The sequence below is a fragment of the Sorangium sp. So ce131 genome (genome assembly GCF_051519095.1).
Lineage (GTDB): Bacteria > Myxococcota_A > Polyangia > Polyangiales > Polyangiaceae > Sorangium.
In genome coordinates, this window is record NZ_CP150455.1 from 5,341,720 (window position 1) to 5,572,405 (window position 230,686).

177 protein-coding genes (2 of these 177 running past the window's edge) are annotated in these 230,686 nt (G+C 72.0%); 105 read left to right on the top strand and 72 right to left on the bottom strand.

Translation table 11 applies throughout. From position 1 onward, the window contains the following. The 4 genes from WMF43_RS19270 to WMF43_RS19285 all read right to left on the bottom strand — a co-directional run. Positions 1-381, bottom strand: the 5' portion of a protein-coding gene (locus WMF43_RS19270) for a hypothetical protein (RefSeq protein WP_437682115.1). 783 nt of this gene lie to the left of the window's left edge; only the first 381 of its 1,164 coding nucleotides appear in the window; its start codon is at positions 379-381; the stop codon falls past the left edge of the window. A gap of 151 nt (positions 382-532) precedes the next feature. After that, positions 533-3,064 carry a helicase HerA-like domain-containing protein gene (locus WMF43_RS19275; protein ID WP_437682117.1) on the bottom strand — a complete coding sequence of 844 codons (2,532 nt, stop codon included), beginning with the start codon at positions 3,062-3,064 and terminating at the stop codon, positions 533-535. Then, positions 3,061-5,265: an ATP-binding protein gene (locus tag WMF43_RS19280; RefSeq protein ID WP_437682118.1), complete on the bottom strand. Its 2,205-nt coding sequence runs from the start codon at positions 5,263-5,265 to the stop codon at positions 3,061-3,063. The genes WMF43_RS19275 and WMF43_RS19280 overlap by 4 nt, the downstream gene beginning before the upstream one ends. Beyond that, positions 5,262-6,173 (bottom strand): hypothetical protein, encoded by a 912-nt coding sequence (locus WMF43_RS19285; RefSeq protein ID WP_437682119.1) that lies wholly within the window; start codon positions 6,171-6,173, stop codon positions 5,262-5,264. The genes WMF43_RS19280 and WMF43_RS19285 overlap by 4 nt, the downstream gene beginning before the upstream one ends. A 982-nt stretch (positions 6,174-7,155) precedes the next feature. On the opposite strand from WMF43_RS19285, the gene WMF43_RS19290 reads away from it, so the two are divergent. Further along, a complete protein-coding gene (locus WMF43_RS19290) occupies positions 7,156-8,118 on the top strand; it encodes a hypothetical protein (protein WP_437682121.1) in 963 nt (320 codons plus the stop codon). Between the two features lie 19 nt (positions 8,119-8,137). Here the strand turns inward: WMF43_RS19290 and WMF43_RS19295 are convergent, their stop codons facing one another. Beyond that, positions 8,138-8,983 (bottom strand): class I SAM-dependent methyltransferase, encoded by an 846-nt coding sequence (locus WMF43_RS19295; RefSeq protein WP_437682123.1) that lies wholly within the window; start codon positions 8,981-8,983, stop codon positions 8,138-8,140. Positions 8,984-9,056: 73 nt separating this feature from the next. Between WMF43_RS19295 and WMF43_RS19300 the strand changes: the two genes are divergently transcribed. Further along, entirely contained in the window at positions 9,057-9,617 is a 561-nt protein-coding gene (locus WMF43_RS19300) for a helix-turn-helix domain-containing protein (protein ID WP_437682125.1), read from the top strand. A gap of 39 nt (positions 9,618-9,656) precedes the next feature. Here the strand turns inward: WMF43_RS19300 and WMF43_RS19305 are convergent, their stop codons facing one another. After that, positions 9,657-10,319: a hypothetical protein gene (locus WMF43_RS19305; RefSeq protein WP_437682126.1), complete on the bottom strand. Its 663-nt coding sequence runs from the start codon at positions 10,317-10,319 to the stop codon at positions 9,657-9,659. A 127-nt stretch (positions 10,320-10,446) separates the two neighbouring features. On the opposite strand from WMF43_RS19305, the gene WMF43_RS19310 reads away from it, so the two are divergent. Next, a complete protein-coding gene (locus WMF43_RS19310) occupies positions 10,447-11,883 on the top strand; it encodes a transporter substrate-binding domain-containing protein (protein ID WP_437682128.1) in 1,437 nt (478 codons plus the stop codon). A 118-nt stretch (positions 11,884-12,001) separates the two neighbouring features. On the opposite strand, the gene WMF43_RS19315 is transcribed toward WMF43_RS19310, so the two are convergent. After that, complete coding sequence (locus WMF43_RS19315) at positions 12,002-12,874, bottom strand: NAD(P)H-binding protein (protein WP_437682130.1); 873 nt, start codon at positions 12,872-12,874, stop codon at positions 12,002-12,004. Between the two features lie 240 nt (positions 12,875-13,114). Here WMF43_RS19315 and WMF43_RS19320 point away from each other — a divergent pair, with 240 nt between their 5' ends. The 4 genes from WMF43_RS19320 (at position 13,115) to WMF43_RS19335 (ending at position 18,921) form a co-directional block, all read left to right on the top strand. After that, positions 13,115-13,855, top strand: coding sequence for a helix-turn-helix domain-containing protein (locus WMF43_RS19320; RefSeq protein ID WP_437682131.1), 741 nt, complete (start codon positions 13,115-13,117; stop codon positions 13,853-13,855). A gap of 312 nt (positions 13,856-14,167) precedes the next feature. Next, entirely contained in the window at positions 14,168-15,892 is a 1,725-nt protein-coding gene (locus WMF43_RS19325; protein WP_437682133.1) for a DUF1592 domain-containing protein, read from the top strand. Next, entirely contained in the window at positions 15,889-17,253 is a 1,365-nt protein-coding gene (locus tag WMF43_RS19330) for a DUF1552 domain-containing protein (RefSeq protein WP_437682134.1), read from the top strand. The genes WMF43_RS19325 and WMF43_RS19330 overlap by 4 nt, the downstream gene beginning before the upstream one ends. A gap of 210 nt (positions 17,254-17,463) precedes the next feature. Beyond that, positions 17,464-18,921, top strand: coding sequence for a mannitol dehydrogenase family protein (locus tag WMF43_RS19335; RefSeq protein WP_437682135.1), 1,458 nt, complete (start codon positions 17,464-17,466; stop codon positions 18,919-18,921). Positions 18,922-19,037: 116 nt separating this feature from the next. On the opposite strand, the gene WMF43_RS19340 is transcribed toward WMF43_RS19335, so the two are convergent. Next, a complete protein-coding gene (locus WMF43_RS19340; protein WP_437682137.1) occupies positions 19,038-19,670 on the bottom strand; it encodes a hypothetical protein in 633 nt (210 codons plus the stop codon). 219 nt (positions 19,671-19,889) lie between these two features. On the opposite strand from WMF43_RS19340, the gene WMF43_RS19345 reads away from it, so the two are divergent. Beyond that, on the top strand, positions 19,890-20,726 hold the full coding sequence (locus WMF43_RS19345; RefSeq protein WP_437682139.1) for a hypothetical protein: 837 nt from the start codon (positions 19,890-19,892) through the stop codon (positions 20,724-20,726). Positions 20,727-20,945: 219 nt separating this feature from the next. Here WMF43_RS19345 and WMF43_RS19350 read toward each other — a convergent pair whose 3' ends face one another. From WMF43_RS19350 to WMF43_RS19370, 5 genes are all read right to left on the bottom strand, one after another. Further along, positions 20,946-22,763: a vWA domain-containing protein gene (locus WMF43_RS19350; protein ID WP_437682140.1), complete on the bottom strand. Its 1,818-nt coding sequence runs from the start codon at positions 22,761-22,763 to the stop codon at positions 20,946-20,948. A gap of 203 nt (positions 22,764-22,966) precedes the next feature. Next, complete coding sequence (locus WMF43_RS19355; protein ID WP_437682142.1) at positions 22,967-23,431, bottom strand: VanZ family protein; 465 nt, start codon at positions 23,429-23,431, stop codon at positions 22,967-22,969. Between the two features lie 31 nt (positions 23,432-23,462). After that, complete coding sequence (locus WMF43_RS19360) at positions 23,463-24,875, bottom strand: hypothetical protein (RefSeq protein WP_437682143.1); 1,413 nt, start codon at positions 24,873-24,875, stop codon at positions 23,463-23,465. Next, positions 24,875-27,640 (bottom strand): TonB family protein, encoded by a 2,766-nt coding sequence (locus WMF43_RS19365; RefSeq protein ID WP_437682145.1) that lies wholly within the window; start codon positions 27,638-27,640, stop codon positions 24,875-24,877. The genes WMF43_RS19360 and WMF43_RS19365 overlap by 1 nt, the downstream gene beginning before the upstream one ends. A 208-nt stretch (positions 27,641-27,848) precedes the next feature. Continuing rightward, entirely contained in the window at positions 27,849-28,850 is a 1,002-nt protein-coding gene (locus tag WMF43_RS19370; protein ID WP_437682147.1) for an alpha/beta hydrolase, read from the bottom strand. Positions 28,851-29,302: 452 nt separating this feature from the next. Here WMF43_RS19370 and WMF43_RS19375 point away from each other — a divergent pair, with 452 nt between their 5' ends. Then, the gene (locus tag WMF43_RS19375; RefSeq protein WP_437682149.1) at positions 29,303-31,504 is read left to right on the top strand and encodes a catalase; all 2,202 of its coding nucleotides are present in this window, start codon (positions 29,303-29,305) and stop codon (positions 31,502-31,504) included. 110 nt (positions 31,505-31,614) lie between these two features. Here the strand turns inward: WMF43_RS19375 and WMF43_RS19380 are convergent, their stop codons facing one another. After that, positions 31,615-33,120, bottom strand: coding sequence for a hypothetical protein (locus tag WMF43_RS19380; protein ID WP_437682151.1), 1,506 nt, complete (start codon positions 33,118-33,120; stop codon positions 31,615-31,617). Between the two features lie 109 nt (positions 33,121-33,229). Then, positions 33,230-34,033 carry an SAM-dependent methyltransferase gene (locus tag WMF43_RS19385; protein WP_437682153.1) on the bottom strand — a complete coding sequence of 268 codons (804 nt, stop codon included), beginning with the start codon at positions 34,031-34,033 and terminating at the stop codon, positions 33,230-33,232. A 199-nt stretch (positions 34,034-34,232) separates the two neighbouring features. Here WMF43_RS19385 and WMF43_RS19390 point away from each other — a divergent pair, with 199 nt between their 5' ends. Both WMF43_RS19390 and WMF43_RS19395 read left to right on the top strand, forming a co-directional pair. Further along, positions 34,233-34,865, top strand: a complete 633-nt coding sequence (locus WMF43_RS19390) for an OmpA family protein (RefSeq protein ID WP_437682154.1) — start codon at positions 34,233-34,235, stop codon at positions 34,863-34,865. Between the two features lie 65 nt (positions 34,866-34,930). Beyond that, positions 34,931-35,326, top strand: coding sequence for an AgmX/PglI C-terminal domain-containing protein (locus WMF43_RS19395; protein ID WP_437682156.1), 396 nt, complete (start codon positions 34,931-34,933; stop codon positions 35,324-35,326). Between the two features lie 75 nt (positions 35,327-35,401). Here WMF43_RS19395 and WMF43_RS19400 read toward each other — a convergent pair whose 3' ends face one another. From WMF43_RS19400 to nhaA, 3 genes are all read right to left on the bottom strand, one after another. Next, entirely contained in the window at positions 35,402-35,860 is a 459-nt protein-coding gene (locus WMF43_RS19400; protein ID WP_437682157.1) for a hypothetical protein, read from the bottom strand. Between the two features lie 171 nt (positions 35,861-36,031). Further along, positions 36,032-36,868, bottom strand: a complete 837-nt coding sequence (locus WMF43_RS19405) for a ZIP family metal transporter (RefSeq protein WP_437682158.1) — start codon at positions 36,866-36,868, stop codon at positions 36,032-36,034. Positions 36,869-36,913: 45 nt separating this feature from the next. After that, the gene (gene nhaA / locus WMF43_RS19410; protein ID WP_437682160.1) at positions 36,914-38,320 is read right to left on the bottom strand and encodes a Na+/H+ antiporter NhaA; all 1,407 of its coding nucleotides are present in this window, start codon (positions 38,318-38,320) and stop codon (positions 36,914-36,916) included. Between the two features lie 255 nt (positions 38,321-38,575). On the opposite strand from nhaA, the gene WMF43_RS19415 reads away from it, so the two are divergent. From WMF43_RS19415 to WMF43_RS19425, 3 genes are read left to right on the top strand one after another with little or no spacing between them, the layout of a single operon-like run. Then, positions 38,576-40,531: a serine/threonine-protein kinase gene (locus tag WMF43_RS19415; protein ID WP_437682162.1), complete on the top strand. Its 1,956-nt coding sequence runs from the start codon at positions 38,576-38,578 to the stop codon at positions 40,529-40,531. A 2-nt stretch (positions 40,532-40,533) separates the two neighbouring features. Next, complete coding sequence (locus WMF43_RS19420) at positions 40,534-43,323, top strand: FG-GAP repeat domain-containing protein (RefSeq protein WP_437682164.1); 2,790 nt, start codon at positions 40,534-40,536, stop codon at positions 43,321-43,323. Further along, a complete protein-coding gene (locus WMF43_RS19425) occupies positions 43,323-44,663 on the top strand; it encodes a PEGA domain-containing protein (protein WP_437682166.1) in 1,341 nt (446 codons plus the stop codon). Before WMF43_RS19420 ends, WMF43_RS19425 begins: the two co-directional genes overlap by 1 nt. Positions 44,664-44,978: 315 nt before the next feature. On the opposite strand, the gene WMF43_RS19430 is transcribed toward WMF43_RS19425, so the two are convergent. From WMF43_RS19430 to WMF43_RS19445, 4 genes are all read right to left on the bottom strand, one after another. Then, positions 44,979-46,334: a PQQ-dependent sugar dehydrogenase gene (locus WMF43_RS19430; protein ID WP_437682168.1), complete on the bottom strand. Its 1,356-nt coding sequence runs from the start codon at positions 46,332-46,334 to the stop codon at positions 44,979-44,981. 106 nt (positions 46,335-46,440) lie between these two features. After that, complete coding sequence (norR, locus tag WMF43_RS19435) at positions 46,441-48,009, bottom strand: nitric oxide reductase transcriptional regulator NorR (protein ID WP_437682169.1); 1,569 nt, start codon at positions 48,007-48,009, stop codon at positions 46,441-46,443. A gap of 28 nt (positions 48,010-48,037) precedes the next feature. Beyond that, the gene (locus WMF43_RS19440) at positions 48,038-48,466 is read right to left on the bottom strand and encodes an HNH endonuclease (protein ID WP_437682171.1); all 429 of its coding nucleotides are present in this window, start codon (positions 48,464-48,466) and stop codon (positions 48,038-48,040) included. Next, a complete protein-coding gene (locus WMF43_RS19445; protein ID WP_437682172.1) occupies positions 48,463-48,876 on the bottom strand; it encodes a hypothetical protein in 414 nt (137 codons plus the stop codon). The genes WMF43_RS19440 and WMF43_RS19445 overlap by 4 nt, the downstream gene beginning before the upstream one ends. Before the next feature lie 444 nt (positions 48,877-49,320). Between WMF43_RS19445 and WMF43_RS19450 the strand changes: the two genes are divergently transcribed. After that, positions 49,321-51,639 (top strand): nitric-oxide reductase large subunit, encoded by a 2,319-nt coding sequence (locus WMF43_RS19450; protein ID WP_437682174.1) that lies wholly within the window; start codon positions 49,321-49,323, stop codon positions 51,637-51,639. Positions 51,640-51,725: 86 nt separating this feature from the next. Here WMF43_RS19450 and WMF43_RS19455 read toward each other — a convergent pair whose 3' ends face one another. Further along, positions 51,726-52,763, bottom strand: coding sequence for a LysR family transcriptional regulator (locus tag WMF43_RS19455; RefSeq protein WP_437682176.1), 1,038 nt, complete (start codon positions 52,761-52,763; stop codon positions 51,726-51,728). A gap of 123 nt (positions 52,764-52,886) precedes the next feature. Here WMF43_RS19455 and WMF43_RS19460 point away from each other — a divergent pair, with 123 nt between their 5' ends. Further along, positions 52,887-54,086, top strand: a complete 1,200-nt coding sequence (locus tag WMF43_RS19460) for an FAD-dependent oxidoreductase (RefSeq protein ID WP_437682178.1) — start codon at positions 52,887-52,889, stop codon at positions 54,084-54,086. A 351-nt stretch (positions 54,087-54,437) separates the two neighbouring features. Here WMF43_RS19460 and WMF43_RS19465 read toward each other — a convergent pair whose 3' ends face one another. Then, entirely contained in the window at positions 54,438-54,671 is a 234-nt protein-coding gene (locus WMF43_RS19465; RefSeq protein WP_437682179.1) for a hypothetical protein, read from the bottom strand. Between the two features lie 84 nt (positions 54,672-54,755). Here WMF43_RS19465 and WMF43_RS19470 point away from each other — a divergent pair, with 84 nt between their 5' ends. Then, the gene (locus WMF43_RS19470) at positions 54,756-59,015 is read left to right on the top strand and encodes a DEAD/DEAH box helicase family protein (protein WP_437682181.1); all 4,260 of its coding nucleotides are present in this window, start codon (positions 54,756-54,758) and stop codon (positions 59,013-59,015) included. A gap of 68 nt (positions 59,016-59,083) precedes the next feature. Here WMF43_RS19470 and WMF43_RS19475 read toward each other — a convergent pair whose 3' ends face one another. Further along, positions 59,084-59,503 carry an outer membrane protein assembly factor BamB family protein gene (locus WMF43_RS19475; RefSeq protein WP_437682183.1) on the bottom strand — a complete coding sequence of 140 codons (420 nt, stop codon included), beginning with the start codon at positions 59,501-59,503 and terminating at the stop codon, positions 59,084-59,086. Positions 59,504-59,753: 250 nt separating this feature from the next. On the opposite strand from WMF43_RS19475, the gene WMF43_RS19480 reads away from it, so the two are divergent. The 3 genes from WMF43_RS19480 to WMF43_RS19490 are packed head-to-tail and all read left to right on the top strand — an operon-like array spanning position 59,754 to position 63,435. Beyond that, positions 59,754-61,205 (top strand): LysM peptidoglycan-binding domain-containing protein, encoded by a 1,452-nt coding sequence (locus tag WMF43_RS19480; protein ID WP_437682185.1) that lies wholly within the window; start codon positions 59,754-59,756, stop codon positions 61,203-61,205. After that, positions 61,205-62,575 carry a hypothetical protein gene (locus WMF43_RS19485; protein ID WP_437682187.1) on the top strand — a complete coding sequence of 457 codons (1,371 nt, stop codon included), beginning with the start codon at positions 61,205-61,207 and terminating at the stop codon, positions 62,573-62,575. The genes WMF43_RS19480 and WMF43_RS19485 overlap by 1 nt, the downstream gene beginning before the upstream one ends. After that, the gene (locus tag WMF43_RS19490) at positions 62,572-63,435 is read left to right on the top strand and encodes a hypothetical protein (RefSeq protein ID WP_437682189.1); all 864 of its coding nucleotides are present in this window, start codon (positions 62,572-62,574) and stop codon (positions 63,433-63,435) included. The genes WMF43_RS19485 and WMF43_RS19490 overlap by 4 nt, the downstream gene beginning before the upstream one ends. A gap of 16 nt (positions 63,436-63,451) precedes the next feature. On the opposite strand, the gene WMF43_RS19495 is transcribed toward WMF43_RS19490, so the two are convergent. Continuing rightward, entirely contained in the window at positions 63,452-64,255 is an 804-nt protein-coding gene (locus tag WMF43_RS19495) for a CBS domain-containing protein (protein ID WP_437682191.1), read from the bottom strand. 417 nt (positions 64,256-64,672) lie between these two features. Here WMF43_RS19495 and WMF43_RS19500 point away from each other — a divergent pair, with 417 nt between their 5' ends. Both WMF43_RS19500 and WMF43_RS19505 read left to right on the top strand, forming a co-directional pair. Continuing rightward, positions 64,673-65,341 (top strand): universal stress protein, encoded by a 669-nt coding sequence (locus tag WMF43_RS19500; protein ID WP_437682193.1) that lies wholly within the window; start codon positions 64,673-64,675, stop codon positions 65,339-65,341. A 72-nt stretch (positions 65,342-65,413) separates the two neighbouring features. Continuing rightward, positions 65,414-66,715: a sialate O-acetylesterase gene (locus WMF43_RS19505; RefSeq protein WP_437682194.1), complete on the top strand. Its 1,302-nt coding sequence runs from the start codon at positions 65,414-65,416 to the stop codon at positions 66,713-66,715. A gap of 241 nt (positions 66,716-66,956) precedes the next feature. On the opposite strand, the gene WMF43_RS19510 is transcribed toward WMF43_RS19505, so the two are convergent. Beyond that, a complete protein-coding gene (locus WMF43_RS19510; RefSeq protein ID WP_437682196.1) occupies positions 66,957-68,177 on the bottom strand; it encodes a hypothetical protein in 1,221 nt (406 codons plus the stop codon). 778 nt (positions 68,178-68,955) lie between these two features. Between WMF43_RS19510 and WMF43_RS19515 the strand changes: the two genes are divergently transcribed. The 4 genes from WMF43_RS19515 to WMF43_RS19530 all read left to right on the top strand — a co-directional run bounded on the left by WMF43_RS19515 (position 68,956) and on the right by WMF43_RS19530 (position 72,891). Then, the gene (locus tag WMF43_RS19515; RefSeq protein ID WP_437682198.1) at positions 68,956-70,020 is read left to right on the top strand and encodes a latent transforming growth factor beta-binding protein; all 1,065 of its coding nucleotides are present in this window, start codon (positions 68,956-68,958) and stop codon (positions 70,018-70,020) included. Between the two features lie 36 nt (positions 70,021-70,056). Then, positions 70,057-70,830, top strand: a complete 774-nt coding sequence (locus WMF43_RS19520; RefSeq protein WP_437682199.1) for a hypothetical protein — start codon at positions 70,057-70,059, stop codon at positions 70,828-70,830. A gap of 94 nt (positions 70,831-70,924) precedes the next feature. Further along, the gene (locus WMF43_RS19525; RefSeq protein ID WP_437682201.1) at positions 70,925-72,076 is read left to right on the top strand and encodes an aromatic ring-hydroxylating oxygenase subunit alpha; all 1,152 of its coding nucleotides are present in this window, start codon (positions 70,925-70,927) and stop codon (positions 72,074-72,076) included. After that, positions 72,073-72,891 carry a hypothetical protein gene (locus WMF43_RS19530; RefSeq protein ID WP_437682203.1) on the top strand — a complete coding sequence of 273 codons (819 nt, stop codon included), beginning with the start codon at positions 72,073-72,075 and terminating at the stop codon, positions 72,889-72,891. The genes WMF43_RS19525 and WMF43_RS19530 overlap by 4 nt, the downstream gene beginning before the upstream one ends. Before the next feature lie 26 nt (positions 72,892-72,917). Here the strand turns inward: WMF43_RS19530 and WMF43_RS19535 are convergent, their stop codons facing one another. Then, positions 72,918-73,703 (bottom strand): Uma2 family endonuclease, encoded by a 786-nt coding sequence (locus tag WMF43_RS19535; RefSeq protein ID WP_437682205.1) that lies wholly within the window; start codon positions 73,701-73,703, stop codon positions 72,918-72,920. A 609-nt stretch (positions 73,704-74,312) separates the two neighbouring features. Between WMF43_RS19535 and WMF43_RS19540 the strand changes: the two genes are divergently transcribed. Then, a complete protein-coding gene (locus WMF43_RS19540; protein ID WP_437682207.1) occupies positions 74,313-75,734 on the top strand; it encodes a serine hydrolase domain-containing protein in 1,422 nt (473 codons plus the stop codon). Between the two features lie 7 nt (positions 75,735-75,741). On the opposite strand, the gene WMF43_RS19545 is transcribed toward WMF43_RS19540, so the two are convergent. Both WMF43_RS19545 and WMF43_RS19550 read right to left on the bottom strand, forming a co-directional pair. Continuing rightward, positions 75,742-76,986 (bottom strand): glutathionylspermidine synthase family protein, encoded by a 1,245-nt coding sequence (locus WMF43_RS19545; RefSeq protein WP_437682209.1) that lies wholly within the window; start codon positions 76,984-76,986, stop codon positions 75,742-75,744. Beyond that, entirely contained in the window at positions 76,983-77,834 is an 852-nt protein-coding gene (locus WMF43_RS19550) for a DUF350 domain-containing protein (RefSeq protein ID WP_437682210.1), read from the bottom strand. The genes WMF43_RS19545 and WMF43_RS19550 overlap by 4 nt, the downstream gene beginning before the upstream one ends. A 192-nt stretch (positions 77,835-78,026) precedes the next feature. Here WMF43_RS19550 and WMF43_RS19555 point away from each other — a divergent pair, with 192 nt between their 5' ends. Genes WMF43_RS19555 through WMF43_RS19565 form a run of 3 tightly spaced genes read left to right on the top strand, consistent with a single transcriptional unit; the run spans position 78,027 to position 80,868 of the window. Further along, positions 78,027-78,935: a hypothetical protein gene (locus WMF43_RS19555; protein WP_437682212.1), complete on the top strand. Its 909-nt coding sequence runs from the start codon at positions 78,027-78,029 to the stop codon at positions 78,933-78,935. Continuing rightward, positions 78,932-80,293 (top strand): hypothetical protein, encoded by a 1,362-nt coding sequence (locus tag WMF43_RS19560; RefSeq protein ID WP_437682213.1) that lies wholly within the window; start codon positions 78,932-78,934, stop codon positions 80,291-80,293. Before WMF43_RS19555 ends, WMF43_RS19560 begins: the two co-directional genes overlap by 4 nt. A gap of 2 nt (positions 80,294-80,295) precedes the next feature. Further along, the gene (locus WMF43_RS19565) at positions 80,296-80,868 is read left to right on the top strand and encodes a hypothetical protein (protein WP_437682215.1); all 573 of its coding nucleotides are present in this window, start codon (positions 80,296-80,298) and stop codon (positions 80,866-80,868) included. Between the two features lie 18 nt (positions 80,869-80,886). Here the strand turns inward: WMF43_RS19565 and WMF43_RS19570 are convergent, their stop codons facing one another. Then, entirely contained in the window at positions 80,887-81,651 is a 765-nt protein-coding gene (locus WMF43_RS19570; RefSeq protein ID WP_437682216.1) for a hypothetical protein, read from the bottom strand. A gap of 203 nt (positions 81,652-81,854) precedes the next feature. Between WMF43_RS19570 and minC the strand changes: the two genes are divergently transcribed. Further along, the gene (minC, locus tag WMF43_RS19575) at positions 81,855-82,700 is read left to right on the top strand and encodes a septum site-determining protein MinC (RefSeq protein ID WP_437682217.1); all 846 of its coding nucleotides are present in this window, start codon (positions 81,855-81,857) and stop codon (positions 82,698-82,700) included. A 90-nt stretch (positions 82,701-82,790) separates the two neighbouring features. On the opposite strand, the gene WMF43_RS19580 is transcribed toward minC, so the two are convergent. After that, positions 82,791-83,396: a hypothetical protein gene (locus tag WMF43_RS19580; protein ID WP_437682219.1), complete on the bottom strand. Its 606-nt coding sequence runs from the start codon at positions 83,394-83,396 to the stop codon at positions 82,791-82,793. 236 nt (positions 83,397-83,632) lie between these two features. Between WMF43_RS19580 and WMF43_RS19585 the strand changes: the two genes are divergently transcribed. After that, positions 83,633-84,829 (top strand): hypothetical protein, encoded by a 1,197-nt coding sequence (locus tag WMF43_RS19585; protein WP_437682220.1) that lies wholly within the window; start codon positions 83,633-83,635, stop codon positions 84,827-84,829. Between the two features lie 73 nt (positions 84,830-84,902). Here WMF43_RS19585 and WMF43_RS19590 read toward each other — a convergent pair whose 3' ends face one another. Both WMF43_RS19590 and WMF43_RS19595 read right to left on the bottom strand, forming a co-directional pair. After that, on the bottom strand, positions 84,903-86,228 hold the full coding sequence (locus WMF43_RS19590; protein ID WP_437682222.1) for a hypothetical protein: 1,326 nt from the start codon (positions 86,226-86,228) through the stop codon (positions 84,903-84,905). 10 nt (positions 86,229-86,238) lie between these two features. Then, on the bottom strand, positions 86,239-87,603 hold the full coding sequence (locus tag WMF43_RS19595; protein ID WP_437682224.1) for a hypothetical protein: 1,365 nt from the start codon (positions 87,601-87,603) through the stop codon (positions 86,239-86,241). Between the two features lie 270 nt (positions 87,604-87,873). Between WMF43_RS19595 and WMF43_RS19600 the strand changes: the two genes are divergently transcribed. The 4 genes from WMF43_RS19600 to WMF43_RS19615 are packed head-to-tail and all read left to right on the top strand — an operon-like array spanning position 87,874 to position 92,532. Further along, complete coding sequence (locus WMF43_RS19600) at positions 87,874-88,674, top strand: ABC transporter ATP-binding protein (protein WP_437684040.1); 801 nt, start codon at positions 87,874-87,876, stop codon at positions 88,672-88,674. Next, complete coding sequence (locus WMF43_RS19605; protein WP_437682225.1) at positions 88,671-89,927, top strand: ABC transporter permease; 1,257 nt, start codon at positions 88,671-88,673, stop codon at positions 89,925-89,927. Before WMF43_RS19600 ends, WMF43_RS19605 begins: the two co-directional genes overlap by 4 nt. After that, positions 89,924-91,165 (top strand): FtsX-like permease family protein, encoded by a 1,242-nt coding sequence (locus WMF43_RS19610; protein WP_437682227.1) that lies wholly within the window; start codon positions 89,924-89,926, stop codon positions 91,163-91,165. The genes WMF43_RS19605 and WMF43_RS19610 overlap by 4 nt, the downstream gene beginning before the upstream one ends. Further along, a complete protein-coding gene (locus tag WMF43_RS19615; RefSeq protein ID WP_437682228.1) occupies positions 91,162-92,532 on the top strand; it encodes a sensor histidine kinase in 1,371 nt (456 codons plus the stop codon). The genes WMF43_RS19610 and WMF43_RS19615 overlap by 4 nt, the downstream gene beginning before the upstream one ends. Here the strand turns inward: WMF43_RS19615 and WMF43_RS19620 are convergent. Further along, on the bottom strand, positions 92,525-93,940 hold the full coding sequence (locus WMF43_RS19620; RefSeq protein ID WP_437682230.1) for a sigma-54-dependent transcriptional regulator: 1,416 nt from the start codon (positions 93,938-93,940) through the stop codon (positions 92,525-92,527). The two genes, WMF43_RS19615 and WMF43_RS19620, sit on opposite strands and share 8 nt — an antisense overlap. Positions 93,941-94,020: 80 nt before the next feature. Here WMF43_RS19620 and WMF43_RS19625 point away from each other — a divergent pair, with 80 nt between their 5' ends. Next, positions 94,021-94,689: a cyclase family protein gene (locus WMF43_RS19625; protein WP_437682232.1), complete on the top strand. Its 669-nt coding sequence runs from the start codon at positions 94,021-94,023 to the stop codon at positions 94,687-94,689. 397 nt (positions 94,690-95,086) lie between these two features. Continuing rightward, on the top strand, positions 95,087-96,007 hold the full coding sequence (locus WMF43_RS19630) for a transposase (protein WP_437682233.1): 921 nt from the start codon (positions 95,087-95,089) through the stop codon (positions 96,005-96,007). A 688-nt stretch (positions 96,008-96,695) separates the two neighbouring features. Here WMF43_RS19630 and WMF43_RS19635 read toward each other — a convergent pair. The 4 genes from WMF43_RS19635 to WMF43_RS19650 form a co-directional block, all read right to left on the bottom strand. Next, positions 96,696-98,426, bottom strand: coding sequence for an ABC transporter substrate-binding protein (locus WMF43_RS19635; RefSeq protein WP_437682234.1), 1,731 nt, complete (start codon positions 98,424-98,426; stop codon positions 96,696-96,698). A gap of 359 nt (positions 98,427-98,785) precedes the next feature. Continuing rightward, positions 98,786-98,977: a hypothetical protein gene (locus WMF43_RS19640; protein WP_437682236.1), complete on the bottom strand. Its 192-nt coding sequence runs from the start codon at positions 98,975-98,977 to the stop codon at positions 98,786-98,788. Positions 98,978-99,315: 338 nt separating this feature from the next. Further along, positions 99,316-99,660 (bottom strand): PQQ-dependent sugar dehydrogenase, encoded by a 345-nt coding sequence (locus WMF43_RS19645; protein WP_437682238.1) that lies wholly within the window; start codon positions 99,658-99,660, stop codon positions 99,316-99,318. A 63-nt stretch (positions 99,661-99,723) separates the two neighbouring features. Then, positions 99,724-103,689, bottom strand: coding sequence for a serine/threonine-protein kinase (locus WMF43_RS19650; protein ID WP_437682240.1), 3,966 nt, complete (start codon positions 103,687-103,689; stop codon positions 99,724-99,726). 402 nt (positions 103,690-104,091) lie between these two features. On the opposite strand from WMF43_RS19650, the gene minD reads away from it, so the two are divergent. The 19 genes from minD (at position 104,092) to WMF43_RS19745 (ending at position 128,608) form a co-directional block, all read left to right on the top strand. Further along, positions 104,092-104,919, top strand: a complete 828-nt coding sequence (gene minD, locus WMF43_RS19655; protein ID WP_437682242.1) for a septum site-determining protein MinD — start codon at positions 104,092-104,094, stop codon at positions 104,917-104,919. Positions 104,920-104,932: 13 nt separating this feature from the next. Further along, positions 104,933-105,244 (top strand): cell division topological specificity factor MinE, encoded by a 312-nt coding sequence (minE, locus tag WMF43_RS19660; RefSeq protein WP_437682244.1) that lies wholly within the window; start codon positions 104,933-104,935, stop codon positions 105,242-105,244. Positions 105,245-106,119: 875 nt separating this feature from the next. Further along, positions 106,120-106,686 carry a DUF4255 domain-containing protein gene (locus tag WMF43_RS19665; protein ID WP_437682246.1) on the top strand — a complete coding sequence of 189 codons (567 nt, stop codon included), beginning with the start codon at positions 106,120-106,122 and terminating at the stop codon, positions 106,684-106,686. Next, on the top strand, positions 106,683-107,696 hold the full coding sequence (locus WMF43_RS19670; RefSeq protein WP_437682248.1) for a hypothetical protein: 1,014 nt from the start codon (positions 106,683-106,685) through the stop codon (positions 107,694-107,696). The genes WMF43_RS19665 and WMF43_RS19670 overlap by 4 nt, the downstream gene beginning before the upstream one ends. Before the next feature lie 11 nt (positions 107,697-107,707). Then, positions 107,708-109,144 (top strand): phage tail sheath family protein, encoded by a 1,437-nt coding sequence (locus tag WMF43_RS19675; RefSeq protein WP_437682250.1) that lies wholly within the window; start codon positions 107,708-107,710, stop codon positions 109,142-109,144. 24 nt (positions 109,145-109,168) lie between these two features. After that, entirely contained in the window at positions 109,169-109,603 is a 435-nt protein-coding gene (locus tag WMF43_RS19680; protein WP_437682252.1) for a phage tail protein, read from the top strand. Beyond that, positions 109,603-110,049 (top strand): phage tail protein, encoded by a 447-nt coding sequence (locus WMF43_RS19685; RefSeq protein ID WP_437682254.1) that lies wholly within the window; start codon positions 109,603-109,605, stop codon positions 110,047-110,049. The genes WMF43_RS19680 and WMF43_RS19685 overlap by 1 nt, the downstream gene beginning before the upstream one ends. Positions 110,050-110,052: 3 nt before the next feature. After that, positions 110,053-110,214 carry a DUF5908 family protein gene (locus tag WMF43_RS19690; protein ID WP_437682256.1) on the top strand — a complete coding sequence of 54 codons (162 nt, stop codon included), beginning with the start codon at positions 110,053-110,055 and terminating at the stop codon, positions 110,212-110,214. A 3-nt stretch (positions 110,215-110,217) separates the two neighbouring features. Beyond that, complete coding sequence (locus tag WMF43_RS19695) at positions 110,218-110,886, top strand: CIS tube protein (protein ID WP_437682258.1); 669 nt, start codon at positions 110,218-110,220, stop codon at positions 110,884-110,886. Between the two features lie 53 nt (positions 110,887-110,939). Then, positions 110,940-112,631, top strand: coding sequence for a type VI secretion system tip protein VgrG (gene vgrG, locus WMF43_RS19700; protein ID WP_437682260.1), 1,692 nt, complete (start codon positions 110,940-110,942; stop codon positions 112,629-112,631). Positions 112,632-112,637: 6 nt separating this feature from the next. Next, complete coding sequence (locus tag WMF43_RS19705; RefSeq protein ID WP_437682262.1) at positions 112,638-112,916, top strand: PAAR domain-containing protein; 279 nt, start codon at positions 112,638-112,640, stop codon at positions 112,914-112,916. A 13-nt stretch (positions 112,917-112,929) separates the two neighbouring features. Further along, entirely contained in the window at positions 112,930-113,385 is a 456-nt protein-coding gene (locus WMF43_RS19710; RefSeq protein ID WP_437682264.1) for a GPW/gp25 family protein, read from the top strand. Positions 113,386-113,439: 54 nt separating this feature from the next. Continuing rightward, positions 113,440-116,505, top strand: coding sequence for a baseplate J/gp47 family protein (locus tag WMF43_RS19715; protein ID WP_437682266.1), 3,066 nt, complete (start codon positions 113,440-113,442; stop codon positions 116,503-116,505). Between the two features lie 19 nt (positions 116,506-116,524). Further along, positions 116,525-118,789 (top strand): diguanylate cyclase, encoded by a 2,265-nt coding sequence (locus tag WMF43_RS19720; RefSeq protein ID WP_437682268.1) that lies wholly within the window; start codon positions 116,525-116,527, stop codon positions 118,787-118,789. A gap of 46 nt (positions 118,790-118,835) precedes the next feature. After that, on the top strand, positions 118,836-121,550 hold the full coding sequence (locus WMF43_RS19725) for a hypothetical protein (protein WP_437682270.1): 2,715 nt from the start codon (positions 118,836-118,838) through the stop codon (positions 121,548-121,550). A gap of 10 nt (positions 121,551-121,560) precedes the next feature. Then, a complete protein-coding gene (locus tag WMF43_RS19730) occupies positions 121,561-123,180 on the top strand; it encodes a contractile injection system tape measure protein (protein ID WP_437682272.1) in 1,620 nt (539 codons plus the stop codon). Further along, complete coding sequence (locus tag WMF43_RS19735; RefSeq protein WP_437682274.1) at positions 123,165-124,538, top strand: ATP-binding protein; 1,374 nt, start codon at positions 123,165-123,167, stop codon at positions 124,536-124,538. Before WMF43_RS19730 ends, WMF43_RS19735 begins: the two co-directional genes overlap by 16 nt. Positions 124,539-124,592: 54 nt before the next feature. Further along, positions 124,593-128,291, top strand: a complete 3,699-nt coding sequence (locus WMF43_RS19740) for an eCIS core domain-containing protein (protein WP_437682276.1) — start codon at positions 124,593-124,595, stop codon at positions 128,289-128,291. Then, positions 128,291-128,608: a hypothetical protein gene (locus tag WMF43_RS19745; RefSeq protein ID WP_437682278.1), complete on the top strand. Its 318-nt coding sequence runs from the start codon at positions 128,291-128,293 to the stop codon at positions 128,606-128,608. Before WMF43_RS19740 ends, WMF43_RS19745 begins: the two co-directional genes overlap by 1 nt. Here WMF43_RS19745 and WMF43_RS19750 read toward each other — a convergent pair. Then, entirely contained in the window at positions 128,601-129,497 is an 897-nt protein-coding gene (locus WMF43_RS19750; protein WP_437682280.1) for an SWIM zinc finger family protein, read from the bottom strand. The two genes, WMF43_RS19745 and WMF43_RS19750, sit on opposite strands and share 8 nt — an antisense overlap. 32 nt (positions 129,498-129,529) lie before the next feature. Next, positions 129,530-130,912, bottom strand: a complete 1,383-nt coding sequence (locus tag WMF43_RS19755) for an SNF2 helicase-associated domain-containing protein (RefSeq protein ID WP_437684041.1) — start codon at positions 130,910-130,912, stop codon at positions 129,530-129,532. Between the two features lie 534 nt (positions 130,913-131,446). On the opposite strand from WMF43_RS19755, the gene WMF43_RS19760 reads away from it, so the two are divergent. Beyond that, a complete protein-coding gene (locus WMF43_RS19760) occupies positions 131,447-132,106 on the top strand; it encodes a hypothetical protein (RefSeq protein ID WP_437682282.1) in 660 nt (219 codons plus the stop codon). Positions 132,107-132,162: 56 nt separating this feature from the next. On the opposite strand, the gene WMF43_RS19765 is transcribed toward WMF43_RS19760, so the two are convergent. Further along, positions 132,163-133,134, bottom strand: coding sequence for a phosphatase PAP2 family protein (locus tag WMF43_RS19765; protein ID WP_437682284.1), 972 nt, complete (start codon positions 133,132-133,134; stop codon positions 132,163-132,165). Positions 133,135-133,300: 166 nt separating this feature from the next. On the opposite strand from WMF43_RS19765, the gene WMF43_RS19770 reads away from it, so the two are divergent. From WMF43_RS19770 to WMF43_RS19780, 3 genes are read left to right on the top strand one after another with little or no spacing between them, the layout of a single operon-like run. Next, a complete protein-coding gene (locus WMF43_RS19770; protein WP_437682286.1) occupies positions 133,301-134,266 on the top strand; it encodes an SMP-30/gluconolactonase/LRE family protein in 966 nt (321 codons plus the stop codon). A gap of 48 nt (positions 134,267-134,314) precedes the next feature. After that, positions 134,315-134,983 (top strand): glutathione S-transferase family protein, encoded by a 669-nt coding sequence (locus WMF43_RS19775; protein WP_437682288.1) that lies wholly within the window; start codon positions 134,315-134,317, stop codon positions 134,981-134,983. Between the two features lie 22 nt (positions 134,984-135,005). Further along, positions 135,006-135,989 carry an asparaginase gene (locus WMF43_RS19780; RefSeq protein WP_437682290.1) on the top strand — a complete coding sequence of 328 codons (984 nt, stop codon included), beginning with the start codon at positions 135,006-135,008 and terminating at the stop codon, positions 135,987-135,989. Positions 135,990-136,243: 254 nt separating this feature from the next. Here WMF43_RS19780 and WMF43_RS19785 read toward each other — a convergent pair whose 3' ends face one another. Beyond that, positions 136,244-137,557: a metallophosphoesterase gene (locus WMF43_RS19785; protein ID WP_437682292.1), complete on the bottom strand. Its 1,314-nt coding sequence runs from the start codon at positions 137,555-137,557 to the stop codon at positions 136,244-136,246. Between the two features lie 452 nt (positions 137,558-138,009). Here WMF43_RS19785 and WMF43_RS19790 point away from each other — a divergent pair, with 452 nt between their 5' ends. Further along, complete coding sequence (locus WMF43_RS19790) at positions 138,010-138,972, top strand: macrolide 2'-phosphotransferase (RefSeq protein WP_437682294.1); 963 nt, start codon at positions 138,010-138,012, stop codon at positions 138,970-138,972. Positions 138,973-139,072: 100 nt separating this feature from the next. Here WMF43_RS19790 and WMF43_RS19795 read toward each other — a convergent pair whose 3' ends face one another. Continuing rightward, complete coding sequence (locus WMF43_RS19795; RefSeq protein ID WP_437682295.1) at positions 139,073-140,653, bottom strand: amidohydrolase family protein; 1,581 nt, start codon at positions 140,651-140,653, stop codon at positions 139,073-139,075. A 305-nt stretch (positions 140,654-140,958) separates the two neighbouring features. After that, positions 140,959-141,867, bottom strand: coding sequence for a LysR family transcriptional regulator (locus WMF43_RS19800; protein WP_437682297.1), 909 nt, complete (start codon positions 141,865-141,867; stop codon positions 140,959-140,961). A gap of 113 nt (positions 141,868-141,980) precedes the next feature. On the opposite strand from WMF43_RS19800, the gene WMF43_RS19805 reads away from it, so the two are divergent. Together WMF43_RS19805 and WMF43_RS19810 are read left to right on the top strand one after the other, a co-directional pair. Then, positions 141,981-142,835, top strand: coding sequence for an inositol monophosphatase family protein (locus WMF43_RS19805; protein WP_437682299.1), 855 nt, complete (start codon positions 141,981-141,983; stop codon positions 142,833-142,835). Positions 142,836-142,864: 29 nt separating this feature from the next. Next, complete coding sequence (locus WMF43_RS19810) at positions 142,865-143,503, top strand: NADPH-dependent F420 reductase (protein WP_437682301.1); 639 nt, start codon at positions 142,865-142,867, stop codon at positions 143,501-143,503. Between the two features lie 248 nt (positions 143,504-143,751). On the opposite strand, the gene WMF43_RS19815 is transcribed toward WMF43_RS19810, so the two are convergent. The 7 genes from WMF43_RS19815 to WMF43_RS19845 all read right to left on the bottom strand — a co-directional run bounded on the left by WMF43_RS19815 (position 143,752) and on the right by WMF43_RS19845 (position 150,545). Continuing rightward, a complete protein-coding gene (locus WMF43_RS19815) occupies positions 143,752-145,119 on the bottom strand; it encodes an SGNH/GDSL hydrolase family protein (RefSeq protein WP_437682303.1) in 1,368 nt (455 codons plus the stop codon). 216 nt (positions 145,120-145,335) lie between these two features. Further along, the gene (locus tag WMF43_RS19820) at positions 145,336-145,794 is read right to left on the bottom strand and encodes a nucleoside deaminase (RefSeq protein ID WP_437682305.1); all 459 of its coding nucleotides are present in this window, start codon (positions 145,792-145,794) and stop codon (positions 145,336-145,338) included. Next, positions 145,791-146,852 (bottom strand): ABC transporter substrate-binding protein, encoded by a 1,062-nt coding sequence (locus WMF43_RS19825; RefSeq protein WP_437682306.1) that lies wholly within the window; start codon positions 146,850-146,852, stop codon positions 145,791-145,793. Before WMF43_RS19825 ends, WMF43_RS19820 begins: the two co-directional genes overlap by 4 nt. Further along, positions 146,849-147,703, bottom strand: a complete 855-nt coding sequence (locus WMF43_RS19830; protein WP_437682308.1) for an ABC transporter ATP-binding protein — start codon at positions 147,701-147,703, stop codon at positions 146,849-146,851. The genes WMF43_RS19825 and WMF43_RS19830 overlap by 4 nt, the downstream gene beginning before the upstream one ends. Continuing rightward, a complete protein-coding gene (locus WMF43_RS19835; RefSeq protein WP_437682310.1) occupies positions 147,700-148,629 on the bottom strand; it encodes an ABC transporter permease in 930 nt (309 codons plus the stop codon). Before WMF43_RS19835 ends, WMF43_RS19830 begins: the two co-directional genes overlap by 4 nt. After that, positions 148,620-149,201, bottom strand: coding sequence for a cysteine hydrolase family protein (locus tag WMF43_RS19840; protein WP_437682311.1), 582 nt, complete (start codon positions 149,199-149,201; stop codon positions 148,620-148,622). Before WMF43_RS19840 ends, WMF43_RS19835 begins: the two co-directional genes overlap by 10 nt. A 339-nt stretch (positions 149,202-149,540) precedes the next feature. Beyond that, positions 149,541-150,545: a PAS domain-containing protein gene (locus tag WMF43_RS19845; protein ID WP_437682312.1), complete on the bottom strand. Its 1,005-nt coding sequence runs from the start codon at positions 150,543-150,545 to the stop codon at positions 149,541-149,543. Between the two features lie 397 nt (positions 150,546-150,942). On the opposite strand from WMF43_RS19845, the gene WMF43_RS19850 reads away from it, so the two are divergent. Further along, positions 150,943-151,590, top strand: a complete 648-nt coding sequence (locus WMF43_RS19850; RefSeq protein ID WP_437682314.1) for a hypothetical protein — start codon at positions 150,943-150,945, stop codon at positions 151,588-151,590. On the opposite strand, the gene WMF43_RS19855 is transcribed toward WMF43_RS19850, so the two are convergent. After that, the gene (locus WMF43_RS19855) at positions 151,474-152,520 is read right to left on the bottom strand and encodes a zinc-dependent alcohol dehydrogenase family protein (RefSeq protein WP_437682316.1); all 1,047 of its coding nucleotides are present in this window, start codon (positions 152,518-152,520) and stop codon (positions 151,474-151,476) included. The two genes, WMF43_RS19850 and WMF43_RS19855, sit on opposite strands and share 117 nt — an antisense overlap. A gap of 38 nt (positions 152,521-152,558) precedes the next feature. Between WMF43_RS19855 and WMF43_RS19860 the strand changes: the two genes are divergently transcribed. Continuing rightward, the gene (locus tag WMF43_RS19860; RefSeq protein WP_437682318.1) at positions 152,559-153,428 is read left to right on the top strand and encodes a LysR substrate-binding domain-containing protein; all 870 of its coding nucleotides are present in this window, start codon (positions 152,559-152,561) and stop codon (positions 153,426-153,428) included. Between the two features lie 40 nt (positions 153,429-153,468). Here WMF43_RS19860 and WMF43_RS19865 read toward each other — a convergent pair whose 3' ends face one another. After that, a complete protein-coding gene (locus WMF43_RS19865; RefSeq protein ID WP_437682319.1) occupies positions 153,469-154,521 on the bottom strand; it encodes an endonuclease/exonuclease/phosphatase family protein in 1,053 nt (350 codons plus the stop codon). Between the two features lie 138 nt (positions 154,522-154,659). Then, positions 154,660-155,793, bottom strand: coding sequence for a pirin family protein (locus WMF43_RS19870; protein WP_437684043.1), 1,134 nt, complete (start codon positions 155,791-155,793; stop codon positions 154,660-154,662). Between the two features lie 177 nt (positions 155,794-155,970). Between WMF43_RS19870 and WMF43_RS19875 the strand changes: the two genes are divergently transcribed. Both WMF43_RS19875 and WMF43_RS19880 read left to right on the top strand, forming a co-directional pair. After that, positions 155,971-157,206, top strand: a complete 1,236-nt coding sequence (locus WMF43_RS19875) for an MFS transporter (protein ID WP_437682321.1) — start codon at positions 155,971-155,973, stop codon at positions 157,204-157,206. Positions 157,207-157,841: 635 nt separating this feature from the next. Beyond that, positions 157,842-158,279, top strand: coding sequence for a hypothetical protein (locus tag WMF43_RS19880; RefSeq protein WP_437682323.1), 438 nt, complete (start codon positions 157,842-157,844; stop codon positions 158,277-158,279). Between the two features lie 71 nt (positions 158,280-158,350). Here WMF43_RS19880 and WMF43_RS19885 read toward each other — a convergent pair whose 3' ends face one another. After that, complete coding sequence (locus tag WMF43_RS19885) at positions 158,351-159,367, bottom strand: hypothetical protein (protein ID WP_437682325.1); 1,017 nt, start codon at positions 159,365-159,367, stop codon at positions 158,351-158,353. A gap of 421 nt (positions 159,368-159,788) precedes the next feature. On the opposite strand from WMF43_RS19885, the gene WMF43_RS19890 reads away from it, so the two are divergent. Then, positions 159,789-162,743 (top strand): nSTAND1 domain-containing NTPase, encoded by a 2,955-nt coding sequence (locus tag WMF43_RS19890; protein ID WP_437682327.1) that lies wholly within the window; start codon positions 159,789-159,791, stop codon positions 162,741-162,743. 166 nt (positions 162,744-162,909) lie between these two features. Here the strand turns inward: WMF43_RS19890 and WMF43_RS19895 are convergent, their stop codons facing one another. Continuing rightward, positions 162,910-164,565: a WD40/YVTN/BNR-like repeat-containing protein gene (locus WMF43_RS19895; protein WP_437682329.1), complete on the bottom strand. Its 1,656-nt coding sequence runs from the start codon at positions 164,563-164,565 to the stop codon at positions 162,910-162,912. Positions 164,566-165,634: 1,069 nt separating this feature from the next. Between WMF43_RS19895 and WMF43_RS19900 the strand changes: the two genes are divergently transcribed. From WMF43_RS19900 to kduI, 3 genes are all read left to right on the top strand, one after another. Continuing rightward, positions 165,635-166,282, top strand: a complete 648-nt coding sequence (locus tag WMF43_RS19900) for a hypothetical protein (RefSeq protein ID WP_437682331.1) — start codon at positions 165,635-165,637, stop codon at positions 166,280-166,282. Positions 166,283-166,833: 551 nt separating this feature from the next. After that, positions 166,834-168,282, top strand: coding sequence for a glucuronate isomerase (gene uxaC / locus WMF43_RS19905; RefSeq protein ID WP_437682332.1), 1,449 nt, complete (start codon positions 166,834-166,836; stop codon positions 168,280-168,282). A gap of 32 nt (positions 168,283-168,314) precedes the next feature. After that, entirely contained in the window at positions 168,315-169,160 is an 846-nt protein-coding gene (gene kduI / locus WMF43_RS19910; protein WP_437682334.1) for a 5-dehydro-4-deoxy-D-glucuronate isomerase, read from the top strand. Between the two features lie 81 nt (positions 169,161-169,241). Here the strand turns inward: kduI and WMF43_RS19915 are convergent, their stop codons facing one another. The 3 genes from WMF43_RS19915 to WMF43_RS19925 form a co-directional block, all read right to left on the bottom strand. Continuing rightward, positions 169,242-169,832 carry a hypothetical protein gene (locus WMF43_RS19915; RefSeq protein WP_437682335.1) on the bottom strand — a complete coding sequence of 197 codons (591 nt, stop codon included), beginning with the start codon at positions 169,830-169,832 and terminating at the stop codon, positions 169,242-169,244. A gap of 284 nt (positions 169,833-170,116) precedes the next feature. After that, the gene (locus WMF43_RS19920; protein WP_437682337.1) at positions 170,117-170,686 is read right to left on the bottom strand and encodes a hypothetical protein; all 570 of its coding nucleotides are present in this window, start codon (positions 170,684-170,686) and stop codon (positions 170,117-170,119) included. A 200-nt stretch (positions 170,687-170,886) separates the two neighbouring features. Then, positions 170,887-171,699: a hypothetical protein gene (locus tag WMF43_RS19925; RefSeq protein ID WP_437682339.1), complete on the bottom strand. Its 813-nt coding sequence runs from the start codon at positions 171,697-171,699 to the stop codon at positions 170,887-170,889. Positions 171,700-172,532: 833 nt separating this feature from the next. Between WMF43_RS19925 and WMF43_RS19930 the strand changes: the two genes are divergently transcribed. After that, positions 172,533-175,475, top strand: a complete 2,943-nt coding sequence (locus WMF43_RS19930) for an nSTAND1 domain-containing NTPase (protein ID WP_437682341.1) — start codon at positions 172,533-172,535, stop codon at positions 175,473-175,475. 138 nt (positions 175,476-175,613) lie between these two features. On the opposite strand, the gene WMF43_RS19935 is transcribed toward WMF43_RS19930, so the two are convergent. Then, a complete protein-coding gene (locus WMF43_RS19935; RefSeq protein ID WP_437682343.1) occupies positions 175,614-177,788 on the bottom strand; it encodes a glucosyltransferase-I in 2,175 nt (724 codons plus the stop codon). Between the two features lie 414 nt (positions 177,789-178,202). Next, the gene (locus tag WMF43_RS19940) at positions 178,203-178,775 is read right to left on the bottom strand and encodes a hypothetical protein (protein WP_437682344.1); all 573 of its coding nucleotides are present in this window, start codon (positions 178,773-178,775) and stop codon (positions 178,203-178,205) included. Positions 178,776-179,170: 395 nt separating this feature from the next. Between WMF43_RS19940 and WMF43_RS19945 the strand changes: the two genes are divergently transcribed. The 3 genes from WMF43_RS19945 to WMF43_RS19955 all read left to right on the top strand — a co-directional run bounded on the left by WMF43_RS19945 (position 179,171) and on the right by WMF43_RS19955 (position 181,826). Beyond that, complete coding sequence (locus tag WMF43_RS19945; protein WP_437682346.1) at positions 179,171-179,632, top strand: macro domain-containing protein; 462 nt, start codon at positions 179,171-179,173, stop codon at positions 179,630-179,632. A 416-nt stretch (positions 179,633-180,048) separates the two neighbouring features. Next, on the top strand, positions 180,049-180,495 hold the full coding sequence (locus WMF43_RS19950) for a hypothetical protein (RefSeq protein WP_437682347.1): 447 nt from the start codon (positions 180,049-180,051) through the stop codon (positions 180,493-180,495). A gap of 452 nt (positions 180,496-180,947) precedes the next feature. After that, a complete protein-coding gene (locus WMF43_RS19955; protein WP_437682349.1) occupies positions 180,948-181,826 on the top strand; it encodes a hypothetical protein in 879 nt (292 codons plus the stop codon). A 136-nt stretch (positions 181,827-181,962) separates the two neighbouring features. Here WMF43_RS19955 and WMF43_RS19960 read toward each other — a convergent pair whose 3' ends face one another. Beyond that, positions 181,963-182,859, bottom strand: coding sequence for a right-handed parallel beta-helix repeat-containing protein (locus WMF43_RS19960; protein WP_437682350.1), 897 nt, complete (start codon positions 182,857-182,859; stop codon positions 181,963-181,965). Positions 182,860-183,342: 483 nt separating this feature from the next. Here WMF43_RS19960 and WMF43_RS19965 point away from each other — a divergent pair, with 483 nt between their 5' ends. Beyond that, positions 183,343-183,786: a hypothetical protein gene (locus tag WMF43_RS19965; RefSeq protein WP_437682352.1), complete on the top strand. Its 444-nt coding sequence runs from the start codon at positions 183,343-183,345 to the stop codon at positions 183,784-183,786. Between the two features lie 401 nt (positions 183,787-184,187). After that, positions 184,188-185,252 (top strand): Rpn family recombination-promoting nuclease/putative transposase, encoded by a 1,065-nt coding sequence (locus tag WMF43_RS19970; protein WP_437682353.1) that lies wholly within the window; start codon positions 184,188-184,190, stop codon positions 185,250-185,252. A gap of 328 nt (positions 185,253-185,580) precedes the next feature. Here WMF43_RS19970 and pheT read toward each other — a convergent pair whose 3' ends face one another. Then, complete coding sequence (gene pheT / locus WMF43_RS19975; RefSeq protein ID WP_437682354.1) at positions 185,581-188,043, bottom strand: phenylalanine--tRNA ligase subunit beta; 2,463 nt, start codon at positions 188,041-188,043, stop codon at positions 185,581-185,583. A gap of 29 nt (positions 188,044-188,072) precedes the next feature. Then, complete coding sequence (gene pheS / locus WMF43_RS19980; protein WP_437682355.1) at positions 188,073-189,122, bottom strand: phenylalanine--tRNA ligase subunit alpha; 1,050 nt, start codon at positions 189,120-189,122, stop codon at positions 188,073-188,075. A 453-nt stretch (positions 189,123-189,575) separates the two neighbouring features. Here pheS and WMF43_RS19985 point away from each other — a divergent pair, with 453 nt between their 5' ends. From WMF43_RS19985 to WMF43_RS20045, 13 genes are all read left to right on the top strand, one after another. Continuing rightward, complete coding sequence (locus tag WMF43_RS19985; RefSeq protein ID WP_437682356.1) at positions 189,576-190,628, top strand: TRAP transporter substrate-binding protein; 1,053 nt, start codon at positions 189,576-189,578, stop codon at positions 190,626-190,628. 700 nt (positions 190,629-191,328) lie between these two features. Then, a complete protein-coding gene (locus tag WMF43_RS19990; protein ID WP_437682358.1) occupies positions 191,329-193,074 on the top strand; it encodes a carbohydrate porin in 1,746 nt (581 codons plus the stop codon). A 116-nt stretch (positions 193,075-193,190) separates the two neighbouring features. Further along, positions 193,191-193,352: a hypothetical protein gene (locus tag WMF43_RS19995; protein ID WP_437682360.1), complete on the top strand. Its 162-nt coding sequence runs from the start codon at positions 193,191-193,193 to the stop codon at positions 193,350-193,352. Then, positions 193,349-194,848, top strand: coding sequence for a UxaA family hydrolase (locus tag WMF43_RS20000; RefSeq protein ID WP_437682362.1), 1,500 nt, complete (start codon positions 193,349-193,351; stop codon positions 194,846-194,848). Before WMF43_RS19995 ends, WMF43_RS20000 begins: the two co-directional genes overlap by 4 nt. A 235-nt stretch (positions 194,849-195,083) precedes the next feature. After that, positions 195,084-196,430 (top strand): MFS transporter, encoded by a 1,347-nt coding sequence (locus WMF43_RS20005; protein ID WP_437682364.1) that lies wholly within the window; start codon positions 195,084-195,086, stop codon positions 196,428-196,430. A gap of 4 nt (positions 196,431-196,434) precedes the next feature. Further along, positions 196,435-197,196, top strand: a complete 762-nt coding sequence (gene kduD / locus WMF43_RS20010) for a 2-dehydro-3-deoxy-D-gluconate 5-dehydrogenase KduD (RefSeq protein WP_437682365.1) — start codon at positions 196,435-196,437, stop codon at positions 197,194-197,196. A gap of 5 nt (positions 197,197-197,201) precedes the next feature. Beyond that, positions 197,202-198,296 (top strand): PfkB family carbohydrate kinase, encoded by a 1,095-nt coding sequence (locus WMF43_RS20015; RefSeq protein ID WP_437682367.1) that lies wholly within the window; start codon positions 197,202-197,204, stop codon positions 198,294-198,296. After that, positions 198,293-198,973 carry a bifunctional 4-hydroxy-2-oxoglutarate aldolase/2-dehydro-3-deoxy-phosphogluconate aldolase gene (locus WMF43_RS20020; protein WP_437682369.1) on the top strand — a complete coding sequence of 227 codons (681 nt, stop codon included), beginning with the start codon at positions 198,293-198,295 and terminating at the stop codon, positions 198,971-198,973. The genes WMF43_RS20015 and WMF43_RS20020 overlap by 4 nt, the downstream gene beginning before the upstream one ends. A 24-nt stretch (positions 198,974-198,997) precedes the next feature. Next, positions 198,998-199,357: a cupin domain-containing protein gene (locus tag WMF43_RS20025; RefSeq protein ID WP_437682371.1), complete on the top strand. Its 360-nt coding sequence runs from the start codon at positions 198,998-199,000 to the stop codon at positions 199,355-199,357. Between the two features lie 106 nt (positions 199,358-199,463). Beyond that, positions 199,464-201,152 (top strand): pectate lyase, encoded by a 1,689-nt coding sequence (locus tag WMF43_RS20030; RefSeq protein WP_437682373.1) that lies wholly within the window; start codon positions 199,464-199,466, stop codon positions 201,150-201,152. Positions 201,153-201,217: 65 nt separating this feature from the next. Further along, on the top strand, positions 201,218-202,699 hold the full coding sequence (locus WMF43_RS20035; protein WP_437682375.1) for a right-handed parallel beta-helix repeat-containing protein: 1,482 nt from the start codon (positions 201,218-201,220) through the stop codon (positions 202,697-202,699). An 84-nt stretch (positions 202,700-202,783) separates the two neighbouring features. Beyond that, complete coding sequence (locus tag WMF43_RS20040) at positions 202,784-204,022, top strand: pectate lyase family protein (RefSeq protein WP_437682377.1); 1,239 nt, start codon at positions 202,784-202,786, stop codon at positions 204,020-204,022. A 124-nt stretch (positions 204,023-204,146) separates the two neighbouring features. After that, positions 204,147-205,322, top strand: a complete 1,176-nt coding sequence (locus WMF43_RS20045) for a vWA domain-containing protein (RefSeq protein WP_437682378.1) — start codon at positions 204,147-204,149, stop codon at positions 205,320-205,322. Between the two features lie 269 nt (positions 205,323-205,591). Here the strand turns inward: WMF43_RS20045 and WMF43_RS20050 are convergent, their stop codons facing one another. Continuing rightward, positions 205,592-206,164 carry a hypothetical protein gene (locus tag WMF43_RS20050; protein WP_437682380.1) on the bottom strand — a complete coding sequence of 191 codons (573 nt, stop codon included), beginning with the start codon at positions 206,162-206,164 and terminating at the stop codon, positions 205,592-205,594. Between the two features lie 139 nt (positions 206,165-206,303). Between WMF43_RS20050 and WMF43_RS20055 the strand changes: the two genes are divergently transcribed. Both WMF43_RS20055 and WMF43_RS20060 read left to right on the top strand, forming a co-directional pair. Beyond that, positions 206,304-207,974 carry a serine/threonine-protein kinase gene (locus WMF43_RS20055; protein WP_437682382.1) on the top strand — a complete coding sequence of 557 codons (1,671 nt, stop codon included), beginning with the start codon at positions 206,304-206,306 and terminating at the stop codon, positions 207,972-207,974. Between the two features lie 28 nt (positions 207,975-208,002). Next, the gene (locus tag WMF43_RS20060) at positions 208,003-208,827 is read left to right on the top strand and encodes a hypothetical protein (protein ID WP_437682384.1); all 825 of its coding nucleotides are present in this window, start codon (positions 208,003-208,005) and stop codon (positions 208,825-208,827) included. A 15-nt stretch (positions 208,828-208,842) separates the two neighbouring features. Here the strand turns inward: WMF43_RS20060 and WMF43_RS20065 are convergent, their stop codons facing one another. Continuing rightward, positions 208,843-210,195, bottom strand: coding sequence for a sigma 54-interacting transcriptional regulator (locus WMF43_RS20065; RefSeq protein ID WP_437682386.1), 1,353 nt, complete (start codon positions 210,193-210,195; stop codon positions 208,843-208,845). A gap of 30 nt (positions 210,196-210,225) precedes the next feature. Further along, on the bottom strand, positions 210,226-211,287 hold the full coding sequence (locus tag WMF43_RS20070) for a pectate lyase (RefSeq protein ID WP_437682388.1): 1,062 nt from the start codon (positions 211,285-211,287) through the stop codon (positions 210,226-210,228). A gap of 394 nt (positions 211,288-211,681) precedes the next feature. On the opposite strand from WMF43_RS20070, the gene WMF43_RS20075 reads away from it, so the two are divergent. After that, on the top strand, positions 211,682-212,332 hold the full coding sequence (locus tag WMF43_RS20075; RefSeq protein ID WP_437682390.1) for a hypothetical protein: 651 nt from the start codon (positions 211,682-211,684) through the stop codon (positions 212,330-212,332). 146 nt (positions 212,333-212,478) lie between these two features. Here WMF43_RS20075 and WMF43_RS20080 read toward each other — a convergent pair whose 3' ends face one another. The 3 genes from WMF43_RS20080 to WMF43_RS20090 all read right to left on the bottom strand — a co-directional run bounded on the left by WMF43_RS20080 (position 212,479) and on the right by WMF43_RS20090 (position 216,462). Next, on the bottom strand, positions 212,479-213,582 hold the full coding sequence (locus WMF43_RS20080) for a vWA domain-containing protein (RefSeq protein ID WP_437682392.1): 1,104 nt from the start codon (positions 213,580-213,582) through the stop codon (positions 212,479-212,481). A 79-nt stretch (positions 213,583-213,661) separates the two neighbouring features. After that, positions 213,662-214,795, bottom strand: a complete 1,134-nt coding sequence (locus WMF43_RS20085) for a pectate lyase family protein (protein ID WP_437682394.1) — start codon at positions 214,793-214,795, stop codon at positions 213,662-213,664. A 440-nt stretch (positions 214,796-215,235) separates the two neighbouring features. Continuing rightward, positions 215,236-216,462 (bottom strand): pectate lyase family protein, encoded by a 1,227-nt coding sequence (locus WMF43_RS20090; protein ID WP_437682397.1) that lies wholly within the window; start codon positions 216,460-216,462, stop codon positions 215,236-215,238. 737 nt (positions 216,463-217,199) lie between these two features. On the opposite strand from WMF43_RS20090, the gene WMF43_RS20095 reads away from it, so the two are divergent. The 4 genes from WMF43_RS20095 (at position 217,200) to WMF43_RS20110 (ending at position 221,640) form a co-directional block, all read left to right on the top strand. Continuing rightward, a complete protein-coding gene (locus WMF43_RS20095; RefSeq protein WP_437682398.1) occupies positions 217,200-218,399 on the top strand; it encodes a pectate lyase family protein in 1,200 nt (399 codons plus the stop codon). Between the two features lie 73 nt (positions 218,400-218,472). Continuing rightward, a complete protein-coding gene (locus WMF43_RS20100; protein WP_437682400.1) occupies positions 218,473-219,540 on the top strand; it encodes a diguanylate cyclase in 1,068 nt (355 codons plus the stop codon). 92 nt (positions 219,541-219,632) lie between these two features. Beyond that, positions 219,633-220,232, top strand: coding sequence for an HD domain-containing protein (locus tag WMF43_RS20105; protein ID WP_437684044.1), 600 nt, complete (start codon positions 219,633-219,635; stop codon positions 220,230-220,232). A gap of 82 nt (positions 220,233-220,314) precedes the next feature. Then, positions 220,315-221,640, top strand: coding sequence for a CotH kinase family protein (locus WMF43_RS20110; protein ID WP_437682402.1), 1,326 nt, complete (start codon positions 220,315-220,317; stop codon positions 221,638-221,640). 39 nt (positions 221,641-221,679) lie between these two features. Here the strand turns inward: WMF43_RS20110 and WMF43_RS20115 are convergent, their stop codons facing one another. Next, positions 221,680-222,621, bottom strand: coding sequence for a hypothetical protein (locus tag WMF43_RS20115; protein ID WP_437682403.1), 942 nt, complete (start codon positions 222,619-222,621; stop codon positions 221,680-221,682). A 147-nt stretch (positions 222,622-222,768) separates the two neighbouring features. Between WMF43_RS20115 and WMF43_RS20120 the strand changes: the two genes are divergently transcribed. From WMF43_RS20120 to WMF43_RS20150, 7 genes are all read left to right on the top strand, one after another. Further along, a complete protein-coding gene (locus tag WMF43_RS20120; protein ID WP_437682405.1) occupies positions 222,769-223,578 on the top strand; it encodes a polyphosphate polymerase domain-containing protein in 810 nt (269 codons plus the stop codon). Further along, positions 223,578-224,267, top strand: coding sequence for a DUF4956 domain-containing protein (locus WMF43_RS20125; RefSeq protein ID WP_437684046.1), 690 nt, complete (start codon positions 223,578-223,580; stop codon positions 224,265-224,267). Before WMF43_RS20120 ends, WMF43_RS20125 begins: the two co-directional genes overlap by 1 nt. A gap of 56 nt (positions 224,268-224,323) precedes the next feature. Further along, a complete protein-coding gene (locus WMF43_RS20130) occupies positions 224,324-226,327 on the top strand; it encodes an esterase-like activity of phytase family protein (RefSeq protein WP_437684048.1) in 2,004 nt (667 codons plus the stop codon). Next, positions 226,315-227,697, top strand: coding sequence for a TolC family protein (locus tag WMF43_RS20135; protein WP_437682406.1), 1,383 nt, complete (start codon positions 226,315-226,317; stop codon positions 227,695-227,697). The genes WMF43_RS20130 and WMF43_RS20135 overlap by 13 nt, the downstream gene beginning before the upstream one ends. Before the next feature lie 93 nt (positions 227,698-227,790). Then, positions 227,791-228,870, top strand: a complete 1,080-nt coding sequence (locus WMF43_RS20140; protein WP_437682408.1) for a DUF2169 domain-containing protein — start codon at positions 227,791-227,793, stop codon at positions 228,868-228,870. A gap of 3 nt (positions 228,871-228,873) precedes the next feature. Further along, the gene (locus WMF43_RS20145) at positions 228,874-230,172 is read left to right on the top strand and encodes a hypothetical protein (protein ID WP_437682410.1); all 1,299 of its coding nucleotides are present in this window, start codon (positions 228,874-228,876) and stop codon (positions 230,170-230,172) included. Continuing rightward, positions 230,169-230,686 carry the start of a DUF2169 family type VI secretion system accessory protein gene (locus WMF43_RS20150; protein ID WP_437682412.1) on the top strand. 751 nt of this gene lie beyond the right edge of the window, so 518 of the gene's 1,269 nt are visible here — the first part of the coding sequence; its start codon is at positions 230,169-230,171; its stop codon lies beyond the right edge, outside the window. The genes WMF43_RS20145 and WMF43_RS20150 overlap by 4 nt, the downstream gene beginning before the upstream one ends.

Consider the following 230,686-nt stretch of genomic DNA (forward strand, 5'->3'; position numbering starts at 1 on the left):
GCCCACCTGGCTCAGGCCGAGCTTGAGAAGGCCCTCGCGCATCAGCTCCCGCTCCTCCGCGTCGGCGGGCTCGTCTTCCCACCAGCGGCCGGGGTAGTCGTACCAGTGGATGCGGACCGCCGGCTCCGGCAGGTCCCTCGGGAAGAAGTCGAACACGTACTCGTCGAAGCGCGTGCTGCCCTCGGGGAACTTGCCCTCCTCGAGGCGATAGAAGCGGCCGAGCAGCTGGTTGCCCTGCGCCTTGTTGACCGCCTGGATCTTGTACGCGTACTCGTCCTGAAACGAGGGCTGCGTCTGCGCCCGGTAGAAGGCGGCGAGAAGGACGGTCTTGCCGGCGCCGGAGGCGCCGAACAAGGCGACGTGCAGGTCGAGCGGCGGCATGGCCTGATGCGATACGGGAGCCTGCGCCGCGGCACAAGCGCGCCGCGGCGCGCGCCTCATCCGACATCGCCGCGCGTCGCCGCGGAGCCCCGCCGCCGTGACGGCCTGCTACCTGGCGTCGCCGCGGAGCCCCGCCGGCCGTGACGGCCTGCTACTTGGCGTCGCCGCGGAGCCCCGCCGCCGTGACGGCGCGCTCCACGCGATCGGGCGACCAGGCGCCGGCGTGCCGCGTGAAGAGCGTTCGACCCCGGAACGCGCGGCCGGCGAGCTCTGCGGGCATGTCGGGCCAGCGCGCGACGAAGCTCCCCTTGGGGGCTCCCTTGCGCGCCGCGACCCAGGAGGGGGCGCCGCCCTCGTTCGTGAACCAGTCGATCACGCGGTCCACGTCCTGGGCCGCCTCGAGCCGCCCGATCAGCTTGGTGCTCGTGTTGCCGAAGACGTTGTAGTCGACCGAGCGCGGGCTCTGGGTGCAGAGCAGGCAGCCCACGCCGTACTTCCTGCCCTGGGTGAAGAGGCGGATGAGCGGCTGCTTCGCGGGCGGCTTGCCGCCGCCGGCCGGGATCCAGTCGCGCGCCTCGTCGATGTAGAAGAGGAGGTTCACGCCGCCGGAGCTCGCGTCGACGGTGGTGATCATCCACCGGTAGAGCTCCGTCGCGAGGGCGGCGAGGAAGAAGTGCTTCTCGTCGTCGTTGCTGAGCGCGTTCAGGTAAACGACGTTGAGCGGGACGCGCCCGGGCTTCGTGGGCCGGAGCAGCTCGGTGAAGTCGAGGCGTGTGCCGCCCGTGAAGAGCCGCGCGGAGGGGCCTTGAACGAAGGTGTTGAGCCGGCGCGCGAGCCGCTCGCGCTCGCTCTTGCGGATCAGGCTGTCCACCTCGTCGATGCCCAGGTCCTCGGGCGCGGTGACGGCGGCCACGATGTCCCGGAGGCGGATCGGCGCCGCGCGCGGCAGCTGCCGCAGCACCTGGTAGAGGAACGTGCGCTGCGACTCCTCCTCGCCGCCGCACGCGCACAGGCTCACGAGGTTGGCGGCCACGGCCACGAGCAGGCCCTCCTCCTCCTCGGCGCGGAGCGCGGGGTTCGCGATGTGGGCGAGCTCGCTCGCGCTCGGGAGCCGCAGCGGATCGAGGCAGAGCCGGAGGCCGTGCGAGGAGCCCGGCGTGAGGATGCGCGGCTCGATCCGCTCCTTGAGCTCCTCCCACGGGCGGAGCAGCTCGGGCGGCATCTCGGCGCGCGGGCGCTCCTCGATCATCTGGACGAGATCGCCCTGGGGATCGATCGCCAGCACCGGGATGCCGGCGCGCAGCGCCTCCTCCGCGATGACCTTGGCCATCCAGGTCTTGCCGCTGCCGGCGGCGCCGACGACCGAGACGTGCGTCCGCAGCACCGCGGGGTCCATGCAGACGGGCGCGCCGTGGTCGTCGAAGCCGAGGAGCATGCCGGACGCCGCTGCGGTATTCGCTTGCGGCGGGATTTTTCCCGTGTCGGCGGTCGAATGGGGCGAACGTTCGCCGCCCGGCGGCGCCTTTCGCCTGCGGCTCGGCGTCTCCGCCGGCTTCGGGGGCTCGCCGCCCGGCTTCACGACCGCCAGCGCCTCGTCGAGCTCGGGATCGTCCTCCACCATCGGCACGTCCGCCGTCAGCTCGCCGGCGGCCGGCCTGTCCGCCGTCAGCTCGCCGGCCGCCGGCCTGTCCGCCGCCGTCGTGCCGGCGGCGACGCGCTCGCGCGTGTCGCGCGTGTCGCGCGCGTCGCCGCCGCGGGTGGCCTCGAGCGCCGTCCAGCGCCGGTCCCACGCCCCCTTGTCCTTGTGGCCGAGCTCCGCGACGCAGGCCCCGGAGCGCTCGTGTTTGCAGCCGTCGCAGTACGCGCGGTCGCCCGGCGGCGGCAGCCCTCCGGCGCCGCGCGCGTGGTCGGACCACGCCACCATGCTGGCGATGAGCTCGTAGATCTTGCCGCGCTTCGCCTCGACCTCCTCCCAGCGCGCCTCCCGGACGCTGCGCGCGGGGTGCAGGTAAAACACCGCCACGTCAGGCCGGGTGCCGTGCTGGTGGTGGTGCATCAGCGCGTAGGTGAAGACCTGGAACAGATCGCTGTTCGGGGAGGTCGGCGGCGTGAGCTTGTAGTCGACGATGCGGTGCTTCCCGAGCCGCGGATCGAAGTACACGTAATCGATCGCCCCGGTCACGTGGACGTGGACGTCGTCCCCCACGTGGAACGTCACGTCGACCCGCTTGCGCGAGTCCCCGAAGAGCTGGCTCCGGAGCTCCGCCGCGGGCAGGCCGTCCGCCCGCGCGTGCACCGCGAGCCGCGCGAGCTCCTCCATGTAGACCTGGACCGCGGCGATGAAGCCGAGCCGCAGCGGCACCGGGCGCGCGGCGAGCGCGTCGAGGTTGAGGCAGGACGTGTTGAACCAGCGCATCAGCGCCTGCTGGAGGCCGGCGGGGTCGCGCGCGTCCTCCAGCGCGGCCAGCACCTCGTCCGAGCTCCGCGCGGCGGCGTTGAAGCGCTCCACCGCGGTGTGGAACAGGGCGCCGCAGCCGGGCGTCGCGCCGCCCTTGCGCCAGATGCGGCTCACGACCGTCTGCCCGTCCTGCCGCGCGGCCGTGGCGCGGGTGTCGAACCAGTGGAGCCTCGGGCACGTCGCCGCGACGCGGAGCTGGGTCACGTTGACGTGGACGAGCCTCATTTCCTGCCCCGGAGCTGGACGAAGAGGTCGTCGTCCGTCGCCGTGGCGTGGACGTGGCCCTCGTCATGGAGCGCCTGCGCCGTCTTCTTGAGGTGCGCCCAGACCTCCGGGAAGCGCTTCGGCGGCAGCTTCTTGCGGTCCGCGAAGATCTGGGCGAGCTCCTTCGCCATCAGCCCGAGGCGCCACGACAGCTCGGCCATGATGTGCTCCCGCGTCTGCTGGGCGTCCCACGGCGGGGGCGGCATCGAGCCCGTGTCGTTCTTCACGATCTCCTCGGTGAGCAGCTCGCGAAGCAGCGGGTGCGCGAGCAGCAGGCCCTGGCGGTGGAACGACTCCATCACCTCGGCCTCGGTCACCTTGCGGTACTGCCCGCGCGGGTGCTCGATCTCGAGGTCCTGGCTCCTCGCGGCGCCGAGCAACCCCACGAGCGAGTCGAGCTCCGCGTGCCCGGAGAAGTCGAGGTGGAGGTGGAGGAAGCGCTGGCGGCCCAGCTTGCCGAGCGCGTCGTACGCGGCCTTGCCGGCGCCGCCGAGCCGCAGCGGCCGGCGCTCCTCGTCGGTGACGAGGAGGCGTTTGTCCGTGTGCTTCGTGTCCTCGGCCATGCGCTGGAGCGGCACGCGCGCCCCGTGCCCGCTCGGCGCGCAGAGGAACGTCACGCCCGTGGTCACGGTCACGCCGTCCGCGCGCTTCTCCTTGGCGAGGAGGTGATACGCCGGGGCTTTCCCCCGCTTCTTCGCGGTGAGGTGCTCGATGTTCAGGAGCGTCGCGTTGGCCTTTCCGGCGCACCTCGCGAGCAGGTGGTGCGTCAGGCTCGCGAGGTTGTCCTCGTCGGGCGGCAGCGACGCCTGCTGCAGCCGGCGGCGGTTCTTGCCTTCCTCGAGCTTCTTTCTCACCTCGGCGTCGATGACGTCCTCCAGCCTCACCGTCGGCGGCTTCTTGCCGTCGCCGTCGGGGCCGGGGCCCGGCCACTCCTTGAGCCAGCGCTTGCCGCCGACGGCCGCGAGCCGGTCCTGCTGCGCCTCCCAGCGGTCGCGCGCCCAGAGGATCGCGTCGCGCGGACGGAGCTCGGCCACGCCGTCGAGGCGCTGATCGAGCCACTCGCTGCCGAGGGGAAAGAGCCGATCGCGCTTGCGCGCGGCGATGACCTCCTCGATCTCCTTCTCCTCGAAGCCCGAGAGCGCGGCGTCGAGCCGCCCCGAGAGGATGGCGCGGGCCTCGTCCGGCGAGATCATGTGCAGCTCGAGGATCCGCTCCGCGATCCGGTCCCACGCGGCCGCCGGGATCACCTCGCCGATGCGCAGGGAGAGCATGGACTGCTTCACGCCGGAGACGATCGCGACGAGGTGCTTGGCCCGGTCGAGCAGCGCGTGCGCGTACGACATGAGGGCGCGCACGGCGTCCGGATCGAGGTTGTCGATCTGGTCGAGGCAGAGCACGAGCGGCAGCTCGGCGAGCGCGCACAGGTGCGCGAGGACGTGGAGGACGCGCTCCACCGCGGCGTCGTCCGCGAGGGCGAGGCCCTCCTCGCCGGCCGCCTGGTCGAGCAGGCGCGCCTCGTCGGGCCCGAGCGTCTCGCCGGAGAGCCAGAGCACCGCCGCCTGGGCGCGCTTCTCGGCGCCCGCGTCGCCGAGGCTCCCGTGCGACGTCCCGGTGAGGAACGCGTTGAGCACGGGGATGACGGCGTTCTGGGGGTCGATCTTGGCGCCGAGCCGGGCGAGCGCCTCCTTGCGCGCCTCGATCTCCTTCGGGCTCATCATGAGCTTGCGTCCCTTGAGCGCGCCTGTCCTGATGAGGGCGCGGTTCAAGATGGCGTAGAGGCGCGACTGCGTGTAGTCGCTCCCGCGGTGCCCCGCGAGGTTGTTGACGGTCGCGCTGAGCACGTACCGGAGCATCCGCTCGGGCGAGGCGAGGATGTTGTGCAGGTAGACGACCGTGGCCTTGTCTTCCCCGGCCCACTGGAACAGCCGCGCGAGCAGGTGGCTCTTGCCGACGCCGGGCGCGCCGATGAGCAGCGCGCCGATGCTGGTCGGCTCCTTCGCGGCGTCCTGCACGACGCGCACGAGCTTGTTGAAGGCGTTCTTGTGGATCGACTCGACCGTGGCCTCGCCGCTGCCGACGTCGGTGATGCGGTGGCTGCGGAACGGGTTGGTGCCGCGGACCGCGGCGAGGAAGCGCTCGAAGGTGGGCTCCTCGGTGTTCATGCGTCGTGCCTCCGGGCGACGTAGACGAGCAGGTTACCGGCTTCCATGATGCCGGCCTCGCGCTCGGCGTCGGCCATCTGGTGGTGGCGGCCGTCGGAGGGGTCGAGCGAGTAGCGGCGCTGCCGGCGGAGGGCGGTGAGCTCGGCGTCGAAGGTGTCGCGCGGGACGTCGGGGAGGGCGTCGCGGAGGGTGCGGAGGGTGACGTAGTTGTGGCTGCCGGAGGCCTGGTCGAGGGCGGTGAAGGCGGCGTCGAAGCGGGCGGCGAAGGGGGGGGTGGGGGAGGGGGAGGCGGCGGGGGCGGCGGCGGGGGTCGTGGGGCCTGCGCTGCTGGATGTTGCCTTGCCGGCCCCGTCGGTGGCCGTGGGGCGAGCGCCGTCGCTGGCCGCCTTGCCGGCGCCGTTGGGGGCCGTGGGGCGCGCAGCGCCGTCGGTCGCGGTCGCGGCGGGGCGGGCCGGCGCAGCGGCGGCCGGGAGGACGGCGTCGTCGAGGAAGAAGAACAGCGGTTTCTTCCCGGGCACGACGCCGATGGTCCGGGGAAGCCGGCGATCGGCGATGCGCCGCTCGAGCGCCGCCTTGAACGCGCGGCTCAGGGCAGGCAGGAGGCCCTTGGGGAGCTGCGCCAGATCGACCGCGGGAGCGTCGGGTTTGCGCGCTGACTGGAGCTGCAGCTCGAGGAGCCGATCGGACTGCGCGACCACCTCGACATCTTCCGCGAACAGCACGAGCGTGGTCCCGGGCGCTGGCTTCTTCTCGCGGGAAAGCAGCACGCGCGCCTTTGCCTCCTTCAGCGCCTTGCTCGTCACGGCGGGTTTATCGCCGGTCAGCTCCGCGAGCCGCTCGAGCGTCGGCGGGTACGACGCACCGCCGAGCTGTTTCTGCGACTCGAGCACGCCGAGGAGCTTCGGCACCGGCGAGGGCGGCGGATCCTTCTTGCGCGCCGCGGTCCGCGGCTTCGCGGGAGCCTTCTCCTTCGGCGCGGCCGGCTTTCGGGGCGCCGCGGCCTTCTTCGGCTTCTCCGCGCTGCTCTTCTTGGCTGCCGTGGTCTTCGTGGTCGTCGCCCGCGCGCGCGGGCTCGATGCGCTGTTCTTGTTCGTGACCCACCTCCCGAGCGTCCGAGATTACTCGCGCGTCCAGCCATGGGAAGGGGCTCCGCGCCGGCGCGCCTCCGCTGGGCGGCGAGCCTCTTGCGCGTCGCGGCTCGGGGCGATCGTGTATAACGCTCGGGCACATTGCGCGATCAAAGCGGGCTCGTCCGTAGAACTGTCACGGCTCTTGAGCAAGGCCGACAGCGCACGCACCTCGAAACACATGAGGCGCTCCCCGTCGTATGCAAGGCGACGGCGGAGTACTCGACCCATGGCGAGATCGCTCGCCGTCGCACGCGAACCGCCTCGTAGCCTACTGACAGCGAAGCCTCTGCTTCGGGATCCGGGACTAACGATCAGGCGTTCACCCGCGCCTGGTCGAGGTGGCGGAGGAACCGAGGTTAGATGTCGGATGCAACGCCATGTTAGAACGCGTGCTTTGTCGGACATCGCTCCTCTGCTGCATAGGAGCGGGCGCGGGGACCGGCGCAAGCCCACCTGGCTCTTAGAGCGCGAACCATGCGTCAAGAAGCACCTTCACGACCGAACCATTTACTAATGGCTGGCATCTCCTCACGGATCGCCACCCCTCGGCGCGTTCATTCCACCCACGAGACCCGAAATGTCATCCGATCGATAACGATTCCCACACGATTTGCTCTCCCTGCGGGTAAGTGCTCGTTGATCAACCAGGCATTACGGGCATGGCATGTTGTTCGTGGCGCTTTTTGTAATTTATTTGTTCGTCTTGCCTCGTCGAAAGATGGTGGCCCATGCTGTCATGATGGATTAGAGTCGCACTCCGATGCACAACCGCTCTGACCAGTTCTCCAAGAACTTGCTGCGCGACGGGCTGAGCCTCGTGTCGGCGGCGCAGACCGAGGTAGAGGTCCTGGCGGCGACCCAGAAGATCGATGTCTACAGCGTGCCTGATCCAGCTCGGGACGCCGAGCGCGCCGGGATGGGCCTGCTCGGCGAGCTCGCGGCGGAGCCGAGCCTGTTCGAGCCGTTCCACCACACGCCGAGCCTTCGTCTGGTGCGGCAGTGCCTGCGCAAGCAGCTCACGTGGCATCACGAGCTCGAGCGCCGCGCCCGCGCTGCCGCGGGCGCGGCAGCGCGGGACGAGGACGCTGCCGCGCCGCCGCAGGTGGCGGTGGACTTCCCAGCGCTGGTCATCATCGGCCCCGGGCGTCCAGAGACGGTGCTCGACGCCTACGGGTGCAAGCCGGTGCAACCAGGCGTCTACCACGCGGTGCCGGGCTTGGTCATGCGCGTGGTAGTGCTCGCGGAGCTGCCCCGGACGCGCGCGACGCTGCTTCTGCGGCTGCTCGGCTCAGGCCGCCTCCTGCGCGAGGCGCTGGCGGACCTGGCGGCGCTGCCGGACGATGCGTGGGAGAAGGGCATCGCCGCGCCGCTGCTGGTACACTTCCGGCTCGCGAACCAGGAGCCGACGACCGATGAGGAGGACGACGTGAGCGCAGAGATCCGGGCGTGGTTCGAGGAGTACGAGCGGAAGCTTCGAGCCGAGGAGCGGAAGCAAGGCCGCGACGAAGGCCGCAACGAAGGCCGCAACGAAGGCCGCAACGAGGGGCGCGCCGAGGAGGCGGCGCGGGCCGTGCTGACCGCGCTGCGGGTTCGCGGCATCGCCGTGCCGGACGTCGCGCGGGAGCGCATCCTGGCGGAGAAGGATCCGGAGACGCTGGAACGATGGCTTGAGCGGGCCATCGTCGCCGCATCGCTCGCCGAGGTGCTCGACGGGCTGAGCTGAGCGACGGAGCCGCAAGCGGCTAGGCGCGTGCGCTCACGAGCCAGCAGGCCGCGGTGAAGCGGGCCGAGCCATCGCGGACATACGGGTCGAAGGCAGCGCGGACCGCTTCGGCCGTCCGGGCGCGCGTCGGCTCGTCCACGCCCCGCAACGCCAGACCCACCGGTCCGAGCTTGGTGACGTAGGCGAGCAGGTCCCTCTCCGCGACACCGCTCGGAACGTCGATCGGGCGAATGTCGACGTCCATCCAGCCGCTTGCGTCCAGGATCCGCTGCACCCGGTCCCTGTCCGCGAAGGCGAATTGCCCGGGTGCGTCGGGGTCCGGGGTGGGCAGGTGGGGCAGTATCGGCGCGGCAGCGCGGGCGGCCGCGGTCATGAACGGGTTTTCGGCGGGGCTGCGCCAGGCCACGAACGAAAGCTTCGCCTTGCGTCGCGCGGCGCGCCGGATGTTGGCGAACGCCGCCGCGGGATCGTCGAAGAACATCACGCCGAAGCGCGAGATCACCGCGTCGAAAGAGTCCGGCTCGAAGCCATACGTCTGCGCGTCTGCCTGGACGAAGGCGGCGGAAGCCAGACCCTCCGCGGCGGCGCGGGCCCTGGCGGCCGCCACGAGCGGCCCGGAGATGTCCACGCCGAGACAGTGGCCCCCTGGCCCGAGCCGCCGCGCCATGGAAAGCGCCGTGGCGCCCGCGCCGCAGCCGACGTCGAGCACGCGGCCGCCCTCGCCCGGGAAGGCCTCTTCCAGGAGCGGCGCCGCGAGCGGCGCCAGCATGTCATCGAGCACTTGCTGCATTTCCACCCAGGTGCGCCCGCTGGCATCGTTCCACAACGCGGCCTGATCGCGATTCGGCGGATGGGCTTCGGACATCGGAGTCTCCTTCGGCTTGTGTTCGGTCATCACGAGCCGTAGTCTGCAAGCTCAAGTCAACTTGAGGTCAAGCGTGAAGCACCTGGACATCGCGGAGGTGGCACGTCGCTCCGGCGTGCCCGCCTCGACCCTGCGGTTCTACGAAGAGAAGGGGCTGATCGCTTCCACCGGGCGGCGGGGCTTGCGGCGCCTGTTCGACCCCGGGGTGCTGGAGCGCCTGGCGCTGATCGCCCTCGGCCGGGTGGCGGGGTTCTCGCTGGACGAGATCGCCCAGATGTTCGCGCCCGACGGTCGGCTGCGCATCGAGCGCGAGCGGCTGACCGCCAAGGCCGAGGAGCTGGACCAGACCATCCAGCGGCTGGTCGCCCTGCGCGACGGGCTGCGCCACGCCGCGGCGTGTTCCGCGCCGAGCCACATGGAGTGTCCGCGCTTCCGCCGCATCGTCCGGCTCGCCGGCGCCGGCCGTCTCGATCCGCCTGCACGGGAAATTAGCGACACAGGCGGTCCAGCCAAGTCCGGCCCGATGCCGCCCGCGCGACGGCGAGCGTCCGGCCGCAGCGGGGCGCCCGATCGCAGCGCTCGGCCGCGACCGAGATCAGATCCGCCACGCCGAGACAGGGGCGCGCCGCGCTGACCGCCGCCGCTCGCGCGGCGCCTCAGAGGGACGTGATCTTTACGGTCGGGTCAGCGCGCCGAGCAGGGACATGCCGGCGAGGAAGGCGAGCACGACGCCGAGGAGGAGCCACGGCTTGGCAGAGCGCGGCGGCCGCCAGCGTCCGACAGGAGCGCTCGGATCCACGCCGAAGGACGCGCACAGCCGGCGCAGCGGCCTCGTCGAGTGCGGGTGGAGCAGATCGAGGACCGGCGTGGCGTCGCCGCTCCGCTTCGCCGCCTCGTAGCGCGCCCGATCCTCTTCGGACAGCTCGGACATCTCTGTGCCCAGCAAATCCGGCCACGCAGCGCCGTCAACCATCGAGCCCTCGTCAAAGAAGAAGCTGCGCTCCCAGGGCTGGACCTCGCCCTCGTGCTTGATCCAGCCGCCCCCATCGCGGGTGTACTCGAGGAGGCGCACGCGCTCGCCGCTCCGGAAGCACTGGAGCTCGTACACGTCGACGTTGGTTTGCGCGAAGAACGCGAGGACCATCCCGCCCACGTCCCGTGATAACGCCCCCGAGAAGGCCGGCGGCGCGAGCGCCGAGAAGGCTTTCGTGCACTCGATGAAGGCGAAGGCCGGCGGCGCGCCCGTGGCCAGGAGCTCGACGCCGTGTCGACGGAGGATATCCCAGAAGTCCTCGCGCCCTCGGGTCTCGACGACGGCCCCGATCCACGTGCTCATGGCCGAAACCTACCACCGGGAGGACAGGAAGGACGATCTGAGCCCGCGAGGTGCACTGGCACCTGCCTCGTGCGTGAGAAGATGCTGGGCGTGCTGGCTGGCCGCAGGGAGTATCCTCCGCGCCCTCATGACGAGCGCTCTCCGCACGCTACGCTCCCCAGCCCGGCTTTCGCGACGCACGGCGGGCCCGCTGATCTCACTGGCCCTGGTCCTCGGGTTCGCCGCGACGGGGTGCGCCCGTCCGGACCGGGCCGCCTCCGCCCGTCCGGCCGGAGCCGCCTCCGCGGCGCCTGCCGCCTTCACCGCGCCGGCGCCTGCCGCCTCCACCGCGCCCTCCGCGGGCGCGGCCGCGAGCTCCCGTCCCGCGGCGGCCTCCCTTCGCGCCGGCACCAGCGGCGACTACCCGCCCTTCAGCGTCTGGAAGGACGACCACGCCGAGGCCTTCTCCGCCGCGCTCCTCGGCGCCTTCGCCGCAGACCAGCGGCTCGCGCTCTCCTGGACACGCTTCCGCTGGCCCGATCTCGTCGGCGACCTGCGCGACGGCCGCTTCGATCTCGCGGCCGACGGCATCACCGTGCGCCCGGAGCGCTCCATCGCCGGGCGCTTCACCGTGCCGGTGGCCCGCGGCGGCGCCGTGCTGCTCCTCCGGCGCCCGGCGTGGGCCGCGCGCGCGGGCAGCCCAGGGCCCGGGATCGAGGGCGCCCGCGCCGCGCTGCGGGCGCTGGACCGGCCCGAGCTGCGCGTGGTGGTCAACCGCGGCGGCCACCTCGAGCGCGTCGCCCGGAGCTTCCTGCGCCGCGCCCAGGTCGTCGCCATCCCCGACAACGCCGCGGTGGGCGCGGCGTTCGCCCGCGGCGACGCGGACGCGGCCATGACCAACACCTTCGAGGCCCCGCGCTGGGCCGAGGGGCTCGGCGGCATCGAGCGGGTCGGACCGCTGACCCGGGACATCGTCGCGCTCTACGTGCGCGCCGACCGGCCCGAGCTCGCGGCCCAGCTGGACACCTGGCTGCTCGCCGAGGAGGAACGCGGCGCGCTGGGGCAGCTGCGCGCGCTGCACCTCGGCCCCGGCGGAGGTGGGCCCACCGCGCTGCCCGTGGACGCGCTCCTGTGCGCCACCGCGGAGCGCCTCGCGCTCATGCCCCTCGTGGCCGCCGCCAAGCGGCGCGCCGGCAGGGCCATCGAGGACGCCGCCCAGGAGGCCCGCGTGCTCGCCGCGGGGAGGGCCGCCGTCCTCCAGGCCGCCGCCGCGCGCGGCGCGCCGCCCCCGACCGACGAGGCCATCAACGCCTTCTTCCGGGCCCAGATCGAGAGCGCCAAGGCCGTCGAGCGACGCGCCCTGGCCGCCCCGGAGACGACCGAGCCGGTCTTCTCGCTGGAGGACGACCTGCGCCCCGCCATCGCCCGCATCACCGCGCGCATGGCCTTTCTCCTGGTGCGCCTGCCCCGCGGGCTCACGCGCGAGCCCGTGCTGGCCAAGGCCCGCGACGATCTGGCGGAGAGCGGGCTCGAGCCCGCGGAGATCGAGCGGCTCGTCGCCGCGTTCGTGGCCGTCGGGGGCTGACGAGGCAGCGCAGCGGCTCTCAGAGGCGCCAGGATCCATCGCGCGACGTCGGCGACGCGCGGCGGACGAGGTGCTGCCCGACCCACGGCCTGCCAGAGCGCGCTGCGATCGCGGGCGTTCAGCGGAACGCATCGAGGTGATCCCGGACCCACGCCGCGAAGGGGCGCGGCGGGCGGCCGAGGACGGCGGCGACGTCGTCTGTCGGCGCCGACGCGCGCCCGTCGCGCAAGAACCTGAGGCCCTCGAGGACCGCCGCGACGAACACTTCCGGGGCGCCGGCCGCCCGCATCTTCGCCGCCGCGTGCTCGACGGTGACGTCCTCGGCGGCGATCGGGCGCCCGAGCGCCTCGGCGAGGATCGCGACCTGCTCGTGCGCGTCGAGCCCGACGGGCCCGGTGAGCGTGTACGTGCGCCCGTCGTGATCGCTCGACGTGAGCGCGCGGGCGGCGACGGCCGCGACGTCGCGCGGGTCGACGAGCGCGTGTTTCCCGGTGCCGGTCGAGATCTCGATCGGGGCTCCGGCGCGCACGTTTGCGGCCCACGCGAGCGCGTTCGAGTGGAAGCCCGCCGGCCGGAGCAGCGTGAAGCGGCGCCCCGTCGCGATCACCGCTTCCTCCCCGGCGCGATGCCAGCTGGACGCAGCGAGCTCCTTTTGCTCGGCGCCGTAGGCCGAGAGCTTGACGATCTGCTCGACCCGCGAGCGCTTCACCGCCGCGGCCATCGCGCGGTCGTGCTCGGCCACCGTCGGCCCCGGCGCCGTGAGCAAGAAGACGCGGTCGACGCCTTCGAGCGAGCGCCCGAGCGACGGCGCGTCCGTGAAGTCTCCTCGCGCCACCTCGACGTCGCTTCCCCAGAGGGCACGCGCGCGGGCGGCGTCTCGGGTGAGCACCCGCACGTCGGCCCGGGCCGCGAGCAGCTGTGGGATGAGCGCGCGACCCCCGGGCCGCGAGCAGCTGTGGGATGAGCGCGCGACCGATGGTGCCTGTCGCACCAGCAACAAGGATCATGAACACCTCCGTTTCGAGAGCGAAGCCTGCCGCCTCGTCGACTCCGGCTCTTGGAGATTCCGGCACGAGCCGCGAGCGCGCCGACGCGAGGCGGCCAGGGCGGCCGCGGCCGCGCGCGCTACACTGCCGCCGTGCTCGCGCCCCTGCTCCCGCCCTCCCGTCCGGAAAGCCGCGACCTCCCGCCGCGCGCGCCGCTCCGTTCCTGGGTCTCCGATGTCCACGTGATGAGCGCCATCTCCTCGCCGCCGGCGGGGTGGACGCGGCTGCCGAGCGGGACCACGTCGCTCGTCGCGTGCTGGACCGGCGGCGAGCCGGTCGTCGCCGCGGTGGGGCCGCTCCAGCGGGCCACGTTCAAGCCCTCGGGCGCGGTGCCGCTTTATGCACGCCTCTCGTTCCACCCCGGGGGCGCGCGGCCCGCCCTTGGCGTCGCCGCTCACGAGCTCGTCGATCGCGTCGTGTCGCTCGACGATCTCTGGGGCGCACGCGCGCGCGAGCTGCGCCACGCGCTCGCGCGCGTCGGCGGCGACGCGGCCGCAGCGGTGCGCCTGCTCGAAGACGCCCTCTGCCGCGCGCTCGACGCCAGGGCCGACGCCCCGGCGCGCCGAGCGCTCCTGCGCCGCGCCGTCGACGCCCTCGACGCCTCCGCGTCGACCCCCGGCGCGGACGCCTCCATCCCCGCGCTCGCGCGGCGCCTCCGCGTCGCCGAGCGGACGCTGCGCGCGCTCTTCCACGAGGAGATCGGCATATCGCCGAAGCGCTACGCGCGCATCGCGCGCATCCGCCGCGCCGCCGAGCGCCTCGCCACGACGGGCCTCGCGCGGCTCGCCCTCGAGACCGGCTTCTACGACCAAGCCCACCTCACGGCCGAGTTCCGGTCGCTGCTCGGGGTGACGCCGCGGGCCTACCTCGCGGGCGCGCGCCCGCCCGCAAGGCCCGAGTGCGGCGGCGCGGCCGCGCGCAGGTGACCTCAGCGCCGGAAGCCGTGAATCGTTGACGGCTAAATTAATTCACTCTCGGCTGTCATGTTCGGCGGGCGCCGCTACCGTCGACATTCAAAAACACGATGTGAATATGTAAAATGGGTGGGCGAGTGCGTCGTTGGAGCACAAAACTGTTCGCGCTCGACCCATGGGATGAGCCCGCCAGGACGGGATCTGGTATGTTCCTCCCATCGGCGCTGTTGAGCCGCAGCGTCGGGAACCCGTGTCGGCGCCGACCCATGTGGTCGGCGCTCGCACCAACTCGTGCCTTTCGTCGGGCGCGGCGTGGAGGAGACGGTGAGCCCCGAGCAACACACGCACCGCTGGCCTTTCGAGCTCCCCGGCTCAAAGCTCAGGTACACCGCGCCGCTCTTGCTTGCGCTCGTCGCGGGTTGCGACGGCCAGATCGGCGGGCCCGGCGGCGGGGACGAGCCTGAAAGCACCCAGACCCAGGCCCCGGAAGACGTGCTGGCGTCGGCGTTCTGCCAGACGCCGCAGCCCGGCCCGGCGCCGCTCCGCCGTCTCAGCAACTACGAGTACGCCAACACGCTGAAGGATCTCTTCTCCGGCGTCCCGGGCGTGGCGTCCACCATCGACACGGTGGTCGCCACGTTCCCGAACGAGGCCGAGTCGCTCGGCTTCCGCAACAACGCGAGCTTCTTGACCGTCGGCTCGCTCGTCGCGCAGAAATTCCTCGACGCTGCGGAGCAGATCTCCGCCGTCGCGGCTCACGCTTCGGGCCTGGTCTCCTGCGATCCGGCGGCGCTCGGTGAGCTCGAGTGCGCGCGCGACTTCATCCGCACCTTCGGCGCCAAGGCGTACCGGCGGCCGCTCACCGAAGGCGAGGTCCAGAGCTACGAGGAGCGCTTCACCGCAGGCTCGGACGGGTACACCTTCGAAGACGGCATCGAGTGGGTCGTCTTCAGCATGCTGCAGTCGCCGAACGTGCTTTATCGCGTCGAGCTCGGCGAGGCGAGCGCGGGTGACGTCACCGAGCCCACGCCGTACGAGATGGCCTCGCGGCTCTCGTACCTGATCTGGCAGTCGCAGCCGGACGAGGAGCTCACGCGCGCGGCGGCGGCGGGCGAGCTCGGCACGCCGGAGCAGGTCGAAGCCCAGGCGCGGCGCATGCTGGCCGACCCCAAGGCCGACCGCCTGCTCGAGTACTTCGACCAGTGGCTCGACACCGACATGCTGAGCGGCATGAGGCGCGATCCGGCGGTGTATCCGGACCTCCCGTCAGGCCTGCCCGCCTTGCTGCGGGAGGAGACGCGCGCGTTCGTGAGGGACCTGTTCGCGAACCCGAGCGGCTCGTTCGGCGATCTCGTCTCCGCCGACCACAGCTTCGTGAACGGCGCGCTCGCGCAGCACTACGGCGTGGCCGGCGTGAGCGGCGACGACTTCGTCAAAGTCGAACTTCCCGGCCGCTCGGGCGTGCTGACCCAAGGCATGCTGCTCACGCGGGACAAGGTGACGCGCACCTCGATCGTCCGGCGCGGCCTCAAGGTGCGCACCGATCTCCTGTGCGAGATCGTGCCCGCGCCGCCCAACAACGTGAAGCTCGATCTCGAGGGCCTGGGAGAGGGGCTCTCGCAGCGCGAGCGCCTCGAGCTGCACCGCACCGAGCCGGGCTGCGCGGGGTGCCATGCCCTGATGGATCCCCTCGGCGTGGTGTTCGAGTCGTTCGACGCCGTGGGCCGATCCCGCACCACGGACGAGGGCGGCAGGCCGGTCGTCACCACGAGCCACATCGCGGGCACGCGCGACGCCGACGGCCCCGTGGCGAACGCCGCCGAGCTGGGCCAGCGCCTCGCGCAGAGCGAGGAAGCGCGCGCCTGTTACGTGCTGCAAAACTTCCGGTTCTTCTACGGCCGCGACGAGACCGACGCCGACCGCTGCTCGATGGCGGAGCTCTCGGTCGCGTTCAAGGAGAGCGGCTACAGCCTGTCCGAGCTCGTGGTCGCGCTCACGCAGACCGACGCCTTCCGCTACCGTCCTGCCATCGCCCCGGAGAAGCCATGAAGCCGCTCAGCCGCCGTACCGTCCTGCGTGGCGCATTCGGAGTTGCGCTCGCGCTCCCGTTCCTCGACGCCATGCGCCCGGGCCGCGCGCGAGCACAGACGCCGCCCTCCCCGCGCCGCATCATGTTCGTGTTCCAGGCGAACGGCGACGAGACGGCGAAGCGCTTCGGCGCCGCCGGGGAGACGAGCTTTCAGCTCGGCGAATTCCTCTCGCCGCTCGAGCCCTACCGCGAGGACCTCCTCTTCCTCAACAACCTGCACAAACATTTCTACGATCTGCCGGAGGCCGAGCGAGCCGACAACCACCAGCAGGGCGGCAGCTCGCTCGCCCCGTGGAAATCCGGCACCGGGTCGTTCCCCATCGGCGGCACGGAGTCCACCATCGGTTACGTGGAAGGGCCGAGCGCCGACCACGCGATCGGCGGTCGCGTGCTGGAAGCCGACGAGAGCGTCGCGCACCGGCACCTCGTGTACCGCGTCGGCAACAAGTGGAACGACATCTGGAACACACACTCCCACGCGGGCCCCGTGGGCGAGCAGAACCCGGTCCCGCCGGAGACCGACCCGTACGAGGCTTATGCCCGCATCTTCAACTTCGCGTCCGACGACGGGGGCGCGCAGCAGGAGGTGCTGAGGCGCCTGGCGAAGAAGCAGTCGGCCATCGATCTGGTGCGCGAAGAGGGCAACTCCCTCCTCACGAGGCTCGGCGCCGAGGACCGCGCCAAGATCCAGCAGCACCTCGACTCGATCCGCGACGTCGAGCGCGCGCTCCAGACCGGCAACGGCGCGGCCGCGTGCGTGAACACCCCGCTCGGCGAGAGGCTCGACCCCTACGACGACGACAACCACGTGATCATGGGCGAGCTGTTCTTCAAGATCAGCGCCCTGGCGTTCGCCTGCGATCTGACGCGCGTGGTGCATTTCAACTGGAGCGGCAACACCAGCAACCGCGTCTACTCGAACCTGGGCCTCAGCGAGGGGCACCACGACATCTCGCACAACAGCGACGAGGCCTCGTTCGCCGACGTGCGCAAGATCCACAAGCACCTCTGGGAGCAGAACACCAAGCTCTACGAGATCTTGAAGAACACGAGCGACGGCGACGGCACGCTCTGGGATCATACGCTCGTCGTGCACTGGAACGAGCTCGGGCAGGGCGACAGCCACAGCATCGAGGACAACCTGGTCGTCTTCGCGGGCAAGGCGCACGATTACTTCCGGCGCGGGCGGCTGGTCGACTTCCGCGGCGATCGCTCCTTCGCCGACATGCTCGTGAGCTGCTTCCACTACATGGGCTTCGAAGACGTCACGCGCTTCGGCGAGGACGTCTTGAACACCGGGGGCGCCCTGCCGCTCACCTGAGCAGGCGCCGGAACGGCTGCAGCGCCGACCCGATCTCGGCCGTGCCGTGGTCGTTCCTCCCGGCGCGTGGACTTGCCGCACCCCGCGGGCTTGCCGCGCCGATCACACACCGGTTATCATGCGCGAAATGCGCGTAGCAGCCCTGTTGCGGATCGCTCCACGAGCCGATGTGACCGCGCGAGATCGCGCTTTGGAGGCGGGGCGGCGCCTGTGAGCCTGCGGCGCCTGTCGGAGGCCACGCTCGGCCTCGTTCCGCCGCACGTCGAGCGGCCCGCCTACGACCGCGCCGCCGCCAGGATCGGCGTCGTCCATTTCGGCCCTGGCGCGTTCCACCGCGCTCACCAGGCCTGGTACTTCGACGAGATGCTGAAGGCCGGCGGCGCCTTCGCCGTCTGCGGCGTCGCCGTCCGTTCTGGCGACGTGGAAGCGGCGCTCGCCCCGCAGGACGGGCTCTACACCGTGGCCGAGCGCGAGGCCGAGCCGCGGATGCGGGTGATCGGCGCCGTCACGCAGGTGCTGACCGCGCCCCGCGCGCCGGAGGCAGTCCTGGCCCGCCTCGCCGACCCCGCCGTGCGCATCGTCACCTCGACGGTGACCGAGAAGGGGTACTGCCTCACGCCCTCCGGCGACCTCGACCTCGAGCACCCGGAGATCCGCCGCGACCTCGCCGGCGGCAACCCTCCGGTGAGCTTCCCGGGCTGGCTGGCCGCCGGCCTCGCCGCCCGCCGCGCCGCGGGCCTGCCGCCCTTCGTGGCGGTGAGCTGCGACAACCTCTCGGACAACGGCAAGCGCCTGCGCCGGGCGGTCCTTCAGCTCGCGCAGGTGAAGGGCGACCGCGACCTCGCGGCCTGGATCGAGGCGGAGGCGCGTTTTCCCTCGACCATGGTCGACAGCATCACCCCGGCCACCGACGACGCGCTGCGCGAGAAGGTGCGCCGGGAGCTCGGCCTCGAGGACGCCTGGCCGATCCAGCGCGAGCGGTTCGTGCAGTGGGTGGTCGAGGACGAGCTCGGCGCCGACGCGCGGGCCTTCGCCGACGCCGGCGTGACCCTCACGCGCGACGTCACCGCCTTCGAGAAGGCCAAGCTGCGCCTGCTGAACGGGGCCCACTCGACCCTCGCCTACGTGGGCCTCTGGCTCGGCCGCGAGACCGTGGCCGATGCCATGGCGGACGCGCGCCTCGCCGGCTTTGTGGAGCGGATGATGCGAGAAGACATCGCCGCCAGCCTGCCCGCCACGCCGGGGCTGGACGTGCCCGCAACCATCGGCGCGGTGCTGACCCGCTTCCGCAACCCGGCCATCGCCCACAAGCTCTCGCAGATCGCCTGGGACGGCTCGCAGAAGCTACCCTTCCGCATCCTCGGGACCACGGCCGAGGCGCTCGCCGCCGGCCGCCCGGTGGAACGGCTGGCGGTCCCGATCGCCGCCTGGATCCACTTCATCCGCGCCCGGGCCCGCGGCGGCGAGGCGATCGTCGATCCCATGGCCGACACCCTGCTGGACCTCGGCCGGCGCATGGACGGCGACCCCACCGCCGACGTGGCAGCGGTCCTGGCGCTCGGCGCCGTCTTCCCGAGCGCGGTGGCGAGCGCTCCTGCCTTCCGCGCCGCGGTCGAGGCGGCCTACGCCCGGCTGGCCACCGCACCCGCCGCCGCGCTCGACGGTTGAGGTCGCGGGCGAGCCAGGTCGCCGCGGACCAGGACACGTTGGCGGGGAGAGGAGACCGAGGTCCCGACCGGCCACAACGCGCTCGGGTCGCCCAGGATCCAGGCAGCCTCTTGGATCTACCGGTCCGCCTCCCACTGGACTTCCACGCCACCGTCGCCGGCCCCGTTCTCCGAGCCCGACCCCGCCGTCTCTTTCGCGGCCTCCTGCGGCTGCGGTGCGGGGGACTCCGGCGTGAAGAACTGCAGCACCGGCTGCACCTCGTTCATCTTGGCGATCGTGGCCTCTGCGCGCATCGCCTGCTCGGCGACGGCCCGGTTCATCGACGCGTTCACCTCGGCGATCTTGGCCTCCAGCTGCTTGATCTGCTGGCTCCCCTCCGCGAGGATCCGCTGCGTGTGCTCCTCGCCGGTGCGGCCGAAGGCCTTCAGCGCCTCGATCTCGGCCGACGCTGCGGCCACGATCTCCTGAATCGGCACGTCGAACGCCTTGAACGCGGCCTCCACGATGGCGCGCTTCACCGGAGCGGGGGTGTCGGGGGGCAACGCCCGCAGGAGCTCCTGCGCCTTCTGGACCTTGGTCCGCTGCTCCTGAGTCACGCCGGCGGCCGTCAGGACTGCCACGAAGTCGACCGCGGGAGACGGCGGCGGGGCCGGCGCGCCGTCTCTGGCCTCCACGGGCGCCAGCGCGGGCGCAGGCAGGAGCGACGAAGTCTCGGGCCGCCGCGACTTGAAGAAACCGGACAAGCTCACGTTTCCCCCCTTCTTCAGTGTACCACCACCTTACATGGTTCTGCCTGGCTGCACAGCCATGTCCTCGGGGGAACCGGCGCCGCGCCCTCGCGCATTGTGCCCCTGCGCTCGGCTTTGCCGCCGGGCGCGAGAGATCAAGAACCGGAGTTCAGTGCTGTACAGGCGTTCGCGGGACGTGGTAAACGGCCGAGCAGCTGTGGTCGAACACACTCTGCTCGCATGTCAAGCAAGACGCCCCGCCCCAAGGTGACGGCCGCTCAAGCCGCCAAGCTCGTCGAGCTGCTCGGCGCGACGGATCCAGCCGCTGCGCAGGAGCGCCAGGGGAGCGCGGCGCGCCACTTCGAGCGTGCGCGGGCTCCGCGACCGCGGGCGCCCGCGAAGCCCGACGCCGCGCCCCCGCCCGCCGGGACGTCGGCGCCCGGCGGGGCGGCGACGCGCTCCGGGGCAGGGGCCGCGCGGGTCTACCAGCACGCGGGGCCGACGCGCTCGCCGGTGCTGAACGCGTTCCTGAACGAGCTCGGAGGAGATCTCGAGAAGCTCGTGGACGCGGACGTCCACGTCTTCGACGAGCACACCCTCGCGCCGCGGCTCGTGGAGCTCGCCCGCCAGCGCCTCGTCTCCATGCTGCTCGCCCAGGGCAGGACCGAGGCCGGCCTGATGCTGTCGCAGCTGCCGCCGATCGCCAACGAGCTCGCGGCGAGGCACTTCATGCGGCAGGCGGTCCACGCCGACGGCGGCCTCGGCGCGATCACGCGCGACTACGGGCGGCACCACCGGCGGTCGGGGTCGCCGGACCGAGACGACCTCCACGCGGGCTGCATCATGGCCACCTTCGCCGGACGGCTGAACGCCATGGCGGAGAAGCTCCTCGGGGCGCACGTGCGCGTCGACCTGCGCGCCGAGCTCGAGCGGCTGACGTCGCAGGGGCGGCCTCCCGCGCGGCGCCCCCGCGCGCGCGAGCTCCGCGCCCCGGAGAACGCCGGCTCCGGGCGAGCCGCCCCCGGCGCGAGGCCGCCCGAGGTCGCGAACGCGACGAGACGACCGCGAGGCAGGTAGTCCGGTCCGGCGCGAGAGGCTGACGGCCCCGACACCACCTCGACGGCGCTCGTGAAGAGCGCATCTCGACGATGCGCCTCTTTTCAACAGGAAGACGGGAAGGGGCGAATCAACAGGAAGGCGGGAAGGGCGGAGCAAGCGCTCACGCTATTCCCGTCGTCCCGCCTTCTTGTGAAATCACCTCTCGGCAGATGTTCAACCTCGACGGCGCCCGCGCGCTCAGGGGCTCGACGTCTGGTTGTCGATCATCTTCTGCACGGTGGCCGCGATCTCCACGAGATCGGCGTCCGCGCCGGTCGGGTTCGCGGCCGTGACCACCTCGAGGGCGGCCGCGAGCGCGCTCGTGCGCCCGGCGGGGTCGAGCCCCGGGAGCTGCTTGAGGGCCTCGGCGTACGCGACGATCGCCGCCGCCTTCGTGAGGTTGCCGTCGTCGATCCCGAGCCCCCCGAGCGTCGTTTGCTGCACGGCCTCCCTGGCCGCGCCGGTCTCCGCGTCGCGCCAGGTGACGCGGACCCGGTAGGGGTCGTTCGCGCTCGGCAGCGACGGGTCGCACGGGCGCAGGATCTGATACAGCATCATCGAGTCATTGGGGGCGAGGTGCTGCGTGCGCACCTTGGCCGGATCAGGCGAGTACTCCTCGCCGTAGAACTTCTGGATCCCGAAGTACGGCGGGAGCGTCAGCTCGATCCTCACGTCGCGCGCGGCGACCAGGAGGGTCTCGGCGAAGCGGTCGACGAAGGCGCGCCTCGCCTCGTCGGCGCTGTCGAGGTACACATACGCGCCGCGGCCGGCGTCGGTGACGACGTCCATGAGCGTGTCGTTCACGCCGTCGCCGACGCCCACGCCGACGAGGTAGATGCCCTCTCCGTCGGCGTCCTCGGCGTTCGCCCCGATGAGCACCTCCTCGGTCACGCCGACGTTGGCCTGTCCATCGCTGATCAGCACGACGCGGTTGATGCCGCCCGCGGTCCGGTGCTCGCTCGCGAGCGCGTAGCCCGCGAGCAGGCCGCTGTTCAGGTCGGTGCCGCCGTCGGCGGTGATCGCGCTCGCGAGCTCGAGCAGGACGGGGTCGTCCGGGCCCGAGGCGACGTGGCCGTCGAGCACCGGGCTCTGCCCCGTGTTCCACGTGACGGCGTTCACGACGTCGCCCTCGACGAGCGTCGACGCGATGGCCCGGATTGCGGCCCTCTCGAGCTCGATCGGCTCTCCCCCCATGGAGCCTGACGTGTCGAGCACGAGCGTGATCGTCATCGGCTTGCGCGCGGCGGGCGCCCGGCTCGACTGCACCGCGATCTGGAGCGCCAGATCGCCCGTGAGCGCGCAGGAGCCGAGCTGCGAGACGATCGAGAGCTCTCCCGGCTCGGCCGGGGCGAACGAATACCGGTAGTAGTTGAGGAACTCGTGCGTCCGGATGACGTACGGGTCGACCCACACCGCGCCGCGCTCGATCTGGCGGCGGACGATGACGGGCGAAGCCATCGAGTTCGAGTCGTCGGACGAGAGGTACAACGTCAGCGGCGTGGCGAGGTCGACCCCCGCGCACGACGCGCCGCTGGCCTGCGGTGCGAGCCGAGGGCCGGCGCCGTCCGAGCTGCCGGCCCCGCCGCCGGTCGCCCCGCCGCCGCCGCCGGTGGTCGCCCCGCCGCCGCCGGCCGCTCCGCCGCCGGCCGAGCCGCTGCTGCCGCTCTCGGTGCCGCACCCCCCGCCGCTGCCCCCGGCGCCGCCCGCGCCGCCCTCGCCGCACTCGTTCCCCCCGGTGCTGCTGCTGGCGCCGGGGACGCCGCCGCCCCCGCCTCCCCACCCCGAGTCCGGCTCGGATCCCACGAAACCGCCGCCACCTGCGCCCACGGCGCCGCCCACGGGGTCGCGGCCGGATCCGTCCCCTTCGCGGGTCGCGCCGCCGCCGCAGATCGCCGCCGGCGCCTCGCCTAGCAGGAGCGGCTCATGCGGCGGCGGCGTGCCGCTCGACGAGGAGCAGGCGATCGACAACGACGCAGGGACGATGAGGGCGAGCGCTGTGCGCTGAAGCTGTGCCATGGATACCTCCATGGGGCGCGCGCCCTCGCACGTGCGGTGCCGATGCAAATCCACAGTGCTTCCGGGTGCCTGATGTTTCCCTGTGTCACCTATTCTGGCTCATTGTGGCCGTGTATGGCCCAGGTTGCGCCGTCGTGCGACAGGTCTGCTACTGGGAGCGAACCAGCGGTGGGGATGAGCCGGTGGTGTGAACCAGAGCGCCTTCACGGCAACTCCCGCGATGCCTCGGCTGCGTCGGGCACGCGCCCTTCGGCTGGGGCGGGCGCGCGCCAGCGGACGAGCAGCATCAAGAGCCACGCGCCCGCCAGCGCGCCAAGGCTATCGGCCAGCAGATCCAGCCATTCCGCCGAGCGATACGGCAGCGCGGCCTGCACCAGCTCGAGCAACCCGCCGGCGCCGGCGCTCATCGCCACCGCCGCCCGGCGCCGCGGTGCCGCCGCGGCCTCGGCCAGCGCGAGCTCGAGCAGCCATTCGAGCCCGAGAAAGGCGCCGAAGTGGGTGATCTTGTCGAACGGCACCTCGGGCACCGTCGGCAGGCCGATGTCGGCGCAGCCGCCATAGAAGAGCGCGATCGTGTAGAGCGCCGCCGGCGCCCGGCGTGCCCACGCCGGCCATGAGAGGATCGAGATCACCGCTGGCCTGTCAAGCTGGTCGAAGCGGTTGCGCATGGGGAGGGCAGAGGTCACTCGGGCGTAGCGGTCACTTCACCCGCACCGTCGTCCGCGTCACGCTCGCTCCGCCGCGCGTGTCGTGGACGACGGCCCACAGCGAGACGTCCCCCGCCTCGGAGGGCGGAGTCCACGTCACGGCGTGGTCCCCGAGGTAGCCTCTCGTCGTATCGCTCACGAGGCGCCGGGCCCCGTCGAAGCCGCCCCCGTCGGTGTAGTAGTCGATCCAGATCGCCTCGCGAACCGCCGGCCCGCCGAGGCCCCCCGACTCCACGTCGAGCTCGGCGACGTCCTCCACGAGCGCCTCGACGTCGTACGTCGGGCACTCGTCGTCGTCCGGCTCCACCCGGCCGCAGCCCTGGATTTGCTGAGCCCCCTCCGCACACCGCTCCACGACCGGGATGTCGTCCTCGCCCTTCTCGACGTCGTTCCCATCATGCTTCAGCGTGATGTCACCGATCGGCGGGTTCGCGTTCGTCCGGCCGTCCCCGAAGACATAGACCTGCGTGTAGCCCACGACGAAGCTGTCGGCGCCGAGCACTTGCCCGTCGTCGTCGACGCACTCCAGCCGAAGCTCGGCCCCCCCCGGAAACCCGGGCAGGCGCGTCTTGCCGGCGCACACGGCGAACATCACATAGGCCGACGAGTACACCGTCCCGGTCTCGGTGGGCGCTGCCTCCTTGAGGATGTCCTTCGGCAGCTGCCAGGTGAACGAGACCCCACCGGGCTCACCGCTCTTCGCCGGATCGATCTCCTGTCGCCCGAAGGCAACGGCCGGCTTCGCCCCGCCATTGCCGCCGGCCTCGCCGTTTCCGCCATCGCCAGCCCCGCCGTTGCCACCGTCGCCGCCGCTGCCGCCAGTGCCGCCGCTGCCGCCAGTGCCGCCGCTGCCGCCAGTGCCGCCGCTGCCACCGTCGCCGCCGCTGCCACCGTCGCCGCCGCTGCCACCGTCGCCGCCGCTGCCGCCAGTGCCGCCGCTGCCACCGTCGCCGCCGCTGCCGCCAGTGCCGCCGCCGTCGCCGCCGCTGCCGCTGCCGCTGCCGCCAGTGCCGCCGTCGCCGCCGCTGCCGCCAGTGCCGCCGCCGCCGCCGTCGCCCTGGTTTCCCTGTCCCTGCCCGAGCGCCGCCGTGACCAGCCACTGCGGGAGGCACCCGAGGTGCTCGTCCAGCCCGACAGGCGGGTTCACGCAGCCGCCCACCCACATGACCTCGACCTTCCGCGGCTTGCCGTCAGCCCCGCCCAGCGCGTCGGCGTACGTCATCTGGAACGTCACGGGATCTCCCGGCGCCGCGTACGGCTTGTCCGCGGTCACGGCCAGGACGCGCAGCCCCGTCACCTCGGACGAGGGCGCCTGATCGCCGCCGGCGCAGCAGGGGACGCCCACGGCCAGCGCCGAGAGCGCAAACAGGAGAGCGCGCCGAGCCTTCGGTGCCGTCCGTCTCATCAGAAGTCTCCTCGCAGCCCGATCGTGGGCAGGAAAGGGAGCCCCGTCACCGGCTCCCGCGCCGTGTAGTTGAAGTTGTAGCTCAGGCCCTCCGTGGCAGCGTGGTTGTAGACGTTCTGCACGTCGAGGTAGAACGCGAGCTGCCATGTCTTGAAGCGCCACGTCTTGTCGGCGCGGATGTCGAGCTGGTGGAACAGCGGCATCCGCTCGCTGTAGTCGCCGCCGAAGGGGATGGGCTGGTACCTCGCCGAGGACGCGTGGTACACCGCGTTCAGCCGGTTCGGATCACACCCCTTCAGATCCGGATTGCAGACATAGGGCGTCTGCAGGTTGCCCGACACGAGGCGGAAGCGCGCGCCGACCTCCCAGCCCCGGCCGAGCCGGTAGCTCCCGAGCACTGTGAGCACGTGGGTCTGGTCGTACTGCGAGAGGTACTCCTCCTCGCCGGGCCCGTCCTTGCGCACCGACCGCGACAGCGTGTACGCCGCCCAGCCGAAGAAGCGCTCGTCGGGCTTGTACTTCAGGAGCACCTCGGCGCCCACAGCGTAGCCGGTGCCGTCGTTCGCGTAACCCTCCTTCTCCGGCGAGAAGACGACCAGCCGATCGAGGTCCTTGTAGAACCCGTCGACCGTCACGTCGATCTGCGGCGTGATCTCCTGCTCGACGCCGAGGCCGTAGTGGACGGCCCGGTTCGACTTGAGCCCCGCGGTGCCGAACGGCTCGATGCTCTCCTGGAACTGCGGCGCCTGGTGGTAGACGCCCACGCCGCCCTTCGCCGTCGTCCGCGGGAAGCCGCTCCGGATGTCGTAACGCCCGTTGATCCGCGGGCTCACGTCGAGCGTGCGCGTGTCGACCGCGTAATCGAGCCGCACCCCGGGCACGATCCGCGCGCGGGGAGTGGGGAGGACCTCGAACTCGGCGTAGGCTGCCGGCCGGGAGTACGTGCCGTCGAACGACCGGGTCTGGAACGGGGAGAGCGAGAACGGCTGGTTCGACGGGTGGCCGGCGGGCTGCTGCGCCGGGGCGGTGAGGTTGACCGTGGCGACGCCGCCCGAGAGGTCGGTGCCCACGTTCATCGTGACGTACTTCGCGAACCGGTGCGAGAGCTCCAGCCGGAGGTCGAGCGAGGTCGAGACGATGTTGAAGGCGAGGGGATTGATGCCGAGATCGAAGATGTCCCGGCCGAGGGCCAGCGACCACAGGAGACGATCCCGGCTCCCCAGGCGGTTCTCGTAGCTGAGCTGGAAGCGCTGGAAGGCCGTGTGCAGCCCGAAGTCGCCCGTGAGCGCCGGCTCGTCCTCCGGCGGCTGGTCGAGCGTGACCTCGAAGGCGTCGTCCGAGCCGTAGAAGCTCGCGCGCACGCGCTCGCTTGGGGAGGGGCGGCCTTCGAGGAGGAACTGGTAATCGTAGTAGACCGGCGCCTGCGTCGGTCCGGAGCTCAGCTCCTTGAGCACGGGCCCGAGCCACGCATCGACCCAGCTCCGCCGGCCCGCCGCGATGAACGTCCAGTCCTTCAGGTACGGGACCGGCCCCTCGAGCAGCAGGCGCCCGTCGATGAGGTCGAGCTGGACCACGCCGTGGTACTTGCCGTCCTGCTTCGGCGAGCGGAGCCCGACGTCGACGATGCCGCCCATGGCGCGGCCGTACTCGGCGCTGAAGTTGCCCGGGTAGAAGTCGATCTTCTCGAGCATCTCGGTCGGCACGACCGAGGCGAAGCCGCCGAAGTGGTAGATGATCGGCACCGGGGTGCGATCGATGAACGTGAGCGTGTCCTCGGGCGCGGACCCGCGCACGATGAGCAACCCGAAGGGGCTGCGCGCGACGCCGGGGAGGTTCTGCAGCGAGCGCAGCGCGTCGCCGCCGGTCCCGGGGATGCGGTCGATCTCGCGCCGCTCGATCGTGCGCCGGGTGACCTCCCGCGGCGGGCGATCCCCCTGCACGGTCACCTCGATGCCCGCCGGCCCGCCCGCCTTGGGCCCGGCGAGCGCGATGCGGTAACGCACCTCGATCACCTCGTCCGGCGCGAGGTCCTCGTCGGCCACGAACGGCTCGAACCCGGCGGCGGCGACCTCGACCTGGTAACGGCCGGGCGGGAGGTTCTTGAAGCGGAACTTGCCGCCCTGGTCCGTCTTCACGGCCTCGCGGCCGCCGTCGGGGCGCTTCAGGCTCACCTCGATGTCCGGGAGCGGCTCGCCGGTGCCGGCGGCCAGGACGGTCCCGACCATCGTCTCGACGTCCTTCGGCGGCGCCGGCGCGGCGGCGTCGGGGGCCTTGGGCGTGAGCTTGAACGTGTAGCGGTAGAGGATCCGCGCCGGCGCGGGCGTGCCGTCGGGCCGGCGCGCCGGCGTGAACTCGAGGCCGGGCGCGGCCGCGAGCGCCGCCTCGTCGAAGCCGTGCCCGCCCGGGGTCGCGACCTCGGCCTTGGTCACGCGCCCGGTCCTGTCGATGTCGAGCTTGAGCACGACGCTGCCCTCGACGCCCGCGCGCTGCGCCTCGAGCGGGTACGCCGGCGGCGCGTACTTGACGAGCTCCGGCATGCTGGCGCTCTGCGGCGGCGGCTGCGCCGCGCCCGGCTGGGGGACGATGACGGCGCCGGCGCCGCCGCGGGGCACGGAGGCGCCGCTCGCGTCCTGATCGGACGCGGCGGGCTCCGGCGGCGGCGAGCCGGCCGGCTGCGCGAGCGCTGCGCTGCTGGTCATCACGACCGCGAGCAGCAGCGCTTCCGAGGCGATGAGGCGCATCGCAGGGGGCGTTGTGGAAGGCATGCGCCCGACGCTTCTCACAACGCGGGCGAAACGAAAAGACGCACGTTGAGGCCGGGATTGTGCTCCCCGGCGCGCGAAGCCCGGAACGCGCGCGCCGCGAACGCCGCGACGCAGGTGCGCTTGTGGTGGGTCAGTCTCCGACCTCGGCCACGAGCGACCTGCGACGGACCGAGCCCCCGGATCACGCCGGTGCGCCGCTCGGGGCGGCTCAGGGCCAGCCGAGCTTCCCCGCGATCCAGCCGTGGATCGGGATCCAGCTCAGGAAGTTGTGGAGGTGCAGGTTGAAGTCGTGCCCCATGGCCGGCAAGACCTGCACGGTCACGTCGGACGCGCTGGTCCACGCGTCGTCCTCCAGGTCGGCGGTGCTGCCGGGCGCGACGGGGTCGAGCTCGCCGAGCTGCACGAGCACGGGCGACGTCACCTGGTCGACGAGGGTGACGGCCGGATCGTACTGGAAGGGCAGCACGCTCGTGGCCAGGCCGCGCGGCATCTCGTCGAGGAGCTCCGCGCCGTCGAGCGCGATGACGTCGGGATCCGCGAGCAGCGGGTTGTAGAAGAGCGCCGCGCGGGCCTCGGGCGGGATCGCGAAATAGGGCTGCTGGAGCAGCACCGCCAGCAACTCGGGCGGGAACGGGGTCGGCACGGGCACGTGCCCCATGCCGGTCGTCACGAGCGCGTCGGCGTCGCCGTACGCCCCCTGCACGTACGTGGCGGTGATGCTCCCGAGCGAGTGGCCCACGAGCACGATCTCGTCGAACGCGTGCCGGAGCGGGTTGCCGTTCCCGCGCAGGCTCTCGAGCACCTGGTGCACGCCGCTCCCGACCTCCTGCAACGTCACGAAGTCCCCGGCGGGCCGGCTGCTCTCCCCGGAGCCGATCTGATCGATCGCGAGCACCGCGTAGTTCAGGAGCGCCATGAAACGGGCGTACGAGTACGGGTGCCCGTCGACGGTGGGAGCGTCCCAGTACGCGTGGTTGTAGCTCGCGCCGTGGATCGCGACCTGGAGCGTCTTGTTCCGGTAGCTGCCAAGATAATAGAGGCGTCCAGCGATGGAATAGGTGTTGCCGTCCGAGAGGGTGACGGGGAACGTCACCTCCTTGACGCGGATCTGCGGCGTCGCCTCGGCCGGGCGCAGGGCCACGAGCGCGAGCGCGGCGAACGCGACGAGCACGGTGAGCAAAGGGCGTATCGCACGATGCGCGATTTTCATGATTCCTCCTGGACGGAACATGCCTTGTAAGGGTTCCTGATGTCGCCTCGCGTCGCGGGCCACCAGAGGACACGGGATCTCCCGCCGCCGGATCGGGGCGCGTCCCGTCACCTGTCATTCAACTGCCATTCAGCCTGTCATTTCACTGCGACGAAGCCGCCACCGACCGGCCCAATGCCACGGGCGGCGCTCGGCGCACATCGATTCCAAGCCCGCGCGCACGCGGGGATCACAGGCACTGAGACAGGCCGGCCGAGAAGGTTTAGCCCCGGACGCGTGAGCTCACAAGTCCTTTTTTCCAGGCTTCTATCCCGGCGCTCCGGCGACGCCGCGGCGCGGCGTGGCTCGGTGACCTGCCCGCGCGCGCGGCCGTCGCTGCGACGCACACCCACCTCACGCATCCAATCGCCACCTCCAGCGGGCCTGCGTCTGCTGGAGAGTGAGGAGGACGCATGGCCGATCAAGGCAAGACGGGCGCGAACAGGAACACCGAGGCGAACCTCAAGCTCGAGAGCCTGGAGCCCCACCGCGTGGATCCGAGGGACGCGCCGTTATCGACGGAGCAGGGCGTCCGGGTCGACAGCACCGACGACTCGCTCCGGGCGGGGCCGCGGGGGCCGACGTTGCTCGAGGACTTCCACCTCCGCGAAAAGATGACGCATTTCGACCACGAGCGGATCCCCGAGCGGGTCGTCCACGCGCGCGGATCGGCGGCGCACGGCTACTTCCAGGTCTACGAGTCGATGGCCGAGTACACGCGCGCGTCCTTCCTGCAGGATCCGAGCGTCAGGACGCCGGTGTTCGTGCGGTTCTCCACCGCGGCCGGGTCGCGCGGGTCGGCGGACACGGTCCGGGACGTGCGCGGGTTCGCGACGAAGTTCTACACCGACGAGGGGAACTTCGATCTCGTCGGCAACAACATCGCGGTCTTCTTCATTCAAGACGGCATCAAATTCCCGGACGTGATCCACGCGCTCAAGCCGGAGCCGGATCGGGAGATCCCTCAGGCCTCGTCCGCGCACGACGCCTTCTGGGACTTCATCTCGCTCATGCCGGAGTCGACCCACATGATCCTGTGGCTGCTCTCGGACCGCGCCGTCCCGAGGAGCTTCCGTATGATGGAGGGCTTCGGCGTCCACACCTTCCGCCTCGTCAACGCGCAAGGCAAGTCGCGCTTCGTCAAATTCCACTGGAAGCCGCTCCTCGGCGTGCACTCCCTGCTCTTCGAGGAGGCGCGGCGGCTCGCAGGCCTCGACCCGGACTTCCACCGCCGCGATCTCTGGGACGCGATCGAGCGGGGGGACTACCCCGAATACGAGCTCGGGGTGCAGATCATCGAGGAAGAGGACGAGCACTCGTTCGACTTCGATCTGCTCGACGCGACGAAGATCGTGCCCGAGGAGCTCGTGCCGGTGCGCCGCATCGGCAAGATGACGCTGAACCGCAACCCCGACAACTTCTTCTCCGAGACCGAGCAGTCGGCGTTCCACCTGGGCAACGCGGTGCCCGGCATCGACTTCACCGCCGATCCGCTGCTCCAGGCCCGGCTCTTCTCGTACCTCGATACCCAGGTCCACCGGCTCGGCAGCCCGAACTTCCCGCAGATCCCCATCAACCGCCCGCTCGTCCCGGTGCGCAACCAGCACCAGGAGGGCTTCATGCAGCAGCGGATCAAGGTGGGCCGGGCGCACCACTACCTCCCGAACTCGCTCGCCGGCGGCTGCCCGATGGTGGCCCCGCCCGAGGGGGGCGCGTTCGTGCACGTCCCCGAGCAGGTCGCCGGGGCGAAGGCGCGCGCGCGGAGCGATACCTTCAACGACCACATCACCCAGGCGAGGCTCTTCTGGAACAGCCTCTCGGCGCCCGAGAAACGGCACCTCGCCGCCGCGGCGCGGTTCGAGCTCGGGAGCGTGGCGAGCAAGGACATCCGCGAGCGCATGGTCGCCCGGCTCGGCGAGGTCGACGGCGAGCTCGGGAGGCAGGTCGCGGCGGGCGTCGGCGTCGCGCCGCCCGCCGGGGGAAAGCCGCCGGTGAAGGGGCCGCGGGACAAGGCCGCCGTGGGCCGGCGCTCGGTGGACGTGTCGCCGGCGCTCAGCATGGAGAACACGGTGAAGGACACGGTGCGGAGCCGGCGCGTCGCCGTGCTCGCGGCGGACGGGGTCGCGGGCGCCGAGCTCGCGGCCGTGCGCGCAGCGCTCGAGGGCGCCGGGGCGCAGGTGCAGGTGGTGTCCACGTCGCTCGGGTCGATCCTCGGCGACGACGGCCGCGCGGTGGAGGTGGACCGGACGCTGCTCACGGCGGATTCCGTCATGTTCGACGCCGTCTTCGTCCCCGGCGGGCGCGCCAGCGTCGACGCCCTCTCGGTGATGGGCGACGCGGTCCACTTCGTCAACGAGGCGTTCAAGCACTGCAAGGCGATCGGCGCGACGGGCGAGGGCGTCGACCTCCTCTCGTCGTCGCTCCTCCAGGGCGTGGCCGTGGCCGGCGCGCAGGCCTCGGCGCCGCCCCAGGGCGCGCCGCCGCTCGTGTCCGACAAGGGCGTGGTCACCTCGCGCGATCCCGCGGCGCTCGCCGCGTTCAGCGACGAGCTCCTCCGGGCGATCGCGCGGCACCGCCACTGGGAGCGGGAAGACGTCGCGCAGATCCCCGCCTGACCGGCAGAGCCGCGCCTGACCGGCAGAGCCGCGCCGCGGCCGGGCACACCGCAGGCCTTCGCGGCGGCGCGGCGCGGCGGCCCGCTCAGCCGGCCGGCACGACGGCCCGTTCAGCCGGCCGGCACGACGATGATCTCGCCGGTCGTGTACAGCGCGGAGGTGTCCCACTCGAGCCCGGGGGCGAGCGGCAGGGCGATGTCCACCGCGGTGAACGCCCCCGAGAGGGCGCCCGTCCAGCCGAGCAGGGCGACGCTGTCCCCGGCCTCGAACGACACGGCCTCGCCCGCGGGGCGCACCTCCAGCGCGCCGTCGAGGACCACGTCCCCGTCGATCTGCAGCAGCGGCGCGGCGCTCGGACCGGCGACGGCGACGCGCAGCGCGGCGCCCGGACCCTGGCTGTAGCTGCCGGCAATGCCGGTCCCGGAATGGGCCTCTCCCACGACCAGCCGGCCAGCCTGCGTGTTCGCGAGATCGCCCACGAAGCTGCCGGTGTCGAGCCGCCCGCCGGCGAAGTCGAGGTCGCCGGCCTCGACCTCGATCGCGCCCGCGCTCAGCGCGCCGCCGGCGAGGCGCACGGCGGGCCCGCCGTAAGGGCCGCCCTCGAACAGCGGCGCGGTCCGGAGGAGGCCGCCCACGAGGACGGAGCCGCCCCTCGTGATCGAGAGCGACGGAGTCCGCGACCGGGACGCGAAGATCGTCACGTCACCGCGGTTGGTCCACGACGCGTGGACGTCGCCCACCGAGATGATGCTCTGGCCGAGATCCGAGCGGATCTCGGTCTCTCCGGTCACCAGGCTTCCATAAGCCCCGACGTAGATCTCGCCGCTGCGATCGAGCTCGCCCACCCGCAGGAGCCCCGCGTTGGTCCACGTCCCGCCCCAGCCGCGCACGTTCACGATGCTCGACCCCGGCTCCCTGAAGCCCACGACATGGGCGCTCGCGCTGGAGACCTCGCCTCGGTTGATGTCGAGCGTGCCATTGCCGTATCCGCCCACGACGAGGTCTCCCGTGTTGACCCACCTCGTCGCGGAGCCCTCGACGCGCACGCTGCCGTCGCAGTACCGGCACCCTCCGAAGCCGACGGTCGTGTCGCTCGAGAAGAAGCTCGCGCCCTGCCTCAGCGTGATCCGGCCGCTTCCATCCTGGCCGACGTACGTCTTCCCTCGGCTCGTCAGGGTGGCGTCGTACCCCTCGACGAGCACGTCGCCGATGGCCATGTCGCCCACGGTGACCACGAGGTCGTCGGTGGTCACCCGGGCGCCCCGGCGAATGATGACGTCGCCCGAGGCGTTCGAGAACCCGACCTCGAGGGCCCCGCTGTTGGTCCACGTCGAGCCGTACCCGACGACCTCGACCGTGCCGTTGCTCGATCGCGCTCGCCCCACGGCAGCGCCGGCGCTGATCAACGTCCCGCGGCGGGTGACGGTCACGCTGCCCCCGTCTCCCTCGTCCACGGTGCTCACCACGAGGGGGTTCGCCCCGAGGTCCCACGGATCGGAGGGGTTGCTCGGGGACACGTCGCCCGAGACGGTCACGTCTGCATAAGCCGGCCCTGCCACGCCCGCGGCGGCCGCCGGGAGCAGAAACCAGAACGCGTATCGGAAGCGCTGATTCATGACGGTCACCTCGCTGGAAGGTACAGCCCGATCTTCTTTTACAAGATCGCCCCTCGCGGCGTGAACGGCATCTCGGTGACGCGGAGACGTGCAGCCGGGGCGGCGCGTATCAGCGCGGACGGTTGCGGAGGAGATAGACTACGTAGCTGTACGAGTGAGGGTCGCGCTCGTAGAGGCCGATCTCGCGGTCGGCCTCGCGGATCGCCGCCGCGAGATCCGGATCGGCCTCGGCCTCGGCGCGCAGCGCGTCGACGCGGCGGCGGAGCGGCCCGTAATACTCGTCCCACCAGGCCTGCTGCGGGAGGACGAACGTCTCGAGGACCTCGAAGCCGGCGCCCCCCGCCGCGGCCGTGTTCGACGCGATCGTGCCCATCGCGGGGTAGGCCTCGCCCCAGAAGGCGCGCGCCTCGGGCGACGGCGCCTCGGAGATCCACGTCAGCTCCGTCACGGCCATGCGGCCTCCCGGGCGCAGGAGCGGGCGCCACGTCGCGAGCCCCGCGGCGAAGCCGAGCAGGTAGATCGCGCCCTCGCACCAGAGGAGGTCGTAGCTGCCGGGCCGCTCCTCTAGCGCCGCGAAATCGGCCTGCACCGGCCGGATGAGGTGCCCGAGGCCCCGCTCCGCCGCCCGCCGCTCGAGCGCGGCGAGGTACGGGCCGTGCCGATCCACCGCCGTGACCTGCGCGCGCAGCGCCTCGGCCAGGACGAGGCTATGCGCGCCGGGGCCGCAGCCCAGGTCGAGGACGCGGGCGCCCTCCGGAAAGGGCCCGAGGCGCCGGAGCGCCTCGCGCGTGAATTCATCGCTCCCGGGGGACTGGCGCGGCAGACCGTCGTGCACGCGGAAGAAGGCCCGATAGAGGCCTTCGCTCATCTCGCTGTCGCTCATCCGGGCCATGAGGCCGCGACGACCGGCCACGCGCAAGCGTTTCTCGCGGCCGCCCGCGAGCATTGATGAACGCCGCGCCGCCGCGCGACCCCGCGCCGGATTGCGCATCCGCGGCGGCCGGCGAGCGGCAGAGCGGCCGCGAAATGTTGCTCGGCAGAACTTGACGCGTGGCATCGGATGGGGTTGCTATGCGCCACCGGGGCGTAATCACCCCCACGGAGACGCGACCATGCACGATTTTTGCGGTGTTCGACGCGCGACGGCGCGCGCGATCTCGAAGCGGCGGCCCGGCCCCTCGCACGCGCGAGCGCGGGCCCTCGGCGGGGCGCCCTCCGCTGCCCGCGCCTTGCTCCTCGGCCTCGCGGTGGGCCTCGTCGGCTGCGGCGGCGTCACCACGTTCGAAGGGGGGAGGGCGTTCACCATCGCGGGCGACGCCCCCCGGCCGCCGGCGCCGCCGCCGCCGGAGCCGAAGAAGCGGGTCGTCGTGACGGAGAAGAAGATCGAGATCAACGAGAAGATCCAGTTCGATCACGACAAGGCGACGATCAAGCAGGAGTCGCACAGCCTGCTCAACGAGATCGTCGACACGATCAAGAAGCACCCCCATATCAAGAAGATCGCGATCGAGGGCCACGCGAGCTCCGAGGGCTCGGAGGCGCACAACCTGCAGCTGTCCGACCGCCGCGCCAAGGCCGTGATGCAGTACCTCGTCGGACACGGCATCTCCGCCGGCATGCTCACCGCCAAGGGCTTCGGCGCGTCGAAGCCCATCGCGGACAACGGCACGGAGGACGGCCGCGAGAAGAACCGGCGGGTCGAGTTCAACATCGTGGAACAGGACCTTGCGAAGGCAGCCAATTGAGTCGAGCCGCGATGGCGGCCGCAGGATCCTGTGCACGCGCGACGTTCGCTCGTGAGGAGGCGGAGATGAAGCAGGCGCTTATCGTTTCATTCATGACGGTCGTTGCAGCCGCTGCCGCGGGCTGCTCCTTCGCCGTGCGGGACGCCGAGATGTACCGCAACGACACGGCCAAGCTCTTCGAGACCAAGCGGGCCGACATCAAGTCGTGTTACGACGCGGAGCTCAAGCGGAACCCGCGCGCGAAGGGCGACGTCACCGTGAGCTTCCTCGTGCTCGAGGACACCGGGCGCGTCGTGGACGTCGTCGTCGACAAGGAGCGCACCACCGCCTCCGACGAGGTCGCGAGCTGCGTCGTGGACGCCATCGACGGGCTCGTCCTCACGCCGCCGGACGAGCGCAAGGGGAAGGGGACATTCACCTGGACCTTCGACGCCGAGGCCGGCGCGCCCCCGCCGGCCTGACGCGCTGGGCGCTCCGGAGCGCGACGCGCCGGGCGAGCTCGACCGGGGGGGCGAGCCGCGCAGCCGACAGCGCCTCTAGAGATCCGTGACCTCGACCTGGTCCGTCTCGGAGGCTCCCTCGGTGATGCGCAGCAGGCCGTCGATCAGGTGGCCGAAGACGTCGTCGAGGCGGTCGCCCCGGGGGTCGCCGAGCAGCGGCACCGAGTCTCCCCAGTCGCTGACGAGCATCGTCCCGGCGCCCTCCGGGGGCGGCCAGCGCAGGCCGAGGACCGCGCGCGTCCGCGCGCCGATCGCGAGCGCGTCGATGGAGCGGCCCCCGAGCGCGTCCCGCGCGCGCGTGAGCTCCTCGTGGAGCCTCCGCGCCGGGATCATCACGCGCCGGCCCCCGAGCGCCGCCGCGGCGCTGTGGAGCGCCTCGAACGCGTCGCCGGGCTGTCCGTCCTCGAGGTGGTGCTGGATGCTGTCCCGCAGCAGCGCGTACACGATCCAGCGCTGCTCGATCCACCCGCTCGGCCCGGAGAACGACAGGCTCATGGCGAAATGTCTAGCCTGGAAATGGTTTGTGATCAAAATGAATCCAGGCAGCTGAACGGCCCGGATGCGCCTGCGCGATCCTCTGTTTCCTGCTGCTCGGCTAGGGCGCGGTCAGCACCGCGGAGCTCGAGCGGGCGGAGCTCGCGAGGCTGCGCAGGGCGCGGGCCGGCCTCAGGGCAGCGGCGAGGCGGGCGGCGGCGCCGGCGCGGCGCTCTGCGCGGGCGCGCCCGGGGGCCTCGCGCCCGCGTCCGCCTCGGAGAGCTTGCTCATCGTGAAGGCCGCGAGGAACCCGGCGACCGTGACGAGCCCGACCAGGTCGTGCGCCTCCTCGAAGGCCTCGGGGATCATGGTGCTCGCGAGCATGGCGAGGATCGCCCCGGCGGCGACCGCGGTCGTGGCGGCGATGACGTCCGGCGAGACGCCGCGGAACACGGCGAACCCGAGGAGCGCCGCGACGCCCGAGGCCGCGGCGATGCCGCCCCAGACGCCGAAGACGTAGCGGGGGGAGCGGCCCGCGGCCCGCATGCCCGACGCGCTCGACAGCCCCTCGGGGACGTTGGACAGGAAGACGGCGGCGATGGCGACGAAGCTGACCGCGCCGCCCTCGAGCATGCTCACCCCGATCACGATCGACTCGGGGATGCCGTCGAGCAGGGCGCCGATCGCGATCGCGAGGCCGCTCCCGCTCCGGTCCTCCTCGCGGGCCTGCTGCGCGCCGGAGCGCTTCCTGTGCTTGCCGCCCTGCTTGCCGACGGCGTGGTTGGCGAGCGAGTACACCGCGGCGCCGCCGAGGAACCCGAGCGCCGTCGCGTCCAGGCCGCCCCGCTCGTAGGCCTTGTTCACCAGCTCGAACGAGAGCGCGGAGATGAGCACGCCCGCGCCGAACGCCATGATGGCGGCGACGAGGCGCGTCGGGACCCGCGCGAAGTAGCCGATCGCCGCGCCGAGCAGCAGCGAGGAGCCGGCCACGAGCCCCCACATCCCGGCCTCGAAGGTCTTCCAGAGCATGAGCACCTCGGGGCCGCTGGAGGTACGCCGCGCCGGGCCGCGCGGCTAGTGCTCGGTCGAGGTCTCGGCCTCGTGCAGGGTTTTCGCCGCGTCCGGCGCCGGCGCCGCCGGCAGCGCGAGCCTTCCGACGAGGAGGCCGATCACGGCCGCCGAGGCCGAAGCGCAGAGGACGCCGAGCTTGGCCGCGGCGAGCTTCTCGGCGGCGTCGAACGCGAGGCCGGCGATGAAGATCGCCATGGTGAAGCCGATGCCCGCGACGCAGCCCACGACGGCGATCCCGCGCCAGCCGACCCCGCGCGGCAGCGCGCAGACGCCGAGCTTGACCAGGGTGAAGCTCGCGAGGAACACGCCGATCGGCTTGCCGGCGACGAGCCCGATCGCGACCCCGAGCAGGATCGACGTCGAGGCCGTGTGGCCCAGGGAGGAGCCGTCGACGCGGACGCCGGCGTTGGCGAAGGCGAACAGCGGCATGATGCCGTAGGCGACCCACGGGTGGAGCGCGGTCTGGAGGCGGAGGACGGGCGGCACCGCCTCGATCTGGGCCGTCCTGATGCGCCCGAGGGGACTCAGCAGCTCGTCGGCCCGGTGGCCCTCTCGGTGGGCGAGCGCGTCGACCTCGTCCACCGCGCGGCGGGCCGCGGAGAGGAACCCGTGGCTGCCGAACCAGGAGCGCGCCGGCGTCATCAGGCCGATCACGACCCCGGCGATCGTCGGGTGGACGCCGGCGCGGAGCATGCCCCACCAGAGCACGCCGCCGGGCACGACGTAGGCGGCGGCCTGCCGGACGCCGAAGCGCTGGAGCACCACCACGCCGAGCGCCGCCCCGGCGGCCACGAGCAGCCCGCTCCACGCGACCCCCGACGAGTAGAACAGCGCGATGACGATGATCGCGCCGATGTCGTCGATGATCGCGAGGGCGAGCAGCAGCACGCGCAGGGCAGGGGGCACGCGCTTGCCCAGGAGGGCGAGCACGCCCACCGCGAACGCGATGTCGGTCGCCGTGGGGACGCCCCAGCCGTGCCGCGAGGCGGGCGACGGGTTCAGGGACAGGTAGAGGAGCGCGGGCGCGACCATGCCGCCGAGCGCCGCCGCGATGGGCAGCGTCGCGCGCCGGAGATCCGAGAGCTCGCCCTCGTGGATCTCGCGGCGGATCTCCAGGCCGACGACGAAGAAGAAGATCGTCATCAGCCCTTCGTTGATCCAGAAGTGGACGGGCTGCGTGAACACGAGCGCGCCGACGCCGACGGTGACCGGCGTGTGCCAGAGGTGCTCGTACACGTCGCCCCACGGCGAGTTCGCCCAGGCGAGGGCGATGACGGACGCGACGAGCAGGACGAGCCCGCTTCCGGCCTCGATGTGGAGGAAGCGATCGAGCGGGCCGAGGACGCGCTCGGCGATGCGGCGCGCGGGGGCCCAGGTTCCGGGAGCGTGCTTGGAGGGCGAGGGGTTCACAGACCACCAGGAGGCGACGACGTCGCGTGGGGGGGAAGGCGGCCCGACCGTCCCGTGAAGCCTGTCGCGGCGCTCCACCGCCACGACACCCGGGCGCGAGCATACTCATCCAACCCGGCGAAGCCAGACCCTAGCGCGCTCGCCGGACCCCGCGGCGGGCGGCTGTTCCGGCCTTCAGGGTCGCAGCTCCTCTGCCGCCGAGCGCGGCCGTGCTGTTCATCGCTCGCGACGGCGCCTAGACTCGGCCGAGGGTCGATGGCCACCTGCCCCGAGTGTCGCTCAGTCTACGCGGAGGACGTGGCGACCTGCCCCGAGCACGGGTGCGCGCTCCTGCCCGACGAGATGTTCACCGACGCCGAGCTCGAGCCGGGCGTCATGGTCGGCGAGTACCGCGTCGAGCGGCTGCTCGGCGCGGGGACCTTCGGCGACGTCTACGCGGGGGAGCAGCCGCTCATCGGCAAGAGGGTGGCGATCAAGCTGCTGAACCGGCGGTTCGCGTCCGACCCGGAGGTGGTCTCGCGCTTCCTCGGCGAGGCGCGCGCGGTGAACCGGATCCGGCACCGCAACATCATCGACATCTTCTCGTTCGGCGTGATCGAGGGGCGGCACTACTTCGTGATGGAGCTGCTCGACGGGCTCACGCTCGGCGCCTTGATCCGCCGCGAGGGCCGCCTCGCGCCGGCCCGCGCCGCGGCCGTCCTCCAGGGCGTCGCCGACGCGCTCGACGCGGTGCACGCCGCGGGGATCACGCACCGCGACCTGAAGCCCGAGAACATCTTCGTCGCGATCGAGCGCAGCGGCCGGCTCTTCCCGAAGCTGCTCGACTTCGGCGTGGCAAAGCTCGCGGGCGAGGGGCTCGCGCACAAGACGGCCACGGGCGCGGCCATCGGCACGCCCGCGTACATGGCGCCCGAGCAGGTCCGCGGCAAGGGCGTCGACCACCGCGCCGACATCTACGCGCTCGGCGTGATCGCGCACGAGATGCTCACGGGAACGCTGCTGTTCCAGGGCGACTCGATGATGGACGTGATGATGGCCCACCTCTGCAACGAGCCGCCGCGGGCCTCGAGCGTGTGCGCGGCGCTCCCGCCGGAGCTCGACGCCCCGCTCCTGGCGATGCTCGCGAAGCGCGCCGAGGATCGCCCGCCGTCGGCCGGCGCGGCCGTCCAGGCGCTCGTCGACCGGGTGCGCGAGCTCGGGCTGGATGGTGAGGACGCGTCGCGGCCTCGGAGCGCCGGGCGCGTGATCTCCGTCGGGTCGCCGCTCGTCAGCTCCGACGCGGAGACCGCCGTCGTCGCGGCGATCGACCGGGCCGAGGGCGCCGGGGAGGGGGCCGCCGAGGCGATCGATCGACCCGGTGGAGCCCTCGGGGGCGCCACGGTGGCGATCAAGGGCAGACGTGAGGCGGTTGAGCGAGCCCGTGGAGCCCTTGAGGGCGGCGCGGAGGCGGTTGAGCGAGCCCGTGGAGCCCTTGAGGGCGGCGCGGAGGCGGTAGACGGCTCCAGAGGGGGGGGCCGAGGCCCCTCTGAGGCGGTGGAGGGCTCCGGGGGGGAGGGGCCCCCGGGCCCAGGCGGCACCCTGCGCAGCCCTGGAGCGGTCGGGGAGACCCCAGCGGCCGGTTCTACGCTGCCCATGGAGCCGGCAGCGCGGCCGCAGGACATCGGCGGGACGCTGGCGCAACCTGCGGCGGCCTCGTCCGGGTCCGTCCGGACGCTGGCGGCGGCGCCGCTTGCCGCGCCCGCCGTCGCCGCGGCGCCGCTTGCCGCGCCCGCGGTCGCGGCGAAGGCTGCGCCGCGCCGCGCTGCCGTCCTCGCCGCGCTGGTGCTGGGCGGCGTCGTGGCCGGGGCTGTCGCGTGGCTCCGCGGCGGGGGCGAAGGCCGCGCTCCGCGGGACGGCGCTCCGGCGGCTGCCGCGACGGCCGCGACGGCGCCGCCGGTCGCGGCCGACCCTGCCGGCGCGGCGCCCGCCGACGCGCCCGCGAGCGCGGCAGATCCCGGCGTCCAGGCGGCCCCCGGCGCGGCCGCGAGCGGCGCCGTCCCGCCTGCGCCGGCCGCCCCGGCTGCGCCGGCCGCCGATGCGCCGGCCGCCGAGAGGACCAGCGCGGCCTCCGCCGCGCCGCCCGCGGGCACGGGCGCCCGGCCGAGCCGCCCGCGCAAGCACCACACCGACCTGGAGAGGCCGTCCTTCGAACGCCTCCTCGGAGCTCCCTGACCATGATGCGATCCCGTGGCGCGTCGCTCGCGCTGGTGATGGCGACGTCCGGCTGCGCGAACCTCTCCCTCATCGAGGAGAACCTCTGCGGCAACGGCGTCGTCGAGGAGGCGGCGGACGAGGCCTGCGACGGGCAGGACGGCTGCGGCGCGCCCGGGAGCGCGCACCAGTGCCGCTACCTCTGCGCGGGCGACGAGGCGGGCGTGTGCCCCGACGGCCACGGGTGCGGCGCGGACGGCGTATGCCGGCGGCCCCGGGGCGAGTTCGAGGCGCTGGTCATGCGCAGCACGGTCACCGCGATGGACCTGCTGGTCGGCGACATCAACGACGACGGCTGCGACGAGCTCGTGCGCACGACGCTCCAGGGCACCACGATCACGGCGCTCTCGAGCCAGGCGCCCGGCCTGTGCGCGCAGGCGGAGCAAGCGCTGCAGGTCTCGCAGCTGGTCCCCGTGGAGCCGGGCGACGAGACCTCCTCCGCCTCGCCGCCCGGCCTGACGCCCGCCTCGCTGCTGCGCGACCTGACCGGCGACGGGCAGCTGGAGCTGATCGTGGCCCGGCAGGGCGACATCGCGGAGGGCATCTTCGTGTTCTCCGCCTCCGGGAGCGCGGCGATGGCGTCCACGCTCTACTCGAGCACGCGCCTCGGGAGCGCGTCGGCGCACCCCCTGGCGATCCGCCTGCAAGACCGCGACGCCGCGCTGGTATTCCTCGGCGCGGCCGCCGCGCCGGGCGGCATGGACGGCGGCGGCATGGACGGCGGCGGCATGGACGGCGGCGGCATGGACGGCGGCGGCATGGACGGCGGCGGCATGGACGGCGGCGGCAGCGCCGGCCGCGTCACCTTGATCTCGGACCCGAGCAGCAAGCCGCAGACGTTCCCCGAGCAGATCCCGGTGGTGCCTGCCGAGATCGTCGCCGCGGCCGCCGCCGATCTCGACGAGGGCGCCGCCGGGGATTGCGCGCGCTGCGACGAGGTGATCGTGGCGCAGCGGGGCGACGATCGCCTCCGGGTCTACGGCGTGCGCGGCCCCGAGGGCGCGCGTGCGCTCGCGATCCTGCCCGAGATCACGCTCGACGGCGGCGCGAGGATCCGCGAGCGCAACGCCTCGCTCGCCGTGCTCGACCAGAACGGCGACGGCGCGCTCGATGTCGTCGTCAACGCCGACGACGGCAAGCTCCACATCGCCTACGGCCTCGGCGACGGGAGATTCCACTCGGCGGAAGCCCTGCCGTCGTCCGGCGCGCCGGACCAGCACACGAGCGCGCTCGCGATCCCGGACGCGGGCGAGCTCGCCCACGCGGACAACATCTTCCTCGCCGGCGATTTCGACGCGTCCCTCCCCGGGGCCGAGCTCGTGCCGCTGCCGTGCCGTGGCGCGCCGTTCGCGTCGCCGATCTGCGATGCCGTCACCTGGTGCAACGCGGTCGCCGCCGACGTCAACGCCGACGGTCACCTCGACATCGTCGCGTCCACGGCGGAGCTCCCCGACCTCACCGTGTACAGCGGCGCCTCCGACGGCACCTTCCACCCGTCGCTCGTCCCGACGCAGTGCCCGCCCCGCTCCCTCGCCGTCGCCGATGTCGACGGCGACCGGGTGAACGACATCGCCTACTTCGATCAGCGGGCGCAGTCGTCCACGGAGCGCTTCCCGGCGCTCGACGTCGCCTACGGCAACGCCTTCGCCGCGCCCTCCGCGCCGGCCGGGCACGCCCGCCTCGACATGGCCCGCGGCCTCATCGCGGGGCGGTTCCTCCCGGACGGCGAGGGCGCCCAGCTCTTCGCGCTCCGGGAGCTCCCGCGGCCCGAGGAGCAGGGGTCGCAGGACAGCGCCCTCGCGTTCGTCGAGGGGGGCCGTTACCGCCTCCTGCGCGCGCCGTTCTACTTCGCGCCGCCTCCCCAGGAGCCGCGCGCCGTCCTGCCCGTGCGCCTCCTCGCCGTCGCCGCCGGCAGCTTCGCGGCCGGGCCGAGCCTCGCCGCGATCACCCAGCACCGCGACCTCGCGACGAACGCGCCCCGCGCGGGCAGCGAGCAGCTCTGGCTGATCACCGTCACGCCGGAAGGGGACAACCTGCTCGCGACGTCGTCCGGCCTGCCCGGCGAGCTCGCGCTGCCGTGCGACGCTTGCGTGCTCGTGCCGGTCGACACCGACAACGACGGCCGCGACGAGCTCTTGCGCCTCGGCGGCGGAGAGCTCGCCGTCTACGGGGAAACGGACGGGAAGCTGGTCGAGCGGGGCGCGCCGGAGAAGACGCGGTGCACCTTCCGGGCGACCGACGAGGACGCCGACCCGCCGGAGGACGCGCCGCGCCCGCTGCCGAAGTACACGCCGCGTCCGCTCGTGGCCGATCTGGACGGCGACGGCTGGCAGGACGTCGTCGCCCGCGCGGCGACGGGCGAGCTGGTCGCCCTGTGGGGCCGCGGAGACGGCGGCTTCGACGAGGCGGTCCTCGCCCGCCCCGGCCAGCCGGGCTCCGAGGGCGAGCTGGCCTGCGCCGGCGAGCAGGTCGGCGCCGGCCTCTCCGCGGCGCTGATCAACGCCGACGCCGACGCCGCGCTCGAGGTGGTCGTGGCCGGGCCCGGGCGGCTCGAGCTGCACGACCTCGACGCCGGCGCGCGGTCGCTGCGGCAGCTCGACGTCTCCTTCCCCGAAGGCGCCGCGCCGCCGGCCGACAGCGACTTCGTCGCCGTGGGCGCGGGCGATTTCGACGGCGATGGCGTCGGCGACGTCGCCATCCACCAGAGCGCCACGTTCTTCCAGGTGCTCCGCGGAAAGCCGGTGCTGGAGTGATGGCGACGGCGCGTCCCCTGGTGCTCTGGGCTGCGTTGAGCCTCGCCCTGTCGCCCGCCGCGGCCTCGGCCGACGCGCGCGGCGCCCGGCCGACGCCCGAGCAGGTCGCCCGGGCGGAGAACTTCTTCAGCGCCGGCGCGCAGGCGTACGACGCGGGTCAGTACCAGGTCGCCGCGGAGGCGTTCCTCGAGGCGCACGAGCTCGTGCCGAGCCCGTCGCTGCTGTTCTCGGCGGCGCAGGCCTACCGGCGGCAGTACCTCACCGCGCCGGCGCCCGACGCGCTGCGCCGTGCGATCGCCCTCTACCGCGAGTACCTGCGCGCGGATCCGGCCGCGAAGCGCCGCGAGGAGGCGGTCGACGCGCTGGCGTCGCTCGTCCCGCTCGAGGCGCGGCTCGGCCTCGCGGGCCTGCCGGGAGGCAGCGGGGAGGGTGCGGCCGCCGGCGAGGGCGGCGCGGTCGCCGGCGGGGGCGCGCTCGCCGGCGGCGGCGCGGCTGCCGGCGAGGGTGGCTCCGCGGGTGCTTCCTCGCCGGGGAGGCAGGCCACGGGCGGGACGCGGCTCTTGCTGTCGTCGCCGGCCGAAGGCGCCAGCGTCTCGGTGGACGGCCAGCCGTTCGTCCCGGCGCCGCTCGTGGCGCCGGTCGCGCCTGGCCCGCACCGCGTGCGGGTGCGCGCGGCGGGGCACTACGACGAGGAGCTCACGCTCGTCGCGGTCGCCGGCGAGCTGATGCCGCAGCACGTCGTGCTGCGGCCGAAGCCGGCGATGCTGCAGGTGACCGGGACCAGCGGCGCGGCCATCGCCATCGACGGCCAGGTGCGGGCGACGGTGCCCACGGCCGCCGCGATCGCGGTGGCTCCGGGCGCCCACGTCGTGGAGGTCTCGCTGGCGGGGCACGCGCCGTACCGCCGGGAGATCCAGGTGAGTCACGAGCAAGCGATCCGGATCGACGCCGACCTCCGCAAGACGCCGCAGCGCATCGCCGCGTGGGCGGTGCTCGGCGTGGGGGCGGCGGGCGCGGTCGCGACCGGAACGCTCGCGGGCTTCGCCCTGGCGAGCCAGAGCGAGGCCGTCGACCTGCGGGACAAGAAGGACGCGCGGTCGCTCTCGCCGGACGAGCGGGACCGCTACAACGACGCGGTGGAAGCGCGCGGCCGCCTCGCCGGGGCCGCGGCGGTCGCCGGCGGGGTGACGTTCCTGGCCTTCGCCGTGGGGCTCCGGCTCTACCTGTTCGACGAGCCGAAGAGCGCCGGCGCGCCCGCCCCGCCGCCACGCAAGGCCCCGGAGGCCGAGGCCGAGTTCACGGTGGGCCTGCTGTCGGCGGGCGTGCGGGGGCGGTTCTGAGCGCGGGGAGCGCGCCTGCCGCGGTAGATACCGTGGAGGGCCTCTCCTCACTGGAGCGGGTTAGACCCGCCTGAGACGAGCAGAATTTCGAACCGCCAAGGACGCCAAGGCGCCAAGAGCGCCAAGATATTTCTTTTTCTTGGCGTCCTTGGCGTCCTTGGCGCCTTGGCGTCCTTGGCCGTTGCCCTCTCTCGAGCGTGTGCCCCGGCGCCGCGATAAGCCCGGAAGAGGGCGAATGAAGGCCCCGCCGAGCGCGCTCGTCGTCGGGGCCTCCGCTGGCGTCACGTCAGCGCGGGAGCCGGCGGAGGCCCGGCGTCACTTGCCGTAGGTCACGCGCCACACGGTGTTGCTCTGGTCGTCGGTGACCAGCAGCGCTCCGTCCTTGGCCACCGCCACGCCGACCGGGCGCCCCCACACGTCGCCGTTCTTGGCCACGAAGCCGGTCATGAAGTCCTCGTAGTGGCCGGCGGCCTTGCCGTTCTCGACCGGGATGTGCACCACCTTGTAGCCGGTGCGCCGCGAGCGGTTCCACGAGCCGTGCTGCGCGGCGAAGATGTGGCCCCGGTACTCGGCCGGGAACTGCTGGCCCGTGTAGAAGGCGAGATCGAGCGAGGCCGAGTGCGACTGGATCAGCACGTCGGGCACGATGACCTTGTCCTTCAGCTCGGGGTGTTTGCCCTCGTGGCGCGGGTCCTGGTTCGGTCCGAGGTAATACCAGGGCCAGCCGTAAAAGCCGCCCTCCTGGACGCGCGTCACGTAATCGGGCACCAGGTTGTCGCCCAGCTCGTCGCGCTCGTTCACGCTGGTCCAGAGCACGCCGGTCGACGGCTCGATGGCGAGGCCGACCGGGTTGCGGATGCCGGAGGCGTAGAGCGCCTCGTTCTTGCCGTCCGGCGTGAAGGCCAGGATGCAGGCGCGGCGCACCTCGTCCTCGTCGTCATCGACGTTGGATTTGGAGCCCACCGAGACGAACATCCGCTGGTTGTCTTTGCTGAACTCGATGTCGCGGGTCCAGTGGCCGCCGCCGCCCACCGTCTCCTTGCCGGAGGGGATGTTGGTCACCAGCGGCTCGGCCGGGCCACTCGCCTTGGTGTCGCCCGGCTTGTACGGGAAACGCACCACGCTGTCGGTGTTGGCGATGTAGACGTGCGTCGGCGCGTCGGTGCCTGTCGGATAGAACGCGAGGCCGAAGGGGTGTTTCAGGTCCTCGACGTAGGTGCTGCGGAGCTCGGGCTTGCCGTCGCCGTCGGCGTCGCGGAAGACCTGCACCCGGTCCGCCCCGCTCTCCACCACGAAGATGTCGCCGTTCGGCGCGACCTGCACGACGCGGGGCTCGTCAAGGCCGGTGGCGAGCTCGTTGACGGCGAATCCCGACGGCACTTTCGGGAACACGCCGGCTGGACGATCGGTCTTGGTGGAGCGGTTGACCACCGACTCGTCCTCGTTCGGCGGCGGGAGGTCAGCGGCGGTGATCTTGCGTTTGACGCCGGGGGCATCGGTGGTCCAGTCGCCGAGCGCGTCGGCGCCGGTGAGGATGACGTCCGTGCGCGCGGGCTGCGGCGTCACCTCGGCGCGTTTGGGAGAACACGCGGCGAGCGCGCCTGTGCCGAGGAGGAGCACCTGAGCAGCCCGATACCGGGCTCGACGGTAATCTGATCTTCGGTCGTCCATGGGACTTGGTTGCCATTCGGCACCGCCTTTGTCCACGGCTTCTTCGGATCCAATTCGACGACAACCGCTGGCTTCCGCTCCCGCGATGAACCGCTCTCGCGTGACTTCAGCGGAGCCCGAGCCGCTTCGCGAGGTGGTGCAGGTTGCTGCGGTGCATCCCGAGCGACCGCGCCGCGGCGGCCCAGTTGCCGTCGTGCTGCGCCACGGCCCTCCGGATGAGGTCCCGCTGGTAGGCGTCGACCTGCTCGTGCAGCGTCGCCCCCGCCGCGGGGGGCGCGCCCCTGCCGGCGCCCTCGGCGGCCTTGTCGTCGTGGGCCGCGGGCGGCGCCGGCGCCGGGGAGAACGTCCCGCCGAGGTGCGCCGGCTCCAGCACCACGGGCGCCCCGCGGGGCGCGCCGCGCGACGCCTGCAGCACCATGCGGAAGAGCGTGTTCTCGAGCTCGCGCACGTTGCCTGGCCAGGAGCCCTGGAGGAGCAGCTCGCGCGCCGCGGGCGCGATCCGCACCGGGCCGACGCCGAGCCGCGCGCGCGCCGCGTCGCAGAAATGGCCGGCGAGCAGCGGGATATCGCTCTTGCGGTCGCGCAGCGGCGGCACCGCCAGGCGATAGACGTTGAGCCGGTGGTAGAGGTCGGCCCGGAAGCGCCCTTCGGCCACCTCCTTCTCGATGTCGCGGTTCGTGGCCGCGAGGATGCGGACGTCGACGCGCAGCGCGCGGTCGGCGCCGACCCGCTGCACCTCGCCCTCTTGCAGCGCGCGCAGGAGCTTCGGCTGGATCGAGAGCGGCAGCTCGCCGACCTCGTCGAGGAAGAGCGTGCCCTTGTGGGCGACCTCGAGCTTGCCGGGGCGGTGCTGCTCCGCGCCGGTGAACGCGCCGCGCACGTGGCCGAACAGCTCGCTCTCGGCGACCGACTCGGGCAGGGCCGCGCAGTTCACGTGGAGGAGCGGCTCGCTCCGTCGCGCCGAGGCCGCGTGGACGGCGCGGGCGACGAGCTCCTTGCCGGCGCCGGTCTCGCCGGTGATGAGCACGGTGAGGTCCGAGGGCCCGACGAGCGCGATCTCGTCGCGGAGCTTCTGCATGGCCGGGCTCGTCCCGAGGAGGCCGGCGCCGCGGTCCCGCTCCGCGGCCCGCCGGAGGTCGTCGGCGACCAGGCCGGCCCGCTCGGCGCTGTGCTCTAGCGCGTCGATGAGCTGGCTCGTGCGCACCGCCGCGCCCGCGAGCGCGCCGAGCCACGAGAGCGTCTCCGCGTCGACGCCGTCGAAGGCGCGGGCGTCGAGCGCGTCGGCGGTGAGCAGCCCGATCAGCGCGCCCTCGACGCGCAGCGGGCAGCCGAGGCAGGCGTGGACATGCGCGAGCGAGGTGGCGTCCGACGCGAGCAGCCCGTCGAACGGGTCCGGCAGGTCGGAGTCTGGCGGGAACCGCACCGGCGCCGCGGCGTGGCAGAGGATGTCGAGCCGCGGGTGCTCCCGCGCGCGGAAGGTGCGCCCGAGCGCCTCGGGCGCGAGCCCGTGCGCCGCGAGCGGCACGAGCACGCCGTCCTCGTACCGCAGGAGGCAGGCCGCGTCGCACGGCACCACGTGCCGCACCGCCTCGAGCAGGCGCCGGTAGCGGTCCTCGGTCCCGAGCGAGGTCGTGAGATCGAGCGCGACCGAGAGCAGCGACATGAGGTTCGGCATGGGATCAGGAGAAAGGGCGCAGCGCAGCTCACTCTTTCGGCGGATGCCACCCGACGCTGACCCACGCCCTCCGCGACAGGACGAGCGAGGGGCGATTCAGGTGCAGCGCGATGACGGTGGCGCGTCCTGCGGGCGTGAGCCCGAGGATCCGCTCGCCCTCAGCCGCCCACGCGAAATGCTCTGCCCAGGTCTGTCGTCGCGGGTTGAACAGCCGTGTGACCTCGCCCGTCTCTGGGTCGAGGGCGGCCAGACGGTCGCTCTTGTGGCTGTTGCAGAGCGAGCACGCGAGCCAGAGGTTCTCTTCTTCGGTCCTGCCGCCGAGCGATTCAGGGACGATATGGTCGATCTCCATCGGCAGGCCAACCACCGCCTCCTGCGTTAGGCAATAGCCGCACCGGCGACGCGCCTGCTGCGCGATGAGCTCACGCAACGCCTTGGGGATGTATGTCCTGCTCACGCGGTGGTCAGCAAACAGGATATGTCGTGCCCACGTTGCTTGAGCAGCGCGGCGGCCTGGGCACGCACGAGCATCGCGCGCTCGTACTGGCGGGCGAGCGACGCGGCCTCCTGCTCCTCGGCCTCGGTGAGCCCCTCACGCTGGCGCTTCAGGTGCAGCTCCTCGAGCTGCTCCGCGGCGCGTGGGGGGAGGCGGCTGCGCGCGGCGTCCCACAAGCCGTCGTCATCCAGCGTCGCGAGCGGTGATACCGCTTCCGCAAGATCCGGCGAGAGCTCATCGGCCACCGGCATCGCCATCGTCACCACGTCCAGCAGCTCATCCTCGACGGTGCGTCGGGCCTGTTCGGCTCGCCTCTTGAGCTGTTGATAGAGCGGGTCGGGAAGTCGGAGGGTCACGCTCTGGGTCGCCACGGGTACCTCGCCTTCCTCCCCGTTCTACCACCTCCGGGATCGGCGGCCAGAAACGCAGATCGGACCCCGAAGCCACATGCCTCAGCCTGCGCGCGCGACGACGGGTGCGCCGACGGGCCGCGTGCCGTCGCTGGGCAACAGGCAACCGAGCAAGCGTGAGCCCGACCGCGCGAGGGGTGTGCGATGAGTGCGCCGCGCGATCGAGCGAGGCCAGCAATGTGCGACGACGGCGAGGCATGACGTTGCATAATCTACAACGAAGTTGTGATTTGTGCAACGTGGAGGTGTTGTAAAAATCGCATCAATGCGATAAAATTTAATAAAAACATGTGCTTGCGATCGAGGCACATCGCTTGCGTTGACCCCCAGCGTCGCCTCTGGAGACCCAGGGGCCGCGCCGCGGAGGCGCGGCCGCGCCTGGGCTCACGCGACCACGAGGTCGTTATGCCTTCCCTTCGACGACTCTGGCTGGCGCTGGCCGCCGTCATCACCGCTGGGTTCCTGATCCTGGGCTTCATGGGCCGGGAGGTCTACCGCAAGGCGCCCCCGATCCCGGAGCGGGTGCAGACGCCGTCCGGCAGGGTGCTGCTCACGAAGGACGATATCCTCGACGGGCAGCTGGTCTATCAAAGCATCGGCGGACAGCAGGTCGGCAGCGTCTGGGGGCACGGCGCTTACCAGGCGCCGGACTGGTCGGCCGACTGGCTCCACCGCGAGGCCGAGGCGCTCCTGTCGCGCTGGAGCGCGCGAGAGCACGGCGCGCCGTTCGCGGCGCTGAACGAGGAGGCGCAGGCCGCGCTCAAGGCGCGCCTCCGGCGGACCATGCGGGAGAGCGGGGTGGACCCGGCGACCGGGACGCTCACGATCTCCGAGGACCGCGCGCTCGCCGTCGCGGAGACGGCGGCGCACTACCGCGCGCTGTTCGGCGACGAGCCCGCCCTCGCGGCCCTGCGCGAGCGGTACGCGCTCCACACGGACGCCGTCCCCGACGAGGGCCGGCGCGACAAGCTCACCGCGTTCTTCTTCTGGACGGCGTGGGCCTGCGCCGCCGAGCGCCCGGGGACCGGCGCGAGCTACACCAACAACTGGCCCCACGAGCCGCTCATCGGCAACGTGCCCACCACCGCCAACGTGTTCTGGTCCGTCGTGAGCGTCGTCCTGCTGCTCGCCGGCATCGGCGCGCTCGTCTGGTACCACGCCTTCCGCCGCAGCGAAGAGCCGCACGTGGACGCGCCCGCGCGCGACCCGCTCGCGGGCTGGACGCTCACGCCGTCGATGCGGGCCGTCGGGAAGTACTGCGTCGTGGTCGTCGCGCTGCTCGTGCTCCAGGTCGCGCTCGGCGCACTGACCGCGCACTATACCGTGGAGGGACAGGCGTTCTTCGGGCTGCCGATCGCGGATTACCTGCCTTACGCGGTGACGCGCACCTGGCACGTCCAGCTCGGCGTCTTCTGGATCGCGACCGCCTTCCTCGCGGCCGGGCTGTTCCTCGCGCCGGCCGTCGGCGGGCGCGAGCCGAGGGGGCAGCGCCTCGGCGTGAACGTCCTCTTCGTGGCGCTCGTGCTCGTGGTCTTCGGCTCGCTCGCCGGAGAGTGGCTGTCCGTCAAGCAGACCTTTGCGCTCGAGACCTCGTTCTGGTTCGGACACCAGGGCTACGAGTACGTCGACCTCGGCCGCGCCTTCCAGATCGCCCTCTTCGGCGGCCTCGCGCTCTGGCTCTTCCTGATGCTGCGCGCGCTCTGGCCCGCGCTCTCGCGGCGCGACGCGAGCCGGCACATCGTGCTGCTCTTCACCGGCGCGACGGTGGCGATCGGGATGTTCTACGGCGTGGGGCTGTTCTACGGCGCGAAGACGCACCTGTCGGTCATGGAGTACTGGCGCTGGTGGGTCGTGCACCTCTGGGTCGAGGGGTTCATGGAGGTCTTCGCCACCGCGGCCATCGCCTTCCTGTTCTCGCGGTTCGGCCTCGTGCGCCCCGACAGCGCGGCCCGGGCGGCGCTGCTCTCGACGTGCATCTTCCTCGTCTCGGGCATCCCGGGCACCTTCCACCACCTCTACTTCAGCGGCACCCCCGTGTCGGCGATGGCCGTCGGCGCGAGCTTCAGCGCCCTCGAGGTCGTGCCGCTCGTGCTCGTCGGGATGGAAGCCTACGAGACCTCGCAGATGCAGCGCCGGGCCGGGTGGATGCAGGCGTATGCCTGGCCGATCAGGTTCTTCGTCGGCGTGGCCTTCTGGAACTTCGTGGGCGCGGGGCTGTTCGGCTTCCTCATCAACCCGCCCATCGCGCTCTATTACATGCAGGGCCTGAACACGACGCCGGTGCACGCGCACGCCGCCCTGTTCGGGGTGTACGGGCTGCTCTCGCTCGGGCTCGTGCTCGTGATGCTCCGCCGCCTGCGCCCCGACGCGGTGTGGAGCGAGGCGCGGCTCCGGGTCGCCTTCTGGGGCATGAACGGCGGGCTCGGGCTGATGATCCTGCTGAGCCTCCTGCCGATCGGGCTCGCGCAGGCGTGGGCCAGCGTCGAGCACGGGCTGTGGTACGCGCGGAGCGCGGAGTTCTTGCAGCAGCCGCTCCTGCAGGGGCTGCGGTGGATGCGGTTCGTCGGAGATAGCCTGTTCATCGCCGGCGTCGCGGCCTTCGCGTGGTTCGTCGCGGGGCTCTGGACCCGGCGCCCGGCCGGCGTGGTCTCGGCGCCGCCCCCGGCGGCCGTCGAGCCCGCGGGCGCGCCGGCCGCGCTGGCGAGCGGCGCGAACGCCGGCTGAACGGCGAGCGGCGCGAACGCCGGCTGAACGGCGAGCGGCGCGAACGCCGGCTGAACCGCCCGGCGTGAGCCGCGGAAGGCGGGAAGTCAGGTGGAAGAGCGGGTGCGCCGCCTTCCCGGCTTCCCGCCTCTCCGCTCGAGCGGCGGGGCGCGGGAGGCGGCCTTCTCCGGGCCGCGCGCGCCCCCGAACCCGCGCTGGCGCGGGGGCGCGGGATCCCGCAGCGCGGCGATGACGACTTCGCGGAAGCAGCGCGCGCCCTCGTCGAGGTGTGTCCTCTCGTGCCAGACGAGCTGGATCCGGAAGCTGAACCCCGGCATCGGCGGCTCGACGATTACGAGCGGGGCGAGGCGGAGGAGCACCTCGGCCATGCGGCGCGGCATGCCGGCGACGAGATCCGTGCTCGCGGCGGCGACCGCGGCGGCGGTGAAGCTCGGGACCGTCATGGCGATGTCGCGGTGCAGCCCGAGCGCCGCGAGCTGCTCGTGGGCAGCCCGGTTGCCGATGCCGCCCCGCCCGAGCGCGACGTGGATGTCGATGTGGCGCAGCGCATTGAACACCTCGCGCGTCATCGGGCGGCCGGCGCACGGGTGGCCGCGGCGGACCAGGAAGACGCTGTCCTGCTCGTAGAGGTCCGCGGCGTGGTGGCCGGGCGGGAGCGGGTGCGCGGGCGCGAGCGCCGCGTCGATGTCGCCGCCGGCGAGGCCCCCGGTCGCCTCGAGGTGGTCGACGCTCGCGACCCGGAGGACCGCGCGCGGCATCTCCGCCGCGAAGGCCCGCGCGAGCGCGGGCAAGCTGCAGATCTGGTCGACGTCGGAGCACGCGATCGCGAACGTGCGCGAGGTCGTCCGCGGGTCGAACGCGCGGTCCCCCTCGATGGCGCCGGCGATCTCGCCGAACGCCGCCCGGAGCCGGGGCGCGATCTGCTGGGCGCGGGGCGTCGGGACCAGGCCGCGCCCGCTCCGCACGACGAGCGGGTCGCCGAGCTGCGCGCGCAGCCGCGCGAGCGAGTTGCTCACCGCCGACGGCGTGACCCGGAGCCGCCGCGCCGCGCGCGCGGCGCTCCGCTCCTCGAGCACCGCGTGGAGCACGAGCAGGAGGTTGAGATCCAGCGCCGAGATGTTCACCAGCCGTGACGATTACCATCAGGAATCATCACTAGCAATGAATGCCAGTCGCGCCCACGCTGGCCCGGAGTCGAGCCCACGCGACGTGCGTGGCTCACGGGACGACAGGGCGGAGGTGGCGGGATGGCAGAGCGAGGCGTGCGGCGGGCGGTGGTGATCGGCGGGGGCATCGCGGGCCCGGTGCTCGGGATGTTCCTGCGGCGCATCGGCGTGGAAGTGACGGTCTTCGAGGCGCGCGCGGCGCCCGCGGAGCAGGAGGGCGCGTTCCTGGGGATCGCGCCGAACGGGATGAACGTGCTCGCCGAGCTGGGCGTCGCGGGCGCGGTGGAGGCGCGCGGCGCGCCGTGCGCGGGGATGCGGTTCGAGAACGCGCGCGGGCGGCGCGTCGGCGTGATCGACCAGCGGGACGCGGCGCGGCGGTTCGGCGCGGGGCTCGTCATGATCCGGCGCGGGGCGCTGCACGCCGCGCTCGCGGAGGAGGCGGCCCGGCGCGGCGTCGCGATCCGGTACGGCGCGCGGCTCGAGGACGTGGACGGCTCGGATCCGCGCGAGGTGGTCGCGCGGTTCCGCGGCGGCGGCGAGGCGCGCGGCGACGTGCTCATCGGGTGCGACGGGTTCCGCTCGCGCACGCGGGCGCGCGCGCTGCCCGGCGCGCCCGAGCCGGGGTACACCGGGCTCATCGACTTCGGCGGCTTCGCGCGCTGCCCCGGCGCGCCCATCGAGCCCGGCTGGAACGTGATGGTGTTCGGCCGGCGCGCGTTCTTCGGGGCGTTCGCGGCGCCGGGCGGCGAGGTGTGGTGGTTCCACAACAGCGGGGAGCCCGCGCCGGAGCCTGGCCGCGCCGCGCCACCCGAGGCGCACCGCGAGCGCATCCTCGCGCTGCACCAGGGCGATCCGGGCTGGATCGGGGACGTGGTGCGGGCGACGCCGGAGGTCCTCGGGCCGTGGCTGCTGCACGACATCCTGACGATGCCGCGCTGGCACGCCGGCCGGGTGTGCCTGATCGGGGACGCGGCGCACGCGGCGACGCCGCACGCGGGCCAGGGCGCCTCGCTCGCCATGGAGGACGGGATGCTCCTCGCGAGGTGCCTGCGGGACGAGCCCGAGCCGGAGCAGGCGTTCGCGGCGTTCGAGCGCCTCCGGCGGCCGCGCGTCGAGGCGATCGTCCGGCAGGCGCGCCGGCACGGCAGCAACAAGGCCGTCTCCGGGCCGGTGGCGGGGTGGCTCCGCGACCGGGCGCTGCCGCTGTTCCTGAGGATCGGCGCGGCCGCGCAGGCGCGCGTGCACGCGTACCGGATCGACTGGGAAGAGCGGGCTGCCTGAGGGCGGGGGCGCGGGGAGGGGAGGTGGGGAGAGGGGAGAGAGCTTGTCCGGAGGGGTGGAGGCGGCGAGTCATCATGGCGAGATGGCGCCCTGACACTCGCAATCTATCGAGGAGTCTGAGCTACAAGCGGGTTGAAGCCGCTTGAAACGAGCAGAAGTTCGAAACGCCAAGGCGCCAAGGACGCCAAGAACGCCAAGAACGCCAAGGAAAAGATGTTATTGGCGTCCTTGGCGGCTCATCTCTCTCTCGAACAACGCGACCGGTATTCTAGGAGAGCCTGCAATGGCCCCATCGACCAGCTGCCCGCTCGCGAACGCGGCGCTGGAGCGCCGCGGGAACGTGATCGCGGCTCATCTCCCGGGCGTGGGCTCGTTCCGGGATGCGCGAAGCCGCAGCAAGCTGAGCAGCTCGGCCAGGTCGACGAGCCCTTCGGCCTCGATGGCTTCGTCGGCCGACAGCTGTTCCCCGCGATCCTGCTTGTCGAGAAGCGCCTGCAGCCGGCGATCGACCCCCTCCGGGAGACGGAGCTGAGCGAGATCGGAGGGGAGCTCCACGTCGATGTGAACCGTCGCCGGGCCAGCCATGATCGAGCTCCTCGGGAACGTAGCAGGTACGGGGCCGGCGACCAGAGGACACACCGCTCCCGTCCGAAGTACCATCCGCGGCCGGTGACGTCCCCGTTCCTCGAGGCGCCCGAGTCGTCCTGGGTCGCGACCAACTCCCTCGCGTTCGCCCTGCGCGACCGCTTCCCGGTGAGCCCCGGCCACACGCTCGTCATCCCGCGCCGTGTCGTCTCGACCTGGTTCGACGCCAGCGCCGAAGAGCGGGCCGCCCTCTTCGAGCTCGTCGACGTCGTCAAGCGACAGCTCGACGAAGAATTCCGGCCGGACGGCTACAACCTCGGCATCAACGCCGGGGAGGCCGCCGGGCAGACCGTGATGCACCTGCACGTCCACGTGATCCCCCGCTTCCGCGGCGACGTGGACGACCCACGCGGCGGCGTGCGCCACGTGATCCCCGGTCGAGGGAACTACCTCGCCGCGAGGCCCGCTCCCCTCGCGACGGGCGGGACCGAAGATCCATTCCTGCGGCACATCGCCCCGATGTTCGCGCGCGCGACGGACGTCGCCGTCCTCTCGGCCTTCGTTCAGGAGAGCGGGCTGCGGGCGCTCGAGCGCCACGTGTTCGCGGCCCTGGCGCGCGGCGCGCGCGTCCGGCTCGTCACCGGCGATTACCTGCACATCACCCAGGCCAGGGCGCTCTTCACGCTGCTCGACTGGGCGGGCGGGAGCGCCGCGCTGAACACGGTCGACGGACATCGGGGCAGCTTCGAGGCGCGCGTGGTCGAGGTAGAGACGCTCCCCGGCGAGACCCGCTCGTTTCATCCGAAGTCGTGGCGCTTCGAGGGCCCGCGCTTCGGGGCCGCGTTCGTCGGGTCGAGCAACATCTCGCACGCCGCGCTTCGCACCGGCGTCGAGTGGAACCTCCGCGTGGACCGCCACCGTGATCCGGAGGCGTACCGGGCCGCCGCCGACGCGTTCGAGCGCTGGTGGTCGCGCGCCCTGCCGCTCACGGCCGAGTGGGTGGAGCGCTACGACCGCCGCGCCCGTCAGGCCTCCGCGGGGCTGCCGCCCGGCGAAGACGACGCCGAGCCGATCGCGCCGCTGCCGCCGCCGCATGCAGTCCAGCGCGAGGCGCTCGCGGCACTCCAGCGGAGCCGCGCGGAGGAGGGCCGCCGCCGCGCGCTCGTGGTGCTCGCCACGGGGCTCGGGAAGACGTACCTCGCCGCGCTCGACGTCGCCGCGTGGGCCGAGCGAGAGGGCCGCCTTCCGCGCGTGCTGCTGCTCGCCCACCGCGAGGAGCTCCTTTTCCAGGCGGCAAAGACGTTCCGCCGCCTGCTGGGCGACCGCGCGGCGCGCTTCAGCTGGTGCGCCGGGGACGCCGCCGAGCTCGACGGCGACGTGGTCTTCGCCTCCGTGCAGAAGCTGTCCCGCCCCGAGCACCTCGCGCGCCTCGCCCCCGGGCGCTTCGACTACGCGATCGTCGACGAGGTCCACCACGGCACCGCGCCGACCTACCGCGCCATCCTCGATCGCCTCGATCCGGGCTTCCTGCTCGGCCTGACCGCCACGCCTGAGCGCGCGGACGGCGCGGACGTCGCCGGGCTGTTCGACGATCACGTCGCCTACCGGGCGGACCTCGGCGAGGGCATCGAGCGGGGATTGCTCGTGCCGTTCGCGTATTTCGGCCTCAAGGAAGAGACCGATTATCAAAAGGTCACGTTCAAGAACCGCAGGTTCGATCCGGCAGAGCTGGAGAAGGCGATCGACAGCGATCGGCGCCTCGAGCAGATGTGGCGGGCGTGGCAGGAGCACCCAGGGGCGCGCACGCTCGTCTTTTGCTGCTCGATCCGGCATGCGCACCATGCTTGCGAGTTCTTCGCGAGACGAGGTGTGCGCATCGCGGCGGTCCACTCAGGGCCGGAGTCGGCGCCGCGCGAGGACGCGCTCGATGACCTCCTTGCAGGGAGGCTCGACGCGCTCTGCGCCGTCGACCTCTTCAACGAGGGCGTCGATGTCCCGGCCGTCGATCGCGTGGTGATGCTGCGTCCGACGGAGTCGCCGGTCGTTTTTCTCCAGCAGCTCGGCCGCGGGCTGCGCGTCGCGGACGGCAAGGCGCGCCTGACGGTGCTCGACTTCGTGGGCAATCACCGCGTGTTCCTCGACCGCGTGCGGACGCTCGTCTCGCTGGGGCCGGAGCCCTCCGATCTACGCGATTTCCTTGGAGGAGTCCGCACCGCGCGCCTGCCGTCGGGCTGCGCGGTGGAGCTCGATCTCGAGGCCAAGGATCTCCTGTTCAGCCTGCTCCCGGCGCGGGGGAAGAGCGAGGTGGAGCGCGTTTACCGCGACCTGCGCGACGCGCGCGGCGAGCGCCCCACCGCGGGCGAGCTCCACCGGATGGGTTACCGGCCTCGCACGCTGCGGTCGGCCCACGAGGGCTGGTTCGATTTCGTGGCCTCCGAGGGCGATCTGAGCCTGCCCGAGCGCCGGGTCCTCGGCGCCGCCGGCGCGTGGCTCCGGGAGCTGGAGACCACCCCGATGAGCAAGTGCTACAAGATGGTCACGCTCGAAGCGATGCTCGAGGCCGGCGCGCTCTTCGATGGCATCTCGATCGGGGAGCTCGCGCGGCGGAGCCACGCCCTCCTCGCCCGCTCCCCGGAGCTCTTCCGCGATCTCGACGACGTGGCCGTGCTCGGCGGGCACCGAACGTTCGATCCGCACCGGTTCGTGGGTTACTGGAAGATCAACCCCATCGCCGCGTGGACCGAGGGACCCGGACGGCGCTGGTTCGCGCTCGACGGCGACCGGTTCGTCTCGAAGCTCTCGTGTCCTCCGGGCGACGAAGAGGTGTTCGCCGCGATGACCCGGGAGCTCGTCGATTACCGGCTCGCCATGTACCGCGCGCGCCGCCGCGAGGAGGGCTCCGGCGCGTCGTTCACAGCCAAGGTGACCTGGAACCGGCGCGACCCCATCCTCAAGCTGCCCTCGCGGAGCGTGCGGAGCGATCTTCCCTCGGGGAACACGGATGTCCGGCTGCCAGGCGGTGAGGTGTGGCGCTTCCGCTTCATGAAGGAGTTCTGCAACGTCGCTCACCGCGTGGGCTCACAGCGCAACGAGCTCCCGGACCTCCTGCGCCGCTGGTTCGGCCCGGCGGCCGGTCGCCCCGGAACGGCGTTCCACGTTCGTTTCGTCCGCTCGCCCGACGGCCTCTGGATCGAACCGGAGAACCTCGACGGCGCCTCCATGGCGCCGCGAGTTGGGGTCGTCGCGTTCCCCGACCTGCGCGCCGCGGCCGGTGCCGCGGGCGCGCCGGCGGAGCTCTCGCCGGAGGCCGAGGTGGTGCGACTCCCGGCCGCGGCGCGCGGGGAGGGGATCTTCGCGGTGCGCGCGGCGGGCGACTCGATGGATGGCGGGAAGCGGCCCATCCGCGACGGCGACTGGCTGATCCTGCGGTTTGCCCGCGGCGCCCCGTACGATGCGCTCGACGGCAAGGTGGCTCTGGTGCAGATCCCCGATCGCGCGCTCGGGTTTGGCTACCAGATCAAGCGGATCGTGCGCGACGGGGCGCGGTGGCGGCTCCGGTCGGACAACCCTGAGGGGCCGGCGTTCGAGGCCACGGCCGAGACGGTGCCCATCGCGACATTGATCGACGTCGTCCGGCCCGAGGACATCGGGCCGAGCCCCGGCGAGCGCTTCGAGGACGACGAGGCCGCTGCGCGCGCGTTCGGCCTGGAGGGGCCGCCGCGGAGCGGCCGTGTCGGCGGGCACCTCTTCTTTTGCGTCGAGGTCCCTGGGGCCCTTGTGGCGCCGGACCGGATCCGGTGGCCGGTCCACGATCGCCGCCCGGGAGAGACCGCCTTCGTCCTCGCGCGGCCGCCTGGCGAATCGGCCTGGCGATACCTGGGCGTGGCCAGATATCTCGAGGGCGAGGGGCTCTGGGCCTGTCCGGGCAGCGACTATGCCGCGTACCGCGCCCTGGGAGCAGGCCGCAAGGTGTCCCGGTCGCTGCCTGACGGGGCTCGCGAGCGCGCGCTGGCGCTTGTGGAGGCGTTGCTCCGCCAGCCCGGCGCCGGGGCCTTTGTGGAGCGGGACGGCAAGCGTTGCCGCCTTATCGGTCGAGCGGAAGGGGGCGGGCTGCGCATCGACGGCGGCCCAGGCCGCTTCAAGGAACGGACCGTGTCGCTGGCTGACCTCGCCTGGGTCATGGTCGCCCGCGACGACGTCCGGAGGAACGGCGGGTTGCTTGACGAGCAACGGGTCAATCGGCTGCGTTACCTGGAGGGGACGCCGAAGGAGGCGACGCGGTGGATCGACACGGGGTGGGCGCTCTTGCTCGCGGCAGAAGGGGGTGCCGCGGGGGAGGAATGACGGCGTAACACGAGCCATCTCCCGTGCTGCGCGCTTTCGAGAGATCCAACGCGGCGAGTGCTGCGCCCTCAGTCCTTGTCGTCGGACTGGACGACGTTGTGAGGCACGCCCATGGCGACCGGGCCCATTCCCTTGCCCTTGAACCGGTTGTGCCACAGGCTCTGGCCGGCGAGCGAGAAACACTCGATCTCGCCCTGCTTCGCGACGAAGAGCCGGTGACCCTCCAAGAGGAGCGTGGCGCGCCCGAGCGCGACCGTCTTGGCTTGCCAGAGCAGCTCGCCCGTCGGGTAACGCAGGCAGGCGACGCTGGTGTAGGTCGCGGCGTAGATCACCTCGGGCGTGATCAGGAGCGCCGTCGAGGCGCCGCCCCCGGACTCCATCTTGTGTTCCCAGACCACCTGTCCGGTGACCGGATTCACGCCGAAGATCTGACCGACGAACGCCGCGACCACCACCGGCGCCGCCGCGGTCTCCCGATACTGGCTCATCTTTCTGCCTCCGGATCCCGACGGATTCCCAGCGCATATCAGCGCGACCGTACCGTCGCAAGAAACGCGCTTGCGCGGGGCGAGGGCCGCGGGGCACGCCGGGCCGCCTGCCCTCTGCCTTCGGCCTGACACGCGCGAACGTTCTAGCGTCTCCTCCCGCGGACGGCAGCGCCTCCCGGCCGCGGCAGCGCCTCTCGCGAGGGTTGACGCCGCGCGGGGGCCCCTGGACCCTCTCCGGTAGGCTCACCTCATGACGCATTCCTGGCTCTGGAGATGGCCGCTCTCGGACGTCGGCTACCGACGAGTGTACCTCGTACGCGCGAACCACGCGCCCGACGATCCAGCCAGGGTACATCTCGAGCCGGTCCCGCCCCTGTTCGCCTGGTCCGCCATCGATGCGTGGCGGAGCGAGGACGTCCAGGTCCTCCAGGACGTCTTCTGCGAGCTGACCCTCGGCAGCCGGTCGAGCCTGCACCTGCACGATGAGCGTGAGCTCCGCGAGAAGATCGGCGCCCGGCTGCGTCAGGCGCTGGAGCGCGGAGAGCTCGTCGCCTTGCGCGACACCCGCGCCCTGCCACCCGGCGCTTCCCGAGGTCCGGACGCGGAGACCCGGGCTCCACGCCACGAGCCGGCGGAGCCGCGGCCGCCTCGTGCCCCGGAGGCGACGACCGACCTGTCCTTCTACGAAATCGTGCTTCTGGACGAGCTCGAGGCCCCGATTCCCGGCGTGACCCTGCGGGTGAACACGCCGGCGGGGGAGGTCGTGCGGCGCACGGACTCGAGCGGACGCGTGCGCGTCGACGCGGCGCCTGCGGGCTGGGGGAGCGCCGCGATCAGCGGCGTCGACGAGCTCGCCAAGGCGCTCGCAGGCCGAGAGCGGCGCCCGCGCCGTGTTGCGCCGTTGCCGGAGGGCGACGCATGGCACGTGCGCCTCCCGAGCCGCTTCGGCGACGCCGTCAGCCTTCCGGACGCCGAGCCCCAGAAGCTCATGCTCGTGACGCGCGTCGATCTCGCGCACGTCGCCCAGCCGTCCCCGTGGCCCGCGCTGTCCCTGGTCGACGACCAGGACGGGCCATGGCAGCTCACGGTCGCCGAGGAGAAGGTGATGCTCGCGCTCCACGCCGTCGCGAGGGGGGCTCAGGCCGTCGTGCAGGCGGTGTTGCCGGAGCTCCCGCCGGCGCCGCGGCCGCCCGTAGCACCGCCGCCCGTACATGCCGGGCTGTGGATCGCGCCCGATGTCTACGTGGTCCAGAGCGGCGACACGCTGGAGCGGATCGCGTCGCGCTACCTCGGGGATGGAGCCCGCTGGGGGGAGATCTGGGCGCTCAACCGCGAACGTTACGCAGGGCGCTCGCCCGACGTGATCTTCCCCGGGGACACGTTCGTGATGCCGACCGAGGCGATCCCGGAGTGGGTCGCTTTGCCGACCAGCGCCGCGCCGCCGCCGGATGCGCCGGCGCCCGCCGCGCCGCCCCCGCCGGAGTGGTTCCGCGCGGCGGTGGACGCCCTCCACGAGGCGCTGTTCCAGGGACACCTGGATCCGGTATGGCGCTTCCTCGAGAGCATTCCGCTCGACCTGCCCGCGCTGCCCACGGACACTCCGCCGCCGTTCATCGAGGAGCTCGTCTATCGGTCGACGATGGTCGAGCTCGCGCTGGAGGGGCGGGTGGATCCCGTGTTCAAGGAGACGGAGCAGGTCTGATGCTGAAGCTGCGGGTCACGTGGCCGAACGCAGGGCATCCGCTGCTGCCGGAGTCGGGCGCCGACGTGCGCGTGGAGGTCGGGGGGGCGCCGCTGCCGCTCGCGGCGAGGTCCCAGGGCGTGCGCGAGTTCGACATCCCCGACGGGACGGGGCGGCTCGTCCTGAAGGCCACGTTCACGGCGTCGTTCGGCGCCGTCGGATCGGTGGGCCCGATGAGCCACCCCGTGCTCCAGGTGGAGCAGCCCTATGACGTCGTGGCCGGGGGAACGATGCTCGAAGCCGCGAACATCCCGGCTTACGTGAAGAGCCACCCGCTCGTCGACACGAAGGTGATGGCCAACGTGAACGGCGCCGCGCTGGCGCAGATCCGCACGGAGTTCGTGAACATCACGCCGTTCTGGATGGCGTACGCCGCCGAGGCGCCCGAGTACGCCGCCGATCACAAACCCGGCGAGACCGAGCTCGTCGCCCTCGGCCACACCGGCGGCAAGCCGCTCATCTGGTTCGCCACCGTCCCCGCGGCCTGCGCCGCGCCGCCCGCGCCCGGGATCGGCTGCCTCGTGTTCTTCCGGCCTCAGAGCTACACCTACTCCCGCGTCGACGATGCCCATCACGACATGTTCGGGCTCAACCGCCTTCTGCTGAAGCCGGTGGATGATCCGCGCGCCGAGATCTGGAAGCGCGACATGTTCCTCGCCGACCCCAGCAACAACAACTGGCCCTATGCATGGCTGCGCGCCGGCTTCGAAGACGCGCTCTCCCGGAGCGGGAAGCCCGTGGTCCTCCTTCACCCCTGGCCGAGCGGCTCCGATTTCGGCGCCGCGACCGGCGCCTCCCTGCCCGCCCTCGCCGGCGGCGCGATCAGGCTGCTCTGGGCGGAGCAGCGCCTCGCGAAGAACCGCGGTGGGATCCACCTCGGCCGCCTGGGGATCGCGGGCTACAGCGCCGGGGGGTTGTCGATGTGGGCCGCCCTCGCCAACAACAAGCAGCGCGTCTCGGAGGTGTACGCGTTCGATGCGCGGGGCACCCCCGCCAACGCGGGCGCCGCGATCCAGTGGTTCAACTCGCGGAGCGACACGGTGCTGCGGATGACCGGGGGCTACCAGCTCGCGGCCAACGACGGGATCCGCATCAGCATCGAGAAGCTCGCGGGCGGGCCCGCTCCGCGGGTCACCGCGACGCCGCCCAGCAAGAAGGCCTATGAAGCCGGCAGCAACCCGCTCTGGGATCATGTGGTCACCCAGCACCCGGAGCTTCGCGAGAGGGACGACTACTGGCATCAGTTCGCGGCGTTCGGCGGCTACGTGGCGATGCCCGGCCCCTTCGCGGTCACCTTTCTACAACAGTTCCTTCAGGACTCGCTGTTTTGAAGCGCGCCTTCGTTTCAGCCGCCTGCGCCGCGTTCGCGGCGGCGCTCGCGGGATATCAGCTGGGGTGCCATCGAGAGCGCCTGCCTCAAGGCAACGGCGCGACCGGCGCGCTGACCGCGTCGACCAGCGCGGCGACGCCGACAGCGGCGCCTGCTCCACCCGACGGCGGCGCGCCTGCGGCAGCCGAGGGCCTCGCCGATGTCGATGCCTCACGCCCGAACATCGCTGGATCTCCCGGCGCGGGGTCGCCGCCGCCGCCGGTCGCTGGCACGGCCTCGGCTTCGGCCGCCGGGGCGATCGCCGGTCCGGGGGCGGCGGTGGGCAGCGCGTTCGACCAGGAGGCCTGGCTGAAGGCGCGCGGCATCACGTGGCGCCCGGACGGGGCGTGCTGGTCGACCCTCGCCACGAACCCGCCGCAGCGCATCAACATGTGCACCTGCCGCAGCGCGCTCGCCCTCTCCGAGATTGAGCTGCTCGTGTGCTCGCGCGGGCGAGAGCAGGAGTCCGGAGCGGTGCCCTTCGTCACGCACACCGTCCTCTATACGCCGCGAGGCGGCGCGCTCCACGTGGTGCTCGACGTGCCGACCGGCGCAACGCTCGATGAATGCGCGCCGGGAAACCCGATCCCCTGCGCGGTGGCGCTCACGCTTCGGGTCGACGGCGACGCAATCCGCCTCGAGGAGGCGGCGGGGACGCCATCCGCGTGCGACGACCCGTGGATCGCTGGGAACAAACCCCTCCCGGTCGGCTCCCCCTGGGACGGCGCCTCTGCGCAGCAAGTGCGCGGCACGTACCGGCGTGTCTGTGGCTCGCGCGGCCGGTACACCTGGCAACGCGGCGCGCTCCGCCGCGCGCCGTGAGGCGCCGTCCGTGCGCTCAGGCGCGCCTGCGCCCCGGCGGGATCAGGTACCCGCAGCGCCGCGCGAACCACCGCAGCACGTCGAGCGACGACAGGATCCCGACGACCTTGCCGTCGTCCGAGACGATCGGCAGCCGGTGCACACCCTCGTACGCCATGAGCGCCGCCGCCTGCCGGATGCTCGCGCTCTCGTGCAGCTTCACCACGACCGGCGTCATCACGTCGGACGCGGTGATCTGCACGGGCTCGAGCACGCGCAGGCCCGGCTCGATCTCGAGCAGCGCGCCGTCGCCGAGCCGCGCCGTCACCCGCGCGGCCTCGGCGGTGTCGCCGCGCTCCTGCGCCGCCCGGAGCACGTCGGCCCGCGACACCATGCCCACCGGCTTGCCCGCCTCGTCGACCACCGGCATGCCGTTGATCCCGTGGCGGACGAGCAGGGCCACGATCTGGTCGAGATCGACGTCCGGCCGCACGCAGATCACGTTCCTCGTCATCACCTCCGCGAGCGGCGCCTCCGGATCCAGCGGCCGGTCCATGTCGCGCAGCAGCCCCCCGTCCTCCCGAGCCGCGCTCGCCGCGCTCCCGTCCGCGGCAGCCTGCCCGGGCTGGCAGACGACCGACGTGGCGCGCGCGCCCGCCTCGGCGTGCAGCGCATGGAAGCGCTGGCACGCCTGGCACTCGGTCAACGCAGCCGAACGCTCCTGCACGGGGCAGTACACGGTCGCCACCATCGACACCCCGCCGCCAGGGCCGACGATATGCGCGCTGCGGATCGGCTGGCGCGGCGTGGGATGCTCCCCATCGGTCATTTCAGAGCTCATGGACAACTGTCTCCGATCGCCCTTGGCTCTCTTGTCCGAGGCGCGTTGCCAGGGACAGAGCACCGGGCGTGCCACGCGCGAGATCCCGCGGTATGGCGTCTCCAGCGACTGCCGAGCTCGCAGCGCGCGGCGCTCCCGCCCCCGCCCACCACGCGCCGTTTGCGCGGCCGCGAAAGAGGTGCAGGTCGCCCGCGAGCGCCGCGCAGAGAGCCGGCCGGCCCGCGCGGGGGACGCTGGCGCGCCGCGTGGCACGCCGCGTGGCACGCCGCGTGCGAATGAGCGTGGGAAGCGCAGGGAGCGCAAGGGGACCCCCGGAGAGACGGTCTCGCACGCCGCGCGCGAAGGAGCGTGGGCGCGCAGGGAGCGCGAGGGGGACCCCTGGAGAGACGGTCTCGCAGCGAGGCCGAGGAGACTGCCATGTCGAGCACAACGAGCCGTTTCATCATCGTCGCCGGGATCGACTTCTCGGAGCTGAGCAACCGCGCGCTCGACCATGCGCTCGAGAGCGCCTGCCTGCGCGAGAACGCGGAGGTGCACGTCATCTACGTCGAGCCGGAGAGCTGGACCGGCGCCGGCCCGTCGAGCACGGCCGCCCCCGGCACCAAGACGGAGACGGCGCTCCAGCAGCTGCAGGAGCGCGCCGGCGAGCGCGTGCGCTTCATGGGTGGCAAGCTCGACAGCAGGCGGCTGAAGCGCGTCGTCGTCCACTTCCGTCGCGGCGCCCCGGCCGAGAACATTGCCCAGCTCGCCGCCGACCTCGACGCCGACCTCGTCGTCGTCGGCTCGCACGGACGCCGCGGGCTCGAGCGGCTCCTGCTCGGCTCGGTCGCCGAGCGCGTCTCCCGGCTGGCGCGTTGCCCCGTGTGGATCATCCGGCCGAAGGATCACGCGACCGCGGGACGGATCCCCGAGATCGAGCCGCCCTGCGTGGAGTGCACGCGGCGCCGGAACGAGACGGGCGGCGGAGAGCTCTGGTGTGTGCGCCACTCGGAGCGCCACCTCCGCCCGCACCGATACTCCTACGCCACGAACGGCGTCTATGCGTCGTCGAGCGCTGCGTATCAGGCGACGCCGGACATGACATGACATGACGCCGGCGTGCCGATCGTCGAACCGCCGCATTGACGATGCGCGCGGCGCGCGCGATAGAACGTCACGATGAAGTGGTGTCGCATCGCCCTGGCAGCCGGGGTGCTCTCGCTGTCGACCCCCGCGCCGGCGCAGCCGGTGAAGGTCTTCGTCCTCGCGGGTCAGTCGAACATGGTCGGTTACGGCGTCGGCGCGGAGCTCCCGGCCGAGCTGGAGAGCCAGCCCGACGTCTGGTACGACCATTACAACCCCGACGCGCGCGAGGGCGGCATCTACGCCGCGGCGACGAGCGACGATTGGGGGCCGCTCGAGCCGAAGGGTGAGGCGCACCGCTACGGGCCCGAGATCACCTTCGGCCGCGCGATGGCGGAGGCATACCCGCAGCACCGGATCGCGATCGTGAAGATGGCGCAGGGGGGCACGAACATCGTCGGGCACTGGGGGCGCGGGCTCGCGCCGGATCCCGAGGCGCTCTACAAATCGCAGCTCTACCACGCGCTGCTCGGCGCGCTGGACTCGGCGACGTACGCCGGCGACAACGCCCTCCTGTACCCCGGCGAGGCGACGCGGCTCGACCGCGCGCTCGCGCGGCTCCAGGCGGAGGGGCACGAGCACGAGATCGCCGGGCTCATCTGGATGCAGGGCGAGAACGAGGCCGCGTGGGCGGGCGGGCTCGACTACGGCGATACCCTGCGGGGCTTCATCACGGCGCTCCGCCAGGATCTCGGCCTGCCCGAGCTCCGCGTGGTCCTCGGCCGCGTCAGCGACAACCTCTATCCCGCGAACGGCGGGCCCGTCGCCGCCGGCCGGGAGATGTACATCGACGCCGTGCGCGCCGCGCAGGTGGAGATCGCCGAGGCGGACCCGCACATCGCGTGGGTCGACACGGACGACCTCACCCCGCGGCGGGCCGACGACACGTGGCATTTCGATTCCGCCTCGTACCAGCGCCTCGGCCGGCGCTTCGCCGACGCGTACCTCGCGCTCGCGGGCGAGGGGGGCTCGTCGAGCGCGTCGTCGGGCAACACCGGGGGCGGAGGCGCCGGCGGCGCGGACGCGGGGGGAGGCTCGGGAGGCGGCGCCGACGAGACGAGCAGCGCCGGGGGCGGGGGGGCGTCAGGTGACGGCGCCGGGAGCGGGAGCGCGGGAGCGGCAGGTGAGGGCGCCGGCGCCGGGAGCGGCGGCGCGGGCGGCGGGATCGGAGGCGTCGCGAGCGCAAGCACCGGCGCTGGCGCGGGCACCGTGGATCCGGGCAGCGTCGCGGCCGTCGCAGGCAACTGCGGCTGCAGGACCGCCGGCGGGCCATCCCGCGGGCCGACGGCCGCGCTGGCTGTGCTCGCGTTGCTGGTGCTGCGGCGCCGCCGGCGCTGAGCGCAGGGGGTGTGGTCAGCGCCGGGTCATCGTGAAGCGGCGCCGCCGGCGCTGAGCGCAGGGGGTGCGGTCAGCGCCAGGTCATCGTGAAGCGGCGCGCGACAGCGCGGCGCGTGAGGGGCCGGGCGCGGGGCAACCTGAGCCGCCCGGGGGGAGCGAAGGGCGCTGAGGCCGCCATTGCGGCTCCCCGGCCCTTCGTCGCCCCCACCCGCCGCGATCTCTATTCCGCTATCACGGCTCCTCAGGGGGAGTCCGGGAAGCAGACGCTCTCGCCGGTCTCTTCACCTTCCGCATCCAGCAGGCCGAAGCAGGCGTAGCCCTCGCGGCAGGGGGCCGTGTCGCTGCAGGACTCGAGGCACACGGCGATCTCGGGGTCTTCGAACACACCCACGATGCAGATGCCGCCGCCATAGCAGAGGCCGGTGTCGGAGCAGACGGCGGAGCAGTAGCCGTCAGGGAAGCCGTTGGTCTCGGTGAGGCACAGCCCGCCCTCACACGCGTCTGCTTCCGAGCAGGCGACGCCGTCGGCGCGCGCCGGGTCGAGGCAGTTCCCCTCGCCCGGGTTGCAGGTGCCGGTCGTCGGGCACTGCGCGTCGGTCTCGCACGCCGGCAGGCAGACCATCGTGCTGCCGTCTCCGAGGAGATCGGTGCACGCGTAGCCGTCGCGACAGGTGTCCGATTCGCTGCACGTATCGAGGCAGATGCCGTCGCCGTCCTCGGTGGTGGCGATGCATTCGCCGCCGCCGGCACAGGGGCCGGGCGCCGTGCACGCGCCTGAACAGTAGCCCGAAGGGAAGCCGCCGTCCTCGAACAGGCAAAGATCGCCTTCGCAGTCGCCGTCCGCCTCGCAAGCAGTACCGTCGACCCCCGGCTCACCGCCGCCAGCGCCGCCAGCGCCGCCAGCGCCGCCAGCGCCGCCCTCGCCGCCGCCGGTCGTGCTGCTGGTGGTGGTGTCACCGCCGCCGGTCGTGCTGCTGGTGGTGGTGGTGCCGCCGCCGGTCGTGCTGGTGGTGGTGGTGGTGGTGGTGGTGCCGCCGCCGCTGCCGCCGCCGCCGTCACCGCCGCCGCTGGTCGTGCTGCTGGTGGTGGTGGTGCCGCCGCCGGTCGTGCTGCTGGTGGTGGTGGTGGTGCCGCCGCCGCTGCCGCCGCCGCCATCACCGCCGCCGGTCGTGCTGCTGGTGGTGGTGCCGCCGCCGCTGCCGCCGCCGCCATCACCGCCGCCGGTGCCGCCGCCGCTGCCGCCGCCGCCATCACCGCCGCCCGTGGCGCCCGTGCCTCCGGTGCCGCCGGTGCCGCCGGTGCCGCCGTCACCGCCGCCGCCGGTGCCGGTCCCCGTGGTGCCGCTCGTCGTCGTGGTGCCGCCGCCCGCGCCGCCCTCGCCACCAGCGCCCCCGTTGCCAGGGGTCGTCGAGTCGTCGCCGCACGCCGCGGTCGTCAAGCCGAGCACAAGGAGACACACCAAAGATCGCATCTTCATCCGCCGCTCTCCAGCCAAGAAGGTCTGCTGACGCGTCGCCTGAACTCGGAGGTACGGCGCCGCGGCGCAACACGCGCCCGCCGCATCATCGGCCGAAACGAGAACAGATGCCAACGTATCTTTTGGATCCTCGGCTCTCCTGCGCGGGCCCGTCCGGAGATCTGCCGAGAATCCTGCGGATTTGCCCCCGACCGCCCTCGCCCCGGACCGGAACAGCGCAGCCTTTCGACGGGCGCCCGCGCGCGCCCCGATGCGCCCGGGCGCCCGGTTTTCGAGCCCACAAAGCGGCAGCAAGGCCCTTGTCTCTGCCCCGCGTGACGCGCGCGCTCGTCCTGGTTTCGTCCCTTCTTCACACGCACCTCGGGATCATCGACGACAACGTGCACGACCTCGTCTCGGCCGGTGCGCTCGAGCCCGCCGCGCGCCCCAGCGGGCTCTTCCTCGGATGCGGCTCCCTCGCGCAGCGCCGCGGCCTCAGCCGATCGCGAGACGGCGGCCGCGCGACCTCCGCTGAACGCCTGGTCGAGCGCTCTCGACAATTGACCGGCCGACTCCGGAAGTGGTAGGGGTAGCTGATTTCCTGGGGTTGAAATTTCCAGTCACATTTTAAACGAGAGATAGTCGAGCGCAGCGTGCGACTGAAGAGGGCTATTGGGGGCGTCCAGCGTCCAGTCATGGGGGATGTCGCCCTCACCGGTTTCGCAGCGGTGCCCGCGCGTCGGCAGGAGGATCTCTCGGTTCCGCTAGAGGATGAGGAGAGCACATGCGTGTCCGACACGTGATGATCACATTCGCTGTCGCCGGTCTGTTCGCCGCTTGCGCGAGCTCGGAGGGCTCGAGCGGCGGCGATCCCACCTACGCGACGGTCTGCCTGGCCCGCTGCGCCTGCGAGGAGTGCTCCGCGGACGATGAGGAGCGCTGCCAGGAAGAGCAGGACGCCGTCGAGGACACGGCCGAGCAGGAGAAATGCGAGGAGGAGCTCCTCGCGTACACCGAGTGCGTCCGCCTGGAGGGCCGGTGCGTGAACGGCCACCACGTGGCCGAGGTGTGCAATGTGCAGGCGGCGGCCCTGGCGGGCTGCCTCCGCCCGGACGAGGGCTGTCCCACCGCGGGCGACGGCATCTGCGACGAGGCGCAGGGCACCGGCCTGTGCCCGGCCGGGACCGATCCGGCCGACTGCCTCTCTTACTGCCCGTACACGGGCAACGGCAAGTGCGACGAGCCCGAGGGCAGCGGGCTCTGTCCGCCGGGCACCGACATCGAGGACTGCAAGCTCCCGCCGTGCGACTACACCGAAGACGGCGTGTGCGACGAGCCCGAGGGGACCGACCGGTGCGTGGACGGGACCGACGTCGTCGACTGCGCCGCCGCGCTCTGCGAGACGCAGAACAACGACGAGTGCGACGAGCCCGAGGGCACGGACACGTGCCCCGAGGGCACCGACGTCGCCGACTGCGCCGCCAGGACCTGCGCCCGGACGAACAACGGCGTGTGCGACGAGCCCGAGGGGACGGACCTGTGCGACGAGGGCACCGACGTCGCCGACTGCAACGGCGCCGCCATCTGCGACGTCCCCGACGTGTCGTGCGAGGAGTGCAACGATTGCGCGAACGCCGTGGGCTGCTCCGACGAGCTCGACGCCTGCGCCAACGACGACTTCTGCGGCTCGTTCGTGCAATGCATCGCCAGCTGCCGCGAAGACGACGACGCCTGCTTCCTGGATTGCGCCGATGCCTACCCGTCCGGCGCGGACCTCTACGCCGACTACGCGGACTGCGTGATGTGCGATGAATGCTACGTCGCGTGCGGCGGCGCGCTTTCGTGCTGATCCGCGGCTTATCCCAGCGCTGCGGAGGAGATGAACATGCTTGATCGACGAACCGTTCGTGCGCTCTCGGCTCGCGCCGCCCTCCTTGCGTCCCTGGCCGGCGCCGCGTCCTGCGGCGGCCTCTCGGCGGGCGACTACACGATCTACCGGATCGCCCTGGAGGAGCAGCGAGACGAGCCTGGCTGCTTCCCCAAGGACGAGTCGCCCCTGGCCGAGGCGTACGACTCCACGACGTTCCGGACCGGCCAGACCTTGATCCTCTACCTCGCGACCGACGACGACGCGATGCTCGACACCGGGGGGCTCGTGCTGAGGGGCAACACGGACGACGACCCGTACCGGTTCTCGGGCCAGGCGGAGGACGTCGAGTTCCCCTTCACCGACGACGTCGTCGACTCGGATCGCGACGGCATCGCGGATCGCCTCGATCCTTTCATCGACGCCGACAGGGACGGCAAGGACGACTCGGAGAAGGCGAAGGACTCCTCCGTCGACACCGACGGGGACAACGTGGATGACCGCGAGGACGACGATTTCGTCGACGCGGACAGCGACGGCGACGACGACAGGTACGGGCAGATCGTGAGCGACATGAGGACGATCGCCACGCTCAAGGTGAACATCGAGATGACGGTCGACGGATCGACGGTCAGCGGCGTCGTGCAGCAGACGTCCGAGCAGCGATGCGAGGGCAAGCTGTGCCCGCCCCGCCTCGACGCGCCGTGCGTCAGCGAGCAGCGGTTCCGCGGCGTCGAGATCGACGACGCGGATCTGGTCCTCGACAGCGGCTCACGGGCGCCGACGCCCTGACCGGCGCGGCCTTCAGCGGCGTGCGGCGTGCGGCGTGCGGCGTGCGGCGTGCGGTGTCAGCCGAGCCCGCGCCGCTTCTGGTAACATCGCTCCGTTGACGGAGCTCCCGCTCTCCCCAGCTGATCTCTCCGCGGTCCTCGCCCCGCTCCCGAGCGCCCGCCCGCTGCCCGCGCGCGCTTACTGGGACGAGGGCGTCTTCGCCTTCGATCAGGCCGAGATCTTCGGGCGATCGTGGCTGTGCGTCGGCCGCGAGGACGAGATCGCCCGCCCTGGAGAGTGGCTGCTCGCGCCGCTCACGCCGGCCGGGATCCTCGTCGTCCGCGGCGCGGACCTCGCGATCCGCGCGTTCCACAACGTCTGCCGCCACCGGGCGGCGACGCTGCTGGAGGGGGCCTGCGGCCGGCTCGCCCACCTCGAGTGCCCCTACCACGGCTGGACGTACGAGCTCTCCGGCGCGCTGCGCTCCGCGCCGCACGCGCCGCCGGGCTTCGACCGGGGCGCGCACGGGCTCTCGCACGTGCGCGCGGGCGTCCACCTCGGCTTCGTCTTCGTCGCGCTGGATCCGGGCGTCCCCGAGCTCGAGCGCGCGGTCGGCGAGGCGCCGCCCTGGCTGGCGCGCCCGGAGCTGCGCTCGCTCCGGCGCGGCAGGCGGGTGGAGTACGAGGTGGGCGCGAACTGGAAGCTCTGCGTGGAGAACTTCCAGGAGTCCCACCACTTTCCGCGCGTACACCCGGCGCTCGAGCGGCTCACCCCGTGCGACGACGCGACCTCGTGGGGCGGGGGCGGCGGGGGCGGCCCGTGGCTCGGCGGGGTCATGGAGCTCGCGCCCGGCGCCGAGACGGTGGCGACCGGCGCGGCGCGCGGGGCGCGGCCGCTCATCGTGCCCGAGGCGGAGCGGCGGCGCGTGCGCGACGCGATGCTCTTCCCCGGCCTGCTCACGAGCCTCCAGCCCGACTACCTGCTCACGTACCGGCTCACGCCGCGCGCGCCCGACCGGACGCTCGTCGTGGCCGACACGTACTTCCACCCGGCGGCGTTCGCGCCCGGCTTCGATCCAGGCGACGTGTTCGCCTTCTGGGACGGCGTGAACCGCGAAGATCGCGCGATCTGCGAGCGCCAGCAGCGCGGCGTGCGGTCCGCGGGGTACACGCCGTCGACCTACGCCATGGTGGAGGACGGGGTGCACGCCTTCGATCGCCTCGTCGCCCGCCGGTACCTCGCCGCCCTCGGCGCGGGGACGGCGTGAGCAAGCTCTGCGGCCTGTGGGGCCGCCCCTACATCGACCTGTCGCCGTGGATCGACACGTCCTGCTTCGCGGACCTCGATCGCGAGATCGTGCTGGGGCTCTGCCGGGTCGAGCCCTCGTACACCGGCGGCAGCCTGAAGTGGATGGGCGTGGTCGCCCCGTGGGTGCACGAGGACCCTTACGTCGACTACGGCCAGGTCATCGGCGGCTTCTCGCGCGAGGAGTTCCGCGACTTCGTCGCGCTGAGCGAGGATCCGTCCGCCTTCGACCTCGACCGGCACCGGGAGTACACGTTCGGGGACGAGACCGAACACCCGCTGACGCGCGCGCAGATGCTCTATCTGAAGTACCGCTACCGCGTCTATTTCCCCTGGAAGGTCTGCTATCACCTGCTCGAGAACGACCGCTGGGAGGACAAACACTCCGGCGCCGGCAAGGACTTCTCGGAGGAGGCGCGGGCGGTGTTCCCGCGCACGGTCGAGTTCATCCGCGGCCTGCCGTTCGTGGAGATCGGGCGCTGCGTGATCTTCGGCCTGGAGGCGAACGATCACGCGCCCGCGCACCGCGACACCGAGCCGGGGCGCGCGCTCGGGCCGGCGCAGTCGATCTCGTTCGCGCCGCGGGGCGACAAGCGCTTTTACCTGTGCGACCGGGACGGGGAGGAGCGCACCGTGGTGCGCGCGCCCATCTACTGGTTCAACGATATGGATTACCACGGCGTCGAGCCGGATCCGTTCTTTCGCTACTCGATCCGCGTGGACGGCGTGTTCGACCCGGCGTTCCTGCGCCGGCTCCAGCGGCTCCACCGGCGGTAGGCGCCGCCGGCCAGCCAGCGGCGCCGCTAGGCGTCGTCCGGATCGATGCCCATCTCCCGCAGCCGGGCCGCGAGGCGCTCGGCGCGGGTCTCGGCGGTCGCCGCGCGGGTCTCGGCGGTCGCCGCGCGGGTCTCGGCGGTCGCCGCGCGGGTCTCGGCGGTCGCCGCGCGCTCGGCTCCGGTCGGCACGACTCGCCCGTCCCGGGTGCACCAGCGCAGCCAGGCGCCGGAGGTCCCCTCGAACGAGCCCTCCCATTCGACGAGGCCGAGCCCCACGCTCTCGAACCACGGTCGCTCGACAGGCACGTAGAGGTCACCCCGCATCTCGAACGTGCGCAGCGTCGGATCGCCGAACTCGCGCAGAGGGTCGTACACCACGTAGTAGGGGATGTGCTGGCGCCGGTAGCGTCGGAGCTTCTCGTCGAGCTCGCCCCCCTCGCGGTTCGAGACGATCTCGATGACCACCTCGGGCGTCTTGCCGAACCGCCACACGAAATAGGAGCGGTTCTTTTTCTCGGAGAAGTCCTCCGGGAGGGTCACGTCGAGGCTGAGCATCACGTCCGGCACGATGGGCGGCTCGGTCGGGCTCACGAAGAGGCCGACGTTCGCGAGCGCCGCGAACGGGCGCGAGCCTTGGCCTTCCTCCGGCGGAGGTCCCGACCAGGAGCTGTACAAGGGCTCGGTGAGAAGGCGCTGCTGCTTCTCGGAAAGGATGCTGTCCACGGGGGTGTCGTCCTCCGTTACGAGCCCTGAGACGTCGGGGTCGTCGACGTCATAGGCCGTCTGGGCCGGGGCGTGCGTCGCAGGTGCCATGAGGAAACCATTTTCTGTCGAGCGGCTGCCGTCAAGCGGGTCGCGCGCGGTTCGTCAGGCCGCGCGCCCACGGCGAGCTCGCCCGCACCGCTCCCGCACCGTTCCGCACCATTTTCGGCACGATTACGGAGCGAGGGCGAGCGCAGTCCACTGCTGCCAGGGGCGGACCTCGCGGCGCCGAGGCTCGGGCAGCCGCGGCGCTCGCCCGCCCCGTCGGCGAGGGCGCCCGTGCTCAGCCCCGATCGCCAGGTCGGAGAGCGCGTCCTCCACGCGCACTGCGCCCACGTGCGGGGACTGAGATGTTGCGCCGCGTCAAACTAAGGAGAAGCCTTATTGGCCAGGCGCATGTCAGGTGATCTGCGCAACAGCTCGCAGCATGGCAGTTAGCGCGCCCCCAATCGGACACGTGTGCAGAGCGGCGGTTCCTCCACACAGCCTCGCTCTCTTCATCTCGTGACACACAGCGGCTGCCGCTGGCCTCCGCGGCGGCGAAGCGCGCGAAACGTCCGCCGACAGCGAACCAGGGCTGGATGACGCGCTGGAATACGCGTTAACTTGAGAGGCTCGTGTCTCGACGCTGAAGGCAGCCCTTTCGAGGAGGAAGCATCCATGAAAACGAGGTCTTTCATCGTGTCTTTCGTGGCGGCCCTTTCATGTCTCGGCGCGGGGGGCGAGGCGCGCGCGCTCGTGTCTCAGCCGTCGAGCGGCGCGTGGCCCCGCAGCCTGCAGCCCGCCGCGCCGGAGTCGGTGGGCATGAGCAGCGCCGCGCTCCACGACGCGGTCGCGGCGCTGGAGGAGGCCGTCGTCGAGGGCGACATCCAGGGCGCGGTCCTGCTCGTCGCCCGGCGCGGCCGGATCGTGCTCCACGAGGCGCTCGGGGAGCGGGACGGCTTCAACGAGCAATGGCCGGACATGCCCTCGCCGCCCATGCCCCGCGACGGGATCTTCGATCTCGAGTCCATGACGAAGCCGTTCACCGTCTTCCTGGCGCTCCGAATGCAGGAGTCCGGACACTTCCCGGGCTTCCGCATCGACGACCGGGTGGCGTCCTATTTCCCGGAGTTCGCGGACCCGTCGAACCCGGCCAAGAGCCTCGTGACCGTGAGGGATCTGATGCGTTACGCGTCGGGAGAGGACGTCGACGCCGGCGGCGTCCTCGGCGCGAGCGACCGATGGCACACGATGCTCACCGCCCCGCTGCTCTACACGCCGAGCCAGAAGGTGCTCTACAGCGACCTCGGGTACCGCATCCTCGGCCACGTGCTGGAGAAGGTCGGCGGCGGCTCGCTCCAGAGCCTGATGCAGGCCTACATCTTCGATCCGCTCGAGATGTCGAGCACCAGCTACCGGCCGAAGCTCACCATGCCGCGGAAGCACGACCGCTTCGTCGGCACGGCGTGGTCGAGCGTGCGCGGCCGCTACCTGCGGGGCGAGGTCCAGGACGAGACCGACTACGACATCGAGGAGAACACGGGCACGTGCGCGCACGACCAGCTCACCGGGTGCGACGGCCTGTTCTCGACCGCGCGCGACCTGGCGACGTTCGCGCAGGTGCTGCTCAACCGGGGCGTCCACGTCCGGGGCCTGGACGTGCTCTGCAGCCCGCTCGTCGCCGTCTGCCCGGGCGAGCGGCTGCTGTCGCGGTCGTCGGTGGCCAGCATGACGACGCTCCAGACAGGCAACCTCGGGCTCCCGATGCCGGCCGCGACGTTCGCCCAGAACCTCTTCTACTCGGGCAAGGGGTACGGGTGGGAGCTGTACGACCGGGGCGCGTGGCCCGGCGGCGATCACACCTCGACCGCCGCCTACAGCAAGACCGGCGGCGCCGGGACGCTCATGGTGATCGACCCCGATCCGGCGCGAGATCTCATGATCATCCTGCTCACGAACCACGGGCTGCCGAAGCACGAGCACCTCGGGATCGACGCGGATCAGATGCTCTACTGGGACGAGTTCGACGCGATGATCGAGGCCATCCGGGCGGAGGAGGTCAGCGACGCGGTGAGCCTGTCGCTGATGGACGTGCCATAACGCGGTCCTAGCGGATCAGCGCCGGCGCGCTCAGCGCGGTCGCGTCCGTCATGCCGGCCTGGACGCGCGTGTAGATGCCGCACGCCTCCCCGGCGACGAGGTAGACGCCGTAATTGACGGACTCGCGCCGCTCGTCCTCCAGCGCGGCGAAGTACCGCTGCGCGATCCAGCGCCCCTCCCGGGCCTTGGCCAGCGAGGCGCGCCAGATGTCGTCCGTGGCGTGGCGCCCGAGGATCACCTCCTCGCCCTCGGCGCCATAATCGCTCTTCAGGACCCACTCCTCGCGCTGGGCGAGCAGCATCTCGGCGTGCAGCGTCTCCAGCCGCGACGTCACCGGGACGTAGCGCTCGATCGCCGCCTGCGCGCGCGGCGAGAAGCGGTGGAGGTGCTCCCACATGAACGCCATCGAGCGCTTGTTCTGCGGCAGCACCGAGCCGAGCGGGTTCACGATCGCCGCGCGGCCGTCGGCGAACGCCGAGAGCACCGCGCCGAGCGGGCCGACGAGCGGCTCCGCGTCGGGGATCTCCTCGTCGGTCCACACGCTCGAGCGCTCCCCCCACCAGTCCGTCTTGTAGTGGCGGAGCAGGATCGAGAAGGGGATGTCGAAGAGCGACAGGCCGCGATCGTCGTGGCCGAGGTTGTACGGCGAGCCGAGGACGACCGTGTAGCCGCGCTCCTCGAGCCAGCGCTGGTAGAGGCGGATCACCGAGAGATCCTCGGTGAACTCGGTGGGATAGACGAAGCCGAGGCGCCGCGTCGCGGCCTCGCCGAGGATCGCGCGGGCGACCTCCTCCACCATGGCGCAGAACCGGGCGCCGAGCTCGCCGTTGGGGTCCCGCGCCCCCGGGTGCGCCGGCGCGGCGAGCGCGCTGAGGACGACCGCCTCCGCCTCGCCCGTCGGCGTGTCGCAGTTCAGCTCGGCGATCGCGGGGCCCTCGGCCGTGAGGAAGACGTCGGCCCGGGCGATGCCGTGCCACACCGGCTGCGACGAGAGCCACATCGCCTTCTGGCACGGCGTCATGCAGAAGAAGCCGTCGAGCAAGGCCGGCTCGTCCGCGACCAGGAGGCAAAGCTCGTTGTAGACCGCCGCGACCTCCTCGGCGGCACGGTAGAGCGCGCGCTGCTCGGCCTCGGTGACGAACACCGGCTCCTCGCGGAAGCGCGGCGCGCCGTCGATCCAGGGGTCGGTGATGAGGCCCGTCTCGACGATCCTCGCGGCGAACGTGTCGTAGGCGCGGGCGGCGTCGCTCATAACAGGCGCGCGATGGCGATCGCGGTCGCGAGGTAGGTCGCCGCCTCGAGGGCGCCCATGCCCTCGTTCCGGTCGGCGGCGATGCCGGCATCGAGGCGGCCGCCGCGCAGCGAGAGCGGCGCGCCGAGCAGCAAGCTCTGCACGAGCAGCTGCCGGACCGGGTAGAGCGCGAAGAGGTAGAGCAGCACGCCGCCGTAGCCCTTCAGCGAGATGAAGAGGCCCTCGAAATCGCCCTCGAGCGCCCGCGCAATGACGATCGCCACCGCGATCGACGCGCCGGAGTAGCTGAGCGCCGCGGCGAGGTTCTCGCCCTGGATCTGCTCGGCGTCGTCGTACGTGGTGAGCGCCCGGAAGAGCAGGATGAACACGTGCAGCGTGACCTGCGCGAGCAGGAAGAAGCCGAGCGACAGGGCGAGATCGCCGAGATCCCGGCCCGCGATGGCGCGCGAGGTGATGAGGCCCGTCGCGACGTAGTGCGCCCCGGCCGCGACGCCCGCGGCGGCGTTGCCCCGCTCGATCTCGGCAGGGAGCCGGGACCGGAGCAGGAGCCGAATCCCGAGGTGGCCGGTCACCATCACGAGGAGCAGGCCCACGGCGGCGAAGGCGCCCACCCAGAGGACGTCGCGCGCGAAGCCGGAGCCGTCGAGGCAGTTCTTGACGGCGTTCGCGGCGACGAGGAACACCGCGAGGACCTGGCCCACCGTGAGCAGCCGGCGTGCGGCGTTGCTCTCCGTGAGGTCGCGGGCGACCGTGTGCGCCGGCGAGAAGATCCGCTGCCCGATGCGCAGCAGGGCGAGCAGAGCGAGCGTGGTGCCCAGCCCGAACCCCATCACGTAGGACAGCTCCATGGCCGCACGCTACAGAACGCGCCGCGGCCTCACAAGCCCCCTGCGCGGGGGCGGCGTCGTAGCACGCGGCGGGACTCGGGGGCTCGGAGGCGCGCGGACAGGCGCGGGCGCCGACGACCCTTTCGGGGAGGCCCGCCCTTTGTGGTATGGGTAGACCGGCCGGTCGCGACGATCCGGCTCCTGCGACGGACCATGGCCGAACCTCCCCGCGACTCCGGCATCCAGGGCATCTTCGCGCGGCCCTACATCGATCTCGAGCCGTACCTCGATCTCGCCCCGCTCGGCGAGATCCACGAGGAGATCTGCCTCGGGCTCACGCAGGTGCCCATCGATTACACGGGCGGCAGCCACCGCGCGATGGGCATTATGCCGCCGTCGCGGCTCGGCGAGGCGCTCGCCGATTACGGCGAGGTGATCCGCGGCCTCAGCGAGGCGGAGTTCCTCACGTTCCAGCGGCTCTCGGACGACCCGTCCGCCATCGACCCGTCCGCGCGCACAGCGCTGGAGTTCGGGGAGGAGCGCGACATCCCGCTCTCGCGGCGGCAGATGCTCTGGCTCAAGTTCCGCCACGGGGTCTACTTCCCCTGGAAGGTGTATGTCGAGCTGATCCCGAACCGCACTTGGAGCGAAAAGAGCCGGAGCGAAGGCAAGGACTTCACCCGGCTCGCGCGGTCGTTCTTCCCGAAGACGATCGCCTACGTGAAGAGCCTGCCGTTCGCCTCCATCGGGCGCTGCAACATCATGGGGCTCGAGGCGAACGACCACGGCACGGTGCACCGCGACGGGGAGGGGGATCAGCCCGAGCCGGATCACTTCATCACGCTCTGCCCGGCGGGCGACAAACGCCTCTTTCTGTGGGACGAGCGGGCGCGGCGCAAGACGGTCGTCGCCGGTCGGGCCTACTGGTTCAACGATCACGACTACCACGGCGTGGAGGCGGCCCCGTTCTTCCGGTACTCGCTGCGCGTCGACGGCGTCTTCACGCCGCAGTTCCTCGAGGCGCTTCGACGTGACGCGCGTGACGCGCGGGACGGGCGCGCCGCGGGAGAGGCCGGGGACGCCGGGCCGGCGCCCCGCGGCCGCGAGGAGGCCGCCGCGTGAGCAAGCTGGACGAGCCGTTCGAGCGGGCCGATCTCGTCGACAAGCCGGGGATCCACGGCGCGCGCTGGTGGCACGAGGGCCTCGCCGAGGCGCCGAAGGACGTCTCGCGGCGGCGGGCGATCGCGATCGCGCTCGGCGCCGCGGGCGTCGCGGGGCTCGGGGTGATGTTCGCGGCGGCCGCGGACGGGTGCTCCGGGGACGATCACGAGGTCGCGCGGAAGCGGGCGCTCGATCTGCAGCGGGACTTCGGCTGGAGCTTCGGCGCCGCCGCGGAGAGCGTGACGTTCAACGGCGAGTCGACCGCGCCGTTCGACCGCGCGGCGCTCGCGCGCATGGCCACGGACCTGCGCCCGGGCGACGAGGCCCTGCGCGCCTACTACGCGCCCGCCCTGTTCGAGGCGCCGTCGGCGCAGCCGAGGCTCGTCGCCGAGGAGGACCGGACGCCGATCACGCCGCTCCGCGACGTGCTCCGGCCGATCTTCACGCCGGCGATGGACCGCGCCTACCGCAGCGGCAAGGCGCTCGCGTCGCTGCTGCTCGGCGCCGGGACGGACGGCGGCGTCCGCCGGGACATCCTGGTCGTCGTGGATCTCGACGGCCCCGAGGCGGTGGCCTTCGCCGCCGGCGCGGCGTCCGCGTGCGATCCGGTGTTCGTCTTCGACAACTGGCCGCACCCGCGCGGCGTCGTCAAATCCCACCTGACGCTCGCCGCGGCGGCCTATTATCAGCCGCTCTTCGCCCGCCCGCCCGAGCGCCGCCGCGCGCCCATGATCGTGCTCGATCGGCAGCGGCTCTCGGCCTACACGGACGACGCCACGCAGTTCGACAACCGCTATGTCGCGAAGATGCCGTCCGCCGCGGCGCTCTCGGAGCTCGGCGTCCGCCGCGTGCTCTACGTCGCGCCCACGGAGTCCGACACGCTCGAGTCTCCCGATCTCAACGAGGATTTCGTGAGCTACCAGGGCCGGATGATCAACGTGAAGATGCTGGCCGCGACCGTCTTCGCCCCCGACCTCGGGATCCCGAAGCCCGCCGGCGACACCGGCGACTGGCCCGCTTATTACTACGGCGGCACCGCCGCGTCGCACGGCTGGTTCTGGGTGGATTATCCCTGGGAGCCGCCCCCGCCGCCGCGGCCTCCGCCCGTCGAGCCGCCCGTGCAGCGGCCGGGGAAGTGGTATGTGCCCGCGCTGCGCGCGACGCCGTTCTCCAGCACGACCCTCGGCGCGCCGCGCCCGATGCCGCCGGATTTCGGGACGGTGCCTGTCGTGGTGGCGCTGGGCACCGGCGTGATCCTCGGCGCGGCGCTCAGCCGGAGCGGCTCGTGGAACCGGGCTTCGGGGGGATACGGAGGCTGATCGTGGAGCACTCGATCTTCGCGATGGAAGTGTGCGCGCGCATGGATCCCGGGAGCCATCTCCACCGCACGCTCCTCGAGTCGGTCCAGGGCCGCTGCGAGCGGATGAGCCTGAACCAGAAGTGGCACCAGTACCGCCGCGCGCAGATGGCCCTGCTCTCCAGCCTGCACCTCGTCGAGAAGGGGTGCTGGGACTACTTCGACGACGACGCCCGGGCGCGCAAGGACTTCGCCATGTGGACCGGCGGCATGACCACGGAGGAGGGCGCGCGCAGGGCGCCGTCCGGGATGCCCGACGTCTACCGCGGCCAGCCGCGGTATCTGACGTTCACGATGGCGTTCCTGCTGGTCCAGGGGTCGCCGACGGATCGCATGCTCCACACGATCTGCAACATCCCGCAGGCGCGCCTGTGGCATCGCGACGTGTTCGGCCACCTCCTCCAGAACCTCGGGCACGTGAGCTTCGCCAGCGTCGCGTCGGACGTCATCTACCTGATCCCGCGCGACGACGGCTGGGGGCTCACGCCGGAGGACCTGCTGGACCCCAAGTTCCACTACCTGCGGCCGCTCGTCTGAGCGCCCGCGGGGGCCCGCTCAGAACCACGTCTCCCAGCGCCCGCTGTCGAGCTCGGCCGCGTGCACGGTGGCGGAGATGCGGTCGCGGCCGCCCGGGAAGGGCTGTATCTGGTGGAGGCGGTAGCTGTCGATGACGAGGGCGCCGCCGGGGCTGTACCTCGCGACGAGGCTCTGGGCGGAGCGCGCCTCGTCGTCCGCGTCGTCGCGCCCGTCGTACAGCACGTCCCACAGCTTGAGGCCGCCGTCCGCGTCGGGGAGCTCCAGCATCACGACCACGGTGATCGCGCGGAGCCGCCGGGCGAGGTGGTAGTCGGAGAGGCCTTCGGTGTCGAAATGGAGGACGCCGCCCTCGCGCGCGACCTTCTCCCCGGCGGGGAAGATGTGCACGCCCGGCCCGCAGAAGCCGCGCCGGGGCTGCGCGGGCGCGCCGGTGATCGCGGCGACGAGCTCGCGCATGCGGCGCTGGAGGCCGGGGAGGTAACGCTCCACGCGCGCGTCGGAGGCGGCCGCGTCGGCGAAATAACGCCGGGAGAGCCCCTGCTCCAGGTGCGTGTAGAAGGCGCGCCCGAGCGAGAACTGCTCGCCTCCGAAGTCGGGGGTCCACTCGGCGCGGGCGGCGTAGACCCCGGCGACGAGCGCCACGCGCTCCGCCTCGGAGAAGACGCGCGGCACCTCGAGGGCGAAGTGGCGGCGGAGGTGCGCGATCGGCGGGGCGGGGGAGGGCGCGGCCGGGGCGAGGCGCGGATCGATCCGCCGTACGGAGGCGCGGCGCGCTGTGGGCATGATCAAACGACCGTTACCATCGCCCGGGGCGCCCAGCCAACGGGGGACGAGCGGGCCCGCCGGCGCTTCCGGCGCCTCGGGTGCCTCGGGCGATGTCGCGCCGGGAGAGACAGCCGGAGAGACAGCCGGTTTTTCCGGCGCGCGCGTCGGGATCCGGGGTACGATGCCGCCGCGGGATCACCTCTTTGGAAGCGAGGACAGCGATGGTGTCGGGCAGGCGAGGCGAGAAGCGGCAAGAGCAGCAGGCGTTTGCGCTCAAGGGCACGATGCCCGCCCTCACGATGATCTGTTTGCGGACCTCGGACGTGGGGGCCATCGAGCGCCAGCTCGCGGACCACATCTCGCAGATGCCGCACTTCTTCCTGCACCTGCCGATCCTGCTCGACCTCGACGCGCTGGGCGACGAGCCCGTCGACCTCGGCGCCGTCGCCGGGCTGCTGAGGAAGCACAACCTCGTGCCCATCGCCGTGCGCAACCCGACCGACGCCCAGCGGGAGCGGGCCGTCGCCGCCGGCCTCGGCGTCCTGCGGGCGCCACACGCGCGCGGGCCGCGCCAGCCGGCGCCGTCCGAGGGGAACACGCCCACGCCGGGGCCCGTCGCGGTGGGGCCGGCGGCGACGGGGCCGGCGGCGACGGGGCCGGCGGCGGAGCGCGGCGCGGCCGGGCCCGCCCGGCGCCCGAGGGACGCCGCGCCCCCGCCGGACGCGGCCGGCGAGCCGCCGCCGGCGGGGCTCACCGTGCGGCAGCCGGTGCGCAGCGGGCAGGTCGTCTACGTGCCCCACGGCGACCTCGTGGTCCTCTCGCCGGTCAGCTCGGGCGCGGAGCTCATCGCGGACGGCAACATCCACGTCTACGCGCCGCTCCGCGGCCGCGCCATGGCGGGCGCGCACCACAACGCGGACGCGAGCATCTTCTGCATGAGCCTCGAGGCGGAGTTCGTCTCCATCGCCGGCCGTTACCTCATGGCCGACGAGATCCCGGACGAGCACCGCGGCAAGCCCGCGCGCATCTCCGTGCAGAACGAAGGGCTCGTGGTCACGCGGCTGTGAGGCGCGGGTGGGCGTGCCGCCGGCGCGCCGGCGGAGGACGCCCGCGCCCCACGCGCCGAGCCGCGCGCGGGCGGGCCTCTGGCCGGAGGGTCAACGGCACACGAACTGCGCCTCGCCGCGGCTCTTGCAGGCCTGTTCGCAGCTGACCTTGGCGCAGCCGCACCGGCGCAGCGCGCCGCGATCGGGGGCGCGTTCGGAGCACTCCTGGCTGCGGCTCTGGCACTCGGCCTCGCAGATCGCGACCTCCGCGGCGCCTGGCGCGCAGTCCACGCCGGCCGGCTGAACCGTGGAGTCTGCGGGGCTGCAGAGCTCGATAGATGCGACGTTCTCGAGGAGCGGAATGCGCCCGCCGGTCAGACACTGCGCCTCCGGCTCGCAGACGTGATCCCTGAGCGACGCGAGCACGCGGACTCGCCGGCCGCGCAGCGCGCGCCAGTCCGGGCCGAGCACGCGCTCGGCGTCCTCTCGCGACATCAGCCTTCCGGCGATCATGGGCTGCTCGCCTTTCGTCAGCTCCAGGGTGCCCACCCAGCGCTCGCGCTGGATGCCGTCGTCAGGCGACCCGCGCTCCGCCGGCGGGGCCCCATGCGGCGTGCCGCCTGGCGCTGCGCTCGCCGGCGGCGCCGGCACGGCGGGCGCGGCCGGCGGGGGCGCAGGCACCGGCGCGGTCGCCGGCGGGCTCGCCGCGCAGCTCATCGTGAAGGCGCAAAAGCCGCCAGCCAGCGCGCCGGCGCGGCGCCGCCGGCGAGCGCCCGATGCGCCGGCATCGACCCGTGATGCTCTGTTCACAACCATGGTTGTATTACCGTCTTGTGCCACTGTCTGGACCCACGGTCCAGCGCCAAGCTCCGGCAGGTGACCCGGAGAGGGCGCGATCCAACGATGCGTTCGCCGCGATCGAGCTCGCGCCGGGGTTGTGGTAACTTCGCCGCATGACCAGCGCGAGCGTGACGCTGATAGCCCCCGTCGCGACGTCGCGCCCCGGCGCCCTCCGGGGGCGACTCATCGAGTTCCTGCTGGTCGGGGGCGCGACGCTCGTCCTCTTTCCCCTCGTCTGGATCCTCCGCCGGAGCGTCGGGCTCGACGCGTCGGAGCTCGCGCTCGGCTTCTTGACGTTCCACGCGGCGTCCGTGATCAACGACCCGCACTTCGCGGTGACGTACCTCCTGTTCTACAAGGACGCGAGGCGCCGCGCCCTGGGCGGCGTGTTCGCCCCGATGCAGCGGATACGCTACGTCGTCGCCGGGTTCCTGGTGCCGCTCGCGCTCCTCGCGTGGGCGGTCGCGGCGCTGGCGACGGGCTCCGCGCGGACCATGGGCCTCATGATCCAGCTCATGTTCCTCCTCGTGGGCTGGCATTACGTGAAGCAGGGCTTCGGCGTGCTGACGGTGCTCTCGGCGCGGCGCGGGTTCCGCTTCACCCCGCTGGAGCGCAGGGTCGTCCTCGGGCACTGCTTCGCGGCCTGGGCCTATGCGTGGGCGAGCCCGGCCGATCCGGGCAGGGAGCTCGAGGAGAAAGGCGTGGTGTACACGTCGCTCGCGCACCCGCCGGCGCTCGAGCCCGTCACCCAGGTGATCTTCGGGGTGAGCGCGCTCGCGCTGCTCTGGGCGCTCGCGCAGCGGTGGCGGAGGGAGCGGCGGCTGCCGCCCCTGGCGCCGCTCGCCGGGTTCTTGATCACCGTCTGGCTCTGGACGGTCTACTCGAGCCTCGACCGGCTCATGATGTACCTCATCCCCGCGCTGCACTCCGTCCAGTATCTGTATTTCGTCTGGCTCTTGAAGCGGAACGAGGCGCGCGAGGCCGAGGGGCCGCCGTCATTCGGGACGCCGACCGGGGTGCGGCTGGCGGTGCTGGCGGCCTCGGCCGTCGGGCTCGGGTGGGTCGTGTTCCGCGGCGGGCCCGCGCTCCTCGACGGAGCGCTCGTGATGAGCGCGAGCGACGGTGAAGCGATGGCAGGCCTCGGCGAGACACCGTATTTCGCCGCGGTCTACGTGTTCGTGAACATCCATCATTACTTCATGGATCACGTGATCTGGCGCCGGGAGAACCCGGCCACGGGCTATCTGCTGCACACAGGCGAACGAGACGAGGAGTCAGGCGGCGGGAGGCAGGCGGCGGTCGAGGGCTGAAGAACGCCCGTCCCCGCCAGGTTCTTCGCGGCTTGGCCGCCCGGGCGCGCGCGCCCGCGTTCGCCGCCCGCCGTCACGGGACCTTGGGCCCTTTGACCAGCGCCCCCGTGGCCGGCCCGCCGGCCCACGCGAGCGTCCAGTAGACGTTCGTCCCGTCGACGGCGATGCCCCACGGAAAGCTGAGGTAACGCGCCAGCGTCTCGAGGTCGCTCCCGTCGAGCCGCGCGCTCTGCACCTGGCCATCGATCTCCCGGGCCGTCGTCCAGTAGACCCGCGTGTCGTCGAACGCGAGCTCCGCCGGGGTCTGCGGCAGATCCGAGACGACCCTGCGCACGGGGGCCCCGGGGGAGAAGGTGGCGATCCCCTGGCGCTCGGTGAACCAGAAGGCACCGCCGTGGGCGCGGAGCGCGCGCGGCCCGTCGAGCTTGTCGTGGAGCCTCTCCGGCGCGCTCGACGCGGTCGCGTCGCGGGCGACCCGGTAGAGGGCGCCGCGGGCCTCTCCGGTCCCGGCAGCGGTCACGTAGACGTGGCCTTCGTCGAGCGCGATCCCGCTGGCGAAGCCCGGGACGACGGCGAGCTTCACCCTCGTCGGCTCCGCGCCGGGGTCGAGCGGGGCCGCGAACAGCGCGCCATCCTCGAACGCGGGCGGCGTCCCCACCTCGATCCAGTAGAGCGTGCCCTGATCCACCGCGAGCCCCGCGACGCCGCGCGCACCCGGCGCCAGCTCGGTCGGCTCGCCGCCGGCCTTGGGGACGGCCGCGATGCCCCCGTCGTGCGCGAAGTACACCGCCGCCTCGTCGAGCGCGACGTAGCCGGGGCGCGCCAGATCGGCCGCCAGCACCGCCGCGGGTCCGCCGCCGGGATCGAGCCTTATGATGCTGCCGTTCGCCCTGTCGTTCGCACCCTGGTTCGACCAGTAGAGCCCGGACGTGTCCACCTCGAGGAACGTCGGCACCGGGAGCGCCTCGGCGAGCACGGCGGCGTCGCAGGTGCCGTTCCAGCACGCCGCGGCGCAGACCACGCCGCAGGCGCCGCAATGCCGCGCGTCGTCCAGCGTGCGCGCCTCGCAGCCGCTCTCCGCCGCGCCGTCGCAGTCGGCCCGGCCGGCGTCACACGCGAGGACACACGCACCCGCCGCGCACAGCGCCGTCGCGCCGTCGCCGCCCGCGCAGCGCGCGCCGCACGCGCCGCAGTTGTCGGCGCTCGTCAGCAGCGCGGCCTCGCATCCGTTCTCGCGGTCGCCGTCGCAGTCGGCGAAGCCTTCGGGGCAGAGCTCCTCGGGCGGCGTCGCGACCCAGGGCGGCGCCGCGCCCCCGGGCGGCGCCTCGACGGAGGAAGGCGACGAGCAGGCGGCGAGCGCGAGCGCGCCGAGCAGTCCACGAAGGTGTCTTGATCGCATCGGCCTCTCCTCAGGGGTTCGGGTGCACGACGGGCACGAACGCCACGCACATCTCGTCGAGCGTCTCCTCGCCGAGGCGGATGTCCTGGGGCGCGGGCAGGCGCTCCTCGACGAGCTGCGCGGCCATCGCGGGGTTGTTCGTGGTGTTGTTGTACGTGCAGCGCAGCTCGATCTCGTCGCCCGAGCGCAGCCTGGGCAGGTCGTCGATCGGCGCGTCGTAGCTGTAGACCCGCTGCCAGTTGTAGTCGTAGGCAGGCGTCTGGAGGAGGCAGGTGCGGTCGCCCTCGCCGCCCGCGTGCAGCTGCTCGACCTTCATGTCGACGCCGGCGCGGTGCATGTGGACGCCGGCGCCGTAGATCGACACCTCGGGGATCGGGAGATCGACGGCGAACCGCATGCGCTCCACGTGCCCCTCGGCGCCGGCCGGGATCCGGAACTCGGCGCTCCCGCGATCGCCCGGGCCGGGCAGGAGCCCGTTCCCGTCCGGGAACGGCCCCTCGGCGTTGCCGAACGGCAGGTTCAGGAGGGCGCGGCCCGGCTTCGCGTCGGCGAGGCGGAGCGCAACCCGGGTCGCCTCGGGCGAGGGCGGCTTGCCGGGCTTCGGGTGGTAGTGCACCTGCATCACGAGCAGCGCGTTCGCCGGCACCGCGATGCCGACGCCGGGCGGCAGCTCGAACGCCTGCGCGCCGGGCGCCCACGCGCCGAGCAACGACGTCTCGGAGAGGCGCGCGTCGCCGAAGCACTCGTAGCTGCCGCTCTCGCCGCCGAGCGCCTCGCTCTCGCGGTTCGCGTCGATGAAGATCAGCGCGTGGTGCACCACCTCGCGGTCGCCCGGCAGCACGTCGTAGCCCTGGACCCACGTCGGCTCGGCGAGCTCTGGGTCGAGGACGAAGCAGCGGAAGCTGTCGGCGCCCTGCGCCGCCGCGAACGGCGCCCGGGGCGCGAGCTCGATGTCCGTGCGCGACAGGCCCTGGGCGGCGGGCGCGTACGGGGCCGGGGCGTCCGCGGGATCTCCCTCGGGCGCGCCGGCGTCGCTCCAGGCGCGGAGCAGGGCGATCTCGTCGAGGGAGAGGTGCAGGTCGCCCCGGAGCGGGCGAGGGGGCTCGCACTCGTCGGTCGGGAGGGCGCTCCACGGCGGCATCCGCCGCGCCTCGGTCTCCGCGGCGATGAGCGGCGCGAGCGCCCGGGCGTTCTCGTACGAGGACAGGCTCACCGGCGCGCTGCCGCCTTGCGCGTGGCAGCTCAGGCAGCTCTTCTGGAGCAGCGGTGCGACGTCCTTGCGGAACGTCGGGGCGCTCGAGGTCGACGTCGGCTCGGGCGCGCACCCGGACGCGAGCGCCGCGGCGAGGGAGAGAGAGAAGAAGTGGTTTCGCATGCGCGGCGACAGAGCAGGCGGCGTGCCCGGCAGGATCGGCGCTCTCGCCCGGGATCCACGCGCGCCCGTGCGTCCGCGTCCGGACAGGTGTCCGCGGGAGCGGCGGACACGTGTCGCTCCCGGGGCCGCGTCGCGCCGATTTCCTGCGGGTGCGACCCTTGCTAACGCACTAGCGCGCTCACGCGAACGAGCGGACGCCTTGAACGCCTTGCGGACGCCGGTGAACCCTGTGCTGGAGAGGAGGCGCGCTCGGCGCGCGGCGTGACGGCCATGATCCGGATGACGAACGTCACGAAGGTCTACCGGCGCGGCCTGCTCGAGACCCACGCGCTCTCCGGGTTCACGCTGCACGTCGCGCGCGGCGAGTTCCTCAGCGTGATGGGGCCCTCCGGGTCCGGAAAGACGACGTTCCTGAACGTCGCCGGGCTGCTCGACCCGTTCGACGGGGGCGAGTACCTGCTCGACGGCGAGCCGATGCAGGGGCTCTCGGACGCGCGCGCGAGCGCGATCCGGAACCGGAAGATCGGCTTCGTGTTCCAGAGCTTCCAGCTCATCGCCGACCTCGACGTGTTCGACAACGTGGAGGTGCCGCTGCGGGTCCGCGGCCTGGGCGCGCGCGCGCGGCGCGAGCGCGTGGAGCGCGCGCTCGCGGACGTGGGCCTGAGCGCGCGGCTCCGCCACCTGCCCGGCGAGCTCTCGGGCGGGCAGCAGCAGCGCGTGGCGATCGCCCGCGCGCTGGTCGGCGAACCCGCGCTGCTCCTCGCCGACGAGCCCACCGGCAACCTCGACTCGCGCTCGGCGCGGCAGATCCTGGACCTGCTCGAGCGCATCCACGCCGGCGGCACGACGATCATCATGACGACGCACGACCCGGAGCTCGCTGCGCGGGCGCGCCGCAAGGTGCACGTGCTCGACGGAAAGCTCATCGATCCCTGGGCCTTCGCCGCGCCCGCCGCGCCGCACGCAACCGCGCCCGCGCCCGCATCGCTCATGACGGCCGCAGCGCCGCCTGCGCCCGCGCCAGCGGCGCCCGCCGCGGCCGCGGACACGGCCGCGAAGGGGCGCCCGTGACGCTCGGCGACGCGCTCCGGCTGGCCCTCAGGAGCCTCGGCCGGCAGCCCGGTCATACGGCGATCATGCTGCTCGCGTTCACGCTCGGCCTCGCGGCGTGGACGGCGGCGCGCGCCGTCCTCCGCGGGCGCGCGTCCGATCCGTTCGCCTCCTCGCGCGGCGTCTACTTCGTCTCCATCCGGCGCGAGGGCGGCGCGTTCCTCGAGCCGAGCGCGATCGATACCCCGAGCCTGCGCGACCGCGTCCTCCTCGGGAGCTCCCACCCCTCGCGCGCGTCGGACCTGTTCGCCGCCTTGACCGCCGGGAGCGCCGACGGTGGACCGCTCATTCCAGTCCAGGTGGTTTTTTGCACGCGCGAGCTGTTCGGCATGATGGGGGCTCCGGTCCAGAGCGGGGCCCTCTGGTCGCGGGCGGAGGGCGCCGGCGAGGCGCGCCCGGTCGTGCTCTCCGCGGGGGCCGAGCGCGCGTTGTTCGCCGGTGAGAGCGGCCTCGGGCGGACGCTGCGCCTGTTCGGCGAGCCCTTCCGGGTTGCCGGCGTGGTCGCGGTGCCGGCCGCTCCCGGCGCGCGCGCCCCGCGCCAGGCGCTGGTCTTCGCGCCGAGCGCGGTCGGCGTCGCGCTCGGCGTGAGGCCGCTGCTGTTCCGCGAGCACGAGGACCCGGGCGGGAGCTTCGAGGCGTTCGCGGCGTCCGACAACGGCTGGCTGGAGCTGCTCGTCGAGCTCCGCGACGAGCCCCGCCGGGCCGCGTTCCAGGCCGAGCTCGACGCGCACGTGGACCGCGAGCGGGCGCGCGGCCGCCGCGTGCTCGGGGCCGAGCTCGTGCCGCGCGAGCGCATGCACGCGCTCCGCGCAGACGACCCCGGCGCCACGATCTTCGCGCTGCTCGCGGACGTGCTCCTCGGGGCCTGCACGCTCAACGTCGCGCGGCTGCTCGAGGGCAAGTTCCGCGCGAGGCGCGCCGAGATAGCGGTCTACCGCGCGTTCGGCGCCAGCGCCCGCGGCGTCTTCCTCGAGCTGCTCCTCGAGGCCGCGCTCGTGGCGATCGCCGGCGCCGCGCTCGCGCTCGGCGTGGCCGCGGCGACGCTCGCGGTCGTCAACCGCGTGATCCTCGTCCGGCCGATCGACTACCACCTGAACGCGCGCTCCTCCGCGGCGGGGCTCGCGGCCGCGCTCGCCGCGGGGCTGGCCGCCGGCGTCTACCCGGCCTTCCGCGCGGCGAAGCGGCCGCCGGCCGAGGGGCTCGGGCGATCGTGATCGGCCCCCTCGTCCGGGCGCTCGCCCGCCAGAAGACGCCCGCGCTCCTGACGGTGCTCGAGACCGCCTTCGGCTTCGCCGTGGCCGTGTACGCCTCGGGGCTCGCCGTCCACTACACGCGCGTCGCGTCGGTGCCGCGGGGCATCGACACGCGGGCGCTGCTCCTCGCCGCCACCGAGCGCGACGGCCCGAGCTTCACGTCCCGCGACGAGCGCGACACCTGCGTCCGCCGCGACCTCGACGCCCTCGCGCGGGTTCCCGGCGTCGGCGCCGCCGCCGAGGCGACGTCGGCGCCGTACAACCTCACCCACCGGGAGGTCGTGGAGACGACGGCCCCGGGCGGCCCGCGCGCGATCGCCTGGGTGCTCGACGACCGCGGGGGCGTCGCCTCGATCCTCGGCCTGACCCCGCGCGAGGGGCGCCTGCTCGCGCGCGGGGACGCCGCGGCCGAGGCGGCGACGCCGGCCGTGGTCACGGAGGCGCTCGCGGCGCGCCTCTTCCCGGACGGCCGCGCGGTCGGGCAGATCGTGCGCCGGAGCGCCCGGCAGAAGCCGCTCGCGATCGTCGGCGTCGTGCCCTCGTTCCGCGCCTCCCTGGGGATCGATCCCGACGCCGAGAGCGTCCTCTTTGCGGCCGATGGGCCGCCGCTCGGCCGCTCGTTGAGCTACGTGATCCGGCTCGACCCGGCCGGCTCGACCGCCGGCGCGGGCGGACCCGCCGGCGCGGCCATCGACGGCGACGCGGCGCTGGCGAGCGAGGTGCGCGAGGCGATCGAGCGCGCCGACCCGCGCCGCGTCGTGCTCGTCCGCAAGCTCGACGAGGGCGCCGAGCTCGACACCCACACGAGCCGCGGCGCGGGCGGCCTCGCCTTCACGCTGATCGGGATGATGCTCGTCGTCGTCTTCCTGGGGCGCATCGGCATGGCCTCGCTGCTCGTGGCCGAGCGCCGGAAGGCCGTCGGCATCCGCCGGGCCCTGGGCGCGACGCGCGCCGACGTCGCGCGCCTCCTGCTCGTCGAGAACGCGCTGCTCACGACGGCCGGCCTCGCCGCCGGCGCGGTCGCGCTCGCGGCGCTCCGGGCCGCGGCGCGCGCCGCCGCGCCCGCCCTCGACGTGCCCCTCGATCCGCTCCGGAGCGGCCTGGTCGCCGCGGCGATCTGGCTCGCCGGCATGGCGGCGGCGCTCCTGCCCGCGCTGCGCGCGAGCGCCGTGTCTCCGGCCGAGGCGTCGCGCTCATGAGCGCGCTCCGGGTGCCGCTCCGGGTCCGCCACGCCCTCGTCGTGGTCCTCAGCGCGGCCGCCGCCTGCGCCGGGAGCCTCGCGGCGGCGCGCGCCGAGGTGTCCCTGCCCGGGTGCGCCCTCGCCGGGCTCGGGCTCGCCCTGGCCGTCGGCGCGGTCGCGTCCCGCCTCCTGCTCGGCCGCGCGCTCGGCCTGCTGCGCGCGGTCGCGGACGGCCTGGCGAGCTTCGCGGAGTCCGACTACACGCTGCGCGTCCGGCGCGACCGCCGGGACGAGCTCGGGGATCTCGTCGAGCGCCACAACCGCCTCGGCGACGCGCTGCGCGCGCAGCGCGACGATCTCTACCAGCGGGAGCTGCTGCTCGAGACGGCGCTCGACGCGGCGCCCGTGGCGATGGTGCTCCACACCGAGGCGGGCCGGATCGTGCTCGACAACGGGGCCGCGCGCGCCTTCTTCGCCGCGGGCGAGCGCCTCGGCGGGCGGGCGCTCGGCGAGCTGCTCGCGGGCGAGCCGGAGGAGCTCCGCGCCGCGATCACGTCGGGGAGCGACGCGCTCGTGTCCGTGGAGCGCCGGGGAGAGCTCGAGACGCTGTACGTCGCCCGCCGCGCGTTCCGCCTGAACACCCAGGCGCACGTGCTGGTGTCGGTCCGGCCGCTCACGCGCGAGATCGCGCGCAAGGAGGCGGAGCTCTACCGGAATGCGATCCGGATGATCAGCCACGAGCTCAACAACTCGCTCGCGCCCATCTCGTCGCTGATCCACTCGGGCCGGCTGCTGCTCGACCGCCCGGAGCAGCGGGAGCGCCTCGGCGTCGTCTTCGACACGATCGAGGAGCGGAGCGCGCACCTCGTGCGCTTCCTGGCCGCGTACGCCGATCTGGCGCGCCTCCCGCCGCCGGCCCTCGAGCGCGTGGCGTGGCGCCCGTTCCTCGAGCGGCTGCGCGGGCTCGCGCCCTTCGCGCTGCGCGAGGCGCCGGCCGAGGCTGGGATCTTCGATCCCGCGCAGATCCAGCAGCTGCTCCTGAACCTGCTCAAGAACGCGGCCGAGGCCGGGAGCGCGCCGGACCAGATCGAGGTCGCGGCGCGGCGCCTGCCGACCGGCGAGCTCGCGCTCACGGTGGCCGATCGCGGCTGCGGGCTCCCGGACGAGGCGCTGGGGAAGGCGCTCTTGCCGTTCTACTCGACCAAGGCGCAGGGGCGCGGCCTCGGGCTCGCGCTCTGCCGCGAGATCGCGACCGCGCACGGCGGCGCGCTCGCGCTGCGGCGTCGCGAAGGGGGAGGGGTCGAGGTGGAGTGCCGGCTGCCGGCGGCGACGGGGGTGACGCCGGCGACGGGAGCGACGCCGGCGACGGATGCAGGCGCTACTTGAGCTTGCGCTCGATCTGGATCCCGAGCCGGTCCATGCGCCGGTAAAGGCCCTGCCGGCTCAGGCCGAGCGACGCCGCGGCCTTGGCGACCACGCCCCGCGCCTCGACGAGCGCGCGCTCGATCTCGGCGCGCTCGGTGGAGGGGGCGGCGAACGGGGCGCCCGCGGCGGCGCCCGGCGGGGCGCTCGGCGCCGGCGGGAGCCGCGCGGCCGCGTCGAGGCCGAGGTCCTGAGGCTCGATTGCCTCGCCCTTGCGCACCAGCGCCGCGCGCGTGAGCCGGTTCTCGAGCTCGCGGACGTTGCCGGGCCAGTCGTGCTCGACGAGCGCATCACGCGCGCGCTGGCTGAGCACCACCCGCCCGCCCGCGGCCGCCGCCCCCGCGAGACGATCGAGCAGGTGGAGGGCGATCGGCACGATGTCCTCGGGCCGGTCGCGCAGCGCGGGCAGCGCGAGCTCGATCACGTTGAGCCTGAAGTAGAGGTCCTCGCGGAAGGCGCCCTCGGCGATGGCGCGCGGGAGGTCGCGGTTCGTCGCGCTCAGCACGCGCACGTCGGCCTTCCGGGTGACGCTGCTGCCGAGGCGCTGGTACTCGCCCGTCTGCAGGACGCGCAGCAGCTTCGCCTGGCCGCTGAGCGAGAGCGTGGCGATCTCGTCGAGGAACAGGGTGCCGCCGTCGGCCTCCTCGAAGCGTCCGACGCGCAGGCGCGCGGCGCCGGTGAACGCGCCAGCCTCGGCGCCGAACAGCTCGGCCTCGACGAGCTCGTCGGGGAGGGCCCCGGCGTTCACCTTGACGAACGGCCGGTCCCGCCGCCGGGAGTTCGCCTGGACGATGCTGGCGAGGCGCTCCTTGCCGGTCCCGTTCGGCCCGGTGATGAGGACGGGCACGTCCGCGGGCGCGACCTTGACCGCGAGGCCGACGATCTCGTGCATCGCGTCGCTCGCGTACACGAGCCCGGCGAGGTCGTAGCGCTCGGCGAGCTTGTGCTGCGCGCGGCCGCGCTGGGCCACGAGGCGCGCGTTCTCCTGCTCGAGCGACCGAAGCCGCGCGAGGTTGCTGACGGTGGCGACGAGCTTGCGGTCGTCCCAGGGCTTCGGCACGTAGTCGCTCGCGCCGGCCTTGATCAGGCCGACGGCGCCCTCGATCGACGTGAATGCGGTCATGGCCACGACGGGCAGGTCGGGATCGATGGCCTTGATCCGGCGGAGGAGGTCCATCCCTTCTTCGCCGGAGGTGGCGCTCTGCCGGAAGTTCATGTCCTGGACCACCGCGCCGAGCTCGTCGCCGAGCACCGCCGCGATCGCCTCGTCCGGCGTGGCGGCGACGCGGACCTCCAGGCCGTGCAGCTCGAAGAGCGTGGTCAGCGCGACACAGACGGCGGGCTGATCGTCGATGACGAGGATCTTCGGCACCCGCGGAGGATACCCTGTCCGCGACCGCCAACCCGGGTCGCCGAGCGCGCGCCGGGCGGCGCGAACCCGAGGAGCGGACCGTGACCACCCCGACCCAGAGAATCGTCGACCTGAGCCACACCATCGAGCACGGCATGATCACGTACAAGGGGGTGCCGGCCCCCGTCCTCTGCGATTTCCTGTCCCGGGAACAGTCGCGCGGGGTCTACGCCGAAGGCGTCGAGTTCCACATCGGTCGCATCGATATGGTCGCGAACACGGGCACTTACGTGGACAGCCCGTTCCACCGGTATCCCGACGGCAAGGACCTGGCGGACCTGCCGCTCGAGTCGCTCGCCGGGCTGGAGAGCGTGGTCGTGGAGGCGCGGGGGCGGTCCGAGCGGGCGATCGGGCCGGGCGCGTTCGCCGGGGTCGACGTGGCCGGCAAGGCGGTGCTTGTGCGTACGGGATGGAGCGAGCACTGGCGCACGGAGAGGTATTTTGAGGGGCACCCGTTCCTCACGCGGGACGCGGCGCGGCTGCTGGCCAGCGCGGGGGCGGCGTTCGTGGGCGTCGACACGTACAACATCGATGATACGGGGGATCCGGCGCGGCCGGTGCACTCCATCTTGCTGCGCGAGGGGATCCCGATCTGCGAGCATATGACGGGGCTGGAGCAGCTTCCTGACGCGGGGGGCCGGTTGTTCGCGGTTCCGGCGAAGGTCCGCGCGATGGGGACGTTTCCGGTCCGGGCGTTCGCGATCCTGTGACCGCGGACCCCGTGGACCCGTGGACCCGTGGACCCGACCCAGGTTGAGCCGTGGACCCGACCCAGGTTGAGGAAGCAGCCGGAGCGAGCAGCAAGCTGACCCAGGTTGAGGAAGCCGGAGCGAGCCGACCCAGGTTGAGGTAGCCAGGTAGCCGGTTGAGGTAGCCGAGGTAGCCCAGGTTGAGGCAGCCACAGGTTGAGGTAGCCAGATAGCCGCAAGTTGAGGTAGCCGCAGATTGGGGAAGCGGAAGCCGAGGTGGGCATAGCCGGGATTGGCCGGACCCGGGTCGCACGTGGCGGCCGCCTGGCGGAAAAGGCAACCGCCACCCAAGCAGCAGGGAAAATCATTGAAATGACCGGGAACAGCGTTCGGCACGATATTTGTCAAAGGCAGCGGCATGAGTCAGCCCCGCGAGATTGTTGCCGGCGCCACCTACATGATCACCCGTCGCGTACTTCGTCGGCACCTCCTCCTCCGTCCCGACGCCGCCATCACCCAGTTCCTGGTTTACACCCTCGCGGTCTCCGCTCGCCGCTACGGCCTTCAGGTCCATGCGTTCTGCGCGATGTCAACGCATCTGCACCTAATCGTGACCGATGTGAACGGCGTACTGCCAGGATTTTTGCAGTTCTTTCATCGTACTGTCGCGCTGGGCACGAAGGTGCTCCGCAAGTGGGAAGGGTCGGTATGGGACCACGAAAAAACCAGTGTGGTAAGGCTTCTGACGCGCGCAGCGGTGGTGGAGAAGATCGCCTATGTCCTCGCAAACCCTGTGGCTGCAGGCCTCGTCTGGCATGCGCGTGAGTGGCCTGGTGCCAAGGTGGACGTGAGCGAGATCGGCCGCGGCGTGCTGCACGCGGCCCGTCCCTCGGCATATCTCAATCCTGCAAACCCACAGTGGCCGGCGGAGGTGACGCTTCCGCTCGCGCTGCCGCCCACCATCGGAGAGGACGGCGCAGAGGGCTTTCGCCGGGCGGTCGCCGCGGAGCTCGATCGGCACGAAGCGCAAGCTCACGCGGAAGTGAGGCGGCAGGGGATCCGCTGCCTGGGTGCTGAGCGAGCCGGCAAGGTCTCCCCCTACGAGCGTGCCACCAGCTTCGAGACGTTACGGGATCGCAATCCGACATTTGCGGTCGGTCGTGAGCAGGGCGATGCGTGGCGGGTCGCTGCTGCCGCTGTGCGCGCGTTTCGTGCCTCGTACCGCGTGGCGCTCAAACGATGGTGCGAAGGTGTACGTAGCGCTGTGTTCCCGACGGGAACGTGGTGGATGCGTACGTTCCACGGCGCCAGCGTGAGCGACGTCGTACTCACGGTGTAGGTACTGCACATATGCGCTAAAGCGAAGCGGTCAAGTCCTGGCGATTAGGGAGCAATGCATCGCCGTGAGATGGAGAACTCCATCTATAGAGAGCAAGATGGTTATAAGCTCCATGGGTGGTGCTGAAGGTGAATATCCGTTTGCCATGCCATATCGGGCTGACGCGGGACGGCGTCAGAGGCAGGTGCGGTGCACTCGTTAGCAGCTCTTCCGCGCCTCAGCTTTGCAACGCATTAATTGCGCCTCGGACGGCCCTAAAGCCGAGTCACGATGGCTTAGCCCGGGTCAGCCCCGGGTAAGCTAGGCTTCGACTCTCAAACGGCTGTTGACCTTCAACTCGGGTCTGCCGCCCTGCCGCCCTGGCACAACCCGGCTCGGCCCCCCGCGGGTCGGCCCGTGCAACCCAACCCGGCCCGTGCAACCCAACCCGGGTCGCGGCCCGGCCTCCGCGGGGTCGGCCCGACCTCAACCCGAGTCGGGTCGGCCGCCCGGGTCGCGGTCGGCCCGGCCCGGCCCGGCCTCAACCTGGGTCGGGTCCGGGTCGCGGGTCGGGTCCGGGTCGGCCCCAACCTGGGTCGGTCCGGCCTGCCCGGCTCGAACCAGTCCAACCCGGGTCGGGTCTCGGGTCTCGCGGGTCGGGTCTCGAACCAGTCCAACCCGGGTCGGGTCGGCCCGGGTCGCGGTCGGCCTACCTCGGCCGGAGCTCCGTCAGGACGAGCAGGTACTCCGGCGGGTTGTTCGGCGTCAGCTTCGCGTACGGGTTCCGGTGGGTGGGGAACCCGGTGAAGCGCTTCGTGTTGCACTCGCCCCACGACGGATTCTTGAAGAGCGGAATCACCGGCGCGGCCTGCACGAAGATCATCTGCAGCGCGTCCAGGATGCGCTTCTGCTCGGCCGGATCCGTCGCGGCCTCGAACTCGTGGAACAGGCTGTCGGCCTCCCTCGCCCCGAAACGGTGCCAGTTTCGCGCGGACGCCTCCCCCACGGGCTTCACCAGCTCCGCGCTCATCAGATCGCGGTAGAAGTTGTACGGGGTCGGCTCCACGGTAGTCCAGCTGATCGCCATGTCGAACGTCCCCTTTTGGAGCGCCTCGAAATACGCGCTGAAGTCGTACGTCTTCATCGTCGCGTCGATGCCGAGCTGCTTCAGGTTCTGCGCGATGATCTGGACCGCGCGGACCCAGTCCGACCAGCCGCTGACCACGTTGATCTCGAAGCGCATCGGCCTGCCGCCCTTCGCCCGGATCCCGTCCGGGCCCACCGCGTAGCCGGCCTCATCGAGCATCTGGTTCGCCCCGGCCACGTCGAGCTGCACCCAGCTGCTGCCCGCCGCCACCGCCTTGTCGTTGCGCCAGCGCTCGTACGAGTCGTCCAACCCGGTCGCGTCCGCGCCGTGCGTGTAGTTGTTCGACGCGATCTTGACGATCTGCTCCCGATCGATCCCCATGCTGATCGCCTTGCGAACGCGCACGTCGTCGAACGGCTTCTTCGTCGTGTTCGGGTAGAGCGTCGCCGTCCCGCCGACGAGCGGGAACCAGTAATGGTGGTTCGCCGGATCCTTGGCGACGAACACCTCCTCGATGTCGGGGACGAAGGCGCCCGCCCAGTCGATCTCGCCGTTCGTGAGCGCCAGGCTCACCTGGTCGTTGCTCGGGTACGCCGGGAAGCGCAGCCCGTCCACCGCCGGCTTGCCCTCCTGCCAGTAGTTCGGGTTCTTGCCGAGCTCGTACACCTGGTTCTGGAAGACCTTCACCTCGGTGAACGGCCCTGTCGCCACGGGGTTCTCGTTCGTGTACGTGACCGGATCGGCGACGTCTTTCCACTTGTGCTCCGGCACGATCGGCTGGTGACCGATGTAGCTGAGCCCGGGGACGTAAGGCCGCCGCAGCGTGAACTCCACGGTCGCGTCGTCCTTCGCCGTCACGCCGCCGATGAACTTCCACACACCGGACAGATCGAGCGCCGGGTGCTTCTTCAGGAGCGCGAACGTGAACGCCACGTCCCGCGCCGAGAAGGGCTTGCCGTCCGACCACTTGACGCCGGGGCGTGTCGTGAAGGTGAGCTTCCTGTTCCCCTCGCTCCACGCGTACTGCGTCGCGAGCCACGGCGTGTACTCGCCGCGCATCGTGTTGTAGACGAGCATCGGCTCGTAGATCCCGGCGACCGTCGGGAAGCGCACGCTCCCCTCGGAGAGCAGCGGGTTGAAATTGCGCACCCACGTGGCCTGCTGCTCCCTGGCGATCGTGACCACCGCGGCGGGCTTGGTCGCCGCCGCCGGCGCCGCGGCGGGCGTCGTCGCCTCCTTCGGGGCGGCCTCGGCCCTCTCGCTCCCCTTGGAAGTACAACCCGTCAAGGCGCCGGTGGACAGGATCAGCGCCGACAAGACGACATTGCGACGCGGCACGGATCGACTCTTCATCAGCACCTCCACGCGGGCGACCCCGGTCCCCCCGAAGCTCCATTTCACCTGCAGCGTGCGGCGCCCTGGTCCGGCATCACCAGAGACCTTCGGGCGCCGGCACCAGGACCCCTCGCACCGAGTGCGATCTTCCCGTATGCACACGTTATCGGTCGAGGTGAGCGCGTGTCAACTTACACGCGCCGACGCGATCCCGGCACGCCCACATCGGCGCGTTCGGATTGGAAAATTTGAGATCTGCTGCGGTTTCTGTCGTCCCCTTGCGGGGAATACGGCGGCCGGCGCGGCGCCCGCGCGAGCCGCCGCGCGGTCGTACGGGCGCCGCGCGCTCCGGATTCAGCGGCGCGGAGGGCGCGGGCTCACGGCGATCCCGTGTACGTGAACTCGAGGATCGCCCCCGGGTGCTCCAGGGCGAATGTGAAGCCGCCGGTCGGCCCCGCCGTCGGCCCCTCGTTGTCGGTGATCATGTGGAGGGTGCGCTTGTCCGGGTGGATCGCGAGCTCGCGATAACGATTGATGGTCCTGAGGTGGGAGACGGTCTCGCCGACCACGGTCGTCCCGTCTGGCTCAGCTTCACCCGGAATACCTCCCCATTCTTGAGCCCGGTGATCAGCGGGGAGCTCCCCCAGCCGGGGATGCCGCCCGCGGCGAGGTAGTAATCGAGAGAGGAGGGGGCTATCGTGGGAAAGCAGATGCACTCGGTGCCCGGGAACGCGGGATCCTTGAACTCGCGGCCGTTCTCGACCGTGTAGAAGGTCATGAGGGGCGGCGTGAAGTCCGGGTGGCTCCAGTCGCTCTCCTGCTGCTGTGGGACCGAATTGGTGTGGGACCGAATCGGGGACGACGTAGTTCCGTGCCTCACGACTCTGGCCAGGGATCCCGAGAGATTTCAACGCAAAGGCGCAAAGGCGCAAAGGCGCAAACCAGAATTTTCTCTGTATTTTTGGTTGGCGTAGAGCTCGCCGCCCTCGCCGAACACGAGGCCCTGCGCGTTGCGGTGGCCGTACGAATAGCTATGACTGCGGGTGCCGTCGATTACCGGGTTGTCCTCCGGCATCGCGCCGTCGAGGTTCATGCGCAGCACCTTGCCCGCGTACGTCGACCAGCCCTGCGCCTCGACCTCTTCCGCGGTGGGCAGGTCCTGGGCGCGGTTCCCGTTGCACTTGTTGCCGAGCGGTATTGGCGCCCTGATCACCGAGGGGGGCCCCCGGGCGTCAAGTTCCTCATATGCCACGGACGAAATCTTGCAATGTCAGCTCTGCGGCGTGGGCGTGTCACACACGCCAGGGAGAGGACGTCACGCGCCCAGCCACGCCCGCGCGAGCGCGAGCGTACGGGCGTTCTCGGGCACGTTCTCCAGGAAGCTCGCCCGCCACGTGCGGTTCGTGATCTTCGCGGCCCGCTCCAGCAGCCGGTCGCGGGCCAGCCCGATCGCCGCGCGGGCGCGCGCGCCCTCGCCGTTCGCGGCGAGGGCCTCCGCGTGCACCAGGTACACGAGGGACTCGCCCGTCTCGAGGTGGCCGAGCGACGCGACCGCCGCGGACGCCAGCCCCGCGGCGCGCGCCGCGCCCTCGAGCGCCTCGGCGGCGCGGCCCCGGGCGAGCAGCACGTTCGCGAGCGTCGCGAGCACGCAGGGCACGAGCGGCGGCACGTCCGCGAGCAGCTCGCACGCGCGCCGCGCCTCGGCCTCGGCGCCCGAAAGATCCCCCGAGAGCCGGAGCGCCTCGGCCAGGTAGATGTACGTCCCGCCCTCCAGGCGCCGCTGGCCCGCGGCCACGAAATGCCGGCGCGCCTCCATCTCCAGGGCGCGCGCCTCGTCGAGCGCGCCGAGGTGGAGGAGCGCGCGGCCGAGGTTCTCCTTCGCGTGCGCCACCGTGTTCGCCAGCGCCAGCCGCTCGGCGTCCGACAGCGCCGCGCGCAGCAGCGCCGCCGCCTCGGCGTACGCCCCGAGCTCGTTGCAGAGGTGCCCGGCGTTGCTGCGCGAGCTGCAGGCCATCCGCGCGTCGCCCGCCCGCGTGAACCCGTGCGCCGCCGCCTCGCATCGCTCCCGGGCCCCGCCGAGATCCCCCGCCAGGATCGCCCGGTGCATGCCGAGGCGCAGGATCGTCGCGCTCACCGCCGGATCCCCCCGGAAGCGCGCCGCCACCCCCTCGACCTGCCGGTAGAGCGCGTCCGCGTCCTCGCACTCGCCCCGCAGCACCAGGAGCCCGCTCGCCGCCTGCGCCATCGCGCAGAGCTCGGGCCCGCTCGCCGCGCCCTGCGAGAAGCGCCCGCGCAGCGTCCGGGCGAGCGCCGTGGCCGTCTCCTCGTGGCCGAGCGGGCACGCGGCCAGCGCCACCAGGTTCGCCGCGCGGTACCAGCGCAGGCTCCCCTCCGGCAGCGCCCGCATCGCCGCGAGCGCGTGCTGCTCGGCCGAGGCGAAGTCCCCCCGGTACCGGTGCGCCTCGGCCTGGATCGTCGCCAGCTCGCCGAGCTCCTCGCCGGCCGCGCCGCACTCGATCGCGCCCTCCGCGCGCTCGATCGCCGCCGTGTAGTCGTTGCCCCCGAGCGCCTGCTCCGCGGCCCGCCGGTAGCAGTTGATCGCCCGCTCCTGCTCGCCGCCCCGCGCGAAGTGCGTGGCGAGCACCATCGCGTCCGTCTCGCCGGCCTGCGCCAGCCACGCGCCCGCGAGCCGGTGGCCGAGCGCCCGATCGTCGTCGGTCAGCATCTCGTAGGCCGCGTCGCGCACCAGCGCGTGGCGGAAGGCGTACTCCGTCTCCCCGTGGAACTTCGCGTCCAGCCGGCGCGTGACGAGCTCGCGCCGCTCGAGCTCCGCGAGCCACGCGTCGAGCTCGGCCTCCTCCACCGCCGCGCCGAGCAGGGCCTGCGCCGCCCCGCGCCAGAACACCTCGCCGAAGACGCTGCCCGCGCGGAGCAGCCGCCGCGCCTCGGGCGAGAGCCCCGAGAGGCGCGCCTGCATCATCGCGAGCACCGTCTCCGGCACGCCCCCGCCGTCGCCCTCCGCCGCCGCGCGCACGAGCTCCTCGAGGAAGAACGCGTTGCCCGCGGAGCGCGCCACGATCTCGTCGACGAGCGCGGCCGGGGCGGCCGGCCCGAGCGCCTCGCGCGCGAGCCGCTCGCAGGCCTTGCGCGACAGCTCCACGAGCCGGAGCTCCGTGAGCGCCCGCTCGCCCCACAGGGCCGGGAACGCCTTGCGCACCTCGGGGCGCGCGAGCGCCAGCACCATCAGCCGCTCGCCCGAGAGCAGCCGGAGCGCCGCGTCGACGTACTCCACCGTGGGCCGATCGCCCCAGTGGAGGTCCTCCAGCACGATCAGCACCGGCCGGGCGGCGCACTCGGCCCGGGCGAACTCCACCCAGGCCCACTGCATCTGGTCGCCCATGCGCTTCGCGTCCTGCCGCGCCGCCTGGAGCAGGACGCTCTCGTCGTCCGGGAACGGCGTGCCCACCATCTCCCCGAGGAACTCGGTGACCGCCTGGCGGATCGGCGGCGGCACGTGTTGCCCGACGCGCGCGGCGAGCTTCGCGCGCCGCGCCTCGATCGGCTCGCCGTCGAGCAGCCGCGCGGCGCGCCGGACGATCTGCCCGAGCATGCCGAACGGCGCGCCCACCCGCATCGAGTCGCCCCGCGCCGTCCAGATCTCGACGGGCTGGCCGCGCGCGGCGAGGCGCCGCACGAGCTCGTGGCGCAGGCGCGACTTGCCCACCCCGGCGCCCGCCGTGACCAGCACCGCGCGCGCCTCGGACTCCGCCGCGCACTCCTCGAACGTCGCCTGGAGCAGGAGCAGCTCGCGGTCGCGCCCCACGCACGTCGTCGGCTTGCCGAGCAGCGGGCGCGCCTCGTCGGCGGGCTCGACCTCGCCGACGAGCACGTGCCCGCCCTGGTCGTCGACCGCGACCTCGAAGTGGTCCTTGAGCAGGTCGGCGGTCGTCCGGTCGACGAGGATCGGCGGCGCGCCGTCCGCCGCGTCGGCCGCCGCGTCGGCCGCGCGCCGCTCGCGCTGATCGAGCAGGGCGCTGGCGCGGTCGATGACCTGCCCCGTGGGCTGCGCCCGCTCGACCTCGTCCCAGCCGGTCGCCAGCGCGACGCGCGCGCTCGGCAAGAGCCCGCGGAGCGCCAGGGCGCAGCGCGCGGCGCTCGCGGCGACCTCGGCCGGCGCGCCCGCGCCCGGGAGCAGCGCCGCGAGCGAGCCGTCGCCGAGCAGCTCGAGCTGCGCGCCGTACCGCGCCACGACCTGCCGCAGCGCCTGTGACGTGAGCTCCAGGGGGCCGGGCGGCGGCGCGTCGCCGAGCGGGGCGGTCTTCGCGCGCGGATCACCCGCGGCGAGGCCACGCGCGACGTCGGCCACGTCCGCCGCGAGGATCACGCTGGCGAGGCGCCGCTCGCGGTCGGTGAGGGCGGCCGACGAGGCCGGCGCGCTCGAGGAGGGCGGCCCGGCGACCTTGACCTCCAGCGCGCGCAGCTCCTCGAGGACCACGGCCGCGCTGCCGGGCCGCGCGGCCGGCTTCTTGGCGAGCAGCCGCGCCATGAACACGTCGAGCGCCGCCGGCAGCCCGGGCGAGAGCGCGCTCGGCCGCGGCGCCTCGTCGAACACCACCTTGGCGAGGGTGGCCACGAGCTGCGCCGCGGCGAAGGGCGGCCGGCCCGTCAGGCACGCGAACAGGACACACCCGAGCGAGTAGAGATCCGCGCGGGCGTCGAGGTCGTGGTCGCCGAGGACCTGCTCGGGCGGCATGTAGGACGGCGTCCCGAGCGTCGCCCCGGCGCGCGTCAGCACGTACGTCGCGTCGCGCAGGCGCACGAGGCCGAAATCGAGGATCTTGACCCGATCGAGGTCGCCGAGCGGCAGGAAGAGGTTCTGCGGCTTGATGTCGCGGTGGATGACGCCCTGGGCGTGCGCGGCCGCGAGCCCCTCGGCGACCTTGGCCGCGAGCCGGAGCGCGGCGGCCGGCTCCAGCCGCCCGCGCGCGAGCCGCGCGCCCAGGTCCTCGCCGTCGAGCCACTCCATCACGAGGTACGGCTCGCCGTCCGGCAGCTCCCCGTGGCCGATGTACCGGACGATCTGCGGGTGATCCAGCGAGGCCAGCGCCCGGGCCTCCCGGGCGAAGCGCGTGCGCGCCTCGTCGGTCGGATCCCTCAGGACCTTGATGGCCACCGGCTCGTCGCGCGCGAGATCCCGCGCGAGGTAGACGGTCCCGAGGGAGCCCGCCCCCGCCCGCCGCTCGATCGCGTACTGCGCTCCGATGCGCTGCCCCGGTGTCATGCCCACAACAGTATAGGAGAGCTCGCCACCGGGTTGGCGCCCGCGTCGTGAACGGACCCGGACGGGCTCTCGCTTACGCCCGGCCGCCTGCTCGATCCATGATCGCCGAGCGCGTACGCGCCGATCCCGCGGGCGACGCCGCGATCCGAGTGTGTACCTACATGTAGGGAAATTGGATCCGTTCTTCGGGTTGGCGTAAGCTCCAAAGTTTCTCCGCGAAAAAGTTGTTCCTTCGATCCGTGCTGACGTAACCAGTCGAGCGCGCCCCGGGCCTCGATGGAATCCGGCGGGCGCCGAGCTCTCATGGGTGTCGACGGCGCGTTTCGGACGCCGGGAGACGGGCCTCCGTGCGCGCTCGGCCATCGGACATGCCACGTCGTTCGAACTTGAAGGAGGCTTCTGGTGTCAAAGGTAGTCGTCGTCACCTCGGGCAAAGGCGGAGTCGGCAAGACGACCACGACCGCAAACCTCGCGTCCGGAATCGCGGCGCTCGGCTACAAGACGGTTGCCATTGATTTCGACGTGGGCCTCAGGAACCTCGATCTCGTGATGGGGTGCGAGCGGCGCGTGGTCTACGATCTCGTCAACGTCATCCGCGGCGAGGCGACGCTCCGCCAGGCGGTGATCAAGGACAAGCGGATCGAGACCCTCTATGTGCTCCCTGCGTCGCAGACGCGGGACAAGGACGCGCTCACGCTGGACGGCGTGGGGCGCATCCTCGACGAGCTGCGCGCGGCGAATTTCGACTACATCTTCTGCGACTCGCCGGCCGGCATCGAGTGGGGCGCGCAGATGGCGATGTACTTCGCGGACGAGGCGATCGTGGTGACGAACCCCGAGGTCTCCTCGGTGCGCGACTCGGACCGGGTGCTCGGCCTGCTCGACGCGAAGACGCGCCGGGCGGAGCTCGGCGAGGAGCCGGTGAAGACGCACCTCCTGCTCACGCGGTACGCGCCCGCGCGCGTGGCCAAGGGCGAGATGCTGGCGCACAAGGACGTCCTGGAGCTGCTCGGCATCCCGCTGCTCGGGGTGATCCCGGAGTCGCCGGCGGTGCTCCAGGCGTCGAACGCCGGGACGCCGGTGGTGCTCGATCCGACGAGCGACGCGGCGCAGGCCTACCTCGACGTGGTCCAGCGCTTCCTCGGGGAGGAGCGGCCCCACCGCTTCATCGAGCCGGCCAAGAAGGGCTTCTTCAGCCGAATTTTCGGCGGCCAGGCGGCGACCGCCTGAAGGGGGTACTGCCATGGCATTCATGGACTATTTCCGCAGGTCACAGCCGAAGTCGGCGGACGTCGCGAAGGAGCGTCTGCAGATCATCGTGGCGCGCGAGCGCGTGCGCCCCGCGGGAGAGCTGGATTACCTGCCGCGGCTCAAGCAGGAGCTGCTCCAGGTCATCTCGAAGTACGAGCGGATCGACCTCGATCAGGTGAGCGTCAACGTCGAGCGCAGCGGCGACTGCGACGTGCTCGAGCTGAACGTGGTGCTCTCCGAGTCGGAGCGGGCGGCGCGCGCGGCGGCGCCGCGGGCGGGGGCGCCGGCGCTGCGCAACTGCTGAGGCGGGGCGAACGGCGCTCCTGTCCTCCTCCTCCTTGCTGTCCAGCACTCCTCGCTGTCCAGCACTCCTCGACGTGCCCGTCGGCACACACCTGACCTGAAAAACGAACGGAACTGAAACGCCGCGGCCAAACCGAACGCGCCGGGGGGTGGGTCCGCGCGGCGGGGGCGGGCGGGCGCTCGCCATCCGCCAAGACTGGGGGCAGGGGAGCTCGCGCCGAGAACACCACCCGGCATGTCTCCCTTCGGGCCACGCCAGCTGGGACGTTTCGTTGCGCGCCACACAAGGCGCGCCTGCAGCCTCGAGCCTCCTGATACCTTATGGCGCCTCGGTCGGTGCTCGATCGCACCCACCCGCCCCCGCCGCGCGGACCCACCCCCCGGCGCTCGCGACGGGGGATCGGCATACGAGTTGGGGGGGCTGAGAGGGCGCGCCACGTGAGAACCGGGGGCACCTCGGTACGCGATCGCGCCCACTCGCCAACGCCGCGCGGATCTATTCCCCGACGCTCACCACGGCGGATCGGGATGCGCGTCCACGGAGGGTGACAGGTTCCACTGGGAGCCGAACCTTGCGCGACGCGGCATGCGCGGGGGCGCGACGGGCAATGCCTGCGTATCTGTTGGTGAATTCGTCTTAATGGCAGGATCCTCGCATACGGGGCGGGCGGGCGCGGCGCGAATGTCGTTGACAGCATTGCTGTGGCAGCTATTCCATTTCACGAAGAATCGAGGCGGCTCGATTTGATGTCGCGCGGATGGGCGGGTCGAGGGACCTGCGTGGCATAGTTTTGCGATTCAATGGAATGGATGGGCGATCGTGTGTGGCTTGGCTGCGCGCGGGCTCGTTGATTCTCGTGAATCTGGGGGGCGGGAATGCTGGACGTCGCGCTCGTGTTCCTCGTGAAGAGCGTCAATGCTTACCTCGCGAGCCGGACGGGATCGAGCCTCGGCGAGGTGGAGCCGTCGAGGATCGTGGACGACGGCGGCAAGTGGGCGATCAAGGAGGATCACCTCGGCGCGGCGATCATCAACGTGGAAGAAGAGCGGCTGTTCAAGGCGCAGCTGCCGGAGACGACACTCGTGAACGGGCGGCAGCTCGTCGTGGAGCCGGAGCTGAAGCTGAATTTGCACGTGTTGTTCGCCGCGAACTTCAGGCAATACGACCAGGCGCTCCGGTACGTGTCGTATGTGCTCATGTATTTTCAATCGAACCCGGTGTTCACGCCGCGCGATAGCCCGGGGCTCGACGAGCGCATCGAGAAGCTCTCGCTCGAGCTGCAATCGCTGACGTACGAGCAGCTCAACCAGGTCTGGGCATTTGTCGGCGGCAAGCAGCTGCCCTCCGTCGTCTACAAGGTGAGGATGGTGGCGCTGCAGGACCGAACGCCGGCCGTCGGCGTGCCGGTGACGCGCATCGACGCGCAGGTGCACGGGCGATGAGGCTCCGCTACGATACCCTGCTGTCGCTGCGCATCGCCCACGCCTACTATGGCGGGGTCTGCCCGGACTTCGACATCGTGCTGCCCGCAGAGACGCTGCGGACGCTGCGCGGGGGACGGCTCCTGGCGAAGGTCCTGGGCGGCGTCCTCTACGTGCTGTTCGAGGCGGACGAGGGGGGCGCGCCGGTGGTCTCGGCGGCCGGAGCGGGGCTGCGGATCGGGCTCAGGCTGGTCAATCCGTACTTCAGCAACTACACGGCGGTCCCGGCGGAGCTCGCCGCGGGCACGGCGTGGTATCGCAACGGGGACGCGCCGGGCCAGCTCGACGCGCCCGAGGGGCGCGCGCTCGTCGGGGCGGTGTTCTCCCGGGCGCTCGCGCGCGCGGAGCGGCCGGTCACCGTCACCTTGAAGGACTCGGACGGGCAGGCGCTGCGCGCCGAGACGGTCACCGCAGCGAACGATCGGGACGATGTCTCGTTCGACGCGACCGGCGCGGACCCGGGGCCGTGCTCGGTCGAGGAAGACTATGGGGACGGCTCGCCGCTCACGGCGCGCTGCTATATTCACCCCGAGCTCCAGCAAACCGGCGTGTTCGCGATCGTGGACCTCGAGATCCACGCGTCGTTCTACGCCAGCGCGCCGGCGTTCGAGATCACGTTCGACGCGCGGCAAGATACGCTGCGTTATTACCTCGTCGTCAGCAATTACTCGATCGCCGATTTCGAGCAGCTCACGGTCGCCGACCTCGGCGCCGACGACGAGGGGCGGCCGGAGGTGACCTTCACCAGGGTGGCCGCCGCGGCGTTCACGCCGGGCGAGCTGCCCGCCGCGCTGCTCGCGACCGGCGACTCCCGGCTCGTCCTGTTCCGATCGCAGGTCCCCGTCGCGCGACGGCAGCGCGCGATGAAGAAGATCCAGCTCAGCAGGAACGGGGACGTGCTCGTCGAACACCTGCCGCAACCAGGCGCCGACCAGGCGGACGCACACCTGATCATCCACGTATCGAGATAGAGGTCCGGCCCATGCCCACGTACCGCACACCAGACGTCTACGTCGAAGAAATCCCCGTATTTCCGCCCTCCGTCGCAGAGGTGGGCACGGCCATCCCCGCCTTCATCGGGTACACGGAGAAGGCCGCACGCAACCAGGCCCACGATCTGATCCTCAAGCCGACCAAGATCTACTCGCTGAAGGACTACGAGGCGCTCTTCGGGCTGCCGAAGGCCGACACGATCGCGATCTCCATCGCCAGCACGGGCGCGGCGCCGGGAGGATACACGGTCACGTCCTTCACCGAGCCGACGACGTCGTACCTGCTCTATTACGCCGTGAAGATGTTCTTCGATAACGGCGGCGCGCAGTGCTATATCGTGTCCGTCGGGACGTACCAGTCCACGCCGACGTTCACCCTGGCCGGCGACACGGGCACCGCCCCGGCGACAGCCTACGGGCTGCAGGACGGCCTCGACGCGGTCAAGCTCGAGGACGAGCCCACGCTGATCGTCATCCCGGAGGCGGTGAAGCTGTCCGCCACCGACTACCAGTCGCTCGTGCAGGCGGTCCTCCTGCAATGCGGCGGGCTGCGCGATCGGTTCGCGATCTTCGACCTCCACGGCGGGGGCGGCGCGCTGACCGACGCCGAGCTCGGCACGCAGCGGGGGTACTTCGGCACGGCGCACCTGAAGTACGGCGCCGCCTACTACCCGTTCGTCAGGACGACGTTCAACCATTACATCGCCGAGACGGAGGGCGGCGGCGGCCCGGCGAGCAACGTGTCCGTCACCGTGGGGGCGGGCTCCGCGGTCGACCTCGTCTCGCTCAAGGCGAGCGACACCGCCGCCTACAACTTCGTCAAGGCGGAGCTCGGCAAGTACTTCGTCGTCATGCCGCCGAGCGGCGCCGTCGCCGGCGTCTACGCCGCGACCGACAGCGCCCGCGGGGTCTGGAAGGCGCCGGCGAACGCCAGCCTCGCGGGCGTGATCGAGCCGGTGGTGAAGCTCGACAGCCTGAAGCAGGAGGGGCTCAACGTGGACGCCACGACCGGCAAATCCATCAACGCCCTGCGCTCCTTCGCCGGCAAAGGCACCCTGGTGTGGGGGGCGCGCACGCTCGCAGGCAACGACAACGAGTGGCGCTACATCCCCGTGCGGCGGTTCTTCAACATGGTCGAGGAGTCGATCAAGAAGTCCACCTCCTGGGCCGTGTTCGAGTCGAACGACGCCAACACCTGGGTGAAGGTGCGCGGGATGATCGAGAGCTACCTCATCGACAAATGGCGCGAAGGCGCCCTCGCCGGCGCGACGCCCAAGGACGCGCTCTTCGTCAAATGCGGCCTCGGCACCACCATGAACGCGCAGGACATCCTCGAGGGACGCATGAACGTCGAGATCGGCATGGCGGTGGTCCGGCCGGCGGAGTTCGTCATCCTGAAGTTCTCCCACAAGCTGCAGACGTCGTAGTCGCTCCCAGGAGGTTCCACGGCCATGCCCGCAACATATCCTCTTCCGGTATTCCACTTCACCGTCGAGTGGGGTGGCAGCCGCGTCGGCTTCTCGGAGGTCACCGGCCTCACGCAGGAGAACCAGGCCATCGAGTACCGCGACGGCTCGTTCCCCGAGTACTCGTCCATCAAGATGCCCGGGCTCCGCAAGTTCAGCAACGTCACGCTGAAGCGCGGGATCATCAAGGGGGACAACCAGTTCTTCAGGTGGCTCAGCACGGTGAAGCTGAACACCGTCGAGCGGCGCAACCTCGTCATCAGCCTGCTCAACGAGGAGCACCAGCCGGTGATGGTGTGGAAGGTGATGAACGCCTTCCCGGTGAAGGTCGAGGGGCCCCAGCTGAAGGCCGCCGGCAACGAGGTGGCGATCGAGTCCATCGAGCTCGCCCACGAAGGCCTCGAGCTGCAGAACGACTGATGGCCACCTACTACCCGCCCGTCGGATTCCACTTCAAGGTCGAGGTCCTCGGCCTGCCCGCGAACGGGAACGACGTCCGGTTCACGGAGGTGAGCGGGCTCTCGGTGGAGCTCGCCACCGAGGAGGTCGCCGAGGGCGGGGAGAACCGCTTCCTCCAGAAGTACCCGACGCGGGCGAAATACCCGGAGCTCGTCCTCAAGCGCGGCCTGCTCCCGAGCTCCGAGGTGCTGGGCTGGATCCGGCAATGCGTCGAGGAGCTCCGGATCGAGCCGAAGAACATCGACGTGAAGCTCCTCAACGAGGAGCACCAGCCGCTGCTCACCTGGCACGTCGTCAAGGCCTACCCGACGAAGTGGGCGGTGAGCGATCTCAACGCCTCAGGCAACGCGGTCGTCGTCGAGACCCTGCAGTTCTTCTACCAGCACTTCACCCTGGACAGGTCCTGAGCCATGCCCATCGTCGTCGAAGAGGTCGTGATCACGGTCGAGGTGGGCGGCGAGCCCGCCGCGGGGGCCGCGCCCGCGCAGCGGGCCGCCGAGGACGCGCAGGAGATCGTCCGCCAGTGCGTCGAGCGCGTGCTCGAGATCCTGGCGCAGCGGGAGGAGCGCTGAGCCATGGCGGAGCGAGGCGCGCTGGAGCGGCTCTTGATCAAGGGCTACGAGCAACCGGATTACTCCGGGTCGCCCGTGCGCGAGTTCGAGGCCTTCGTGAACCCGAGCGAGATCACGCTCGCGTACGAGATGGAATACGACAGCGCGCAGGGCTCGGGCACGACCGGCAGCCGGATGGAGTTCAAGAAGGTCAAGCCGGGCGACCTGTCCCTCACGTTCTTCCTGGACGGGACGGGCGCGAGCGGGCGCCCGCTCGACGTGCAGGCGAAGATCGACGAGTTCCAGTCCGTCACCGGGTACAACGGCAACATCCACCGGCCGAACTACCTGAAGGTGGCCTGGGGGACGCTCCAGGTGAAGCGGTGCGTGCTCAAGAGCGCCAGCATCGCCTACAAGCTGTTCAAGCCCGACGGGGTGCCGCTGCGCGCGGTGATCACCGCGAGCTTCTCGGACAACACGGACGATCAGACGCGGGTGGCGATGGCCCAGGATCAGTCGCCGGATCTGACGCACGTCCGGCTGGTGAAGGCGGGCGACAACCTGCCCTCGCTCTGCGCCGAGATCTACGGCGATCCGCGGCTCTACCTGGCCGTCGCCGCGGCGAACCGCCTCGACGACTTCCGCGACCTTGTGCCCGGCACCAGGTTGTTCTTTCCACCGATGGAGAAGTAGCCATCACCGCGCAACGCACACTCCCTGTCTCCGCGGAGCACCGCGAGTTCACCGTGAAGGTGCGGGGCGAGCTCGTCTCGCGCGCGCACCAGCTGCTCGCGGTCACGGTGACGAAGGCGGTCAACCGGATCTCCTCGGCGCGGCTCGTGTACCTCGACGGCGCGGCCGCGGCGAGCGACTTCCCGCTCAGCAACGCCGCGCTGTTCGTGCCGGGCAGCGAGGTCGAGATCCTCGCCGGCCCGGCCGGCGCCGAGGTGTCCTTGTTCAAGGGGGTCGTGGTGCAGCAGGCGCTCAAGGTGCGCGACCGGGGCGCCCCGCAGCTCATCGTCGACTGCCGCCACCGGGCGTTCAAGCTCACCGTGGGGCGCAAGAACGCCTGCTTCTTCGATCAGACCGACAGCGACCTCATCGCGGCGCTGCTCGACGGCGCCGGCGTCGAGGCGGACGTCGAGGCCACGACCGTGGTCCACCCGCAGCAGGTCCAGTACCGCGCAAGCGACTGGGACTTCCTCCTGACGCGCGCCGAGGCGAACGGGAAGCTCGTCTTCACCAACGACGGCGCGGTCGCCGTCAAGGCGCCGTCTTTCGGCGGCGCCGCCGTGGCCACGCTGCACTTCGGCGCGACCATCCTCGAGATGGACGCGCAGATCGACGCCCGGATCCAGTTCGACGGGGTGAAGAGCGTGACGTGGGATCCCGCGCAGCAGGCCCTCGTGGAGCGGGAGGCGGCCGATCCGGGCGTCAGCGGGCCCGGCAACCTGAGCAGCGAGGACCTCGCGGCGGTGGCGGCCCGGGGCAGCTGCGAGCTCCGGCACGCGGCGCTCGGCGAGGACGAGGCGCAGGCGTGGGCAGACGCGGCGTGGCTGAAATCGAGGATGAGCAAGGTGAGCGGGCGCGCGAAATGCGAGGGGCTCGCGACGGTGAGCCCGGGCGATATCGTCACGCTGAGCGGCGTGGGCGCGCGGTACGGCGGCGACGTCTTCGTGACCGGCGTGCGCCACGACAGCAGCGCGGCCGAGGGGTGGAAGACCCACCTCCAGTTCGGCAGCGTCGAGCGGTGGTCCGCGGAGGAACGCGCGGTGTCCGCGCCGCGCGCCGGCGCGCTCCTGCCCGGCGTCAGCGGCCTGCAGATCGGCAAGGTCGTGAGCAACGAGGACGACGCGGGCGAGCACCGGGTGCGCGTCCGCCTGCCCCTGGTCGAGGACGGCGGAGACGGCATCTGGGCGCGCGTGGCGAGCCTCGATGCGGGCGAGGAGCGAGGCTTCTTCTTCCGGCCGGAGATCGACGACGAGGTGGTCGTGGGCTTTCTGGACGACGATCCGCGCCGGGCGGTGATCCTCGGGATGCTCCACAGCAGCGCGAGGGCGGCGCCGCTCCAGGGCTCGGACGACAACCACGAGAAGCTCTACCAGAGCCGCTCGAAGATGCGCCTCTATTTCCACGACGAGAAGAAGCTGATGCAGCTCGACACGCCCGCCGGCAACACGATCGCGCTCAGCGAGGAGCAAAAGGGGATCAGGATCGAGGATCAGAACGGCAACGTGATCGAGCTGAGCGCGGACGGCATCCGGATCGAGAGCAAGAAGGCGCTCACGCTCAAGGCCGGCACCGCGGTGGAGATCGAGTCGGGCACGTCGCTCACGGTCAAGGGCGGCGCCGAGCTGAAGCTCTCGGGGTCGAGCGGCGCGGAGCTCTCCAGCACCGCGATCACCTCGGTCAAGGGCAGCCTCGTGAAGCTGAATTGAGGGAACATGCCTCCTGCGGTCCGAGTCGGCGATGTCAGCACCCACGGCGGGACGGTCACGGGCCCCGGCGTGAGCACCGTGCTCTTCAAGGAGATGCCCGCCGCCGTGGCGGGCGACCTGCACGTCTGCGCGCTGCCGCCGAACGGGCACCAGCCCACGGCCAGCCCGTTCCCGGCGGGGAGCGCCACGGTGGTCATCGCCGGCCGGCCGGCGCTGCGCACCACCGACACGTGCGCCTGCGGCGCCATGGCCGCCGTCGGCGAGCCCACCATCGAGATCAGCTGAAGGAGCCAGGGAGATGACATCGGACGATCGCAACGAGACCTCGGCTTCGTTCCTCGGCACCGGGTTGAGCTTCCCGCCCGAGTTCGTGAGGGAGAGCGGCCAGGTGCTGATGACCTCCGACGAGGAGGACATCGAGCGCAGCCTGCGCATCCTGTTCGGCACCGCCCGCGGGGAGCGCTTCCTCGCGCCGAAATACGGGCTCGACCTGCGCGAGGTGCTGTTCGAGGCGATGAGCACGACGATGAGGACCTTCCTCGCGGAGCGCGTGCGGACGGCGATCCTGATCTACGAGCCGAGGATCAACGTGCTCTCGCTGCGGATCGACGGCGAGGACGCGAACGACGGCGCGCTCCGCATCGCGGTCGACTACGAGGTTCGCGCGACCAACTCGCGCTATAACCTCGTCTTTCCCTTTTACCGCACCGACGGCAACGAGGTGCGGGCCTCGGTCGACGCGCTTCCCCCGTGAGGCGCCCGCGCGCCGTCCAGCCATGGTCACCCCGTTTGCCCAGAGCCAGACGCCATGTCGATAGAGGACATCATCCAGAACATGGTCTCGCAGCTCGGCCAGAGCCAGGACGACCGCCTGGCCGAGGAGCTGCGGCCGGACTTCGCCCGCGTGGACGAGCGCACGCCGCTCGATCTGCTCCAGTTCACGAAGGCCCTCTCCCGCTTCGTCCATCACCATTCGTCGCGCGGCGGCGGCGAGGTCGGCGACTGGCAGCCGTTCTTCGCCTACGACGCCGCGGAGGCGGCGCGGCTGCTCGACGACGCCGGCGGGGCGACGCCGGCGCACCTCGCGTTGCTCGTCGCCTTCCTGAAGCTCTACGAGCTGCCGCGCGAGGCGCTCAACCGCTTCACCGGGCGCCACCTCGACTTTTATTACCGGCGCGTGCTGCGCTTCGAGCCGCGCGCGGCCGTCCCGGACCGGGCCCACGTGGTGATCGAGCTCAAGAAGAACGCGGCCCCCGTGCGGCTCCTCCCCGAGCACGCGCTGTCCGCGGGCAAGGACGCGACGGGCGTCGAGCGGATCTACCGGCCGGTCCGCGAGACGGTGATCCGGGGCGCGAAGCTCGAGCAGCTGCGCTCGATCTTCGTGGATCCGCGGGGGCGCGGCGCGGTCCGGTGCGCGCCGGTCGCGGACTCGTCCGACGGCGTGGGGGGAAAGCTGCCGGACGACGCGCCCGCGTGGCACCCGTTCGGCCGCGCCGATCTGCCCGCCGGCGACATCGGGTTTGCCCTGTCGTCTCCGGTGCTGCGCATGAAGGAGGGGCGCCGGAAGGTCCGGCTGTCGCTGACGCTCGGCAACGTGACGTCGGCCGCGCTCGACGCCGCGGCGCTCGCCGGCGCGCTCGAGGCGTTCGTCACCGGCGAGAAAGGCTGGCTCGGCCCGCACGCGCTCAGGGCCAGCCGCTCCGGGGATGTCCTGGAGCTCGAGCTCGATCTTCCCGAGACCGAGGGCGCCGTGGTCGACCACGACCCCGCCGCGCACGGGGGCGCCTGGGCCGCGCGGGCGCCGATCGTGCAAGTGCTGCTGAAGCCCGACGCGCCGGTCGGATACCGCGACGTAAAAGGCCTCGTCCTGCGCCGGGCGCGGGTCTCGGTCGAGGTCGAGGGCGTGCGCTCCCTCGCCCTGGAGAGCGACGCCGGCGCACTCGACCCGAAGCGGACGTTCCTGCCGTTCGGGCCGCAGCCCGCGAGGGGCGCGCGCTTCCTGGTCGGCTGCGCCGAGGCGCTCTCCAAGGCGCTCTCGGAGATCACGCTGCGCATCCGCTGGAGCAACCTGCCTGACAGCTTCAAGGCGCATTACGACGGTTATGGCGTGAGCGGCGTCGACGACAGCACGTTCCGCGCCTCGGTCGTGTTCCAGGACGGCGGGAGCTCGACGCAGACGATCCGCGGCATCAGGTTGTTTTCAGGCAGCGGGGACGAGAGTGTGCTCACCCTGACGCCCGGCGGCGCGCCGGCGGACGTGCACGTCTCGGACGCGAGGCGGGTCTACGCGTTCGGCACCGCCGGCTCGGTGAAGGCCTCGCGGACGGCGAGCGGGCTCCTGCTCGTGAAGTCGCGGCTCCGCCCGTACCGCGACGCCGCGCCCGAGCCTCGCAGCGGGTTCATCACGCTGTCGCTCGAGAAGGGCTTCTTCCACGACGTGTACCGGCAGAAGAGCATCGAGAACGTGATCAAGTATGCCAAGGCGCCGGGGGATGGCTCCGGCGGTTTGGTGGCCCTGAAGGAGCCTTACACGCCGGCGATCCAGGGCATCTCGCTCGATTACAAGGCGCACTCGGGCGACGTCGACCTCCAGTCGGGTTCTGCCGAGAGCTTCGCCGGCGCCGATCTCCGGTTCTTCCATGTTGACTGCTTCGGCGCGCGGCGGGAGCACGCCCACCTGCGCGCGCAGCTCGACCACGTCGCGGCGAAGGACGTCCCGCTGTTGCCTGCGCACGACCACGAGGGCGAGCTGCTCCTCGGGATCACGGGGCTCGCGGCGGGCGACAGCGTGAGCCTGCTCTTCCAGGTCGCCGAGGGCAGCGCCGATCCGGACGTCGTGTGGCCCGGGGTGCGGTGGTTCGTGCTGTGCGACAACCACTGGAAGGAGCTCGGCCCCGGCGAGCTCGTCCTCGACACCACGAACCAGCTGCGGTCGAGCGGCCTCGTGGCCGTCGTCGTCCCGCGGCAGGCGACGACCGAGAACACGCTGCTGCCTTCCGGGCGCCTCTGGCTCAAGGCGACCGTGGATCGCGCCGCGAGCGCCGCCTCGCAGCTCGTCTCCGTGGCGGCGAACGCCGTCGAGGTGCAGCTCCAGGACCGCGGCAACGACCCGGCCCACCTCGCCGCCCCGCTGCCCGGCGGCAGCATCACCAAGCTGAAGACTCCGGTCGCCGCGGTGAAGGCGGTGCGCCAGCCTCACGCCTCCTTCGGCGGGCGAGGGGTGGAGTCCGCCGAGGCGATGACCACGCGCGCGTCCGAGCGGCTCCGCCACAAGGACCGCTGCCTCACCGCCTGGGATTACGAGCGGATCGTGCTCGGCGCGTTCCCCGGCATCCACAAGGTGAAATGCATCCCGCACGCGCGGGACGGAGCCTGGCACGCGCCCGGGCACGTGCTGCTCGTCGTCGTCCCCGACCTGCGCAACCAGAACGCCAGGAACCCGCTGGAGCCGCGGGTCGACGCGGACACGCTGGCGCGGGTGGCGGCGCACGTGCAGGCGCGCGCCGGCATGCAGGTGGCCGTCCAGGTGAAGAACCCCGCCTACCAGAAGGTGCGCCTCGACTTCAAGGTCAAGCTCCGCGCCGGCCACGAGTTCAATGCCTACCGCGCCCTGCTCGAGCAGGAGCTGATCGCGTTCCTCTCGCCGTGGGCCTACGACGCGGAGCGCGCGATCTCGTTCGGCGGGCGAATCTATCGATCGGTGCTGCTCGATTTCGTCGAGGAGCGCAGTTACGTCGATTACGTGACCGACTTCAAGATGTACAGTTACACAGGCACGCTCCACGGCGCGCGGGACGTCGGCGAGATCCGGGCGGAGAGGCCGGACGCCATCCTGGTCTCGGACGCGGCGCACGCCGTGGCGGAGGCGCCGTAACCACGGCGGGACGCAGGCCATGCTCCATCAGCTCACCCTCCCGAAGGCGACGCGCGTCGAGCCCGAGCTCGACCATCAGCACCTCTACGCGCTCGGGCTCGAGCACGTGCGCCGGCTGGCCCGCCGCATCTGGACCGACCACAACGTCCATGACCCGGGCATCACCACGCTCGAGCTCCTGTGTTACGCGCTGACCGATCTCGGCTACAGGGCGTCGTTCCCCGTCGAGGATCTGCTCGCGAGCGAGGCGGAGAACGCCGAGGTGATGAAGCAGCAGTTCTTCACCGCCCGGCAGATCCTCCCGGGCCGCCCGCTCACCTTGCTCGATTACCGGAAGCTGCTGATCGATCTCGCGGGGGTGAAGAACGCCTGGATCCACCCCGCCGAGCAAACACTCTACGTCGATCCGGTCGCCGGCGCGTTATCGACCGAGGCCCCGGACAGCCCGGGCATGCGCGAGGTGAAGGTGCGCGGCCTCTACCACGTCCTCGTCGAGCTCATGGACGAGGTCGCGCCGGAGGACGCGCCAGGCGTGCTCGCGGCGGTGTCGCAGCGGCTCCAGGCGAACCGGAACCTCTCCGAGGACTTCGTCGGCATCGCCCCGATCGAACAGCAGAGCTTCCTCGTGTGCGCCGAGCTGGAGCTCTCCCCGGACGCCTCGGTCGCGGCCGTGCACGCCGAGGTGCTGTTCCGGATCCATCAGTATCTTGCGCCGCCGGTGAACAATTACAGCCTCAGCGAGATGCTCGAGCGGCGAAGGTCGGACGGAAGTCGCTTCACCGTGGAGGAGATCTTCGACGGTCCGCTGCTCGACCACGGCTTCATCGACGACGAGGAGCTCGCCCAGGCCGAGCTGCGGACCGAGATCCGCCTGTCGGACGTGATCAGCCTCGTGATGGATATCGAGGGGGTGAGGGCGGTGCGCGACATCGTCATCAATCCTGCCGACGCCACGGCGCCGCTCCCGGACCGGTGGCGTGTGCCGGTGCTGCACGGCAGGCGGCCGGCGCTGGATCGCGCGCGCTCGCGGCTCGTGCTGTACAAGCGCGGCGTGCCCGTCTCGGCGGCCCCTGGCGAGGTGACGGGCCGTTACGAGGCGCTGGCCAGCGCGGCCCGGGCCAAGCAGGAGACGCCGCGCGAGGACGATCTGCCGATCCCGCTCGGCGCGCATCGGCGCCCCGGGCGTTACCATTCCTTCCAGAACCATTTCCCCGCGATCTACGGGCTGAGCGAGGAGGGGCTGCCGAGCGCCGCCGGTGCGGCGCGCCGCGCGCAGGCGCGGCAGCTCAAGGCCTACCTGCTGTTCTTCGACCAGATCATGGCGAACTACTGCGCCCAGCTCGCGCGCGTGAAGGACCTGTTCTCGACCGATCCCGACCTCCGCCGGACGTACTTCTATCAGGCCGTCGATTCCTTCGCACAATGGCAGCGGATCTACGGGGTCGAGGACATCGTCCAGGTGATCGAGGCGGAGATCGAGGACCCGGCGGTCCTGCTCGACCGGCGCAGCCGGTTCCTGGATCACCTCATCGCGCGCTTCGCCGAGCGCTTCCACGAGTACGCTGCGGTGATGACCTCGGCGCTCGGCGCGAGCCCCGAGAGCATCCTCCGCGCGAAGTGCGAGTTCCTGAGGAGCTACCCAGAGATCAGCGCGGATCGCGGGCTCGCGTGCAATGCCTCGCTCACCGCGCCCGAGGACGTGTGGGGCACCGGCAACGTCTCGGGGCTGGAGCGGCGGCTCGCCAAGCTGCTCGGCATGCCGGACGCGTCGCGCCGGGATCTCGGCGCCGAGGGCGTCGAGGAAGAGGGGATGTTCCTCATCGAGAACCTCCTCCTGCGGACGTCCGGCTTCCAGTCGCCCCGCCTGCCCATCTGCGCCGACGTGCGCTGCGCGGGCTGCGCGGACGACGATCCGTACTCCTACCGCATCCACGTCGTGCTGCCGGCGTACGCAGGCCGCTTCCGCGACATGGAGTTCCGGCGCTTCGCGGAGGAGGTCATCCGCCAGGAGACGCCCGCGCATGTCCTGCCCAAGGTGTGCTGGGTGGACCGCGATGGGATGCGCGCGCTGGAGGTGGCCTACCGCGCGTGGCTCGAGGCGAGGGCCGCGGGGGCGGACGCGGCGGAGCTGGCGGCGCGGCTCGAGGTGTTGATCGAGGCGCTTTACGCGGCAAAGAACGTGTATCCGACCGAGCGGCTGAGGCCGTGCGCCGCCGGCGACGAGGGGCCGAAGTTCATCCTCTCGCGGACGAGGCTCGGCAGCGTCGGGACGGAAGAGGGCTGAGCGCCCGGGCAAGGTGCGGCAATCGTAGGCAGCGGGAGCGATCCACATGGCGCAACTGACCATCAGCTTGGACCAGATATCCACGAGCCACACGGTCTTCGAGCGGGACCAGGTGCTCACGGCCGAACAGCTCAACGGCGTGACCGACTACCTGGACGACCAGGGGCGGCTCACGCGGGTCGATCTCCTCGGCGTGGGGATCGCCTGCGGCCTCCGGGTCTCGCTCGCGGGCGACCGCGTGACGCTCACGAAGGGCGCGGGCGTGACCACCGACGGCGACCTGCTGCGCGTGCCGGGCGACGCCGTGTTCACGGCGTTCAAGCCGTACGGGGAGGGAGCGCCGGAGTACGCCCCGTTCCACGACGGAACGGCGCGCCTCGCCGCGTGGGAGCTCGTGCGCGAGGGCGCCGGCGACCCGGGCGCCGCCGGGCTCGCCGAGCTCGCGGCGCAGGCCGGACGCCCTCTGTCGGACATGGCCGCGGTCCTGCTGATGGAGAGCCACGTCAAGGATCAAGACCTCTGCTCCGGCACCGATTGCGACAACCTCGGCGCCGCGGCGCTCCACGACGCGCGGCTCCTGCTCATCGACAAGGCCGCGGCCGCGCTGCTCAAGGAGCGGATCGCCACCCCGGACAGCGCGGCGCGGGCCCTCGACGTGCTCGCGGCCGACCGACCGATGCTCGCCGGGGTCGAGTCCGCGGGCGCGCTCGTGGACGTGTACCGGGCCGCCTGCGGCGCCGTCCACACGAAGCTCGCGGGGGCGCTGCCGAAGATCTACCCCGCGTGCGGCGCCTTCCTCGCGGACCTGTTCCCGTCGGATCCCGCGCCGCGATGGACGAGCACACTGGCGGCGATCCAGGGCGCGTTCGCCGCGTCGGGCACGGGTATCCAGTACCATTACGATTTCCTGAAGGACGTCGTCGAGACCTACGAGGCGTTCCGGGAGGCGCTGTCCGGCGATACCAGCGTGTGTTGCCCCGACCTCTCGGCCTTCCCGAAGCACCTCTTGCTGGGAAACCTGGCCGGCGCAGGCGGGAGCGAGGAGAACCGGACCGGCTTTTACCCGTCCCGGTTCACGGCCGTCGCGACGGGCCAGCTCGGCCACGCCCGGTTCCTCGCCGCGAAGCTGGCAGCGCTCATCGAGAGCTTCGCGCTGCCGACGGGCTCGAATCTGCCGATCCGGATCACCCCGAGCCTCGGCGAGGACCGGCGCCTGGAAGAGCGGGCGATCCCTTATTATTACGACACGAGACGCGAGATCGCGATCCACGAGCGCTGGAGCCACGCGCTCGCCCTCCGCGGGATGAGCGCGCACAACTACTCGTACAACGCGGGCCTCTATGGCGCCCAGGGCGGCGCGGCGAACCCGCTGGGCACGGCGATCGGGCGGTTCTCGTTCTTCCGCATCGAGGGCCACCTCGGCGCGAACGTGAACGCCGCCGTGGAGTCGCTGGAGCGCGAGATCCAGAGCAAGAACCTGCCCTTCGTCGTCCGCGCGGTGCTGCTCGGGTCCGACCGGAGGCGGGTGTTCAAGAAGCCCTCGCCCAGGTACTCCGATCTGCACCGGCTCCACCGCATGGTCCGCAGCGGCCTCGCCGAGCAGCTGGAGGAAGCGGCGGCGTTCGGCAACAGGTTCAAGCAGCAGGTCAACGTCGCCGTCGACGAGGTCGGGATCGTGGGCCGCGACGCCGGGATCCCGCTGAAGCAGGCCGCCGCGACCCAGAGCGACGTGCTGAGCGCCGGCGCGACCAGCGCCAGCAGGAAGCTGCGGCAGGCGTACTCGGACTATACGAGCGATCCGACGTGGCGGCAGGACGTGATGCAGACCCTGGCCGCCGCGGGGAGCTTCAAGCTCGAGCTCCGCGACGTCGCGAAGACCGAGCTCGTGACGCCGTTCGATTCGCTCGCCGGCAGCGTCCACCTGCAATGGATCGACTGGCTGGAGGACGTCATCAGGGACAAGGAGGACAAGGCCGACGAGCGCCTGCTCTTCGGCGCGTTCCTCCGGCAACACCCGGGCCTGGAGCACTCCGCGGGCGTGGTCCGCGGCGGGACGTTCGTGCTCGCGCACGACGCGTCGGGCATGGTCGTGGCCGACTTCATGTTGCCTTACCTGTGCTGCGAGCCGGAGGAGCAGGAGGCGGAGCCGCCGATGAGGACGCCGATCAAGCCGGACCTCAGCCGGGCGATCACCCTCGCGCCGCCGATCACAGGGCAGGTCCGATCCGGGATCGACCGGTTCTGGGCCGACACCGCGCCGCTCGTCCAGCAGCGGATCGATCTGGGGCAGAAGGGGTATTTCGAGGTCTTCAAGGACACCGCGACCCTGATGAGCACGCTCACCACCAGGCCCGGCGCGTCGGGCGGCGGCTCCGGGAGCGTGGAAGACGAGCGCCTCGGCGAGCTCCTGCGGACCCTCGAGGCGAGGGGCGCGGAGGTGAGCCACCTCGACCGGCAGCTCGTGAATCCTGCCCGGACCGACGCCGAGCGGAGGGTGCTCGGCGAGCAGATCTCGGTCGCCGAGTCGGATCTGGCGGATGCGATCGTGGTCACGGTCGATTATGTCGCGCGCTCCGGGCTCGGCGTCCGGGAGGGGACGGACGGGTTCACGGCGATGATGGCCGTCACCGACGCCCTCGCGCGGCTGGTCGATTTCGACGTGACCACCAAGACGGTGGACCAGCTGGAACGCCTGAGCGAGAGCGCGAGCGAGGATCTGAAGAGGATGCTCGGCGTCCTCTCGAAGCGGTTCAGGAGCTGAGGGCGCCCGGATGAACGAGCAGCCGGCCCCGCACCGGATCCGCAGGCAGCGCTGGCGCATGCGCGCGCGCTCGCAGGCCGAGGCGCTCGAGGCCCGCAGGCGGCTGCGCGACGGCCTGCACGCGGAGCTCCAGCCGGCGCTGGCGCGGGCCTTCGACGCGCTGTCGCCGGGCGGCGAGGTGCTGCACGTCGCCCGGCTCGAGCTCCGCGTGTGTGTCCCGTCGGTCGCGGCGCTCTCGGACGTGCTGCCGGAGCTCCTCCAGCGCGAGGTCCACGAGCGGCTCGGGGCGCTGCTCCAGGGCGAGCCCGAGGCGAGCCGGCCGCCGGCCGCGTGGAGGCGCGCGCCGGTCGAGCGGAGCCGCCTCGAGTGGCTGGCGCACTACCTGGAGACGGGCGTCGTGCCCTGGCTCGTCGAGGGGCTCGATCGCGCCGCGAGCCTCGCGCTGCTGCGGCCGCCGTCGGTCGCCGAGGCGGCGGCGGCGCTCGGCGCGGGGGTGCCCGGCGCGGGCGTGGACGAGGCGCAGGCGGCGGCCGTGAGGCGCCTCTTGCAGCTCGTCGACGAGGCCGACTGGGCGGCGCTCGCCAGGGCCGCCGCGGCGGCGCTCCCCGCGGCGCACCGCGACGCGCTGGGCGACGCGGTCGCGGCGTTCTCCGGCGGCGCGGCGCCGTCCGGGAGCGCGGCGCCGTCCGGCGGCGCGGCGCCGTCCGGGAGCGGCGCCGCGATGACCCGGGCCGCGCGGCTGCAGCTCGCGGCCGCCGCGCTGGCGGCGGGCCGCGCCGCGCCGGGGCCCACGACGGCCCGCGCGCTCGCGACGGCCCTCGCCGGCGCCTTCGGCGCCGGGGCCGGCCGCCCCGCGCTGGAGCTCGTCGCGCTGCTGCCCGAGGGGGCGCGCGGGTTCTTCCAGCGCGTGCTCGCCGAGGGCTCCGCCTGGCCCGCGCCGGAACGCGCGGCGGCTCCCGCCGTCGCGCCGCCCGCCGCGGCGGCGCCCCCCGCCGCACGGCCGCCCGCGCGCCCGCGGCCCGTCGACGCCGCCTCCGGCGACGCGCGAGGCCCGGCCGACGCGCCGCTCCCGGCCGATCTCCCGCCCGCCGCGCCCCGCGCTCCGGCCGCCGAGCCGTTCGGGCGCGTGGCGATCTGCGCCGGTCTGCTCCTCGTGCACCCCTTCCTCGCGCGCCTCTTCGAGGGCACGGGCCTCCGCCGGCCCGACGAGGCGGCGCTCCCGGTGAGCGCGCTCCCGCGCGCCGCCGCGCTGCTGTACTTCCTGGCGACGGGCGAGGAGGAGGCGCACGAGTTCGAGCTCGGCTTCCTCAAGGTCCTCCTCGGCGCGCCCCCCGAGGCGCCCCTGTCGGTCGCCGCCGGGCTCCTCACCGGGCGCGATCGCGACGAGGCCGACGGCCTGCTCCGGGCCGTCCTCGGTCACTGGCGCGCGCTGAAGAGCACCTCGGTGCGGGGGCTGCGGGCGTCGTTCCTGGAGCGCCGCGGGCTCCTGGTAGAGCAGGCGCAGGGCTCCCAGCTCCGGGTGGAGCCGGCGCCGTTCGACGTCCTGCTCGGGCAGCTGCCCTGGGGGATCGGCGTGGTGAAGCTGCCCTGGATGAAGAAGCCCCTCTACGCGGAGTGGCCGGCGTGCTGAGGGAGAACGCGCGCGATCTCGAGCGCGAGCTCGACTGGCTTGCGCGGGTCCTCGACGCCCGGCTGAAGTCCTACTTCGGCAGGGAGGCGCCGCGCCCGGGCGGCCTCGAGCTCCCGCCGCCGCCGCACCTCGCGGACAGCCGCTCGCCCTGGGCCGAGTTCCTCCGGGAGCACGACGTCCAGCCCGCCATCCGGCTGATCCTCGTGCTCGCGCTGGTCCCGCACGTCCGCCCGCAGCTGCTCGATGTCCTGTGGATCCGGAACGAGGCCACGCAGCGGGGCTTCACCGAGCTCGGCGGGGTCCAGTCCGCCGCGCACGGCGGGTTCGTGCCGACCGGCGAGACGGCCGCGTTCCTCCTCGCGGGCGACGATCTCGACGCGCGCTTCGAGGTGATGCGCCTGTTCGACGGCGATCAGCTCCTCGCCCGCCACGGCGTGCTGCACCTCCAGCCGTCCGTGGACGGCGCGGGCGGCGCGGGCGGCGCGGAGCCCCTGCTCGGCCGCGCGCTCGCGATCGCGCCCGAGCACCTCCACCGCTTCACGACCGGCGCCGCGCCGCGGCCGGCGTTCAGCAGCGAGTTCCCCGCGCGCCTCATCCGGACCGAGCTCTCCTTCGGCGACCTCGTGCTGCCGGCGTCGACGCTGGAGCAGCTCGAGGAGATCAAGAGCTGGGTGCTGCACGGCGAGGTGCTCCTCGGGGCGTGGGGGATGCGGCACAAGCTGCGGCCTGGCTTCACCTGCCTCTTCCACGGGCCGCCCGGGACCGGCAAGACGCTGACGGCCTGCCTGCTCGGCAAGCACTGCGGCTGCGACGTCTACAAGATCGATCTCAGCAGGATCGTCTCCAAGTACATCGGCGAGACCGAGAAGAACCTGGCCCGGATCTTCGACCTGGCGGAGCACCGGCGCTGGATCCTCTTCTTCGACGAGGCCGACGCGCTGTTCGGCAAGCGCACCCGGGTCGACGACGCCCACGATCGCTTCGCCAACCAGGAGATCAGCTTTCTCCTGCAGCGGATCGAGGAGTTCGACGGCGTGGTCATCCTGGCCTCGAACTTCAAGGCGAACATCGACGACGCCTTCGTGCGCCGGTTCCAGTCGGTCGTGCAGTTCGCGGCGCCCCGGCAGCCCGAGCGCCTCCGCCTCTGGCGCGAGGCGTTCTCGAAGAAGGCCCGGCTGGAGGACCGCCTCGACCTCGCCCGCGTCGCGGAGCGGTACGAGCTCACGGGCGGCACGATCATGAACGTCGTGCGGTACGCCTCGCTGATGGCGCTGCGGCGCGGCGGCGAGACGATCCTGCTCGACGACGTGGAGGAGGGGATCCGCCGGGAGCTCCTGAAGGAAGGGCGGGCGGCGTAGCGGCCGCGGATCCAGGCGGATCCGCGGGGCGGGGGAGAGAGGGAGGATCGATCGGTGGAAGCGGCGCAGCGCAAGACGGTGACTCGCTCCCCGGCGCCGGAGGCGGCGAAGGCGGCGCACCCTGTCGCGATCGCGAGCGCGGCGGCGGTCCGCGTCCAGCTGCAGGGCGCCGTGCGCGTTTCGTCGCCGCGTGATCCCGCCGAGCGGGAGGCGGACGCGACGGCGAAGAAGATCGCGCGCATGCCGTCGCCCGAGGCGGCCGCGGCGGCGGGCGAGCCGGCGCGGGTGGGCGGGGAGGGGGCGCTCGCCCGGAGGCCGGAGTCGCCCTGGATCGCGCGGTTCGCGGACGCGGCCCGCCTGATGCGGGAGCACGGCGCCGCACCCGCCCTCGCCCGGAAGGGCGAGGGGCGGGCCGAGGTCGCCCGCAAGGGCGAAGGGGAGCCGCACGTCGCCCGCAAGGAGCTGCACGTCGCCCGCAAGGGCGAAGGGGAGCCGCACGTCGCCCGCAAGGAGCTGCACGTCGCCCGCAAGGGCGAAGGGGAGCCGCACGTCGCGCCCGGCGTCGCCGCGGAGATCGCGAGCGCCAAGGGCTCGGGCCAGCCGCTGCCGCCGGCCGTGCGCCGCTTCATGGAGCCGCGCTTCCGCGCCGACTTCAGCCAGGTGCGGGTCCACACCGGCGACGCCGCCGCGAGGCTGAGCCAGAAGCTCCGCGCGCAGGCGTTCACGTCCGGCAACCACATCTTCTTCGGCCGGGATCGGTGGCGGCCGGAGACGGCCGAGGGCCGCGAGCTGCTCGCGCACGAGCTCACACACACGATCCAGCAGGGCGCGGCGGTCCAGCGGAGCGAGGACGCGACCGTGAGCGAGCGGTCCTCCTCCGGGGTGCAGCGGCTCGGGATCAGCGACGCGCTCGATTACTTCGCCGACCGGGCGAACAACATCCCCGGCTTCCGGATGTTCACGATCGTGCTCGGCATGAACCCGATCAACATGAGCCGGGTCGAGCGGAGCGCCGCCAACATCCTGCGCGCCGTGGTCGAGTTCATCCCCGGCGGCGGGCTCATCACGCGCGCCCTCGACAACTACGGCGTCTTCGACCGCGTCGGCGCCTGGATCGAGCAGCAGATCCGGTCTCTGGGCCTGACCTGGAGCGCGATCCGGCAGGCGATCACCGACTTCCTCGACTCGCTCAGCTGGACCGACATCTTCGACCTCGGGGGCGTGTGGCGCCGCGCGGTCCGGATCTTCAGCGAGCCGATCGACCGGATCATCAGCTTCGTCGGCGGCTTGGTCACGGGCATCCTCCGCTTCATCAAGGAGGCGATCCTGCGGCCGCTGGCGCGGCTCGCGGAGGGCACCCGGGGCTACGACCTGCTCAAGGCGGTGCTGGGCCAGGATCCGATCACGGGCGACCCCGTCCCGCGCAACGCCGACACGCTGATCGGCGGCTTCATGAAGCTGATCGGGCAGGAGGAGATCTGGAACAACCTGAAGCGCGCGAACGCGGTGGCGCGGGCGTGGGCGTGGTTCCAGGGGGCGCTCGGCGCGCTGATGGGCTTCATCCGGGAGATCCCGGGCCTGTTCGTGCAGGCGCTCCGCGCGCTCGAGATCGAGGACATCGTGCTCCTGCCGCAGGCGTTCGCCAAGGTGGGGCGGGTCTTCGGGGGCTTCCTCGGGCGGTTCATCAGCTGGGCGGGCGAGACGATCTGGGACTTGCTCGAGATCATCTTCTCGGTCGTCGCTCCGGGCGTGATGGTCTACCTGCGCCGGGCCGCGGCCGCGTTCCGGGCGATCCTGCGCAACCCGATCGGCTTCGTGGGCAACCTCGTGCGCGCCGGCCTGCTCGGGCTCCGGCAGTTCGCCGGCCGCTTCCTGACGCACCTGCGCGCCTCGCTGATCGGCTGGCTCACGGGCGCGATGAGCGGCGCGGGCATCTACGTCCCGCAGGCGTTCACGCTGCGCGAGATCATCAAGTTCGTGCTCAGCGTGCTCGGGCTGACCTGGCAGAACGTCCGCCAGAAGCTCGTGCGCGCGGTCGGCGAGCCGACCGTGCGCGCGATGGAGGCCGCGTTCGACGTCGTGGTCACGCTGGTCACGCAGGGGCCGGCGGCCGCGTGGGAGCGGATCCAGGAGGGCCTGTCGAACCTCCGCGAGATGGTCATGGAGCAGATCATGACCTTCGTGCGCGATCGCGTGGTGCAGGCGGCGATAACGCAGCTCGTGACGAGCCTGAACCCCGCGGGCGCGTTCATCCAGGCGATCTTCGCGATCTACAACACGGTGATGTTCTTCGTGGAGCGGCTGCGCCAGATCGCGCAGGTGGCGGCCGCCTTCATCGACTCGATCTCGGCGATCGCGGGCGGCGCGATCGCGGCCGCGGCGAACCGCGTCGAGCAGACCATGGCCGGCCTGCTCACGCTGGTGATCAGCTTCCTCGCGAGGATCGCGCGGCTCGGGCGGGTGAGCGACGCGGTGACGGGCGTCGTGAACCGCGTGCGGCAGCCGATCGACCGGGCGCTCGACCGGGTGGTGGACTGGATCGTCGCGCAGGCGCGGCGGCTCGGGCGGTTCGTCGCGCAGGCGGGGGTGCCGCAGGACCCGAACGAGCGGCTGCGGCTGGGGCTCCAGGCCGCCGTCGCGGCCGTGCGACGGCTGCCCAGCAACCGGATCGGTCGGGTCGCGCTCGTCCCTTTGCTCGCCGCCATCAAGGTAAGGTACGGGTTCTCCTCCCTCGAGCCGGAGGTCAGGAACGGCCGCTGGTGGGTCTCGGGCCAGGTCAACCCCATCGGGGCCGTCGACCTCAACGCGGTGCCGGCGAGCGAGACGGTCGCGAGCGGCAGCGCGCTCTACCGGATCGTCCGGCTCCTGCGCAGGAACAACGCGTCGAGCGTCCTGTCGAGGGCAGACGCCGCAGCGCTGCGTCAGTCCCTGACGGGGCTGGCGAAGATCACGGCGCCGGAGTCCGGGAGCACCGAGGACGAGGAGAAGACCGCGGTCAGACACACCCGGGACAGGGACCAGCCGCAGAAGCAGTGGGAGAACCTGCACGGGGTGCTGAGGGCCGAGTGGGTCGAGGCCCAGGCGCTGGCCATCGAGAGATTGACGCTGAACGTGGCGACGACGGGCGACATCCCGGTGCTCGGGCTGGAGCGCGGCGGGGCGCTCGTGGCCGAGCAGCTGGCCACCGGCGGGAGGCGGTCAGAGGGCATCCCGAAGCCGCCGCCGATGGCGGATGAGAACATGCGGCGCGGCGAGCACATCGAGCTCCTGGTCCAGCGGATCCGCGCGCTCGTGGCCCAGCACCCGGGAAAGGCGCTGGACATCACGATCGCGGAGACGTGGATCAGCGGCAGCGCCAAGAACTCGCTGGTCGAGCGGCTGCAGAGCCTGGTCACGGAGCATCAGAACCTGGTCCTCCGCGTCCTGGCGCTGCGCCAGACGCTGGGGGAGAACGTGAAGCCCGGCCAGCAGGGCTCCGTGAGGGAGGGCCAGACGAACCGCAGGGGCAAGATCGTCCTGACCAAAGCGGAGCGAGTCCAGCTGGTCTGGCACACGGTTCCGTATATCATCGGCGAGGACATCGACTACCAGAACGTGCCCACGGGGGAATCGTCGAAGGAGCCGGTCATCGTGTTCAAGGGTACCGGCGCGGAGCTCATCGCCTATCAAATCATCCCGGTGGGCGACGGGAAGGCGCGGGACATCATCCTCGACCTCGTCGCGCGCAAGATCTCACTTCCTGGAGTCCTCTGATGAGCGCCGCGGATCTCGTCGTTGCAAGGGAGTACCTCCATGTGCCCTCGGCTGGCAAAGCCGAGCAGGGCGCCGCGTTGTATCCCGCTGTCGAAGGCTTTTTGTCGGCGAGGTACACGGAGGGCGCCATCGAGGGCTACAACTTGATCTTCCTGGCCAGCGCGGAGCAATGCGCGGAGGAGCTCGTCGACGACGACTGGAAGAAGCTCGTGCCCGAGCGTTATCCCGTCCTGTATGTCTTCGTCCAGCCGAGCAGCGGCGGCGACGTGGTGTTCGACGCTTTCCTGAAGGCCGAGGGGTTCGTTCGCGTCAAATGAGGGGACGGGAGGTCGCCTCGCGGGGACGCCCCTTCGCCATCGCGATCTCCCGCGCCCGCTCGGACGCCGCCCGGATCAGCGGGCCGAAGAGCTCCGCCGGCGATCGCTCCTCGCTCCAGCCCGGGGGCGCGCCGAGCTGAGCCAGGAGCGCCGCGTGCGCCGCGGGCGGCTCCAGCGTCACGTCGAGCGCGGGCGGCGGCTCGCGCCACGCGTCGAAGTCGCTCGCCGCCATCTTGCCGAGCGTGACCGTCGCGATCGGCGGCGCGTCGCCCGCGCAGGGCGCGCCCTCGCCGCGGCCCGCCCGCCGGCCGCGCGCGGCGCCGCCCCGCGCGGCGCGGAGCGCGCCGAGCACCTGCTCCCGGGTGCGCCCGCGGAGCTCGAACAGCAGGAAGGGGTCCTTGTCGAGCGCCTCCCCGAGCACGTAGTGCGTCGCCGCGACGTGTTTGCACGGGTTGGTCCAGTCGGGGCACGAGCAGGCCGTCGTGAGGTCCTCCGGCCGCTCCGGGAACAGGCTCGTCCCGGCGCTCCGGAACGCCTCGTCGATGTCCTCCGGCATCCGCCCCGCGACGAGCTCCGCCGCGAACCTCGCCCGCCTGGCCATCGCGGCGATCGCCTTCGCCCACGTCGCGTCGTCGAGCCGCGCCAGCGTGAGGATCACCTTGTACGGCTTCGGCTGCGACCCCGTGACGTGCGCCGTCACCAGGCCCGGCTTCACCTCGAGATCGTGTGTCCGCCCGGCGTGCGCGTAGGTGCGCCCGCGCGCGAGGCGGCCCGCGTCGTCCGGCGACATCCGCTCCAGCGCCTCCATCCAGCGCCTGCCCCACCAGGTCGCGCCGGCCCGCTTCATCCGGATGCCGCGCGCCGGAGGCGGCGACGTCAGCCCACGCACGCGGCGGAACGGTCTTGTGGATGTATGCTGACTCACCTCGTGGCGTCCTCTCTGGGCGGGGGCGCCGCGTGCGGCGCCTGCGGTTCGTTGAGCGGCTCGTGCGGCTCCTCCTGCTCGTGCGGCTGCCCCTCCGGGTTGAGCGGCTCCGGCTCTTCCAGCTCGTGCGGCTCCGGTTCTTCCGGCTCCCCGCGGTCGTCGTGCTCGCTCGCCCCGCCCGTGGCGTGGCCCCTGTCGACGACGCGCTGGCGGATGTGCAGGAGGCGCCGATCCGAGGTGAAGAGCTCGCCCGGCACGATCACGCCGAAGCCGGCCTCGCGCAGCGCCGGGGCGGCCTGCTCGAGGAACGCCCAGGCCTCGGCGGGCGCGAGCTCCACGTGCTCGGGTGTGGCCTCGCCAAGCACCCGTCCGATCGGCGCGAACAGCCTCGTCGCGGTGCCGAGCGCGCCGAGCAGCACCTCCTCGGGGCCGCCGAGCGCGCCCGGGGAGAACGTGCGCCCGAGCGCCTTCAGCGGGCGCCCCCTGGCCTTCCACACGTCGGCGGCGGGCACGAGCAGGCTCGGATCGTCGGAGGCCTGGAGCAGGAAGCGGAGCACGAAGCCGCGGTCGCCCTCCGGCCGCTCCAGCCGGAAGCAGGCGCGCAGCACGTCGCAGGCTCCGAGCGCGGGGCGGATCCAGGCGTCGAGGTCCGCGACGAGGCCGCGCTCGGCGAGCCCCTCGGCGGTGAAGGTGCGCGGGCAGCCCGTGAGGGCGAGCAGCAGCCGGTGCTCCCAGGGCGCGCGCGCCGGTCGCGGCGGCGGGCCCGGGTGGTTCGTCGCGCTGCCGCGCGCGAGCGCGTCGGCGACGGCGTCGAGGAACGCGCGCAGCAGGGCCTCGGCGGACCAGACCTCCGGCGCGCGGTGCGCCCGGGCGCGTCCGTCGCTGGTCTTGCCGGTCGAGGCGGCGCGTCCGTCGCTGGTCTTGCCGGTCGAGGCGGCGCCCCCGTCGGTCCCTGACGCCACGGGCACCGCGTGTGCGGCCGCCGGCATCGCGCGGGCGAGCGCCGCGACGCGGGCGGCGTCCTCCGGGGCGGCCAGCGACACGACCCAGCAGGCCTCGGTGCCGCCGCCGGCGTACACGAGCCGGGGCACGACCCGCTCGCGCACCACGAGGTCGAGCGCGAGCTTGCTGGCGAGGCTCCACGCGGCGACGGACGGCGGCGCGCGCTCGCGGTCGCCCTGCGCCATGCTGGCCAGCGCGGAGAGCCCGTCGAGGAGCGGTGCGGCCTCTCCGGCCTTCCGCGCCGCGCGGCCGGTCTCCGTCACGACGAGCGCCTCGGCCGGGGTGGTCGCGCCGAGCGGCCGCGCCGCGAGACGATCCTGGTCTGTGTCGCCCCACAGAAAGAAGCGGAGATCGTCCGGCAGGAACACGAGAGGCATCGGCACGTTACTTCATGGCACAACCGAGCAAGACGAGAAGGGGGTTCAGGCGCCGATCTGCCGAAAAAGCGGTTGGCCGGGCGGGAGCGCAGCAGCGGAGTTGGGCGTTGAACCCATTACGAGAAGAGTCCGAGAATTGTCAGACTTTGTTGCTTAGAGTTCGGGTCAGCATGGAGCGGTCAGGTCGTGAAAAAACAACATGTCTCGGCGGAATGCGTCGCTGCTATGGGGTGTGCGGCCGGCGCGCCGCTGGCCTCTCCAGGGAGCGGGTGCGCCGCTCGCTCGCTGCCATCCCGACTGTGGCGCAAAGTGTGCCCAGGTGGGCCGTCAGGCAACGACAACCCGTTCGCGGTAGGTGCCGGTCCCACCCGCTCGAATTCACGGTGCAAGTCGCCTCTCGCGTCGCGGCGCGCTGCTTGCTCCAGGCAGTGTGCCAACGGCCTGTTCCGGTAGGCCCCCTCGCCGGCGCCGGAGAGGCGCCGCCGGGTCGGACCGCCAGCCGGGGCAGGCTCCAGACCAACGAAGGACCCTGGCATGCTCGAACACAAGACGCTTCCGCTTCTCCTGCTCGCTCTCGGTATCGTCTCCGTGGGATGTCACATCGAAAGCTCGGGCGGAGCCGACCCGGTCGGTGAAGAGGGCGGCGGCGGCGCCGCAGGAGACGGCGAGGGGGGAGCCGATCCGACCGGTGCAGAGGGCGGCGGCGGCGCCGCAGGAGACGGCCAGGGGAGCGTCCCGCAGCACGTCGATCTTTTCGCCTGCAATGTGCCGCTCACCTGCGAGAAAATCTATAGCCACATCGACACGGAGCCGCAGTCTGCCCTGAATTGCGCCGCCGAGCTCGTCCTCGCAGGGCAGCCCGGCGCCGTCCAAGACCTGGATTACACCGGTCCTCTGGTCTCCGAGACCGAGCGGCTTACCGTATTCCTGGGCGACGGCACCGCGCTCGTGCAGTCGCGCCACCGCGAGTGCCTGGACCCCGATGCGTGCCCCTATCCGGTGCGGGGAGAGCCGTACCATATCCCATGGACGCTCTTCGCCCACCAGATCTGCGACGTCGTCATCAACGACTACACCATCGATGGCTGCGCCCGGGGCGACATGGGCTATTGCATCTGGCTCCCCGGCTCGCTCACCAATTGCACCGATGTCGAGGACCGCCAGTGTGCGGAGGTGACAGGCCTCCTCGATTGAGCCCTCCGGCTGGCTCCTGGACGGTGGGGGCCCCGCCGCGGAGCGCGCGGCCGGGATCACCAGCGCCAGGTCGCGGCGACGCCCGTCCCGCTGGCGGAGACACTCGCGGGCAACAGCCCGGCGCGCCCGGTCGGCGCCGCGGCGCGGCGGTGGAACAGGAGGGGGATCGCGACGCCGCTCAGGGTGCCCACGACGGCGCCCGTGAGCACGTCGGTGAAGTAGTGCCGGTCGGCGGCGATCCGCAGGTAGCCGATGCCGGCCGCGAGGGGGAGCCCGGCGGCCCAGACCCAGGACGCGTGGCGGTAGCCGCGCAGGGTGGCGATCGTGCCGTTCGACACGGCCATGGCGAAGGCGAAGTTCGTGTGCGCGGAGAAGAACGAGACGTTGTTGTCGCTCGGCTTCCTCACCGACTCCGAGCGATAGTGCACGAAGGGCCGCTCGCGGCCGACCGCGAACTTGACGATCTGGGTGAGCGACGAGGACACGAAGGTGGTCTCGAGCATGAGCAAGGCGTTGATGGGCGCCTCCTCGATCCGGCCGTCGAGCCCCGCCGGGATCGCGGCGAGCTGCAGGGACACGAGCGGGGCGATCACGTAGCCGAGGGCGTTGCTCGCGTCGTCGGCGTACCCGGCGTTCGACCACCGGAGCGAGCGCATGGCCCGGTCGAGGCCGTTCAGCGTGTCGGCGCCGTCCTCGTCCCGATCGCACCAGCGGCACTGCTTGGCGGTGAGCACGTCCTGCCGGAGCTGCGTCCCGAGCCACACCGTCCCCGTCGCGACGGTGATCGCCACATCGAGCGGCACATTGTAGAGGAGGCGGTCTCTCTCCTTGGTGGACGGCGCCGGCTCGGCGGCCGCGCCGGCGCGGGCGGCCAGCGTGATCGCGAGCGCGAGCGGCGCGGCCGCGCGCGCGCCGCAACGCCGGGCGGACCGGGCAGACCAGGCAGACCGGGCAAGGCCCAGTAGTAGACGAGGACCAGGGGAACGCGGCGCTCGAGGGGCGGCCGGCGCTCGGGGAAGCTCTGTCATGGGTCGGCCCAGGTTACTCCGGCGGCGACGCCTCCGCGACGATCCTGCAGCGATTGCGCGGCGCCGCTTTGTTCGTGTCGCGGTAGACCCGGGTGTTATGCTCGCGCGCGCCCCGGGGGCCACGAGGCGGCGCCGCGCCGCACCGGGCGAGGAGGTCATTCGATCGATGTCATCCGTCAAGGGCTTCACCCTCGAGCTGTCGCAGATCGAGTTTGTCGGTCAGGGCCTCGTCCGGCCGGAGTGTGTGGTCGCCGAGCGCGACGGGACGCTCTGGGCCTCGGACGCGCGCGGCATCGCGACGCGCATCGGCCCCGGCGGCGCGCAGGAGCTCCTCGGCCCCGAGGTCGGCGAGCCGAACGGCATGGCGATGGACCGGCAGGGCAACCTCATCGTCGCCACGATGTCCGGCGGCAAGGTCTACAAGCTCTACCGCGACGGCCGGTCCGAGGTCCTGCTCGACTCGATCGAGGGCAAGCCCCTCGGCGCCGTGAACTTCTGCTTCATCGACTCGCGGGATCGCCTCTACATCTCCGTCCTGACGCGGCACGTCCCGTCGTGGTGGGACGCGGTCGTCGGCAACGTCGTCGACGGGTACATCCTCCTCATCGACGACAAGGGCCCCCGCATCGTGGCCGACAACATCAGCATGACGAACGAGGTGCGCCTCGACCCCGCCGGGCGGTTCCTCTACGCCGTCGAGACCGTCCCCGGCCGCCTCATCCGCTTCCCCGTGCGCCCGGACGGCAGCCTGGGCGATCGCGAGCCCTTCGGCCCCGAGAGCCTCGGCGTCGGCGGTTTCATCGATGGAATCGCCTTCGACGCCGACGGCAACCTCTGGGCCGCCGTCGTCTGCCGCAACAGCCTCGCGGTGATCTTCCCCGACGGGAGCCACCAGTTCGTGTTCGAGGATCCGCGCCCCGAGATCCTCGAGGTGATGAGCCGCAAGCTCAAGGACGGCACCATCGAGCCGAGCGATCTCGGCGCGTGCGCGGGGAGCACCCTCCAGCTCCCCACGAGCATCACCTTCGGCGGCCCCGACCTTCGCACCGTGTACATGGGCTCGCTGGCGATGTCGCGGCTCATCACGTTCCGTTCGCCCGTCGCGGGGCTCCCGCTCGCGCACTGGCGGTGAGGCGCCGCCGCCCACCGAGACCCACGCTCTACCGGAGACGAGGAGACGATGATCGAGCTCTACACTGCCGCGACCCCGAACGGCTGGAAGGTATCCATCGCGCTGGAGGAGCTCGGGCTTCCTTACAACGTGCGGCCGCTGACCCTCTCGAAGCAGGAGCAGAAGGAGGAGTGGTATCTCAAGCTGAACCCGAACGGCCGCATCCCGACCATCGTCGACCGTGACAACGGCGATTTCGTGGTCTTCGAGTCGGGCGCGATCCTCCTCTATCTGGCGGAGAAGACGGGCAGGTTGATCCCCGGGGACGACAAGGGCCGCTCGCGGGTCGTGCAGTGGCTCATGTTCCAGATGGGCGGCGTGGGGCCGATGATGGGGCAGGCCAACGTCTTCTACCGGTACGCGCCGGAGAAGATCCCGTTCGCCATCGACCGGTACCAGCGGGAGGTCCGCCGGCTCTTCGAGGTGCTCGAGCGGCAGCTGCGGGACGGCGAGTACCTGGCGGGCGAGTACTCGATCGCCGACATCGCCAACTGGAGCTGGGTGCACACCCACGGCTGGTCCGGCGTGAGCCCCGAGGGCCTCCCGAACCTGGAGCGGTGGATCGCGGCCATCGCGGCGCGCCCCGCGGTGCAGCGGGGGCTCGCGGTGCCGGAGCCCGTGAACACGGAGACGAACGCCGAGGCGCTGATCCAGGGCGCCCGGAAGATGCTCGTGTAGCAGCCTAGCCCGGAGCCACGCCATGCCTCGCCTGCACCTCGTCACCACCGGCGGCACCATCGCGAGCCGCGTCGACCCGCGGACGGGCGCGGCCGTGCCGGCCGTCCGCGCCGAGGAGCTCGTCGCCGAGGTGCCCGCGCTCGGCAAGATCGCCGAGCTCGCGGTCACCGAGTTCTGCCTGGAGAGCAGCTGGAACCTCGGCCCCGAGAGGGTCGCGTCGCTCGCGCGCGCCGTGCGCGATCTGCAGGCGAGCCCCGAGGTCGCGGGCGTCGTGGTGACGCACGGCACGGACACCCTGGAGGAGACGGCGTTCGCGCTGGATCTGCTGCTCGACGGGGACACCCCGGTGGTGCTCACCGGGGCGATGCGGGACGCGAGCACGGCCGGCGGCGACGGCCCGCGCAACCTCGTCTCCGCGGCGAGGGTCGCGGTCGACCCGGCGGCGCGCGGCCTCGGCGTGCTCGCGGTGATGAACGACGAGATCCACGCCGCCCGGTACGTCATGAAGACCCACACGACGGCGCTCGGCACGTTCGCGTCGCCGGGCGCGGGGCCGCTCGGCGCGATCGACGGCGAGGGCGTACGCTTCCACGCGCGGCCCGCGAGGACGCCGCCGCTGCCGCTCGCCCCGCCCGCGCCGCGCGTCTACCTCGTGAAGATGGCCGCCGGGATGGACGACCTACTCCTGCGCGCGCTGCTCGACGCCAGGGCGGACGGGGTGGTGATCGAGGGCTCGGGCGCGGGGAACGTCTGCGGGAGCTGGGAGGGCGCGATCGGCGACCTCGTGCAGGCCGGGATCCCGGTGGTGTTGAGCTCGCGTTGCCCCGGCGGTCGGGTGACGCCGACCTACGGCGCGCCCGGCGGCGGCCGGCGGCTGCGCGATCTCGGGGTGATCGCCGCGGGCGCGCTCTCGGGGCCGAAGGCGAGGCTCGCGCTGATGTTCGCGCTGGGCGCGGGGCTCGACGCGGCGGCGCTCAGGGCGTATCTCGCGCGGTTCGCCGGGTAACACGGCAGCGGGGAGTCGCCGCGAATCAGCAGAAAAACGCCAAGGACGCCAAGGCGCCAAGGACGCCAAGGAGCGAGGGAAGGGCCGTCCCAGCATGTTCTCTTCCCATCTCTCTCATGTCTTGGCGCCCTTGGCGCCTTGGCGTCCTTGGCGTTTTTTCTCCTGATCCGGAGCAACTTTCCGCAGGAGCGCCAGGGCGCTCGTCCTCTCTCTCGCTCTTTCTGTATGCGCGCGGCCGCACCGGATCGCCCGCGTCAGGCGGGGACGAGCTCGATGAGCGTGATCTCCGGCGGGCAGTTGATGCGCACCGGCAGCCAGCCGCCGGCGCCCGCGTTGACGTAAAGGCGCCGGCCGCGGTGTTCGTAAAGACCTTTGTGGTAGTGCGCGGCGGGGAGCAGTGGCGTGAGCTCGTACTCGCCGACCCTCCCGAGGGAGATCTGCCCGCCGTGGGTGTGGCCGGAGAGCATCAGGTCGAACGGCAGCGGCAGGTCGCGCGCCTGGACGAAGGTGCCCGGGTGGTGGCTGAGCAGGACGCGCGGCGCGCCGTCGTCGCGCATCTGGCCGAGCGCGCGCGTGAGGCCGTCGCGCAGCGGGCGGCGGGCGGCCTCTCCGCTGCGCCCGCGGCTCGGGTAGTCGATGGCGCCCATCCACAGGCGATCGCCGCCGAGCCGGACCTCCCGCGCCTCGTCGATCAGCACCTGGGCGCCCGCTTCTTCAAGGCCCTTTACAATGGTGGCGGGGTCCGCCGATCGCGCCGCGATGTACTCGTGGTTGCCCATGCAGAAGAACGTCTCTCCCTTGGCGGGGCGCAGGCCGCGGAGGAGGCGGGTGGACAGCTCGAGCTGCGAGACGTGGTGATCGAGCAGATCGCCGGTGACGACGTGGAGATCCGCGCCGAGCGCGTTCATCGCGTCGCGGAGCTCGTCGAGCCGCTCCGCGTCCATGAAGTTGCCGACGTGCACGTCGCTGAGCTGCGCGATGGTGAGGCCGTGCAGGCCTGTCAGCTCGCGCCGGACGGGCAGCGCGATCCGCGTGACGACCGGCCGTTGCCTCGAGGCGAACACGCCGCCCATCGACACGGCGACCGCGGCCGCGGGGAGCGCCCATGTCGCCGCGGCGACCACCCGCCGGCGCCGCTCGTCGACGGCCTCCGGCTGGGCTGCGGCCTCCGGGTGGACCGAGGCGGCGTCCGGGTGGACCGGGGCGGCGTCCGGGTGGACCGAGGCGGCCTGCACGTCCGTGCCCGCTCGGACCCGGCGGAGCGCCCGGAGGGCCGCGCGCACGGCGGCGGCGATGCCGAGGGGCAGCGCGACCAGGAGCAGGGCGACCTGGAGGCCCATCGCGGCCATGGAGAGCGGCTCAGGGACGTGGCGCTGAAGCGCCCGCAACCCCGACCAGCCCGCGACGGCCATGAACAGCGCCGGGTGGGCGAGCAGCAGGAACCCTGCGGCGCCTAACCAGCTCACCCAGGTGCCGTGTCGCGGGAACGCCGCTCGGAGCCGCCGCCACAGGGCCAGGCCGAGGAGCCCATGGACGATCGCGACCGCGATTCCAGCAAGCTGGTACACGCGCCCGAAAATAGCACCACACCGCGCGTGCGTCCGGCCGCGACCACACGCACCGACAACACGGCTGCGCTGCCCTGCGCTGCGGAGAGCCGATCACGTCGCGCCTGACCGCTTGACGCCCGGGCGGAAACGATGCCAGGATACACGCAATGATAGCGTTCATTCGGCTGCGCTGAGCCCGGCAGCATGCGCTCGTGAGACGTGGCGCCCGCCTCGAGCGAGGCGAGCGCCACGAGTGCGCGTTGCTGCCGATCCGTGCCCGCTTTCCCTGGAACGGGGAGGCCCGGGCGCGGTGTGCCATGCACCCGAGGAGCGCTGGAGCCGACACGGGCATCCGCGCGCGTTTCGCGCGGCGACCGGTGTTGCCTCGGAGATCATGAGCCTATCGCGCAGCGGGTCTTCCCTTGCGCTCGACCAGGCCCGCACGGCCCCGAGCGAAGGAGACCGCATTTATGTCCATGGACACTGAGCGTTCAGGTTTATCCCATCCCGTCCTCGCAGAGACACGCGCCGACGGAGCGGTCGCTGACCTCCTCGAGGCGGCGCGCCGCGAGGGGCTCCGGCTCACGACGGATCACGCCGACTTCGATCGGAGCGGCCTCGACTTCCTCGTCGTCCACGCCCGCGACGACGAGGGGGTGCCGTGGATCGTGCGCACGCCGCGCCGCCCCGACGTGGTCGAGTCGGCCCGCGTCGAGGCGCGCGTGCTCGAGCTCATCCGCCCTCGGCTGCCGGTCGCGGTGCCCCACTGGCGGGTCTACGCGCCCGACGTGATCGCGTATCCGCGGCTCGACGGCACGCCCGCCGTCACGCTCGGCGGGTCCGGCGCCCCCTCGTGGAACATCGTCGATCCGAGCGCGCCGTCGGAGGTGTTCCTCGACTCCTTCGCGCGCGCGCTGGCCGCGCTTCAGGCGATCTCGCCGGAGGCGGCCGGCCGCGCGGGCGTCCCGGTGAAGACCATCGCCGAGGAGCGGGACGCCGTCCGCCGGTCCGTGCAGGAGACGCGGGGCGTGCTCGCGCCCTCGGACGCCGTGTGGGCGCGCTGGCAGCGGTGGCTCGACGACGACGCGCTGTGGCCCCGGCACGTGGCGCTCGCGCACGCGGATCTGCACCCGGGTCACATGCTGCTCGCCCCGGACGGCCAGCTGGTGGGGATCCTCGACTGGACCACGGCCATGGTCACCGATCCTTCGATGGATCTCGCCATGTTCTGCGGCTGCTTCGGGAAGGGAGCGCTGGAGTCGTTCCTGCCCAGGTTCGAGCGGGCCGGCGGCAGGAGCTGGCCGCGCCTCGCCGACCACGCCGCGGAGCGCTGGGCCGTGTTCCCGGCGCTCGCGGCGGAGTGGGCGCTGCGCACGGGCAACGAGGCGGTGCTGGAGCACGCGCGCGGGCTACTCGCCCAGGTGACGGCGTAGCGCCTCGGCCGGGAGGGACGCCGGGCCTCCGCGGCCCGGCGGTCATTTCCTGCGGTCGCCACCTGACGCGGCCGCGACCTCACGCGCCGCGGTCGTCACCTCACGCCGTCGCGGCCGCCACCACCTCGCGCGGCCGCGGCGCGTCCCCTCGCGCGGCCGTGGCCGCCGCCTGTCGCTTCAGCTTCTGCTCGACGACCGTACCCTTGAAGAACTCCGCGTTCGCCTCGGTGTAGAGCCGGTAGGGGTTCTCGAAGACATAAGCCCTGAAGTCCTCGGGGCTGATGACGCCCTCTTCCACCAGGTGCCAGCTCTCCGCGAGCGCCTCGGTGAGATCGGGGACGTCCCAGTGGCCGACGTCGGAGGAGTAGATCGCGCGGATCTTCACCCCGAGCGGGTTCGCCTTGTCGTTGAACGCCGCGGCGATGGTGCGGTCGTCCGACTCCGACCCGAAGTAGAAGTTATTGACCCAGCGGTCGCGGATGTCCTCGATCTTCTCGATGCCCGCCGCCGCGAAGTCGTTGCGGTACTCCGGCGCCGGCTGGCGCGCGTCGCTCGTGTACCCGACGCCGAGCGTGTCGGCGATCAGCTGCTCGCCCTCGATCGAGCGGCCCCGCGTGAGGTCCGCGCCGTAGCGCCGGAACAGCTCGGTGAGCTGCGCGCGGTCGGTCGCCGCCGGGTCGTAGTGCTTCAGGCCTTCCGGGCCGCGCTTCTGGAACCGGTCGACGAGGTGGATGTACACCCGCGCGCCCCAGTCCGCCCCGCCCTCGAGCATGCCGATGCGCAGCCCCGGGAACCGCCGGGTGACGCCGCCGAAGAACAGCGCCTTGGCGAACGCCTCGGAGCCGTCGGCGAAGTGGCCGATGTGGTTGTTCATGTAGTTGCTGATCGACGAGCGCCCGGTCCACCCCTGGCTGCCGTAGTGGGTGAGCACCGGCACGCCGAGCTCGACGACCTTCGCCCAGAAGGGATCGTAGTCGTACTCGCTGTCGATGCCGTAAAAGTCGATGTAGCTCGCGTACTTCGCGAGCTCCGGGTGCTGGTCCGCCGGGTACTTCTCGGCGATCGCCTTGATGGGGCGGCGCACGCCGCCGGCGATGTTGATCGCCTTGAGCCCGAGCTTCTTGACGGCGAACTCCAGCTCCTCGATCCCCTCCTGCGGCGTGTTCAGCGGGATGCCGGCGACCGGGGTGAGGCGGTCGCTGTACTTGCGGAACAGGTCCGCGTGGTAGTGGTTGATCGCGCGCTGCAGCGCCTGCCGCGCGCCGGGGTCCTTCACGGCGAGCGGCGCGAGGGTGTTGTTCGGGAACAGGACCGAGTAATCGGACCCCTGCTCCTCCAGCCGCTCGGCGAGCAGGGAGGGGAGGTGGTAGGTGGCCACGTCGAGCGTGTTGCGCGTCACCCGCGCCCACCACGGCGACCGCACGGTGCGGTGGTACTGCCGCTCCTCGGGCGTCTGGGTGTACCAGTCCTTGCCGCTGCTGTTCTCGGCGTTGCGGCGCCGGGAGCTCAGCGCCTTGCGCAGATCGTCGACGAGCTTGGCGCCCCCGTAGGTGGCGACGAAATCCTCCAGCGCCGGCGAGTAGTCGTTGGTGTGGATGTCCGTGTCGATGACGGGGTGGTCGAGCTTTTCCTTGACCGCCACGGAGGGCGAAGCCTTGAGACGAGCGATACGGTCGGTCATGAAGGACTCCGAAGAAGGTTAGGGCGCGACGACATCGCCGGTGAAGGCCGATGGGCCGTGTTGTCGGCGCTCGGCACGAAACGCTCGGCGCTCGCCGCCGTGTGTTGCAACCCGCGTGCCCCGGCGTCGATACCCTCTCTTGTCCCTCGTCGCCCGTGACTTCAGCGGCGCGCGCGGTGCCCTCGCCGCGTCGCGCTGCGCGGAATCGAGCAGCCCTGCAGCGCGGCTGCTTCTCCAGAAGCAGCCGCGCTCGTTCCGGCTGGAATCCACCGCCGGAGCTCCGAGGGCGTCCGGCCCGTCCTCGGCTACGTCCCTCCACGACAGATGGCCTGAAGGATCTCGCGCGTGCATCCGCGCAGCCACGCGTGCGCCTTGTCGCTCTCGTAGCGCTGGTGCCAGAGCTGAACGACCCGGAGCTCCGGCACCTCGAGCGGCAGCGGATGGACGCTGAGGCCCAGCGCCCGCAGGATCGGACCGCAGACGCGCGCCGGCAGCGCGACGGCGAGATCGTCCTCGCAGGCGAACTGAATGGCAGCCGCGCTCGTGGGCGCCGACGCGACGACGCGCCGCCGCAGCCCCAGGGCCTCGAGCGCGTCGTCGACCGGATCGCGCAGGCGGCCGCGGCGCGACACGATGACGTGGAGCGCCTGGGCGTAACGCTTGGCCGTGAGCCGGCCGCGCGCGAGCGGGTGGTCCCGACGGAGGGCGACGACGACGTGATCCTGGCCGACCAGCTCCCCACGGATCTCGGGCAGGGCGGGCTCCGTCGAGCCGATCTCGAGATCCACGCGCCCGTGGCGCAGATCGTCGGTGTCGCCCGTGGGCTCCGGCAGGAGCCGGAGCTTCACCTGAGGGGCCTGCTCCTGCACCGCGCGCAAGAGCCGCGTCCCAAGCGCCGTCGTGATCGCGTCGTGGCAGCGGAGGGTGAAGGTGCGATCGAGCCTCGCCAGGTCGAGCTCCCCCTCGGGGGCGAGCGCCGCGCGCGCCCGTTCCACGATCGCGTGGACCTCCTGCCTCAAGGCGAGCGCGCGGGGCGTCAGCGCCATCGTCCGGCCGGTGCGCACCAGGATCGGGTCCCCGGTGGCGTCCCTGATGCGCCCCAGCGTCCGGCTCATCGCGGGCTGGGTGAGGTGCAAACGCGCCGCGGCGGCGCTGACGCTCCGCTCCTCGATCAGCGCGTCCAGGGCCGTGAGCAGGTTCAAATCCACATGCATGCGGGTAATCCTTCGTATACCAACTATGCATTGGACGTCATACGATGTCCACGGTTTACTCCTCCGCACGGTGGCTCGCGAGGACACACGAGCCGCTCGTCTCAGGAGGAATCATGAAGGCCCATTCCGAACCGATGACCGACAACGCAACGCGGCGGGACCGAAGCACGGCCAGCGCGGAGGACGAGTCCCTGCTGCCCGCCGTCGTCGCGGCGCTCACCGCGGCGGGGAAGCGGCTCGTCGATCGCTTCTCGACGGCGCCGCGCCTCGAGAGCCGAGCCGACGTCCTGGCCGCGCTCGGCGCGAACGACGTGGTCTCCCTCGAAGCGCTGCGCGAGCCGCTGTCGCGCGCTCGCCCGGAGGCCCGGTGGGTCGAGGACGAGCTCGAGTGTGGGCCCCTCCCGCAAGGGGAGTGGTGGGTCGTCGATACCGTCGAGGGGAACATCAACCACGTTCACGGGATGACGGACTGGAGCGTCACGGCGACCCTCGTCCGCGACAACGAACCGGTCCTGGCCGTGGTGCACCTGCCCCTGACCGGCGACACGTACACCGCCCGGAAGGGCGCCGGCGCCTACCTGGGGACGAGGAGGCTTCAGGCGTCGACCAAGTCGGAGCTCGACGCGGCCTTCGTCGGAACCGGCCAGGCGAGGCCGGACGAGGACAAGGAGACGCACCGGCGGATCGGCGAGTCCGTCACCGCGATGCTCGGGAGCGCGCTCGTTCTGCGCGTCTCGGTCCCGGCCACCCTCCAGCTCATCCAGGTGGCGGCCGGCCGGATGGACGTCTTCTGGCAGTACAGCCAGGTCCGCTCCGGGCTCGCCGCGGGCGCGCTGCTCGTCGCGGAGGCCGGGGGCGCGGTCACGGACACACGCGGGAACCCCTGGAGCTTCGCCAGCGAGGACTTCCTGGCTGCGGCGCCGCAGCTTCACGCCGGCGCGGTCAACGTCCTGTCCACCATCCGCTGAAACGAGGGGTCTGAACCATGGAGCATGTCGTGCACAACATCGGAGTCCTCGGCTCGGGCCGGGTCGCCACGACCCTGGCAAACAAACTCGCCGGCGCTGGACACGTCGTCACCGTCGGCACCAGGGAGCCCGCGCGGGCAGCCGCGAGGTGGTCGGGCGCGCACGTCGCGTTCGGGGACCCCGCGGAGGCCGCGCGCGGGGCTGCAATCGTCGTCAACGCCACGCCCGGCGAGACGACCGTCGAGCGGCTCGGCGCCCTCCGTGAGGAGCTGAAAGGGAAGATCTTGATCGACGTCTCCAACGCGACGTTGCGCGGCCAGGACGGCCTGCCCAGCGGCCTGCTCTACCCCGGCAGCAGCGTCGCCGAGCGCCTGCAGGGAGCGCTGCCGGAGACGGCCGTGGTCAAGACGCTGAACACCATGCTGTTCACCGTCATGGCGGATCCCGCGAGCCTGCGCACCCCGCCGACCGCGTTCCTCTCCGGCAACGACGAGAAAGCGAAGGCGGTGGTAGGAAGGCTGCTCGGCGATCTGGGGTGGCCTGCGGACTGGATCGAAGATCTCGGCGACGTCGCGACGGCCCGCGGACCCGAGGCGGTCATGTTGCTCGTCCCCTCCGTGATGCGACGGCGAGGGTTCGCGCCGTTCGCCCTCGCGCTCGCCCGGTAACGATGTCGGAGGCGGCGTTCAGCGCGTGCAAGAAACGAGCGATGGCGCCGGCGCGGGATCAACGTGGCTAGGACACCGATCATGTTGATCGAGCGAGATATCAAGCGCCAAGGACGCCAAGGCGCCAAGGACGCCAAGATATTCTCTTCTTCTTGGCGCTCTTGGCGTCCTTGGCGTTCTTGGCGTTCTTGGCGTTCTTGGCGCTTCGAATTCTGCTCGTTTCAGGATGGTTCAACCCATTTGTCGCTCTAGGGAGAGTTACCCTTGGTGATCTCGCCGAGGATCGCGTCCACGTTCACCGCGTTGGCCATGGCCTGGTAGCCGGCGTCGTTCGGGTGCAGACGGTCCGCATCGTAGGCCGGGAGCAGACGGCTCGGATCCGCCGGATCCCGCAGCGCCTTGTCGAAATCGATCACGCCGTCGAAGGCGCCGCTCGTGCGGATCCAGGTGTTCAGCTTCTGGCGCTCCTGCTCGCCTTTCGGGGTCCCGTAGTCTCCCTTGTAGGTCCCGGTCGAGCCGGCAAACGGCACCAGCGTGCCGCCGTAGATCTTGAGCCCGGCAGCGCGGGCAGACTGGATGATCTGCTGGTACACCGGGATCAGATCCGTGGCCTTCGCGGAGCGGTCGCCGATGTCGTTGATGCCCACCATCAGGATGACGGCGCGCGCGCCGGGCTGCGTCAGCACATCGCGGGCGAGGCGGGCGGGAACGGGGTAGCCGAACTGCAGCTGCGGACGGACGGTGAGCAGCTCATTGCCGATGATGCCGGCGTTGACCACGGAGAGGGTCGGGCCCTTTCGGCTGGCCAGGCGCTCGGCGAGGTAGTCGGGGTAACGACGGTTGGCGTTCTTGGTCGAGAGATAGCCGTCCGTGATGGAGTCGCCGAGCGCGATCAGGGCGCCGACGACGTTCGGCGTCGCCTTGACGTCGACGCCCGACAGGAACATCCAGCACGAGATCTTCCGGCCGAACTCCTTGGTGCCGCCGCTCGCAGCGTGGTTGCCGGAGGCGAGGAAGTTGTCCTGCGCCGCGAAGTAGTGCTGCGTGGCCGGCCCGGTGCTCTCCGGGAGGTAGACGCTCACCGCGAGCGTCTGCAGCGGCTGCACCTTCAGGGCCACGGGGTCGCTCAGCGCCTCGCCGCCCGCGGCGATGACGGTCGAGGTCTGACCCGAGAAGCGCAGCGGCTGCGACGTCCCCGCGACCGTGGCCGCGCCGCCCGCCGAGAGCGCGACCGACGCTGAACCCACCTTGAGAGGCTGGCTGCCGCCGGCGTTGGAGAGGCGCACGCGAACCGCGGTGCCGCCAGCGCTCAGGCGGACGATGTTCCGGACCGTCTGGCCCGTCAGGCCGACGTCCGAGGGACAATCCTTCGAGTCGAACGTGCCGCCCGGCGTCGGGCTGCCTTGCCACGCGGCGACCCATCGTCCGGACGTGTCAGGCGCCGGCTCCGCGGCCAGCGCCGGGCGCTCCGATGCTCCGGTGAGCAGCGCGAGCACGGCGGCGGCGAGGAGCACCCGCGGCAAGCCGCCGAGCGTCAGCTTCGGCAATTTGTGCAGGAAGGACGTGGTGTTGCGGCGCGCTGAGGGGACTTCGTAACGGCTATTTACATTTGCCATCGGTTCTCTCTCGGTTGTCCGCGTGGGACGCGGAAAACTTCCCTGGCTCCTTGGTGGCTGCGCGCCCACGTTGCCCGGAAGCGCCCTCGAACCTGCGCAAGGTGAGTCGACGCTGGCGCCATGGGCGCGCCCGGGCGGCAGTATGCCACCGCGCGCGTCCATGTGACCACCTGTTTCCAGGAGGCGGCGGCGAGCGTGGGAGAGGGGAGACCGACGTTATGGGTTGCTGTTGCTGAACAGCGCGAGGCACCGGTCGGCGAGCACCCCGCCCACGAGCTCGAGCGGCGCCCCGGAGTTCGCGTTCATCCACTCCGCGGAGACGGCCAGCTCGCGCTGCGCGCCCCCGGTCGCGGCCGTGACCTCCCGCATCGTGCAGCCGAAGACGACGCGGCTCACCCGGGCGAGCCACGCCGACGTGAAGCACATCGGGCAGGGCTCCACCGTCGTGTAGAGCGTGCACCCCGTCAGATCCGGCCCGAGGGCCGCGCACGCGCCGCGGACGGCGCCCACCTCCGCGTGCCACGTGAAGTCGCGCCGGGTGTTCACCTCGTCGGTCGCCTCGGCGACGACCTCGCCGCCCGGCCCGACCACCAGGGCGCCGAACGGCGGCTCGCCGGCCTCCCGCGCCTTCCGGGCGATCGCGATCGCCCGCTCCATGAAGGCCACGTGGCTCATCGGACGACCGCCGGATCGAGCAGCGCTTCCGCGGTCGGCGTGTTCTTGACGAGCTTCGACTGGACCGCGAAGCCGACCACCGCCTTCATCGCGGCGTACGCCGGGCCCGCCTCCTCCGCGGTGCCGAAGAGCCGCTTGTTGTCGGCCAGATCGTAGATCTTGTCGCCGCTCAGCATGCCCTTCACGTCCTCGGGCGAGGCGTTCAGGTACTTGCCGACGATGGAATACGCCTTGTCGGGCTCGCTGCGCAGCGTCTGGACCCCCTGGTCGATCGCGCCCAGGAACCTCCGGTACACGTCGCGGCCCTCGGCGAGCTTGGACCGGTGCACGGCCACCGAGTTCGTGATCGTGTCGGGGACGCTGGCGCTCGAGAAGATCACGTGGCCGCCGCCCTTGGTCGCCTTGGTGATCCACGGCTCCCAGGTGACCGCGGCGTCCACCTTCCCGGCGACGAACGCGGCGCCGGCGTCGTCGGCGCTCATGCTCGTGATCGTCACGTCGGACGGGCTCAGCCCGGCCTTCTCGGCGCCGAAGAGGAACAACATGTGGTTGACGTCGCCGAGCGTGAGGGCGACGGTCTTGCCCTTGAGATCGGCCATCGTCGCGATGCCCTTCTTCGCGACCACCGCGTCCGCGCCGTTCGAGCTGTCGACGAGGGCGATGGCCACGACGTCCGACGACGCGCTGTTGCCGTTCAGCACCGCGAGGTTCTGCAGGGTCGTGAGGCCGATGTCGAGCTGGCCCGACCCGAGCGCCGCGAGCGTGTCGCCGGGGTTCGAGAACGGCTTGAGCCCGACGTCGAGCCCGGCCTGCTTGAAATACCCGAGCTCGTTCGCGAGGAACACGCCCGAATAACCGATCCACAGGTCGTGTCCGACGGTGAGCTTGACCGGCGCGGCGGCCGCCGCGGGCTGCGCCGCGGCCTCGGCGCGCTCGCTCCCCGCGGCGGCGGGGGCGGACTCGCGCGCCTCCGGGCCACTGCTGGTGGAACAGCCGGCGGACAGGGCGAGGCAGGCCAGCGCTGCCCCGAGCTCTTGCAGGACGGTTCTTCGGTTCATGATCCCCCTTCAGGTTGGGTATTGGTCAAGCCAGAGAGCAGGCGGTCGCGCTGCGCCTCGGAGCGGCTCCTGCCGCGCAGGAGCGCCAGGATCTCGCGCTTCGGGCGGAGGAACACCTCGCCCAGCTTGAGCTCCGGCGAGCGGTCCGCGCGCGGGAAGGACACGTCGATGCTCGCCACGACGCTGCCCGGCCGCTCGGAGAAGACGAGGATGCGGTCGGACAGGAGCAGCGCCTCGTCGACGTCGTGCGTGACGAACAGCGTCGTGATCCGGTGATGCTGGGTGACGTGCAGGAGGAGCTCCTGCATCTCTTCACGCGTCTGGGCGTCCAGGGCGCCGAACGGCTCGTCCATCAGCAGCACCTCGGGCTGCAGCACGAGCGCCCGCGCGAGGGCCGCGCGCTGCTGCATGCCGCCGCTGAGCTCCGCCGGGCGGCTGTCGCGGAACTCCCAGAGCCCGACCAGGCGGAGGAGGCTCTCGACGCGGGCCGCCTGCCGCTCGCGCTGCGCGCCGGACGCGCCGGACGAGGCCGCGCGGCCGCGCGAGAGCGTCAGCGGGAAGCCGACGTTCTCCCGCACGCTGAGCCACGGGAAGAGCGTTTGCTGCTGGAACACGAGGCCGATCTCCGCGCCGGGGCCGAGGACGCGCTCGCCGTCGAGCGCGACGACCCCGGCGGTCGCCGGCTCGAGCCCGGCGACGATGTGCAGGAGCGTCGACTTGCCGCACCCGGAGGGGCCCAGGAGGCTCACGAACTCGCCCTCGCCGACGTCGAGGTCGAGCGCGGAGAGGGCGCACGTCTCGCCGCGGCCGCCGGCGTAGGACTTCTCGACGCCGCGCAGCGAGAGCTTCACGCCGCGCCCCCCGGCGCCCAGCGGAAGAGCCGGCGGTACGTCGCGCGGAACACCCAGTCGAGCCCGAGGCCGAGCAGCCCCAGCACGAGCAGGTAGGCGTAGATGCTCGGCGTCTGGATGAACCGGTAGAAGCGCAGGACGCGGAAGCCGAGGCCCTCGGTCGCCGCCACGAGCTCCGCGACGACGACGTAGCTCCACGCCCAGCCGTTGCACATGCGCAGCGCGTTCCAGATCCCGGGCAGGGCGGCCGGCAAGAGGACGCGCCCGACCACCTCGGGGCGCGTGGCGCCCAGGCTCTGGCTGATCTGGACGAGGCGCACCGGGACCCGCCGGACCTCGTCCGCGGTCATCAGCAGCAGCTGAAAGAACGTGCCGAGGAACACGAGCAGCACCTTGGCGCCCTCGCCGATGCCGGCGACGATCATGACGAGCGGGATCAGCGCCGGCACCGGGACGTACCGGAGGAAGTCGGTCGGCGGCTCGATCAGCGCGGCCACCGAGCGGAACGCGCCGGCGAGCACCCCGAGCGGGACCGCCAGGAGCGCGGCGGCGGCGAACCCCGACGTCACGCGCAGGAAGCTGTACCCGACGTCGCGCCAGAACTCCTCCGCGACGAGCGCGTCCGCCGCGGCGCGCCCGATGGCCGGGAGCGTCGGGACGATGACGGCGTTCACGCCGTCCCGGGTCGAGAAGAACACGTACGCCGCGAGCGCCGCGAGGAAGCCCGCCGCGCCGAGCGCGAGCCGCGCCCGCCGCGGCGCCGCGCGCCCCAGGGCGAGCCAGCGGGGCGGCGGCCGCCCGCACTGCCGGGATCTCGCGCGCGGCCTCGCGCCGGCGAGCGCCCGCGCCGAGGGCTCCGCGGCCGCCGCGGGGAACCCCCCCGGGGCGGGGCGGCGCAGGGCGCTCGCTGCGGGCTTCAGAGCCATAGGCGCGTCAACGTGGCGCTGTCGGTGACATAGGCGAACACGTCGCTCATGCAGAGGATCGCGGCGTCATGGAGCTCGACCGAGCTCCCCGCGACCGCGTCGGTCGGGAGCAGGACGCGGTAATCCAGGTTCCTGGCGGTGCACACCGTGCTGATCACGCAGATGTTGGTGCAGACGCCGCAGCAGACGAGGTTCTCGACCCGCCTGCACCGGAGCAGGAGATCGAGGTCGGTGCCCATGAAGCAGTCGTAACGGCGCTTCGTGAAGATCCGGTGATCGTCCCGAGCGATCTCCAGCCCTTCGACCATCTCGGCCCCGCGGGTCCCCTCGACGCAATGCTGCGGCTCGAACTCCAGCTCGATCCCGAAGTCGCTCCGATCGGCCCGGTGCATCTCCTGGCTGAAGACGATCGGCAGCCCGTGGCGCCTCGCCCACCGGACGAGCGAGCCGATGACCGGCACCGCCTCGCGCGCCCGCCGCGCCTCGCAGGGCGCGCCCTCGTCGATGAAGTCGTGCTGCGCGTCGATCACGAGCAGCGCGGTGTTCGTGGGGTTGATCTTCTGCAGGGGCAATGGGCGGATTCGCGGCGTCATCTCGGTAGGAGCGTTCGAGCGGCGCGCGGCGTCGGACCCGGTGCTCGAGCGTCGAGCCCCCCGATCCTCCGTCCGATGCGCCCGAGAGGCCGATCGCCCCGCTCGTCGAACTGCCCGTGATGTCATCAGCCTCCCAGGGCACCGTCAAGTGGGTTCAGCCGCGGGCAGACACGGGTTGATCGAGGTGCCGTGAGGGCCCACGGCGCCGCGGGTCAGCTCCTCACGTCGCGGGAGCTGCGTGTGTGTGGGATGAAGAGAGGCGAGCGCCAGCCGCCGTGATCGCGACTGCGCCGGCCGCGGCGCTCGCCCGCGCGCCGTCTACCGGAGCGCCGCGCTCGCTTGCTGGCGCGACGAGCGGGCCGCGGACCTCCGCCGCGCCATCGCGTAACGCACGCCGGCCCGCAGGTCTCTCAGGATGACGAGCTGCTCGAGCGCCTCGCCGGTGTGCGCCAGCGACTGGGCGATGCCCGCGGAGATGCCGACGAGGACGCACTGCGCGCCCAGCAGGAGGACCGCTTGCACCGCGCGCAGGAGGTGGAACGCGACGGCGCTGTCGATCATCGGGACGCCGGTGAGATCGAGGATCACGAAATCCGCGTCGTGGCGCTCGACGCCGTGGAGCAGCGCCTCCATCAGCCGATCGCTGCGCGCCGCGTCGACGTGGCCCACGATCGGCAGGACGAGGATCCCGTCGTCGATCGGCAGGACCGGCGTCGACATCGCCGCTATCGTGTCGAGCAGGCGCGCCTCGGTGGCGAGGAGCTCGCTCTCCGTGCGCCGCAGGGCCTCCTCAGCCTCCTTCCGGTCGGTCATGTCCAGGAGGACCCCCACGATCCCGGCCACGCGCCCGCCCGCGTCGCGGAAGGGGAGGATGTTCTCCAGCGTCCAGCCGTAGGTGCCGTCCTCGCGCTTCCACCGGAGCTCCACGTTCGACCGAGGGACGCCGCTCGCCATGATCGCCTCGTCGTTGTCGCGGTAGCTGCGCGCGATCTCCGGGGGGAAGATCTCCTCATCGCGCTTGCCGAGGATCTTCTCGAGCGGGAGGCGGTAGTGCTCGGCGTACGACTTGTTGACGAGGAGGTAGCGGTGATCTCGAGACTTGAAGAAGACGAGCGCGGGGATCGCGTCGAGCAGCGCGGTGTGCCCGGCGCCTTGCAGCGCGGCGTGCAGGTCCGGGGGCAAGTCCTGCCCGGCGTGCCGCTCCTCGAGCGGCGCCGCCCCGGACCGCCGCGCCTCGGCCAGCGCCTGCTCCAGCTCCGCCACACGCCTTCGAAGCGCGGCCACCTCGCCGTCGAGCGGCTCCTCCTCAGCGTCCTTGCGCACGGGCTCACATGCGCTCAGGAGTCCATGTGTTTTCTGTGCCACAAGTTAGCGCATGATTGTCTGCCGCGTAACGATTGTCAAGGAGGCCGATGTCGCCGTCTGGGCCATCAGGGAGGCGCGACTGCTACCCCTGCCGGGAGCTCCAATGAAGGCATCACGTCGAGACAGACATTGGATTATTCCTGTCGTGTCGCCTGCTCGCGCCCGTGACGTCCGGGGCAGCACGCCTGCGGTCGTCCGGCGGGGGCTGTGCTGCTCCTGCAACACCTCGGCGCGCCACGCCTGAGCCCGTCCTGCCGCTTGGCGAGGTCCGCGGGCGGCGTGGGCCGCGCGCGCCGAGAGACGAGAGATCCCGTGCGGCGCCAGGTGCCAGGGTGCCGCGCGCCTGGAGCCCCTCATGCCCTCGATCCTGGACAGCCTGCCCGCGCTGCGCTGCCCCTATTACGACGTCGGCCCGGGCAGCTGCACCCTCTGGGCTTATCGCGAGGCGGTCTGTTCGACGTTCTTTTGCAAATACGTCGCCGGCGCGGACGGGCGGAAGTTGTGGATGTCGATCAAGACGCTCCTCTCCCTCGTGGAGATCCAGCTCTCGCGGTACGCGCTGTTCAAGCTCCACCCCGAGTACATCCATCATCATCGGAGCCGCGGAGAGACGGAGTCCGGCCCGCTCACCGCAGACCAGCTCGACGAGGAGGCGCCGCCCGAGGCCGAATACCGGGCGATGTGGCGCGGCTGGACCGGCCGCGAGGCCGAGCTCTACCGGGCGTGCTTCGCGGACGTCCGGGGGCTCTCGGCCGCGGATGTCGAGAGGCTCCTCGGCCTCGACGGCACGCTGGAGCAGGTGATCCTCGACCGGCTGTACGCGGCGGCGGTCTCGCCGGAGCTGCCCGAGGTCCTGCGATTCAACCCGGACGCGACGGTGCAGAGGTCACGCGAACCGCAGCACGATCTTGCCCACGTGCCGCCGCGCGCGCATCCGTTCCACCGCCTCGCGGACCTCGGTCCACGGCATGACGAGATCGACCGGCGGCCTCCGGTCCCCTGACGCGAGCGCGGCCACGAGGCCCTCCAGATCCTCGCGGCTCCCTGCGGACGCCGCCCGCAGCGTGACCACCCGCCGCATCGCGAGCGCGAGGTCGAACGACGCCTCGCGGGTCTCCAGGAACCCGACGAGGTGCACGGTGCCGCCGGTGCGGCACGCCGCGATCGAGCGGTCGAGCCCGCGCCCGCCCGCGACGTCGATCACGCGATCCGCGCCGCGGCCCCCGGTGAGCTCGAGGACGCGCTGATCCCACGCCGGGTGCTCGTCGAGCACGACCACCTCGTCGGCGCCGAGCGACCGCGCGCGCTCGGCCTTCTCGCGCGTCCGGGTGGTCGCGATGACCCGCGCGCCGGCCTGCTTCGCGAGCAGGGCGGCGAACGACGCGACGCCGCCCGTGCCCTGGACGACCACGCACTGCCCCGGCGCGAGGCGCTCGTCGACGAACAGCGCGCGGTACGCGGTCACGCCGGCGATCGGCAAGGTCGCCGCCTCCTCGTCGCCGAGGCACGCCGGCAGCCGGACCACGGCGTCGGCGCGGGCGCGCACGCGCTCGGCCAGCACGCCGTCGTCCGGCCCGCCGAGCCGGCGGGCGACCCGCTCGTCCGTGGGGGGGCCGGCGGTCCAGCTCGCCACGTAGGAGAGGACCACGCGGTCGCCGGGGGCGACCCGCTCGACGCCGGCGCCCACGGCCACGACGTCGCCCGCGCCGTCGGAGAGCGGGACGAACGGGCGCCGGAAGGGCGCGTAGGCGCCGTCGATCACGAGGAGATCGCGGTGGTTCAGCGAGGCGGCGCGCATGCGCACGACGACCTCGCCCGGCCCGGGGACGGGATCCGGGAGCTCGACCAGGGCGAGGGCCTCGACGCCCCGCCCTTCGACCAGATGGATGGCTTTCATGCGCCGGAACATGGCCCCTCCGAGGTGCTGCGTCATCGCACGTTCCTGCAGCATGAACGTGCGATAATGCACGCATGCCGAGCTGGGATGACGTGCGCACCCTCCTGCTCGTGGCGCGCGAGGGCAGCCACGCGGCCGCCGCGCGCGCGATGGGGATCGCGGCGACGACGATCGGGCGCCGCGTGGCCGCGCTGGAGCAGGACCTCGGCGCCAAGCTCGTGCGCGGGCGCCGCGGCGCGCTCGCGCTCACCGAGGCGGGCAAGGCGCTCGTGGCGCGCGCCGAGCGCGCGGAGGTGGAGCTCGTCGCCGCCGAGCGCGAGGTGCGCGGCGCGGACGTGCACCTCGACGGATCGGTCCGCCTGAGCGCGCCGGACGGGCTGACGACCTACGTGCTCGTCCCGCGCCTCGGCGCGCTCCTCGCGGCCCACCCCGGGCTCCGGCTCTCGCTGGCCAGCGAGAGCCGCGTCGTCGACCTCTCGCGCCGCGAGGCGGACGTCGCGTTCCGCGTCGTGCGCCCCCGCGAGAGCTCGCTCGTGGCGCGCAAGCTGGCCACGATGCCCTACGGGATCTTCGCGTCCGAGCAGTACCTCGCGCGCGCGGGCAAGCCGCGGGGCGTCGCGGATCTCGCGTCCCACGCCTGGCTCGGCTTCGACGCGTCGCTCGCGAGCACGCCGGAGATGCGCTGGCTGCTCCGCCGGGTGCCGGCCGCGCGCTTCGCCGTCACGATGACCGGCACGACGGCGATCGCCGCGTCGTGCGCCGCGGGGCTCGGCCTCGCGCTGATGCCGGTCGCGTTCCAGGGCGCGGAGCCCCGCCTCGTGCGTGTGCTCCCGCGGCTCGACCTCCCCGCGCGCGACGTGTGGGGCGTCTTCCACGCGGACCTGCGCGCGAACGCGCGCGTGAAGGCGGTCCTCGCCTGGGGCGCGGAAGCGCTGCAGGGGTGACCGCGTCCACCCGATCAGCGAGCGGGGGTGACGGGTCGCCTCAGCCCGGCCCGACGGTGGCGAGCACGCCGAAGTGGTCCGAGAGCGTCGTGCGGACCGGTCGGCCCGCGGCCTCGATCGTGACGGGCTCGTCGAGGATGCGCTTCGTGTGCAGGCCGGCGTCGAGGCCGCGCAGGAGCACGTGATCGAGCCGCCAGCCCGCGTCGTCCACGTCGCCCGTGCCGAGCCCGTCGTGCGAGAACGTCCCGCGGCGATCGGGCACGTCCGCCTCGCGGAACCCCGCGCGCTCCAGGCGCCGGAACAGCGAGGAGCCGGGCATCGTGTTGAGGTCGCCGAGCAGGAGCGCCGGCGAGCCGCCCGCCTTCTCGTCGACCCAGGCGAGCAGCCGCTCGACCTGCGGCGGCTGCTCGGCGCCGCCCGGCGACAGGTGCGCCGCGAAGACGTGGAGGTCGCCGATCCCGGGCGCGGCGACGCGCGCGTGCAGCGCGCCGCGCGCGTTCACGGTCGACTCGAACACGAGCACGCCGCGGTCCTCGAGCGGCGTGCGCGCGAGGAGGCCCGTGCCGAACGAGCCGCCGTAGGCGATGAGCCCGCCGAAGCGCGACGACGGGCCGGGCGCCGCCGCCTGGGATGCCGTCGGCTCCCCGACGCACCGGTCGACGACCTCATGAATGGTGCCGACCGGGTGGCTCGCGATGCAGTTGAGGCACGGGGTAGGGAGGGCGAGCGCCGTGGACGCGCAGTGCTGGACGACGCAGCGCGCGAGCGCCTCGTCCTTGAGCCCGGCGCATTTTGCCTCAGCGCACGCGACGAGCGGCCTCACCTGGCCGGCGCCGCACGCGGCGGGCGCGGCCGGGTGGACGGGCTCCGGCCGGAGCGCGTGCGGCATCCGGGACGCGAGCGCGCGCCGGAGCAGATCCCAGTGCGCGTCGAGCCAGAACTCCTGCACGAACAGGAGATCCACGTCGAGCGCGGCGAGCGCCTCGACCACGCGGGGCACCCGCTCCGTCGCATATGGCAACACCCCGACAGCGAGCCCTGCATTGAACGTGGCGACCTGGAACGGCATGGTGGGTGTCGGGGATAAGTGCATATCGCGTGCCGCCAGCACCGATATCGTTGCAAGCGCGATATTCGCGTGCTCCGGTGATTTGGAGCACGCGATCCGGCGGAGATCACGGCGTGACGTCACGCGCGTGTCCTCCGCCGCGCGCGGAGCGGCGACCCGCCGTCAGCCCGCCTTCTCGTGCCGTCCGTCGGGGTGCCGCGCGAAGCGGAGGTTCTCGCGGCCGTGGACCGGGCCGTCGCTCGGCCACGGCCAGCCGCCGAAGCGGGTCCGCCGGTAATCGGCGTAGGCCTGCTGGACCTCGGCCATCGAGTTCATCACGAAGGGGCCGTGCTGCGCCACGGGCTCGCCGATGGGCCGGCCCTGGAGGAGCAGGATCTCGGCCTCGTCCGGGCCGTTCTCGAGCAGCGCCGGCGAGGCCTGGCGGAGCGCGATCCTGCGGGCCGCGGGGACGGCGCGGGCGCCGACGCACAGCTGGCTTCCGCGGAAGAAGTAGAGCGTGCGGTCCGTGCCGGGCGCGGCGGCGGGCAGCGTGAAGCGCGCGCCGGGCGCCATCTTGAGGGTCCAGATCGCGACGTCGCTCGAGGCGCGCGCCGCCCACGACCTCGGCGGCGGCGCCGGCGGGCGGAGGTCGCCGAGGGCGCCCGCGACCACCGTGATCTCCGTCGCCCGCCCCGCCGCGTCGCGCGCGACGTGCCTCGGGATCGTCCCCTCCCACATCATCACGAAGTGCGGGTCGGCGAGCTTGTCGGCGGCCGGCAGGTTGAGCCAGATCTGGAACAGCTCGAGCGGGTTCGGCGCGTCGCTCGCCAGGAGCGGGAACATCTCCGCGTGCACGACGCCGCTGCCGGCCGTGAGCCACTGGACGTCGCCGCGGCCGTACCGCGCGGCCGCGCCGAGCGAGTCGGCGTGATCGATGAGGCCGCGCCGCACGACCGTCACCGTCTCGAAGCCGCGGTGCGGGTGCTGCGGGAAGCCGGGGACCACGTCGCCGTGGTACATGCGCCAGCCGTCCTTGCCCGCGAAGTCGCGGCCGATGGCGCGGCCGGCGAGCGAGGCGGCGGGCCCCAGCCGCTCGTTGCCGGCCGGGTACGCGTCGTCGTGGTGCACGCAGAACAGGAACGGGTCGCGCGTCTCCCAGGGAAAGCCGAGCGGCGCGACGTCGAGCGCGACGTCGCGGGCGGCGAGCGCGGCGTCGTCGGTGCTGGCGGTGGGCGAGGGCTCGGGACGGGCACACGCGGCCACGACGGGCGCGGCGGCGAGGGCACCGAGGGCGGTTCGGCGGTCCATGGCCCACAGCGTACGTTCCGCGGGAGGGCGCCACAACGGGACGGCCTGCAACGCCACGTTGCGTTTTCGCAACGACGAGGTGCAGCGCGGGGAGGCGCGGGAATGCGCGGGGTTCGAGAGGAGGCGGCGGCCCGCCGACCATTTTTCGCGGCCGCGCGGCGGAGCTCGGCGCTAGAGTCGGACTTCGTGCCAAGTCAGCGCTCGGAACGCAGCATTATCTTCCTCATCGCGGCCGTTCAGTTCGTCAACATCCTCGACTTCGTGATGGTGATGCCGCTCGGCCCCGACTTCGCGGTCGCCCTCGGCATCCCGATGTCGGACATCGGCCTCATCGGCGGCAGCTACACCGCGGCGGCGGCGGTCTCGGGCCTCGCCGGCGCGTTCTTCCTCGACCGGTTCGACCGGCGCAGCGCGCTCGCGGTCGCGATGCTGGGCCTCGTCCTCGGCACCGCGGCCGGCGGGCTCGCCACCGGGATGTCGAGCCTGCTCGCGGCGCGGGTGCTCGCCGGCGCGTTCGGCGGGCCCGCGACGTCGGTCGCCTTCTCGATCGTCGCCGACGTCATCCCGCCCGAGCGGCGCGGCAAGGCGATGGGCACGGTGATGGGCTCGTTCTCGGTCGCCTCGGTGCTCGGCCTGCCCGCCGGGCTGGAGCTCGCCCGGCGCGGCGGCTTCCCGGCGCCGTTCTTCGCCGTCGCGGCGCTCGGGCTGGTCGTCGCGGGGCTCGCGATCTTCCTCCTGCCCTCGATGCGCGGCCACCTCGACGCCGCGGCGCCGCCCACGGGCGCCCTCGTCGAGCTGCGCGGCCTCGTCCGCCGGCCGCTCGTCCAGCTCTCGTTCGTGACCACGGCGGTCGTGATGATGGCGTCGTTCCTGGTCATCCCCAACATCTCCGCCTACGTGCAGAACAACCTCGGCTATCCGCGCGAGCGGCTCGGGCTGCTCTACTTCGTGGGCGGCCTGGTCAGCTTCTTCGCGATGCGCGCCGTGGGCCCGCTCGTGGATCGCTTCGGCTCGTTCCAGATGGGCCTGGTCGGGGCGGCGGTGCTGTCGGTCATCCTCTACGCCGGCTTCGTGTCGTACGTGCCGGGGCTGCCCGTGCTCGCGATCTTCGTCGTCTTCATGCTCGGCATGACGTTCCGCAACGTCTCGCACAGCACGCTGACGTCGAAGGTGCCGCGCCCCGCCGAGCGGGCGCGCTTCACGTCGATCCAGTCGGCCGTGCAGCACCTCGCGGCCGCCCTGGCGGCGTTCCTGTCGGCGCGCATGCTGCACGAGCTCCCGGACAAACGCCTCGACGGCATGCCGGGCGTGGCGGCGCTGTCCATCGCCCTCACGCTCGTGTTCCCGCTCCTGTTCCTCCTCGTCGAGCGGCGCGTCGCCGTGGCGCCCATCCAGCCTCCAGCACGAGCGCGAGCGCGATGAGGAGCACCTCCCTGTTCCTCGGCTCCTGACAGGCCGCCGGCGCGGAGGCTCCTGGGCACGCGCAGGACGCGGCCCGAGCGGGGCGCACGGGGAGGCGGGTGTCGGGTGAGGTGCGCGCGGACGGACCGATGCACGCAGGCTGCGGGTTTGTGTGCCGGGGCCGCGCACAGCGCCGGAACGAGCGCCCCGCGGGCGATTCGGCAATGCTTGCCGAGTCGGCAACGATGGCGCTGCGGCGCCGCAGCGCCCCTCAGCAACCGTTGCCGAGCCGGCGCGTCGAAATCCTGCGAAATTTGCGCCTGCACAGGGGAAAATCCGTCGTCGCTGGCGAGCCGCGGGTACGGCCACGATGGTACGGCGGTTGCTTCGGTGACAGGTGTGCAGTGACGACGTGAAAGGCGGCCATCGAGGTTGCTACCGGCCCACGTTGACCATCGCTCCCCGGGGGGGCGAGGCGCGGTCGCTGCGCAGCGCAGGTTCTCCTGCTCGCGCCGCGGGCGCGTGGGGGCTCGCGAGCGACCCTCGGCTCGTCTCCCATCGAGAAGGCGTCCGCCCGGCGCCGCGGTGTCGCGCGGCGGGCGGCCGGCGCGCGCCGGAGCAGGCGCGGAACAGCGGCAGCGAGAAGAGAACATCCCATGGTGAATTCCGGAACTCGATCCTTGCTCCTCGGCTCGGCGCTCGCGGCGGCCTTCTTCGCCTCGTGTGACACCGCCGTGTCGGAGAGCGACGCCGGGGGCCTCCAGTTCGTGGCGAGCGCGCTGTGCGCCCAGGATCGTCTCGCGGCGTGCGACAAGGACCCTCGCGTGGTCGCCGGGCTCGTGGCGCGGCAGGACTGCGCGGGCGCGGACGGCCACGCCCGCGAGGCCGCCCCCGAGCAGGGCCGCTCGTGCGGCAGCTGCCACGGCGCGGGGCTCAAGGACACGACCGGCATCTCCCTCCTCGATGAGCTGATCGAGAACAACCCGTTCGATCCGGCGTTCCTCTTCGGGCAGGATCACGCGCCGATCGAGGTCGAGTTCGGCGCGGAGGAGCCTTGTCTGCTCGGCGCGCGCGACGGGCACATCGAGGGCTGACGTGGGGTGACCGAGGCGCAGCGAAAGGACGGCTGACCCGCGGGATCGGGCCGCTGAACCTCCCAGGGCGTTCAGAACACGAGCCGCGCCGACAGCCCCGCGGCGTCGAAGGACGCGGCGGGCAGGAGATCCAGCTTCACGCCGCCCCGATCCTCGGTGCGGTAGGGCTGGGGCCTGTTCATGAAGAGCAGGACCGTCCCCGCGACCGCGGCGGCGCCGCCGGCGACGAGCGCGCCGATCGCCAGCCGGTTCTCGAGCACGCTGGCCTCGTAGCCGTCGGCGGTGGACGGCGGGCACGACCGCTCGCAGCCTTCCCGGAGGCGCTGATCCACCTCTCCATGGCTCGCGCCGGCGTGCCACATCAGCCCGGCGCCCGCGGCGCCCAAGGCGGCGCCGGCGCCGAGCGTGGCCCAGGGGATCCAAGCAGGCCACCGCTGCTTCGTGACGATGGTGTCGACGCTCAGCGCGAGCTGGCCCGAGGCCTCCTTGCCGGCGGGCACGACGACGGGCTTGACGACGGTGAAATAACCAGCCTTCCGCGCCGTCACGACGTGCTCTCCGGGCGTGACCATCCGGCGCTCGGCGCCGGGGCCGACGAACCACGGCTTGCCGTCGAGCAGCACCGTGGCGCCCGGCTCGTCGCAGCGGATCTTGATGGCGGCGAGCTCCTGCTCCACGAGCGCGCGCATCGACGCCCGCGCCTCCTGCTCCACCTCGGGATCGAGCGAACCGGGCGCCCATTGCAGCGACAGGCGCAGGTTCTCGTAGGCCAGGAGCGGCAGCCCGATGCTCTTGAGCGCCCGTCCCAGGTAGAGCCGGAGCTCGGGATGCTCCCATGAAGCGAGCGCCTCTTCGTACTTCGCCCGCGCTTCCGCGAGCATCATGCGCCGGTGCAGCTCCCGCGCTTCCTCGAAGAGCGCTTGTGCCTTCTGCTTTCGCTCCTCGGAAACCCCCTCGTGCCATGGCGGCGTCGCCTGCGCCCGCGCGGGCGCGGCGCACAGGGCCACGAGCGCGACGGGCAGGAGGAGCCTGGCCCCGGCGAGGGCGAGCCGCGCCGATCGCGCGCGGGTCGCCGTCATGGCAGCCATGTGCCTGTCCTGCAGGTCGCCCCGGGCCTTCGATGGTGCATGGGTTGAGCGCTTGCCCCGGTTGCCTGTAGGGCGAGCTCGCTTTCTGTGCGAGGCTACATCTCCGCCGGTCGTCGTGTAAAGGAAGCCTCTTCTCGGACGTACTGTCGTCTGCCGCGGCCGCGCGGGGTCCGGCGCTCGCTTAGGAGAGGCCGTGTTGCTGTCCGGGGGAGGGGAGCCGCCGTGCGCGTGAGGGGTGCAGGCGCGCACCAGAACGCCTATGCTCGCACGGTCGCGCTGGCCGGCCTCGTCATGCCGACCGCGACGTCGATCCGCGCACCGTCTGCAGGGGAGGAGGGGAGATGTCCGCCGCGCTGACCACCCGGGAGCCGCTCCGTCGACCGTTCGAGCGGTCGCGCACGATCGTCGAGGGCGCCCTGCGATGAGCAGCGGGACGCACGTGGATCCAGGCTACGCGAGCACGGTGCTCGCCGGGGCGCCCCCCACGGCCGCGCTGCCCGCGGCGGTGGGCAGGGCCGTCGGCGCGGCCGCGGAGGCGCGCGAGCGGAAGGACGGCGCGACGGGCGCCCCGCCGCCATCGGCGCGGTCGCAGGCCAGACCGCCGCCGTCGGCCGGCGCCCGCATCGGCCACTACGAGCTCCTGCGCGAGCTCGGCCGGGGCGGCATGGGCACGGTCTTCGTGGCGCGCGACACCCGGCTTGCTCGCTTCGTCGCGGTCAAGCTCCTCACCAAGTTGAGCAGCGCTGGTGTCCAGCGCTTCTTGGTCGAGGCGCGGGCCACCGCGCGCTGCACGCACGAGCACATCGTGACGATCCACGAGGTGAACGAGCACGACGGGTATCCGTACATGGTGCTCGAGTACATCGAGGGGCAGAGCCTCCGCGCCTGGATGAAGGAGCGCAGGGCCGCGGACGCAGGCGACGGCGTAGCGACCGCGCCGGTGCCGCCCAGCCTGGCGGTCGAGCTGATGGTCCCCGTCGTGCGCGCGCTCGCGAGCGCGCACGCGTCCGGCATCGTCCATCGCGACCTGAAGCCCGAGAACATCATGCTGTCCGCTTCGGGAGCGATCAAGGTGGTCGATTTCGGCATCGCGAAGGTGCGCGAGGACGAGGGGAGCCTCGCGCCCGCGGCCGAGCGCGCCGTGGCCGGGGACGTGCGTCTGACCCGCGACGGCGCGGTCATCGGCACGATGCCGTACATGTCCCCGGAGCAGTGGAGGGGAAAGGGGATCGACCCGTCGAGCGATGTCTGGGCCGTGGGCATCATCCTGTACGAGCTCGTGCTCGGCGCGCACCCGCTCGCTCCGGACATGACGAGCCTCTTCAGCGTCGTCCTCCCCGACGAGCCGATGCCCGAGGTCAGCGCGAGCCACCCGGAGGTCGGCGCGCTCGGCGCGATCATCGACCGCTGCCTGCGGAAGAGCAAAGCCGAGCGCTTCGCCTCGGCCGAGGAGCTGCTCGCCGAGCTCCTGCCGCTCGTGCCCGGCCGCCGGGAGATCCTCCTCGGCGCCGACGAGAGCCCGTTCGCCGGTCTCTCGTCGTTCCAGGAGGCCGACGCCGACCGCTTCTTCGGCCGCGCGCAAGACCTCGCGGGCGTGGTCGCGCGCCTCCGGAGCCAGCCGCTGCTCGCGATCGCCGGGGCGTCCGGCGTGGGCAAGTCGTCGCTCGTCCGGGCGGGTGTGATCCCGGCGCTCAAGCGCTCCGGGGAGGGCTGGGAGGCGCTCGTCCTGCGGCCCGGGCGCGACCCGGTGGCGGCGCTCGCGGACCTCTTCAGCCACCCCGTCGTGGCGCCGGGCCTGGACGCGCAGGCGCTCGCCTTGCAGGGCGACGCGGCGGTGCGCGCAGCGATGGTCGAGCGGCTGCGGGCCGAGCCCGGCCTGCTCGGCGCGGCGCTCCGCGGGTGGTCGGGCCGCGCGCAGCGACGCCTCGTGTTGTTCATCGACCAGTTCGAGGAGCTCTTCACGCTCGGCGCCCCGGCCGGCGAGCGCGCGGCGTTCCTCGCGTGCCTCGACGGGATCGCCGACGACGCCACCTCGCCGCTCCGGGTCGTCCTGTCGGTGCGGTCGGATTTTCTCGAGCGGATGGCCGAGCACGAGCACTTCATGGCGGCGATGACGCGCGGCCTCGTGTTTCTCCGGCCGATGGGGCGCGAGGGGCTGCGCGAGGCTTTGATGAGGCCGGTCGAGGCGGCGCGGCACGCGATCGAGGATCCGGCGATGGTGGAGGGCATCCTCGACGCGCTGGAGACCACGCGCGGCGCGCTGCCGCTGCTCCAGTTCACTGCGGTCAAGCTGTGGGAGATGCGCGATCGGGGGCGCCGGCTGCTCACGCGGGCGAGCTACGAGGCGCTCGGGGGCGTGGCGGGCGCGCTGGCGAGCCACGCGGACACGGTGCTGGCGGGGATGAGCGAGCGTCAGGCGAAGCTCGCGCGGGCGGTGCTGGAGCGCCTGGTGACGCCGGAGCGGACGCGGGCGGTGGCCAGCCTGGGTGAGCTCTGCGAGCTGCCCGGAGACCGAGGCGAGATCGAGCGGGTGGTGGCGCTGCTCGCGGACGGGCGGCTCCTGGCGATCGAGGTCGGGAGCGACCGCGCGGGCAGCACGGTGGAACTCGTGCACGAGTCGCTAATCGAGCGGTGGCCGACGCTCACGCGCTGGCTGGACGAGAACCAGGAGGACGCGCAGCTCCTCGATCGGCTGCGCGCGGCGGCGAGGCTCTGGGATGCGAGCGGCCGCGCCGCGGACACGCTCTGGCGGGGCAAGGTCGCCGAGGAGGCGCGCCGCTTTCGCGAGCGGTACCGGGGGGATTTGCCGGAGCGTGAGGGGCTGTTCCTGGAGGCGGTGCTCCGGCTGGCCGACCAGCTGCAGCGCGGGAGGCGCCGGCTCGTGTCGGGGATCATCGCGGCGCTGTCGGTCCTGGTGGTCGCGGCGGGGGCGGGGATCGTGAAGGTGACCGGCCAGAACCGGGTGATCACGGAGCAACTCGACGAGATCCGGACGAAAGAGGAGACGATGAAGCAGGCGCTCGCGAGCGAGGAGGCGGCGCGGAGCGCGGCGGAGCGGGCGCGGCAGGACAGCGAGGCGGCGCGGCAGGACAGCGAGGCACAGAGGAGGCGGGCCGAGCAGATGCAGCGCGAGGCGGAGGAGGCGCGGGACCGCGCCGAGGCCGAGGCCGAGCGGGCCCGCGTGGCGGCTGGCCAGGCGCGGACCGCGCGGGACGAGGCGCGGAGGTCCGAGACCGAGGCGCGAGAGGCCGAGGTCAAGGCGATCGAGGAGGAGCAGAAGGCCAGGGTGGCGGCTGACGCGGTGCTGCAGGCTCAGCGCGCGCAGGAGCAGCTCATCGAGCGCACGGCGGGGAGGATCAAAACGGAGCTGAAGTAGCGGGTGGTGGGCGGGGCGGGCGGTTGGGGCCTTGATGTTGCGGATGCGGTCATGCCGCGCCCGCATGCTGGATTGCCCGGGAGCTCTCGCGGGGTGAGTCGAAAAGCGCTCGATCCAGACCGCCGAGCGCCCGGGCGCACGGGTACAGGGGCGTGCGTGGAATCGCTCAGCGCGCCGGCGACGGTCGGGTGTGACGGTAGATGGCGCCGCCGTTGCCGACGACGAAGTGGGATCCTCCTTTGCCCCACATCGCGAACAGCGGGGAGCGTGTCGTGGAGTTCAGCTTCAGCCATGAGATGCCGTCGTAGTGCAAGAACGTGCCATCTTCGCCGACAGCGAAGACATCCGCCGGCCCGGTCCCCCACACGCCGAGCAGAGTCTCCGTGGTGCGCGAGTCCATGTGCTCCCAGCTCTGCCCGTTGTAGTGCAGGATCGTGCCCCTGAGACCGACAGCGAAGACATCGTCCGGCCCGCTTCCCCACACATCGTATAGACCGTTCGTTCTGTCCGTGTATGCAGGGCGCCATCTCACACCATCGTAGTGGATGATTGCGCCGGACGGGCCGGCAGCGAAGACATCGTCCGGTCCGCTTCCCCAGACGCTGGTCAGAATTACGACCAAGTGCGGGGTCCTGGTCGTGTTCTTCCAACTTTTGCCGTCGTACTGCAAGATTACACCGTCTCGGCCGACAGCGAAGATATTGTCCGGTCCGCTTCCCCATACGCCGTACAGATCTTCTGATACCGGCGAGTATACAGGGTACCACCTCTGGCCATCATAATGCAGAATTGTGCCAGAGCTGCCGACGGCATAGGCGTTTGACGGCCCGCTGCCCCAGACGCCATACAGGTCTTTGGACGAGTGCGGGTTCATAGTTTCCCAGCTCTGGCCATCGTAGTGCACGATCGTGCGTGCTCCGACAGCAAATACGTCCTCCTGGCCGCTTCCCCACACATCCATCAGGACTGATTCTGTTTTCGATTCCATAAGCTCCCAGCTCTGGCCATCGTAGTGTGCGACCATGCCGAGAGTGCCGCCGACGGAGACGTCCTCGGGTCCGCTTCCCCACACGCCAGCCAAGTCTTCGGTTGTTTGCGACTTCATGGGGTGCCAGCTCTCGCCGTCGTAGCGCACGATCGTGCCACGATGGCCGACGGCGAAGACATCCGTCGGCCCGGTTCCCCACACGTCAGCCAAGTCTTCGGTTGTTTGCGACTTCATGGGGTGCCAGCCCTGGCCGTCGTAGCGCACGATCGTGCCTTGATAGCCGACGGCGAAGACATCCGTCGGCCCGGTTCCCCACACGCCGTACAGGGAGTCCGTTGTTTGCGAGTTCATAGGACTCCAGCTTTGGCCGTCGTAGTGCACGATCGCGCCGGAACCGCCGACAGCGAAGACGTTCTCCGGCCCGCTCACCCACACGTCAAGTAGGCTATGCGTTGTTTGCGAGTCCATAGGCGTCCAGCTTTGGCCGTCGTAGTGCACGATCGCGCCGGAACCGCCGACAGCGAAGACGTCCTCCGGCCCGCTGCCCCCGATGCCGAGTAGAGACCCCGATGCGTTCGACGTCATGGGCGTCCAACTCTGGCCGTCGTAGCGTACGATCGTGCCGTAATCGCCGACGGCAAAAACATCGTTTGGTCCGCTCCCCCAGACGCCGACCAAATTTTCATCTGTCTGTGGATCTACAGGATTCCAGCTCCGACCATCGTAGTGCATGATCATGCCGAAATCGGTGTCGGAAGAGGTGCCGATCGCAAAGTCCTTCTCGATGCCCCAAATTTTTCTGAGGGGTGTCCGTGCGCCGGTATCTTGAATCATCCAGTTCCAATCTCCGCATGACGCCGTGGATAGGCCGTCGCAGGCGCTTGTGCATCCAGGTCGGCCGAAATCGTAGCGCAGGGATACACAGGAATCGGAGACCGGCGCGCCGGGGTCACACTTTTCGTCGGTTCCTACTGTTCCGTCGCCACAATGTAAACTGCATTCGAAGCTGCAATATCCGATGGCCGTCCCGTTCTGCTGTCCACGGCACCGCACGTCGGTGGGCAGGACTTCGCCAGCACCGCAATCACAAGTCTCTCCGTGCGCCGCGTCGATGATTCCGTCGCCGCAGGGCCCAGCGACGAGACATAGGTGTCCGCCATTGTCAGCCGGGGCGCACGTGTAGTCGACCGGGCAAAAGCCATCGCCGCACGGGACCCCGCCCTGGAGGCATGCACCGGTAACGGTGAGCAGCGCCGGCACGAACATCATCGCCACTGTCTTGCAGATCACCCGGCCGTCCCGCCGGCGGCGCTTGGGATTTCCGTTCGGCTGCATGTCCCGTCTCTGCATCCACGCCTGCATCATCGTCTCGCTCCCTCCATGTGCGGCGACCCCGCATCGCGGCCCGGATGGTCGCCCCGGCCGCCGTTGCGCGTCGGGCAAGCGTACGTGCGGCCAGACGCTTCGGGGAAGCCCCCGAGCCAAGTCTCCACGCCGAGGGGCCGGGGCCGCGGCGACAAGCTGCGGTCCCACGATCGGCAGGTGGAAATGGGAGCGAGGCCGGAGTTCCCGCGGCGCCGAGGCGCCCACGGTCAGCGCGGGAGGCCCGGGCGAGCAGGGCTCCGGACGGGCGACGCCCCGGGGACCTTGGGCGCCCGACGCGTGCGCGGAGCGGTTCGGGGCGACGCGGGAGCGCCTCGGCGCGTTTGTGGAGCGCTTTCCTGGGATCGCGGTGCGGGGCGGGATGATGCTGGAGCGGTTCAGGGTGACGCGGGAGCGGTCCACGGCGCTGGTGGTGCGGCCGCCGTGGCTCACTGCAGCTTGAGCGAGCTGCAGCGTTGCTCCAGGCGCCGCCCATGTCCATAAGGAAACCCAGGTTACTCCTCACCAAGGAGGTATGTGCATGCGTTGGATGATCTCGATGCTGATGAGCTCCGTCCTCATTGCCTGCAGTGACGTCCCGCCCCGTCTCCCCGTCGACGGCAGCGGTGGTGCGGGGGGCAGCGGCGCCGGGGGTGATGATCGGCCCGATGGCGACCTCGTCACGATGTCGATCGTGCCCTCGGGCGGATGTGTCCCCAGCAGCGTCACCCCCGGGCCCGATGAGCTCGGCGCGATCGCGCTGGGCCGGTTCGAGGTGCAGGCGCCCCTCCGTGTGGAGGAGCTCCGCTACGTGGCGTGCTCGGGGATAGCGCACGAGGTGGTGTACTTCAGGTCCGGGTCCGAGGTGCCTGACGAGGAGCCAGAGGCGGTCTGGAGCATCGCGGTGCCCGAGTCTTCCATGGCAGAACGGCAGGTCGCCATTTCCCTCGACCCGCCGCTCCGTCTAACCGATGATCAACGCTTCGGTTACTTCGGCGTCCGGATGACGGGAGAAGGCGACGTCACCATGTGTGTCGCCGCGTGCGAGGACAGCGCGCAGCCCGAGCGCAACTACTGGTCCGACAACGACGCTCCGCCGTTTGGCTGGAAGCAGCTCTCGCAGTCGCCCACCCCGGCCGCAGGCTTGCCTTACGACTACCAGTTCTCCATCGCCGGCCACCCCCTCTAGCCCCCCCGGGAGTCCAACGCCAGCGCCGTGGGGTGGGTCCGCGCGGCGGGGGCGGGCGGGCGGGCGCGCCAGAGCACCGAGCGAGGTGCCATAGTCTCCCAGCGGGCTCGACGCCTCAGGCGCGCCTTGTGTGGCGCGCACCATAAGGTCTCAGTCAGCATGGCCCGAAGCGAGACATGCCGGGCGGTGGTCTCTGCGTGAGCCCCTCCGCCCCAGTCTTGCCGAAACGCGAGCGCCCGCCCGCCCGTCCCCGCCGCGCGGACCCACCCCACGGCGCGTGCTGCTTGGATCTCCGCCCCGCCTCGTTCACCGCTCCAGCGCGCGAGCCGCGCCATCGCCGCCGCCGGGAGGGCTGTCAACCGCGGCCGTCAACCCGCGCTTGTCACGGTTGACAGCGCGCCGCGGTCTTCCTCCGGTACCAGCAGAAATTTGCTACCGGGCGAGATCCCCGGAGCGCCTCGCCCCGGCGACCCGGCGCGCCGCGCAGCGCTGGATCACCCCGTGCATGGGGCCATCAGGAGGACGCGGAGTCGAGCCGTCGAGATGAGGATATGTCAAAGCCGCTGACGCTGCACGAAGATCGCCTGTTCCCAGCCGACAAGACCGTGCGCTCCATCGCGCGCCGCCTCTACGCCGAGGTGAGGGGACTGCCGATCATCAGCCCGCACGGCCACACCGATCCTGCGTGGTTCGCCGGCAACGCGCCGTTTCCCGACGCCACCGAGCTGCTGCTGGCCCCCGACCACTACCTCTACCGGATGCTCTACTCGCAGGGCGTCCCCCTCGCGCGCCTCGGCGTGCCGTCGCGCTCGGGCCCCTCGCACGCCGATCCACGCGAGGCCTTCCGCACCTTCGCCGCGAGCTGGAAGCTCTTCCGCGGCACGCCGTCGGCGATGTGGCTGACCCACGTCTTCGTCGAGGTGTTCGGCTTCGACGTGGCGCTCTCGCCCGAGACCGCGGACCTCTACTTCGACTCCATCAACGCGCAGCTCGCGACGGACGTGTTCCGGCCGAGGGCGCTCTTCGATCGGTTCAAACTCGAGGTGCTCGCCACGACCGAGAGCCCGTCGGACGACCTCCGGCACCACCGGGCCATCCGCGAGAGCGGTTGGGCAGGCCAGGTGATCACCGCCTACCGCCCCGATCCGGTGGTGGACGTCGAGCACGAGGGGTTCGGCGAGGCCATGGAGCGCTTCGCCGCCCTCTCCCGCGAGGACGTCTCCACCTGGCGCGGTTACCTGAGGGCCCACCGCGTCCGGCGCGCGGCGTTCAAGGACGCGGGCGCCACCTCCACCGACCACGGCCACCCCACCGCCCGGACCGCGGACCTGAGCGACGCCGAGGCGGAGGCGCTCTACCAGGTGATCCTCTCCGGGAAGGCCACGCCCGAGCAGGCCGAGCTCTTCCGCGCCCAGATGCTCACGGAGATGGCGAAGATGAGCCTGGACGACGGCCTCGTGATGCAGATCCACCCGGGCTCGTTCCGCAACCACAACGCGGAGGTGCACGCCCGCTTCGGCCGCGACAAGGGCGCGGACATCCCGACCCGCACCGAGTACGTGCGCGCGCTCAAGCCGCTCCTGGACCGGCTCGGGAACGAGCGCGATCTCTGCGTCATCCTCTTCACCCTGGACGAGAGCGCCTATTCCCGCGAGCTCGCCCCGCTCGCGGGTCACTACCCGATCCTGAAGCTGGGCCCGGCCTGGTGGTTCCACGACAGCCCCGAAGGCATGCGCCGCTTCCGCGAGCAGACCACGGAGACCGCGGGGTTCTACAACACCGTGGGGTTCAACGACGACACGCGGGCCTTCCTCTCCATCCCGGCGCGCCACGACGTGGCCCGCCGGGTGGACGCGGGCTTCCTCGCCCGCCTGGTGGCCGAGCACCGCCTGGACGAGGACGACGCGAGAGACCTCATGGTCGATCTCACTTACAACCTGCCGAGACGGGCTTACCGGCTGGATCGCAGCCGGCCTGCCGGGCTTGCCCACGGCGCCTGAGCGCATTCCCCACAACGACGGAGCGACGGATCGTGTTCAACAAGACTTACCAGGCCACTCACCCGGACATGATGAAGAGCGCTGACAACCAGGCGCTGCGCGACCGCTACCTGGTGCGGGGCCTGTTCGTCCCCGGCCAGGTCAGCCTGAACTACAGCCACAACGAGCGCTTCGTGATCGGCGGCGCGACGCCCACGCGGGAGACGCTGAGGCTGCCGGTCCAGAGCGAGCCCAAGGCCGCCAAGGGCCGTCCCTTCCTGGAGCGCCGCGAGCTCGGGATCGTCAACGTGGGCGGCGCCGGCCGCGTGACCGTCGACGGCAAGGCCTACGACCTGAAGCCCCGGGACGGCCTCTACGTGTCGATGGGCGTGACGGACGTGACGTTCGACAGCGTGGACGGGTCGTCCCCGGCGAAGTTCTACCTGGCGAGCCTGCCGGCCCACACGGCGTTCCCGGTGCAGAAGATCTCCATCGAGCAGGCCAACCCGCTGGAGCGCGGCACGCGCGAGCAGTCGAACGAGCGGACGATCTACCAGTACATCATCCCGGGCGTGTGCCAGTCGGCGCAGCTGCTGCTCGGCGTGACCTTCCTCAAGCCGGGCAGCGTCTGGAACACGATGCCGCCGCACCTGCACGACCGTCGCTCGGAGATCTACCTCTACTTCGACCTCCCGGGCGATAACCGCGTGTTCCACTTCATGGGCCAGCCCGACGCCATGCGCCACCTCGTGGTCGGCGACGGCGAGGCGGTGATCTCGCCGCCGTGGTCCATCCACATGGGCGTGGGCACCTCGAACTACGGGTTCATCTGGACCATGGGCGGGGAGAACCTCGACTACACCGACATGAACGTCCTCGACGTCTGCCAGCTGAAGTAGCCCGCCGCGCGGACCCACCCCACGGCGCGTGCCGCCTGGCACCACCGCCTCCCGCCCGCCGCCCCCTCCGAGCCGCCTCGTTCAGAGGATGCAGATGTCCGTCGTCGAGCGCAGCGTCAGCACGGGCGACTCGTTCGACTGGCATGAGATGGCTGCGTTGACGGCGTTCGCGCCCGCCGCCATCTCCTGCTGAACGCACGTGCTCCCGTCGCTGTAGAAGGTCAGGGCGTTGAAGCCGCCGACCTGCACGCGCACCTTGGCGAAGTCGCACGCGCCGATGTCGGCGATCGTCGCCGTATCGCAGCTCGAGTCGTAGTTGATCCAGCGGCAGAACGTCCGCGGGTCGCTCGCGGACGCGACGCTCGCCGTGACGGAGAACGCGTAGAGCGCCGGGTTCTGGCCCGCCGTGTTCTGGGGGATGGTCACGGTCGGGCTCGCGGTGCCCTGGCCGATCGTGTCCCACTGACCCGTCTTGTAGTTGAGCGCCTGCACCACCACGGGCGCGCTCGCCGTCAGCGAGTAGCCCTGGATGGTCGTGGAGGCGACGGGAGAGGCGAGGGCCGCTCCGTCGGTCGGCGTCGTGACGCAGGCGCTCGGCCCGAGCGCGCTCAGCGCGATGAGGCCCGCCGTCAGGGCGACGCCGCGAGGTGAAAGTCGGTCGATCATGGTCATGTGTGTCCCTCCTCGTAGGAAGCAGGCGTGAATCCATCGCGACGGCGCGTGGGCCGGCCGCCGCCCCTGCGCTCGGCCGGGGTCGCGTCGCAGGACGACCGGACACCTATCAAGCGGTGTACCCTGATGCCGGCGCCCTGAAAACGCCGCGAAAATGCGGGGTTACCTCTCCCGTTGCGCGCGCTTGCGCGAGTCCTCGCGCACGATGCGCAGGGCGTCCGGACCCGCCCGCTGCGCATCGTGCGCGAGGACTCGCGCAAGCGCCGGGCGGGCCGCGAGCGTAATCAAGGTATCGGGTCGCCGTCGGAGCCGTCGGACCACTTGTAACAGCCGCCACCGTCGCGGCACTCGTCCCTCGCAAGACAACTTTCTTTGGAGAACGCTACGGCTACCCAGCAGTCTCTGCCGCTGACGGTTTCCATCCAGTAGCAGCCGAGCCCCTCGAGCGAGGCACACGCGGAGCCCTGCGTCGGCCTTGTCGGCCAGGTGTACGGGGGGGCGTCGGAGCCGTCGGCCCACTTGTAGCAGCTGCCGCGGGACTGGCCGAGGCCGCCGTAGCACGAGTCCATGGCGAAGCATTCATCGATGGAGGGAGCCTCGTCGGTAGCAATCCAGCAGTCTTCGCCGCCGACGTCATCCAGCCTGTAACATCCGGTCCCCTCGAACGACGCACAGGCTTGCGAGGGCTCGTCGCTCCCGCCGCACTCCGGATCGTGTCCCCCCTCCTGCTCGCTGCCCGGACCGCACTCGGATGGGTCGGTGGATGGAACGAGCCCCGGGCCGGAGCAAGCCGGGGCGACCGAGAGCGCGACGATGACGAGGAAAGCGCGCGAACGATGCGAGATTGAGCTCATGAGTTCGGATCCTCGGGTGCAGCCCTGGCGCTCGGTTGCCCGTCCGTGCGGGACCGATCGCTGGGCGTGGAGTGGTACAGGTCGGTTCCGCAGAGGCGGGCCCGCGCCTCGCCTTCGTGATCCAGGCTGGGTTCGCCCCACTTGGCCAGAACAACGAGTATGCCGTGTTGATGGCGTGTTGCGCGGCCCTTCCCGCTGGATCAGAACGCGAGCTGCGCCGACAGGCTCGCTGCATCGAACGACGCGGCGGGCCGGAGCTCGACCCGCACGCCGCCGCGATCCTCCGTCCGGTAGGACTGTGGCTTGTTCATGAAGAGCAGGGCTGCCCCTGCCGCCAACGTCGCTCCGCCGGCGATGAACGCGCCGATCGCCAGCCGGCTCTCGAGGACGCTGCCAGCGTACTCGTCGTGGGGCAGCGGGTCGCAGGACGTGGCGCAGGCGCCCTGGAGGCCCTGATCGGCATCCCGGTGGCGCGTGCCGGCGTGCCACATGAGCCCGCCGCCCGCGAGGCCCAAGGCCGCGCCGGCCCCGACCGTGGTCCAGGGGACCCATCCAGGCCACCGCTGCCTGGTGACGACGGCATCGACGCTCAGGGCGAGCTTGCCAGAGGCCTCTTTGCCGGCGAGCACGACGATGGGCTTGATGACCGTGAAGTGGCCCTGCTTTCTCGCAACGAGGACATGTTCTCCGGGCGTGACCATCCGGCGCTCGGCGGCGGGGCCGACGAACCAGGGTTTGCCGTCGAGCAGCACGACGGCGCCCGGCTCGTCGCAGCGGATCTCGATGGCGGCGAGCTCCTGCTCCACGAGCGCTCGCATCGCCGCGCGCGCCGCCTGTTCGTCCTCGGGCTTGAGCGAGCCGGGGCCCCAGCGCATGGCGAGGCGCAGGTTCTCGTGGGCCAGGAGCGGCCGCCCGATGCTCTTCAACACTCGTCCCAGATAAAACCGGAGCTCGGGGTGCTCCCAGGAAGCCAGCGCCTCCTCGTACTTCGCCCGCGCCTCCGCGAGCATCATGCGCCGATGCAGCTCCCGGGCCTCGGCGAAGAGCGCCTGTGCCCTCTGTTTTCGCTCCCCGGAGACGCCTTGGTGCCATGGTCGCGTCGCCGCCGGGGGTGACAACGCCTCGGGGGTGGCCGGCGGGGCCGAGGACGGCTCCGCCGGCGCCGCCGACGTGGGCGGCTCCGAGGAGGGCGCAGGCGTCGAGGGCGAGGACGGAGCCTCCGACGCTCCACGCGACGTCGACGCCGCTCCAGGCGGTGTCGGTGACGGAGGCGTCTGGGCTCGCGCGGGCGCGGCGCACACGGCAACGAGCGCGATGGGCACGAGGAGCCGCGCCGTCGAGAGGGCGGCTCGAGCGGAGCGTTCGCGGAGCGTCGTCATGACAAGCCGAGTGCCTCTCCTACAAGTCGCTTGTAACCTCGATCGCGCATCCGTCGATCGCGCGTCCGGTTCGCCTGGCACGTCGAGCACGCGTCGTGACCACCCCGCGCGAGCACGCGTCCCAGACAAGGTTACGCCTCAGCGTGTCCTCCTGTAAAGTAGCCGCGCCAGGCGCCCCGTTGGATGCCTGGGCCGCTCGGGGTCCGGCGGTCCACGCAGCGCCCGCAAGCCGGGAGAGCGGACTGGCTCGGCCGCGTGTGAAGTGATGTACGGGCGCGCACTGGAACGGCTATGCTCTCCGCTTCGCGCTTGCGGTCGTCGTCTTGCCCGATGCGATGTCGCTGATCGCACTGTCTTGCAAGGAAGGAGGGGGAGATGTCCGCCACGCTCGCCACCGGGAAAGCGATCGATCGATTGTCTGCGCGGCCTGGCATGATCGCGCGAGGCGCCCAGCGATGAGCAGCGAGATGCAGGAGGACACAGCCTACGCGAACACGGCGCTTGCCGACGAGGCGGCCCCCAGCGCCGCGCTGTCCCGCAGGGGGATGCCCACGGCCGGCGGCGTGACCGCGGGCGCCCGCGAGGCGAAGCGCCACGCGACGACCGTGGTGACCGCGGCCGCCGACCCGCCGCCGTCGTTGCTGTCGCAGGCCAGGCCGCCGCCTTCAGCCGGCGCCCGCATCGGCCATTACGAGCTCCTGCGCGAGCTCGGCCAGGGCGGCATGGGCGTGGTCTTCCTGGCGCGCGACACCCGGCTCGCTCGCCTCGTCGCGATCAAGCTCCTCACCAGGCTGAGCAGCGCCGGGGTGCAGCGCTTCCTGGTCGAAGCGCAGGCCACCGCGCGCTGCAAGCACGAGCACATCGTGACGATTCACGAGGTGAACGAGCACGACGGGTTCCCGTACATGGTGCTCGAGCACATCGAGGGTCAGACCCTCCGCGACTGGATGATCCAGCGCAGGCCCGTGGACGCCGGCGAGGAGGTGTCGACCGCGAAGGTGCCGCCCGGCCTCGCGGTCGACATGATGGTCCCGGTCGTGCGCGCCCTCGCGGGCGCGCACGCGTCCGGCATCGTGCACCGCGATCTCAAGCCGGAGAACATCATGCTGGGCGCGTCGGGCGCGATCAAGGTGGTCGATTTCGGCATCGCCAAGCTGATCGAGGAGGAGGTGTTGCTCTCGGCCGAGGGCGCTGTCGACGGGGACACGCGCCTGACCCGCGACGGAGCGATCATCGGCACGCTGCCGTACATGTCGCCCGAGCAGTGGAGAGGCGTGGGCATCGGTCCGCCCAGCGACGTCTGGGCGGTGGGCATCATGCTCCACGAGCTCGTGCTCGGCGCGCACCCGCTCGCGCCGTGCAGCAGGATGGACCTGCTCCGGGTGCCGGTCCTCGACGAGCCGATCTCCGACGTCGCCGCGCGCCACCCGGAGGTCGGGGCGCTCGGCGCGATCATCGATCGCTGCCTCAGGAAGAGCAAGGCCGAGCGGTTCGCCTCCGCGCAGGAGCTCCTGGCCGAGCTCGTGCCCCTCCTGCCCGGGCGCCGGGAGATCTTCCTCGGCGCGGACGAGAGCCCGTTCGCCGGCCTGTCGTCGTTCCAGGAGGCCGACGCCGACCGCTTCTTCGGCCGGGCGCAGGACCTCGCGGGCGTGGTCGCGCGCCTCCGGAGCCAGCCGCTGCTCGCGATCGCGGGGGCGTCCGGCGCGGGAAAGTCGTCGCTCGTGCGGGCCGGGGTGATCCCGGCGCTCAAGCGCTCCGGGGAGGGCTGGGAGGCGCTCGTTCTCCGCCCCGGGCGCGAGCCGTTGGCGGCGCTCGCGGACCTCTTCGGCAACCCCGCCGTGACGCTGAGCGCCGACCTGCCGGCGCTCGCCGCGCACGGCGACGCGGCGACGCGGGCGGACGTCGCCCCGCGGCTGCGCGCCGAGCCCGGCTTGCTCGGCGCCGCGCTCCGCGGGTGGGCGGGCCGCGCGCGCAGGCGCCTCTTGCTGTTCGTCGACCAGTTCGAGGAGCTCTTCACGCTCGGCGCCCCGGCCGGCGAGCGCGCGGCGTTCCTCGCGTGCCTCGAGGGGATCGCCGATGACGCCTCCTCGCCGCTGCGGGTCGTCCTGTCGGTGCGGTCGGACTTCCTCGAGCGGATGGCCGAGCACGAGCAATTCATGGCGGCGATGATCCGCGGCCTCGTGTTCCTCCGGCCGATGGGGCGCGAGGGGCTGCGCGAGGCGCTGACGCGGCCGATCGAGGCGGCGCGGCACGAGGTCGAGGATCCGGCGATGGTCGAGGGCATCCTCGACGCGCTGGAGACGACGCGCGGCGCGTTGCCGCTGCTCCAGTTCACCGCGGCCAGGCTGTGGGAGATGCGCGATCGGGGGCGCCGGCTGCTCACGCGGGCGAGCTACGAGGCGCTCGGCGGCGTGGCCGGCGCGCTGGCCAGCCACGCCGACACGCTGCTGGCCGGGATGAGCGAGCGCCAGGCGAGGCTCTCGCGGGCGGTCCTGCAGCGCCTGGTGACGCCGGAGCGGACGCGGGCCGTGGCCAGCCTGGGCGAGCTCTGCGAGCTGCCCGGCGATCCGGGGGAGATCGAGCGGGTGGTGGGGCTGCTCGCCGACGGGCGGCTCCTGGCGATCGAGACGGGGAGCGACCGCGTGGGCAGCACGGTGGAGCTCGTGCACGAGTCGCTGATCGAGCGGTGGCCGACGCTCAAGCGCTGGCTCGACGAGAGCCAGGAAGACGCGGCGTTCCTGGACCGGCTGCGCGCAGCGGCGCGGCTGTGGGACGCGAGCGGTCGCGCCGCGGACACGCTCTGGCGCGGCAAGGTGGCCGAGGAGGCGCGCGGCTTCCGCGAGCGGTACCGGGGAGCGCTGCCTGACCGGGAGCGGCTTTTCCTGGAGGCGGTGCTCCGGCTCGCCGATCAGCTGCAGCGCCGGAGGCGCCGCCTCGTCTCCGGGGTCATCGCGGCGCTGTCGCTGCTCGTCGTCGCGGCGGGGGCGGGAATCGTGAAGGTGACCCGCCAGAACCGGGTGATCACGGCGCAGCTCGACGCGATCCGGCGGACGGAGGAGACGCTGAAGGCGGCGCTCGCAAGCGAGGAGGCGCAGCGGAGCGCGGCGGAGACGGCGCGGCAGGACAGCGAGGCGCAGCGGCGGCGGGCCGAGCACATGCAGCGCGAGGCGGAGGAGGCCAGGGATCGGGCCGAGGCCGAGGCCGAGCGGGCGCGTGTGGCGGCGGGCGAGGCGAGGGCGGCGCGGGACGCGGCGCAGCGGTCCGAGGTCGACGCGCGCCAGGCCGAGGTCAAGGCCACTGACGAGGAGCGGAAGGCGAAGGCGGCGGCGGAGGCCGCGCTGCGGAGCCGGCGCGAGCAGGAGCAGCTGATCGAGCGGACGGTGGGAAAGATCGGCGAGACGCTAGAGTAGCGCGCGCTCCACGGAGGTGGGCGGCGGGCCTGGTCAGGCCGCGGAAGCGGCTCCGCGGTCGAGGCTCGCGCGGAGCCCGCTCCGTGGAGCGCATCCTGCCGAGGCGCCGGTGCTGTCTCTGAACCTGCGGCTGCGCCGCTACGGCGTCGGCGGCGGTCCGATGTGGCGGTAGATGGCGCCGCCGCCCCCGACGACGAAGGTGGATCTGCCATCGCCCCATATGTCGTTGAGCGGAGATTGCGTCGTCGAGTTGAGCTTCAGCCAGGAGATGCCGTCGTAACGCAGGAGCGTGCCTCCCAGGCCGACGGCGAAGAGTTCCTTGGGTCCTCTTCCCCACACTGTGTGAAGCAGCGCCGATGTGTTCGAATCGACCAGCTGCCAGCGCTGTCCGTCGTAGCGCACGATCGTGCCGGCGTCGCCGACGGCGTAGACGTCGTCCGGGTCGCTCCCCCACACGCCCCTGAGCCGCGCCGATGTGTGCGAATCCATCGGCTGCCAGCGCTGTCCATCGTAGCGCACGATCGCGCCGTCATCACCGACGGCGAAGACGTTGTCCCCGGCGCTCCCCCAGACGCCACGAAGCGCCGACGGTGTGTGCGAATCCATCTGCCGCCAGCGCTGTCCGTCGTAGCGAACGATCGTTCCGGCTTCGCCGACGGCGAAGACGTCGTTCCTGGCGCTCCCCCAGACGCCGCGGAGCGACAGCGATGTGGGCACGGTCATCTGCTCCCAGCTCTGTCCGTCGTAGTACACGATCGTGCTGCGGTCCTCCAGGGAGCTACCGACAGCGAAGACATTGCTCGGGTCTTCTCCCCATACGTCGTGGAGGTTTGACTCCGTCGGCGAATCCATCTGCTGCCAGATCTGTCCGTCGTAGCGGACGATCGTCCCCTTGTCGCCGACAGCGAAGACGTCGTCCAGGTCGTCTCCCCATACGCCGTCGAGATCTTCCCGTATGTCCGAGTCCATCCGCTGCCAGCTCTGTCCGTCGAAGTGCACGATCGTGCCGGAGTCTCCTACGGCAAAAACGTCGCTCGGTCCGCTCCCCCAGATGTCATAGAATGACGTTGACGTATTTGCTTCTATCGGTCGCCAGCGCTGTCCGTCGTGGTGCAGGATGGTGCCTGTCAGACCGACAGCGAAGATGTCGTCCGGTCCGCTGCCCCACACGCTCCTCAAGCCTGTAGGCGCTGGCGATCCCATCGATCGCCAGCGCCGCCCGTCGTAGTGGACGATCGTGCCGAAGTTTCCGACGGCAAACACGTCCTCTGCGTCTGTCCCCCGCACGCCATACAGGGATGATCCGGCTGATTCCATCACCTTCCATCCCTGTTCATCGTAGTGCAGGATAACGCCGTCATAGCCGACGGCGAAGACATCCTCAGAGCCGCTTCCCCATACGCTGGTGAGCCACATCGACCTCGGCGAGTCCATCGGCCGCCAGCGCTGTCCGTCGTAGTGCAAGATATCGCCGTCTTGGCCGACGGCAAAGACATCGTCCTGGCCGGCTCCCCAGACATCATAGAGCCACGTTTGCGTTCTCGTCTCGAACATCTGCCAGTGCTGCCCGTCGTAGTGCAGGATGGTGCCTTTCTGGCCGACGGCAAACACGTCGCTCGGTCCGCTCCCCCAGACGCCATAGAGCGATATCGACGTCGGTGAGCGCATCGGCTGCCAGCCCTGCCCGTCGTAATGCATGATCATGCCGGCGTCGCCGACGGCGAAGACATTGTCCGGCCCGCTCCCCCACACGCTGTTCAGGGACAACCCTGCGCCGGGCTCCTGGAGACTCCAGTTCCAGGTCTTACACGCATCCGCGGACAGGTCATCGCAGGTGCTCTTGCACCCGGGCCGTCCAAAATCGTAGCTCAGGTCCGCGCAGGACGTGGTGACAAGCGCGTTGGTGTCGCATCTCTCGTCCGTCGCGATCTCTCCGTCTCCGCAATGCAGCTCGCAGTCGTCTCTGCAATGCCCCGCGCGCTCCGCGTTCTGCTGACCGCCACACTCCTCCAGTGTGGGCTGAACCGTTCCGGACCCGCAGTCGCATGTCTCCTCGATATCGACGATGCCGTTGCCGCAGCGCTCGTCGGAGCGGCAATCGGCGCTGCAGCCGTCGCCGTCTGTCTGGTTTCCGTCGTCGCAGCCCTCGCCGTCCTCCGTGACCCCGTTCCCGCACGTGTTGATCCTGGCGGGCACGATGCACGCAGGGTTGCCGTTCAGGTCCTCGACACAGAGGTACCCGATCGGGCAGAACCCGCCACCGCAGGCGATCCCGCCCTGGAAGCACGCGCCCGTGATGGCGATCAGCACCATCACGAGCACCACCGCAGCGGTGCGACGACCCGCTCCCCCGCCATGCCGTCGGATCGAGACCGCTGGGTTCGGATCCATGTTCGGCCTTCGCATGCTCCCTCGCTTTGCCGCCGTCGAACGGCCGTGCAGCTCGCACCGGCGAGCGTCGGCCGAAGGCCGTGCGCGACGCGAGCATACGCTCGATCCCGTCCTCCCGGGAACCTCCTTCCCGAGCCGTTGCAGCGTTGCAGAACGCCGGGTCCACCCGAAACCCAGGGGGTAGCCAGGGGGGCGTTCCGCCGTAACCGCCTCGGCCGGTAGCTGCCGCCGAGCTTCGTGCTCGCACGGATGAGGCCGCGTGGGTCCCGCTGACCTCGCCGGCGTGAATGCATGACGTCCGCCGACGAGCCTGCACGCACGCTGCCGTCGTGGCGCTCAGGGCGCCCCGTGGGAGCGCGCGGCCGGTCCGCCGGACGTCGGGTTCGCGCGGAGCGCCGGCGGCGGCGGCGTAGCGAGCGCGGATCGCAGGCGGGTCTCCCACGCGGTGCCCTCTGCGTGGGGCAGGAGCGCCTGCAGGAGCTCGCCCGGCGCCGGGCGCGACACGGGCTCCAGCGAGAACTCGGAGGGCGAAAACACGTTGGCCTCGCCGGGGTGGTAGCGCCAGGAGCCCATGTAATAGATGCCTGGTCGATCCACCACGACCCAGATGGGGCTGGCCTCCGGCGGCAGCGCGTAGGTGCCCATGGTGGTCCTCATGAACCCGTGACTGCTCCCGAGCTGGCTCACGAAGTAGGTGCCCCGCGGCACGTACTCCGCGTAGAAGGTGCCCCCGTCGAGCCGCAACCGGATGAACTCGGTCACCTCGCCGCCCTCCCAGCCTCGCAGGATGACGTAGTCGATCTCGGTCGGCAGCTCTTCGAGGTCGATATGGCCGAACACGAACGAGTGATCCGGCGACGTCGGGTCCTCGATGCGAGGCGACGGGTTGCACGCCCCGAGCGACAGCACCAGCGCAAACCCTGCCGCGACGGCCCCCCGCCGTCCCGGCGCTCCGCGCCTCCGCGCCGCCGCGCCATTCTCCAGGTCCGCCCATCCATGCATCGATCCGCCCTCCAGGCTCATGTAAGTCGGCGTACCACGGCGTCGTGCGATCTGAAAAGCGCCGACAACGATGAGCACGACTCTGCCGTTTCATGACCGCCGCCGATCTCGACGTCTCAGGCGGCTTCATGATCCGAGCGATCTACTTCGCGGGCGCGCAGGGCATCCCGGGCCTGGAGAGGGGCGCTGCGGGGGCGGGCGGCGTCGACCGTACGATTGTCGCGCGGCCCCGCGTGGCGTCAGCCTCGGGACCGATCGCGATGAGCCACCCGCCCCGCCGCGGATCGGGTAGTGTGCCCTCCGTGCCGACGATTTTTACCAAAGGCGACCTCCTCCACACCGACGGAGTGCGCGCCTACGCCCTCGGTTGCAACTGCGCCGGGACCATGGAGGCGGGGGTCTCCGTCGCCTTCAAGAAGCAGTGGCCGCGGATGGCCGAGGCCTACGCCCAGCGCTGCGCCGAGCGCAGGCCGTCGCTCGGGGAGGTCTTCACGTGGAGCGAGGGCACGATCACGGTCTACTGCCTCGCGATCCAGGAGAGCGAAGCAAAAAAGGCGACCCTGCCGGCCCTTTCGCGATCCCTGAAGACGATGGTGGAGCTCGCTGCGAAGGCGGGGATCGACCCGATCGCGCTGCCGCGCCTCGGCGCCGGGAGCGCTGGGCTCGACGGGCCGCGGGTGAAGCGCATCCTCGCAGAGATCGGCGCGGACACGAGCGTCACGCTCCTGGTCTTCGAGCAGTTCGTGCGCGCGCGGACCGCGTAGCCGCGAGCGGCTCGCTTCGCGGATCCTTGCCGCTGCGGTGCGCGCGCCGTGATCGACCGAGGAGCGTAGGGGCTCATCGGCGCGACGTCGCGAGGGGCGAGACCTCCCTTGCCAGAGACCACGTGGTGGAGGCTCACGCCGTCGGCGTGGCGGCTCGCGCCTCCATCGCCCCGCCGGCGCCCGCCCCGGGGCGGCGCCGGCGAGCGCGAAGAACACGCCGAAACCCGTAGTTTCCTTGGACCCTGAGCGCGCCGGACGGCCACCGGATGCGCCCTGGCGGCCTGGCCCGCCGGTTGCTCTATCGGGATGCGACGCCGCGAGGCAGCGACGACGGCCACGGGGGTAACTCGAACTCCCGAGAGGCAGTCGAGATGTGGTCTCGCGAGCGTGAACACCCAATCCAAGGACATGCCATCATGAACATGAAGAACCTGCTCCTGTGCTCGCTCCTCTCGTCCTTCTCGCTCGTCGGCTGCATCGGCGAGCCGCTCGACGGCGACCTCGAAGGCGACGGCGCGATCGACGCCGTGGAGGCCGTGGGCGAGGGCGCCGAGGCGATCATCGGCCCCGGCGGGGAGGAAGGCGGCGGCACGATCACGAGGAACGTGAGCCTCTCCTGCGAGCTCACCTATCCCAGCCTGTTCAACGTGAGCGCCGAGATCAAGAACAACTCGTTCTATCCGGTGCCCGACCATGCGAAGATCACGTTGACCGTGACGCACTACTACGGCTCTCCGGGGCCCTACACCCGCACGTTCTACGGGCCGCTCGCCAAGGGGGCGAAGAAGATCGTCCCCCTCTCGCATCCCGGCGCGCTCGACGCCTACGGCTGCACCGCCAGGGCCACCTGGGTCGACGACTGACACCGCGGCAGCAGACCAGCAGCCATTGCAGGTCCGAGTCGTCGCCGCACACGCGGCCCCGCTGTCCGTCGGCGCCAGCGCTCCCAGCATCGGCGCGGGGCACGAGACCGCCCGTGGCACCCGTGGTATCGTGGCGCGTGTACCTGGAGCGAGCCGCCCGTGCGCTGGAGGTGACCGCGCTCTTGGCGCTGGCCGCTTGCGGGAGCCCGCAGCCCGCAGCGCCGCAGGTGGGCCATCCCTCGGACGGTGCGCCGCCAGCGAGCCCACCTGAGCGCCGATCGGCGGGGCAGGCGAGCCGGGCCCCCGCCTCCAGCGTCCTGGCAGCGCCGCCGCTCCTGCGCTGTCCGGCGTCGGACGGCGCGGCCACCTGGAACGACTGGGTGATGGACCCCGACCGCCGCGTCTGCTGCGCGCCGCGTGCGCCTGTCCCAGGCTGGACGGCGGCGACCCGGATGAGCTGCCTGGAAGCGGTGGCGCCGGGGCTCGCGGCACAGCCATCGTACATCGTGCTCGGCGTGCCGTCGCAGACGTTCGTGGAGTCCGTCCCTTTCGAGCCTGGCTCGACCAGGATCACGAGCCTGAGCGCGCTCGGGATGGCGGCGAACGCCCTCGCGAACTACCCTGATGCCCACCTGTTCGCGCTGGGGACGACCCGCCGTGGCGAGGCGCCCTCCGAGGCTGCGGCAGCGCGGCTGGCGGCGGACCGGGTGTCTGCCGTACGCCGCGAGCTGGAGCGGCTAGGCAGGCCAGCCTCGCAGCTCGTCACGGAGGATCGCGCCGCGTTCCTGCGCTCGCGTCAGGATCTCAGCCATGAGAGCGCGCTTCGCCTGCTCGACGCGCCCGCGGTGCTCCTCTACTCGCATCATGCCCCGGCGCCCGCGACGAGCAAGCCCGGACCCCTGATGGGGGATCTCTGCCTGTCGGGCGCGACAGCGACGCTCGCGCTCCCGGCGCGGCTCCAGGGAGACAGCCTCACGGTGGAGACCTGCCACGCCGCGCGATGCGCCGCGGCCCGGCTGGCGCTCGACACCCTGGGCGCGGGGAACAGCGTCGCGTTCGCGCTGGACGGGGAGCTCTCCGCGGGGGCGCTCTTCACGTGGCTCGAGCCGAGCGGCCCGGTCCTCCAGGTGCGCACCGTGGTCGAGGACGAGGCGACGCTCGCTTCTGGAGACTGGTTCTCCTTGCGCGTGCGGGTCGACGACAGCCTCGTCGCGCGCCTGGAGCAGCCGCTCGAGTACACGCGACAGACGTACTCCTCGTCGAAGCGAGTCCTCGCGTCGCGCCTCACGTGCCTGGAGGCGCGGGTCGAAGGGGACGCGCCGCCACGATGACCGTGCGTGTGGTTGACCCGAGGAGCCTCTCACGTCGCCCGCTGTGCCACGGCCAGGATCTCGCAGCAGTCCCTGGGGGCGGGCGGCAGCAGGTGGAGGTCCCGGCCGGCCGCGCCGACGTCCGGTTCCTCCCGCATCACGGCGCCGGGATCGGCGTGCCGTCGTCGAACGTGTTGTCTTCCCAGGTCGTGGGCGGGTCGCCGTTGTTCAGGACCGGGCTGCCCATCACCTCGCGATCGAAGCGGTTTCCGCGCACGTCGATGGTGCCGTGGCAGTTGAGGCGGAGCGTGTACCAGCTCCCGCCGCCGAGCAGCCTGTTGTGGCTCACCACCACGTCCGAGATGGGCCCGGAATCAGGGCCGAAGAAGAGCGCGGCGTTCACGCCGCCGTCGTCGACCGGGGGCGCCGACGGGTCGATCCAGTTGTGGCAGATGGCGATGTCTTGCCCGCCCATGACCTGGATGCCGTCGATATGCGACCCCGCGCCGCCGAGGAGCCCGTCGATGAGGTTGTGCTCGAGCACGACATGGTTCGCGGCGAAGATGAAGCCGTCGTCGCGGTCCTTGCCGTCGCCGGCGTGCAGGTGGTTGCGCCGCGCGACGCTGTGGTCCGTGAGGAGCAGGCCGCCGGTGATGTCACAGTCCTCGATGGTCAGGTGCGCGTCCTCGATCGTCGTGTAGACCGCGTAATACTCGTCGCCGATCAGGCGCGATCTCCGGATGGTCACGTTCGGGTGGTCCACGTAGAGCCGGCCCGAGAGCTCGACCGCATCGAACACCTGGCCTTCGCGCTCGGTGTGCAGCGTGTCGGTGATGGGCGTGAGCGGCGGCGTGCCCGGCGGGACGCCGGTCGTCTCCGCCGTCGGCCACTCGCTCGGGGCGGGGGTGAGGCAGCCAGGCAAGAGCGCGCCGCCCCCCGAGTCCGCCGCCGCGCCCCCGCTGGCGCCGCCCGCGCTTCCGCCGGGATCTCCTGCGCCGGAGGAGCAAGCGGCCGAGGACAGCACCATCACCACAACACCGAAGCGGGTCCGCATCGCTCGAGGGTACTACACACCGAGGCAGGCCGCGGGCGTCGTGCGCCACGTGGAGACGCAGGTGGAACGTCGTTCTTGGGGATGGTCACGGTCGGGCTCGCGGTGCCCTGTCGCTCGGCGGAGGCAACTCCTTCGTCGTGAGCACCCGAGAGGGGATCCGCGCGCTGGATCTCTCCCGTGCCAGAGGACACCTGGTGGAGGCCCACGCCTGCAGCATGGTGGCTCCGACCTCCATCGCCGCGCGGGCGGCCCCCGGGGCGGCGCCGGCTGAGCGCGAGAACCCCTTCAAACCCCGTGGTTTCCGCGGCTCGGGGGCGCGCCGGGCGGCGGCCCGAAGCGCTCGACAGCCTGGCCCGCCGGTTGCTCTATCGGGATGCGACGCCGCGAGACAGCGACGACGGCCACGGGGGTAACTCGAACTCCCGAGAGGCAGCCGAGACGCGATCTCGCGAGCGTGAACACCCAATCCAAGGACATGCCATCATGAACATGAAGAACCTGCTCCTCTGCTCGCTCCTCTCGTCCTTCACCTTCGTCGGCTGCATCGGCGAGCCGCTCGACGGCGACCTCGAGACCGACGACGCGAGCGACGCCGTGGAGGCCGTGGGCGAGGGCGCCGAGGCGATCATCGGACCCGGCGGGGAAGAAGGCGGCGGGACGATCACCAGGAAAGTGAACCTCTCCTGCGAGATCACCTATCCCAGCATCTTCAACCCGCACGCCGAGATCAAGAACACCTCGAGCGAAGCGGTCCCCGACTACGCGAAGATCACGTTGACCGTCACGCACTACTACGGCTCTCCGGGGCCCTACTCCCGCACGTTCTACGGGCCGCTCGCGAAGGGGGCGAAGAAGCTCGTCCCCCTCTCGCATCCCGGCGCGCTCGACGCCTACGGCTGCACCGCCAAGGCCACCTGGATCGACTGATACCGCGGCGGCAGACCAGCGGCCTGCTGTCGATCCGTGGTGGCGACGAAGCGCCACGCGTCACGTCGAGGAGCCGTCCCCTGAGAGGGCGGTGGGAGCACGCTGCGGGCGCGGGTGGGGGGGAGCCCCGGGGTCCGAGGCGAAAAGGGCTTCAGACCCGGGGGCCCCCCCGGGGTCGCGGGCGCCAGGGGCGGCCGCGAGGCGATGGATCGAGGCCGTGAGGCGATGGATCGAGGCCGTGAGGCGATGGATCGAGGCCGTGAGGCGGTAGGTTGAGCCCGCGAGGCGGTAGAGTGAGGGCGTGACGCCATAAACCAAGGCCGTGAGGCGGTGGACCGAGGCCGCGAGGCGGTGGATCACCTCCGGGGGTCGGTCCATCGTGGTCGCCGGGCCCATGTGTCGTGCGCCTGCTGCCCGAGGCCGAGGCCTTGCTTCTGCCCGATCTGCTCCGGCCGGGCGCTCGCCGCGGCGCCGCGCGGTTGGTTGCGGTCCGCCGCCCCAGGTCCTACGCTCTGCTCGTGCTGCCCACGTTCGCCGATCCGAAGACCGACTTCGTCTTCAAGCGGATCTTTGGCGCCGAGGAGCGCAAGCCGCTGCTCATTGCGTTGCTCAACCACCTTCTGGAGCTCGAGGGCCCGCACTGCATCCGCGATGTCCAGCACCTCTCGCTGGAGCAGCACGTCGCCGTGCCCGAGCTCAAGCTCTCCATCGTGGACGTCAAATGTACGGACGCGTCCGGCCGCCGGTTCGTGGTGGAGATGCAGGTGGCCAAGGTCGAGGGGATCGAGAAGCGCATCGTGTACAACGCCAGCAAGGCGTACGTGATGCAGCTCCGGAGCGCGGACACGTATCCAGCGCTGTGTGACGTCGTGGGCGTGACGATCTGCGACTTCGAGCTCTGGCCGGAGCGAAGGGCGGGCGGCGGGCTCAAGGTGCCGATGCTGAGCCGCTGGCGGATGCAGGAGCAGCACAGCGGCGCGCTCGGGCTGCCTCAGGTGCAGTACGTGTTCCTCGAGCTGCCCAAGTACTCGGCGGGCGACGAGCCGCAGACGGTCGTCGACAAGTGGGCTTACTTCTTCCGCGAGGCCCGGAACCTGGATGTCGTCCCGCCGGCGCTCTCCGAGGCTCCGTTCCGCGACGCGCTGGAGGTGACTCGGACGGCGACGTTCACGCCGGAGGAGTGGGAGGTGTACGAGCGCGCGAAGATGGCGGAGCAGGACGCTCGCGGCGCGCTCACGGTCGCGCGCCAGGAGGGTATCGAGCAAGGGCACAAGTCCGGCGAGATATCCGGCAAGATCGCCGCGCTTCTGGCCGTCCTCACCGCGCGCGGCATCGCCGTGAGCGCGGAGGTCCGCGCGCGCATCGAGGCATGCAGGGAGCCGGCGATGCTCGATCGCTGGATCCTCCGCGCCGCCACGGCCGCCTCGGTCGAGGAGGTCCTCGCTGAGCCCGCGCCCCCCGGATGAGCCTCACATCGCCCCGGACGCCCCCCGCGTTCTCACTCCCAGGAGTCCAACGTCAGCGCCGTGGGGTGGGTCCGCGCGGCGGGGGCGGGCGGGCGGGCGCGCCAGAGCACCGAGCGAGGTGCCATAGTCTCTCAGTCGGCTCCACGCCTCAGGCGCGCCTTGTGTGGCGCGCACCATAACGTTTCAGTCAGCATGGCCCGAAGCGAGACATGCCGGGCGGTGGTCTCTGCGTGAGCCCCTCCGCCCCAGTCTTGCCGAAACGCGAGCGCCCGCCCGCCCGCCCCCGCCGCGCGGACCCACCCCACGGCGCGGTGCCGCCTGGACCACCTCAGCGCTGCTGCGCCCCGAACCGCGCCTTCGCCGCGTCCACCGCCGCCTTCGTCCACCGATCGACCTCGTCGTCGGTCAACGTCCGCTCCGCCGATCGGAACCACAGCGCAAACGCCAGCGAGTGCGTCCCGCCCGGCAGCTCGCTCCCGCGGTACCGGTCGAACAGCTCGACCTTCTCGCAGAACTCCCCGGCCGTCGTCCGCAAGAGCTCCAGCACCTGCCCGGCCGGCACGTCCAGCGAGAGCAGCAGCGCCACGTCGTGCCGCATCGCCGGGAACCGGCTCGGCTTCGCGGCCACCGGCGCGCGGTACGCCTGCACCGCCGCCGCCAGGTCGATCTCCGCCACCACGGCCCCGCTGGTCAGCTCCAGCGCGTCGCGGACGTCCGGGTGGAGCTCCGCCACGTGCCCCACGGCGCGGCCCTCGACCGTCACGCGCGCGCCCTTCTTCGGGTGCGCCCACGGCGGCGGCTCTCCCTCCAGATCCAGCCCCACCGCCGCGTTGCCCGCGATCTCCGACAGCACCGCCGCGACCACGCCCTTGCCGTCGTAGAAATCGACGTCCTCGGGCGGCGACAGGTAGCTGTCCCTCGGCCCCAGCAGCAGCACCGTCAGCCGCGTCGGCTCGTCTACCGGCGGCCGCTCGACGGCGCCGTCTGCGCTGCCGCTGCCTCCCTGCCGCGGCAGGAACACCTGGCTCACCTCGAACAGCCGCACCCGCGGCACGTTGTACCGCTGCGAGCGCTGCGCGACCGTGAGCAGCCCCGGCACGAGCGACGGCCGCATCACCGACTTCTCCTCGGAGAGCGGGTTGACCAGCCGGAGGAGCGGCTCGACCTCGTAACGCGCCGCCTTGAGCTCCTGCGGCGAGAGGAACGAGTACGTCACCGCCTCGTGCAACCCGAGCCCGGTGCAGATCTGCCGCACCCGCCGCCGCAGCCGGTAGTCGCCCCGCGCGCCCGCGGGCGCCGCCGCCACGCGCGGCAGCCGGCTCGGGATCTGGTCGTACCCGGCGACGCGCGCCACCTCCTCGATGAGGTCGATCTCCTCGACGATATCCGGCCGGTGCGCCGGCACCTCGACGAGCAGCTGATCGCCCCCGGCCTCCACCACCGCGATCCCGAGCGTCGCCAGGATCTCACGCGTCCGCTCCGGCGCGTCGTTCCCGATGATGCGGCGGTAACGCGGCAGCCGCAGCGTCAGCCGGCGCGGCGCCCGCGGCGCGACGTACGCGTCGATCGGCTCGCCCGCCGCCGCGCCGCCGGCCACCTCGCCGATCACCGCGGTCGCGCGGTCGCGCGCCGCCGGGATGCCCGAGAGGTCCACCTCCCGCTCGAAGCGGTGCGACGCCTCGGTGTGGAAGCCGTACCGGCGCGCCGACCGCCGGATCCCGCGCGGCTCGAAGTACGCCGACTCGAGGAACACCCGGCGCGTCGTCGCGGTCACGCCGCTGTCCGCCCCGCCGATGACCCCGGCCAGCGCCACCACGCGCTCCGCGTCGGCGATCACCAGGTCGTCCTCGCCGAGCGACAGCTTCTGCCCGTCGAGCGCCACGAACGCCTCGCCCGGCCGCGCCGTGCGGATCGTGATCGGCAGGCGCAACGTGTCGAGATCGAACGCGTGCAGCGGCTGCCCGCGCTCGAGCATCACCAGGTTCGTCGCGTCGACGATGTTCGTGATCGGCCGGACCCCGAGCCGGCTCAGCCGCACCCGCGCCCAGAGCGGCGAGGGCCCCACGCGGACGCCCTCGATGATCTGGCCCGCGTACCGGGGGCACCGCTCCTTGGCGAGCACCTCGACCGCCGCCGGCACCGCCTGCGCGCCGTCACCGCCGGCGCCGGCCGCCCGCGCCGGCGCGGGCACGCTGGGCGGCTGGAACGGCACGCCGAGCACCGCGGCCACGTCCCGCGCCACGCCGAGGTGGCCGAGCGCGTCGGGCCGGTTCGGGGTGACGCTGAGCTCGATGATCCAGTCCTCCAGGCGCGGCTCCCAGTCGAGCAGCGATTGCCCCGGGCGCCCGCCCTCGAGGAGGAGCAGCCCCTCGTGGCTCGATCCGAGCCCGAGCTCGTCCTCGGCGCAGAGCATGCCGGCCGAGGTGACGCCCGCGACCGCCTTCTCGGTCAACGTGACGAGCGCGCCGTTGCGATCGAGGACCTGCGCGCCCACGGGCGCGTAACAGACGAACGTCCCGGCGCCCGGGGCGGGGACGTTCGACGCGCCGCACACCACCTCGATGTCCGGGCTCGCCGCGCCGCCCGCGTCCACGCGGACCAGCGTGAGGCCCTTCTTGCTCGGGTGCGGCCGCGTCGCCACGACGCTGGCCAGGACGACCGGGCGCAGCGCGGCGCCGACGTGCGTCACGCGGTCGACCTCGAGCCCGCCCCGGCCGAGCGCCGACGTCACCGCCTCGACGCCGGGATCGCTGCCGAGGATCTCTTGAAGCCACTTGTAGGATATCAACATGGGAGTCGGGCCGCGGCTGGGGGGAGCGTCTAGAGGCTTCCGAGGAAACGGACGTCGTTCTCGTAGAAGGCGCGGATGTCGTCGACGGCGAACTTCATGTTGGCCGTGCGATCCACGCCGATGCCGAACGCCAGGCCCGTGTAGACCTCCGGGTCGATTCCGACGTTCCGCAGCACCGTCGGGTGGACCATGCCGCACCCGAGCACCTCCAGCCAGCCAGTCCCCTTGCACTGCGGGCAGGCGCGGTTCGCGCCGTAACAGACGAGGCAGGACACGTCGAGCTCCGCGCTCGGCTCGGTGAACGGGAAGTAGCTCGGCCGGAAGCGCGTCTTCGTCCGCTCGCCGAACATCCGCCGGCTGTAGACCTCGAGCAGGCCCTTCAGGTCGGCGAGCGACACGTCGCGGTCCACCACGAGCCCCTCGATCTGCACGAACATGGGGCTGTGGCTCGCGTCGTCGTCGCGGCGATAGACGACGCCGGGCGCGACGATCATGACCGGGGGAGGGTGGGAGAGCATCTCGCGCACCTGCACCGGGCTCGTGTGCGTCCGGAGCAGCACGTTCTGGTCCGCGTCGCCGGCCACGTAGAACGTGTCGTGCATGTCCATCGCCGGGTGATCCGCCGGGAACCCGAGGAGGTCGAAGTTGTAGCGCGCGAGCTCGATCTGCGGCCCCTCGGCCACGTCGAACCCGAGCCCGACGAAGATGTCGACGATCTCGTCGAGCGTCCGCATGATCGGGTGCGACCGGCCCGGCGTGTTCCACCGGCCAGGCAGCGTGATATCGAGCGGCGAGGCCGACAGCTCGCGCTCGCGCGCCGCCCGCTTGATCCGCGCGGCGGCCTCCTCGCGGGCCCGCTCCACGCGCCCCTTCACGGCGTTGAGGCGCTGGCCGAGGGCCTTGCGCTCCGCCGGGGCCGCCCCGGGCAGCTGCTTCATCAGCGCGTTGAGCGAGCCGCGGCGCCCGAGCAGGCTGGCATAGAGGCGGTTCAGCTCATCGAAATCGCCGGCCGCGGCGAACTGGACGTCGACCGTCCGATCGACCTCGTCGATGAGGCGGCCGAGTTCGGGACCACTCATTGCCGCCCCCTTACCTCAGCGCCCCGGGCAACGCAAGACGTGAGCTTCCGCGCTGCGCCGTCGTGGAGAGGGCGTCGGGAGGCCCGACGACCGCGACGGAGCCCGCCTCGCGGCGCGGGACGGGCCACCGGCGCCCCAAGGAGCCGGCGAGACCGCGCCGCGCCGGCCGCGCGCCGCGCGCGCAACACCGCATGTCCACGCAGTCAACTCCAGGTTGACGGCCCTCCGGGCGGCGCCGCGACAGCCTGTCTGACGATCTCCGCCGCCCGCGACCTGGCGCAGCCGTTGCAGAACCATGTTCCATTTACCGGGCGCCCCGCGGCCCTGCGCGCGGGCGACGTCGCGGCCTGCGCGCCGCGGCCCGCCATCGATGGTCCGCGCGCCTCCGCCGCCGCGCTGCGCGCCGTTCGGCCTTCATCCCTCACCGACAACCCCGATCCCGCGAGTGTCGTCATGGACAAGAAAGCCGTCTCCTTCATCGCGCTCGGTTGCTTGCTGGGGACCCTCATCATCTCCGGCGCCTTCTCCCGGCTGAGTCGACCCGCGTCCGCGGGCAGCGCGGGCGAGCCGCGACCGGCCGCCGCCGCGAGCGCCGGCGCGCAGAAGGTGGTCTTGAGGTTATCGCACGTGCTCGATCGATCTCACCCGGTGCACCTCGCGATGGAGTACATGGCGAGGCAGCTCGACCGGAGGTCCCGCGGCGCCGTGGAGCTCCAGATCTTCCCCGACGGCCAGCTGGGCAGCGAGATCGAGGGCATCGAGCAGGTGCAGCGAGGGGAGCTTTCGATGGTCAAGACCTCCACCGCGGCGCTCGAGGGCTTCGTCCCGGAGATGGCGATCTTCGGGCTGCCTTACCTCTTCCGGGATCAGGAGCACTACTGGAAGGTGATCTTCGGTGACGTGGGCAGGGATCTCGCCCTGGCCGGGGCGAAGGCGGGCGTGAGGGGCCTCTGCTACTACGACTCGGGGAGCCGCAGCTTCTACACGAAGGACGCGCCCATCCTGAGCCCCGAGGATCTCAAGGGCAAGAGGATCCGCGTGATGCAGAGCAAGACCGCGATGGACATGATCGCGCACCTCGGCGGCGAGCCGGCGCCGATCGCGTTCGGCGAGCTGCACGCCGCGCTCCAGCAGGGGAAGGTCGACGGGGCCGAGAACAACCCGCCCAGCCTCTTCACGAGCCGTCACTTCGAGGTCGCCCGGCACTACGCGCTCGACGAGCACGCGCGCATCCCCGACATCGTCCTGTTCAGCCAGAAGATCTGGCAGTCGCTGAGCCCGGAGGTGCAGCGGTGGATCGAGGAGTCCGCCGACGAGTCGGCCGCCTTCCAGCGCGAGGCGTGGAAGAAGAGCACCGAGGACGCCCTCGAGGCGCTGAAGACGGCCGGGGTGACGGTCCACACGCCGGACAAGCTGCCGTTCCGCCGCAAGGTCCAGCCCATGTACGACCGCCTCTCCGGCTCGGAGATCGGCATGCTCGTCCAGCGGATCCAGCTGCTCGAGTGACGGGCGCGGAGGAGCGCTCCGTCACCCTCGTCACGCCCCACCCGCCGCCCTCGCTCCCGCCCCAGCTCAACCCCTGAGACGCGTCGCCCCCGTCCCCAGCCCGCGGCGCGCGGCGCGCGGCGCAAAACGCCGGCCGGTCTGGTCCCGCCGGTGAGAAGTCTTGGCAGGGATCACGGCGAGAGAAGAGATTTCAACGCAAAGGCGCAAAGGCGCAAAGGCGCAAAAATACAGAAGAAATTCTGGTTTGCGCCTTTGCGCCTTTGCGCCTTTGCGTTGAAATCTCTCGTGATCCCTGGCCAGACTTGTGACGCTCGGAACTAGGACGTCCGCGCCTCCCGTCCCGCAGCGCCGGACGAGCTCCGCTCCGGCGCCGCTACAAACCCCTCTTCAAGACCCACGCTCATCGAGCCCGGCGCTCTCGCTGCCGTCAGCGCGCGACAGCGCCGGCCTCGGCGCACGTCAACCACCGCTGTAGCCCGTGTCAACCCGCGGTTTACGGCGTCGACAGCGCAGCCCCCGCCGAGGCCGCCGAAAATGGCCTGTACGTCCTTGGCTCATCGCTTGCAATCAAGTGGGGACGCTGCAAGCGCTCCGGACGCCGAGCAGGCCAGAGGGCGTGCTGTCGGCCTTCGCTCGCCTGGACGACAGCCTCCTTCCTTGCGCTGGTGCAGCCCCAACCCCTCACGAGATCGGCGCACCCTTGAATCCCCTCATCAATCCTTGTTGCCACCCTGCTTACGACGCCCGCCGTGGTCCGCGGTGCGCGTCGGGCTCGATCGATGGAAGCGCGGCCGCGTCGTCCACCCGCCTCGCGGGCCGGAAAGGATGGGCGAGCGCGCGCCACCTGGTCTGCGCCCTGCTCGGCGCGGCCCTCTGCGTCGCTCCCGCGGCCGCGAGCGGACAGCCGCTGACGCCCTCGCCGGGCCAGGCACCCGAGGGGACGCAGGCTGCGGCGGAGGCGCCGGCCGCAGGGGAGGCCGCAAAGGACGCGGCTCCGCCCGCCGAGGCCGGGGGGGCTGGCTACGAGGGGGCCGCGACGGCGGCCGCGACCCCGGCCCAAGAGCCGCTGACCAAGGAAGAGCCCACGACGCCGGTGCCGCCCACCGTGCCGGAGAGCGGGTTCTTCTTCGGCGGCGTCGGCCGCGCCGTCGCGGCCATGGACGCCGACGGGGGACCGGGGCGCGACGCCGACATCGTGTTGAGAGGCTCGCGCCTCGACGAGTCCACGTACATCCAGATGGACCTGGAGCGGCAGGACTACTGGGAGTCCACCGGCGCCACCACGCGCGTCGCCATCCGCCTCGTCGTGGACGCGCCGATCCTGCATTACAACAACGCGCGGCCGTGGAACATCAACATGTCGGTCCGCAACGCCTTCGTGGAGGAGCGGGACCTCGGCCTCAAGGGGCTGTCCGTGTGGATGGGCTCGCGCCTCTACCGCGGCGACAACAGCGAGCTGCTCGATTTCTGGCCGCTCGACTGGCTGAACACGCTGGGCGGGGGCGTCCGCTACGATCTGCCCTCGAAGCGCACGTTCTTCGCGGTGCACGCCGGCGTCAACCGGCCGCTCACGCCGTATTACCTGCAGACCGTCGAGCGCACGCCGGCGCTCAACCAGCCCGGCACGGCGAACGTCAACATCCTCGATCGTCAGCGGCTCATCTCGAGCTTCAAGGCGAGCCACACCGTGCCGGTCGGGGAGAAGGGCGGCGTCAAGGGCGTCCTCTACGGTGAGCTGCACCAGCTGCCCTCGGGCCGGCGCGAGACGGCCGAAGCCGGCGTCTACGAGGACCTGCCGCGCGACTCCGGGTACGTCATCGGCGCTCAGGTCAGCCCGTTCACCGGCGTGAACAACGGCCACCTGCACCTGTTCCTCCGGTATGCCGGCGGCCTCGCGGCCTACGGCGAGTTCGGCTCTCCCTTCCAGCCCGCGCCGGACGGCACCGCCTCCGGCGCGCACGAGCTCATGGTCACCATGAGCGCCAACTACGAGACAGGGCCGCTCGGCCTGATGGCCTCGGGGTACGTGCGCTCGTTCCGCAACGCGAGCGAGACCTTCGACTTCAGCGACCTGGACGAAGGCATCCTCGTCGTGCGGCCGCACTTCTACCTGCGCGACTGGGGCGGCATCGCCGTCGAGGGCTCGTACCAGGCGCAGCGGCGCGGGCGGGTCCCGCCGCCGGCCGATCCCGCGGCGCCGGCCGCGGCCGCCGGGGCCGGCCACCACAGCGCGAGCGTCGTGCGCTTCGGGCTCGTGCCGTTCCTCAACGTGGCGGGCAAGGGCGACTTCAAGCGCCCGCAGCTCCGCCTCATCTGGCTCATGACCCGGCGCGACGAGGGCGCGAAGGCGCTCTATGCGCAGGACGACGTGTTCAGCCAGCGCTCGTGGGAGCACTTCATCGGCATGAACGTGGAGTGGAACTTCAAGGGGAGCCCGGCGTTCTGACCTGGATCCAGACACGCTGTCTCGGAGCGCCGTCGCGCGGGCGCGCCGCTGCCCTCCTGGGCCGGCGCCCCCGCGCGCGCTCCGCCTCGATCACGGGATGTACCGCAGGAGGCGTCATGACCACGAGCGTTGCGCTCGGCCCGAGCCGCAGAACGAGGGAGGCCGTCACGAACGACGCGACGCGAGCGCAGCTCGCCGACGTCACGTCGCTCGGGATGGGCGCCGCGATCCGCGAGGTCGTCCGGCTTTCGCGCGAGCGCGAGGGGGGCAGGTCATGAGCGGCGGCAAACGCGCCCTCTTGCTCGACGCGGCCGACTCCGTCGCCGTCGCCCTCGAGAGCGTCCGGGAGGGCGAGCGCTGCGCGCTGCCCGGGGGCGGGGCGGTCACGGCGCGCGGGCCCATCCCGCGCGGGCACAAGATCGCCGTGAGGCGCATGGCGAGGGGCTCCTCCGTGGTCAAGTACGGCCACCCCATCGGCGCCGCGACCGCCGAGATCGACGTCGGCTCGTGGGTCCACACCCACAACCTCCGGTCGGAGCTCGAGGGGACGCTCTCGTACGAGCCGCCCCGGGCGCCCAGAGCCTGGCGCGCCCCGGCCGCCGCCGCGGCCGTCCCGGCGACGTTCCAGGGGTACCGGCGCCGCGACGGATCCGTGGGGATCCGCAACGAGATCTGGCTCCTCCCGACCGTCGGCTGCATCAACAAAGCCGCCGAGTCCATCGCCGCGGAGGCGCGCGCGCAGCTCGGCGCCCGCGCCTTCGCCTTCTCGCATCCTCACGGGTGCTCGCAGCTCGGCGACGATCTCGCGAACACGCGCAAGATCCTGGCCGGGCTCGCGCGCCACCCGAACGCCGCGGGCGTGCTCGTCCTCTCGCTCGGCTGCGAGAACAACACGCTGGACTCGCTCAAGGCCGAGATCGGCGCGTTCGACCCCGATCGCATCAAGTTCCTCGCGCTCCAGGAGGTCGCCGACGAAAGGAGCGCGGCGCTCCGCCTGCTCGAGGAGCTCAGCGCCTATGCCGCCCAGTTCACGCGGGAGGATCTGCCGATCTCCGAGCTGACCATCGGCCTCAAATGCGGCGGCTCGGACGCATTCTCTGGAATCACGGCCAATCCCACGGTAGGATGTGTCTCGGATCTCCTCGTCGCCGCGGGCGGCTCGGCGCTCCTCACCGAGGTGCCCGAGATGTTCGGCGCGGAGGCGGTCCTGATGGAGCGCGCCTCGTCGACGCTCGTCTTCGAGCGGACGGCCTCGCTCATCAACGATTTCAAGAGCTACTTCCTTCGCCACGGCCACGAGGTCTACGAGAACCCGTCTCCGGGCAACCGCGACGGCGGGATCACGACGCTCGAGGAGAAGTCCCTCGGCTGCATCCGGAAGTCCGGGACGTCGCCGGTCGCGGACGTCATCCCGTACGGCGCTCCGCGCAGGGCGCGCGGGCTCACGCTGGTCGCCGGGCCGGGCAATGATCTCGTGTCGACGACGGCGCTGTCGGCGGCGGGCGCGCACCTCGTGCTCTTCACGACGGGGCGCGGGACGCCCTTCGGCGCGCCGGTGCCGACCGTCAAGATCGCCACGACCTCCGCCCTCGCCGAGCGGAAGCCGGGGTGGATCGACTTCGACGCGGGCCGCCTCCTCGGCGGCGCCGGCCTCGAGGAGCTCGGGGCGGAGCTCTTCAGGCTCGTCGTCGACGTCGCGAGCGGCAAGCGCACGAAGAGCGAGCTGTCCGGGAACAGGGATATCGCCATCTTCAAGGAGGGGGTGACCCTGTGATGCGGCGGCGACCGAGCGCCGCGCCCCATCGACTTGGCACGCAGTGGTTCCAGCAGGTCTTAGCAAACGAAAGAGAAGGTCTTAAGCGATGAATCCAGTCCATCCCCAAGAGATCGTACTCCGCAACGTGAAGCCGGAGTCCAGCGAGCGGGGCTCCGGCCTCGAGGCGAGCCTCAGGTAACCGTCGCGCGAGCGGACCCGCGACGATTCGCAAGGGCACGAGGAGGATAGTCCCATGGTCATGAAGTCGGAGCCCGCAACGGGCGTTCCCAGCTTGCCGGCGGAGGCCGCGCCGAGCGCCGGGGCCACCGCCCCGCCCGGCGCGCTCGCCCGCGTCGGGCGTTATCGCTGGCTGATCTGCGCCCTCCTGTTCACCGCCGCGACGATCAACTACGTCGATCGGCAGGTGCTGGGGGTACTCAAGACGACGCTCCAGAAAGAGCTCGGTTACAACGATATCGATTACGGCAACATCGTCACGTCGTTCCAGGCCGCTTACGCGCTCGGCATGCTGACGATGGGCCGCCTCATGGACAAGATCGGGACGCGGCGCGGCTTCTCGTTCGCCGTCGGGTTCTGGAGCGTCGCGGCGGCGGCGCACGCGCTCGTGGGCAGCGCCGGCGGGCTGTCCGCGGCCCGGTTCGCCCTCGGCATCGGCGAGGCCGGGATGTTCCCGGGCGCCATCAAGACGATCGCGGAGTGGTTCCCGAAGAAGGAGCGCGCGCTCGCGACCGGCCTGTTCAACTCCGGGACGAACATCGGCGCGATCGTGTGCCCCCTCGTGGTGCCGTTCATCGCGGTCAACTGGGGGTGGCGCGCGGCCTTCGCGATCACGGGCGCGATCGGCGCGCTCTGGATCATCGCCTGGATGATCCTCTACAGGCCGCTCGCGGAGCACCCGCGCGTCTCGCCGGCCGAGCGCGCCTACATCGAGAGCGAGAAGTCGCCGCCGCCGGGCAAGATCGGCTGGCTCACGCTCGTCCCGCACCGCCAGACGTGGGCGTTCGCGATCGGCAAGTTCATGACCGACCCGTTCTGGTGGCTCTACCTGTTCTGGGTCCCCGACTTCCTGAACCGCAAGCACGGGCTGAATCTCCTCCAGATCGGGCCTCCGCTCGTCACGATTTACCTGCTCTCCGACGTGGGGAGCATCGCCGGCGGCTGGTTCTCGTCGACGCTGATGCGGCGCGGCTGGACGGCGAACGCGGCGCGCAAGACCGCGATGCTCGTGTGCGCGCTCGGCGTCGCGCCCGTCTTCCTCGCGACGCGCACCGACTCGCTGTGGGTCGCCGTGCTGCTGCTCGGGCTGGCCACCGCCGCGCACCAGGGCTTCTCGGCGAACCTGTTCACGCTCACGACGGACATGTTCCCGTCGCAGGCCGTGGGCTCGGCCGTCGGGCTCGGCGGCATGGCCGGGGCCATCGGCGGCATGCTCATCGCGCAGATCGCCGGCCGCGTCTTGCAGTTCACCGGGAGCTACTCGACGTTGTTCATCATGGCGGCCTCTGCCTACCTCCTGGCGCTCGGCATCATTCATGCGCTCGTGCCGCGGCTCGAGGCCGCGCGACTCAAGCAAGGATAGTACGATGAAGAACGATCTGTTTCGACTGGACGGCAAGGTCGCGCTCGTGACCGGCTCGGAGCGCGGCATCGGCGCCGCCATCGCGACCGCGCTCGCGGCCGCCGGGGCCGACGTGGCCATCCACGGCAAGGACGGGCCGGGTGAGGAGACGATGGCGGCCGTCCAGAAGCTGGGACGGCGCGCCATCGGGATCGCCGCCGACCTGTCGGATCGCGCGGCGCACCCGGAGCTCATCCGGAGGACGAAGGCCGAGCTCGGCCGCATCGACATCCTGGTGAACAACGCCGGGCTCATCCGGAGGGCGCCGGCCGTCGAGTACTCCGACGAGGACTGGGACCTGCTGATCGAGGTCAACCTGACGTGCGCGTTCCGCCTGTCGCGGTTCGCCGGCAAGGAGATGCTCGCGCAAGGGACAGGCAAGATCATCAACATCGCGTCGCTGCTCGCCTTCCAGGGCGGGATCCTGGTGCCGGCGTACGCGGCGTCCAAGGGCGGTATCGCGCAGCTGACCAAGGCGCTCGCGAACGAGTGGGCGGCGAAGGGCGTCAACGTGAACGCGATCGCGCCCGGCTACATCGCGACGGACAACACGGCCGCGCTCAGGGCCGACGAGACGCGCAGCCGCCAGATCCTCGAGCGCATCCCCGCGGGGCGCTGGGGTGAGGCCAGCGACATCGCGGGAGCGGCGCTGTTCCTGAGCGCGGACGCGAGCAAGTACATCCATGGCCACGTGCTGGTCGTCGACGGCGGTTGGATGAGCCGCTGAGGAGCATGGTGATGCAAATTCGCAGTACAAAAGGGTGCCAGTGGGACCAGGTGAGCCTCGGGGAGGTGATGCTGCGCCTCGACCCGGGCGAGCGCCGCATCCACACGACGCGGTCGTTCGACGCCAGCGAGGGCGGCGGTGAGTACAACGTGGCGCGCGGCCTGCGCCGCTGCTTCGGGCTCCGGACCGCCATCGTCACGGCGCTGGCGGACAACCCCGTCGGGCGGCTGATCGAGGACCTGATGCTCCAGGGCGGCGTGGACACGTCGTACCTGCGCTGGGTCGATTACGACGGCGTGGGCCGGGAGGTCCGCAACGGTCTCAACTTCACCGAGCGCGGGTTCGGGCCCCGCGCCGCGGTCGGGTGCTCGGACCGCGGCCACAGCGCGGCGTCGAGGCTCCGGCCCGGCGACGTCCCGTGGAAGGCCGTCTTCGGCGAGCGCGGGGCGCGCTGGTTCCACACCGGCGGGATCTTCTGCGCGCTCTCCGAGACCACGGCGGACGTGGCGCGCGAGGCCATGGAGGCCGCGCGCGAGCACGACGTGCGGATCTCCTATGACCTGAACTACCGGCCCTCGCTGTGGAAGAACTTCGGCGGCCAGAAGCGGGCGCGCGAGGTCAATCGCGCCCTCATGCCGTACGTCGACTGCCTGTTCGGCAACGAGGAGGACTTCGTCGCGGCGCTCGGCTTCGAGGTGTCCGGCGTGGACCATAGCTACAGCCAGCTCGACACCGAGGGGTTCCGCCGGATGATCTCCGAGGTCGTCGCCACGTACCCGAACATCTCGGTCGTGGCCACGAGCCTCAGGACGGCGAAGAGCGCCAGCGTCAACGGCTGGGGCGGGATCCTGTATTACAAGGGCGAGTTCTACGAGGTCCCGCAGCGGGACGTCGAGATCCTCGATCGCGTGGGAGGCGGCGACTCCTTCGCGTCGGGGATCATCTACGGCCTCCTCTCGGAGCAGGGCCCGAAGTGGGCGCTCGAGTGCGGCGTCGCGCACGGGGCGCTGGCGATGTCGACGCCGGGGGACACCTCGATGGCGTCGCTGGGCGAGGTGCGGCGCGCGATGAGCGGCGCGAGCGCGAGGATCGAGCGATGAACAGGGAGCAAGTCGTCCGCCGTATCGAGGAGATCGGCGTCGTCCCGGTGGTGCGCGCGGCGAGCGGCGATCTCGCCGTGCGCGCGGCCCGCGCGCTGCGCGCGGGCGGGATCGAGGTCGTCGAGATCACGATGACCGTGCCCGACGCGCTCGCCGTCGTGCACGAGATCGCCTCGCGGATGGGGAGCCACGTCCTCGTCGGCGCGGGCACGGTGCTCAGCGCGGACGCGGCGCGCGGGTGCATCGAGGCCGGGGCTCAGTTCATCGTCAGCCCGGGGCTCGATCTGGAGGTCATCCGCGCGACACACGACCTCGGCAAGCCGGTCTTCCCCGGGGCGCTCACCCCGACCGAGGTGATCACCGCGTGGAAGGCGGGCGCGGACGCGGTGAAGGTGTTCCCGTGCTCGGCGATGGGGGGCGCGAAGTACCTGCGCGCCCTGCGCGGGCCGCTCCCGGACGTGAAGGTGATGCCGACCGGCGGGGTCAACCTCACGACGGCCAGGGACTTCATCGAGGCCGGCGCCGTGGCGCTCGGGGTCGGCGGCGAGCTCGTCGACACCGAGGCGCTCGAGGCGGGCAAGGACGAGGTGCTCACGGATCGCGCGCGGGAGTTCCTGTCCATCGTCAAGGCCGCGCGGGCAGAGCTCAAGGACGGCGCGCGGGCGAAGCGGGCGTAGCCGCCTCGAGGAGCCGGAGGAAGCATGAACGACGTTCAGAAGAGAGATGTCCCGAGCCTGATGCGCGTCTCGAGCGGCGAGGTCGAGTTCTTCACGCCGGAGCCAGGGCTCCGGCGGCGCATCCTGGCCCACAACCCGAACATGATGCTCGTCGAGCACCACATGGAGAACGGCTGGGCCGGGGCGCGCCACAGCCACCCGCACGACCAGCTGGTCTACGTCATCTCCGGACACCTCAAGTTCTCGTGCGGACAGGAGGAGTTCGAGGCGCGCGCCGGCGACAGCTTCGTCGTCCGCGGGGGCGTCGAGCACCAGGCCTGGGCGTTCGAGCCCTCCGTCGTGCTCGACGTCTTCACGCCCGCGCGCGAGGACTACAGGCCCTGATCCGGGGGGACCGGACAGCCTCTCTCCAACTCACCACCACAACAGCAACGACTTTCTTCGACGGGCCCTGCGACCGACGCGAGGGACCCGTGCGACCGAGGAGCCCATGAAACGCAGAACGTTCGCGATGTCGATCCTCACGCCCCTGCTCTTGGCCGCCTGCGGCGGCGGCGATACGGAGCCGGGTCCCGGCCCAGGTCCCGGTCCCGGCCCCGGCCCGGATGTGCCGCCCGAGATGGTGCCGTACTTCGACGCGATGAAGCGCGCGGCCACCTTCATGAGCGAGAAGGTCGCGTACAAGGGGGGGTACGTGTGGAGCTACCTCCCCGATGTCTCCCGGAGCTGGGGCGAGATGGAGGCGAAGCGCACCATGCTGTGGGTGCAGCCGCCCGGCACGCCGTCGATGGGCCACGCGTACCTGGACGCCTACCACGCGACCGGGGACGAGCTCTTCTACAAGGCCGCCGAGACGGTGGCCCTGGCCCTGATCGAGGCCCAGCACGAGGCCGGCGGCTGGAACTACATCTACGATTTCGAGGGCGAGGAGTCGCTCAAGGACTGGTACGAGACCATCGGCCAGAACGGCTGGCGGCTCGAGGAGTTCCACCACTACTACGGCAACGCGACGTTCGACGACGCCGGCACCGCCGTGGCCTCGCAGCTCCTGCTGCGCATGTACCTCGAGAAGAAGGACGATCGGTTCCGCGGGCCGCTCTACAAGGCGATCAGCTTCGTCACCACGGCCCAGTACGAGGGGGGCGGATGGCCGCAGCGCTTCCCGCTGATGAGCAAGGAGGAGGGCGTGCCCGACTACACGAGCCTCGTCACCTTCAACGACGACGTGGCCGGGGAGAACATCAAGTTCCTGATCATGTGCCGCATGGCGCTCGGCGAGCCTCAGCTGCTCGTCAACATCGAGCGCGCCATGGACAACTTCGTCGCCATGCAGCAGCCCGCGCCGCAGCCCGCGTGGGGCCTGCAGTTCACGCTCGAGGGCGAGCCCGTGGGCGCGCGCACGTACGAGCCCACGGCGCTGACCACACACACGACGGCCAACAACATCCAGCAGCTCCTCAACTTCTACAAGCTGACCGGGGACGAGAAATACATCGCCCGCGTGCCCGAGGCGCTGGAGTGGCTGGAGAAGGTCAAGCTCACGCCGGAGCTCATCGAGCTCTTCCCCGATCGCACGCACCCCACGTACATCGAGATCGGGACCGACGTTCCGCTCTACGTCCACCGGCGCGGCTCGAACGTCGTCAACGGCGAGTACTACTTCGACAAGAGCCCCGAGAAGCCCATCGGCCACTACGGGCAGGCGCGCAAGCTCGACCTCGAGGCCATCCGCAAGCGCTACGAAGACCTGAAGGCCAAATCGCCCGAGGAGCTGACGGCGGGCTCGCCCCTCAAGATCACCGAGCCGGCGGCGTTGCCGAAGTACTTCTCGCTGCGCGAGGTGTCGCTCGACGACCTCTATGTCGGCAGCACGATGACGACCACGGCGGTGACCGAGGCGGACGCGCAGAAGGTCGTCAGCGAGCTGAACGAGGAGGGCTACTGGCCGGTCAAGCTCACGTACGTCACCAACCCCTACACGGGCCCGGGCACTGCGGAGCCTTATACCGAGGACACCTACGCCACGACGCACGTCGGCGACCACAACGACACGTCGCCCTACGAGCCGAGCAAGGCGCCGGCGACGTACCCGCCCGAGGAGGCGCCGACGGGCATCACCGTGGAGAGCTTCATCAAGAACATGGGCGTCCTCATCGCCTACATCGCGCCCGTCCAGTGAGCCGAAGCGGTCGCTGACATCGCCCCGGACTCGCACGTTCACGTTCCAGCGACGGAGATATCGACATGCGCTCTTTCATCATCGCCGCGCCGCTCGCCGGCTTCCTGCTCACCACGGTGGTCGCCTGCGGCGACGCGGGCGGTCCCGCCGGCCAGGCCGGCGGTCCAGGGGGCGCGGGCGGCAGCGGGGCAGGGACGGGCAGCGGGGCAGGGGCCGGCAGCGCCGGCAGCGCGGGCAGCGGCCAGACAACCACCTCCGGAGGGCACGGCGGCTCGTCGTCCGTGTCCTCCGGCCCCGCCGGAGGATCCGTGGGCACGGGCGGCGTGGAGCAGCCTCCGGGCGAGGACGACCTCTATGCCGCTCCCGATGGCTCGGAGGACGCCCCGGGGACCCTCGACGCGCCCACCACGCTGTACAAGGCGGTCACCCTGGTGCGGCCAGGCCAGACCATCTACCTGCGCGGGGGCGAGTACCTCTACGTCCCCACGGTGGAGATCGCGTACGGGAACGACGGGACGCCGGAGCAGATGAAGCGTGTGTACGCCTATCCCGGCGAGAAGCCCGTGCTCGAGTTCAAGGACCAGTATTACAAGAAGGGGGACCCGGCCAGCCCGCGCGGCGTCGAGCTGCACGGCAGCTACTGGCACATCAAGGGGCTGGAGATCGCCAACGCGGGCAACAACGGACTCTTCATCTCGGGGCACCACAACGTGATCGAGCACTGCGTGTTCCACAACAACCGCGACTCGGGCCTGCAGCTCGGCGGCAGGCTCGGCGAGGTGGAGACCCCGGTCGACGAGTGGCCCTCGCACAACAAGATCGTCAACTGCGACTCGTACAACAACTTCGACCCGCCCGACGGGGGCGACGCGGACGGCTTCGCGCCGAAGCTCAACGTCGGCGAGGGGAACGAGTTCCACGGCTGCCGCGCCTGGAACAACTCGGACGACGGCTGGGACATGTTCAACCGCAACGGCAAGCCGCTGAAGCCGGTCCTGCTCGACCAGTGCTGGGCGTTCGACAACGGGTACAAGGAAGGGGGCTACATGAGCACGCCCCCGCCGGTCCCGTACATGGGCAACGGGAACGGCTTCAAGATGGGCGGGAGCAACGGGCTCGCGTCCGACCACGTGATCACGCGCTCCGTCGCGTTCGGCAACAAGGTCCGCGGCTTCGACGAGAACAACAACGTCGGCAACATCACGGTCAAGAACTGCACGGGGTGGCTGAACGGCTCCATGAACTTCGCCTTCGGCGAGGGCGGGTTCCACACGTTCATCAACAACATCTCGCACGCGCGGAGAGCCGGCGACGAGCCCGTCGGCACGACGGTCGCGAACGCGTTCGAGGGCGCCACGGACGCCGACTTCCTCAGCCTCGATCGCGCGCTGGCGAAGGCCCCCCGCAACCCCGACGGCAGCCTCCCCGCGACGGATTTCCTGAGGCTCGCCCCGGCGAGCCAGCTCGTCGACGCCGGCTCGACCGAGGGGCCCGCGCTGCCCTATTCCGGCGCCGCGCCCGATCTCGGCGCGTTCGAGGTGGAGTGAGGGCGGGTGTCGGGCGGCGCGCCGCGCGCGAGGCGCGGTGGTCTTGCAAGAGAGAGAGAGAGCAGAACGATCCAGGAGGCAACGATGTGGCGTGAGCGATCGAAGGGTTTCAAGCCGTGGCTTCTGGCCCTCCTCGTGCTGGGCGGGGCAGGCGGCTGCTCGGCCTCTGCGGACAGCGACGAGGGCGCCGGGGCGAGCGGCGCCACGCCGGCCGGGCCGGGGTCGAGCGGCGCCGGCGCGGGCGCGCCGTCGTCCACGTCGAGCGCGTCGAGCGGCGCCGGGACGCCCGGTGGCACGAGCGGCGCGAGCGGCTCTGGAGGCGCGGGCGGGGGCGGCGGCGGGCAGGGCGGCGAGGGCGCCGGCGTCGGCGCCGGCTCGGGGGGCGGCCCCGGCGGGTGCCCGACGAGCGCGCTGGTCGGCTGGGCGAGCGAGAGCGGCCACGGCGCGGCGGCCACGACCGGCGGCCTCGGCGGCGCGACGGTCGCGGCGACCACCGCCGAGCAGCTGCTCGAGCACGCCGAGAGCGCCGAGCCCCTGATCATCGAGATCTCCGGCGACATCGACCTCAGCGGCGTGGACGTCGACGTGGCGTCGAACAAGACGCTGGTCGGGGTCGGCCCCGGCGCGACCCTCCGCGGCCGCCTCCAGATCCGGGGGAAGTCGATCGACGCGCCGATCCAGAACGTCATCGTCCAGAACCTCAAGATCGACGCCAGCTCGACCGTGGACGACGGGATCCAGATCCACTTCGCGCATCACGTGTGGGTCGATCACGTGGAGATCTGGGACGCGCTCGACGGCAACCTCGACGTCGTCCACGGCTCGGACCTCGTGACCGTCTCGTGGTCGAAGTTTCACTACACGAGCAACGCGCCGGATCCCGCGCACCGCTTCTCGAACCTGGTCGGCCACAGCAACAACAACGCCGACGAGGACACGGGGCGGCTCCGCGTCACGTACCACCACAACTGGTGGGCCGACGGCGTGACGGAGCGCATGCCGCGCGTCCGCTTCGGCGAGGTCCACGTCTTCAACAACTACTACTCGGCGGCCGGCAACAACTACGCGATCGGCGGCGGACTCGAGGCCAGGCTCCGGATCGAGAACAACTACTTCGACGGGGTGAAGGACCCGCACGTCTTCTACGAGGCCGAGCCGACCGCCCAGATCGTGGCGAGCGGCAATGCCTACATCGGCCTCGCCGACACCACCCGGAAGGAGTCAGGGCAGGGGAGCGCCTTCACCCCGCCGTACACCGCCGCGCTGGACACCGCCGACGCCGTGCTCAAGGACGTGGTGATGCGGTGCGCTGGTCCGCGCTGACGCGGCCCGCGCAGCCCCTCCGGCGCGCCGGCTGCGTGGCGCGCCGGTTGCTACACGCTCTGGCCACAACCGCGCTTCCGGCCGTCGGACACCGGCGGCCGCGCCGGCGCGGTGGGCAAGGAGCATGAGCGTGAAATTGCTTACGGTTGCCGTCTCTTTGTTGGCCGCGGCTGCGGTCGGGCTCGGGTGCAGCGACACCACCTTTGACGAGGGGCAGAATGGAGGCCCGACCTCCGGGGGGAGCTCGGGCTCGGGCCAGGACGACTCGCTGGACTTCGGGCCGGACGACTCGGCCGGCAGCGGGAGCGGCGGCTCCACGGGCCCGGACGGGGTGTGCGCCACGCAGACGGCCACGGCCGGCCTCCAGCCCGTATACCTCGCCTTTGCGTTCGACGTGTCGGGCAGCATGGGCAAGGGCGACAAGGACTGGCACGACAAGGCGCTCAAGTGGGATCCCGTGGTCGCGGCGACCAAGCAGTTCTTCGCGGACGCCGCGTCCGACGGGCTCTCGGCCTCGCTCACGTTCTTCCCCGGCGCGGGCGACAAGTGCGAGAGCGTCTCCTACACGACGCCCGACGTGCCGCTGACGGCGCTCCCGTCCCAGGCCTTCGGCGCGGCGATCGACGCGATCGAGCCGACGACCTCGAGCGACTGGCGCGGCGGCACGCCGACCGTGGCGGTCCTGGAGGGCACGATCGCGTTCATCGAGGCGCAGCGCCAGGCGAACCCCGGGAAATACGCGATCGTGCTCGTGACGGACGGCTACCCGCAGGGCTGCGACGACGAGGTCGATACGGTCGCGGCGGTCGTGACCGACGCCGAGGCGGCGCTCGCGAGCGCCATCTCGACGTACGTCATCGGGGTGGCGAACCCGCCGATCTCCGGCGCGCCCGATACCGTCTCCGACCTGCACCAGATCGCCGCCGCCGGCGGCACGGGCGAGGCCGTGCTCATCGACACCGGCGATCCGTCGCAGACCGCGGCCGCGTTCAAGGCGGCGGTCGACCGGATCCGCAGCGCCTCGGTCTCGTGCACGATGGCGATCCCGCCCGCGCCCGACGGCGGCACCTTCGACAAGGAGAAGGTCCGCGTGCTCTACACGGCGAGCGGCGCGAACACCCCCACCGAGCTCACCTACGACCAGACCTGCGCGACCGAGGACGCCTGGCGCTACGACGAGCCCGCGAACCCGACGCAGATCGTGCTCTGCGGCAGCGCGTGCGCCACGGTCCAGGCGGACGTTGGCGCGGTCCTCAACGTCGACTTCACCTGCGAGAGCGTGATCCAGGTCCCGCTCTGACCGGCGGCCCCGCCGCGCTCGGCCCGCCGCGGCCACCCGGCATCCGCAGCGAGCTCCAGAGCGCGCCGGGCCGGGGCGCGGGCCGTGTCAACCCGCGGTTGACAGTGTGGACATGCACGGTTGCCCGCCCGCGAGAGGCGTCGTCGCGCGCGACCACCAGCCCCGACCGACCAGCCCATCCTACATGCGCGCCCGGCCCTCGCGGCGCGCGCCCGCGGCAGGGCGCGCGCCGCTGGCACGCCGTCTGCTGGCCGGCGGGGCCCGGGGGATCAGTGGCGCTCGAGCGCTATCCAGTCGAGCCCTGCGCCCGGCTCGCGACAGAAGAACTCGACGACGTGCGCGCCCCGCTCCAGCGGGATCACGACAAGCTGCTTCATCTCCTGACCGGTCTCGTGATGCACGAGATCGCTGAAGAAGATCCCGGTCTTGGTCGGCAGCATGTACAGGTATCCCTCGGCGGGCGCGCCGTCGACCCGCACGAGGAACGAGTCCGAGAGCTCGTCGGGGGCGATGGCCTCGGTGCGGATCTGGTAGTCGCCCGCGACGTCCACCTCGAACTCGAATCGCACCTTGTTGTTGGGATCGTCGCTGGAGCACGTCGCGCCGGGCGGTGTGCGCACGTATGCGCCCCCGCGCGCCTCGCTGTCCTGCGCGACCTCGAAGGCGCCCCCGCGCTGTCCGGCCTCCGCCTCGCGCACGAGCGACGGGTCCTCGGCGCCAGGCGTTTCCGTCCCGTCGAACTCGTCGCTCAGCCCGTGGAGCGAGCACGCGCTCGCGCAGAGCGAGAGCGAGAGCGAGAGCGAGAGCGAAGCAGCCGTCACCCATCGAACGGAAGAAGCCATACCTCATCAGACTACCACGGGCCCGCGCGAGCCCGCCACGCGCCCTCCGCCGCCCTCTCCCCGCCGCGCGGGGGGAAACGGCGCGTGCGCGCGTTACCATCCGGTAACACAGCCGAGATGATGTAGAACAAGGGCGACGATGGCATCTGCCCAGGAGCGCGAGCCGAGGACCCTCGACCGGTACACGCTGCACGGCGTGATCGCCTCGGGCGGCATGGCGTCCGTCCACTTCGGGCGGCTCGTCGGCGCGCACGGCTTCGCGCGCACCGTCGCGATCAAGCGCCTGCACCCGCAGTTCGCGATGGATCCCGACTTCACCGCGATGCTGCTCGACGAGGCGCGGCTCGCGGTGCGCATCCGCCACCCGAACGTCGTCGCCACGCTCGACAGCGTGCAGGCCGACGGAGAGCTCTTCCTCGTCATGGAGTACATCGCCGGCGAGTCGCTCGCGAGCCTGCTCCGCGAGGCCGGCCGGCGAGGGGCCCAGGTGCCGCCGGCGATCGGCTCGGCCATCGTCGCGGGCGCGCTCGCGGGCCTGCACGCGGCGCACGAGGCCACCGCCGAGGACGGCGTCGCGCTCCAGATCGTGCATCGCGACGTCTCGCCGCAGAACATCCTCGTCGGCGAGGACGGGATCGCGCGCGTGCTCGACTTCGGCATCGCGCGCGCGGCGGTGCGCAGCCAGGTGAGCCGCGAGGGGCAGCTCAAGGGCAAGCTCAGCTACATGGCGCCGGAGCAGCTGCGCGGCGATCCCCTGACCCGCCGCACCGACATCTACGCCGCCGCCGTGGTGCTGTGGGAGGTGCTCACGGGGCGGCGGCTGTTCACGGGCGACAACGACGCGGTGATCTTCGGGCGGATCCTCGAGGGCGTGATCCAGCCGCCGAGCGCGTTCGTCGACGTGCCCGCGGAGGTCGACCGGGTGGTGCTCCGGGGGCTCGAGCGGGACCCGCGGCAGCGCTACGCCTCGGCGCTGGAGATGGCCACGGCGCTGGAGGCGGCGCTGCCGCCGGCGAGCCCGCGCGCGGTCGGGGCGTGGGTCGAGGAGACCGCCGGGGCGCTGCTCACGGCGCGGTCGCGGAGCCTCGCCGAGATCGAGACGTCGCAGCGGAGCCCGGCGCTCTCGACGCCGCTGCCGTCGACCCCCACCGTGTCCGACCGGGCGCGGCCGCGCCCGGCGCCGCCGCCCGAGCCCCGCGCCTGCCAGCCGCGATCCTCGGTGACGCTCCCGACGCTGACCAGGACGGTCGAGGACATGGCGCGGCCGAAGGCGCCGGCGCTCGTGACCGCCGTCCCCGTTGCGGCGCCGTCGCTGCGGCGGACCGCGCGTGTGGCCCGCGGCGCCGTGTTCGCGATCGCGGCCGGCGCGCTCGCCGTCGCCGCGCTCGCCAGCCAGCGCTGTAGCGTGCGCCCCGAGCTCGAGGCGTCCTCGGCCGAGCCGCCCCGGGCAGGATCGGCGTCGCCCTCGGCCGCGTCGGCCGCATCGGCCGCATCGGCCGCGGCCGACGCGCACGCAGCGCTGGCGGGGCCGGCGGCGCCCGCGAGCGCCTCCGCGAGGCCGCCCGCGAGCGCCTCCGCGAAGGCGCCCCCCAGCGCGGCCGCGCCGGCGTCCGCGAGCGCCTCCGCGGCCGCGCCGGCGAGCGCCTCCGCGGGAGCGCCCGCGGCGCCGGCGAGCGCCTCTGCGAGGGCGGGCGCGACGGAGCGCCCCGGCGGCGCGGCGACCGCGCGGCCGCGCCCGCGGTCGCCGTGCGTACCGCCCTACTACGTGGACGAGAAGGGCATCCGGCGGATCAAGCGCGAGTGCCTGTGAGCGACGGAAGCGTGTAGCCTACGCGGCGATGACACGGGGCCTCCTTGTCCTCGGCGCGGCCGTCACGTTCTTCGCGGGCTCGAGCGCCCACGCGCAAGGCATCGGAGAAGCGTGCGCGAGCTCGTACGAGCAGGCGCAGCAGCTCCTCAGCGACCGCGCGTTCAAGCGCGCCCGCGCGGAGCTCCGCGCGTGTGTGAGCGCGTGCCCGGCCACGCTCGCGCGCGACTGCCAGAGCTGGCTCGAGAAGGTCGATCGCGAGATGCCGAGCGTCGCGCTGTCGGCCGCGTCCGCGGACGGCCGCGCGCCGGGCCGCGTGCGGGTGCTGCTCGACGGCGCGCCGCTGGTCGAGGACATCCCCGCGGCCCCGGTCGAGGTCGATCCCGGGCGGCACACGTTCACCTTCGAGGACGCGGCCGGGACGCGCGTCGTCGCCGTGGTCAACCTGTCCCCGGGCGACAAGGCGCTGCCGATCGCCGTGCGCTTCCCGCGCGCAGCGCCGCCGCCTCCGGCCGCCGGCGGCGGCGCGGGCGCGGTGCGGCAGCGCTGGCCGCTGTGGATCGCCGGCGGCGGCGCGGCGGCGCTCGTCGTCGGCGCCATCCTCGGCATCAAGGGGCACATCGATCGGAGCGCGCTCATCAGCGAGCGCTGCGCGCCGAGCTGTCCGCCGGACAAGGTCGACGCGATCGACACGCTCTGGAAGGCCGGCGCGATCAGCGCCGGCGTGGGCGCCGTCGCGCTGGGCGCGGGCACGGTGCTGTACTTCCAGCTCGATCCGGTCGCCCCCCCGCCGCCGGCCGCGGGCGCGGCCCTGCTGCCGGGCGGCGCCGGGCTCTCGCTGCGCGGCTCGTTCTGAGCGCCGCGCGGCCCGTCAGCCCTTGCTGCGGATGCCGTAGCGCTCCATGAGCCGGTGGACGAGCTGCCGCGAGACGCCCATGGACGCGGCGGCGCGGGCCACGTTGCCGCCGTGATCGCGGAGCTTCATGGTGATGAAGTTTCGCTCGAACTGCTCGACGACCATGTCGCGCGCCTCGCGCAGCGTGAGCGCCGCGAGCGGGCCGACGCCCATGTCGTCGACGCGCGGCGCCACCTTGACGATCGCCTGCTCGGCGAGGTGCGGGAAGAGCACGAGCCGCGCGACGGTGTTGCGCAGCTCGCGCACGTTGCCCGGCCAGTGGTGCCCGCGCAGGAGCTCCAGCGCGTTCGGCGGCAGGTCGTCGAGCGACCGCGGCGGCACCTGCGCCGCGAGGAAGCGCTCGACGAGCAGCGGGATGTCCTCCTTGCGCTCGCGCAGCGGGGGCACGACGGCCTCGACGACGGCGAGCCGGTAGTAGAGGTCCTCGCGGAAGGCGCCCGACGCGATGCGGCCCTGGAGGTCGCGGTGGGTGGCGGCGACGACGCGGGCGTCGAACGACGTGTACGCGACGGCGCCGAGCCGGCGGATCTGGCGGGCCTCGAGGGCGCGCAGGAGCTTCGGCTGGAGCTCGAGCGGCAGCTCGCCGATCTCGTCGAGGAAGAGGGTGCCGCCGCTCGCCTGCTCGAGCAGCCCGGCGCGCGCGGCCTGGGCGCCCGTGAAGGCGCCCTTCGTGTAGCCGAAGAGCTCGGCCTCGATGAGGTTGGGCGCGACGGCGCTGCAGTCGAACACGACGAACGGGCCGCCGGCGCGCGGGCTCGTGTCGTGGATCGCGCGGGCGAGGACCTCCTTGCCGGTGCCGGACTCGCCGAGCAGGAGGATCGTCTCCGAGGTGGCGGCGGCGCGCTCCAGGCGGGCGAAGAGCGCGCGCATGGGCACGCTGCCGCCGAGGGCCTCGCCGAAGCTCGCCGACGTGGAGAGCGGCACGAGCACCGGCGCGCCGGCGACGCGGACCGTGAGGGAGACGCCGCCGAGGGACGCGATGGCGCTCGGGGTCAGGAAGGCCTCGTTGATCAGGACGTCGTTGACGAACGTGCCGTTCTTGCTGCCGAGATCGGTGAGGACGATGCCGCGCGGCGTCAGCCGGAGCTGGCAGTGGCGGCGGGACACGCGGGAGTCGGGGACCACGACGTCGCACTCGGCGCTGGTGCCGACGACGAGCGGGGCGACGCCGAGGGTGGCCTCGATCGGGGGGCTCTTCTGCGGCGTGATGACGACGCGCAGGTCGGGGACCTCGAGGCCGTCGCTGCGAAGCGTCGTGATCGTCCGGGTGTCGTCGCGCATCGGAGAGCCGGGCAGGGGGGAGAGCATCCCCGAATTCCGCCCGGATTGCCAGCCCGATCACCAGCTCTTGATGTCGCTCTTGCTCACGCGGCACGTATCGGTGTTCCACTGGCTCGCGCCGCCGTGGAGCTTCTGCGACTCGCCCATGTGGTCGGTGACGGCCCTGTACTCCTGGCAGATCTTCGGTTTGTCGTCCTCCTCGTCGTACCCCCCCTTGACGTAGAGGTTCGTGATCGTGACGGTATCGCCGTAGTTCTGGTTCGCCCCCGCGACGGTCGTCTTGACCTGATCCACGCGGACGTTGTCGATGATCAGGTTGCGCGGCCCGCCGTTGGCGGTGCAGTCGCCGCAGGAGCGCCAGAGCTTCCCGAAGTCGGCGATGTACGAGTTCGTGACGATGGTCGTGGAGCCGCCCTTCGCGTTGTGCTGGAAGATCTTGTCGGCCGAGTGCAGGGCGATGGAGCTGTTGATCCGCATCGTCGCCCCGTCCTTGCTGTTGGTGGCCGCGTCCTCGCAGACGTCCTCCCAGTAGACGTGGTCGAGCGTACAGTCGCCCTTGCAGACGATGCCGTTGCCGCCAGGGAGCCCGCCCGCGATGATGAGGTTCTTCACCGTGACGCCGTCCTCGACCTCGAAGACGGTCTTCTGGCCCTCTCCGTCGTCGCAGTCCTCGGTGTTGTTGACGCCGATCTTCTGGTTGTTGAAGTCGTAGACGTCCTGGCCGCCGTTCGCCGCGTTCTTCAGCACCGTCGTCTCGGTCCTGATCTCGCCGTCGCCGTTCGTGGGCGTCGGGATCTCCATCGGGAGGTCGTCGCCGAGCGGCTCCTCGCCGCCCGGGCCGGTGCTGCCGCCTTCGCCGCCGCCGGTCGTGGCGCTCGTCGTGCTGCCCGCGGTGGTGCTGCTCGTGGTGCCGCCGCCGGCGCCGGTCGTGGCGCCGGTCGTGGCGCTGGTGGTGCTGCTGGTCGTGCCGATGCTGCCGCTCGACGTGCTGCTGGTGGCGCTGCTGCCCCCCTGGCCGTCGTCCGGCGCCGCCGCGTCGTCCGAGCAGCCGATCTGGACGGCCCCGGCGGCGCCGATCGCGAGCAACATCGTGAAAGCTGACGTAAGTCCCAGTCTCATCTCGCTACCTCTTGTTCTGGATCCAAGGATGGACGACCCGCGGTCTCGAAGTGATGGCACCACGCCGGCCGGTGTCCGTCGACTCCCCGGCTCAGCCTCGTCGAGAGGATAAAATTGAAACCGCGCTTCACGCCCTTCAGGTGTTCCCTGGATGCAAGCGTCGAGCCACGGCGCGCGGCGGGAATTTGAGCGATCTCGCGGGTCTACGCTGCGGTGGACCTGTCAACTCGATGTCGACAACGGTTGACGCCTGCGGTTGACGTGCGCGCTCCGCGGCGCGAGCGGGCGGCCCTCCGCCGAGCGGGACGAGCGCGCCGTGGCGCCCGCTCTGCGCAGGCGCGCTCCGGGCCGGCTTTGTGCACGAGCGCTCCGCGCCATGAACAAGGATCAATCCATGAGACCGGTCAAACCCATTTCGTCTATCACGTCAGGTATCCTGCTCGCGCTCGCGGTGGCGACCACCGCGTGTGGTGATGACGGCGGCGGCGAAGGCGGCAGCGGCGCCGCCGGCGGCTCGAGCGGGAGCGGCAGCGGCGGAAGCGTCGCGAGCGGTGGCGGCGGCGGCGGCCCGCCCGGCGCGACGAGCGGCGGCGGCGCGACGAGCGCGGCCAGCAGCACGAGCGGCGGCGCCTCGACGAGCGTGGCGAGCACCACGAGCAGCGGCGCTGGCGGCCCGGACTGCCCGGGCCCCCTGGAGTTCGACGACAACGACGCGTGCTCGTTCCCCGGAACGTGCCCGTCCGCGTGCGGCATCGAGGAGCTCGGCTCGCGCATCTGCACCTGTGCCGGCGGCGTCGCCGACTGCGAGCCGTGCGAGCCCCCCGACGCCGCGCAGTACCCCATCAACCCGGTCGCGGTGGACTGCAGCACCGTGGGCGGCGACGGCAGCGCGGGGTCGATCCGGAACAAGCCCTGCACCGAGGCGGAGGAGGGGACGTCGTGTATCGGGAACGAGACGGGCAGCGCCCGCGGCTGTGTTTGCTGGGACCTCGGGTCCGGCTTTCAGTGGGAGTGCGGCTCGGTCAACAAGTGGTTTTCCAAGTAGCCGCAGGCAGGCGACGATGACCTCTTGATCGGGGCCGGAGCTCCGCGGCGCGGGGCTCCGGTGGGGGAGGGGCGGCGGCGGCGATCACCCCGGGCGGGCGCGCGAGCCGGCCGAGCGTGGCGCCCGGCCGGCCTGCGCCCCGTGGCTCAGTAGATCGGGTCGTCCTTGCAGCCGAAGATCACCTTGACGGCGCCGGCCCCGCTGCTCGCCACCTGGTCACACGCGGCGCCGTGCAGCTTGATGGTCATCATGTCAGGCCCCGTGTAGCTCCAGCCGTTCGTGCCCGTCGGGTCGTGCGCGATCGCCTGGTCCCCGACGAACACGCCGACGTGGTCCGGGTTCGGCGGCGCCGCGCTCAGCGGGAACAGGCAGGTCGAGACCTCTCCCGTGATCGTCTGGAGCGCCGTCACGAGCTGGTCCTTCGTGGCCGCGAGGTAGAAGCTCGGCGCGAGCGGGTCCGGGTCCTGCCGCGGCTCGAGGCCCGCGACCGCGAGGCCGTTCAGGGTCTTGATCTTGCTCGCCTGCGCCGCGATCCCGACCACGAACGTGTGAAAGCCGGCGCTGGCGGCGTTCGTCACCGCCTGCACGGCGAAGTCGTCCGAGTCGTCCTTCGGGCACGACGGGTCTCCGTCGGTCGCGAGCAGGATGTACTTCGGGTCGTCGTTCTGGAGCGTCTGCAGGTACTCGACGGCCTTGTTGATGGCGTCCCCCGTCGGGGTGCCGTCCCCCTCGGGGGTCGTGCTCGTGATCGCCTGATTCACGGTGGAGGCGTTGTTCGTCGCGATCGGGATCAGGATGTCGCCCGGGAAGCTCTCCTCGGTGCACGTCCCCGTCCTGTCTCCCTGCGGGAACACCTTCAGGCCCCAGGATGCCGCCTCGTTCGTCGCCGCGATCACCTCCTGCAGGGCGGGCACGACGATGTCCCATTTCGACGGCGTGCCCTCGTCGCCGTTCGGATCGTCCTGCATCGACGCGGAGCGATCGAGGACCAGCAGGATGCTGGCTGGCTTGCGCTCGACGTTGAAGTTTTGCCGCCCGCAATCCACCTCCTCGCCGGGGGCGCCGTCGCCGCCGATCTCGCCGGGGAGGCCGCTCGCGCCCCCCGTGTCGCCGCCGATGTCGCCGTAATCGGAGTTGTCGCCGGCGCCCGTGTCGCCGCCGCCGCTGCTGCTGTCGCTTTCGTTGCCAGATGCACAGCCCGACAGCGCGGCCAACACCACGACGGAACCAACCAAGGATGCTCTCAGCATGCTGCCTCCTCTAAGCGGAATCCTGGGGACGCCATCGCGAACGCCGCGCCGGCGCCTGCTCTCCAGCGGGCGACGCCCGCTACTCGACCTCGTTGGAAAAGCTCTCGATCCAGCCCTCGATGTCGTCGGTCGGGACCACGAGCGGCCGTGACGTCGGCTCTGCCGTCGGGTAGCCCCCCACCTCTTCCTGGCTGTTCACGAACATGCCACCGCCGGACACGAAGTCTGCGACGATGCGCAGGTCGACCTCGTCGCGGTCCCTGGGGCGGGCGCCCGCGTTGGCGAGCACCGAGTCCACGATCGACGCGGCGGGGAGCGCCACGAGCCCCTCGGGCCACGAGGGCCTCTCGGCGAGGACGACGATGTCCGGGGCGACGACCGGCGCCGCCGCGCCGAGCGCGTCCACGGCGATGTTGTCCTCGAGGTAGGCCGATCCCAGCGAGTTGGTGTCCACCATCGCGAGGCCCGACACCGTGTTCACGCCGTGTCGCATGTAGTTGCCGACGATGCTGACCCTGGGGGGCTCCGGCGTGATGCCCGAGCTCTCCCACTCCCTGAGGACGGGGCCGAGCCGGATCGCCCATTTCCCGGGGTTGTAGACGACGTTGTTGACGATCACCCCGGTCGCGAACCCTTTGTACCAGGGGTTTCGCTCGTTGTTGTGGGCGTAGAGGTTGCCGACGACGGTGACGTCGGTGCAGTAGTCGTGCACGAGGGTGCCCATCGAGTGCGAGCCCTTCTCGTGGACGGACTCGAGCAGCCCTTCGGCGATGATGTTGTTGCTGAGGGTGACGCGGCGCGACGTGCCTTCGGGGCCGTCGAAGCGGGGGCCCGAGACCGACAGGTTCTCGTCGACGCCCCACGCCACCGAGCAATGGTCGATCACGACGTTGTACGCCGAGGGCCCGTCCGTCGTGACGTCGGGCTCGAACCCCGACGCCGGCGCGGCCCCGGCGTCGCCCATCCGGAAGCGAAGGTGCTGGATCCGCACGTCGTGCGTGAGGATCCTCATTCCGCCGCGGATCAGCGTGATGCCCGGCGAAGGCGCGGTCTGGCCGGCGATCGTGACGAACGGCTCGGTGATATTGAGGCGCGCGCGGTCCAGGTCGATGATCCCGCCGACCTCGAACACGATGATGCGTGGCCCCGGCGTCTCCAGCGCCTCGCGCAGCGATCCCGGGCCATTGGCGTCGAGCGTGGTCACTTTGATCACCGCGGCCTCGTCGTCGACGGGCGCCGAGCCGCCTGAGCCGCCTGAGCCGCTGGTCGAGGAGACCGCGCCGCCTGCACCACCTGCGCCGCCTGCGCCGCTGGTTGAGGCCGAGCCGCCTGCACCACCTGCACCGCCTGAGCCGCCTGAGCCGCTGGTCGAAGTGGTTGAGCCGCCTGAGCCGCCTGAGCCGCTGGTCGAAGTGGTTGAGCCGCCTGAGCCGGTGGTCCCAGAAGCCGAACTACCGGCGCCGCTCGTCGCCGAGCCGCCTGGGCCGCCCGCCGCTCCTTCGTCGGGGCCGGAGGAGCATGCTGCCAGGATCATGAACATCGCGAGTGCGGCCGCGTCGGACGCCCTGCGGGTGCGTAGAAGTCGCTTGTACACGTATGTCTCCGTCATGGGTGCAGCCGCTGCTCCGGGAGCTCCGCCGGCGCAGGAGAGCTTCATTGGTCGATCTTGCCCACGCCCGCGCCGGCCATCACGATCGCCGGGACGTCCGCGCTGCTGTCCAGCGAGTACTCGTAATAGGTGCTCGGCTCGACGACGGGGCCGGCCACCTCGATCTCGTGATTGCAGTCGACGAGGGTGTTGTCTCGGGCGAGCATCCGGCCAGGGTCGTTGTCCTCGAAGAGCACCCGACCGGGGTTGTTGACGCTGAAGAAGTAGTTGCCCTCGGCGACCACCCCGGCGTTCCAGGTCGAGGCGATGCCGTAGCTGTTGTCGTTGTAATAGTTGTTGTAGACGTGCACGGGCTCGCCGAAGCGGACCCGCGGGTTGCGCTGGTCGGAGCGGTCAAAGAAATTGTGGTGGTAAGTGACGCGGAGCCGCCCGATGTCCTGAGGGGCGCCGAGCTCGTCATGCCCGAGCAGGCAGGTCTTCGTGTGATCGTGGAAGTGGTTCCAGGACACGGTGATGAGGTCCGAGCCCCGCTTGATGTCGAGGGCGCCGTCGCCGCCGTTCGAGAGGTCGCAGTGGTCGATCCAGATGTGGTGGGAGAACATCTGGATGTTGATGAGGTCGTCTGAAGCCCCGGTGATCTTGAGGTTGCGGACGATGATGTTATGCACCGCGTCCGGCGGGGGCGAGGTGATGGCGTCGTCCACCGGCAAGCCGATCTTGAGGCCGCCGCCGGTGAGCGTCGCGTCCGCGCCGAGGCCGATGATCGTCTTGTGGGACGTCACGTCGTGCATGCCGTCGGTGGTGCCGGTGGGCAGCGCGATCGTCCCGGCGACCTGGATGACGTGCGGCCCCGGGCGCGCGATGTAGTCGAGGAACTCCTCCGTCGTGGAGACCGTGACCACCGGGCCGCCCGCGCCGCCGGTGGTGGTCCTGATCCCATATCCCTCGACGGCCGCGAACCCGTCCGGCCCGTCCCCGAGCACAGGAGGGCCGCCGCCGGTCCCGCCGTGGCCACCCGAGGCTGCGCTGCCGCCGGAGGCCGCGCTGCTGCTGCCTGCGCCGCCGGAGGCCGCGCCGCTGCCGGCTGCGCCGCCGGAGGTCGCGCCGCTGCCCGCTGCGCCGCTCCCCGAGCTGCCCGCGCCAGGAGCGGCGCCGCCGGTTCCGCCCTGTCCGGCCGCCTCGTCGCTCGGCCCGGGTGAGCTCGCCGCGCCGGAGCAACCGGCAAGGACCGTGCAGCTGAGGACGAGGAACGAGAGAACAGCGGATTTCATGCGACGTATCCTTTCGAAGTGAAACACCCCGCCGGGCGCTCCAGGCGCCGAGATCGCGCGGGACAACAGCCGTCCGCCGCGCAGCTCACGGTCGCCGCGCTCGATTCACCGCGCGCCGCGGTGTGGCGCCGGCTCATGCGCCGTCAGGTCCGCGCGTGACGTGCGGCCGCCCGAGCCAGGCCGGAAACACGCCTCGTCGATGAGCAGAAACATAAGCAATGACGATGCCACCCGCTCGACCCAGCCAGCAGACCGCTGATTCCGGCCCGCGCGCGCGCCGCAGGGAGCCGCGCTGCGCTCGCGGCGTGGATGTCCTCGTCGCCGCGCGCCGGGGCGCCGCCCCGTCAACCGCAGGTTGACGCGATTGACGGCGCCGCGGCGCTGCGATGTCGATCGCAGCTCGCTCTGCAGGCGTGCGCGCGCGCCTCGAGGACAGCGCCGCACGCCGGCGTATCACCAGGCCAGAGGGCGTCGATCGCGGCCGCTCCCGCGCGAGCGCCCTGAAGAGCCCGGCGGCCGTTCCGGTGTGGTTTTGAGCGGCACACCGGTTGCTTTGGAGTTGCTCGGAGATTGCTTGGGCGTTGCCTGGGCCTTGCACGGGACAGACGAAGGCGAGCCGCGGAAGCCCGAACGCGCCGCCGCCGCAAAGCGCAGCCCGTCGATCTCCGATGTCTGCCGCCTCGACGGCGGACAGCGCGACGACACCAGCATCCCAATCGGGTCACAGGTGAATCGGAATGACGAGCTCAAGCCGCAACTCATGTCGGATCCTCGCGCTCCCGCTCGCGCTGCTGGCGCTCGGCCTCTCCGCGTGCGGCGGCGACGACGCCGCCCCTCACGCGACGGGCGGCGCCGGCGGCGCCGGGGGCTCGGCCCCGGCCGGCGCCGGCGCGACGTCCGGCGGCAGCACCTCGTCCGGCGGCGCCACCTCGTCCGGCGGCACGACCTCCGCCGGAACCGGCGGCGCCTCCAGCACGTCGACCGGCGGGCCCGGCGTCGATCCCCCGACGGATCCGCCGCCGCCCGCCCCCGAGGGCGGCCCGATCGGATTCGCGTCGCTGAACGGCGGGACGACCGGCGGTGAAGGCGGGATGGTGGTCACGGTCTCGGACGCGGAGTCGCTCCTGGAGGCCATGGCGGGCACCGAGCCGCGCGTCGTCCAGATCTCCGGGACCATCCAGCTCTCCGGCATGAACGATGTGGGCTCGAACAAGACCCTCCTCGGGCTCGGCGCCGACGCGAGGATCGTCGGCGGCGGGCTGTACCTGTACCGGGAGAAGAACGTCATCATCCGGAACATCACGTTCGAGGACGCGAGCGAGGACGCCATCGGCATCACCACCGAGACCACGAACGTCTGGATCGATCACTGCACATTCATGAACGGCGCCGACGGCCTCGTCGACATCGTGCGGGAGTCCTCGTACGTGACCCTGTCGTGGAACGTCTTCAGGAACCACCACAAGACGATCCTCATCGGCCACTCCGACGCGGCCTCGTCGGACGCAGGGTTCCTCAAGGTCACCCTCCACCACAACTGGTTCGACGCCACGCAGACGCGCCACCCGAGCGTCCGCTTCGGCCAGGTCCACGTGTTCAACAACTACTACCTGAACAACCTCTCCTACGGGGTCGCGTCCCGCATGGAGGCCGACGTCGTCGTGGAGGGGAACTACTTCTTGAACACGTGGTTCCCTTGCCGGGCCGGGTACGCGGACTCCGAGCCGGGCGACATCGTCGAGCGCGGCAACATCATCGAGACCAACATGCCGCCTCCGCCGTCGGAGGACCCGAACGATCCCCCGCCTCCCGCGACGCCGGTCTGCGAGACGCGCGGCGCCGCGTTCGACCCTGCCGCGGCGTACTCGTACGCCGCGGACCCGGCGGAGGACATCCCGGCGCTGGTCATGCGCTACGCCGGCGCCGGGCGGATCTGACGGCGCCTCACGCGCGGGGCGCCGCGCCCCGCGACGAGCCCCTCGCGCGCGGCGCGTCACCACGGCGCGCGGCGTGCGGCGTTGGCCAATTTCGGCGCGCGCCGCCGCCCGGACGCTGGACGGCGCCGCCGCCGGGGTATCCTTCGCGCCGATGCCCGAGTTCACGCCCTCCGAGGCCAAAGCGCTGTCCCAGTGCGTCGTCCGCTTCACCGACACGTTCCGCCGCGACGTGGCGGACGTCGTCCGGCAGCAGTTCCGGGGCTACGAGCCGTCGGAGGTGACCGAGCTGATCGGCCAGCTCAGCCTCCTCGGCCGCCAGCTGGAGCAGCGCCAGCCGCAGGTCCACATCCACGACGCGCAGGGCCCGCTGCTCAAGCGCATCCTGATCCAGCTCCGGCGCGACAGCGCGATGGCGATCGAGGAGCCGCTCCAGAAGGCCGTGAACGCCGACACCATCCGGCACCTCCGGCGCGAGGTCCACGCGCTGGAGCAGCTGATGGCCGCCCCCTGGTTCGCCGCCACGCCCGCGCTGCAGGTCCCGCAGCTGACGGACTACATGTCGATCCGGCACGCCGAGGCCGTGCTGCCGGAGGCGCCGCCGCTCCGGCCGCGCGAGTACGACGAGAAGTTCCACATCCTCGAGGCGCCCGGGCTCTTCCTGCCCGATCTCGCCCACTACCGGGCGCGCTGCGGGCTCCGCGGCGCGCCCATCGCCGTCGCGTTCATCGACATCGACGACTTCAAGGCGTTCAACAACCAGCACACCGAGACCGTGGTCGACCTCCACGTGCTCCCGCCGTTCATGGAGAGCATCGAGGCGCACGTCTTCGCGCACGGGCACGCGTACCGGTTCGGCGGCGACGAGTACATGGTCACGCTCCCCAACGCGACCCGCGCGGCGGCGGTCGACTTCCTGTGCGGCCTCCAGGCGCGCCTCGCGCGCCGCCGCTACCGCCGCATCGAGCGCTCGCCGACGATCTCCGTCGGGCTGTGCGTCGCCGACGTCGACTGCTTCCTCACCGACCGCGAGATCCAGGCGCGCGCCAACCTGGCCAAGAACCACGCCAAGGAGACCGAAAAGGGCCGCATCGCCACGTTCCACGGGGAGCTCTTCCGCCCCGAGGATCTGGTGCTCGTGTGAGCCCCGGCGCCCCCGCCGGGACCGACGGCGCGCCCGGCTCCGGCGCGCCCGGGGCGTCCTCGGGCGCGCCGCCCGCGCCGGGCGGGCTCGCGCTGCCGGAGCCGCTGTGGCGCGCGGTGCGCGCGGCCTACGGCGAGCCCGGGCGCGCGTACCACAACCTGGACCACGTGCGCGAGGTGCTCGCGCGCGTGGGCGAGGCCGGCCGCGACGTCGGCTGGCGCAGCCCGCGCGAGGTATTCCTCGCCGCGCTCTTCCACGACGCAGTCTACGAGCCCGGCCGCCACGACAACGAGGCGCGCAGCGCGGCGCTCGCGCGCGAGGCGGTGGCGCGCTGGCTGCCCGGCGAGGGGCTCGACGCCGCCCTCGTGGAGCGGCTCATCCTGCTCACCGCGCGCCACGGCGCGCTCGATCCGGCCGACGTGGGCGAGGACGAGGCCCTGTTCCTCGACTGCGACATGGCCATCCTCGGCAGCGACGCGGCCGCGTTCGACGCCTACGACCGCGGCATCGCCGCCGAATACGGCGCCCTGCCGCCCGAGGTGTACGCCGCCGGCCGGCGGCGCTTCTTCGAGCGGCTGCTCGCCGCCGAGCACATCTTCCTGTCGCCGTACTTCCGCGGCCGCCTCGAGGGGCACGCGCGCGACAACCTGCGCCGGAAGCTCGCGGACGCGCCGGCGGGCAGCGGGATCTGAAGATCGTCGCCGCGCGCCGCCGTACCGCCTCGGCGGGCGCGCCTGTCACGGGATATCCTCGCGGCCGTGAAGGAGATGACGCATGAAGTGTGAGCCCTGGATCCTGATCGCGCTCTCGGCTGCAGCCCTGGTCGCAGGCTGTGCCGAGGACGCGGAGCCTACCCCCGCCGCGCAGCCCTCGTCGTCGTGTGAGCCCCCCGACTCGGCGCTGGCCGAGCGCGACGCGGACGAGCTGTTCGCGGCGAACGAGGTCCTGCGCTTCGATTTCAACCTCCCGGAGGAGCGCTGGAGCGCGCTGAAGGAGAGCGCGAGCGACGAGGAGTACGTCGAGTCGGAGATCTGTTACCAGGGCAAGAGCCTGGGCGTCTCGGGCCTGCGCTTCAAGGGCGGCTCCGGCGCCCTCGACGAGTGCGTCGAGCAGGGCGAGGAGATCACCTGCCCGAAGCTCAGCATGAAGGTGAAGTTCGACGAGTACGTCGACGGGCAGCGCTTCTACGACCTGCGGCGGCTGAACTTCCACTCCATGACGCGCGACGACACCAAGCTCCGGGAGCGCCTCGCCTACGACCTTTACCGGGAGATGGGCGTCGCTGCCCCGAGGAGCGCGTGGGCGACGCTCTACGTCAACGGCGAGACCCTGGGGCTCTACGCCGTGGTCGAGGAGATCGACGGCCGCTTCGTGGACCACCATTTCCCCGACGCGCAGGACGGCCCCCTCTACAAGGAGGCCTGGCCGATCTCGACCGAGACGAGCTACTACGCGGAGCGCGTCGACGCGAACGAAGAGGAGGCCACCCACGCGGGCTTCGTCGCGTTCGCCGAGGCCCTCGCCGCCTCCGAGGGCCAGGCGCGCCTCGCCGCCCTGCTCCAGTGGACCGACGTCGCAGAGCTCGCGCGGTACATGGCCGTCGACGACGCGATCATGAACTTCGACGGCGTCACGAGCTTCTACGTCGACAAGGACGGCTCCGCGAGCAACCACAACTACTTCTTCTACGAGGAGCCGTCGTCGGGCACCTTCCGGTTGATCCCGTGGGATCTCGACAACACCCTGAACCTCGCCGCCTTCGAGAACTACGGCGAGGTGCCGCACTGGACGGAGGCGCCGGCGGACTGCTCCGCGGAGCTCCCGGTGTACATGGGCGACGAGGCGGTGCGCGCGCCGGGGTGCGACCCGCTGTTCAACGCCCTGAGCCACGACGCGGAGGGCTACCAGGCGGCGCTCGACGAGCTGCTCGCGGGCCCGTTCAGCGAGGCGCGGCTCCAGGCCGAGGTGAAGCGGTACGCCGATCTGATTCGCGCCGCCGTCGCGGCGGACCCGTACGGTCCGACCGCCGAGGCGTGGGAGCGGGCGGTCGAGCGCCTCGAGGGCGACATCCCGCTCATGCGCGCGCGCCTCGAGCGCTGACGAGCAGGGGCGCCCTCGAGGTCGCCGGGGGGGCGGCGCTCAGGGCGGTTGACAGGAGACCTCGTGGAGCGGGGCCTCTCCCCCTTCGCCGAGCATCACGTAATTCCACCCGCCGGGCAGCCACGCGATCGCCTCGCCCTGCTCCTCGGCGGCCGCGGGCAGCACGCACGGCGCGTCGGCGAGCGCCTGCGCCACGGTCTGATCCGGCGTCATCGGGTAGAAGAACACGTGCGAGGAGGTCCGCAGCAGCACGCCGCTGCCGTCCGGGCGCACGTCGCCGGCCGTGAAGCTCGCCCCCCCGGCCGGCGGCTGGATCGACCCGGCCTCGGCCAGCGTCGCCGTCGCGCCGGCCGCGGGCAGCGCCGCGAGCTCGTAGACCCACGCGGTATCCTTCTTGTTCTTCTCCTTCGTCACCACCGTGAGCGCCCCGGTGACGGGGTGGACGAGCAGCGTCTCGGCGTCGTGGCTCCCGTCGGGGTACACGAGCGAGAACCTCTCCGCGGTCTGCGCGCCTGTCCCTCCGCCGAGCTCGTCCGGCTCCTCAACGCGGTAGATCTCGTAGCGGTCACGCTCGCCCTCATTGTCGCCGATGTCGGCGAAGTACAGGCAGCTGCCCCCGCCGCCGCACGGGCCGCGCGCCACGTCCTCCCAGTCGACCGCGGTCGCGCCGGCGACCTCGATCTCGGCCCGCGGCGTGCCGTCGAGCCCCAGCGCGAAGAAGCGGGCGCCGTCGCCGGAGTCGTTGTGCACATAGAGCACGTCCGGGTGCGTCCCGCTGGCGACCACACCGGAGCACTCGTCGATGCCGCCCCGCGGGAGCGCGCCGGCCAACCGCGCCGCGTCGCACCGGGGACAGCCCGAGGTCCGCGCCTCCGGCGGCTCCGAGCCCTCACACGCCGGGAGGAGCAGCGCGATCGCGAGCCCGAGCCGCGCCGCGCGCGGCGGAAACGTGTTCGCTGCAACCTTGCGATTCAGGTGCACCTGCCGCACGACCGGCCGCGACCCGCGTTCAGAACGCCGCGATTTCTCGGGTGGTAGCGGAATTTTCAATGTGAGTACCGAAGGGCTTTTTGTCATTAGGACCTCGGAATTGTGATAACTTAGCAACACGCGGCGTCGAGCTGCGCGATGGGCTTGACATCGGAATCGTGGGAGGGCGGAAGCCTGGAAGTCATCGAACGATACGAGTTCAAGTACCTGGTCCCGGAGCGGCTTGTTCCGTCGATCCGGACCGCGGTGTTGCCGATCTGCCGGCGTGACCGGTACGCGGGCCCCGACGGCTCGTACCGGATCCGCTCGCTGTACTTCGACACGCGCGAGCTCCATCTCTTCTGGGCCACCGAGCGCGAGGCGAAGGACCGCTTCAAGCTGCGGGCGCGCAGTTATCCCGGCAAGAGCAGCCCGGTCTTCCTCGAGGTGAAGCGGCGTTATCTGGACGTGATCATCAAGACGCGCGCCGCGGTGCCGGCGGCGGACTGGGAGGATCTCCTGCTGCGCGGCGGCGCCGCCGCGCTGGCGCGGCTGCCGCCGGCCGCGCAGAAGGGGGCGGAGCGGTTCCTCGCCGCGTACAAGCGCCACCACCTGCAGCCCACGTTGCTCGTCGACTACGATCGCGAGGCGTACGAGAGCACCCTCGACAAGTACGCGCGCGTGACCTTCGACAGGAAGGTCGTCTGCCGGCAGACGGAGACGCTGGACCTCGACCCGCCGCCCGGCCGGTGGCGCTCGGTCGACCACCCCGCGCAGACCAAGACCCACGAGCCGATCTGCGTGCTCGAGCTCAAGTTCGAGCGCAGGCCGCCGGCGTGGATGGTGGCGCTCGTGCGGCGCCTCGACCTCGTCCGGTACTCGTTCTCGAAGTACTGCTACGGCGTCACCGCGCAGCTGACGCTCCCGGAGGCGCGCGCGGCCCGCGTCGTGGGAGGGCTGCACCCGTGATGGAGTGGCTGGCCGAGCTCTCGCACGGCGAGTCGGTGGAGTGGCGCAGGGCGCTCATCTCCCTGCTCATCGCCTTCGGGCTCACGCAGGGCATCGCCGGCGTCTACATGCTCACGTTCCGCGGGCTCTCGTACTCCCGGACCGTCGTCCAGAGCATGGCGATGGGCAGCATCATCACGTGCATGCTGATGCTCGCGGTCGGGAACAACATCGCGGCCGGCATCGGGATCGCGGGGGGCATCACGGCGATCCGGTTCCGCACCACGATGCGCGATCCGCGCGACGTCGTGTTCGTCTTCGCGTCGCTCGCCGTCGGGATGGCGAGCGGCGCGCAGGCCTACGGCGTGGCGATCGCCGGGTCGGCGATGTTCGCGGGCGCGTCGCTCCTGCTCCACGCCACCGGCTACGGCTCGCGCCGGCAGCCCGACGGCCTGCTCCGGTTCATCGCGCCGGCCGGCCAGGCGGGCGCGGACGTCGCCGGGGCGATCGCGGCCATCCTCCGCGAGCACTGCCGCACCTTCTCGCTCGTGACCCTGCGCGAGGCCGCGCAGGGCACCGTGATGGAGCACGCCTACCAGATCAGCGTGCGCCACCCCGACCTGCGGAGCCGCCTCGTGGCGAGCCTGCAGGGAGTGCCCGGGGTGGAGGACGTGAGCCTCATGCTCCAGGAGCCGACGCTGGACCTCTAGTGAACTTCCTCGGTCGAACCCGCTACGCGCTCTCAAGCGCCGCCCCCGTGCTGACGATGTTGGCCACGCTCGGCCTCGCGGCGTGGCTGTACTTCTCCGAGGGGCCGAGCGGCCGGATCCTCGGCTTCGCGGAGGCGGAGATGGAGCTGGTCGCCGCGGTCGAGATCGGGCGGGTGGCCTCGATCCAGGTCGAGGTCGGCGCCGAGGTGGCCCCGGGGCAGGTCGTCGCCGTGCTCGACAGCGCGGCGATCGACGCGGAGCTCAAGGTGGCGCGGGCCGAGGAGGCGCGCCTCCTGGCGCTCATCCCCGCGGAGCAGGCGCGGCTCGAGGAGGAGATCCAGATGGGCCTCGAGTCGCTGCAGCGCGAGCTCGCGCACCAGCGCGAGGAGCAGCGCCGCATCGCCGCCGAGGGCGAGGCGCTCACGAGCGAGATCTCCCGGATGAAGCGGCTCGTCGAGGACAAGCAGGCGAGCCTCGACGACCTGAGCCCGCTCGACCTGCAGCGGGCGAGCGTCGAGGCGCTCGCCGGCGAGAAGCCGCGCACCCTGGAGCTCCTGCGCGCGCAGATCGCGGCGGCCGAGGAGCGCCGCAAGAAGATCCGCGAGCGGGCGGGCCCAGAGACGGGCCAGATCGAGGCGGATCTCGCCGTGACCCGGCAGGAGATCGAGCACCTCGAGCTCCGGCGCGCCCAGCAGACGCTGCGCGCCACGCGCGCCGGGCGCGTCTCGACGATCTACAAGCGGTCGGGCGACGTCGCTGCGCCCGGCGATCCGATCGTCGACATCGCGAGCACGCGCGGGCGGATCGTCGCCTGCGTGCCGGAGCGCTCGGCGGTCGACCTCCAGGTGGGCGACACCGCGAAGCTCTGGGTGCGCGGCCGGTCGGGGGCGCCGCTCACGGGCAGGACCGCCGGGCTCGGGCCGCTCGTGCTCGAGCTGCCGATCCGCTGCCGCACCTTGCCGAGCGTGCCCGTGTGGGGCCGGCTCGCGACGATCGAGCTCGATCACCCGTTCGCGCTGCTCGCCGGCCAGGCGTTCGACGTCGCCTTCTCGCGCTCGCCGGCCTCGCTCACGGCGCTGACCGCGCCCGCGGCGCCGGCCTCGCCCGCGGCGTCGGCGCCGGCCGCGGCCGCCGCGCCGCCGCGCGCCGGTGCCGCCGACGGGGTTCCCATGGCGGTCCCCCCGGCGCTGCGCGCGCGGACGCGCTTCGAGCCGTCCGGGATCCTGCCCCGCGCCGCCGAGGCGCGGTACGTGGTCGTCAGCGACGACACGGGCCACGGCGCCGGCGAGGGCGCGCCCTGGCTGTTCGCCATGTCCGCGACGGGCGCCGTCGACCCGGAGCCGCTGCCGGTGAGCGGCGTGTCCGAGCTCAACGACATCGAGTCGATCGCGGCGGGCGACGGCGGCGAGGTGTACCTGCTCTCGTCGCAGGGCTACAGCGCGAAGGGCAAGCGCAAGGCGTCGCGCACCGCGCTGCTCCGGGTGAAGCCGGACGGCCGGGGCTTCCGCGTCGACGCCGAGGTCCACCTCGCGGAGCTGCTCGACGCCGCCGGCCCCGCGGCCCTCTCGGCGCTCGGGCTCCCGGGCGGCACGCGCCCGCTCGAGATCGAGGGCATGGCCTACCGCGACGGCGCGCTCTACTTCGGGCTCAAGGCGCCGCTCGACGCGGACGGCAACGCGCTGATCTGGAGGCTCGACGCGCCGCGCGCGCTCTTCGACGCGCGGAAGCTCGAGGGCGCCGGGCTCTCGCTCTGGGCCCGGGCGCGCGTCGACGTCGAGCTCGCCGGCGGGCCCGCGCCGGGGGGCATCTCCGATCTGTGTTTCCTCCCGGACGGCTCGCTCGCGATCGCGTCGACGCCGTCCACGGCCGACGGCGCCGCGGGGGCGCTCTTTCGCGTCGAGCGGCCCGGGCCCGGCGCGCTCGCGCCGCGCCTCGTGCGGCGCTTCCCGGGCCAGAAGCCGGAGGGGATCGCGCCCTCGCTGTCGCCCGGCAAGCTGATGGTGGTGTTCGACGCCGGCGCCGACGTCCCGTCCTTCCTGGAGCTGCCTTGGCAGGGCTGAGCGGCGCGCGGGGGCTCCAGGTGCTGTCGTCCGTCGCGTGCCTCGCGCTCGCGGCCTGCGGTCCCCCGCCGCGCCTCGCGGCGGGGGACCGCGCGGTCGCGCTGTACCGCGAGGGGCGCGTGGACGCCGCCGCGCGCGCGCGGGCGCCCCTCGCGGCGCGGCCCGGCGCCGCCCCGAGCGAGCTCCGCGTGGACGAGGCGGTGGCCATGGCCAAGCGGCAGAGCGGCGCGCTCGCGGCGATGAACGCGCGCGCCGACACGGCGGACGCGCAGGCCGAGGCCGAGGGGGCGAGCGTCTACCGCGATCCGGAGATCCGCGTCTCGCAGCTGCGCCTCGACCAGGTGCTCGACGGCGCGCCGCGCCTCGCGACCGGCGTGCGCGTGCGCCCGCCCCGGCCCGGCGAGGCCGCGGCGACCGAGGCGGCCGCGCGCGCCGAGGCGGCGGTCGCGCGCGCCGAGGCCCGGGCCGTCGAGGTCGAGATCGAGGCCGAGGTGCGCTGGCTCTTCGACGACGTCCTGCTGATCGACGCCGAGATCGCGGCGCACGAGGCGGTGGCCTCGGCGCGCCGCCGCCTCGCGGACCAGCAGAAGGCCCAGCTCGACGCCTCGCAGACGACCGCGATCGAGGAGGCGATGGCGGCGCTGTCGGCCGTCGAGGCGGAGGCGGGCGCCGCGGAGCAGCGGGAGCGCCGCAAGGTCGCGCTCGCGGCGCTGCTCGAGCGCGTCGGGCTCGACCCCGCCGCGCCGGTGCGCCTCGTCGGCGATCCGGCCGCGGCGCTGGAGCGCGTCGCCCTGCCGGCCGAGGACGCGCTGATCGAGGCCGCGCTGCGGCGCCGCCCGGAGATCGAGATCGCCGCCGCCGGGCTCGACGCCGCGGCCGCGAAGGGCGACATCGCGCGCGGGCAGCGCTGGCCCTGGCTGTCGTTCCTCGAGGTCGGCTACGAGTTCTCGCCCGCCACGCGCGACCCGCTGGGCTGGACCTTCGAGGCCGGGATCGAGGTGCCGCTCTTCAACCTGCACGCGTTCGGGAAGGCCGCCGCCGCCGCGGACGCGGAGGCCGTCGAGGCGCGGCGCGCGTTCGCCGGCGAGGTCCAGCGGATCGCGCAGGAGGTGCGCGATCGGCTCCGCGAGGTGCGCGCGGCGGAGGCCGTGCTCGAGTCGTTCCGGGCGCGCGCGCTCCCCGTCGCCGAGCGCGCCGGCGTCGAGATCGCGCGCTCGCTCGAGAGCCGCCAGATCCACCGGCTCGACGCGCTGGATCTCGACGAGCGCCGCGCCGCCTCGCAGCTGAAGCTCCTCAAGGTCGCGCGCGCTTACCGGACCGCGCTGGCCGAGCTCCGCAGCGCGGTCGGCGGCCGGCTGGACACGCGCTGATCGGTCGCCCCGCCGTGGGCGCCCGGCCCCGAGAACTTGGAGCTCCCGTCCATCGCGGATAGTGTCCTCTCGCTCGCCTCGCGAGAGCGCGCCATGGAGCTCGTCAATGTCACCCCCGTGCCCGCGAGGCTGTTCGTCGCCCGGCTGCTCGGCGGCGCGCACCGCGCCGGGATGATCGTGGCCAAGGCGACGTTCCGGGTGACGCCGCAGGGCCCGGCGCTCGACACGCAGGATCCCGTCCCGATCCTCGCCGAGGACCACGAGACCGAGCTCGGCCTGCTCCCCCGCGACGACCTGCCCCGCCGCGACGAAGCGTTCGAGGTGGCCCTGCTCGGCGCCGCCTACGCGCCGCGCGGCCGCCCGGTCCAGCAGATGACCGTCGGCCTGTCCGTGGGCGGCGAGCGCCGCGAGCTCGCGATCTCCGGCGATCGGCGCTGGGAGGGCCGCGAGGGCGAGCGGCGGATCGGCCCCGCCGCGCCCTTCACGCGCATGCCGCTCACGTACGAGCGCGCCTTCGGGGGGCGCGCCGACGTCGAGATCGACCGCGAGGCCTTCGTCGAGGTCTCGGATCTCCGCAACCCGCGCGGGCGCGGCTTCGACCCAGGCCCGCCGGCGCGGGGCCTCGCCGAGATGCTCCGCGCGCCCGAGGGGTACCCGCGCTACGACGAAGAGCGCCTCCTGCCCAACGTGGAGGACCCCGCGGCGCCGATCCGCGCCTGGGACGACGCGCCCGACCCCGCCTCCTGGGCCCCGTTGCCCATGGAGTCCGCGCTCCACGCCGCGCGCTCGGTGCGGCCTCCCGACCCGCAGGATCCGGTCGAGCCGGGGAAGATGCCGCCGATGGAGATCCACGAGGCGGTCTTCCACCGGGCGCACCCGACGTGGATCGTCTCCCGCCCGGAGCCCGGGAGCGTGGTGACGATGAGCGGCCTCACCCCGGATCGCGAGGTCGTCTCCTTCCGGCTCCCCGCGCTGCAGGTCGTCGTCGACTACGTCGCCGGGACCCGCGCCGGGACGCGGGAGCTCACCCCGCAGCTCCTCCTGCTCTTGCCGGAGGAGGAGCGCTTCTACCTCGTGTTCCGGCACGCGTTCATGTTCGAGTACCCGAGCGCGGAGCGCTCGATGCGCCTGCGCCTCGTGGACGGCGGTGCCTTCGCCCCGGAGAGGAGCTGATCGATGAGCATGCCCGTCCCCGTCTGCCGCTCGGCGGACGTCAGCGTCGGCTACTCGACGCACCTCTACCATCCGATCCCGCCCCCGCCCACGCCGCCCGTGCCCACGTACGCGATCGAGATCGTGGTCCCGCAGTCGTGGCCGCCGGGCGTGGGCCTCGGCTCGGTGAAGAAGACGAGCAGCGTGCTCTGCGGGGGCCTCGCGCTCATGCTGGCAGGGCACGACTGCGGCAAGCTCATCCCGCAGATCACGATCCCGATCAACAACGCGCTGCTCCCCACCTTCCTCCCGACGTCGAAGCGGAAGGTCATCGTCACCTGCTTCTCCGTGCGCATGAACGGCTTCCCGGCGGCCTGCATGAGCCTCCGGCCCCCGCTGCCGTCGCTCTCCTGCGGCCAGCCGATGTCGATGCCGCTCTCGCTGACGGTGACGAACCTCTACCTCAACGTCTTCGTCGGCGTGTCGGGCGCCGATCTCGTCGGCGCGCTGATCGCCACGGCCGGGACGATGGTCATCGACTACCTGTTCTTCAAGCCGCCCGGCGTGAACCTCACCCCGGGAGAGGAGTGGATGAAGGCGGCGCTCGGGACGGCGGTCGGGCTCGGGGCCAGCGTCGCGCAGCACCTCATCGATCCGCGTTATCCGGTCAAGGGCGAGTTCGGGTTCAAGGCCCTCGGCGCGGAGTGGAAGGTGGGTATCTCCTGCCTGTCCACGGACACGAAGAACAACCCCTCTCAGGTGAGCGTCGGCGCCGAGTTCACCCTCGCCGAGCACAAGGGGACCGGGAGCTCGCTCAAGCTGTCGGAGTCGAGGTCGTACACGTGGGACGCCGGCGGCGACGCCACCAAGGAAGGCGACAAACACACGATCGGCGTGGCGCTCGCGACCCCGGTGGTGGGCTCGCAGGCCTCGGTCACCGAGGAGCACCACCCCGGGGCGCCTCCCGCGCAGCAGGACAAGTACTCGGGCTCCGGCTCCGTCACCACCGCGGTGAACTCGGGATCTGCGCAGGTCGATTACACCCCCGGCGCGGCCGAGGGCGAGCGGTGGTCGGGCCGCGCCGACGCCTCCGAGAACATCCACAAGGGCCTGCACAAGAAGAGCACGGTGTACAATCCGGATGGGAGCACGACGACCACGGCCACGGACTCGGGCCCGGACGGGAGCGTGGTCCAGACGGTGACCACCGAGGCGAAGGACGGCAGCTCCACGATGACGACGGTGAGCACGGACGGCCGCGGCAACCCCGTGCCTCCCGGGAAGAACACGGGATCGACCGGCGCCTGGGGGCCGCTCTTGTGAGCGCGCCCCGCGCCCCCCTGCGGGAGACGTACGACGCCCTGCTCGACCTCTTCCCCTGGGAGGGTGGGCGCCCGGCCGCGTACGTGCTCGTGAAGCAGACGTACACGATCGCCGGCGAGACATGCGCGCTCGCGCCGCCCCGGCCGCTCTTCCACGACCTCCGCGACGAGACGCTGACGCCCCGGCTCCGCCCCGGCACGGACTACTGGCCTCACAAACAGGCGACCGACTTCGTGGTCCGCGGCGCCGCGTGCGCCCCCGGGGGCAAGCCCGTCACCGCGATGACCGTGTCCGCGAGCCTCGGCGGCGCGTCGAAGCGGATCGCCGTCTTCGGCCGCCGGGCGATCCGCTGGACCGCCGCGGGCGCGCCGGCCATCGGGGAGCCGGAGCCGTTCACCCGCGTGCCGATCACCTACGAGAACGCCTATGGCGGCGTCGACGCCCGGGTGCGGCCGAGAGGCGAGGTGAGCCCGCCGCAGGCCGCGATGGCCGCGATGCAGATCGATCACCCGGG

Excerpts from the sequence above, each read along its gene's own strand:
- WMF43_RS19675 (WP_437682250.1), top strand. The coding sequence starts at position 107,708 with ATGCCCACGTACCGCACACCAGACGTCTACGTCGAAGAAATCCCCGTA.
- WMF43_RS19885 (WP_437682325.1), bottom strand. The coding sequence starts at position 159,367 with ATGGCTGCCATGACGGCGACCCGCGCGCGATCGGCGCGGCTCGCCCTC.
- WMF43_RS19880 (WP_437682323.1), top strand. The coding sequence starts at position 157,842 with ATGGTGAATTCCGGAACTCGATCCTTGCTCCTCGGCTCGGCGCTCGCG.
- WMF43_RS20130 (WP_437684048.1), top strand. The coding sequence starts at position 224,324 with ATGTTGGCCACGCTCGGCCTCGCGGCGTGGCTGTACTTCTCCGAGGGG.
- minC (WP_437682217.1), top strand. The coding sequence starts at position 81,855 with ATGGTGTCGGGCAGGCGAGGCGAGAAGCGGCAAGAGCAGCAGGCGTTT.
- WMF43_RS19670 (WP_437682248.1), top strand. The coding sequence starts at position 106,683 with ATGAGGCTCCGCTACGATACCCTGCTGTCGCTGCGCATCGCCCACGCC.
- WMF43_RS19890 (WP_437682327.1), top strand. The coding sequence starts at position 159,789 with ATGAGCAGCGGGACGCACGTGGATCCAGGCTACGCGAGCACGGTGCTC.
- WMF43_RS19480 (WP_437682185.1), top strand. The coding sequence starts at position 59,754 with ATGACGCATTCCTGGCTCTGGAGATGGCCGCTCTCGGACGTCGGCTAC.
- WMF43_RS19350 (WP_437682140.1), bottom strand. The coding sequence starts at position 22,763 with ATGGCACAGCTTCAGCGCACAGCGCTCGCCCTCATCGTCCCTGCGTCG.
- WMF43_RS19390 (WP_437682154.1), top strand. The coding sequence starts at position 34,233 with ATGCACGATTTTTGCGGTGTTCGACGCGCGACGGCGCGCGCGATCTCG.
- WMF43_RS19935 (WP_437682343.1), bottom strand. The coding sequence starts at position 177,788 with ATGGTGCTGATCGCCATCACGGGCGCGTGCTTCCAGGGCGGGATCGCC.
- WMF43_RS20020 (WP_437682369.1), top strand. The coding sequence starts at position 198,293 with ATGAACAGGGAGCAAGTCGTCCGCCGTATCGAGGAGATCGGCGTCGTC.
- WMF43_RS19355 (WP_437682142.1), bottom strand. The coding sequence starts at position 23,431 with ATGCGCAACCGCTTCGACCAGCTTGACAGGCCAGCGGTGATCTCGATC.
- WMF43_RS19790 (WP_437682294.1), top strand. The coding sequence starts at position 138,010 with ATGTCCATGGACACTGAGCGTTCAGGTTTATCCCATCCCGTCCTCGCA.
- WMF43_RS19755 (WP_437684041.1), bottom strand. The coding sequence starts at position 130,912 with ATGCCTCTCGTGTTCCTGCCGGACGATCTCCGCTTCTTTCTGTGGGGC.
- pheS (WP_437682355.1), bottom strand. The coding sequence starts at position 189,122 with ATGAGTGGTCCCGAACTCGGCCGCCTCATCGACGAGGTCGATCGGACG.
- WMF43_RS20070 (WP_437682388.1), bottom strand. The coding sequence starts at position 211,287 with ATGAGACTGGGACTTACGTCAGCTTTCACGATGTTGCTCGCGATCGGC.
- WMF43_RS19695 (WP_437682258.1), top strand. The coding sequence starts at position 110,218 with ATGGCGGAGCGAGGCGCGCTGGAGCGGCTCTTGATCAAGGGCTACGAG.
- WMF43_RS19680 (WP_437682252.1), top strand. The coding sequence starts at position 109,169 with ATGCCCGCAACATATCCTCTTCCGGTATTCCACTTCACCGTCGAGTGG.
- WMF43_RS19705 (WP_437682262.1), top strand. The coding sequence starts at position 112,638 with ATGCCTCCTGCGGTCCGAGTCGGCGATGTCAGCACCCACGGCGGGACG.
- WMF43_RS20065 (WP_437682386.1), bottom strand. The coding sequence starts at position 210,195 with ATGCTCTCCCCCCTGCCCGGCTCTCCGATGCGCGACGACACCCGGACG.
- WMF43_RS19590 (WP_437682222.1), bottom strand. The coding sequence starts at position 86,228 with ATGCGATCAAGACACCTTCGTGGACTGCTCGGCGCGCTCGCGCTCGCC.
- WMF43_RS19805 (WP_437682299.1), top strand. The coding sequence starts at position 141,981 with ATGAAGGCCCATTCCGAACCGATGACCGACAACGCAACGCGGCGGGAC.
- WMF43_RS20080 (WP_437682392.1), bottom strand. The coding sequence starts at position 213,582 with ATGCTGAGAGCATCCTTGGTTGGTTCCGTCGTGGTGTTGGCCGCGCTG.
- WMF43_RS19305 (WP_437682126.1), bottom strand. The coding sequence starts at position 10,319 with ATGAGCACGTGGATCGGGGCCGTCGTCGAGACCCGAGGGCGCGAGGAC.
- WMF43_RS19465 (WP_437682179.1), bottom strand. The coding sequence starts at position 54,671 with ATGGCTGGCCCGGCGACGGTTCACATCGACGTGGAGCTCCCCTCCGAT.
- WMF43_RS19420 (WP_437682164.1), top strand. The coding sequence starts at position 40,534 with ATGATGCGATCCCGTGGCGCGTCGCTCGCGCTGGTGATGGCGACGTCC.
- WMF43_RS19725 (WP_437682270.1), top strand. The coding sequence starts at position 118,836 with ATGGCGCAACTGACCATCAGCTTGGACCAGATATCCACGAGCCACACG.
- norR (WP_437682169.1), bottom strand. The coding sequence starts at position 48,009 with ATGCCGAACCTCATGTCGCTGCTCTCGGTCGCGCTCGATCTCACGACC.
- WMF43_RS19835 (WP_437682310.1), bottom strand. The coding sequence starts at position 148,629 with ATGGCTCTGAAGCCCGCAGCGAGCGCCCTGCGCCGCCCCGCCCCGGGG.
- WMF43_RS19545 (WP_437682209.1), bottom strand. The coding sequence starts at position 76,986 with ATGAGCGACGCCGCCCGCGCCTACGACACGTTCGCCGCGAGGATCGTC.
- WMF43_RS19800 (WP_437682297.1), bottom strand. The coding sequence starts at position 141,867 with ATGCATGTGGATTTGAACCTGCTCACGGCCCTGGACGCGCTGATCGAG.
- WMF43_RS19690 (WP_437682256.1), top strand. The coding sequence starts at position 110,053 with ATGCCCATCGTCGTCGAAGAGGTCGTGATCACGGTCGAGGTGGGCGGC.
- WMF43_RS19320 (WP_437682131.1), top strand. The coding sequence starts at position 13,115 with ATGAGCGCCATCTCCTCGCCGCCGGCGGGGTGGACGCGGCTGCCGAGC.
- WMF43_RS19450 (WP_437682174.1), top strand. The coding sequence starts at position 49,321 with ATGCCTTCCCTTCGACGACTCTGGCTGGCGCTGGCCGCCGTCATCACC.
- WMF43_RS19720 (WP_437682268.1), top strand. The coding sequence starts at position 116,525 with ATGCTCCATCAGCTCACCCTCCCGAAGGCGACGCGCGTCGAGCCCGAG.
- WMF43_RS19865 (WP_437682319.1), bottom strand. The coding sequence starts at position 154,521 with ATGCACTTATCCCCGACACCCACCATGCCGTTCCAGGTCGCCACGTTC.
- WMF43_RS19430 (WP_437682168.1), bottom strand. The coding sequence starts at position 46,334 with ATGGACGACCGAAGATCAGATTACCGTCGAGCCCGGTATCGGGCTGCT.
- WMF43_RS19615 (WP_437682228.1), top strand. The coding sequence starts at position 91,162 with ATGAGCGCGCTCCGGGTGCCGCTCCGGGTCCGCCACGCCCTCGTCGTG.
- WMF43_RS19665 (WP_437682246.1), top strand. The coding sequence starts at position 106,120 with ATGCTGGACGTCGCGCTCGTGTTCCTCGTGAAGAGCGTCAATGCTTAC.
- WMF43_RS20145 (WP_437682410.1), top strand. The coding sequence starts at position 228,874 with ATGAGCATGCCCGTCCCCGTCTGCCGCTCGGCGGACGTCAGCGTCGGC.
- WMF43_RS19370 (WP_437682147.1), bottom strand. The coding sequence starts at position 28,850 with ATGAAAATCGCGCATCGTGCGATACGCCCTTTGCTCACCGTGCTCGTC.
- WMF43_RS19375 (WP_437682149.1), top strand. The coding sequence starts at position 29,303 with ATGGCCGATCAAGGCAAGACGGGCGCGAACAGGAACACCGAGGCGAAC.
- WMF43_RS19550 (WP_437682210.1), bottom strand. The coding sequence starts at position 77,834 with ATGGAGCTGTCCTACGTGATGGGGTTCGGGCTGGGCACCACGCTCGCT.
- WMF43_RS19635 (WP_437682234.1), bottom strand. The coding sequence starts at position 98,426 with ATGAAGAGTCGATCCGTGCCGCGTCGCAATGTCGTCTTGTCGGCGCTG.
- WMF43_RS19895 (WP_437682329.1), bottom strand. The coding sequence starts at position 164,565 with ATGATTCAAGATACCGGCGCACGGACACCCCTCAGAAAAATTTGGGGC.
- WMF43_RS19920 (WP_437682337.1), bottom strand. The coding sequence starts at position 170,686 with ATGAGCTCAATCTCGCATCGTTCGCGCGCTTTCCTCGTCATCGTCGCG.
- WMF43_RS20015 (WP_437682367.1), top strand. The coding sequence starts at position 197,202 with ATGGTGATGCAAATTCGCAGTACAAAAGGGTGCCAGTGGGACCAGGTG.
- WMF43_RS19460 (WP_437682178.1), top strand. The coding sequence starts at position 52,887 with ATGGCAGAGCGAGGCGTGCGGCGGGCGGTGGTGATCGGCGGGGGCATC.
- WMF43_RS20045 (WP_437682378.1), top strand. The coding sequence starts at position 204,147 with ATGAGCGTGAAATTGCTTACGGTTGCCGTCTCTTTGTTGGCCGCGGCT.
- WMF43_RS20110 (WP_437682402.1), top strand. The coding sequence starts at position 220,315 with ATGAAGTGTGAGCCCTGGATCCTGATCGCGCTCTCGGCTGCAGCCCTG.
- WMF43_RS20140 (WP_437682408.1), top strand. The coding sequence starts at position 227,791 with ATGGAGCTCGTCAATGTCACCCCCGTGCCCGCGAGGCTGTTCGTCGCC.
- WMF43_RS19770 (WP_437682286.1), top strand. The coding sequence starts at position 133,301 with ATGTCATCCGTCAAGGGCTTCACCCTCGAGCTGTCGCAGATCGAGTTT.
- WMF43_RS19585 (WP_437682220.1), top strand. The coding sequence starts at position 83,633 with ATGACCAGCGCGAGCGTGACGCTGATAGCCCCCGTCGCGACGTCGCGC.
- WMF43_RS19555 (WP_437682212.1), top strand. The coding sequence starts at position 78,027 with ATGGCCGAACCTCCCCGCGACTCCGGCATCCAGGGCATCTTCGCGCGG.
- WMF43_RS19360 (WP_437682143.1), bottom strand. The coding sequence starts at position 24,875 with ATGAGACGGACGGCACCGAAGGCTCGGCGCGCTCTCCTGTTTGCGCTC.
- WMF43_RS19795 (WP_437682295.1), bottom strand. The coding sequence starts at position 140,653 with ATGACCGACCGTATCGCTCGTCTCAAGGCTTCGCCCTCCGTGGCGGTC.
- WMF43_RS19345 (WP_437682139.1), top strand. The coding sequence starts at position 19,890 with ATGTCAAGCAAGACGCCCCGCCCCAAGGTGACGGCCGCTCAAGCCGCC.
- WMF43_RS19915 (WP_437682335.1), bottom strand. The coding sequence starts at position 169,832 with ATGACCATGATCGACCGACTTTCACCTCGCGGCGTCGCCCTGACGGCG.
- WMF43_RS19570 (WP_437682216.1), bottom strand. The coding sequence starts at position 81,651 with ATGCCCACAGCGCGCCGCGCCTCCGTACGGCGGATCGATCCGCGCCTC.
- WMF43_RS19400 (WP_437682157.1), bottom strand. The coding sequence starts at position 35,860 with ATGAGCCTGTCGTTCTCCGGGCCGAGCGGGTGGATCGAGCAGCGCTGG.
- WMF43_RS20035 (WP_437682375.1), top strand. The coding sequence starts at position 201,218 with ATGCGCTCTTTCATCATCGCCGCGCCGCTCGCCGGCTTCCTGCTCACC.
- WMF43_RS19715 (WP_437682266.1), top strand. The coding sequence starts at position 113,440 with ATGTCGATAGAGGACATCATCCAGAACATGGTCTCGCAGCTCGGCCAG.
- WMF43_RS19965 (WP_437682352.1), top strand. The coding sequence starts at position 183,343 with ATGAACATGAAGAACCTGCTCCTCTGCTCGCTCCTCTCGTCCTTCACC.
- WMF43_RS19495 (WP_437682191.1), bottom strand. The coding sequence starts at position 64,255 with ATGAGCTCTGAAATGACCGATGGGGAGCATCCCACGCCGCGCCAGCCG.
- WMF43_RS19290 (WP_437682121.1), top strand. The coding sequence starts at position 7,156 with ATGCACAACCGCTCTGACCAGTTCTCCAAGAACTTGCTGCGCGACGGG.
- WMF43_RS19515 (WP_437682198.1), top strand. The coding sequence starts at position 68,956 with ATGCGTGTCCGACACGTGATGATCACATTCGCTGTCGCCGGTCTGTTC.
- WMF43_RS19280 (WP_437682118.1), bottom strand. The coding sequence starts at position 5,265 with ATGAACACCGAGGAGCCCACCTTCGAGCGCTTCCTCGCCGCGGTCCGC.
- WMF43_RS19765 (WP_437682284.1), bottom strand. The coding sequence starts at position 133,134 with ATGACAGAGCTTCCCCGAGCGCCGGCCGCCCCTCGAGCGCCGCGTTCC.
- WMF43_RS19500 (WP_437682193.1), top strand. The coding sequence starts at position 64,673 with ATGTCGAGCACAACGAGCCGTTTCATCATCGTCGCCGGGATCGACTTC.
- WMF43_RS19595 (WP_437682224.1), bottom strand. The coding sequence starts at position 87,603 with ATGCGAAACCACTTCTTCTCTCTCTCCCTCGCCGCGGCGCTCGCGTCC.
- WMF43_RS19925 (WP_437682339.1), bottom strand. The coding sequence starts at position 171,699 with ATGATGCTCGCGGAGGCGCGGGCGAAGTACGAGGAGGCGCTGGCTTCC.
- WMF43_RS19475 (WP_437682183.1), bottom strand. The coding sequence starts at position 59,503 with ATGAGCCAGTATCGGGAGACCGCGGCGGCGCCGGTGGTGGTCGCGGCG.
- WMF43_RS20075 (WP_437682390.1), top strand. The coding sequence starts at position 211,682 with ATGAGACCGGTCAAACCCATTTCGTCTATCACGTCAGGTATCCTGCTC.
- WMF43_RS19825 (WP_437682306.1), bottom strand. The coding sequence starts at position 146,852 with ATGAACCGAAGAACCGTCCTGCAAGAGCTCGGGGCAGCGCTGGCCTGC.
- WMF43_RS19710 (WP_437682264.1), top strand. The coding sequence starts at position 112,930 with ATGACATCGGACGATCGCAACGAGACCTCGGCTTCGTTCCTCGGCACC.
- WMF43_RS19330 (WP_437682134.1), top strand. The coding sequence starts at position 15,889 with ATGAAGCCGCTCAGCCGCCGTACCGTCCTGCGTGGCGCATTCGGAGTT.
- WMF43_RS19985 (WP_437682356.1), top strand. The coding sequence starts at position 189,576 with ATGGACAAGAAAGCCGTCTCCTTCATCGCGCTCGGTTGCTTGCTGGGG.
- WMF43_RS19900 (WP_437682331.1), top strand. The coding sequence starts at position 165,635 with ATGCGTTGGATGATCTCGATGCTGATGAGCTCCGTCCTCATTGCCTGC.
- kduD (WP_437682365.1), top strand. The coding sequence starts at position 196,435 with ATGAAGAACGATCTGTTTCGACTGGACGGCAAGGTCGCGCTCGTGACC.
- WMF43_RS19275 (WP_437682117.1), bottom strand. The coding sequence starts at position 3,064 with ATGAGGCTCGTCCACGTCAACGTGACCCAGCTCCGCGTCGCGGCGACG.
- pheT (WP_437682354.1), bottom strand. The coding sequence starts at position 188,043 with ATGTTGATATCCTACAAGTGGCTTCAAGAGATCCTCGGCAGCGATCCC.
- WMF43_RS19310 (WP_437682128.1), top strand. The coding sequence starts at position 10,447 with ATGACGAGCGCTCTCCGCACGCTACGCTCCCCAGCCCGGCTTTCGCGA.
- WMF43_RS19950 (WP_437682347.1), top strand. The coding sequence starts at position 180,049 with ATGAACATGAAGAACCTGCTCCTGTGCTCGCTCCTCTCGTCCTTCTCG.
- WMF43_RS19775 (WP_437682288.1), top strand. The coding sequence starts at position 134,315 with ATGATCGAGCTCTACACTGCCGCGACCCCGAACGGCTGGAAGGTATCC.
- WMF43_RS19535 (WP_437682205.1), bottom strand. The coding sequence starts at position 73,703 with ATGGCACCTGCGACGCACGCCCCGGCCCAGACGGCCTATGACGTCGAC.
- WMF43_RS19415 (WP_437682162.1), top strand. The coding sequence starts at position 38,576 with ATGGCCACCTGCCCCGAGTGTCGCTCAGTCTACGCGGAGGACGTGGCG.
- WMF43_RS20040 (WP_437682377.1), top strand. The coding sequence starts at position 202,784 with ATGTGGCGTGAGCGATCGAAGGGTTTCAAGCCGTGGCTTCTGGCCCTC.
- WMF43_RS19855 (WP_437682316.1), bottom strand. The coding sequence starts at position 152,520 with ATGACGCAGCACCTCGGAGGGGCCATGTTCCGGCGCATGAAAGCCATC.
- WMF43_RS20050 (WP_437682380.1), bottom strand. The coding sequence starts at position 206,164 with ATGGCTTCTTCCGTTCGATGGGTGACGGCTGCTTCGCTCTCGCTCTCG.
- WMF43_RS20030 (WP_437682373.1), top strand. The coding sequence starts at position 199,464 with ATGAAACGCAGAACGTTCGCGATGTCGATCCTCACGCCCCTGCTCTTG.
- WMF43_RS20005 (WP_437682364.1), top strand. The coding sequence starts at position 195,084 with ATGGTCATGAAGTCGGAGCCCGCAACGGGCGTTCCCAGCTTGCCGGCG.
- WMF43_RS19505 (WP_437682194.1), top strand. The coding sequence starts at position 65,414 with ATGAAGTGGTGTCGCATCGCCCTGGCAGCCGGGGTGCTCTCGCTGTCG.
- WMF43_RS19820 (WP_437682305.1), bottom strand. The coding sequence starts at position 145,794 with ATGAGCCACGTGGCCTTCATGGAGCGGGCGATCGCGATCGCCCGGAAG.
- WMF43_RS19425 (WP_437682166.1), top strand. The coding sequence starts at position 43,323 with ATGGCGACGGCGCGTCCCCTGGTGCTCTGGGCTGCGTTGAGCCTCGCC.
- WMF43_RS19745 (WP_437682278.1), top strand. The coding sequence starts at position 128,291 with ATGAGCGCCGCGGATCTCGTCGTTGCAAGGGAGTACCTCCATGTGCCC.
- uxaC (WP_437682332.1), top strand. The coding sequence starts at position 166,834 with ATGTCAAAGCCGCTGACGCTGCACGAAGATCGCCTGTTCCCAGCCGAC.
- WMF43_RS20095 (WP_437682398.1), top strand. The coding sequence starts at position 217,200 with ATGACGAGCTCAAGCCGCAACTCATGTCGGATCCTCGCGCTCCCGCTC.
- WMF43_RS19955 (WP_437682349.1), top strand. The coding sequence starts at position 180,948 with ATGAGCTGCCTGGAAGCGGTGGCGCCGGGGCTCGCGGCACAGCCATCG.
- WMF43_RS20000 (WP_437682362.1), top strand. The coding sequence starts at position 193,349 with ATGAGCGGCGGCAAACGCGCCCTCTTGCTCGACGCGGCCGACTCCGTC.
- WMF43_RS19730 (WP_437682272.1), top strand. The coding sequence starts at position 121,561 with ATGAACGAGCAGCCGGCCCCGCACCGGATCCGCAGGCAGCGCTGGCGC.
- WMF43_RS19685 (WP_437682254.1), top strand. The coding sequence starts at position 109,603 with ATGGCCACCTACTACCCGCCCGTCGGATTCCACTTCAAGGTCGAGGTC.
- WMF43_RS19780 (WP_437682290.1), top strand. The coding sequence starts at position 135,006 with ATGCCTCGCCTGCACCTCGTCACCACCGGCGGCACCATCGCGAGCCGC.
- WMF43_RS19295 (WP_437682123.1), bottom strand. The coding sequence starts at position 8,983 with ATGTCCGAAGCCCATCCGCCGAATCGCGATCAGGCCGCGTTGTGGAAC.
- WMF43_RS19600 (WP_437684040.1), top strand. The coding sequence starts at position 87,874 with ATGATCCGGATGACGAACGTCACGAAGGTCTACCGGCGCGGCCTGCTC.
- minE (WP_437682244.1), top strand. The coding sequence starts at position 104,933 with ATGGCATTCATGGACTATTTCCGCAGGTCACAGCCGAAGTCGGCGGAC.
- WMF43_RS19860 (WP_437682318.1), top strand. The coding sequence starts at position 152,559 with ATGCCGAGCTGGGATGACGTGCGCACCCTCCTGCTCGTGGCGCGCGAG.
- WMF43_RS19815 (WP_437682303.1), bottom strand. The coding sequence starts at position 145,119 with ATGGCAAATGTAAATAGCCGTTACGAAGTCCCCTCAGCGCGCCGCAAC.
- WMF43_RS19930 (WP_437682341.1), top strand. The coding sequence starts at position 172,533 with ATGCAGGAGGACACAGCCTACGCGAACACGGCGCTTGCCGACGAGGCG.
- WMF43_RS20025 (WP_437682371.1), top strand. The coding sequence starts at position 198,998 with ATGAACGACGTTCAGAAGAGAGATGTCCCGAGCCTGATGCGCGTCTCG.
- WMF43_RS19850 (WP_437682314.1), top strand. The coding sequence starts at position 150,943 with ATGCCCTCGATCCTGGACAGCCTGCCCGCGCTGCGCTGCCCCTATTAC.
- WMF43_RS20090 (WP_437682397.1), bottom strand. The coding sequence starts at position 216,462 with ATGAAATCCGCTGTTCTCTCGTTCCTCGTCCTCAGCTGCACGGTCCTT.
- WMF43_RS19630 (WP_437682233.1), top strand. The coding sequence starts at position 95,087 with ATGAGTCAGCCCCGCGAGATTGTTGCCGGCGCCACCTACATGATCACC.
- WMF43_RS19520 (WP_437682199.1), top strand. The coding sequence starts at position 70,057 with ATGCTTGATCGACGAACCGTTCGTGCGCTCTCGGCTCGCGCCGCCCTC.
- WMF43_RS19405 (WP_437682158.1), bottom strand. The coding sequence starts at position 36,868 with ATGCTCTGGAAGACCTTCGAGGCCGGGATGTGGGGGCTCGTGGCCGGC.
- WMF43_RS19760 (WP_437682282.1), top strand. The coding sequence starts at position 131,447 with ATGCTCGAACACAAGACGCTTCCGCTTCTCCTGCTCGCTCTCGGTATC.
- WMF43_RS19995 (WP_437682360.1), top strand. The coding sequence starts at position 193,191 with ATGACCACGAGCGTTGCGCTCGGCCCGAGCCGCAGAACGAGGGAGGCC.
- WMF43_RS19650 (WP_437682240.1), bottom strand. The coding sequence starts at position 103,689 with ATGACACCGGGGCAGCGCATCGGAGCGCAGTACGCGATCGAGCGGCGG.
- WMF43_RS19580 (WP_437682219.1), bottom strand. The coding sequence starts at position 83,396 with ATGAGCTGCGCGGCGAGCCCGCCGGCGACCGCGCCGGTGCCTGCGCCC.
- WMF43_RS19540 (WP_437682207.1), top strand. The coding sequence starts at position 74,313 with ATGAAAACGAGGTCTTTCATCGTGTCTTTCGTGGCGGCCCTTTCATGT.
- WMF43_RS19365 (WP_437682145.1), bottom strand. The coding sequence starts at position 27,640 with ATGCCTTCCACAACGCCCCCTGCGATGCGCCTCATCGCCTCGGAAGCG.
- WMF43_RS20060 (WP_437682384.1), top strand. The coding sequence starts at position 208,003 with ATGACACGGGGCCTCCTTGTCCTCGGCGCGGCCGTCACGTTCTTCGCG.
- WMF43_RS19380 (WP_437682151.1), bottom strand. The coding sequence starts at position 33,120 with ATGAATCAGCGCTTCCGATACGCGTTCTGGTTTCTGCTCCCGGCGGCC.
- WMF43_RS19395 (WP_437682156.1), top strand. The coding sequence starts at position 34,931 with ATGAAGCAGGCGCTTATCGTTTCATTCATGACGGTCGTTGCAGCCGCT.
- WMF43_RS20055 (WP_437682382.1), top strand. The coding sequence starts at position 206,304 with ATGGCATCTGCCCAGGAGCGCGAGCCGAGGACCCTCGACCGGTACACG.
- WMF43_RS20120 (WP_437682405.1), top strand. The coding sequence starts at position 222,769 with ATGGGCTTGACATCGGAATCGTGGGAGGGCGGAAGCCTGGAAGTCATC.
- WMF43_RS20125 (WP_437684046.1), top strand. The coding sequence starts at position 223,578 with ATGGAGTGGCTGGCCGAGCTCTCGCACGGCGAGTCGGTGGAGTGGCGC.
- WMF43_RS19485 (WP_437682187.1), top strand. The coding sequence starts at position 61,205 with ATGCTGAAGCTGCGGGTCACGTGGCCGAACGCAGGGCATCCGCTGCTG.
- WMF43_RS19960 (WP_437682350.1), bottom strand. The coding sequence starts at position 182,859 with ATGCGGACCCGCTTCGGTGTTGTGGTGATGGTGCTGTCCTCGGCCGCT.